A 230,686-nucleotide genomic window follows, 5' to 3' on the forward strand; every position below is an offset into this window, starting at 1 on the left:
CCACCATTTGCTTCAACCAACATAACCATCTCGCTTACAATATCAACAGCATCTTCTAAACTTATCGGCTCGTATTCCCCAGATAAGAACATTCGCTCAAGTTCGGTATTTTTAAAAACTATCGTTGGATGAATTCTAAAAATTTTTACACCTATATTCAATAAATTTTTAATAGTATCCAAGTCTTTCTCTTTGTTGTCTTGTGGCAAACCAACCATTAAATGGGCTATCAATAAAAATTGGTTATTGATTAACTTTACTGCATTTATAGCATCTTCTGAATTATAACCACGTTTCGAAACGTTTAGCACTTCGTCATCAAGACTTTCAATTCCTAATTCAATCACTTTCACATTCATTTGTTTCAACAGTCCAATAATCTCATCGTTTACACAATCCGGCCTTGTAGAAATTCTTTTTGGTATGTCAGGCTTTATAGAAAGAAGTTTTATGATCGTTTCTTTTGGTAATCCGGTAAAAGTCCCACCGTAGAAAGCTATCTCATCAATTGTTTCATCTATGTTTATATTCTCAACAAATTTCAAATTTGGAGTTTTTTCACCAGTCATAATATACTGATTACAGAACACACAACGTGTTCTGCAACCAGCGTTCGGTAAAAAAATGGGGTAAATTTTTATCTTATTTTTTTTCAAAAGACTCACGAAAGCATCTCCTTGACAACCTCATTAACAATTTTCCCATCTGCGGAACCTTTTAATCTTGTCATTGCTTCTTTCATTACTTTCCCAAAGTCATTTTTTGTCGCTCCAAGTTCTTGAACTATTTGTTTCACTATTTCCTGAATTTCTTCTTTCGAAAGCATCTTTGGGGCATATTCTTGAAGCACGCTTAATTCTTCTTGCTCAGCATTGGCAAGATCTTCTCTTCCAGCTTGCCTGTATGCTTCTATAGATTCTTGCCTTTTTTTGATTTCTTTAAGTATAATCTTTTGGATGTCTTCGTCTGTAGCTTCTCTCTTCTCCCCTTCAACCTCAAAGTAACCTATAGCAGTTTTTATCGATCTTAAGACTCTTAATCGAAGTTCATCTTTATTTTTCATAGCTTCTTTCATATCACTTAGAATTTTTTCTTTTAAGGACATAGTGAAACCTCCTGTCTTTGTTCTTATTTCTTAATTCTTATTTCAATCCCTCAAGAAAATTTTTCACCGCGGAAAGGTTCGATAATCTATTGTAACCACCTTCGTGTACTATTATCCCATTACCAATCTTTTCAATTAATTTAGATATTCTTAATCCTATTTCTTTATAGTCCTTATCAACAAGAGAAAAATGTCCAACAGGATCATTGATGTGCGTGTCCGTTCCTAACGAAAGTATAAAGAAGTCTGGCTTATAGTCAAGAATTTTATTATATGCCAAATCCAAAGCTTTTTTATATACTTCAAAAGTTGTTCCTCCAGGAAGTGGAATATTCAAGTTTGTACCTTCAGCATTTCCAATACCTATTTCGTTTTCATAACCGCTGTACCATGGATAAAATTGTCTCGGATCACCGTGAATTGAAACATACAAGACGTTTGGATCGTCGTAAAAAATATCTTGAGTCCCATTTCCATGATGAAAATCTAAATCTAAAATCGCGACACGCATACCTTTTTCTTCAAGATATTTTGCAGCGATAGCCACGTTATTGAAGTAACAATAACCACCACCATACTTTTTCATAGCATGATGACCTGGAGGTCTTGTAAGAGCATATACAATCACTTTATTCGATAAAGAATATTCTAATGCGCTTAAAACTGTCTCAACCGCCCCAAAAGCCGCTTTGTAGGTTTCTTTATTAATAGGTGTACCTGTGTCAAATATCTTATCAACAAAAAATACTTCTGGAATATATTCTTGGGTTACCTCTGAAGACTTTCGTTTAATATATTCAATGTAATCTTCCTCATGAGCAAGGTAAAGAACACTTTCCGAAAATCCCAACGGTTGAACTTCCGGATAATTTTTTTTCAAAAATTCATACACAAGTTTCAATCTTGAAGGCCTTTCTGGATTTCTTATAAATTTTCCGTTGTCTATCTCTTTTTTTGGTACGAAAGCATCATTCAACTGTGCACAGAAAAACATATCACTCTTCAAGTTCTTCAATCTTTTTTACCCTTCTTTCATGTCTTCCGCCTTCAAATGAAGAGTCTAAAAAGGCATCAACTGTCCACTTTGCTAGCTCTATACCCATCAAACGACCTGGCAAAACTAAAACATTCGCATCGTTGTGTTTTCGAGCATAAGTCGCCATATCTGGGAATAGACACAGAGCTGCTCTTATTCCTTTTATTTTGTTTGCAGCAATAGACATTCCAATGCCTGTACCACACATCAATATTCCAAAGTGACATTCTTTGCTTTTCACTTTTTCGGCAACTTTCTTAGCGTAATCAGGATAATCAACACTTTCTATTGAATATGTACCACAGTCTATAACTTCTATTCCTTTGTTTCTAAGGTACTCTTTAACCTTTTCTTTGAGTTCAAAAGCCGCATGGTCACTTCCTATTGCTACCTTCATCAATCAATCACCAACTTATTTTAAACTATTTACCGCTTCCATAACGGAATTATAATTTTTAATAACCTTATCAAGTGCAGTCATAGAAAGCAATTTTTTTACATTTTCATTCGCGCAAGCAAACGCAATAGCCCCACCAGAAGATAAAGCCGTTTTGTGGAGACTGACAAATGTACCAAGTCCAAAACTATCAACTGAAGGAACATTTGTTAAGTCAAAAACAATCTTTGCTTTTCCTTTCTTTATTAAATTATCAACAACCCAGTTGCGAATAGCAACAGCATTCTGCATTGAAACATCGCTATTGAGAGATACTACAACAACACCAAATTGCTCAGTAAATGCGTACATAAAACATACCTCCCATTTTTAATGTAAGAGTTTCTATTTATTTAGAAATTCAATTGCCTCTTTTTCGCTGTCAAAGATATTGAATATTCTGTCAAGCGAAGTCATTTTTAAAAGGTTTCTTATATTCGAATCAAAGTTAATTAAAACCAAAGCGCCTGCATTCATAAGTGTTTGCTTATGAATTGCAACGATTATTCCAAGACCTGTACTATCTATGTATCTGGTTTTAGAAAAGTCAAGGATAACTTTTTTATACCCTTTTTCAATAGATTCCTCGTAAACAGTTTTTTTAATCTCTTGTGAGTTCACTAAGTCAATTTCTTCAGGCATTTCAAATTTAATTATGTCGTTTTCTAATAATGATTTTTTCATAATCTGCCCTCCATAATTTTAATCTATCTAAAAATTCTTATAAGTCCTACCATTTTTCCGATGATTCTTACTTTCTTTGGCTCACATACAATAGGTTGGTATGCATCGTTTTCTGGAATCAGTTCTATATGATCATCTTTTAATACCAATCTTTTAAGTGTTATTTTATCTTCTACAACAGCTGCGACTATGGAATTATTTTCCGCACTATACTGTCTTTTTATTACCACATAATCACCATCTAAAATGTGAGCATTTATCATACTATCACCTTGTACTTTTAAAGCAAAATACTCACCATAACCTTTAAGCATAGCCAATGGCACTTCTATTTCTTCATCAATTTGTTCAAACATTTCGATAGCTTGCCCAGCTGCTATTTTCCCCTTCACGGGAACAACTATACTTTCCTTCCTATCCAAAAGTGAAATAGTCCTTGGACCTTTACCGCGTTTTATGTAACCTTTTTTTTCAAGCGCGATAAGATGTAACTGCGCACCGCGTGGTGTCATTTTAAAATGACGAGATATATCACGTATTGATGGAGCATACCCCTTCATTATCATATAGTCTTTTATAAAATCATATATGAGTTTCTGCCTTTCAGTTAATTCCCTCATACATCAAACACCATCCTAACGTATAATTTACCTTCATGGTATTTCATACTGAGATTATGATAAGTTAAAGCCTTTATGGCAAGATTTATTCTTCTTTCACAAAAATAAACACAACCTTGCTCAGTTTTGAATGGATAAAATCCACTATCAATAAGAGATATTATCTCATTCACGGTATCAAATAACCAATCTAAAAATTCGTTGTTAGTGTTTACATTAGTTACGTCTATATTATAACATTTTTTAGTAAAATTTTTCAAACATTCTATTAATAATATATTTTTATTTTCAGAATATTTTTCCGAGCTGTTTTCAAGAAGTATCTTTACAATATCACTTAAAAGCTCGTCAACATTTTCTGCCACAATTTCGTAAAATAAATCCGCCTTGTGGTCTATTTCTCTGTACAAATTATTCCTCACCACCAATTACGGCGAAATCTGCAACAATATCACCATCAGCTAAATTCATAACCTTTACTCCCTGCGCAGTTCTACTCCTGGTTGGTATATCGGATACCTTGAACTTTATACTTGCACCATCTTTTGTGAATAGCACAATTTCTTCATCGCCATTTACATAAGCTACTCCTACTATTGGACCTGTTTTTTCTATCTCACCTATGTTTTTAATTCCAAGACCGTCTCTTGATTGTTTTCTGTAATCACTAACTTCTGTAAGTTTTCCGTACCCGTTTTCTGTAATCGTTAAAATATAACCATTATCATTTTCAAGCACAGTTGATGATATAACTTCATCACCTTCACGTAATCTTATACCCCTCACACCTGCAGCATTTCTTCCCATAGTTCTGACTTCTTCTATTCCAAATCTTATACTCATACCAAGCTTCGTTGAAATAAGCACAGTGTTACTTTCGGAATTTATTCTTAAAACAGAGACAAGTTCGTCACCGTCTTTAAATGTAATTGCTCTGATACCTTTCGATGTTATGTTTTTAAAATCCTCAAGACTTGTACGTTTAACAACACCTTTTTTGGTTACAAAGAATAGTTCTCCAACGTAATCGGTTATATCGACCATAGCTAATACTCTTTCTCCATTTTCAAGTTTTATGTATTTATTTATCGGTTTACCTTTGGTTCCTCTGTTGCTTTCTTCAATATCTAGATTTTCTATCTCGTACACTTTACCAAGAGAAGTGAAAAATAGTGTCTTACTATGGAGTTTACTGTAAATTATTTGCGATATTATATCATCTTCCATTAAATTTGCTCCAATTACACCTTTCCCATTTCTCCTTTGAGTTCTGAAAGCATCTATATCCATAAGTTTTAGGAACCCTTTTTTCGTAAGTGTTATAACGATATCCTTGTTTGGTATGAGATCTTTCTTATCAAATTTTGTCGCGGTCTCTTCGAGATCTGTAATTTCAGTTTTTCTTGGGTCACCATATTTTTTCTTAATTTCTTCAAGCTCCTCAATTATTACTTCGTATACTTTATCGTCGTTCATAAGAAGTTCTTTTTCTTTCTCAAGTCTAACTAGAAGGTCTCTGTATTCTTGTTGTAAGTTTTGAGTTTCTAAGTTAGTTAATCTTCCAAGTCTCATGTCAAGAACAGCCTTTGCTTGCTCTTCGCTCATTTGTAGTATATCGACAAGTTGTGAAAGTGCTTCAGAAGAGTCTTTTGAGCTTCGAATTATACTTACAACAGTATCTATGGCTTTAGAAGCCTTTATTAATCCTTCAACTATATGCGCACGTTTAGAATCTTGTTGATATGCATATTGAGTTCGCTTCCTGACTACTTCAAATCTGTGCTTAACGTAAGCTTCTATAAGTTGTTTTAGGTTCATTAACCTTGGTTGCTTGTCGCCATCTATGACTAAGAAATTCGCATTAAATCTTGTTTGCAAGTTCGTCTTTTGGTAAAGATTATTCAGTATAACTTCTTCTTTCACATCTTCTGGAAATTCAATAACAACTCTTAAACCATCTTTGTCGCTCTCATCTCTTAAATCTTTTACGGGTATTTCTTCTTCTTGCAAGTAATCAGCGATTTGTTTTATCAGTTCCGCCTTACTAATACCGTAAGGTATTTCTGTTATAATAATGCTTTTTTTCTTCTTTTCATGTTTTATTTCTGCTTTACCTCTGATTGTGAATCCACCTTTACCGGTGATATACATTTCCCTTATTCCAGATTTTCCTATTATTATTCCACCTGTTGGAAAATCAGGACCTTTTATTATATCAATTAACTCTTCCACAGATATATCACGATTCTTTATATAAGCAATCGTGGCATCAACTACATCGTTTAAGTTATGAGTCGGTATGTTCGTGGCCATACCAACTGCAATTCCACTAGCACCATTCAAAAGAAGGTTAGGTACCTTCGCCGGTAATACGTCCGGTTCTTGCAAACTTCCATCGAAGTTATCGAGCATTTTAACTGTTTGTTTATCAATATCCTCGACCATTTCTTCGGCTATTTTGTGTAATCTTGCTTCCGTGTAACGCATAGCAGCTGGTGGGTCACGGTCAATAGAACCAAAGTTACCTTGACCTTCAACTAATGAATATCTCATCAACCATGGTTGTGCCATTCTAACTAACGCTTCATATATAGAAGAATCACCGTGAGGATGGTACTTACCCATAACCTCACCAACAATACGTGCTGTCTTTTTAAATGGTTTATTGTGGAATAAGCCTAGTTCATACATCGAATAAATAATTCTTCTTTGAACAGGTTTTAAACCATCCCTGACATCTGGAATGGCACGACCAATTATAACGCTCATGGAATAGCTTAAATATGATTTTACAAGCTCATCCTCAAGAACGCGCTCAAAGACGTTATTTTGTTCATTCGATTTTATTTCATTGTTAATTTCACTTTCAAAGTTCTTATCCACTTACGAAAACCTCCTTGTGTTAATCGAATAATTAAACAACTAAATTAAATTTCAAATATTTCATAAGTATATTATGAAATCTTTTATGAAATCTTTGCTCCAGGTTCTATTTCAGAAGACACCGTTAAAAGTGTTAACTTATCATCTTTTTTGGCAGCAAGGAGCATACCTCTTGATTCAATCCCCATCAATTTTGCTGGTTTGAGATTTGCGACAACTACTATTAACCTACCAACCAATTGTTCTGGTGTGTAGTATTTCGCAATTCCAGCGACAATTTGCCTATGTCCAAGTTCGCCAAGATCAAGTTGTAATTTTACAAGCTTTTCTGACTTTTCTACTCTCTCCGCTTCAATTACCTTAGCAACTCTTAAATCAATTTTTTTGAATGTATCAATATCTATTAATTCTTCCATAGTAACAACATTTTCTTGTTTTTCTGTAACTTTCTGGTCCATACCTTTTACCTCCTGTTTCTTATCAGTCTTCTCTTCTTCTTTTCTCTCAGATTTCTCAAATTTTTTGAATAGAGGCTCGCCATGAATTATCTTATTTCCTTTAATTATATTCCAACCAGAGAGGAATTTTTCATCAAACTTTTCATTAACTGAGAGCCTTTTATAAACTTCCAATGAAGAATCTGGCATGACTGGTGAAACAAGGGTTGCTACCTTGAAAATACTCTCAGTTACAAGACTTAGAACCGTGCCAAGTCTTTCCTTATTCCCTTCTTTTGCTAGTACCCAAGGTTTTGTTTCATCAAAGTATTTGTTAAGTTGCGAAATGAATTGCCATAATACTTCAAGTGCATCTGTTATCTTGTAAGAATCCATAAGTTCTATAAATTTATTTTTCACTAAATCATAGTCTTCTATTAATTTCTTATCTATTTCTTCAAGATTACCTACACCGGGTATAACAGAATCAAAATGTTTCTGAATCATAGCAAGTGTTCTGTGTAAAAGGTTTCCATAATCGTTAGCAAGGTCAGAATTGAGTCTTTTAATTAGGTTCTCTTCGGAAAAATCTCCATCTTTACCAAAAACTATGTCCCTTACAAGGTAATATCTGACAACATCATTTCCATATTTTCTTACGTACTCTCTTGGATCTATTGCGTTGCCAAGTGATTTACTAATTTTTTGACCGTTTACAGTTAACCATCCATGAGCAAATACTTTCTTTGGCAATGGTAAACCAACTGACATAAGCATAGCAGGCCAAATGAGGCTGTGGAATCTATTTATTTCTTTACCTATAAGGTGCACATCCGCAGGCCACCATTTGTTAAATTTATCCATGTCATTCGGATAACCAATTGCTGAAACATAATTTATCAAAGCATCAACCCAGACATAAATTACATGTTCTGGGTCATTTGGCATCGGTATACCCCACTTTAGCGTTGTTCTTGTTATTGACAAATCTTTCAATCCAGATTCGAGGATTTTAAGCATTTCATTGCGCCTGAAATCTGGCTCAACAAAATCTGGATTTTCTTGGAAATGTTTTAACAATGCGTCGTTGTACTTCGATAACCTGAAAAAATAATTTTCTTCTCTTATGAGGTTAACTTCTCTTTTACAAGAAGGACAGATGTTATGACCATGTTCATCGTGTTCAAGTTCTTCCTCGTTCCAATAAGTTTCACACGGTACACAATACCAACCTTCATATATACCTTTATAAATATCCCCGTTTTCCATCATCTTAGAAACAAAATATTGAACTGTTTTCTCATGATTTTCATCCGTTGTTCGAATGAAGTAATCATTCGTTATTCCGAGATCCTTCCACAATTCTTTAAACTTCTCTGCAAGTGTATCACATAATTCTTTTGGTTCGAGTCCTTTTTCTCTCGCAGCTTGAGCTATTTTTTGCCCATGTTCATCTGTACCCGTCAAATAAAACACTTCATAGCCCATTAATCTCTTATATCTGGCTAAAATATCTCCTATGATAGTAGTATAGGAACTACCGATATGTGGCTCAGCATTAACATAATAAATAGGAGTCGTAATATAAAATTTCTTCACTATAAACACCTCCAAATATACCTACAAGTATTTAATTAATTTATCAACTTTTTACTAAAATTATATCATAAATCTCAAAACAAAAAAGGTGGCTTCAAAAAAGCCACCTTTTTGTTTGGTTTAGTTTATTTTACTTCAAAGAATTCTCTGATTGGTGGTATTAAGTTTAGGTATTTCTTGTAATAAACAAGTTTCCAACCTGGTCTTATTAGATTGATATTCTTTATTATTGGATTTAACTCAAGTAACTCAGAATCTGTCACGGCAAGTCTTTGTAAGATTTGGTTAAATGTATCCCCAGGTTTCACTTCATACTCAAGTTTCACGTAAACAGAGTAATTCGAGTCCATTGCACCATCTATAACTCTGCCTTTTAAATTCTCAAATATAATCTGCTGAACAGGAATTTCAAAATCTTCAATTACCTCTCCTCTTAAAATTGGATTGGTACCGTATGTTCTTACAGATGGTACTGATACAATTACTTCTGAATTGTCATCTAAATCTCTGCCCAGGTATTTTATGCTTCTTATTTTATTCTCGTTCAAAACGACGCTGTAGTTTATGTTTTCAAACAAATCATAAAGCCAAGGTTTATTAGTCAAACTTTCATCAAACAAAATTCTTACACCGTTATATTTCAAAAGTTTTGCTGAAGTCAAAATGTAATTCTTTATATCTGCGCCTGTCATTTTAACTAGTTTTACAGATGTCGTTTTTCCAACAAGTGAATACAAATCTCTTCTTGTAATTTCACCTTGTGGTATACCTGGACAATTGGCATTAAATACATTCCATATTCCTAGGTTTGAATTTGTGTAATTAATTATCAACTTATTAACGAATTCTGTTACAAAATTATCATCTAACATTGCCATGTATTTGTTAAATCCAACAGAGATGTTAGATTGCGCAATTACTTCGTCTAACCACTTATTAAAATCACCTTCAAATTTTTTTACTTGATTTAAGACAATTTCAGATGGTTCCACATTTGAAAGTAAAACTCTTTCTATCTTTACGCTTTTTATCTTAAAAGATTTATCTTTTTCTACATTTAATGTAATCTTATTAACTCCCTTAGCTTCACTGCCAGTTACAGAATATATCTTGTTCGATTTTGAACCTGTATATACGAAATCCTGATTACCAAACAAGAATATGTCAACATCTTTCGAAAATTCTCTTACAAGTTCATCACCTATATTTAACTCACTTCTAATTGCTATTTGTTTTCCAGTGATTGGATCATTTGTTATACCACCACTTGTTGCAAGAATAATCAAATCTGGATTCATTTTCTTTGCTGTATTCAGCGTATTCCTAACACTTTCTATATAATCAACATACTTTTGTGAATCGTAGGGAACAACAACACCGATCATTGCAACCTTGAATCCGTTACTCATAGTTTTCACTTTGAAGCTTACAACGTTACTTGGAAATACATTAGCCAAGTTAGCAGCCAAAACACTTGTTTTCAAATTTTTAAAAACACCTATAAGCCTTTCGGGAGAATAGTTCACCTCAAATGTCCCCGGAACAAATGCATCGTAATTAAGAAGATTAAAAGCGTTTATAACAGGATTATCTTCTTGCAAACTGGAATAATCACCAAATGGTGAACCATAGAGCAAATTACCTGTATCTATTAAAATAGTGTCTGGATTTGAACTTCTTAAATTGTCAACATATGTCTTAAGAATAGCTAAACCTTTTGGCTGATACATATTGCTGAAATAATCATATGGCAAAACATTTCCATAAATGTTAGATGTGTGGAGTATAATAATTTGCGACGCTAAAACAAATGTTGAAAGAGCGAAAAGTACGAACATAAACAGTGTGATAAATTTCTTACTCATATTAATTTTCCCTCCTCTTTACTTTTTAATTCTTCATAACATTCTTTACATACAGCAATGTATTTTTCTTTACCACCAACATCAAATATCCCACCATTTGACTTTTTCTTATAAGACAAAGTCCCTTTATACTCCCCACAAACTTCGCACACGGCCCTTTTTTTAATAACTTCGTCAGCAACAGCCATAAGCATTGCAGTAGTTTCAAAAGGATCCCAAAGATAATTCATATCCAAGCCCGCACAGTAAACATCTACGCCATCTTTAGTTATTTCTTTTACTAATTTTGTAAGTGAAGAATCAAAAAAATGTACTTCATCTATAAAAATTGCATCTGGCTTTTCATTTAAAGATTTATAATATTCTTCCATCTCTTGAACATCTTTAATTGCTCGTGCCGGCATTTTAAAAAATTTATGTGTTACAACATCATCTTTACTGTACCTTGTATCAATTTGTGGTTTAAGTATAAGTATTTTTTTCCGACCAAGCTCATATATCTCAGCATAGTTAAGAAGTTCTGTAGTTTTTCCAGAATACATTGGCCCAACTATTACCGTGAGTTTTCCTATCTTATTACTCAAACCAACACCCCCCAAAATATACGAGATTTTGTTAACCAAAGGTATTGATAAATTTCAAAAATCATATTATCTTCTTAAATAGGGGACACCCCCCAATATACTCTCAATAAGGAGGTATCCCGACATGACTAATATCCAACTCAAATGCCCTCATTGTGGCTCTTCTAACTTCATCAAAAACGGTCATGATAAGTTCAAAAACCAAATCTTCTTTTGCAAAGACTGCAAGCGTTACTTTAAACTTTCTTTCACCAAAAAACACAAACTCTTCTCTTTCCCTTACCCTCGTTGTGTTCATTGTAACCATGTCATGGAAATTTACAAAATCCGCCGTTATTTCGTTCGTTTCAGATGCAGAAAGTGCAACTTCAAAACTTCTGTTCCACTTTCTCTTCCTCAGCCTGTGCCTTTCAACTTTCATCCTTTCAAATTCTTCCGTTTCCCTATCTATATCATTCTCAAAGCTTTCATCTTGTACTTCAAATACAACCTTTCTCTTCGTGCTATTAAAGCTTGCTTGAATATCAATGTCTCTCATGTCGCTATTTACAAATGGATTATCAAGTTATCTTCTGTTATTTCGCTTTTTGAGTTTGAGAATGTATTTAAAGTTCACGGTGATGAAACAGTTATTGTATTTCGAGACAAAAAGTACTATGTGTGGCTATTAGTTGAGCATGGTACGAATTTAATAGTAGCTTGGCATGTATCAAGATATCGTGATATGTCACAAGTTAAGATATTGTTAGATAAATACTTTAGTCAAAGAAAACAAAACACACAAATAGAGTTAATAACCGATGGACTAAAAGCGTACGAGATAGCAGTGAAACTAAATTTTGATAATGTTGAGCACAGAGAAGTAAGACTAGGTAAAAACAACGAATGTGAATCGAAATTTTCGTTATTTAAGATGTTTGTTAGAGCGAAAAGGAGCTTCAAGAAATTTAGCAACATACGGTACTATGTAAATGGTTTTTGTGTAGTAAGGAACCTATGCAAGTTATATGAGAACGAAAATGAGATGATTACAGCTTTAGCTTCCATCATCACTACTAGTTAACAGCATCATATACGAAATATATTAAGTTCAAATTTAATCAAAAATCTGGTATAATTATAACATAAAAGGGAGGGTATGTACAGATGAAAACGGAAAATCAGAAACTTCAAAATCTTATAGATACTCACGCACACTTGCATATGAAACACTTTGAAAAGGATAGAGATGATGTCTTTAAAAGAGTAACACAAATGAAATTCGTACTAAACGTCTCAACAAGTATTGAAGACTTGAATGACACAATTAAGATAGCAAATATTTTGCCAAACGTATTTTTAGCTCTTGGAATACATCCGCACGATTCTGGAAATGTTCCAAATGATTATATTGAAATCTTAGAAAATTTAGCACTCAAAAACAAGAAAGTTTTAGCGATAGGTGAAATTGGGTTAGATTATTTTAGAAATTTCTCACCTATAGATACTCAAAAAAGAGTCTTCGCAGAACAGTTAATGCTTGCAAATAAACTTGGTAAACCTGTAATTTTGCATATCAGAGACGCTTACGAAGATGTCTACGAAATAATAAAACTCATAGGTGCAGAAAATGGAGGAATTGTTCACGCGTTCAGCGGAGATGAGAATTGGGCTAAAAAGTTTGTAAAACTTGGTTTTAAAATAGGAATCGGTGGACCAATAACATATCCAAAGAACGATTTACTTAGAAACGTAGTCAAAATAATAGGTGTGGAAAATGTCGTTACAGAAACAGATTGTCCTTACTTACCTCCACAACAGTATCGTGGAAAGAGAAATGAACCTATTTATGTATATTACGTCTTCGAGCAGTTAAACGAAATTTTTGGTCTTGACATAGATATATATGATATAATTTGGAAAAACACAAAGGAAATACTAAAAATAAACGAAGATTTGGCTAATTCATCAGTTGGTGATAACGATGATTGAAATAATAGAAGGCATATATAAAGGTAGAAGCGAAGGTAAAATACTTGTTTCAATTAACGGAGTAGTATTCGGAATAATAACAGATGCGGAAAGTTTTTCCGAATTTAACGAAGGGGATAAAATTTTAGTTTACACAAAACTTATCGTGTCTCAAGAAGATATGACAATATACGGATTTGATTCAAAAGTAAAGAAAGAAACTTTCGAAAAATTGATAAAAGTTTCAAAACTCGGTCCAAAAACAGCAATCAAAATTCTTTCATCAACAACTGTTGATTTTTTATCAAACGCAATCGCAACTGGAGATGTCGAAAAACTTTCATCTATTCCAGGAATAGGTAGAAAAACAGCCGAAAGAATGATTACAGAACTAAAAGATGAATTCGAGGTTGTTGAAGTAAATGAAGAGATGCTTGAAGCAATAGAAGCTCTTGTATCTTTAGGTTACTCAAAAACGCAAGCAAGAAATGCTGTTTCCAAGGTTCTCAAAGAAAGTCCGAATATAAGCAACGTTTCGAAAATAATAAAAGAAGCTTTAAAGATACTTGCAAAGATTTAAATAAAAAATCAATTTCAGCTCCAACTTGTCCACAAATATGGGTTAGGAGCGGTGTTTATGGCAAGTACCATTAGTATTAACAATTCGCAAGGGCCTGTTATAGTAAATCCAACATTAGGTTACAAACTTGATCCAGGTGAACCTGGAATACCTTCAGGTGCACCTGCAAGTAAAAGCGTTCTCAGGGTACTTGGTCAAGAACTCGCCAATTATATGGATTTCAAAAAGCAAGCAATGGAAAAAGGCGGCTTTATAATAGCCGGGGGAATATTTCTCGATATGCAAAAGAGAGGTTCATTCCTCGCTGCCGTTGCAGGGAAAACAAGAGTATTAATGTACATCCCTGGTGAAAAAAATCAAGTAAACGGTAAACCTGAACAACAAAATAACCAATTTGATACAATTGATTTTGAAAGCGATTTAAAAAAGTCAAAGATAGAACAAAAAATAGATGAGTTATACAGGAAGCTCTCAACAACAAACGATCCTTTGGAAGCCGAAAAATTACAACAACAAATACTTATGCTTACAATGGCTATGAATGCCCTTATGTTTGGAATGAAAATACCTGAATTACTTGTGGGGATGTTACTCAATACAACTGTTTAAATATAAAAACAAGAACAAATAAAAACATCTTGGAGGGATAGGGTGTGAAAATTTCTGAAATTGCAAATGCATTGGGTTTAAAAACCGTTTATTTTTGCAACGATTATGAAATTGAACATGGTTACGTTGGCGATTTACTTAGCATTGTTATGAGATCCGCCCAACAAAATTCAATATGGTTAACTGTACAAAGCCATGTGAATATTATCGCTGTCGCGTCACTTACAGGTATCAAAGCCATAGTTCTCTGTGAAGATCTTGAATTTCCTGACGAAACTATTCATAAAGCAAAAGAAGAAAACATAAATTTATTTGTATCGAAGGAAAATTCATATATAACCGCAGGGAGAATATACGAACTTGGTATCAAATGGTAAATTATATAAAGCCGATTTACATATTCATTCTTGTCTTTCACCGTGCGGGGATATAAGTATGCTCCCCTCCGTAATTTGTGAGAAACAGTTGGATGTAATATCAATAACTGACCATAATTCCGCTCGAAACGTAGCGGTTTTTATTAGTTTATGTAAAGACAAAATAGTTGTTCCCGGAATAGAGATACACACAGTCGAGGATGTACACATATTAGGTTATTTTCCAGAATTAGAACATTGTTTAAAAGTTTCAAAAATTGTTGAAGAAAATCTTCCGAAATTTCCATACGACCCAGAAAAATTCGGATATCAAATAGTTATAAACGAAAACGAAGAATTTGTAAATACAATCGATGAGTACCTTGGCTTCCCTACTAATCTAACTATAGAAGACGCAATTGAAATAATACTATCCAATCACGGTTTGCCAGTTTTCGCACATGTTGATAGGAAATTTGGGGCTATTTATCAACTTGGTTTATTACCGGAAGGGACTAACGTGGTTGAGGTTAAAAAGCGTGAAACTTATGAGGAACTGAAGAAAAATGGTTATATCGCACTCACATCATCCGATGCACATTTGCCAGATGAAGTAGGCGTAAGGAAAATCTTTATGGAGGACAAACCAAAAAATTCGCAAGAAGTTATAGATATGATTTTAGAAAGGAGGTTTAAGACCATTTGGGATTGATTACGATATCTGACCACATACACGACATTGCTGAAAACTCTATAAATGCAAAAGCAAAAAATGTAAAAATAACAATAAAAGAAACAGATGACAAATTTTATTTTTCTGTAGAAGATGATGCTGGCGGGATAAGACCAGAAATACTTGAGAAAATATTTGACCCATTCGTTACAACTCGAAAAAAAGAGATAAGAAGGGTTGGGCTTGGTTTACCATTTTTGAAACAAGCAACTGAATTAACAGGCGGATATACGAAAATTAACTCAGAAATAGGCAAAGGTACAAAAGTTGAGGCACTTTTTTACAAATCAAACATAGACTGCCAACCTGTTGGAGATTTAATTGGTACTTTTTTTACATTACTTTTAAACAGTTCTGTAAATTGGGAAATAGAAAGATGTTTAAACGAAGAATGCTATGTTGTAACCAGTGAATCCATTAAAACTTATCTTGGAGAAATAGATTCTCCGCAAAAAATGATGGTTCTAAAAGAACTAATAGAAGAATTAGAAAATTCAATAAAAACATAATCATTTATATTTAGGAGGGACTAAAGATGATTAGAAAAAGCATTTTTTCAGTGATTTTACTTTTTGTTATTTCGATTCTGTCATTTTCTTTCGTACTCGTAGATGTAAAGTTTGAAGGATTGAACAACGTTACCAAACAAGACCTTGAAAGTTACTATAAAGACTATATTGGAAAAAATGTGAATGAAAATGCTATAAACGATATAATAAGCTCTATCGATGAAACGGGATATTTTGAAGAAATTCAATACAAACTAAACAACGTAGAAAATGACGAAAACAAAAAAATATTGAATATAAATGTAGTGGAATACCCACCTGTAAAAAAGGTAAATTACGATATTAAAGGTCCTGGAATAATTGACATTGAAACAATAAAAAAAGAAGTGACACTAAAGGAAGGAAAACCGCTTAGCTTTTCAAATTTCTGGGAAAGCATAAACAAAATAGCGGATTTATACTCTAGCAAAGGATATTTGGTTGCCACTCCAAGAAGCCAAAATAAAGATTTTGGCTTTGTTTACGTTAGTGGCACGATTTCAGAAGACAATGAAGTTACCTTCTCAATAAAAGAATACGTACTGTACAACATTGAATTTAACGTTGTAAGCAATGATGAAGAATTTAAAAATGCATTTAAAGATGTAGTTAAAAGTGTATCATTCAAAAAGTACGCAGATTATGAAAAGAAAAATTGGTTTGAGAGAATTTTTGATTCCGAAAAAGATTACGTACCTTCTCAGCAAGTACTTCAAACAATTTTTCAAACACTCTCCAAATACGTATATGTGAAAGTTGTAGATTTATCGGTAGAAGAATCACAATCCAAATTCCCAGCAAAAACCCTTTTAATAACAGTTACAGATAACACAATTACACAACAACCTTTAAAAATAAAAGGAATTAGAACAGTTGGTAATACACTCTTCACACAAAAAGAGTTAATAGGTGATACCACTGAAGGAACGTACACAAACTTCCAGATACTTTCAAAAGTTCAACAAGTAAAAAATACATACGATAGTAAAGGTTATTTTATTGATCTTAATTTAGGAATGGATGAAGAGGGATATCTTAACATAAAGATAACAGAAATCAAAGTTGGACAAGTAAAAATTTCAGGAAACGACGTAACAAAAAATTATGTTTTTGACGATGTCATAAGCATAAAACCTGGTAGTTTTCTAAATCGCGCAGAACTTCAAAATACCTATATCGAACTTACAAAATTAAATTTCTTCAAAAACGCTGATATAGGTATAGAACCTGTTGAAAATGATAACACTAAGGTTGATGTCGTTATAAAACTGACAGAAAAAGACAAAAAGTTTGATTTCAACGGAGGGGTTACATGGGGACCTGTGAAAGACAAACCGTGGTGGGACGGAATCGCCGCTCTACTTTCTATCTCAACAACAAATCCATTTGGATACGGTGAAAACTTCTCTGTCTCATTACAAAAAGCTCTTTCAACAACTGATCTTTCGTTAAGCGCTGGGATAAGAAAACCGTTCGAATTGCCAATTATCTTCAGCAACTCATTAACTTACAAAAATTATCCATCCAACGATGGAAATGAATCAAAATTATCTTACTCAGTAAATGTGAACACACTTAAAACTCCACTTGGACAATTTGGAATAGGAACAAGTTATAACGACGTAACAATATCAGCAACTGATACTTCTGAATCTACAAATACAAAAACATTAGCACTTTCTGGAAATTATCTGTACGAAACTCTTGATAACCTTTACGTACCTATGAAAGGTTATTCGTTCTCAATCTATGGTACAAAATATTTCCCACTATCTGAAAATGGTTCTGACGCACTTAGTTATTTATCCGAATTAACATTGCACATTCCAATTAGTTCTTCTGCTTCGTTTGCTACACGCTTAGTTGCAGGACAGGTATTCCAAATTTCTGGTGAACCTATAACTTATGAGCTTGCAGGTATTAACCAAGTAAGAGGTGTCAAATCAACGGATAAAGGTCCTGTCATTGGCTTGAACAACAATGAAATTAGATTTAAGGCTCCTGAGCAAATGTTCTATATCTCACTCTTCTACGACTTAGGATTTGTAGATAGTGAGTATAGGTTAGATAAACTTGTCAGTTCAGCTGGTATAGAATTTGGACTTACTGTACCTATGTTTGGACTTATAAGAGTAGGATGGGGAATTCCAATTCCTTCGACTAACCTGAATTTCTACTTTACATTTGGAAAGACATTCTAAAAATCAGAAAATAAAGGAGAACCCTGTTATATGGAAAAAATAAAAGAGTTTATAGAAAAATTAAACGAAATACGAGAAGAAGCAAAGCCTGCTGTTGAAGCAAGATGGGAAGAATTTGAGAATTTAAGAAAGAATGGTACGGAAGAAGATTTATTTTCAGAGTTAAGTTTTTGTATCCTCACAGCAAACTGGAGTGCACAAGGTGGTATAAAAGCTCAAAAAATAATAGGAAATGGTTTTGCTTATCTTTCAGAAGAAGAACTTTACAAAAAACTCAAAGAGGTCGGACATCGTTACCCAGAAGCAAGAGCAAAATACATAGTTTCAAACAGATGGATAATTGGCAAAATAAGAGAAATCATATCGCAAGATGACCCCAGAGAATTTTTTGTTGATAACATAAAAGGTCTTGGGTGGAAAGAAAGTTCACATTTTTTAAGAAATATCGCTTTCCCAAATTATGCCATTTTAGACAAACATGTACTAAGAATAATGAAACAATACGGGTTAATAGACGAGCTTCCAAAAGGATGGACGAAAAAAAGATATCTAGAATACGAAGAACGGCTAAAAAAAGTAGCAGAACTCTTTGGGGAACATATAGGCAAATTTGACCTGTACCTATGGTATATGATAAAAAGGAAAGTAGAGAAATAATTTGCTAACATTCTAAAATGGGAGGGGCTAAAATGAAACTTATCGAGAGCGTTCCAAATTTTAGCGAAGGTAGACGAGAAGAAATCGTCAGACAAATTATTGAGGAAGCAAATAAATATAAAAAAGTGCGCGTATTAGATTGGTCGATGGACAGAGATCATAACAGGTCAGTTGTTACATTGGTTGGGGAACCTGAAGAAATTTTAGAAGCTTTATTTGATATGACAAAAAAAGCATCAGAACTAATCGATCTAAGATACCATAAAGGTGAACATCCAAGAATGGGAGCAACAGACGTTATACCATTGGTTCCACTAGTCGGCACAAAGATGGAAGAATGTGTTGAATGGTCAAAAAAACTTGGCGAAAGAATCGGAAGAGAATTAAACATACCAGTATACCTTTACGAAAGAAGCGCAACTTCTCCTGAGAGGGAAAACTTGTCTGAAATAAGAAAAGGTGAATTTGAAGGATTTTTCGAAAAAATAAAAGACCCAAAGTGGAAACCAGATTTTGGTCCAGATAAAGTACATGAAACAGCAGGTGTCACAGCAGTTGGCGCTCGCGAATTCCTTATAGCTTTCAACGTCAATTTGGGGACAAACAACATAGAGATTGCAGACAAAATAGCAAAAGCAGTAAGGCACATTAGTGGTGGTTATCGATACGTAAAAGCAATGGGAGTAGAACTCAAAGAAAAAGGAATAGTTCAAGTATCGATGAACCTCACTAACTACAAAAAATCTCCTATATTTAGAGTATTCGAAACAATCAAAAGAGAGGCAGAAAGATACGGTGTACCAGTAGTTGGAAGCGAAATAATAGGTATGGTACCATTACAGGCAATAGTAGAAACATTCATGTGGTATCTCCAAATAGATGAATTCGGTCCAAACAGAGTAATTGAGCAAAAACTTCTTGAACAATTGACAAAAGAACAATAAGAGTTTTTATTTTATAAAAGGGAGTGCGTAAAATTAAATTAGACAATTGCACTCCCTTTTGTTTTGTGGTATAATAATTCGCAGTACGAACCAAAACGAAGGAGGTGGGCTTTATGGAATACAGAAAAGTAGGTAAATGGGGCTTAAAAATCAGCGAAGTATCGCTTGGTTCATGGCTTACATTTGGCAATCAACTCGACTTAAATTCAACAAAACAAGTTGTCCGATACGCAGTAGAAAATGGTATTAATTTTATCGATACCGCTGAAGCTTATGCAAACGGTATAGCAGAAGCAATGCTTGGCATGGTGCTTAAAGAATACAGAAGAGAAGACTTGGTAATTTCAACAAAAATCTTCTGGGGTGGAGATGGTCCAAACCAGAAAGGGCTTTCGAGAAAACACTTGCTCGAAGGTACATGGAATTCATTGAAGAGATTGCAACTTGATTATGTAGATATACTTTACTGTCACAGACCAGACCCAGAAGTCCCCATGGAAGAAGTAGTCTATACAATGGACCAAATACTAAAAAGTGGACTTGCATTTTATTGGGGAACGAGCGAATGGAGTGCGGAAGAAATTGAGCAAGCTTGCAAAGTTGCGGAAAAAATGAACGCGATGCCACCTGTAGTCGAACAACCACAGTACAATTTAATATTTAAAAAACGTGTTGAAGAAGAATACGCTCCAATATACGAAAAATATGGTATCGGAACAACAATTTGGAGTCCACTTGCTTCAGGTGTGTTAAGTGGTAAATACCTCGAAGGCATTCCAGAAGGTTCTAGGTTAGATAGATGGCCATGGTTAAGGAAAACAATGGAAGAAAGAGGTATATTCCAAGAAGAAACACTTCAAAAATTAAAAAGAATAAAAGAAATCGCGGAAGGTTTAGGCGTAACAATGGCTCAACTTTCAATTGCATGGTGCTTGAGGAATCCACACGTAAGTAGCGTTATACTCGGTGTAAGTTCATTAGACCAACTTAAAGAAAATATAAAGGCTGTTGAAGTAAAGAATTTGATAACTGATGAAATTTATTCGGAACTAAACTCATTATTTTGATATTATCTAAAAAAACAAAGAAAAACACTCCCGAGGTGGTATGTCGAAACCACTGAGGGAGTGTTTTATATAGAATAAGTTCGTTTATAGTATAATTTAATAAACTATCTAGATTAAATATCCATTTCCATACTAACTACGAGAAAACAAGTATGTAAAATTATCTTCTAGAGAATTTTTATCTGACATCTTTCGGTTTACCAAAATAAAAAGCGCAAGTGTACTAAAGATCTTGTTAAATCAGTTGTGTTGCGAGGTGATTAAATGCTTCTAGAAGACGTTCTCATCGTTGATCCAGTCGATGGTGAATACGTTGGTACTATAGAGTTTGACAAAAAAGTGGAAAAGATAGTTCGTTCAAACAAAACACATTACAACTCTATAATTATGCCCGCCTTTGTTGATCCACACATCCATGGAATAATGGGAATAGATACAATAGCATCTTCTTCGAATGATTTTCAAAAGTTTAAGGAATACGAAGCACTCGAAGGAGTTTTCTTATTTTTTCCAACGACGGTCACTTGTACTTTGGAAAAATTAAATGATATAAGTAATAATTTACCAGATGGGTTAAAGCTTCACATTGAAGGACCTTTCATCTCTGAAGAGCGTAAAGGCGCACATAACGAAAAATATATAATCAATCCACCGAAAAACATCAGTGAATTGGAAAAATACATTCCGATAGAAAAAATTGGAATAATTACAATAGCACCTGAGAAAGAAAATTTTTTGTATTTTGCTGATAGTTGCAATGAAAAGGGGATAAGGATTTCACTTGGTCATTCAAATGCCAACTTCGAGACAGCTAAAATGGCATACGAGAAAGGCTATAAAAGAATAACCCATTTTCCAAACGCACTGAGCCCAATGCATCACAGAGACTTGAATATGGTAGGTGCGGGTTTTTACTTTGATTTTATAGTTGAGATTATAGCTGATGGTATACATTCCGCTCCAGAATTCGTGGATTTAGTCTACAAAATCAAAGGTGCAGATAAAATAATCTTGGTTACAGATAGTATATCAGCCACAGGTTTAAAAGATGGAGATTATCTACTTGGTGATTTACCTGTAAAGGTTGTTGATGGTATTGCGAGATTGAGCAATGGAACGATTGCTGGAAGCACTTTAAGATTCTCACAAGCATTAAAGAATTTCCAAAAATTCACAAAATGCACATTGCAAGAACTCGCTAAAGTGACTTCTTACAATGCTTGTAAAGATTTAGGTTTGGATTGTGGCAGAATAGCTGAAGGTAAAGACGCAAAATTTGTACAATTAGACAACGAATTGAATATATTGAAAACTTGGAATTATTAGTTGCAAGCTAACGATAAAAAAGTAAAAAGGCTGATGAGAAAATTCTCATCAGCTTTTTTAATCAGTAGTTTTATCGAATTTCACAGTACAAATTCAATGGTGTAAATTTTAAAAGGTTTATAAGTCAATTCTATTTTGCCTTCTTTGAATTCAACTTCAGAAATTTTATTCTCTAAAATATCTACGAATTTCACTTCTTTAAAATTGATTCCTTCTAACTTTATCGTTGCTGTTCCACTGCTCCCAACGGTCTCTAAAATCCTTAAGTATATCTTTTCATCAACTTTTCTTAAAGACAACACACGCAATGAATCAGATGAAATATTTAAATTCCAACCTTTTGTTAATGGTTTACCGTTGAAGGCCTTTATTTTCTTATTCAATTTATCAGCTCTTGCGTAGAATTCTTTTACATCCTCAAAACCATGTAGGTATATTAAATAAATAAAACTTTGTTCTCCTTCGTCAGCAAAGAAATCAGGATATATACCTGCCTTAACTAAAGTCATTTCTATTGTTGAACCTTTCACAATATGTCCGTATTTTCCATTGTTTATAATGCATACACCATGGTCGTACTGTGAAACATCAATCCATCTGTGACCGAGCACTTCAAAACGCGCTTGTTCAAAGTTGGTATTATCATGCGTTGGTCTTTGAATGTACCCACCATCTATATCGTATTTGGCATACCTTGATAAAACATTTGTTGGGAAGAGGACTTTAAGTATACTTCTTCTGTGGTGCCAATCGATTTTGGTTTCAACCTTTAACTCATCGGATTCATTTTCAAGAATCAAGTATTGCCAAATTCTACTTCCCTCGTAATCGTAGAATATTTCCACCACTTTTCTTATCTCATTATCTTCAACAATCTTTATTTTTTCAGCTTTAAGAACAATATAATGGTTCCTCGTTCTGTAATCTATATCCCAATTTTCCCAATAGGCTGGTATATCTTTCGCTGTTACTAAGACATTCCCTTTTTCATTAAACGCCCACTTCTTTAAAACTTTATTGAATATATTTATACTTCCATCACGATAAATGTGTACAAGTAATAAACCATTCTCTATTGTATAATCATCAACGAATTTCTGAGTGTTATGGAATTCTGATTTTTCTCTTTGAACTTTAAACGACAATATTTCGAAAGGTTTTAGTTCATTTTCACTTACGCAAAGATAATTTCCACGGTACGTTTTGATTGTTTTTAAAGATTTATCGCAATCGTTTGTTTTTATAAAGTTGTTGTATTCAAATGAAATGCGTTGCTTAAAAGAAGATGGATTGAAAATAGTAATAATTTCATCATTACCGTCGAAAAATGATTTTTGAATCACATCACATTGCTCTATAACATAATTAAGCTCTTTTTCTGTATCTTCGTAAACTTCTTTAATGGAAGAACCTGGAAGTATATCATGGAATTCGTTCCTTAGTAACACCTTCCAGAGCTCGTCGATTTGCGCTTGTTTATCCCCCAAAAACAACGCGTTCAAAATTTCGGTTGTTCTTAGCTCATCTTCTGCGATTTTGTGAAGTATTTTTGTCCTACTTTGGGAAGTCAGAGTCCCTCTATGGAGTTCAAGATAAAGCTCCCCATCCCAAATTGGCAATTTAGCATTTGCCAAATCTTGCATCAAATCGCTGAAAAATCTTTCTGTGGTTGAATATTCAACTTCAGGCACTCCTGGTATCTCATTTAACGGATTATAACTTTCGCACATTTCTTCCGAAGGGCCACCGCCACCATCACCGTATCCAAAGGAAATGAAAAACTTGTCGGTAAGTTCTTTTTGCCTGAAATTAGAAAATGTATTAATCAACGATTTTGCACTAATTCTACCGTTGTAACCTTCTTCAAAATTTTTAAAGTTGTAATAAATAACCTCAGAGCCATCTATACCTCTCCACTTGCATATATCATAAGGAAAGTCATTTGCTTCATTCCAATTTAGTTTTGTGGTTACAAAATAATCTATTCCCGTTTGTTTAAGTATCTGTGGTAAAAACCAAGAAAAACCAAATACATCGGGTAACCACGCCACTTTGCTTATTTTTCCAAACTCTTTTTCAAAGAACTTCTGACCGTAATAAAACTGCCTGATTAAAGATTCCACGCCAGGTACATTACAATCAGACTCAACCCACATACCGCCAACAGGTTCCCATTGACCATTCTTTACTAAATTCCTTATCTGCTCAAAAAGTTCTGGATAGAGACTTTTTAAATCTTCGTACATTTGCGCAGAAGATTGAATATAAACAAAGTTTTTATACTTTTTTGCCAATTGAACAGCATTTGCAAATGTTCTGACTATCTTCCTTTTTGTTTCGTGAACAGGCCAAAGCCACGCATAGTCTATATGTGCATGTCCAGCTACATAAGCCTTACCAAACTTTGGAAATAAATTCCTTAGTGATTTCAGTTTTTCTCTGAAAATTTCAAAACCATTTAAAATGTTTTCTTTTACTTTTTTATCATAGACGCTTTCAAAATACGGAAATTCAGCAGGTGACCAAACTGAACTTACCTGCTCAACAATCGCTGGATCACTTTTAACAGTCTTTATATAATTTTCCGTTGCGTGCGGGATATTCAATTTGGAAAGAAATTCATCTGCTAAATTTACAAGAGCATTCGCAAGTGATTCATTATTTGTTTCTTTTATGGTATCAATGACATTTTTTACGAAAAATATAACCTTTCGAATTTCATTGTCGTAAACAACTATCCTTGAATACTTAAAAACACTTTCTTCACGTGTCCCAAAAAGCCCGCGCGCAACTGTTTGAACTTCTATCTTGTGTTCTTCACCATCGCAGAATGGTGTTATATTCAATTCTTTATGGTATGCGTTAATTTCTCCGTAGGGTTCTTCGTCAATTAAAACTAAACTCTCTCCACCAAACCATGCTTGGATATAAACATCTTCGAAATCATTTTTTCTTAAAATACTGAACTTATTTGAGAAAACCACATGATTAATCCCATTGTAATTCCAAGCGAATGGTAAATCAATATTTTTTCCCTCATAGATCCAACCACTAAAATTAAAATTTTCAATCATAGAATATGGTACTAATTCGCCTAATAATCTGTACAATCTTCGAACTTCAAAATCTTTACTTCTTTTCATGGATGCTCTCCCCCTAATTTATTGAAATTGTTGTTTTGATTATAAACTTTAAAATGTTTTAATTCCAATATTGATTATAAGATGTATTCTTTTTTATTTTTTATTTTTTTCTATTTAATGGTAATTTTCAGTCAATATCAAAATCCAATTAGTTATTCTTGGATTTTTTCATTTTGTAGGTTATAATCTATAAGTGAAGAGCTTAAAAATTTGAAAAATTTAAGGGGAGGTATGGTTTATGGTATCTTGTCCAAACGTGCAGAAAAACTTGCAAAATTGTACATGTACATATACTTCGTGCGATAAGAGAGGAAAGTGCTGTGAGTGTGTTGCTTACCATAGAAGTTTAGGTGAGATTCCAGGTTGTTTCTTTTCAAAGGAAGGAGAGCGCACGTGGGATAGGTCAATAGAAAACTTTATAAGGGATAAAACAAAGAACAGATGAAAAAATTATTTGGAGGGATAATTTTGTTGCATGAAAATATTGTAGAAAACGTTAAGAAAGTTATCAAGGGAAAAGACAAAAAAATAAAAATAGTCCTTGCTGCGATGTATGCAGGTGGTCATGTGCTTTTAGAAGATGTGCCAGGAGTTGGGAAAACTATTTTGGCACGCGCGATAGCCATATCATTGGGACTTGATTTTAAAAGAATTCAATTTACACCTGATTTGCTTCCAACTGATTTAACAGGGTTGTCCATTTACGACAGGAAAGAAGATGCATTCAAATTTAGACCTGGACCGATATTTACTGATATTCTATTGGCTGATGAAATCAACCGTGCAACTCCACGAACACAATCTGCTCTCCTTGAAGCGATGGCGGAAGGACAAGTTACAGTGGATGGTATCACTCACAAACTTTCCAGTAATTTCTTTGTTATCGCAACACAAAACCCTATTGAATATGAAGGGACATTCCCACTCCCAGAAGCACAACTTGATAGGTTTATGGCGAGAGTTTCACTTGGTTATCCAGATAAGGAAAGCGAAATGGAGATACTGACTACTCAAAAGATAAAACATCCGATAGAAGACTTGAGGCCAGTTGGAACTCCTGAAGAGTTCAGTCAAGAGAAGAAAAATGTAAGGCAAGTAAAAATAAGTGAGGATGTGAAAAGGTACATAGTAGATATCATCGAAGCAACTCGAAACCATGAATCATTAAAGTATGGAGCAAGCCCAAGAGCAAGCATTTCATTAATGCACATGAGTATGGCATGGGCTTATTTGAATCAAAGAGACTTTGTCTTACCGGATGATGTTAAGGAAATCGTACCGTATGTACTAACACATAGAATCATCCAGACAACCGAATCAAAAATCTTGAGAGAAACAAAGGAAGAAATAATAGAATCTATTCTTAAAAAAGTCCCTGTTGTTGAAAATGAGAACGCTTGATATATCTGTATTATCAATATCAGGAGATGAAAAGCATGAAAGAAAAAAGAACAAAAAGATTATTTAGTGCTTTAATTTTATTAGCAATTTTAGTTGTTTTGTTCGTATGGTTGTTTAATTATTTGAATTATAAACCAGAAGAAATTGTCAAAAATTACTTAGTTTCAAGTGAAAAAGTTAGCGTAAAAATTGAAAGAGAATTTATCGTATTTTCTCCAGTAAGTTCAACAGACAAAACGAAGATAGACATTATTTTCTATCCCGGGGGTTTTGTGTATCCAGAAGCTTATTCGCCATTATGCTATAAAATTTCTGAAAATGGCTACAGGGTATTTTTAGCCAAAATGCCATTAAACCTTGCTGTATTAAAACCAAACATCGCGGGTGAAATTGTAAAAGAATACAATTTGAAGAAAGTGGTTCTTGCTGGTCATTCATTAGGCGGTGCTATGGCCGCAAAATTCGCATACGATAATCCAGATAAAGTAACTGGATTGATTTTGCTTGGAGCCTATCCAGCAAAGCAGAATAATCTGTCCAACTCAAATATTAAAGTTTTATCATTATTTGGAGAACTCGATGGGCTTGCCACTGTTGAAAAAATTGAAAAATACAAAGAATTGCTTCCAAAAGACACAAAGTACTTTATGATTCTTGGTGGGAATCACTCAAATTTTGGATATTACGGCTTTCAAAAAAAGGATAATCCTTCGAAAATAACGAAGGAAGAACAGCAAAGTATAATTTTGGAAAAAATTTTGGAATTTTTAGATAAGCTCTAATATCTGATATCTAATTAAAAAACTGAGGCTTTAATAAAGATAAGAGCCTCAGTTTTTTAGTTTTTATAATTCATATCATTTACTTCTTTGATAGGTTATTATAGGTTATTAATGTAATATAGAATTCAAATATTCTGAAACCAATCTCATAAATTTTTCAAAATCGTCTATGTAGTATAAGTTTGTTTCTACATCTAAATCAGTGCTACCAAATCCTTTTGGTCCAGAAAATTCTTTTGAAAATTGTTTTGATATTTCTTCTTCAATTTTTTTGTTCGATGAAATCATAAAAATATATTTCACGGTTGCATGTTCTAAAAGATAATCAATATGCCAATGAAACTTCTTTTTAGATGAAAGATGCCTTTGTATCCTTTTTTCCATATTATTCATAGCTGAACCTACATAGACATACAAACCTCTTTTTAAATCCCACTTGTAAATTTTCCTATCTTCGGAAAGCTCTAAAACTAAAATGTAGCTTCCTTTCATCTTAGTCCCCCAAAATCTTTCAATTTTCAAAATTAGCTTTTTGACAAATTTTTATGAATATATTTTTCAATTCAGCTAATTCATCTAAAGAAAAAGTCTTTCTCAATGCGTATTTGAGATTAACGTACGCATTTGTTATCTTTCTTAACTCATCGCTTAGAGCCTCTGACCTTTGTAAGAGCATTTCATACAGTTCATAAGGTGTCAGATAATCGTATTCTGGATAAAAAGTCTTTCTTACGTACAAATAACTGTGTTCTACAAATTCATTATCGTTTAGTTTGAGTATCTCATCGTAAGAGTAATTCGTAGTATAAACAGTTGCTTCGCTTATTGTATTATTTTCCTCATTTTCTTGGACTTTTTCCATCATAGCTTTGAAGAATTTCTTAGTCGTATACCATATAGCGATAAACATTGAAAAACCAACTATTGAATATCCTATAATGGATAAAGTTAATATCACGTTTGGATTTTTGAATGATTCTTTAAGTCTATTCGATGCGCTTGGATTTTCCACGTTATTTCTTTCTTTAAATACTTCTTTCAGTGAATTACTTGATTCACTATTATAAGATTTTTCTTGATATTGGTTTATAGAAATGGGCAGCACATTCTTGCTCATTTCGGTAAATAGAGCGTTTAATACAGCGAAAGATAATATCAAAATAATATTTGTGATAAAAAATGCAGTCCAGATTTTTGGTCTATCTTTCTTGTCAGCTTTGAATGTAAGAAAAATTGTGTACAAAGCTAGTAAACCAGAGAATATTATCGCTAACGCTTTTGACATTTTTGAAAGTTTGTCTTGAATTGTAATATCAAAATTGCTTAGAGCTTTTTGTTGATTAACTTTATTTTCTTGAGTTCTAAGTGTTTTATTTTCTTCTATATTAGCTTGATTTTCAGTACTTATGGAAGTTTTTTGGTTGTATTCGACAGATTTACTTACTTGAAAACTTTTAGATAAATTTTCTATCTTTAATCCAAGTTGTGGAAGGGGTAATAATAGTAAAATAGCCAATAAAGTTAATAAAACAAACCTTTTTTTAGTATTTATATATTCACCAAATTTGTTTAAGTTAAATAGAACGAATGCAAAAGCCATAAACGGAGTAATCATGTTGTTGAAAATAGCAATAGTCATAAAGTAAAATGTGAGGTTTATCAACTCGTTGCTATTTCTTTTTTTCATAATGTAAATAAGAATAGATGCAAGTAATAAAACTATACCAACATTAGTAAATGTGAATGAGTAAAGTAACCCAAAACCAAGTATTATGAGAGAGATTATTTCTTCCCTTACAAGAGTAGATATGACAAAAGCACTTAATACAAAAACTAAATGCGGTGTGAATTTTAGATTTTCAACAGGTAAGACAGAGAGTAAAACTATTATGGTGTTTATTAAGTTTTTTAAAATTACGGAAATAAAGACCACTCCTTGCTTTTTGTATTTTATATTTCTTCACCATTCTTCTTGGATATTGATTAAACCTTCATTCAAACTTACATTCTCGTGCCATATCTCTACTATCACATTCTCGTCTCTCAGAACTTTCGCGTATTTATAAAGTTCTCTGATTTCTATCGGTACGTCATAATACGATTTAAATTTTTTGGTTTTCTCGTCTCGATATCCGTAAGGCATCACAAGTACTATAACTCTTCCACATCTCCCTCTAAGTTCTATTATCTTTTTTACTTCTTCCTTGGTCAAAAACATACTTATGATTATCACCGTATCAACGGGCTGAACTGTCGTTAGTAACTCAGCTACAAAATCCGTTGTGTCTTTCTCATTTTCTATTGTTCCTTCCGCATCGGAAAGATAATCGAAGTAAATTACGTAATCTTTCTCTATTATTTTTCTAAAACCTTTCTTATCGGATAAAAGCAAATTAATTTTTTCGTGTTTTGTTGAGAAGTAATGTATCAAACCTGTTGTAGCTTTTATGGCGTCCTCTTCGTATTTTTTGCGTATGTAAAGCCAAGCATTTTTCGAATATATCGCACCGGGAAGGTTTAGATCGAGTAATATGTATAAATTTGCCGTTCCTGCGTATTCGTAATCTTTAACTATAAGCTTATCGTATTTAGCGGAGTTTTTCCAATGGATTTTGTTTAAAGGTTCATTGTTGTAATCCCTTAAGTCTTTTATGTAAGACACATCTTCAGATAGTTTGTAATTACTCTTTAACACAGGTATGGCCTCAAGTATTCTTTCCAGAAAAACGTTGACTTCTTCCATACTAGGAAGCACCTTTATGTCAGAATCTATAAATTCGTTTCTAATCAATGCAAATAAATTACCAAAACCGCTTATCTTTATGGAATAAGCTCCTAATTTTTTCGTTCCCCTTGTGCCAAGTTTAGATGAGTAAATTACTTCTTCCTCTTTATTCGGAAATAGTTCTATAAATTTCGGCTCCTTGTTTATAATCAATGGTGGAGTTAAGGTAAGTTTTACATAATATGGTGATTTTATTTTGAACTTAATGTAAAACTCTTCGTTTGCAAATACTCTACCACGGGCATCTACAGATATTTCAATTTCCTCAACTACCCTTTTCTTTCTGAAGTAATCATAAAACACATAAATTACCAATGCGTCAGCTAAAATAATGTACTTGTTGAGCCAAAATATGTTCACAACGAACAATGCAAATAAAAGAAAATACAGAAACGGTGAGTATTTTGCCCAAATTTTTTTATTAACTTCAACCTGTTTAGCTGCACTATTTGCGTTCATACCTGAAAATCTCCTTTTAGATTATTTTGTATATATGGCTGTTCTTCTCAATTATATCCTTTTTGGCTAGTGAATCAACATTCCTTTTTACAATAAATATAATTTAACTTGGTGCTATAATATTTTTTTAGAAGGTGATAGTATGGAATCAACCAAAATGATAATTACTCTTTTAATCATTCTATTATCAATTCAAAGTCTAATCTTCAGCATTGATTACGTACTTTACGGGCACAAAGATACCATTTGGGAGATTGTTTCAGATGGTAAGAATATATATTCAGTTGGCGCGGATGGAATGTTGAAAGTTTGGGATGAAAAATTGCGAATTATTCAAAGTTTTTCCACCCATGATTCTTGGGCTCGGTGCGTCGCTGTTAATGATAAATACATAGCGGTTGGAGGGTATAAGCCGGACAATACGATAAAGGTATTTGATAAAATCTCTGGAAGTCTTTTATACAATCTCACAGGTCACAGTGCATCAATTTTTAGCCTAATTTTTTATAAAGATTACTTGATATCAGGTAGTTCAGATAACAGTATAATTATTTGGAAAGATTTTAAAATAATGAAAATTTTGAAAATACACGATAGTTGGGTAAGGAAAGTATCTGTAATCAACGATAAATTAATTAGTGGTGATGAGAACGGCCGATTAAATATCGTTGATTTTAAAAATTTTAAATTGCTTAAGACGTATGAACTAAAAAGTATGATAATATCTTTTATTTCATTTAATGATAATATCTTCATTGGAACGTCTAATGGAGAGCTGTACAAAGTTGAACTGAAAAATCTTAAAATAAGTTTGCTGAAAAAACTTGAGAATGATATATACGCAATTCACGTAATAGATAATAAACTATTCATTTCTCAGCTTGGTGACGTTATGGTAATTGATTTAAATACCTTAAAAGAGATTAAAAAATTCTCCGTTTCTCCTTCAGAAATAACCTCAATCACTTACCTCGATAATCTTCTTTTCTTATCCAACCGTCAAGGCGAAATTTTCGCATACACACCGGAAGGAAAGTATATTTCAAAATCCTCAAGGCACTTTTATTCCGCTATGAAATTAGCATTAGATGAAAAATATTTATACGTCGCAAGAGAGAATGGTTTATTAGAATCCTACGAGAGAAATACAAGCAAGAAGATATGGAATTATCAGTTCAGTACTCCAATAAGAAGTATTTATGTTTACAAGCAAAATATCGCAGTTACAACATCTAACGGCGAGTTAGCGCTTTTAAATAACGGGAAAATCACACAGTTAATTAAGCTAAACAACGTCGGTATCTCGATGATTCAGTATAACGATAATTTGATTATAGGCGGTTATGAAATATTGTACAGCTATTCAGCTGGTAAGTTAGATAAAATCCTTGAGTTGAAAAATAAATGGATAACCGCTCTTGATTATGATAAAACTATTTCAGACAAGTTATTTATTGGCACAAATACGGGCGAGATATTTGAATACAATCTGAAAACAAAAAAGCTTTCTGAAATATTCCAATTGCCAAGTGTTGTAGTCAAGTTGATGTATAAAAATAGTTCAATAATTGCTCTTTACCTTGATGGAACTGTTGCTGAAATAAATAAAGACAATATTAAATCTTACAAATCAAGTGTTCTCCCACTTTACGATGGCATTTTAGAAAATTCAAAACTTGTTTTAGTAGGTGAAAACCTAAAAATTGACAACAAAGAAATAAATTTTGAATCACAGATAGTTAGTATCGTTGCTAGTAAAAGTTCAATATACATTGGCTTATCAAATGGAAGAGTTATAGAAATGCAAAATTACAATCCGGTTCGCCAGTTCTCATCACAAATTGGTAAGATTTCCACGCTATTTGCAGGTGAAATAGTTATATCCGGTCACGAGGACGGTAAAATCACCATATGGGAGAAGGATAAAGACGGCAATTACGTTATCACTAAAATTTTGGATGACCATTTAGATAGTGTGAAGAAAATCGTAAAATACAAAGATAAGATATTCTCTGCCTCAAGTGATAGGACGATAAAAGTATGGGACCTAAAAAGTGGGAAATTATTAAACACATTAGCTGGTCATAAAGGCTATGTTTGGAGCTTATATATTACTGGTGATTATTTAATTAGCGGAGGGTGGGACGGAAGGGTCATAGTATGGGATATCAATAGTTACAAACCAGTGAAAATTTACGAAACAGGGTTTTCTATAACCGATATTTGGTCAAATTCTAAAGATGAAATATATGTATCTTCATTAGAAGGTTACGTTGCAAAAGTTTCCCCAAATGGTATCGTTAAGAAAAAAATATCTAAAGATACACTATGGTCTATAGATAGCTTTAGTGGTAAAATAGTAAATATCTACACAGCTGGATGGGATGGAAATGTTTATGTTTTAAATAGAGATTTAGAAGTAATTAAAACACATAAGTGTCATAATTCTACGGTATTTAAAATTATGATTTTTAGAAATAATATAGTAACGGCTGGGTCTGACAATACGATTAAAATATGGAATAATGATTTCAAACTTATTATGGAATATTCAAATTTTAGGCAATCAATTCTTTCAATAGCAATCTCAGATTTAACCGGCGAGATAATAACAACAAATGGAGAAAGAATTATCGTTGTAAAATAAAATTTCCAAAATATTTTTTATTAGGGGGTAAGGAAATCTATGGAAAAGACGATAACTACTTCGGTGATATTTAACGGTATGTTACTAAGGGTTTTAAAAGATGAAGTTGTACTCGAAAATGGCGTTGTAACAACAAGGGAATACGTTCAACATCCTGGCGCAGTAGCAGTTGTACCGGTAACTGACGATGGAAAGATAATACTAGTTGAGCAATACAGATACCCAATAAAACAGATGCTCTTAGAGATTCCCGCAGGGAAATTTGATAAGCCTGGAGAAAATCCGTTGGAATGCGCAAAGAGAGAATTGGAAGAAGAAACGGGCTACAGAGCTCAAGAATACACGTACCTCGGATATATACACACAACACCAGGCTTCTCTAATGAAGTTATTCATTTATACTTAGCAAGAAAACTTTACAAAGGCACTTTTACAATGGATCCTGATGAGGATGAAATTTTAAAGGTACACATTAAGGATTTCGATGAGACAGTACAGAAATGTATTAATGGAGAGATAACCGATGTCAAAACAATAGTAGGGATTATGAGAGCATATTTTAAATTAAGAGGTGAGAAGTAATGATAAGAGCTATCATCAACGGAGAAGAAAAAGTCTATAATTCTAATGACTTTGAAAATTTTGGCGCGTTTTTAAGTAAAATGTTGCCAAGCGGTATGGTTTTGAAGAGTTTGAAAATAAATGATAAAGATATACCAATTTCATTTGTAGAAGAGCTAAAAGGAGCTAAAATAGATGAAGACATAAAAATAGAAATGGAGTTTGTAAATACTGTGGAATTCCTCAAAGAGACTCTTAACGATGTACTTGGATACATAAACAACGTTAAAGTTTTACTCCCACAAGTTGCTAGTAGCTTAATAGTTGGAAACGAAAGTGGTTGGAAGGCAATCACAGACCTTTCCGACGGATTAGCAGCTATGGAAAATTTGAGAAATTCCACACAGCAGATAACAAAACTATCGGAAGAAGAACTTAATTTATCAAAAAATAGAGAAGAAATAGCTAATACTCTTAGAGAGCTACTAAATTCTCTGAGTAACCGGGATAACATTGAAATATCAGATATTGTTGAAAACAAGATACCAGATGTTTTAGACTATTACATAGAATACTTCTCTAAAGTTTTAGAAGCACTCAAAAAAGTAAATTGAATTGAACGTAAAAAAAGCAGTGAAAAGGAGGCAACTTCATGGATTATTTGGAACAGATGGTAATGACAGCAAGCCCTGCTAAACTTATAGAACTTTTGATTGAAAAAGCTATAAGTGTACTTGAAGAAGCAAAAGTTTTTATTGATGAAAAAGATTACGTAAAGGCTAACGAAAAAATCGTTAGAGCACAAGATATAGTTATGGAACTTAATTTGGCACTCGATTTGGAAAAAGGTGGAGATATCGCAAAAAGCCTTCGCGCTCTGTACAATTATATGTACAGAACACTCGTAGAAGCTAACATAAAAAAAGACAAAGATATGATTGATGATGTAAAAACGCTCCTCTCAGATTTACTCTCCACTTGGCGAGAGGCTATGAAACTTGCTGGAAGTACCGCAAGTCAGATAGATGTTAACAAGCCAAGAATTAATTTGAGCTTTTAAATTTCATTAGCTAATTAATTCAATCGAGGAGGTTTTTATGAAGATATCTTTTGTCATCTCAAATATCTTCTTTATAGCTTTTGTCATAGCACTTGCTATTACGATAATATTTTTTGAAATAGGATTAAGAGCTTTCAGAAAAAGCAACGAGAAAAAATCCAAGGAAAGCAATGCACTTGGTTTTAGATGGTTAATAATATCCTTAGTACTTTTAGCCATTTCGATATTGTTTTCATTTTTCAAATTCTAGGTATTTATTTATACACTCTAAATGTACAAAAACGATAAATATATGATAAAATATTCTATAGAATTTAAAAATTAAAATCCGGGGGTGATTTAATGGAACTCAAATTTCTAACATTCCATCTTGACAAAGAAATTTTTGCAATTAACATAATGAAGGTAGAAAGGGTAAAAGAGTACGAAAAAACAACAAAAATGCCAAATATAGCTGAATACGTTGAAGGAATCATAAACTTAATGGGTGAGATTGTTCCAATAATAAACCTTCGCAAAAAATTTATGCTACCGGATTTCGAAAATAAAGAAAAAACTAAGATAATAGTTGTAAAATTGGAAAATAATAAGAAAGTAGGTTTTCTTGTCGATGATGTTAGAGAAGTACTAACAGTTACAGAAGATAAAATAGATGAGCCTCCTGCGCACATCGGTGGTATGTCAAATGTAAAATTTATCTCTGGAGTTATAAAATTAGAGAACGAAATGATTTTAACTCTCGAGGTTGATAATCTACTAACAAGTGAAGAAAAACTTGCGCTCGCAAATATTTAATAAAAAATAGAGAATTATCTTGAAATAAACCAAATAATATGTTAAAATATATAAGCTTCCTTGTTTTTCAGAAGAAGCTTTTTGTTTGTGTTTAATCATCGGGTGTGTAGCTCAGTGGAAGAGCACTTCCCTCACGAGGAAGGGGTCGTAGGTTCAATTCCTACCACACCCACCAAATAAAAAAGCCCGTAATGTTTTTTAATTACGGGCTTTTTTATTTTTAAACAAACTTAAATTTTATCACTCTTTTCCTGTCCAAATATTTATGAGCTTTATAAAAGTAACTACAAAGAAGTAAATAGTTACACCAATTAGTATTGTAATAGTTTCACGGTAAGTCAAAACATATATTGGCGCTTTTATGTGACAAAACGAGTTAAAAATCGAAACAAGAGCAAAAGTTCCAAAAAATGAGAATAGTGCTTTTGTAAATGCGTTTTCAAACTCCGTTGACAACAATAGTATAGGTATGAAAATAATTTCTTTTGTTCGCGGCCTTACGATGAATATATTCTCCAGTAGAAGTCTAATATCTTCTTCAAACTTTGTTACAAAACCATAATTTCCACTTCTTAAAATCATATACGAAATACTCAGTAAGCCAATTATTGAAAAAGTTATAATGTGACTTTTTTTGAAAATATTCTCTTTACCTAACTTCGTAAAAATAATCACAGCCAATAACGATGGTAACAATACAAGTGAAATTTTTACCCCACGGTAAATTTCAAGGTCATTAAGATATTGAAATGAATACAAAGAAAAGTTAGTAAGGATTCCTAATAAAGCAAAGTTCACTATTCTAAAGAAATTATTTTTTGCCGAAAAATAACAACCAATAGTTCCAAGTATACTCACTAAACTAACGTAAAACCAATAATCCTTAAAGAAAAGAAAAGACAAAACTGCAAAAGGCATTTGAAGTGTTACGTATATTCCTAACAATATTCCAAAAATCTTATTATTCCAAGTCGTATCGTCTGGTTTAGGTATTCGCATACTCACTTGAAAGAAATTACTAAAGATTTTGTACGCTTCTACAGAAGTCTCAGAATTTGGTACAACTATAACCTCAACACTTCTTTCAACAACCGCCCTCCAAAACCTTTTGAAAAGTCTGAAAGCATCATACTTTGGTATTTCTTCGGGCTTTATATAATGAACCTTTACAATTTTCTTGTAACCTGTCTTTTTGTAAAATTCTTTGACAAAATCTGTCGTGCCGTAAAATTCCATATTCCCAACGTATTTACCGTTTACCTTCTTTAAGAAATCCTGCGGAGATTCTTTGATATCTCCCATTGGAATTATCAATTCAACATTATCTTCTATTTTTTCATTACCAGTGTAAAAAAGTACGCGGCTATCATCTTCAAAGAAAAAAGTAACAGCGGTGTTTTCTTTATCTATTGGAACTCGAAAGAATATAGAGAGTAATAAAATAACGGAAAACACTGTAATCAGTATTTCGACATATTTCTCGTTTTTTGGAAAGATGTGTATCTTCAATCTTTACCACTCTCCGCATTAAGATATTTAATAACTGTGGTAAGATCTTTGGGAAGCTGGGCCAAGATATTATAATTTCTTCCATTGAAAACAAATTTCATCTGTTTACAATGAAGAAAATGCCTTTTCAAACCAAAATTCTTTGAAAATTCTCTGTTTAATCTGAAATTTCCATAATCTTTATCGCCAACTATTGGACAATTTATTGATGAAAGGTGTTTTCTAATTTGGTGCTTCCTTCCTGTTTCTATTTCAACTTCAAGGAAACTTAACTCAACACTTATACCATTCAATTTAACTCTAAAATATTCGATTGGAATTATGTGGCTTACAGCATCTTGACCATCTATAGGCGTGTTTATTGTGACTTTCTGCACCTTACCAAAAACCAAAGCATTATATATTTTTTCAACATTTCGTGAAGAGATAATTTCACTTAGCTCTCTTGCCACACTTCTATCCTTTGCAACAATTAACACACCGGATGTCTCTTTATCTAACCTGTGTACAAGGAAAGGTTCAAAACCATTTTCTTTACCATAATGTATAAGCCCTTCAATAATGGAAGGCTTATTAACATTCTTTCCTGGATGCACTGATACCCCGGCAGGCTTATTTATAGCAATTATAAGCTCATCTTCGTAAATAATATCTAAATCCATTTTTACAGGCTTTAACTCTAAGTATTCTCGACTGTAATTATCTAAAGACTCTTCAATTAATTCTATAACATCACCAATGTTTAACTTGGTTGAAGGGTCTTTTACCTTTTTACCGTTTATTTTTACCTTACCTGTACGTAAAAACTTGTAAATTGCACTTAATGGTACATTCTTCAGCATTTTTCTTAAAAATTTATCTACTCTTGAAAAGTAATTGCTCTCATTTACAGTCCAAACTTTTACATTGGAATTATTTTGTAAATCGTTTCTATTATCCCTCTCTTTCAAGGAAAGCACCTACTTTCACTATGCATGAACTATAATATGTGTTTATCCAAAAGCTCGGAAACTATTGTCGATGGAAGACTTGAGAATTTTCTGAAATTTTGTTCATATTCAGTGTGTGCTTGTTCTTCGCTGGTGTCAACGATAACCTTTAGAGAGCAGAATTCCACCCCATTTTCTTTACATACCTTCGATATTGCGGCACTATCCATATCGACTGCTAAAGCTTTGTATTTATCATAAAGCATCTCCTTCATTTTTTTATCACTTACAATAAGATCCCCACTAACCATTGGACCAAAAGCAACGTATTTATAAACATCAGCAATTTTCTCAAGAAGTACGTTTGAAGCCTCTATTGGCATAATATTGCCACCTTGAAAATCATGCTCGTAATAGGTGGTACCACACACAATATCACCTATCTTTAAATTCGGATCTATTGCTCCAGCAGAACCACAATGTATAATATACTTAGGATTAAATTTATCTATTATCGCTTGAGTTATCATAGCGCTTTCAACTTTACCTATAAAACCATATATCGTCACAACTTCATTTCCGCCAATGATTCCTCTTGAAAAATTTCTTTTAATTAACTCACCATTTTCAAGAAGCGGGAGCAATTCTCTGAAAACACCTACTATTTCTTCCTTAAGTACACCGGTTACAACTACCATCTTATCTCCACCTCAATTTTTTAATTCCCTATTTTCCTCCACGAACACCAATGTGAAGTTCCAAATCGTCTTCTTCAAAAAGATTCACTGGAAGTCTTATAATCATCCCTTCAGTCGTTATTTTCATTCCCTCGCCAGTTATAACTGTCGGAGGTGTTATATCTATTTTGTAACCAAGTTTCTCAAGATTCATGGCAATACTTCCTGAGGTCATATTCCCAAGCTCACCTATCGCGCTAAGAGCAAGTTCATCCAATGTTCCATATTCCATTCCCATCATTTTTGAAACTATTTTAAGCGCTGTTGCTTCGCTAAAAGAGTATATAAAATTTCCTTCAATGTCTCCAGTGAAACCTATAACCGTTACTATATTGTACTTTGGCACAACATCTTTTACCGCCTGTGGTTTACCAAAATTTGTTTTTAGTTGAAGTACCATTTCATAAGTATTTTGCGCAGAAGTCAAAACAGAGTTTATAATTCTCACGTCAATCATTTTTCACAACCTCCCAAAATTTGTTAAAGTCTGTATCATAAGTAAACTGTCCCATTTTGCCCTCCGATAATTCTTTGAAAAATAACATCTTTGCTTTTTCAAAATCAACGGTTCCACCTTTTTTTAACAATCCTCTTTTTTTACCAAATTCCTCCAAGAAAGTGTAAAAATCTTTATCAATTTCTGCCACGTTTTTGTAGATGTTAAAAGCTATCTCATATATCTCATCGTTTAAGTTCTCAACAGGTATAGAACCAATAAGCAATAGTTTCGCAGCTATTTCTTTCGAATATATCTCAGAATACAAAATACCAGGCGAATCCAATACTACGATACCATCAATGCTAACCCACTGAACTCCACGGGTAATACCAGGCTGGGAACCTGTTTTTGCCCTGTGCCTTCCTATAATTTTATTTATAATCGTAGATTTTCCAACGTTAGGAACACCAACTACCGCTAAATGTGGATTTTCTTTCTTCGAAGAACTTTTTACAAGGTTTATTATGCTCTTCCCACTCGTTTCCTTACCCATGAGCAAAACTGGAAAAGACTTTGATATCTCATTTTTCCACAAAATATTGTAATTCTTATTGGCAAGGTCAGATTTATTAAGAATAATTATCTTTTCTTTATCCCTAAAAATATTCATCTCAAAACTTGTCGTCGTGACTGGTGCTCTTGCGTCTAGGACAAAAATAACCGTATCTATCTTCTTTAAATTTTCCTTTATCTGCCTTTTCGCTTTCTGAACATGTCCAGGGTACCATGCACTCACTTTATCGTTATCCATTTATTTATCACTCATCCTTTGAAAACTTTTAAACTTTTGGAACAACAAGTGTACCTACATTTTCACCTTTTATAGCTTTAAGAAGATTTCCGTTTTCAAAGAAATTCATAACAAGTATCTTCATATTATATCTCTTACATATAGAAAAAGCTTCTGTATCCATTATCTTTAGATTCTTTTCTATGGCTTCGTCGTAAGTTATAACGTTATATTTTTTTGCATCGCTGTATTTTTTAGGATCCTTATCATATATACCACAGACCTTCGTACCTTTAATCAAAAGTTCTGCTTTCATCTCAACTGCCCTTAGTGCAGCACCAGTGTCTGTTGTAAAGAAAGGATTGCTTGTACCACCCGCAAATATAACTACGTAACCTGCGTCAAAGTAAAGGTCAATATCGTCATAATTGATTAATTTAACTGAAGGTAATGTTACTATCTGCGACACAATAACAGTCCTAATGCCAGCATTCTCAAATCTATCTTTAAGATAAAGCGCGTTTATAACAGTACCGAGCATCCCTATCTGATCAGAAATAGTTGGCCTAAGACCCTCAAAATCCCTTCCCCTGAAAATATTCCCAGCGCCTATAACTATTCCAAGCTTTGTTCCATATTCGGATATACCCTTTATTTCCTTAATAAGATATTCAACATGCTCTTCGTTGAATCCTTTTTGATCCTCTCCGCTTAGAACTTCGCCACTTAATTTTAAGAGAACTCTTTTGTACATTATTACCCCTCCAAGTATAATACATTTGTGTTTTTATGAAAATGCTTAATTATTCTTTTATCACTCGTTAAAAGTATTATCTGTCTATAATTTGACTCCTCCTTAAGATATTCACAAATTCTTTTGAGTCTCTCGTCATCAAAACGAATTAACGTGTTATCTATAACAAGAGGAATGTTTCCATCATAAAATGATTTGTAGAGTGCGTTCTTAATACCAAAAATTAGAAGGTCTTTAGTGGACCCACTCAGGTATTCAGAAGGATCTTTTAAATCCCCTTCAACCAATATCTTCACAGAAAGTTCCGGGGTTACAAAGAAATTCTTAGTTTGTCCAGAAACATAATTGAAAAATTTAATAAATTCATCACTGAAATTTTTGTAATAGCTTTCAACAAATTTTGAATAACTATCTTTAAGGTGTTCAAAAAGTCTTGGGATATAACTTCCTATCAAATTTATCAGTGATAACTTAAACTCTAATTCATCTTTCTTTACTAGAAGTTCAGAGAGAAGTTCTTTGTTGACACTATTTTCTTCAATTTTTTTACAAATATCTTGATACATTTGCTCAAGTTCATTGATAATCTTAATTTGATTTTCGACAGACAACTTGCATGAATGAATTTCTCTATCCAAATCTTCATTTTCAAGACTATTCTCCAAATCTTTTAGCGTGGTAATATTATCCGAAAGTTCTGACTTAAGTTTTAGATAATTTTCAAAATCGGTACGATAATTTTCTATATCTTGTTTAGAAACACCATTTGTCTTTAGTGATTCTTCAAGATGATTATGCAACAGATTAAGTTCTTTTTGTTTAGAAACATATTCGCCACGAACCTGTGTAAGCTTCCTTTCGAGAGTTTCTTTTTCATAAATAAGTTCTTGAACTTCATTAAATGTCCTTTGTAAATTCTCGACTGCGGAAACAACCATTTGAGCGTAACCATTTACATTAAACTTGGAAAGCTCTTTTATAATCTCCTGTTCTATCTCTTTCAATTCTATAATTTTCTTTTGCTTTTCAACATTCGCTGCTTTCCATTCGAGAAATTCTGAATATTTCTTCCGCAAATCCCTAATATTCTTAACACCGTATTGACTGAGCAATTTCCAAACTTGAGGCTGCTCAGTTTGATGCATCATTAGTTCCACAAGTTTTTCCTGAAGAACCGATAGCTTTGAAATATTATTCCTAGATTTTAGTAAAAGCAAAACAGCAAAGCCCAAAAACAAAACCGATGGCAAATACATAAATAAAGCTATTTTATTAAACAATAAACCAAGCGCTAACAACACTACGCCTGCTATACCTGATAGTATAGATAAATCCTTTGAATATTTCGCGCTTCCCTCAAGTTTTTCTATTTGATTTTGAATGTCTATTTTTTCTTTCTCGATAGCATTTTTTATTTCTTGATATTTTTGTTCTTCATCTTCAGCACGTTCAATTATAGATGGATCCTGAATAAAGATATGCCAAAGAGGTTCTTCTTCTTCAGTTTGACTAATTCCCTCACCATACATCTTTGAAAGTAGAGAAAGATGTTTTAACCTCAAACTTATGCTTTCTAAATCCTTTTCAGACGTTGCTCCTAACAATTTAAGCTTTGAATTTATCTCATTGTCTTTGGTATTAATAATCTCTACAAGAGATTTTTCCTCTTCTTCCAATTTATCAATTTCTTCTTTCACATTATCTATTTTTTTAATTAATCCATAGATTTCGAACACAACATTCTGATCTATACGTTCCACCCAAGACAATTTTGAAAGTTTCGATTTTATTTCATCGATTTTCATCTGAACTTTGGTTATTTCGTTTTTCAATTCTTCTTTTTTCTTTTTTCTTAGATTTTCTAACTCAACTTGCAAGTTTTCCAGTTCGTCACGTGCTTTTTCTAAACGTTTTGAAATATCATTCTTCTTTAAATATAGTTTATTTCTAACAACTATAATTGATTTTAATTTTTCAATTTCCTCTTTTACGCCATTCAAATCAGAGGAAATTTTATTTACACACTTATCTATTTGAAATTCTTCAAGGCCTTTCATGACCCCTTTTATAATTCTTCCCATCTCGGTTTTCTCGCTCTTTTTCTTAAGAGAACTTTCGATTATACTTTTATCTATTTTCAAACTCTCAAGTTCATCGTCTTCCATAAGGAAAGCTATACTCTCCAGAAAATTTTTATCTTGCTTTTCCTCCGAACTTTCGCCAAAGATAAATGTTCCATCTGAAGTTTCCAAAAATCCACCAAATTCTTCACCGTTCCAAGGTTTATATTTAAGTGCCTCGTTGCTTGGATTAGAAAGTGTGTAAAGTATAAATCTGGCAAGCGTAGTCTTGCCACTCTCATTTGGACCAAATACTATATTCATTCCTGGCGTAAAATTAAATTGCCTATCTATTAGCTTGCCAAATCCATTTATCTTAGCTTTTTTTAGAAACATAACTCTTCACCTCTAATAAGTTTCAAAACTACGTACTTTTCAGCAATAGTATTAAGATTGCTTGTAATATTAGATTCAGCAAAGTTTCTCGGTTTTACATCAACAACATAACTAAGTGTATTTTCTCCCATATCTTCAGTTAAGAAATTTTCAATTAAGTAGAAACAATTCGTGTAGTCACACTTTAGATTACTTGCCGTCAATAGCCTATAAAGACCTATAGTTTCAGCATTATCCAATTTTTGGACTACACCATCCACCCTAATTTCTGGAACATTGTTTACAGGCGAAGAGTTGAAATCTAGGTCTATTTCCTCATAAACAACTTCAAATTCGTGAAAAAAACCTTCCAAGACCTCCTCAAGGTCTTCAATAAGTCCAAATTCACCTAATGCGTTGTAAAAAACAAACTTCGCATCGGTAAATGTTTTAGAAAGGTGTGCAAGTAAATTTACCTTACACCTAAAAATATTATCTCTAAACTTTTCAAAACCGCTGTAGTGTTCATACAAAGCCAGATTATTTACTTCTACGATCACCTAAGATTCCCCCTAATTACAAAATTTGTAAAATTTATAAAATTTCAGCGGCTATTGTTGCCAATTCAGATCTTTCGCCTTTACTTAGTATAATATGGCATGATATTTTTTGCCCACGGAATTTTGAAGCTGCATGGACAAGACCATTGCTACTTTCGTCAAGATATGGTGTATCTATCTGATATGGATCACCTGTTAAAACGACTTTTGTTCCTTCGCCAGCTCTTGTAAGTATCGTTTTTACTTCAAGAGGCGTTAGATTTTGAGCTTCGTCAATTATTATATACTGTCTCGGAATGGAACGCCCTCTTATGTAAGTCAAAGCTTCCAATTCGATTATTTCCTTCTTCATTATCTCTTTGAAACTAAGATTATTTAATCTACATAGATACTCCAAATTATCCATAATACCGCCCATCCATGGAGAAATCTTCTCTTCAAGCGCTCCGGGTAGATAACCAATATCCTTTCCACCCATTGGCACCAATGGTCTTGCTACAACGATATTATCATACACCCCTTCTTGTAATGTCTTTTGCAAAGCAGCAGCTAATGCTAAGAAAGTCTTACCGGTACCTGCTATACCTATCAGAGAAACCACCTTAATATCATCATTTAAAAGTGCATCAAGGCTGAATAGTTGTTCTTTATTCCTTGGACTAACGTTAAAAACTTTAATTTTTGGATTAACCTCAACAAAATTCTCTCCATCAAATCTATAATAACCATTCTCGCATTCAATATATTCGTTTGGAAAAATTTTACTCGTATCAACACCCTTAAGATTTTTAACGGTAATATAACCAGGCGGCAGTAAAGAAAGGTCATTTTTGTCAGTGAGATAATCTTCGGCAGGTATTCCCAAAGCAGCAGCTTTAATTCTTAAACTTATATCCTTTGAAACTATAATTGTTGGTTCCGGTCGATGACTTTTCAGATACATAGAATATGCGATTATCCAATTATCAACATATTTTTCAAAAAGGAATTTTACTTGATGCTTATCAAAGTCAGACTCGTTTAACACAGGTATCGTTAAAGTCCCACCACTCCTAAGTTTTACTCCTTGGTGTATATCGCCAGTTTTTCTTACTTCATCGAGTACACGTATCGCCAATCTAGCATTTTTACCAACTCTTCCTTGTTCTCTCTTAAGCTTATCTAATTCTTCAATCACAGGGAGCGGTATAAATATATTGTTATCTTCGAATGAATATATAGCTTCTGGATCATGTATAAGAACATTTGTATCAAGTATAAAATTTTTAACCATTTTATCAATACTCCCTTCCCATCCAACGTTTGAGGAACTCATGGATAACTTCCCAACCCAACATATCGAAAAACCTAATAAAAACATTTGCGGTTACAAAAGCGTCGTCGTAAGCTCTATGAGTAACTTTGTGTGATATTTTCATCTCTTGAGCTAGGCTCTCAAGTTTTCTTCTCCTACCGTAAACCGCCTTTGATATATCAAGAGTATCGATATAATACACATCTAATGGCAATTGCCCAACTTCCTTTGCCGCATAATCAAGAAAAGTTAAATCAAACTTAGCATTATGAAAGACCATAATAGTATCTTTAGAATATTTCCTAACAACAGAAATTATTTCATCAAGCTCTGGCGCATTTTCAATATCTGAGTTACTTATCTTGTGAACACTTTGAGCATATGCTTGGATGTTAACTTTTGGGTTAACTAAGGAAGTATAAATCCATTCTTTAACAATTTTCCCTTTATAGATTGGTATTATCGCGATTTCAATGATTCTATCGCCCATTGAAGGGTCAATACCAGTGGTCTCTATATCAACACAACAATAAACATTCTCGTCCCACATGTACGATGTTCCTTTCTTAGATATTATAACATTTTTGAATGTTATACTGAGACAAATCGCTACAATTAATATTACTATATATTACTATGTGATAAGCTCTTCGCCTCCGCCACGGGAGATAACGATTTCTCCAGCTTCTTCTAGCCTTCTTATTATATTTATTATCTTCTGCTGAGCTTCCTCGACATCTTTAACTCTCACAGGTCCCATAAATTCCATTTCGTCTTTGAGTAACTGTTGGGCACGCTTTGACATATTGTTGAGAATCTTTTGCTTTAGCTCTTCTGATGCACCTTTAAGTGCAACCGCCAAATCTTGCATGTTGACTTCTCTAAGGACAAGCTGTACAGCTCTATCATCAATTTTTAGGATATCTTCAAAGACAAACATTCTCCTTCTAATTTCTTCTGCAAGTTCCGGTGATTCATAAGTAAGGCGCTCCATAATCGTCTTTTCAGTTGAACGATCCAAACTGTTCATAATTTCAGCAGCTGTTTCAAGTCCACCAACTGCACTCATTGTCTGTGTTGCAACTCCAGCGAATTTCTTTTCAAGCAATTTTTCAACTTCTTTTACGACATCCGGAGAAGCACGTTCAAGTAGTGATATTCTCTTTATAACTTCGATTTGTAAGTTTTCAGGTAATGCTCCGAGAACTTGTGCAGCCGTTCTTGGATCAAGAAAGCTAAGCACCAACGCTATTGTCTGTGGGTGCTCAGATTGAAGGAAGTTCACTATTTGAACAACATCAGCTGTCCTCATGAATTCGAAAGGTTTTACAGCAAGGTTCGATACCAATCTTTCGATAATTTGCATAGCCTTTTCTGGTCCAAACGCTTTTATAAGCATCTCTTTTGCGTAGTCTATGCCACCTGTAATTAAAAGTTCACGTGCCTTAGTAAGATTTTGAAATTCTTCTAAGACTATTTTTCTTTCTTCGTTACTCACCTTACCAAGATTCGCTATTTCTATTGTCAATGCTTCAACTTCCGAATCTTCGAGGTTTTTAAGAACCTTTGCAGCCCTCTCAGGTCCCATAGTTACAAGCAATATCGCCGCTTTTCTTCTTCCATTAAGTGTTTTTCTTTCGGCCATAATCTCTTCCTTCCTTCAAATGCTCACTTAATCAATTTCTCTTCATTTCTCGCTTATCCATACCTTTAGCACGGTAGCAACTTCTTCTGGAGAAGCTTCGGAAACCTGTTGTAAGTATTCTTTGAGTTGCTCAAGTATAGCCTCTTCCTCTCCGCCTGGTTGTACCTCTTCTGCTTGTTCAATGGCTTCCAATGCTCGTTGTGCTTCTTCTTGTAACAATTTGTACCTTTCTTGAATCATCTTCCTTGCTTTTATTTTTCTAAATTGAATAAGACCAAGGTAAGAAGCGAAGAATATAAGTATAGAAGCAAGTAATACCAATATCAACCTTGTTCTAAGTTTTTGTATTTCAGTAGTAGTTTGCAATTCTTTATAAAACTGCTCCTGAATTTCTCTACTAAATGGCAAAAATGCAACAGCATAAGTTACGCTACCGTTTGGAGTATTAGCTGATATACTCTTTTCGATGATGGTTTTAATGTAATTTTGCACTTCATCCTTTGAGGTCCTTTCAAGAACAGTGGAAGATGAATCTATAACAACAGATACCGTTATATTTTCTATTTCTCCTTCAGTATTTTTAACAATGTTCTCAATAACTTGATTAAGTTCGTAATTAACTATCTCATGGCTTTTTTGATAGGTAGTTACTCCTGTTCCTTCAGTTGATTCGTAAGTTGTTGGTGGAATATTAGACTCTGTACCAACGGGGCCGCCAGCTCCTTGACTTGTTGTAGAATACTCAGATTCCGTTTCTTTACTCCTTACCAATCCCTCTTTTTTATTTGGAGCAGTGTATGTGGTTATCTGTTTTTCAACTTTTTCCCAATTTAATTTAACGTCTGGTATAACTTCCACTCTACCTGGCCCAAAAATATTTTCAAGTGGAACTTTTATCTTTTGCTTATAATAATTTTCAAGGTTAACTTTAAGTTCCATTTTTGTGGAGGCAAGCGCAGTTGATTGATCCAAATTCAACATAGCGGTTAGGTCTTGTCCCGTTTGATCGATAATCTTTATGTTTTCAGTCTTTATCCCTTCAACAGCTCCCTGGATCAATGAAACAATACCCTTTACTTGTTCTTTACTTAGACTTTGACCGGGATCCATAACAACCATAACCGAAGCTCTCGGCTCCGACATTTCACCACGTACATAGTAAGTATATTTCGGAAGTGTAAGTACAACCCTTGAACTTTGTACACCTTTTATCGTTGAAATAGTTCTTTCTAATTCACCTTGAAGTGCTATTTGATATCTGACCTGCTTATCAAAACTTGTTGCACCAAGTGAAGTCTGATCAAGAATTTCAAATCCTCTTGAAGAACCAGAAAGAATTCCAGTAGAAGCCAATCTCATTCTAACTTCGTAAACGTTATAACTCGATGGGATCAATATCCTGTTACCAGCTTCAACTTTGTAGGGTATTCCCAATGTTTCAAGTTGTTGTATAACACTTCCAGCATCTTGTTCAGTTCGCGTTGTCAAAAGCAAAACATACTTTGGTGCATTTACAATGGCAAGAAGAATTATAGCCAAAATCACAGATGCTATTATCATTATAATCACTAATTTTTGTCCTTTTTGCAAAGCTTTCCATTTTTCAGGAAACTTTGCAAACCAATCTACAAATTTCCTAAACCAATCCACATCAATTCACCCCAAATTGCAATAGTTTGATAAAATCAGCAAAAGGGCTCACTTAAAAATTATACCATACAAATATACAAAAATTTACACTATATTAATTTTTTGTAAGTTAACATTTTTCGAAAAAGTACTATAATTATAATACCAAAGTCCCGAGGTGATTGCAATGTGGAAAATTAGCGTTAAGGAATTAATTAATGAAAAAAGGAAAATCATAGAAGATATTTATGCAATTGATGAGATAGAATTGCATACAGGAACTTACAAGGTTGTTAATGGTGGCTTCAAAGTAAAATTAGTACTTACTTACGCCGATAATAAAATACTACTTGGTGGATACGCAAGAGGATACGTAGAACGTCCATGTGACAGGTGTTTAAAAATTTCAGAAATGTACATTGACGGAATCGTCGAAGCAGTGTATACTTTTGAGAAGAAAATTACTCACAAAACAGAAGAGCTTAAAGATTTATCGAATGAAATATTGATTACAGATGATATAATAGACCTTGAGGAAAGAATAATTGAAGGAATAGTTAGCAGTGCACCAGATGTTTTTGTATGTAGTGAAGACTGCAAAGGTTTGTGCCCATATTGTGGTGCGGACTTAAATGAAGAGCCTGACCATAAATGTGATAAAATGGAAGAGAAAATTGATCCAAGATTCGAAATATTACTTAAAATCAAGCATACACAGGAGGGATAACTATGGCAGTACCAAAGCAGAAGCGTTCAAGCAGCAGAACACACCACAAAAGAGCAAAGATTTACAAAGCATTCAGCGTTGCGGTAACCACATGTCCAAACTGTGGCGCACCAAAACAACCACATAGAGTTTGCTTAAGATGTGGCTATTACGGTAAGAAGCAGGTGTTTGAGGTAGCGAAATGATTCGCATAGCGCTGGACTTAATGGGCGGAGATAGGGCGCCGGAGGAAATAAAAGCCGGCGCTCTTATGTATTTGCAAAATGTGAAAAAAACTGGTCGAAAAGTCCAACTCGTGCTTGTTGGTTTAGCTGATACTCTAAAAGAATTTGAACATTTTAAAAGTGAAGGATTAGTAGAACTTGTTGAAGCACAAGAAGCCTTGCCAATGGATGTAAAACCAACGGATGCATTAAGAAGAAAAAATAGTTCGATGTATATAGCATCTCAGTTAGTAAAAGAAAAGAAAGCAGAAGCTATCGTCAGCGCTGGTAACACAGGTGCTTTACTATCCTGTGCAACACTCGTTGTTGGAAGATTACCAGGTGTAGATAGACCGGCTTTGGCAGTACCTGTACCGAGTTTAAATGATTTTACTATACTCATAGACGCTGGAGCAAATGCCGAAGTCAAACATGAATGGTTAATCCAATTTGCCGCAATGGGTATAGAGTACGCTAAAATACTTGGCAAGAGAAATCCAAAAGTTGGATTATTGAACGTTGGAACTGAAGAAAACAAGGGTACAGAATTAGAAAAACAAGCGTACCAATTACTAAAACAAGCTTTCAATGAAAGTTTTTATGGAAATGTCGAAGGAAACGATATAAATATTGGTACTGTTGACGTTGTTGTAACTAACGGATTTTCTGGTAACATAGCTATGAAAACAATGGAAGGAGTTGCAAAACTCATTTCACATACAATTAAGCAAGAAGCCAAAAAAAGCTTGGATGGAATTTTAGGTGCTTTGCTATTCTCAAGAACTTTAAAGAAATTAAAGAAAAAACTCGACCCAAGAACATACGGTGGTTCGTTCTTCTTAGGAGTAGATGGAATTGTTGTAAAAGCGCATGGGAATTCAGATAGAATAGCTATATACAACGCCATAGACGTAGCAGTCAGAGGTGTGGAAGGTAAACTGGTAGAACAATTAAATGAAAGATTAAAAGTGTATAATAAATAAAGCTCTTCTATGTCTTCAAAGCAATTTTTAAAGGAGTGATTTAAAATGTGTGGTATCGTTGGAATAATTGGTCATGAATTTAAAGTAAGTGATTTAATAGATGGTCTTAAAAAACTTGAGTACCGTGGATATGATTCAGCAGGAGTTGCTGTTATAGACCAAAATGGTCTTTACGTTAGCAAAAGTGTCGGTAGGATAGATAATTTGAAAAGCGTTGTTGAAACTGAGAAAGTAGTCCATGGAGGTATTGCGCACACAAGGTGGGCAACACATGGTGCACCAAGTGATAAAAACGCTCATCCTCATACCGATTGTAGTGGAAAAATCGCGGTTGTACACAACGGAATAATAGAAAATTACCAAGAATTGAAAAATGAATTAATAGAAAAGGGGCACAAATTTAAATCAGACACAGATACAGAAGTTATAAGTCACCTCATCGAAGAAAACTTTCAAGGCGATTTATACAAAGCAGTTTTGGAAGCATTGAAAAAACTAAAAGGGGCATTCGCGATTGCAGTAATACACTCGGATATTCCAAATATCATGGTAGGTGCAAGAAAAGGTAGTCCACTCGTTTTAGGTTGCAACGATGAGAGATGCATACTTGCATCAGACGTTACTCCTATAATTAAATACACTCGTGACGTTATATTCCTTGAAGATGGTGATGTTGTTTACATAGAGGGGAATAAAGCAAAGGTAACAGACTTTTCTGGAAATGTTGTCATCAGAAAACACACGCACATTTCTTGGGACGAATCAGCTGCAGAAAAAGGCGGATTTAAACACTTTATGCTCAAAGAAATACACGAAGTTCCAGAAGCTATAGAAAGCGCACTTGTCGGAAGATTTGATGAAGATTTAAAACCAAATCTTAAAGAACTTGATGAATTCAATCTAGAAAAAGTTAAAAGGATACTCCTTGTTGCATGCGGTACAAGTTATCACGCGGGTCTTGTGTTCAAATACTTTGCGGAAAAATATCTCGATGTTGATGTACTTATAGATGTTGCATCAGAGTTTAGATATAGACCTATAAGGATAGATGATAATACGTTAACAATAGCTATCTCCCAATCTGGTGAAACGGCGGATACTCTTGAGAGTGTGAGAGCAGTTAAAAAAGCAGGTGGTAAAGTTATCGCAATAACCAATGTTGTTGGTTCAACGATAACAAGAGAAAGTGACATAACATTGTTCATGAACGCAGGACCAGAGATAGGAGTTGCTGCTTCAAAAACTTACGTTAACCAACTAATAATTCTATACACACTAGGTTTGTACATGATGAAAAAAAGAGGGATCTGGTCAGAAGAACATAATATAATATCAAAACAATTGAATGAATCACCAAAAATTGTTAGAAAGATAATTAACAACGAAAAAATAAATCAACTAGCTGATTATTACAAAAACTACCATCATTTCATGTACATAGGTCGTGGAATAAATACAGCAACAGCAATGGAAGGTGCATTGAAACTAAAAGAGATAAGTTACATAAACGCAGTAGCGTACCCAGCAGGCGAATTAAAACACGGACCAATAGCATTACTTGATCCAACTTTCCCAGTCTTCGCGATTGCACCAAAAGACAGCTTGTATGAAAAAATGAGAAGCAATATCGAAGAATCGAGGGCAAGAAACGCAAGAATACTTTCAATAGCAACAGAAGGCGATGAAGAAATCAAAAAAATATCGCATGACGTGATATACATCCCAGAAGCACATGAAGATTTATATCCGTTAATAATCGCACCGGTAATCCAACTATTCGCATACTACATAGCTGACAAGCGTGGTTACGACCCGGATAAACCAAGAAACCTTGCGAAAAGCGTAACAGTTGAATAATATAAAAAAGATTGGGCAAGGTTGAATAAGGAGGTATTTCATGGCACAAAAGTTTTGTTCATTCTGTGGAAGAGCATCAGACAAAGTTGAAAAACTTATAGCAGGGCCTGGAAATGTGTATATATGTAGTGAATGTGTTGAGCTATTTCACGACATATTACAAAGTGACAAAAAAATAAAACCGATGGGTTTTGGACCAAAAGACCGAAGAGAACTGCCAACACCATCAAAGATAAAGCAAGAATTGGACAAATACGTTATAGGCCAAGAGAGAGTAAAGAAAATACTATCGGTAGCTGTGTACAACCATTACAAAAGAGTATTCTTCGGTAAGGACACCAATGACGTTGAAATCGAAAAATCAAATATAATACTCATCGGTCCTACCGGAAGCGGTAAAACGCTTATGGCAAGAATTCTGGCTAAAATCCTTGATGTTCCATTCGCGATAGCAGATGCAACACCATTAACGGAAGCTGGCTATGTCGGTGAAGATGTTGAAAACGTAGTACTTAGATTACTCGAAGTAACAAATTTCGACGTTGAAAGGGCACAGTATGGAATCATTTACATCGATGAAATAGATAAAATAGCCAGAAAATCACCAAATCCATCTATTACAAGGGATGTAAGTGGTGAAGGCGTGCAAAAAGGATTACTAAAAATCGTTGAGGGAACTATCGCAAACGTTCCACCACAAGGTGGTAGAAAACACCCATACCAAGAATTCATAAAAGTTGACACAACAAACATATTATTTATTGTTGGTGGAGCTTTTGATGGTCTTGATGAGATAATCAAAAGAAGAATTGAAGGAAGCACAATAGGATTCAACGCGCCTGTCAAAAGCAAAGAACAAATGAGATTAGGTGAAATTTTACAGCACGTTACCCCAGATGACCTTGTCCAATACGGATTGATGCCAGAATTTGTTGGAAGATTCCCGGTTATAGGCACGTTAGATGATTTGAGTGTAGATGATTTGGTAAGAATCCTAAAAGAACCAAAGAACGCCGTACTCAAACAATACAAAAAACTCTTTGAAATCGATGGAGTAACATTAGAAATTGAAGAGCAAGCACTATATGCTATCGCGAAAGAAGCTTTACGCAGAGGAACGGGAGCAAGGGCGCTCAAGAGTGTGTTCGAAGAAGTAATGATAGACATTATGTTCGATATACCAGATTTAAAAGCTGTTGAAAAGGTTATAATAACAGAAGAATGCGTAACGAAGAAAGAAAAGCCAAAGATTTACATGAAAGAAACAGCGTAAAAGTAAGAGGTGTCACATGATAGTTTTAGGAATAGAAACAAGCTGTGACGAAACATCGGTAGCACTCGTTGAAGATAATACCGTTATCGCTAATTTGGTTTATTCACAGATACAAATCCATAAGAAATTTGGCGGTGTTGTACCAGAAATAGCTGCGAGGGAGCATTTAAAAAGGCTCCCCATTCTTTTTTCTGAACTCATTAGTCAAACAAATATAAACATTGAGAGAATAGATGGTATAGCAGTTACAAAAGGTCCAGGATTAATAGGTGCTTTACTCGTAGGTGTTTCTTTTGCAAAAGGTCTTGCGTTGAGATATAAAAAGCCTTTAGTAGGCATTAATCATATAATCGGGCACGTTTATTCAAATTACCTTGCATATCCAGACTTAAAGCCACCGTATATTGTCCTTATGGTTTCTGGTGGCCACACACTTATATTAAAAGTTGAAGAAAATAACAACGTAACAATACTTGGGCGCAGTGTAGACGACGCAGTTGGAGAAGCATTTGATAAAATCGCGCGCTTGCTTGGTCTTGGTTATCCAGGTGGTCCGGAAATAGATAAAATTTCTAAGAACGGCAATCCTAACGCTTTCAATTTCCCAAAACCAAAGATGTACGATCCAGATTATAACTTTAGCTTTTCTGGGCTTAAAACAGCTGTGTTGTATGAAATAAAACGATTAACTAAAAGTGGCTACAGCGAGAATAACCTTCCAATACCGGATTTAGCCGCGAGTGCCCAAGAAGTTATGATAGACGTACTTCTGCATAAAGTTACAAAAGCGGCAAGAGATAATAATCTAAAAAATATTGTTTTAGCAGGAGGCGTAGCCGCTAACAGTAGACTAAGAGAGAAAATTAGAGCTTTATCTGAAGAATTCAACTTTTACATCCCACCTTTGGAATATTGTTCGGATAATGCCGCAATGATTGCACGAGCCGGATTGGAAAGAATAAAATCAGGAGAGAATGATGGATTAAATTTCGAACCTGTACCAAACTTTTTTGAAATGATGAGCACATAATCACATAATTACATGGAGGTTATTAAAAATAGTTACGAGGTGTACCCATGGGAAGTTTTACAATAGAAATCGATGCGGAAAAATTAAAAGATATATTGAAAAAAGCTGATAGAGTATGTGGTACACTTGAGCCATCAAATAGAAAATTAACGTTCTTCCCACAAGAAGGAAAATTGTACCTAATGGCCTCAGATAGTTGCTTTAGAGGTTATTTTGAACTCTCACCATATCTTTTTTCTAAACCATTCCAACCTTTCCAGATATCACTTGATGTTGTAAAACAATTCTCTTCGGAATTGTTAGGAAGAGTTAATCTACTTTTCCAAGATGGTATTGTAACCTTCAAATGCCAGAATGAGATTCTACGTTTGCGTGTCAATTATATAGAAAATATGGCTATCCAAAAAGTCCCGGAAAAAATGGTATTAGTTTCTAAGAAAAAATTTCTTAGTGATTTTGATCTAGCCTCATGTTTTATCGAAGAGGGTAGCAACGTTGATATATTCATTAGTCCAAATAACATAGAGTTAATATCACACCACTCTGGTATGTTATCGTACATAAAACTGGGAACACAAAACATTGAAGAATCGGAAGAAAAAGGAACATTTGAATTTAAGCCGGGAAGCTTTTCTACGAGTATTCCTTATGTTTCAGCAAGGCATATTATAAAAACATTTGATTTAGAGGAAATCGAAGAAATAAAGATACATTTTGATGAACTTGACCAGAAAATGTACATTTTAGGAAATGATATTTTCACCGTATGTGGTGATAAACCAACAGAAACTCCAGAAAAAATAAGAAATCTTTGCAACAGATTTCAAATGCAAGCTAAAATAAACGCAGCTCAACTTCAAAAACTATTAAGAAGGTCACTTATATCCGGTCGCTTCTCCGATACCCAACTTTACACTCGAAACGGAGAGCTTGTTGTAGTATCACAATACGGAGGAATAGCTTACAAAGGAGGAATAAATACAGAAATTAATGTGAATTTTTCTATAAAAATAAAGGCACACCTTTTAAGGAGTGCCCTAAACCGTATGGGAAGTCAAAATGTGTTAATTAGCATTGTTGAAGATTTCGTCCTCTTCTCTTCTCCATCACTCACCAGATTCCTGATTTTGAGAAATGAGAGAGTTGAGTAACTTTAGAGCTTCCGTTCTATAAGTCGTATTCTTCGCAGAATTTATACTCTCTGTGTTTTCTTTTCCTCCTAAACTCCTGTAAATCATATCAGATAAATCTTTTAAATCCGTTTTCGCTGTCTTTAATGCGTATTGTTGCAAAAGCATTTCTCTAAACCAACGCTCACCAAAACTCTCCTGTATTAATCCACTCTTAGGTACAGTATTATACATCTTTTTAAAAATCTCGTATATGTACCACGCTGCAAACTCTTCGGAAACTTTTTTGAGTTGTTTTTGATAATTTTCTGCGTCTTTAGAATTGTTTACATTATCAATATTCAACTGCTTGTTATTATTTTGAGGTAAATTCAAAGTTGTTCTAGAAAGGTTCAAAGGTTTAAGTTCCACATTATCACCCACTTTTACTCAGCAAAAATTTTATAGCCTACATAATTTTGAGCTGAGCAAAAATAACTCCAGCTTTGTACAATTCCTGTACAACCGCGATTATATCTTGTGGAGTAGCGCCTAAGGATTTGAGAGCAGTTATTAAGTTCCCAATAGTAGCCTTTTTATCTCCAATCTGTCCGTTGGAAATTGTTATAACAAAATTTCCGTACGAAAGCACAAAATCAGCTATCCCAATGTCGCCACCAAAAACTACGGTTCCTGTGCGTTCATTGATAACTACCTGAGCTACAACATCAACCGGAACCTCTATTTCTTCAAGTAGTGCGAGAAAGGAAATAACGTCATCCGAAAATACATTTGGAATATTTACTTTAACACTTGCACCATCCAACGCTTTCGCAATGTTAGTACCAAATTTCGTGTTTATAGCTAGTGCCGTTCTTGCCGCGGTTGTAAAATCTGGTTTATTTAGAAGAATAGTTACAGAATTACCGTCAACAATGCTAAATGGTATTTCCCTTTCAACAAGCGCACCTTCTGGTATATATCCAACAACGGGAAATCTTTTTTGTAGATTAACACTCCCTTTAACATCTTCCCCTCCAACGGAAACAGGACCTTGCGCTACTGCGTATACATTTCCATCTGCACCGTACAACGGTGTTTGAAGTAATATACCATTTCTAAGACTTTTTGCGTCGTTGATACTCGCAACTTCAACGTCAAGTCTCATGCCGGGCTTATAAAATGGTGGGATGTCTGCAACAACCATAACAAGGGCAGCATTTTTTGTTTTTAAATCATTTGGATTGACTGCAACGCCAAAGTTTTTAAGCATGTTAGAAAGTAAAGTTGAATTCAGCGTCCCACTATCACCTGTTCCATTCAAACCAACCACTATACCAACACCAAATAATTGGTTATCTCTCGCACCTCTGAACTTTGCAAAATCTTTAATGCGAACATTGACGGCAAATATTGAAGAGTAAATTATTAATGTGATAAATAAAAACATGCTCAATATATTCCTACGCATTTTCCTTCCTCCTGCATGTCATTGAAAATTATTTAAACAAACCAACAATTGCCGATAGTAATAAGCCAAGCCATGTACTCTGTTGTGGATCATCCTGAAAAACAACCTTACCATTTTCCCAAATTTGTGCATTTATCAAATCAGTGGAATTAACTATATTTCCTGGTTTAATAGCTTGAGGATGTACCCAACCCGTTATTATTATCTCTCTTAAATCGTTACCTACCTTTATTTGCTTTTTACCTTCGACAAACATCTTTCCAGTTGAATCGACTTGTTTAACAACAGCGGTTAATTCAACAACAGCGTTAGCTTGACTTTTGTTATCCCTCTTATCAGTTGGCGAGCTATTTGTTGGCAAATACTTACTCAAATCAAGACCTACAAGTTTCGTGCCAGTGTTTATTGCATTTATAAAAGCACCTGTAATGGAATTGACCTGTGAAGATGTAGATATACGAGGTGATTCATATACAACAATCGTAATCGCATCGCCAACCTTAGAAGCTTTGTATGTTCCCATTAAGTTTTGGAATTGAGGATTTGCGGAACTTGTATATAAAGAAGTTGAAAACGAAAAAACACTAATAAATATTGAAATGATTGTAATTGCTTTTACCAATCTAATTAACTTAAACACTTATTTCACCTCCAAAACAATTATCGTTCCATCTTCTTGAATAGTTCCTTTTATAATAACTCCATTCTCAAGATTTTTGACACTGATGACTTTTCCAACATTTCCATTCTCTAAAGCTTGAACAAGTGTTGAAACCATCACTCCACCCACGATGCTAATAGCTTTTACTACTTGACCTTTTACAATCAGTGGAACATCGCTAATATACTTTCCATCTATAATTTCGCCTTTTTGAAAAACTTTATCAGCCATCACGGGTAAATCTTCTTCGAAAACAGGCATTTTATTTAAACTATATATATTGTATTCGACGAATTCAACATCATTCAAACCTATTATCTCTTCCTTCTCTATTCTTCTCTTACTAACCGCTATTTTCCTAATCCAAATTGCCTCATATTGAAGTGAAATATATCCAGCTGCCCTTCCTGATTTTTTGAGAGTAATCCTAACAAATGGGTTAGCTCTGTTAGTTATTTGAACTGAAATTGAGTAATTATCGTGTTCAACAAGAGAACCACTTCGCCACTTTAAATTAAAACTAGTACCATTCAGGTAATATTTACTCAATTCATTAATTACGATATTTTGAATTTCACTCTCAACTAAAATTTTTTCTGATAATTCCAAAGAACTATTTGTAACTTTATCAGACACAATAACAATGGGCACGTCATCAATTACTCCATCAACGTTACCGACACGTTTTTTAATTAAATTGACTAAATAGCGCTTATTTAAAGTCAATTTTGAATTATAAGGCATGTAAGCAACTACTATTTTTTCAAGTACCTCACTTGACATATCTGTTTCTTCAACAAGTTCATTCATAGTGACTACCCCTGGAATAACAGATACTTCCGCTTTAAATGAAACGTAATAACCAAAACTTTTAGTTGTAATAAATAAAGTCAAAACAAAAAACAAAAAATATACCTTTTTTAATTTTATCCAAATCACAGTCACATCACCACTTTAAATTTCAGAATTTATTCATCTGCATTATTATATCATCTAAAAACTACGATTTCCTAAAAATTATCAAAAGAATTTCAGAAAGAAAAAAGCGGAAGGTGTACACCCTCCGCTTTTGAGTTTATTAATTTTGTTCTAAATTATCTCTTTCCTTCTGCTAAAACGTTAAGATCAAGTTTTATTCCAGGTCCCATTGTTGTTGCAACAACTGCCTTCTTTATAAAGTGCCCTTTAACACCTGCTGGTCTGAGAGAAAGTATCTGTTCATATGCTGATTTAATATTTTCCTTAAGTTTATCGGGCTCAAAAGAAGCTTTTCCTACTGGGAAGTGGAGGTTACCTGTCTTATCTGTTCTAACCTCAACCTTACCCTTCTTAAATTCGGAAACAGCTGCTGCTATATCTTCTGTAACGGTTCCAGTCTTTGGGTTTGGCATAAGTCCTCTTGGACCTAAAACCTTACCAAGCTTACCAATTACTTTCATCATATCTGGTGTTGCGATCGCAACATCGAAATCAACAAACCCTTCGTTCGCAATTTTATCTGCAAGTTCTTCTGCTCCAACGTAATCTGCGCCTGCTTGTTTTGCTTCCTCTGCCTTTTCACCTTTTGCGAAAACAAGGACTCTTACACTCTTACCAGTCCCGTGAGGAAGGGATATTGTACTTCTTATATTTTGTTCACTCTTTCTGTAATCAATATTTGTCTTGATGTGGAATTCAACTGTTTCATCAAATTTCGCTGTCGCTGTTTTCTTTAAGAGTTCAACTGCTTCATCTAAAGTGTATGCCTTTTCGCTATCAACAAGCTTTCTTATTTCGTTGTATCTTTTGGAGTGTTTAGGCATATTCTAAGCCTCCTCCCTTCCGCTTCAATCTACAACTTCCAGACCCATGCTGCGTGCGGTTCCTTCGATAATCTTCATCGCAGCTTCCAGGTCATTGGCGTTGAGATCTTGCATTTTTAGTTCGGCGATTTCTTTAATCTGTTGTCTTGTGACTTTTCCTGCAACTTTTCTCTTTGGCTCACTTGAGCCAGAGTTAATCTTTGCTGCTCTCTTGAGCAAGAAGCTTGCAGGAGGAGTTTTTGTAATAAATGTGAACGACCTATCGTCGTAAACTGTTACAATGACAGGAATAAGAAGTCCTGCTTTGTCGGCTGTAACAGCGTTGAACTTCTTACAGAATTCCATCAAATTAACTCCTCTTTGACCAAGAGCTGGTCCTACTGGAGGAGCTGGTGTTGCTTTTCCGGCTTCAAGCACAAGTCTTACCTGTGCAACAACTTTTTTAGCCATAACAACTTACCTCCTTCTGTGGTTTAAAATCTTTCGGGCTATGCCCTCCCACTTTTTGAAAAAACCTAAAAAATTATCAAAATTTACAACACATTATGTATTATATTTTTTCTACTTCGTTCAAATGCACTGTAACAGGAGTTTCTCTACCGAATATGGTAACATTTACCTTAAGTTCTTGCTTTTCTTCATCAACTTCTTTCACTATACCGCTAAATCCTTCGAATGGACCTGTGATAATCTTTACAGCGTCTCCCGGTTGAATTTCAAGCTCAACCTTCGCAACTTGAGGTTTTGCTTGAACTGTTTCTTCGAGTCCTGCCATCCTCAGTATGTAATGCACTTCCTCTGGCTTTAATGGAAGAGGTCTTCCACCTGCCGATACAAACCCCATAACAAATGGCGTACCTCTAACAAATTCCCATGTGTGATCATTCATTATCATTTCAACGAATAAATAACCCGGATATAACTTTTTCTTCTTTGTTTTTTGAATTACAATTTCCCTTCTTGTTGCGAAATCAACAACACTAACTCTTCCTGTACTCTTTGAAAATATCTTTTTACCCTCAGCCAAAATTTGTCCAGCTTTTAATTGAACACCTTTTTTTACAACAGCCGAATTATATACATCAGCAGGTATAATATAAACATCTTCATCACCAAAAGAGGTTCTGACAACAACTTTCTTTACCTTCTCATTTACAATGACTCTTCCATCCATATCACAAATAAATTCATCGCTTGCGGCAAGAAACGTTCCTTGGAAAACGTTAGAACCAACTCTTAATCCGGTAACTGGTTTAGCCGATTCTGGAATTATATATGTCCTCGAAAATTTTTTATCCATCGTTTCAACAATTATTCTTCTTGCGTTTATAACTTCAGAAATAATTCCATCACGTCTAACTTTGATAGAAGGTTCTTCAGCTAACAAATCTCCTTTTTCAACATCGGCTCCGTTGTTCACGTGAAGCTTAACCTCATGTGTAACAACGTGTCTTTCAAGTGATTTACTTGAAGTATCTATAACAGTCTCTTCTAAAACAATAACACGCGATACAAGATTACGATAACCTTGGGCCTCTATCTTTGCCTCAAGGTTCTCTTTAACTTTGTTTTCATACCCGGTAATGGTATGAATTATATACCATTCTTTTTTCATTTTTTAATCACCTCAGAATTTTTGAAGCAAGGCACCCAACGTTCCGGAGAACAACAAGTCAACAAGGAAAAGATAAACAGCTGATACAGCAAGAATAAATAAAACAACTCCTGTAGACGCCAAGAGTTCTTCTCTGTTTGGCCATGTTGTTTTCTTTGCTTCTGACTTTACTTCGGCGAAGAATTTCTTGAGTTTTTCAAGCATCTAATTCACCCCTCAGCAACAACTCTTTCATCAAATCATTTACAAAACAATAAAAAATAAAAACTGGCAGGGGCGGCAGGACTTGAACCCGCAACACCCGATTTTGGAGACCGGTGCTCTGCCAGTTGAGCTACGCCCCTGCGGGTATCGAAAAATTCAGACTCCAAAAGTTGACTAATTATCTTAAAATATTAGACCTTTGTTTCTGTGTGGAATGTATGCTTATTGCACTTTGGGCAGTACTTTTTTAATCTAAGCTTATCTTTTTTGCTTTTCTCTTTTGTTGTGTAGTAGTTTCTGTTTCCACATTCTTCACACTTGAGCCCTACTTGAACTCTCATCTTCGTTCAGCCTCCTAATTATAAAAATATTGGTGGTGAGGGAAGGATTTGAACCTTCGAAGGCATTCTGCCAGCGGATTTACAGTCCGCCCCCTTTGGCCACTCGGGCACCTCACCACGCAAACATAAAAAACTTGAGTCGGGATTTTGGAGCCAACGGAGGGACTTGAACCCTCAACCTGCTGATTACAAGTCAGCCGCTCTGCCGGTTGAGCTACGTTGGCTCGCTTTAAATCACGTTTGCGTTACTTATTATAACTGAGACCTTCAATTTTGTCAACATTTCAGTTATGTTGATTATTGTTAAATTTTTTTCACAGACCTTTTTACCCGTTCAAATGTTTTCAAATGCCGTTGAATATAATACCATAGTTTGTAGATTTTTCAAGAGTTTTTTTAAAGATTATAAATCATTCATATACAATCTCGTGGGAAAATTCTGGTACAGCTTTCTTTAGCATAGCGGAGACCCCACAGTACTTTTCTTGAGATAAATTGACAGCTTTTTCAACTTGTTCCCTTGGTGGTTCACCATTGAATTTGAATATGTACTTCAAGTGTATCTTAGTATAAACTTTTGGATGTTCCTGTGATTGTTCGTACTCAACTTCTATCCTAAAGCTTTCCATATTTTCTATAACTCTCATCTTCCTAAGCAAAGACACAACATCCATTCCTGTGCATCCCATCAGAGAATAGAGAAGCAATTCTTTTGGCCTCGGTCCGGCATCCCTTCCACCAACAGAAGGGTCAGCATCAATAATCAAATCATGCCCTGATAACGTCTTGGAATAAAAGAGCATACCTGAATAAAAATCCATTCTTGCTGTAGCCATATAAAACACCTCCACAGTTTTATCTTTTTAAACTTTCATTTTGCCAAGTATGACGAGTAATCCCATCAATATTATAAATCCTCCACCTATGAATTTCATCCACTTTTCCCAAGATGGTGTCCCAAAACCTCTTGTCAAAATTCGCGCTACCAAAGTACCTATTGTGAGAAAAGGTACAGAAATCCCAAGTGAATACACAAACAATAAAATCATACCCTTCAACAAACTTTTCTGAGCCGCAATTAGTAAAATTGACGCAAGAACAGGGCTGCTACAGGGTATCCAAACAAAGCCAATCGCAAGTCCTAATATCAAACCACCTAATAATCCAGATCCCTTGAACTTCCATATATTTAAAGATTTGCCTTTAAAAAGCTGTATCTCCAACATATAAAGTATACCAAATATTATAATCGCTATACCTATAATTTTTTCGATTATTCCACCAAATTTTACCAAAAAACTCCCAAGAAAAGAAGAAAATGCGCCAAGTAAGGTAAACATAAACGAAAAACCTACAAAAAATCCTATAAGCCTTTGAAACTTTTTGTCACCACCTAAAACGATGCCTATGAAACCAGGAATTAATGGAAGAACGCATGGACTAAAAAACGAAAGTAACCCGGAGACTATCGCAACAAATACAGAGATATCTGGAGTAGAAAGAAGATTCATTTTCGGCACCTCACTTTACAAGAAGCACCCTTATAGCTCCTAATTCAACAAGTTTCTTAGCAACGTCTTCATCTTTTGTAACGTAAACTTTGTATACGTCGATATCTTTTGGTAAATCACTAACTAATTGCGCGTTTTTATCATATTTTAAAATATATTCACTATTAGCTTTGTCAACATTTACTATCTTTGGATAACCTTTCAGATCATCAGATTTCTTTGAGTAGCTGTCGAAAGGTTCTTTGTAATTTTTTTCAACAACTCTGATAATGTATTTAAGTGCTTTTAGAAAATCTTCAGCTGGCATGTAGCCCGGGACTTGAGTTATTGATTCTTTATTCCTTATAAACACAAACGTTGGAGTACCTCTAACTCCGAAAGCAGAAAATAAATCATTGTTTGTGTAACTCTTTCCCAAAAAAGTTGTCTTATAGCTTGATGGTTCAATTTTGACAAAAACATAATTTCCCCTTAAAAATTCTTGAACCGATTTGTTTGTAATAACATCTTTGTCAAACAGCTTACAATAGTAACAACTTGGGGAAGAGAACATTATTAACAAAATTTTATCTTCAATTTGTGAAATTCTGTGCGCTATTCCCAAGTCACTATATGTGTAATCATAGCCAAATAAAGAACTAACAAATAAAAGTGATAATAATAAATAAAAAATAATTTTTCTCATAGTTTTCTCACCTTGATAACCTTGAATTTTTTCATAAATAATCTTGATAAAAACCTCAAAATTGGGCAACTGATTTTCATAATCTCACCTCTTGTAAAATTAATTAATCATCAATAAATATAGGGTAGATGGTATTTTCCCATCTACCCTATTATCTTTTGATTTTTAGCTAATTCCAAGGATTCTATCAATTTTTGCTTTGTCAAAGCCAACAATTATCTGGTTCCCAATTTCAATGACAGGGACACCCATCTGACCTGATTTTCTAACCATTTCTTCCGCGCCTTTTCGATCTTTTGATACGTCAACTTCTGTAAAAGATATGCCCAGCTGTTTAAAATATTCTTTTGCCCTTTTGCACCATGGACAAGTTGGTGTTGTGTATATCTTTATTTTATATGTTGGCATATGCGATACCTCCTTTTCATATTTCTATATTAAATAATTAGAAATTAGAAATATTTCTTTGCTGCATGTTCAACTGCGATTGCGCCATCTGCTGCTGCTGTAACAATTTGTCTGAGTCCTTTAATTCTAATATCTCCAACAGCGTAAACTCCTGGAACATTTGTTTCCATATTTTCATCTGTAATTATGTAACCGTAATCATTCATATTTACAAAGCCTTTGAATATCTCAGTTTTTGGAACTAAACCAACGTATATAAATACACCATCTGCTTTTAAAACTTTTTCTTCTTTCGTTTCATTGTTCACAATAATAACTTCTTCCACTTTATTCGTACCTCTAATTTCCTTAACAATATGATTTGTTATAACCTTTATCTTTGGATTGTTAAGAACTCTCTCCTGCAATACCTTAGCTGCCGTTAAGTATGGTAAGTTCTGAACCATTGTAATGCTATTTACTATCTTTGAAAGGAAATGAGACTCATCGCAAGCACTGTCTCCTCCACCAACGACAACAACATCTTTGTCTTTAAATAGATATCCATCACAAGCCGCGCAGTATGTAACCCCTCTGCCTCTAAACTCTGCTTCACCTGGCACTCCAAGCTTTCTTGGCTCCGTTCCTGTAGCTATAATAAGTACTCTACCTTTTACCTTATTGCCATCATCTAACTCAACAACCTTGTAATCACCATCTACGTAAACTTTTTGTGCGAACGCGTAGTGAATCTCTGCACCAAAATGTTTTGCATGGTCGGCAAACTTTTGCCCTAAAGCTTGACCTTCTATACTTATCTCACCTGGCCAATTCTCTACAACATGGGTTTGTGTAACTGCTCCACCTTCGATAGCTTTTTCAATAACGAGAGCCGTTAAGCCTGCTCTTCTTGCGTAAATTGCTGCGGTCAAACCTGCTGGTCCTGCACCAATTATAATCACATCGTAATATTCTTTAAGTTCACTTCCAGCTGAGCCAATATCAAATAAACCCATACAAATACCTCCTTTCGTTATTTTTTCTATAATTTTTGATAAAATTTCCTAAAAATTCAGGGCACATAGAGTGCCCTGAAATGTTTGGGGGATGGCTGGCCAATTAGCAACAGCTATCGGCTCATTAATTTAAATTGAGAAAATTACTAAGCCAAATTATTCAGCCAAATCAAGAACTTGTTGTAAAAATTGTGGTTCTGGATAAGCACCTATAAAGAACCTATCAGGATTTCTGTTGATAGCAATATGCGGAACTGAAGAAACTCCAAATTGTTCACTAAGGTCGAAGAATTCATTCGCTTCAACAACTTCTGCCGTTACCTTGTCACTTGCAAGGGCCATATTATGTGCTGTTAAAGCCGCTCTTGGACAATATGGACACGTTGGTGTAACGAAAACACTGATTTTAACTGGTTTATCCAAGTTCTTCAACTTTTCAATAGTTTCAGGCGAAAGTTGTGGCTTTGCGCCTTTACCGAATGTGATAATGTCTTGAATAAGGGTGCTAAATTCATGACCTGAAGGGATACCGTAAAACCTTACACCTCTATCTACTCCATCTGAAAGCGTAAGTATAAGGGCAGGTGCGTATTCAACATTGTATTCTTTACCCTTTTCGCTGTCTTTATGATATTTTTCGACAACAATCTTATCTGAAAGCTCTTTTACTTCATCAAGAAGTTGGCTTTCTAAATCACAGTATTCACAATCTTCTCCGTGGAAGAATAAAAGCTTCACTTCATTTTCTAACTCTTTTGCAAATAAATCAACCAAGTACTTCCTATCTTTTTCTGATAATAAACCCATGTAAAACACCTCCAAATTCATGTTCGTTTTTATTATACACCACTTTTCCAGAATTAGGGTTACCTTAATGTTAAAATTAGACAAAATTTGTCTATTTTTATTTTACCATTTTCTCCTATGCCTCAATACCCAAGAACCAATTTTTAACAGCTTCCGTAACCGCTTCTTTCTCAATATCGTTGCTTAACACATGACCGGAACGTTCAAACACCAAGAGTTTTCTTCTCTCTGATCGAATGTTATTATAAATAAATTCTGCAGCACTTAAGGGAACAGTATTATCGTTTCTTGCCGCAACTACCAAGGTATCAGAAATAATTTGTGTAACACTTTTTCTTGAGATTTTCATCAACTTATAAAGCTCTGCGGCTTGTTTGGGCCAGTTGTAAGACCAGTATTCTTTTCTGAGATATTCCAAATCTGGATCCTCGTACTTTTCGTTATTTTCACGTGGCATTTTTTCTTTAAACAAGGCTAGCAAAGGTGTAAGTTTTATTCGATTATCAAATACATGCGTAGCGGCAGCTAATGTGACTAATTTTTTTGGTTTTAATTGAGCTGCCATGATGAGGCTAATTACTCCTCCCATAGATAGACCACAAATATATACTTCTTTACACATCCCTTGCAAATCATAATACGCATCAAAAGCTCTTCTTAGCCAATCGTCTGCGTTTGTCTTTAAGAAATCTTCTCCACATGTCCCATGACCAGGCAGTCTTGGCACGGAAACTGTAAAACCGGCTTTATTTAACTCGTTTGCCATATAAGAAAAATCGTGTGGTGAACCTGTATAACCATGGACTAACAATACCCCTATATCCCCACCTTTCAAGAATATAGGTTCTGAAATTTTTACTGTTTTGTAATTTCCAAAGTCCAAAGTAGCCACCCCCAAAATTTAATAAAATATAATATTATTCATTTAATTATACCACTTTATTCTCTTTTTTCCATTATCTTGAAAGAATCATAGAAACCAAAAGAAAAGAAAATGATGTTAAAACTATTGATGGACCTGGTGGAATGTCAAAATAATAAGCTAAAACAAAACCTATGATAGATGTAGAAAAATTAAATATCGACGCTCTAAAAATCGCATTTTTTATGGATTTTGCGCGAAGTTTTGAGAATACTCCAGGTAAGACCAAAAAAGCCCCCATTACTATTACACCAGCTAATTTTAACGATGCAACAACAACAAGTGATATACTAAGCAAAACAACAAATTTAATAATCTTAGTATTTATTCCATAAAACTGTGCCATCGCTTCGTCACTTATCCAATAAGATATTTCGTATAATTTCGATAGTATAACAATTACGGTAATAATTCCTATAACAGAAAGAAAGTAAATATCACCTTTTGAGATGAGTAAAAGATTACCAAAAAGATAAGACATAACATCTGTAGTATATTTATTTGTTTTAGAAAAAAGTATAATACCTACAGACATAAATACTGGCAAAAGCATACCTATTATAGTACTCTCCGCCAATTGAGACGTTTGGTTAATCTGATATATCAAAAATGCAAAGAGCAACGTTGCAAACATGGCACCTACGAAGATGTTAAAATTCAAAATGAAAGCCAAAGCCACACCCGCGAAAATCGCATGCGCCAAACCATCGCCAACAAATTCCATCTTCTTGTAAACTATTATTGGTGAGACAAATCCGGTTAGTACAGATATAAGAACTGTTGATAAAAGCGAATATCTTAAAAATTCGTAAGTTAAAATATCTTTAATTAATTCCATTTTTTATACACCTCTGGTTTTATTCTTTTTTACCCTTGATGTTCATTGTGTTCATGATAGTTATAATTTTTATCATGCCCACCATGTTCTTTTTCAAAGTGATTATCAGATCTTATCCACAAGTCAAATTCGCCAAAGATTTTCTTAACTTCAGTTATATCAATTTCGGTTGTGGGACCGTGACAATGTAAAGTTTTATTCAAGCACATAACATTTGTGCACTTTTCGAATATCATACCTATATCATGGCTCACCATTAATATCGTTATATTTTGTTCGGAAATAAGTTCACTTAGTAATTCGTAAAATCGTGCCTTCCCCATCTCGTCTACACCAGACTCTGGTTCATCTAAGATAAGAATATCTGGTTTCGCAACAAGCGCTCTTGCGAGCGCAGCACGCTGGTATTCTCCGCCTGAAAGTACACCAACCAATTTCTTACCGTAACCTTTTAAACCAACTCTTTCAAGAACTTTATCAACTTCTGATTTCCAATTTTCAGATTTTCTGATTGGTACCCTAACAAAATCATAAACAGAAATTGGAAATTCCCTATTAAATGAAGCTAACTGTGGTACGTAACCTACTTTGCCATTTATAACCACGCGTCCTTTGTAGGGTATAAGACCAATTAAAGCTTTAATAAGTGTCGATTTACCAGCCCCATTTGGACCTATTATGCCTACAAAATCTCCTTTTTTAACCTTAAAAGACACATTTTTCAAAATTTCAATATCTCCAAACTTTACCTCAAGTTTCTCAACTTCGATAGAATAATTTTTCATAAATATCACCTTATTTACCGCTCTTTTTACTAATAGCTGACTGCAAGACACGATATACTTCGTTAAACAATTCACTTATTTTCTGCGCTTTTATTTTAAAACCAAGCGGATCTAAAATCATGTATTCAGTTTTCAGTTCATTCGCGACAGTTTTTATAGAAGACTCATTAAATTGAGGCCCGACAAAAATCCCAAGTAATTTTTTTGACTTAGCTTTTTTTATTATCTCTTTTATATGAGAAGTGGAAGGTTCTTTACCATGTCCTTCCTCAACCGAAAGAACTTCTATACCATATTTATTAAATAAATACATAAAAGACGGATGCTCTAGAATAACAACAGAACCTTTTTGATTAGCTAAGAGTTTATCTAAATTCTTTGAAACAATCTTTAGAGAGGTTATAACTTTTTTAGCGTTATTTTCATAGTAAATTTTGTTTTTTGAATCAAGCTTGCTTATCTCTTGAACGATTTTGGGAATAATATAGTCAATAAGAAAATCTGGAGCCAACCAAACATGTGGGTTATATCCAACTTCATGACTATTACCAATATCAGATCCATCCCCTTCCGAACCTTCTAATAATTTATCCTTAGGTATAAATTCGCCTAAATAAACAACATTTTTGTAATTCTTCAAATAAGAGTTATCAAGACATAAACCATTTGCAATTATTAAAGAAGCATTTGAAAGCACTTTTACGTCACTTATAGAAGGACTAAAAGTATGCGGGTCACTCCCTGGTTTGATAAGTAACTGAATATTCAATCTATTTCCTGCAATTTCTTTTGCTATGAGATAATATGGGTTTATGGAAGTAACAACGGTAGGGACTTTATCCAAAGCAAATATTAAACCAGCTGTTAATATAAAAAGAAGAAATAAATATTTTATATCTTTTCTCATATCTAAGACCTCCTTTTAAATTATTTTTGGCATTCTTTGCACAAGCCAGTAAAAAATACGAAGTGTTCTGAGATTTTGAATCCAAACTCTTTCTCAATATGTTCTTCGTACTCTTTCATATAGCATTCATCGAGAGGAAAGAATTTTCCACACTTTGTACATTGGAAAAAATGCTTATGTTCAGAATTTAAATAATAGTATTTAAAATCGTTTAAAACAAAGTATCTTACAACATTACTTGCGACCAAATAATCCAATGCTCTATAAACCGTTGTTAAACTTACTCCTTCCAAATTCCTTGACATCTCATAAGCCGTCATTGGCACATTTGATTTACTGAGCAATTCATATACCAATTGCCGATTCTTAGTCATTTTCAATCTTTTCACCCCCATTAAATTTACTATGTTTATGATTGCTGACACAATTATGTGTTGTTGAAAATGAAAATCATTTTCATTTTAATATACCATAATGAAATAATTAAGTCAAGAAAATCAGAAAAATTTTTTTGAACCTCTTGACACTTTTTACAGTGTATGGTATTATTCTTATCGGCACGTGTGAAAACGCGTTGTTCATAAAGGTGACCTGGTAGCTCAGCAGGTAGAGCACCTGACTTTTAATCAGGGGGTCGCGGGTTCGAATCCCGCCCGGGTCACCAGAAATAGGTGCGAGAGTGGCGGAATTGGCAGACGCGCTGGACTTAGAATCCAGTGGGACTGATAATCCCGTGAGGGTTCAAATCCCTCCTCTCGCACCAAAGGAAAGATAAAGCAACCAAACAGAGCGGGTGTAGCTCAGCGGTAGAGCACTTGCTTGCCAAGCAAGGGGTCGCGGGTTCGAAACCCGTCACCCGCTCCAAAAAAGGGAAAAACTAAACTACCAAACTTTGCATTAGCTTGCCGAGGTGGCGGAATTGGCAGACGCACATGGTTGAGGGCCATGCGGTCATTGGGACCGTGCGGGTTCAAGTCCCGCCCTCGGCACCAGCTCAAATAATAAATCAAAAAATAGCGATGGTTTTCCCATCGCTATTATTTTCTAAGGCTTGGGATAAAATTTTGGGGGCGAACGGTTTCGACGGGGGTAGGCCTTCGCAGGAAGCGAGCCGAGGTTGCCCACCGTCCTCGTAAAAAAACGGTGGGGAAAAGATAAGTGCCAACGAATACGTTCCTCTTGCTGCTTAATTAGAATTGGCAGCCGTCCACTATGAGAGTTGGCTGGTCTCTCATAGTCGGGCGTGACCCTACCAGCCAGGTGTTCAGAACGCGCCTCGGGTTCTGAAACACCTTAACCACTGAGGCTAGCCAAACTAAAGCCTGTCTGTGGGCGTTAGTTTGGCGAAATTCAAAACACAGACTGCGCTCGGAGATGCTTGCGGTGGCTTACTTTCGGACGCGGGTTCGATTCCCGCCGCCTCCACCAATATTAGTAGATACTTAATTCAAAATAAAAATTGGAAATTAATTTTTAAAATTTTTGGGGTAAGTGGGAAGTATATCTATTTTTGCGACCTATCAGTCTCCTAGATTACCAGTTGTTCAAGTAAATGTAAAAAAATAAAATTCCAGTAAAATAAAATTTTAACTGGAATTTTGATGCTAAATCTCTGGGAAATTTGCTGTTATCTTGACTACGATTACAATTACATTAATAGGAAGCCTCGCTGGGCTTTCGATTGAAGGGAACGTTCTAAACAATGTTGAGATTTATGGAAAAACTTTCTTCGACTTATTTGATTATCTGGCTCTATAATAAATATTGGGGTGGGTAAAAAGGAAAAAATATAGCACTTATTCTGAATGCCTGCTATAATAAAAACTGTTTTATGACAAAAAACACCCAAAAAGAAAGGAGGCATCCAGAATAAGTGCTCAAATCTAATTATATCACTGAACTTTTAAAATCGAAAGATATTATTCTTCACCAAATGAATGAGAATGAAAGTGAAATAGAACTTCACATAAGTCAGGTACAAAAGCCCCACAAATGTCCTAAATGTGGTAATATTACAAGTAAGGTACATGATTATCACACACAGAAGGTAAAAGATGTACCTATAATGGGCAAGAAAACATATTTGATTATAAGAAAGAGAAGATATGTCTGCAAAGCATGTGGGAAGAAGTTTTTTGAACACATAAGTTTTTTAGGCAAATCTCAAAGGATGACAAATAGACTTGCAGCATATATTATAAGTCAACTTGGAAGTTTAACAAGTATGAAAGAGATAGCAAAACACACAAATGTTTCAGTGACAACAGTTATGAGATTGTTTGATAAAGTAAATCCAGGTCAAACTGTAGATGAGTTTTCTTCTGAAGCAATATGTGTAGACGAGTTTAAAGGCAATGCAGGTGGAGCAAAATATCAATGTATATTTGTAGATCCTGTAAAAGGGCAAATAATCGAGATTTTGAAAGATAGAAAGCAAAATATTTTAATTGAGTATTTTAAGAGGCTGAAAGGTAGAGATAAAGTAAAATATTTTGGTTCTTTGTCAATAGTTGGGGCGGGTATTCGATTAGAATGTCTGTCTTTTCTAGTAACTATAAAAAATTAAACTTTGTATCAACATCATCGTCCAAAGACAAAAGTTTACCAAAATTCAATTATTTGCATTAAAACCCCCTAATCGGGGTTTTTATTTTATTTATTATTTTTACTCCCTTCTGACACTCAAAAAATTTTTCAGGAGGTATGGTGATGAACACCACTCTTAGACCCAAACCGCATAATATTGAATTCGAGATAACAACTGCCTGTAATTATGGCTGCTTTCATTGTTACTGCAATGCTGGTAAAAAATCCGTTGTTGAACTTACAACCGAAGAAATAAAGAGTGTTATAGATCAATTAATCGAGGCGGAGGCAGAGTTGCTCGATATTGTTGGTGGTGAGCCACTGTTAAGGGAAGATATCTTAGAAATACTTTCCTACGGTCGTTCCAGAGGTTTAAAAATGCTAATGAACACAAATGCTTCACTTGCAACAAAAGAATTAGTTAAAAATTTAAAGGAAGTTGTTCCCGACTTGCTTGTAGGTGTTTCCCTTGATGGCCCAACTCCAGAAGTTCATGAATTTGTGCGTGGTAAAGGTACTTTTGAAAAAACAATGAATGGCATAAATAATTTTCTCAATGCAGGATTTGACGTAACTTTGCTGTTTGTTGTTAATAGAGAAAATTACAAATACATAGATGATATGCTGATTTTGTCTGAAAAATTAGGCGCTAACCTTTACGTTGACCGATTTGTACCAGTTGGAAGAGGTAAAATATTTAAGGATAGATTACTCCCAACACGTGAAATGGTTGAATATGTTGCAGAAAAATTAAAAGCTTACAAAGGCAATGTAGAATTGTATATCGAAGAAAATATTTTAGGAGAAGAGTGTACCGCGGGCAGAACCCATGCATCGATATTAGTTGATGGTAATGTTGTTCCATGTGGACATTTTAGGTATAATCCGGAATTTTACATGGGAAATGTCAGAAATGAACGTTTCAAAGTAATTTGGGAAAAATACAATAATCAGATATTGTTACCAAATGTGTGTGCAAAATGCAGTTTAAGAAATGTATCTTGTAAATCTGGATGTCTTGCCTATGCTTATCTAAACGAAAGCAAAGTTGATGATATTCACTGTAAATTATTATAAAAAACTGAGCCGCTTCTAAAAAAGCGGCTCAGTTTTTTTATGTTTTATTATCTTATTGGCTTATCTTTTGTTGCTTCTTCCAAAGCAAGTAATCTTTCGTATCTTCTGTTAACGTATTCTTGGATTTCATCAATAACTTCTTGTGCATCAGGTCTTGAGAGAAGTGGTTTAAACCTTCCTTGTGATTTTATGTAATCTGCAACTGGCCTTGGGTTTGTAACTTTCTTTGTTACTCTATAAACGCCTCTTTCAACTTCGTAAAGTGGCCAGTAGAGTGTTTCTACTGCCAATTTACTTGTCTCTACGGCTTTATCGTCGGTAACTCTCCAAAATCTCACACAAGCTGAATGTGCTGCAATGAAAGATGGACCATCAAATTCAAGGGCTTTTTCTATCTTTTTCATGAAGTCCATTGGTTCTGATAAAGCGACCGTTGCAACGTAAACATTTTCATGAGCTGCCATTATTTCAACAATATTTTTCTTAAGCTGAGCTTTTCCAGGTAATTTCTTTCCAACTGGCGCTGTTGTTGTATCAGAACCTGGAGGTGTTGAACCTGACCTCTGGTTACCTGTATTCATGTAACCTTCGTTATCGTATACTATATAAATGAACTTGTGTCCTCTTTCGACTGCGCCAGACAATGATTGCAATCCTATATCATATGTTCCACCATCACCGGCAAATGCAAAGAACGCAAGTTTTTTATCTGCAGGTATTTCTCCTCTTTTCTTAGCTGCTCTAAATGCTGTTTCAACACCACTTATTGTTGCTGCAACATTTTCAAATGCGTTGTGAATGTATGGAATGTTCCATGCAGTGTATGGATAAATTGTTGTTGAAACTTCAAGACAACCTGTTGCAAGGCCAACCACTGGTTCGTAACCTTTTGCAATAGCTGTCATGAGTGCGAATTTTACTACGTTTGGTGCTGCACAACCCGGACACATTCTGTGACCTTGTGTTATTCCAGGGTTTTTATCGTGAAAAAGTTTAGCAAGTTCTATAGCGTTTAATGGCATCAATTACACCTCCTTATTTGTCACTCTCTAAGCCCAAGATATCTTTCTTCGTCGACAATTAAATTGCCGTTGAATGCATCTTCGAATGCCTGTCTAATGTGAGCAGGTGTTATATCCCTTCCACCAAGACCGTAGACATAGCTTCCCATTTGTGGTCTAACAGCAACTTCATAAAGTGCGGATTTTACCGTTTCATAAAGTGGAGCTTCTGCACCAAATGAAGCTGACCTGTCAAGAACTACAACAGCTTTTCTTCCATTTAATATTCTTTGATATTCCGCTTTTGGGAATGGTCTAAATACCCATGGTTTAACAAGTCCAACTTTTTTACCTTCTTTTCTTAACTCGTTAATTGTATGTTTTATTGTTCCGGCGGTTGAACCTAATGCTACCATGACATATTGAGCATCATCAACCATGTACTCATCAACCAAATCATATTTTCTTCCTGAAATCTTTGCGAATTCTTCTGCGACTTCTTTAAAAACTCTTGGGACATGTTTCATCGCTTCAATTTGACTTCTCTTGTGTTCAAAGTAATAATCGTACAAATCAAGAGCACCATATGTAACAGGTTTAGATGTATCAAGTAATGAATTCATTCTTATTGGTTTTCCAACAAATTGCTTAACAACTTCATCATCAAGTGTTTCTACTACTTCAACACCATGCGAAATAATAAATCCATCAAAGTTCACCATAACTGGGAGTCTTATATCTGGATGTTCTGCGATTCTGTAAGCCATGACTGTAAAGTCGTAAGCTTCTTGAGCATTTTCTGCCCAAAGTTGTATCCATCCACTATCTCTTTCAGCCATCGCGTCACTATGGTCACAGTGAATATTGATTGGTCCTGAGAGCGCCCTATTCGCAACTGCCATTACTATTGGAAGTCTTAAAGAAGCTGCTATGAAAACAACCTCGTGCATAAGAGCAAGACCAACGGAAGCTGTTGCCGTAAACGCCCTTGCACCAGCAGCTGCTGCGCCAACAACAGCACTCATTGCAGAGTGTTCGCTTTCAACAGGTATCATTTCAGTGTCAACAACACCATCTGCAACATATTTCGCGAAGTATTCAACAACTGGCGTTTGTGGTGTAATAGGATACGCTGCAACAACGTCTGGATTTATTTGTTTCATTGCATAGGCTATCGCCTCTGCACCTGTAATTGCTTGTTTTAAAGGCATTTTCGCACCTCCTTACTCATCCGCAAAATCTGTTTCTGGTTTCATTACTATAGCACGTTTTTCTTCAGGAGCCGGTTGTTTCGTTTTCGGGTCTATACTCTTTGGACATACATTTGCACAAAGTCCGCAACCTTTACAGTAATAGTAATTATAGCCTCTCATCTTCGGTTTTCCATCAACGATCTCAACTACGATTGCTTGATCTGGACAATACAACCAGCATTGCATACAGTGAATACAATTTTCCGCTTGGTAAATTGGTCTCATTACCCTCCATGTTCCTGTTTTGTACTGCTTAGCGTTTCCTGGTTCAACTATTAATCCACCAATTGGAAGTTCCTTCCATCCTTTGAGTTCAGGCACTGCAAGTCACCTCCTCATAACCTCTGTGAAGTGCCCTAATGTTTTTGTTAACAACCTCTTCACCAAATTTCTTTAAGAACATATCTCTAATCTTATCTTCAACGTATTTAAGTTCTATAACTCCTGTTACTCTTGCAATTGCACCAAGCATTACGGTATTTGGCGTACCTCTTCCGAGTTCTTCAAGTGCTATGTCTGTTGCCTTAACAACACAAATCTTGCCTTTGAAGCCAGATTTTTGTCTAACCCATTCGATAGATCTGACTGTGTTAACAATTAATACTGTCTCTTCGTTTGTCCCTGCAAGGATATCTGGGTTACTAAGAAGCGTGTCATCGATAACAACGACAAGATTCGGGGTTTCAACTGAGGAGTGTAATAGTATCGGCTCATCAGAAATTCTGTTGAACGCCTTCATAGGTGCACCTGTTCTCTCAGCACCATATTCTGGGAAGGCCTGTACATACTTACCCATGTCAAGGGCTGCCTCAGCAAGCATTTGAGAAGCACTCTTTGCACCCTGACCTGCACGACCATGCCATCTGATTTCAAAAATATTTGCAGGCACTGTCCTTACCTCCTTTTCGTTTTTGTCGATAGAAAAACTAATTTTCACTATTCTCAAGTTTTTCATGCTTTCCAACACAACACCCCGAGATGCGTATTTACATCTCGGGGGAGCTTCGAATAACCTTTACAGAGGGTTACATAGATAACTATACGTTATTCAATGCTATATCTTTAAGTACATTCTGTAATCAGCATCAGGGAAGATATCATCTAAGTATTCCAACCTCTGTAACTCCCCTGTATCTATATTACCACTCTTTAGCATTTCATACAAGGTTAAAAATCGTTTAATATGCGTTTTGGTTCTGTTAACTGCATATTCCACGCTTGTTCTAGTAGTCATTATAAACGCCCAGTCGCTTGATTGAGCCAAAAGAAGCTCTCTTACCATTTGATTCAATACTCTTATCTTTATTGGATCTGTTTCATTTGTGTGAAGTTTTGCCATCTCTGTCATTTTTTCTACCATTTCATGTAAATGAGGATATATCCAATCGTTTGTACCATTCAACCATACTTCATTGTAACCATTCGCACCCCAACTTGACGCTGCCGGTGTAACAATTTGAACTTTTTCAATCCAGTCAACAACATCACAAACCCTTACCGCTCTTAGTTTTTGACTCTTGGCCGCTTCTCTCATGAAATATTCGATAAAATATGGCCCTTCGAACCACCAATGTCCAAAAAGTTCCGCGTCAAATGGTGCAACAATTATTGGTTCTAATCCTTCAAAAAGGTTTAATAGATAATCGACCTGTGCTTCTTTTTTTCTAAGGAAATCTTTTGCATGTTCATAAGCAACTTTTTTTGCTTCATCGATATCATAAAAATCTTTCTTTTCAAGTGGCGTATCTTTTGAAGTAATTTTATGATACTTTATCCCAACATTCATTCTTACACCACTTGGGTCAATGTAAGGCTTTATGTACTCATACTCTCTATCAAAACCAATGTCCCTATAAAATTCACGATATCTTGAATCTCCAGGATAGCCAATCTGCGCGCTCCAAACTTGCTCTGAACTCTCCGGATCTCTTGCAAACGCAAAGACATTATTTGGTGTTACCACTGGTCTGTAAACACCGTATCTTGGCCTTTCATCAGCATACCAGAGTGCGTGTGAATCAACAAAGAAATACTCTATGCCGTACTCAGCAAGATATTTATCAAGCCCAGGAAAATAAGCACACTCTGCGAGCCAAATTCCTCTCGGTTTAACTCCTATATGCCTTTCATAAGTTTTTACGGCTTGTTCCAATTGTGCTCTTATCGCCTGAGGATACTGTTCCATAAAAGGTAAATAACCGTGAGTTGCATTACATGTGATTATATCGAGGTTTCCCTTCGAAAAATATTCTCTAAATCCGTTCAAGATATTTCTTTGGTAAACATCCCTGAAAAGAAAGAGAGTTTCTTCGAAAAAGTTAAGATAAAATTTGGCCATTTTATTTTTTGTAGGATGTTCTGCCTCTGTTCTAACAACTTCTTTCCTAGCTAATTCTATTAGCTTTTCAATATGTTTTTCATATTTATTTTGCAAATTTGGATTAGCAAACATTTCCATTAAAGGTGGTGTAATTGACATAGTCAATTTTACGGGAACTTTTTCCTTTTCAAGTTCCCTAAACATTCTGAGTAATGGTATATAAGTTTCAGTTATAGCTTCAAAAAACCAATGCTCTTCCAAGAAAAACGGATAATCTGGATGATGAACATACGGTAAATGTGCGTGAAGAACGAATGCTATCTGTCCACGTGGCATATTTACATCCCCTTCCCACTAAGGCGAATAACACTGATACTTCCGGCCCCTGATATCCGAAAAAGATGCTCCAAACCCTGAACAGAACCTGCAACTCTTTCAATAATAGGTGTCAACATACCACCTGATGGCATAACAATTCTTCTTCTCTTCCTTAAATCCATCCAACGTTCCCTCGTCGATTGACTTGGTGAATTAACAGGTATCTTACAGAGATTTGACCTAATCAACGGTTTGTAAGTACCGTTTACATCATAATAACCAATTTCACCAAGATAGTGCGCACCGGGCATTGGAACATTAAGATAGTAATTCTTTAAGTTAATCGGGTCAATTGTGACTTCAAATGTTCGATGAGCGTTTGTACCATCGAACTCGATATAAGTAACATCATAAACTCTCAGAACAACTTTAACTATTTCTCGAGATTTAAAAAATTCTTTATTTTCTTGGCTGAAATCCCAGTAGAAGTGGAGCCAATGTGGATTGACAGGCATTGCCACCAATTTATCTTTGTTGTATGTTTCAGGAATTGTTAGGTCTTCTTTGACAGGTTGGACAACAGGTTTCGAATCAGATGAAGATTTTGAAGGAGAAGTCGCACTTGAAACATTTGCTGTTTTTTCTGAAGTTGCTAATTTTGCCCTTTCAATAAATCGCTCAAGCATTTTTCTAACATCTGACTTTGTCATCTGTTTTCTGACGGTTAAACCAAGCTGTTTTGCCATAGCCTTGAGTTCTTGTATAGTTCGTTCTTGCTTTAACCATTCCTCAAGTTCTAACCAATTGGACATATAACTCACCCCCCGTCAATTGTGTTTTCTACCTTTCCTTTAATGAAATTATATACTCGGTTTTTATATTGTAAATTGTTGTAAAGGAAAGAAATAGTATCATATTTGACTATAATTTACTTTAAAAAATTATAATCACCAATAAATGTATAATTACAATTGTTACATTTGTTACATTTGGTTTTAATTAAATGCTTTGAATTTTAAAAATGTTTGATTTATTCAGATTTTTTAGGGATGCTTGAATGACAAAGGTTAGGAATCACAAAGAGGGTCCTAAAAATGAGTTGATTTGTTGAAGTGTTGGAAATGATTCGGTTGTACCTTTTTTTAAGCAAGTAATAGCACCACAAGCATTGGCAAATTTAAGTATTTTTTTGACTAGCATTCTGTTGAGTAAACCATATATAATACCAGCTGTAAATGAATCTCCGGCACCTGTTGTATCTATTGGGTTTATTTTAAACGATTCGCAAAAAATCTTTTCTTTTTTCGAATAGTAAAAACTCCCTTTACTACCAAGTTTTATGAAAAGTTTCTCTATACCTAAGGATATTAACTTGTCTGCAGCATCTTCGACATTTGTTGTGTTAGAAATTCTAAGTGCTTCCGATTCGTTCATTGAGGCGTACGAAATCCCGTTAAGCAACGAAAGATCTATGAATTCTGATAACTCTACAAATATGTTTTTGTTTGTTTTTTTCAAATTATTTAGAACCTCTGGTTCAATTCCGCTTTGAAAATAAACAATATCAGATTTCGATATTATCTCTTCATTTCTCAAAACATCATCACTGCACAGGAATTTGTTTGCTCCAAGATAATTAAACATAGTATTATTAGCTTTTTCATCTACTATGATGAATGTTATACCTGTTCTTTCAATTCTATCAGCTATAACATTTACGCCAAATTCTTTGAGTTTTTTTAAAGCAAAATCACCAAATTCATCTTCCCCTACTTTTGTTATCAACGTGGAATTTACACCCAACTTGGCTAAAGCAACAGAAACGTTGGTGGCTTTACCACCAACGTTTATATAAATTTCTTCAGAAACATGGTTTTCGTTTACTTTTATTTCTTTCACAGGATAAAATAAATCAACGTTTAGTTTTCCAATGCACGTAACTGTCATTTCAGCTTTTTAAGTTCTTCATTAGCACTTGCAACAGCTTCTTCATGTGTTTTAACCAACCATGGATGTGCAGGGCTGTTGACAACTTTCTGGAACATTTCCCTTGCTTTGTCTTTGTTTCCAGTTTTTAGGTATAAATAACCAAGTTCAAGATATATATTTGTATAATTAGGCGTTAATTTAAGCGCGTTATTTAGAAGTTCTTCGGATTTTTTATAATTGTAAAGCGGCCATGGAACATCTCTGTAACGCATACCAGAAGCTATGTAGGCAAACGTTTTATAGAGTCTACCTTCCTCATCATTTTCATCGAGTATTTTAATCGCTGTATCAATATTTTTGTCAAAATCTCCGAGCATAAACAAACTTTGCACGATTCCTTTATATTGTGCAAGTCTACCGATAGCAGCTCCGGCTATATAGTATGCTCTCCCATTCTTTTGGTCAATTTTTATTGCTGCTTCTGCGTTTGCTCTGGCTTTTTCTAATGTTTTCTCTTTTTCTTTATCAGGCACACCCCAATTACCATATTCCAAATAACAATCTGCCAGTATAGTCAAAAGTCTTGAATCTTTTGTGTATCCGTCAAAGCTTTCTATCTCTTTTATTACACGAAGAATCTTATCTTTATCATGGTCTCTACGTGCTTCATAAAATAATTTGTTCAAATCATCCGCATTCAAAGCAAATAGGTAACTAAAAATACTAACAAAGTAAACGATAGCGAGAACCGAAAATAACCTTTTCATCCCTATCTCCTCCCCGAATAGACTTTGGTATTTTTATTGTACCATAAAAATGAAAAGATATACCAAATAATATAACTATACTTATTCACAATACAATGTTAACGTAAAATTAAACATAAAATATGATTTTGTGGTATGATATACTCATCAGGTATTTTGTCTATACAGTACTTGAAATTTATTAAAGTTAAAATTAGTTGTTTGGAAGGAGCGATAAGTATGTTTGAACACGATCATGAACACCATCACCACCATCATGAACATGAGCACGAACATAACCATGACCATATTGACGCATTTACATTAGTCGATGAAGAAGGAAACGAACATCACTTTGTATTACTTGGAGAGGTTGAAAACAAAGGAAAAACTTACTGGGTTTGCGAAGAAATTTTCGTAGAAAATGAAGAAATATCTGAATTTGGCGACACATTCCTTTTCGTTAAATCAGAAGACGATGATGGTAACGTCTTGCTTGATTCTATTCAAGACGAAGAAGAATTTAACGAAGTAGTGAAAATCTGGGAAGACATGATGGGTGACGAGGATTTCTTCATAGACGTAGATGAAGAAGAAGACGAAGAAGAAGAGTAAAATACTTCTCTTGACAAATCTTGAAGCTCTTTGGTAAAATATCATTCGGTTTTCAATGATTGCTATTATAAAAGGTGCAGGCGTAGCTTCAAGCGGTGGAGCGCCTCCTTGGTAAGGAGGAGGGTGTGGGTTCGAGTCCCACCGCCTGCTCCAATATATTAAAAAGTTTTATAAAGAGGGTTTAAAACCCTCTTTTTATTTTTTATCATACAAATTATGGCAATTTTGTTGTATAATTGTAAGCTATTAAGGAATAAATTAAATTCTTCTTAGGGGGAGAAATTGTGGGAGCAGCTTTTGTATTCTTCTTACTAAGCTTTCTTTTGGGAATAGTAATGGGCAGTAATGACGCTGGTAATATACTCGGACCAACAGTAGCAAATGGTGTTTTTAAACAAAGAAAAGCGCTTATTGTGTCATCAATTTTTGTGATTGCTGGTGCTATGCTTGGTGGATTACCCGGGATGAGGGTTGCTTCAAGCCTTGTAAAAACAAGTATAGCTGAGGCAATAATAATAAATTTATCGGTAATCTCTGTAACAATATACTTTTTACTAAATAAATTGCCAATCTCTATGACCCAGGTGATAGTGGGCGCAAATGTAGGAATTGGAATTGTAACAAAAGAATTAGAGCCAAAAATTCTCTTGGGGATCGTTTTTGCTTGGTTCCTTACACCAGTAATATCTTATACAGTAAGTTTGGCTTTTTTTAAAACCTTTTCTATTATATTCAAACGCATTAAAAATCTGCAAGTTCGAAACATCTTGCTAAAGATAATGTTATGGGGATTTACTATTTATGGTTCTTACTCTTTAGGCGCCAACAATGCTGGAAAGATTACTGGAATACTTTATAACAAAGGAATAAATGTCTATTTCCTTCTATTTTTTAGTGGAATAACATTAGCCTTAGGCATTTTTCTTTTTGGAAAAAGAACTATATACACCGTAGGTAGAGAATTGATACCTCTTGATAGTTTTTCTTCAATGGTTTGTATTTTTTCTTCCTCTTTCTCAATTTGGTTCTTTTCTCAATTTGGTCTTCCAGTATCTTCAGCTCATGCCATTGTCGGAAGTATTCTTGGTTCGGGAACAGCACGTGGAACGAAAATAGTTAACAAAAATATATTCCAAAAAATAGTTTTTTCTTGGATCGAAGCGCCTATACTAAGTGGTCTTTTTTCAGCTTTACTACTTTTAATTTATAGACTTTTGTGGTAAAATACATTTGTAAATAAATAAAATACTTTGGAGGTGTTTAGTTAATGGAGCTGAAGAACTTTATAAGAGATATACCCGATTTCCCACAAAAGGGGGTTATGTTCAGAGATATAACACCACTTGTGAAAAACCCAGAAGCTTTTAAGTACGCTATTGATACTATAGCGGAAGAATTAGGAAAGTATGATTTTGATCTTATCGTATGCCCAGAAGCGCGTGGATTCATAATCGCAGCCCCACTGGCTTACAAATTAGATAAAGGACTAGTACCTGTAAGAAAGCCTGGAAAACTTCCATATAAAACAATAAGTGATGTTTATGAATTAGAATATGGTAAAGCCGAACTACATATGCACGAGGATGCAATTCAACCAAATCAAAAAGTAGTAATAATTGATGATGTGCTTGCAACAGGTGGAACGGCAATGGCACTTAAGAGATTAGTTGAAAAAGCTGGTGGAATTGTCGTCGCGTCTGCTTTTCTTATAGAATTAACTTATCTTAACCCAAGGAATATAATCAAAGACTTACCAATAATCGCACCTATTAAATACTAAAGCATGTCTTCTATCGAAATATTTAGGAGGTGTTCAAATGATAAAATTCGACTTTACATACACTCTCTCAGACAATGTAGCAAATGGTCTTACTTATGACGAAATTAATTCCTTTGAGCAACAAATTACAAATTTTTTGACGAGGTTTGATGAAAACAAACCTGGTTTTGTTAATGCTGTACTTACGAGAAAATGGGTTGATTCAGTTAACGAATTAAGTGATTTCATTTTTACTTTTGACAATATAGTTGTACTTGGTATAGGAGGTTCTGCTTTAGGAAATATAGCAATCCAAAATGCTTTAAGGCCATTCAATTGGAATTCTTTAAGTTCTGAAGAGAGAAATGGTTATTTAAGAGTATTCATAGTAGACAATGTAGATCCAGATTACTTATCATCTGTTCTGGATTGTATAAATCCAAAAACAACATTATTCAACATCATATCTAAATCCGGAACAACAGCAGAGCCAATGGCAAATTACTTAATCGTAAGAAGTATACTTGAAACTCACGGTTTAGACCCAAAGGAACACTTGATTTTTACAACTGATTCTGAAAAAGGAGTACTAAGAAGGATAGGGCGTGAAGAAGGTATAAGGATGTTAGAAATTCCACCGGATGTTGGTGGACGTTTTAGCGTCTTAACACCTGTTGGCCTTTTATCGGCAAAAGCTGCGGGTTTAGATATTGAAGAGCTCATAATAGGCGCGAGAGAGGCTTATGAAAGAACGATAAAAAGCTCATTATGGGAAAACCCCGCTGCACTTCTTGCTACAATTCATTACTTACATTACAAAAAAGGTAGAAATATCTCCGTAATGATGGCTTATTCAAATAAACTTTATTATCTTGCTGATTGGTACAGACAATTGTGGGCAGAAAGCTTGGGAAAAATGTACGACAACGAAGGAAATAGAGTTAACGTAGGTCAAACGCCTGTGAAAGCTTTAGGTGCTGTTGACCAACACTCTCAAGTTCAATTATACAACGAGGGTCCAGATGACAAGATAATAACATTCCTAAGAACGGAAAAATTTGATAGAGAGATAACCATACCAAAATTGCACGAAAATGAACCGGAACTCGCATATCTTGGTGGAAAGAAGCTTTCAACGTTGCTTAATAGTGAACAGATAGGTACGCAACTTGCACTTGCAAAGCATGGTCGTCCATCTTTGACCGTTTCTTTCCCACAAATTGATGAATATCATATCGGTCAATTCTTCATGTATTATGAACTTGCAACTGCAATAACTGGCGAATTGTTCAATATCAATCCTTACGATCAACCGGGCGTTGAACTAGGAAAGAAGATAACTTACGCGCTCATGGGGAGAGCAGGCTTTGAAGAGTTCAACTACACCCAAAACGTTCAAAAGCGAGTTGAAATAGAATGATGCAAGAATATATTGACATACTAAAAAAAATTTTTGATCCAGTTGCTATATTCCTTAAAGATGAAGAATTCATTGTAGTTGTAAAAGATGAGATAGATATAAATAAAAAAGTCAAAGAACTCTATGAAGCTTTTGATGATGAGTTGAGCATCATGTTACTCACCAGGCAAGAATACGAAAGCATGGAAAATAAAGACTTAGGAACGAAGATAATTTAACCGTATGATAATCTGTGTTACTGGGAAGATCGGTACTGGAAAGAGTACGGTATCAAGGTTTTTTGAAAACCGTGGTTTTGTCCACATCAATGTGGATAAATTAGGGCATAGAGCTTTTGAAGAAATGAAAGAAGATATTTTGAATGCATTTGGAACAACCGATAGAAAAAAAGTAGGAGAAATAGTATTTAGGGATAAAAGCAAATTATCATTGCTAGAATCTATATTACATCCAAAAATGAAAGAATTGTTAATGGAAGAAATAAAAAAATATAATGGCAGAAATATAGTAATCGAAGCGGCTATAAAAAGAAGGTTGAAGATAAACTGTTGCGATATAGTTATAACAGTTGTCTCAACACCAAATAAGATAAAAGAAAGATTACGTGAAAGATACTCAGATGACTTAATAAACGAAATTTTGAAAAATCAAGAAGACATAATAGAAGAGGGAATAATAATTGAAAATATAGGAACGATTGAAGAATTGGAAACAAAACTAAATAAAGTATGGGAAGAATATATAAAAGATAAAGTGGGAATTTAATTCCCACTTTATCTTTTTGTATCTATTGAATTAACTTTAGAAAATATTACATTCGCTAAAACACCAAATGATATAGATATAAGCATACTAAATAATCCAAAAAGCGCACTTCCCTTTGCTACAACAGTGGACAATATTTGAAATGTTTGGAAGTTTCTAAAAACAGCAAAAACAATCACTTGAAGTAGGAAAAAAGAAAAAACAGGAGATATAACTGAGATTATAAGAAAGTCTCTTAATCTAAATGAAAAGCCCAAGAGAAAAGAAAAAATGGCAAGAAGAATTTCAGGTGGAAAACCTACTGAAAAATTCTCAAAAATTCGATAAAAACTTCCATAAGATATTACAAATCCCATTAAAATTACTATAATTGCCTCTCGGATACCTCTTAATACTTTCTCTGATAACTGCTTTTTTACCATTTTCCCCTCACCTCATATTAAAAACTCATCTATAACTATTTTAACATGAATTTATGGTAAAATAGTAAAAATGAAGATTTGTTTTCAGAAAATAAGCGGAGGCGATAACATGATTTTCAATCCGAAAGACGAAATTATCCGCATAGAGAAATTTATTAAACGTACAATGGAGACTTATAATTTTAAAGGAGCTGTAATTGGTATAAGCGGTGGAGTTGATTCAGCGGTAGTTTTGGCTTTACTTACACGAACAATTGAAAAAGAAAATATACTTGCACTCATATTACCAGAAAGGGACAGTTCTAAAGAGAGTGTAAGAGACGCCAAGTTAGTTTGTAACTATTTTGGAGTAAATTACAAAATATTTCCGATAACAGGTGCCTTAAGAAAATTAGGCGCTTATTCACTTTTTCCACCAGCTTTATTCATACCTGAAAGTATAAAGATAAGTTATTCCAAAAAAAGATGGGAAAGATATCAAGACCCATATATAATGGATCTAAAAAATGAGGGTGATGAACTTTTTCTAAAAGGCTTGGCATACTATAGAATCAAACACAGAGTAAGGATGTGTAAATTATATATGGAAGCTGAGAAACGTGGTTATTGTGTAGTTGGCACAACAAATAAAACAGAATTAGCACTCGGACTTTACGTCAAATGGGGCGATGATGCGGTTGATATCGAACCAATAAAACACTTGTATAAAACGCAAGTTTTTGAACTTGCTAAACATCTTGGAGTACCAGAAAAAATAATCAACAAAAAACCAACTCCCGACCTGATACCTGGCATAAATGATGAAGATGCATTCGGAATAGAGTATTCTAAACTTGACAAAATATTGTTTAGTATAGAAAGTAACGAAGGAAAAGTTGAAGATATAGACGAAAAACTTTTATCAAAAGTAAAGGAAATTATGAGGTTCACAAAGATAAGAGAATTAAAAGGCTTAGGAATTGATGATATTTCAAATCAAAAAGATCGGTGGTGAGAGTGTGATTACAAGAAAAATATGCGAATCATTAGTAAAAATTTTCGAAGTAGATAAGAATATCCCAGAGATAAATGAAATCGCAGATGAAATCGCACAATTTGTAGGTGTAAACAAAATATCGATTGCCATATACGAAGAGAATAAATCACTTTTTAGAGTACTTTTCACAAATCTTCTTCCAGCCTATTCAAAAATCCCCTACAGTCTTGTTGACGAAAGAGATTCATTTTCTAAAACATCCATAATGGATCTCGACAACCTATACCTTTACAAATTGAAAAATACGAATTCAGGAAAAATCATTGGCCTTGTTTTAACTGATAGCATCCCATCGAAAATGCCAAATTTTAATGAACTTAGTGACTTTTTATCGTTTGTCCTAAACTTTATACCAGGATACGAGAAATCGAAAAAATATCTTGAAAAATACAGGTCACTATGGATGTTAACAAATATATTTGAAGGCAGCGAATCAGTTGATGAATTAATTGAAAGTTTTTTGAAGGTGATGACCCAAATATTAGACGCCGAAGTATCATATATAATTAATTTTCCTAAGGATAGAAACACGAACAGTAAAATAAATGTTAAAAAGTTCCAATACTCTAATGATATTATCGAAAAATTTGAATTGGATTTTTCTGATTTAGATGAGAATGTCTACAGATATTTTAAGGGTTCAGAAAAAATTATCTACAAACCTATCGGTTTGGAGCATATACTTAAAATTGACAACGTTCTCTCTGTTCTTATATTTAACTCTCAAATTGGTTTATTTATCTTTGCAAATAAGAAAGAACCAAAATCTTATGCGCTTTATAAAGCTTTTGACTCAATGGATCTTGAAATAGCTAAAGATTCTATAAACAGATTATTCCTTGCTAAAGGGAGAATAGAATTTGAAAAGAGGTTAAAAGAGGAATTAGATAAACTTCGCCAATTACAGGCAAATTATGAAACACTTATAGAAGAACAGAAAGAGCAAATAAGAAAGATGAATGCCGTTCACTATATAAGTCAGGCAATTAGAACAATGTACAGCGTAAAAAATGTATATAAGACTCTACTGCTCGGTTTAACTTCTGGCAGACTTCTTGGATATAACCGTGCTTTATTTCTGGCTTACGATGAAAAAAAAGACATACTCGTAGGAAAAATGTGGCTTGGTCCTGAAAGCGAAAGTGTAGAAGACGATTGGCGGAAGGCTAATCAACGTGCTATGAGGTATTCTGATGTAGTACAGTACCTTAGAGAAGAATCAATGCTTTTAGAATTTGATAACAAATTAACTAAAATGATAGAAGGTAAAGTTTTTCCATATAAAGCCCACCCAATCCTTGAAAAAAGCGTGTTAAGGAAGAAAATATTTGTTGCAAATGAAAAAATAATAAACACAATGGGGATGGAAGCAATAGATCTTGTAAATTTACTTGGAACAAAAGAATTTGCGGTTATACCTCTTGCTGGAAGAGAAGAAACATTTGGTGTAATAATCGTAGATAATTATCACACGAAAAAGCCCATAAAAGAAAATGATGTAGAAATATTAAAAATACTCTCTGACAGTGCAAGCTTGGCTGTAGAAACAGCTATAAACTATGAAGATCTGAGAAACAAAACTTTATCCCTTGAACGCCAAAAAAGTTTAATAGAGTACTTACGAGAATTTTCAGATTCAGTGCTTCAAAACATGTCATCTGCGATAATCGTACTAGACCGGGAAGGAAAAATAACAGAGTGGAACAAAAAAGCGGAAATTTACTTTGGAAGGCCAAAAGAACAAATGACCGGAATTGATCTAAAATTACTCGGAACAGAATTTGAAGACATCGAAGAAATGGCATTCCAAAGCATGAAAATAAAAGAAGAAATAACCCTAAGTAATTATTTAATACAAATAGGTGGTATGGAGAGATTTTACGATATAAGAATAACTCCATTTTGGGATACCGAAAAAATCATGTTAAGAGGTGTAATAATTACTCTTGATGACGTTACAGATAGAGTGAATCTCGAGAAGGAAAGGAAGAAACAAGAAAAGCTTGCCGCACTTGGTGAAATGGCAGCACGTGTTGCCCATGAACTTAGAAATCCAATCTCTGTGCTTGGTGGATTTATAAAAAGACTTGAAAAAAACATTGATAATCCAGAGTCAGGTAAGAAATATGTTAATATAATTAAAGAAGAAATATTGAGACTTGAGCAGATAGTAAATGAAATATTAGATTTTAGTCGTGAACCTAGAGCTTTGGAGTTTACAACATTCAATATAAACAAACTTATCAACGATGTATACATATTGCATGAAGACAAAATACGCGAAAAGAACATATTGTTTTCACTCGAAACTGAATCGGAAGAAATCATCGTTTACGCCGAATATTCCAGAATAAAGCAGGTAATTATTAACCTTCTTCAAAATGCAATTGAAGCTACGCCAAATAATGGTAAAATATTAGTGGAAACAAAAACAAAATTTGATAGAGTTGTTGTGTCTGTATGGAACGAGGGTACACCTATCGATAAGGATACCGCCGATAAACTTTTTACACCTTTCTTTACAACCAAGGTTCACGGAACGGGTTTAGGATTGGCAATATGCAAAAAAATAGTTGAAGATGAGCATAAAGGTAAAATTTATCATGAAGCTACAGAAGATGGTAATAGATTTACGATAGAAATCCCAAAAGAAATGCCTAAAGAAATTTCTTAAAATAATAAAGATAGGAGGAAATAAGTATGATGGAAATAATGTTAAAAGCAAAGATTCACATGGCAACGGTAACTGAAAAAGAGATAGAATACGAAGGAAGTATAGGAATAGATGAAGAATTATTAGAACTGAGTGGCATAAAAATTAACGAGATGGTTCTTATCTCAGATGTTAACAACGGTAACAGATTTATTACATATGTCATTCCAGAACCACGTGGGAGTAGAAAGATTTCTTTGAATGGTGCTGCCGCGAGACTCGTTGAAAAAGGTGATAAAATAATAATTATGGCATTTGGATTGTATTCCAAAGATGAGTACAAAAGCCCCAAAATTTTGATTATGAATTCCGATAACACGGTTAAAGAAATAAGATAAACAAATAAATTAAATCCAATAATCTGAAAAGAAATTTGAGGGATATTCTTTCAAGGGGGATAAAAATGGACATAAATATTACCGTTTCCTCTGATAAAATGGAAGCTTATCTTACTGTTAATAGTGTTTTCCCAGACGAAACAATAACATTGGAATCACTAATCGAAGAAATACGAAATGCAAAAATTGTCCACGGCATCGATTATGATGCATTAAGGTCTTTTTGCCAAAACCCTACTATTGGTGTACAACTGTTATTTGCACACGGGGATAAACCAAAAGATGGTGAAGATGGTAGAGTTGTCTTTGAATTTAAAGAAACGAGCTCAGCTCAAACAATTTTGTCTGGAAATAAAGTTGATTTTAGAGAATTTCCTGTTCAAAAAAGAATAATTGTAAAAAAAGGACAAAAAATAGCATCAATTTTCCCACCTACGGAAGGAATCCCAGGAAGGAATGTATATGGCGAACCTGTTCCAGCAAAGAAAGGAAATGAAGCGAAGATTGTACTTGGAAAGAACGTTTCATTAAGTGAAGATGGTAGGCATATCATCTCAACAACAGACGGAATATTAAAAGTTGACCCAGAAAAAAACATAATAGAAGTTAGTGAATATTTAGAAATTGAAGGTGATGTTGATTATAGTACAGGAAACATAGATTTCCCTGGATCTGTATTTGTTAAAGGAGATGTTAAACCAGGATTCGTGATAAGGGCAAAGGGTGATATAGAAATTAACGGTGTTGTTGAGGCATCAAGTATAATATCATTAGAAGGTAACGTTAAAATCAGTGGGGCAAAAGGTAAAGATAAAGGTTTGATAAAAGCAAAAAAAGATGTCTATTTAAAATATGCGGAGTCAACAACTATCGAATGTGAAAACTTATTTTTTGAGCACGAATTATTAAACTGTACTGTCAGGGTCACTAACTCAATTATAGGAAAAGGTAGAAATTCATCAATAATCGGTGGTGAATACATCGCATCAAACCTTATAGAAGCAGACGAGATAGGTTCTGATATAGGCGTAAAAACTTATTTAGAAGTTGGTGTTAATCCATATGTTAGAGAAGAAATAAAGTTGTTAAAAGCTCAAATTGAAATAGACAAAAGCAGCATCCAAAAATTGTTGAATACATTAAAACAATATAAAGAACTTAAAGATAAAAAAGTGCAAATTCCACCCGAAAGAGAAAAACAATTTTCAAAAGCCGCAAAAACACTCATCAACTTAAGAGAGCAACTTGAAAAAAATATAGTGAAACTTCACGAATTGGAAGACACAATTTCAAAAATCACTTTCGACTCAAAGATAATTGCTAGGAAATTATTGCATGCTGGTGTAGAGGTATTAATACATAATGCAAGGTTTTATCCAACAGTTGATTTACCAAAAGCTGTCCTTAAATTTGAAAATGGTCAAATTGTAGCTGGTGGGTATAGTGAAAAATGATTTCAAAAGAATCGGAGGTATTATTAGATGAGCAAAATAAAGATTTTACCCGAATTTCGAGCTATGGTTTGGGGAAACCAAGAACTAAATAGTATTTTCAATATAAATTCAAAAGAACCAATTGGGGAAATATGGCTACTATCCGGTCATCATTTGTACGAGAATAAGCTTGACACAGGTGAGACGGTAAATGAATTTGGAAAAAAGATTTACAATGGAAAATACAAAAGATTTCCAATACTTATAAAACTTGTTTCAACAAGTAAATGGTTAAGCGTTCAAGTTCATCCAGATGACGAATTTGCTCAAAAAATAGAAAATGAACCATGGGGCAAGAGTGAAGCTTGGTACTTTCTTACCGATGGAGAATTCGCAATATGTGAAAATGTAGACGCATTAGAAAAATTAGCTAAGAAAAATGAACTTGAGAAATTACCTGAAATACTTAAATTTGTAAAAGTTAAGCAAGGTACCTTTGTAAATATACCAGCAGGTACCGTTCACGCACTTGGGCCGAATAGCACAGTAATAGAAGTTCAGCAAAGTTCGGACTTAACGTACAGAATTTACGATTGGGGAAGACCAAGAGAAACTCACCTTGAAAAAGCTTTGAAAGTTTCAAAAAATATAAAAGTTGATGATATCGTTTTTGAAAATGTCACAAATCTTTCTTCAAAATACTTCACTATGGAAATTTTCGAAACAAAAGAATCGTTCGTTAATAGCTCTTCAAGTCTTTCTTTACCTATCATTAAAATACCAACAAAAATAGATAAAAATTTCTGTGCGTCTATTTCATATGAAAAAGAATTTGAGCAGGGGCAAATATACGTCTACAATTTTTTATAAAACAAAAAGCAGGCTTAAAAGCCTGCTTTTTTGTTAATTTAACTTTTATTCTTCTTTTAGTTTTTTAGATAGTAAATCAACGATATTTCTCACTGTAAGAATCTTTTCAACCTCTTCATCTTCAATCTTAACTCCAAACTCGTCTTCAAAAACCATCACAAGATCGAAAGCATCAAGTGAATCAGCGCCAAGATCCTCAATAAGATGACTATCTTCATCAATGTCTTCAATAGGTACGTTCAGTTTTTCTGAAATAATTTCCGCAACTTTTTTAAAGAGTTCTTCTCTATCCACAACTGTCAACCTCCTTACAGTTAAATCTTATTAAGTTCAAAACAATAATGCTGATAATAAGATTAAAATTAAAATTACTTACTTTGAATTATTCTAAACACCTTTAACCGATTTGTCAATATATAAAATATCACTTATTATAATTTATTTTAATCTCTTTAACAAGACTATCAATAAAATCAAAAGCTTTCTCCCAAAAATCACTCCTTGATATATCTATTCCCACCTTTGATAACAACTCATTTGGTGAAAGACTTCCTCCACTTTCGAGCAAGCTAAGATATTTTTTCGTAAATGACTTTCCTTCTTCCAAGTATTTCTGGTACAACGCAATAACTAAACAATGAGCAAAGTTATAAGAATAAACATAAAACGGCGTCTCAAAGAAGTGTGAAATCATTGCCCATTCATTTTTGTACCACTGCGGTATTTCAACAACCTCTCCGAAAGTTTTTCTCAACTCTTCGTAATATATATCGTTCAGCTCTTCCCAATCTGCGTATCCTGAGTTGCTTATCAAATCATGAGAGCGAATTTCAAAATTTGTAAAGAAATTTTGCCTAAACGTAGTAGCAAACGTATCTTCTATTTTTGACGAAATAAGAGCCAACCTTTCTTCTTTATCTAATTTTCCTTTTAAATAATCAAACACTAAAAATTCGCCAAAAACAGATGCTAATTCTGCTAAAGTAAGCGGCGTATCGTAGTTAAAATATGTTTGTTTCTTTGATAACGTACCATGTAAACCATGTCCCAATTCGTGTGCAAGTGTCATTATATCATACATATCACCGTTAAAATTCGTCAATACGTATGCTGGTAACTTCGTTGTAGAGTATATACAATAAGCTCCTCCAATTTTCCCTTCTCTTGGGTATAAATCTATCCTGGAATTTTCAAAAAATGATTTTACAATATCACCTGCTTTATTGCTAAACGAATAATACGCATCAAGTATAATTTCCTTTGCTTCGTCAAATGAAAATTTCCTTGCTTTTGTTGTTATTGGAGCGTATATATCAGCAAGTGTTAGTTTCTCGTTCATAACTTCGGATTTCCATTTGTAATATTCTCTAAGTATATTAACATTTTCATTTGTTGTTTCAATTAAAGAATCAACAACATCGTCACTTACTTCATTCTCAAAATTTCTCATCGAAATTGGTCGAGCAAATTTTCTTATCTTGCTCTCTAAATCGTAATCTTTAACCACGAGATTATATACTTCCGTTATAACCAATGAATCCTCTTGAAACCTTTTTAAGAATGTCTTCATCGCTTTTTTTCTCAAATCACTATTTGTTGAACGTCTCAAAGCCTTTACTTCTTCCGGTGTAAGAACCTTTATTTCACCATCTATTTCTATTTTAAACTTGTAAGAACTTTCTAATTTATTGTGTATCTTCGATATCGCTTCCCTTCTTGAAATAGATGTAAGAGCTAGCACTTGCTCAGCTTCTTTTGAAAGTAAGTGTTTTTTCCTCTTTTCAATAACCTCTATAAAATGTGTATAATTGGGCGCTATCTTTTTCAATTCTTGAATATCTTTTTTGCTCAATTTTGAAAGACGCACTTCGAGTTTCGCAAAATATTCACCAACGTTAGATTCCAAGCTTTGAATGGTACCAAGTAATTTTTGACTCTCTTTTTCCTTAGTGTTTACAGAATACCGCATCCATGCGTATTGAATTGATTTTGAGAAATTATCAGTGGAATCTTCTATTTCTTTAATTAATTTAATTATTTTATTTAACTCTTTCTCCTTTTCAAGTTCATCAACAAGTGAGCCTATGAGTTTAGAGTATCTCTTAGCGTTTTCTATAGCTTCTTCGTCTGATTGGAATACAGTTTTAAAATCCCACTGCAAGTCGACCCCTCCCGGCCAAAGAAATATAGTTTTATTCTTCCTCTTCACCTATCCTAAGCATTGCCAAAAATGCTTCTTGTGGTATTGTGACGTTTCCAATCTCTCTCAACTTCTTCTTACCTTCCTTTTGTTTTTCGAGTAATTTCATCTTTCTTGTAACGTCTCCTCCATAACACTTGGCAAGGACATCTTTTCTAAGTGCTTTTACAGTTGATCTTGCTATAAACCTTCCACCAGCTTTAGCCTGAATTGGAATTTCAAATTGATGCTGTGGAATAAGTTCGGCAAGTTTATCGACAAGTTTCCTTGCAATTGTGTAAGCTTTATCCCTATGCGCGACAAAAGAAAGAGCGTCAACAGGTTCTTTGTTTACGTATATCGTTATTTTCACCAAATCACTCTTTCTGTATTCAAGAAATTCATAATCCATCGACGCATAACCACGACTTACAGCTTTCATCCTGTCGAAGAAATCAAATATTATCTCTGCCAATGGTACTTCGAAATGCATCACAACACGTTCATGCCCAGCATTCTCAGTTGAAACTAACGTACCACGTTTTTCATTCTGAACAAGGTTCATGAGTTTACCTATGTAATCCGGTGGCGTAATGATTGAAAGCTTGACGTAAGGTTCGTATATTTCTAAAACCTCACCTTCTTCTGGAAATTTTGCTGGGTCGTTAATCATCAATTCTTTATAATCATGAGTAATAACTTTGTACTCAACGTTTGGAGCCGTCAATATTACCGCAATATCAAATTCTCTCTCTAACCTTTCTCTCACAACATCCATGTGCAAAAGTCCAAGAAAGCCACATCTAAAACCAAAGCCAAGTGCTGGCGAGTGATCAGGCTTATAAACGAGAGCTGCGTCGTTAAGTTTGTACTTATCAAGAGCCTTTCGCAATTCTTCATAATATTCCGGTAATCCAGGATACATACCCGCAAAGACCATAGGTTTGACCTCTTTGTATCCAGGTAACGGTTCAGGTGACGGATTTTCTGGTTTTGTAATTGTATCACCAATTTTTGCCTTCGAAACATCTTTCAATCCAGCGATAATATAACCAATATCACCCGCTTTTAAACTTTCAACAGGCGTCATATCGGGCGTAAACGTACCAACTTCATCAATTTCGTACACTTCATTACTTGACATCATCATTATTTTTTCGCCAGGTTTAATCTCACCATCAAATACTCGAACGTAAGTGACAACTCCTCTATACTTGTCGTACTTTGCATCGAAAATCAAAGCCCTCAAATATCCATCTTCTTTTGTGGCAGGAGCTGGTACAAGCTTTATCACCGCTTCTATAAGTTCTTTAACACCTATTCCTTCTTTTGCACTAATTTTGTAAATATCTTCGCCTGGAATTCCAATTAAATCTTCAATTTCGGCAATTGTTTCTTCTATATTAGCAGTTGGGACATCGATCTTATTTATCGCAGGAACAATCTCAAGGTTGTGCTCTAATGCCTTGTAAGTATTCGCAACTGTCTGAGCTTGTACACCTTGAGTAGCGTCAACTAGTAATATCGCTCCTTCAACAGCCGCCATACTTCTGTCAACTTCGTAAGAAAAATCAACGTGACCTGGTGTATCAACTATGTTTATCTCATACTCATTACCATCTTCTGCTTTGTAATACACTCTAAGCGGGTGTGACTTAATAGTTATGCCTCTCTCACGTTCGATATCCATACTATCAAGATACTGCTCTCTCATCTTCCTTTTTTCAATAGCATTTGTCATCTCTAAAATTCTATCTGTGAGTGTTGTCTTACCATGATCTATATGCGCAATGATACAGATATTTCTAACATTTTCTATTTTCTTCATCGATTCCTTTCCCTCCATAATTTCTTAGATTACTTACACGTTTCAATTTTTATTTCTAACCTCGACAATTGTAAATGGTATAGATATTCCATACTCATCAAAATACTTCTTTATCCTTAAGGCAACGGCATTTAATGAGTCTATAAATGTTTCACGTTCTGCCCAAAATTTTACCGTATAAGTAACTCCGCTCGCATTGAACGATTTGAAAACAACCATATTCGTTACACTTTCGTCTTTTATAACAAGAGGTTCATCTTCCAAAACTTTCTTTAAAACGCTCTCCACAAGCTTCATATCTGTTGAGTAATCCACTGTAACATCAATCTCATTTCTTCTGTATTTTCCGGGCCAGAACTTCGTAACGGTTCCAGACCAGACCTTTCTGTTAGGTATAAGTACAAGTTTACCATCAAATGTAACCAAATGAGTATGGTTCATCTTTATGATATCCACAGTACCACTTTGCCCATCTATATCCACAACCTCTCCTTCAAACACTTTACGAGTAACAAGAACAAGTATCCCAGAAAGAAAGTTAGTTAAAGGCTCCTGAAATGCGAGTCCAAGAACAACACCAGATATTCCCAAACCTGTAAGATATGGCGTAAGATTAACATCCCATATCGAAAGTACACCAGCTACAGCAAATCCGTAAACTAAAAATGCTATTAAAAGCGATAAAGTCTTTGGAGCCTTAATTTCTCTCCCGAAAGTTGACATGAATCTATCAATGGATTTCATTATTACTTTGTGAATTACGTAGGCAATTACTAATGCTAAAGCTGAGAAAAAAACTTTAGTTAAGATAACTATTGTCATAGTATTATCACCTCTATTTATGCAATTTTCAATACATAATCTTAACAGCGTCTCTTACTTCTTCCATTGTTTGCTTTGCTATCTCTCTTGCTTTTTCGTTACCGTTTTCGATTATTTCTTGAACTTGGCCTTCTGTAATTGAATTGTACCTTTCCCAAATAGGACTTAATTTCTCAGTCATATGTTTCAACAACAACTTCTTACAATCAACACACCCGATTTTTGCTTGGGTACAACCTTCAAAAACCCATTGTTTTTCTTCTTCATTATCCGCTGTTCCAAACGCCTTGTGGTAATCCCAAACAGGACAATTTTCTGGATTACCCGGGTCTGTCCTTCTTTTCCTCGCAGGGTCAGTAACCATTGGAAGTACCATCTTAGAAAGTTCATTTTCAGTAGTTATCAAAGGTATTGTATTTCCATAGCTTTTACTCATCTTTCTTCCATCGGTTCCAAGCAATTTTGGGACTTTCGAAAGAAGCTCTTTTGGCTCAGGGAAAATCTCCTTTTTGAATATGTAATTAAATCTTCTTGCAATTTCTCTCGTCAACTCAATATGATAGACTTGGTCTTCACCAACTGGTACACCATCTGCTTTATAAATAAGAATATCGGCGGCTTGAAGTACAGGATACATTAAAAATCCAGCATTTGAAAGATCTTTATTTGCTAACTGTTGTTTCATTTCTTTATAAGTTGGAACCCTTTCAAGCCATGAAAGAGGCGTCACCATAGAAAAAATAAGCATTAATTCTGCGTGTTCTTTAACAGCGGATTGGACAAATAACGTTGATTTATCTAGTCCAACCGCTATTAATGTCCTTGCTAAATCTTTTGTGTAGTGTTTTAATTCTGAAGTATCTTCGTAATGAGTTGTAAGGGCATGCCAATCAGCTATAAAATAAAATGTATCATGACCTTCATTTTGCAATTTAATCCAATTTTCAAATACACCAACATAATGCCCAACATGGACTTTACCAGTTGGCCTTATACCACTAAGTATTCGCAAAACAATCAACCTCCTTGAACTGTGTATCTAAAACTTACCTAAAAGCTAAAAAACTCAGATACTAAAAGAGTGGAGTAAATCCCTGTTTATTCCAGTACGCATTTTTCACATCGTTGTAAAGTTCAAAGAGCATATTCTTGTGTCCCAATTCCCATTTTGCAAGAGTATTTAAAATCCTCTTCATATCGCTATCCTCAACTTTTTCAGCAGTGGTTCTGTAAAAATTTTCAAAATCTTCTTCGATAAGATAAGCCATTCTAAGTATACTCATATCATTTGCAATATCATCAAGCGTCCCTACTGAAAGCTCTTCTTTTTCTCTTTCCTCGAAAAAGTCACTTCTTGTAAGCACAGAATCAACATCTATTTCTATATCACTTTGTACCTTTTCCATAAGACTTTTTATAAATTCTACATGCTCTTCTTCCATCTTCCATAAACTTTCAAGCGTATCCCTTACTTCTTTACTTTTAGCACGTGTAGCTTTCTCTTTGTAAAATTCTCTACCTTCTATTTCTCTCGCCAATGCAAATCTTAAAATCCCTAAAATCTTCTCCATTGCGCTCCCCCCTTTGTAAAGAGTGATTGCGATTTCTTACATTCCAAGTATATCATAAACTCTATCCAAATATTCTCTTATTTCTAACTCTGAAAAACTTCTCGCGAAGCGTTTAATTTCATTTCCTTCGCTATCTATAATTAAAATCGTTGGAACTGTAAATACCATATTCTGACCCGCCACTTCTGGCTTTTGAACAACATCAACGACTTCAAGTTCAAGTTCGTAATCTTTTGAAATTCTCTGAATCTTTGGTAAAAAAGCGGTACACACACCACATTTATCGTTTTTGAAATACATAATCTTTAGCATAACATCGTACTCCTTTCTATTAATTATTATTTTTTTCAAAGAATCCATTTTCATACATATAATCGAATATTTTTCTCGCCATCGGCGCAGCTGTCTCTCCGCCGCTTTTTCCGTGTTCGATAAGTACTAAAACTGTATACATCGGTTCTTCACTCGGCGCAAATCCGATGAACCACGCATGCGGATCACCATCACCAACTTGAGCTGTACCAGTTTTTCCAGCAACGCTTATTGGAAATCCCTTAAATGATTTTGATGCAGTACCAGCATTAGCAGCGCTTCCTTGAACGCTTGTAACCTCTTCAAGCCCATTTATAATTAAATTCCAATCACTATCAGAAATATTAAGTTTTACTTTTTCTTCTACTATCTCCTCATTTATAACAAGTTTTGGCTTTATTATTACTCCTTTATTAGCGATAGCATTGTACAAATTAATCATTTGAAGAGGCGTGACTGTTAGAAATCCCTGTCCAATTCCGTAAAGTATCGTGTCACCAGGATACCATTTTTCTTTGAAGGTTTCATACTTCCACTCTGGCGTCGGCAAAGTACCTGAAACTTCTCCGGGCAAATTAATCTTCGTTTTTTCACCCAATTTGAAAGCTTTGGCAACTTCAACTATTTTATCAACACCAACATCTAACGCTGCGTTGTAGAAATAAACATTACAAGAAACTCTAATTGCCTTTTTCAAATCAACGATACCATGCCCGGAGGTTAACCAGTCTTTATACTTACCTGTTACATTCCCTTTTGAATCTATATAATAGAAAACTCCATTGCATGATACAGTATTTGGTTGACCATACAATAATTGCGCAAGCGCAGTTATTACTTTAAAAGTCGAACCGGGTGGATAAACATTGGAAATAGCTCTATTAAGTAGCGGTTTTAGCGGGTCATTTATTAGCTTTTCCCAAGTTAATACATCAAGCTCATTCATATCATTCTCCGGAGATGGATAAGATACCATCGCTACAATTTCACCAGTTTTTGGTTTTGAAACTATAACAACTGATGGTGTTTCAGATTGTTTTAACATCTCATAGATAAATTTTTGAAGACCAAAGTTTATTGATGTTTGAAGATCCAAGCCATTGTCTGCCGCATTTTCTAATATCCCTTGCTGATAACCACCACCTGGAGTTCTGATAGTATACGAAACACCAAACTTCCCTTTTAGCACATCATTATAAGCATATTCTATGCCTGATGTACCATCACCATCGATATTAACACTCCCAATTAAGTGATAAAGAAAGCCGTAAGAATGCCTCTTTTCAATAGTTTTAACTGTGTATCCAATACTTTTGAGGAGAAACGCTTGTTCCCAGTCTAATTCTGTGACTCCAGTATTTTTTAAAGTTGCAATTTGTTCAATAGATAGATACTTTTTCAATATTTTTTCATCATCTTGGGTATATTTAGCCAAATTTAGAACTGGTTTCCACTCACTCCAAGCAAGCTTAACACCATCGGAAGAGTAAATAGTACCTCTCAAACCTCTATTGTAACCACCTTTACCAAGAATCTCCGATAAAAAACTTTTATATTTGTACTGTTCTATTACTTGCACTTTTACAAGACCATAAAAGACATAAAAAAACATTGCCAAAAAAAGCATAAATGGTATGTATTTTCTCGCAAACTTATCTGCCATTTAATCACCACTCATGTTTAAAATGCCCAAAGTATAATAAACTATAATTTACTTGAATCTTCAATTTTTTCAATATGCTTTTTCACAATACTTTCTATTGCAATTTCTTCACTTAAATTACTATTATCAAGCTTTAAGCAGAACAATTCTTCAAGTATATTATTCAAAATCGGTCCAGCCTTCAATTGATACCTTTCCATCAAATACTTACCAGTTACCTTCTCAATTCTTGTGTTAAGAACAGTATCTATGTAACTGAGCAAATAATTTTGTTCATCTTCATCAAGATAAGCGGAGATATGTGAATAAATATAAGGATTTGACTTTCCACAAACCTTATAAATATCGGAAAAAGGATAACGATTTTCGATAAGCGATTTAACAGGGATAATTATATTTTCAGTGAATTTTAAAGTTTCTATAAATTTCTTAGGATAACCGTATTTTGCCCTCATCTCTTCAAGGGTAGATTTATCGTAATACTCAAGGAAAATTGTAGATACAGCGTAGAAATCATTAAAGTTTTCAAATCTTTCCTTCAAGTATGGAATAAATTTAAACAACCTTACAAATTTTTCTTCCATAGTTGCAGTGTAATAAGTCTTTGGAAATATATGCTTTATCATGTCAAGCTCTGCCATTCTTTTAATTGCTTTAATTGGATTTTTTTCTTCCAATATCTTTTCTATTTCCTGCCTAATCCTGGAGCCTGAAACCCTTTCTAAATATCTTTCGGAGAGATTTTTTTTCAACAAATCAAGCGTATAGTTTTCCATCTTGAACCCGTACCTCTGCTCAAATCTCACAGCTCTAATCATCCTTGTCGGATCTTCAACAAAGCTCAAATTGTGGAGTACTCTAATTACACCTTCCTCAAGATCTTTTTGACAATTGAAAAAATCATACAACGTTCCAAAATCTTGTGGATTTAACTTTATCGCCATAGCATTAATAGTGAAATCCCTTCTATACAAATCCTTCTTTATTGTACTTATATCCACTTGTGGCAATTCTCCAGGACTTTCGTAATATTCAGTCCTAGCTGTCGCTACATCGATTTTAAATCCATCTTTGAATATAACATTAGCGGTAAAAAATTTCTCATATGGTACAACAATGGCATTAAGTTGTTGAGCCATATACTTAGCGAATTCTATACCATTCCCCTCAACAACGATATCAATATCGTAATTTTCAATATTCAAAATCAAATCTCTAACAAATCCTCCAACAACATATACAGGAGAATTCATTTCGTTACCGAAAAAGCCAATTAATCTGAGAAGATTTACAATTCTTCTTGATAGTCTTTCGTTTATTAAATGAGATATATTATTGAACGTAGTTTTAATTTCCTCTCTTTTTTCTAAATAAGACTTTTTTGGGCTACTTTCAGCCCTAATAATATCAGACCTAGTAACTATTCCAACTAAAATATTATTTTCATCTAAAATTGGAATTCGGCCAATATCATTCTCAATCATTAACTTTCGAAGGACACTTACAGGTGTATCTAACTTCGCAGTTATCAACTTAGAGCTCATTATAGACTTGATAGGTCTCTTGCCAAGTCCATGATTGAGTGCCTTATCAACAGTTTTTTTAGTCACAATCCCCACCAATTTATTTCCTTCAACAACAGGCATACCGCTGTGCCCTGTTATTTCCATTATTTTATTAACTTCCTCTATACTTTCGGTTGCGAGAGCCGTTCTAACCGGTGAGGACATAATATCTTTCGCCTTAAGTCCAGTATTTATGTAATTTGGCAAAACCTGAAGTATTTTATGCTCAACTTCCTCCACAGAGGCTATATTCACTTTAGCCGATGCCGCTTGCTTGTGTCCTCCGCCGCCAAACACACTCATTAATCCAGCAAGGTCAATATCTGGTGATTTGGTTCTAGCTGTAATAAAAACTTTCTTAGCCATCCTAACGATAACTATAAGCGTATCAACATTTTGAGCATACCAAAATTTCGCAACTATGGCCGCAAGCCCACCAATAAATTTTTCAGTTTCCGCTGTAGCTATCGTAATTTGATAATTATTTACATTATAAGTCTTAACATTCTGTAATAGATTATTTAAAACAATCTTTTGATCTATCGTGAGGTCAAATTTTATGTATTCCGAAACAGTATTCAAAGAAAGACCATTTTGAAACAGATAAATCACAGCCTCTAAATCTTCAAGTGTTGTACTCGAAAACAAAAGACTTCCGGTATCTTCGTAAATACCTATACCAAGTAAAGAAGCTTCCTCATTTGAAAGCTTAATCCCTTTTTCTTTTAGCATATTAGCAACAATAGTAGTCGCTGCGCCAGTTTGCTTAATAATTTTATTTAAATTCTTATTTTCTATATTCAACTCACGGATATCTGGATGGTGATCTATTACTGTAATTTTTGTATCAGAAGACAACTTACTCTTTATTTCCTCGCCTATTCTTTCTATATCCGGCGTATCAACAATAATTAATTCTTCGATATCGCCATTGAAACCCTTGAGTTCATTTTCGTATATAAAAGGGAAAAAATCGCCATAAAATCTTAAAAATTCGCTAAGATTTTGAAATGGGTTACCAGATATAACAATTTGAAAATCTGGATAAATCTTTTTAAGCCCTACGCAACTAGCAAAACCATCAAAATCAGGATTAGAATGAGTTGTAATAACTTTTAATCTATTCAATCTATCACTTCCCGTTTTTTTAGCTTATTAATTGTTCCTGTGACTATTTCCAAATCCCTTTTGTCAACTTTAGCTATTCCATAGAATATCTCAAAATACCTTTGGAATATACCTGATGAGCGTCTTTCAACAACGGGTTTCCAAGAACCGCAGTTCATATAAAATTTAATATCATCTTTAACTTTCAGAACTTCAAAATTAGGTCGATGGCTGTGACCAGTTATTATACCATCTATATTTCCAATTAACTTTAAGTTTGATTTATCATCAACGTATCCATCCATATTATTTATCAAAAAAGATGGATCTTTGAAAATTCTCACCGCAGCTTTTTTTAAATAATCCGTCTTTTTAAGCTTTCTAAAATTCATTACCATCCTAACAATCAATTCGCCTAATTTAATTCCACCAACTTTATTTAAAAAAACTATTGAAAGCTTACTCATAAATGGATAATTTTTCTTCATCCAAGTTTTTGCTTCATCTTGTCTCATCATTTCTATAAAATTATCTATCCACATTTTCAAAAGGTCAACGCTATTCTCATATACCTCAGTTATTTTCTCAAGCCAGAGAAACACATCTAATGTAGGCCTAACATTATCGTAATCACGTATTACTTCATCCGGTAAATGCTTTCTCAATTCATTATCGAAGTTACTCATCATGTACCTTGCTATAAAATCACCCAGTGGTGGGATAATTTCACCGTTGACTTCCTTAAATTTATTAACAGAATCAAATTGATTCCCATGGATAGCCAATATATTTGTTTCCTCATCGTAGAAATATGGAACTATGTTTAGGTTACTTATTCTTTCTTTTAAAGCTTGTTGAAGCCTTTGATTTTTTAATATATAGTAATCATGATTACCAACGACATACCATATATTTCCTTTGAAATTTTGTAATGCTTTAAAAATTTTGGGATGCCTTCTTTCTATATCCTCAATCACATTTTCGTCAATTTTATCCATAATTTCCCAAAAACCAATGAGCCCAAGACTTTGAACAGCGCTTGATTCAAGAATTTCGAATCCATCACCAACAATAACAATTTCGGGGTTCTCCAGATTATTCCAATCTAAAAGCATACTTTCGAACAAATCATCTTGTTCGAAATCATCTTTGCTATTTCCATCACCGATATGAAGGTCACTGATAAATATAAGATTTCTCATAAAGAACCCCTCTATTCAAAATAATTATTCAATTTTAAGCAAAAAATTAAAATTCAAAAATCCTCTCAGGATGTACATAAAATATTTTCGTACCTGGTATATTTATCTTTTTTATAGCCTTCTCAAGTCCTCTAACGTATCGTGATGAAATATGGTACAAAACTAAATTCTTTACATTTGAATCTTTTACAAGTTCAACTATATCGTCCAAAGACGCATGATTATTAAATTTTCTGTCCTCTCTATTTAAAAAAGTACATTCATGAAAAAGTATCTCCGTATCCATTATATCTTCTTTTTTCAACAAAACAGTATCACCAGAAATTGTAAGCACCTTTTTCTCATAAGCTTCCGTTATCTCTTCACTTCCAAGTTTTTTAGCAAGATTTGAAATCTCCTCTTTCGGCAAATCCCTGTATTCTTCTTTCAATCTCCTACGTACGTCTATTACGTGATAACCAAAAGCTACTTCACTATATGTATGGTTAACTTGAAATGGCTGAACGTATCTAATGAAAGAACCTGATTTTCTTAAAAATACATTTTCACCTTTTTTTACAGGCACAAAAATAAGCTCAAATCTTAGATCGTTATTTGCTCTCTTCAAAAATTCCGCGTAAAATTCTATTCCCTTATTACCTTCAGGATAATAAACTGTGAGAGGCTTCTCTCTATCTCCCATAGCGTTATTTCTGGTATTTATTATCGACCAAAGTCCCGCTATATGGTCAACATGCCCATGAGTAAGAAAAATATGCCTAACAGCATAAATTTTATTACTAAGCATAGTAGCAACACCTTCACCAGCGTCGAACAAAATCCTCTCCGGTGAATAATAAATCCATGTTGAGTACAGTGCTTTACTAAACGCTATAAAATTCAAAAAAAACGCACCTCCAAAAATATTCTAATATTCTATTGGATATTCTCCTATTTAAATTAATTTATTCCTCGCGTAATACCTCAACCTTTATCTTTCCACTAACTCCTCCTGGTAATTTAACGGTTACATCATACGTTCCAAGGGCTTTTATTGGATTATCTAACACTATCCATTTTTTGTCAAATTCCTTAGATAATGTTTTTGAAATTACATCTGATATATTGGCACTTGTAAGTGAACCGAAGAGTTTCCCACCATCACCAGCTTTTGCTTTTATCTTAAAAACATGTTTGTGTAGTTCAGAAAGCAAATTTTCACTTTCTCTTTTCAACGCCTCAAGCCTTTTCTTTTCTTCTTCTTTCTCTTTTTCAAGTTGCTTAAGAACCTCTGGCGTTGCCTCTCTTGCAAGACCTCTTGGAATTAAAAAATTCCTTGCGTATCCATCAGACGCGTTAATTACTTCACCTTTCTTTCCAAGTTTCGGAACATCTTGAATAAGTACTACCTTCATTTACAATTCCTCCCTTTCATATTTCAGTTAAATTCAAACATTAATTGCCTATAACTACCAAATACCTATCTTTACCGGCTAAATCCTTCAGTATTTCTCCACCTGTAAGTTTTCTCAACGCCTCTCCTTGATCTTCTCCTATCTCCATTACAACTATTTTACCTTGAATATTGTAACGTTCAAAGAACTTTTTGTAAAAATCAAGACCATCTTTTCCCGCGAATAACGCATCAGGTGGCTCATATTGAACTTCTATAGGCAAAACAGCATCCGCTCTCACATAAGGCGGATTTGAAACAATCAATTCAAATTCATCGAACTTCTCAATAAACGGCTCGGCGTATTCGCCAAGTTTCAACTCACAACTAACATCGTACATTTGAGAATTTTTTCTTGTAACTTCAATTGCCTTTGGATTAATATCTGTTCCGTAACACTCCACGCCTGTTTCCAAAGCAAGGGTAATTAATATCACCCCACTTCCAACTCCTATTTCCAATACTTTCTTTATACCATTTTTTCTAATCAAATCAATAGCTATTTCAACAAGCCCTTCCGTTTCCCAACGAGGTATAAGGACCCCTTCTTCTATGTAAAACTTCCTCCCGAAAAATTCAACTTCACCTAATATGTATTGGAGTGGGTAACCTGTCAGACGTTTCTCCAAAAGCTCTATTGCCTGTTCAGGGCATTCCAACTCATCATGTGAAATGACAAATTCTTTTGACCTTTCAAGCACCTTACTAATCAAAATCAGAGCTTCCCTCTCGGGAAGCCCTTTCTCTTTGTAAAGCTTCAAAACTTCAGAGATTTTCATCTGCTTAATTCTGCTTATATCCCGAGTTGTTTTCTTACAACTGGGTCTATCCTATCTGGTGTCCATGGTGGGTCAAATGTGAGTTCAATCTCGACATTACCGACACCTTCTATAGACCTTATTTTCATCTCAGCATCGCCCATAATCCCACCTGCTAATGGGCACATGGGTGTTGTCATCGTCATTAAAACTTTAACATTATTTTGCTCATCGACCTGTATATCATAAACTAAGCCAAGTGTAACAACATCGAGACCTATTTCCCAATCAATTACTTCTTTCAATTTATTCAAAACGGCTGTACGAAGCTCTTCTCTTCCCACATTAATCCTCTCCTTTCGATAATTCCTCTATCTTACCAGCTATATCGTAAGCGGCATTTGAAATATACTCTTCATTAGGCCCTTGCACGAAAACTCTAACAAGAGGTTCTGTACCGGATGGTCTTACGACGATATCAACATCTTCTCTCTTATATTTCTCTATCAACTTCTTCACTTCTTCATGCTCGACAACCAATTTGTTTTTCGTCTTAACATTTATCATTATCTGCGGATAATCTGGTATCTCATCTGCAAGTTCAGAAAGTTTTTTACCAGATTTTATCATAACACTGATAGTTTCAAGAGCTGTTATAATACCATCACCGGTTGTAGATTTATCTAAAAAGATTACATGACCACTTCTCTCTCCACCGACACTTGCGTTAAGTTCAAGCATTTTCTCAAGGACATACCTATCTCCAACTTTCACTCTAACAAGTTTTATGCCATTGTTTTTAAGAAAAACCTCCAATCCTATATTGGAAAGCACTGTACCAACAGCAACATCGTTTTTCAATCGACCTTCCAATTTCATGTGTTTCGCGCACAAACCAATTATCTTGTCACCGTGTACCTCTTGTTTTTTCTCATCTAAAAGAATACACCTATCGGCATCACCATCGTGAAGTATCGCAAGATTGTGATTCGTCATTTTTTCAAGAGCTTTCTTAGGGTTTGTTGAGCCACAATCTACATTTATATTGTAACCATCAGGGGTATTATATATCACATCAACTTTTGCTCCTAATTCCCTTAATATATATGGTGTTGTCTCGTATGCTGCACCATTTCCTGCATCTACAAGAATTTTTAAACCAGTTAAATCCAAACCTTCAAATTGCTGAACAATGTAATTTGTATATTCCTCAAACGCAAGCTTATAGTCCACCACACAGCCAATCTCATTGTAAGGGGAATAATGAATTTCATTCATACGCTTTTCGAGAGTTTCTTCAACTTCATCTGGAAGCTTGAAACCACGTGATAATACTTTTAAACCGTTGAACTCAGGAGGATTGTGAGAGGCTGAAATCATGACACCTATAGCATCCTCCAATTTTGTTATAACCGCAAGCGCGGGGGTCGGTAAAACTCCACATCTATAAACAGTTGCACCCGCGGATGTCGCTCCTGCAACTAAAGCGGCTTCAAGCATATCGCCACTTGCCCGTGTGTCCTTTGCAATGAATATCCTCTTATCAACATATTTTGCTAAAGCATTCCCGAGCTTGAAGGCTATCTCTGGTGTTAATTCTTCATTTACAACACCTCTGATTCCATCTGTTCCAAAAAGGCGCATGGAAATTCCTCCCTGTTTAAATTATTTATCTCGTCTCCATATTATCTTCTCTATATTATCTACTACCAGTTTCACGTGGGACAAGTGATTTAATCCATTCTACAAAAGCTGGATAATTCCTCGTTTGTATATACACCCTACCAGGTCCTGTAAAGGTACACACAAGCCCTTCTCCACCGAAAATAGTCGACTTTAATCCACCAAACGTACGAACACTGTAATTCACACTGCCATCAAAAGCGACAACATGACCTGTATCTATTGTCATCTGTTCCCCTGGCTGAAGCTCAATAAGCTTTATACCTCCGAAAGATGATATAGCCACATCACCGTAACCTTGAAGCTTTAGCAAGAAAATACCTTCACCAGAAAAGAAAGATTTAAAACCACCAAATGACACATCAATGTCTACCGAAGTATCACTCGCGAGAAAAGAAGTTGATTGAACAAATAAAGTTTGATTTAATGGCACAACATCTATATCACCAGGTAACTCAGGCGCAACTCCAACTTCACCATTACCGTGAGAAACATAAGTATTCATAAAGAAACTCTCGCCACCTAAAATAGCACGTTTCAAAGCTTTCCAAACGCCACCTGTTGAAGTTTGAACTTCCACAGGACCTTTCATATAAACCATAGCTCCCGGTTCCACTTTCGCACTTTCCCCAGGACCTATAAAAATTTTCAAAAGAGCATAACTTCCCCTGAATTCAATATCATATTTCATATTCTTCGTCCTCCATCTTGAATATGTAAACACCATCTTCGTTATCAACTTCTTTGAGCCTTAATTTTACTATTTCCTTCTCTTTGGAGCTTGGTATATTTTTACCAACGTAATCAGGTCTAATTGGAAACTCTCTATGTCCTCTGTCAATTAAGACTGCAAGTTGTATGCTCTTTGGTCTACCACGTGAGATAATCGCGTCCATAGCAGCCCTAACTGTTCTTCCAGTGAAGAGCACATCATCAACAAGAATAACTTTCTTATCGTTAATCGGAAAATTAATATCGCTCTTGTCATCTTCTTTTGACGTTCTTTTTTCATCATCTCTGAATGGCGAAACATCCAGAGCGCCAACAGGCACATCAACACCTTCGATAATTGATATATTCTTACCTATCCTCTTTGCGAGAAATGCTCCTCGTGTTATTATTCCAATAAGGACAATATCTTTGGCACCCTTATTCTTTTCTAAAATCTCATGGGCTATCCTCATCAACGACCTTCTTATATCATCTTCATTCAAAATCTTTATAGCTTTATTAATAGCGCTCATCTTACAACCCCACTCCAAATAAAATTTTTAGATTGTATAGATCTTTTAAATAGTTATCATTAACATCCGGTTCAGAGAGTAAGTAAGAACCTGAAATTCCTAACCTGAAATTTGAAAAACCAAATTCAACCGCTCCGCTAAAAATATTGAAAAACTGGTTGTCTGAAAAACGGAAAACGGGCAAATATGTCAAAGACAACTTATTAATAAATTGCCATTTTGGAAAATTAACATTAAAACCCAACTGCACTTTATTATCTCCAACATTATTCAAACCAGCGGAAATATTCCAACCATTTTCAGTAAAAAACGTCACTCCACCAAATGCCACAGGTAAATAAATTGTCTGAGTCGCATCCATATTTATAAGCGTAACATCAAAAACTCCAAAGTCTATGACTAAGTTCTTATCGACAATTATCTTTCCGCCAATGTCCACCTTCAAATAAAATTTATCTATAGGTAAAACATTAGCTTTTATATTTAAACCATAAAATCCTGTTAAATTTGAAAGTTTGTAATTAACAACCCCATAAGAAAATTGAGAATCAGTCGTGTAACCAAGTTCACCACATAAATTTGTTACCCTTTGTTGCCAAGCAACTCTGACAAAAGATGAGCCAGACTCAGAAATATAGTTTTCAAGAAAAACAAAATTGCTACTTACAAAAAGATTAGCAGGACTTTCAAAAACTGCGAATGTAAAAGCAAAAAATTCCACAACTAACAAAAGCAAAACACTAATCGTTAGCAGTCTTTTCATAAGCTTTTTTTATCCCCTTTCGGAATTCTTCAAAAGTACCATTTTCCAAACTCTCGCGCATCTTCTCGCCAAATTCCATCATGAAATGGATATCATGAATTGTCAACAATATCTGCCCCAACACTTCTTGTCTATCAAACAAATGCCTTATATACCCTTTGGAAAAGTTCCTACAGGTATAGCAAGTACAATTTTCATCGATAGGTGTCTTATCGTACTTATACCTTGCCGACCTTATGTTAAATTTACCATTCCATGTAACGGCAAGCCCGTGCCTTGCCACTCTTGTTGGGAAAACACTATCGAACATATCCACACCATTGGCAACTAAATCGACCAACAAATCTGGAGAACCGCCACCCATAAAATAGCGTGGTTTATCTTGCGGCATTTTAGGACCTATGAATTCAACCATCTTAATTGTTACCTCGCGTGGTTCACCAACACTCAACCCACCGATCGCAAAACCGTCGAAATCAAACTGGGTAATCTCATGGAGGCTCAATTCTCTCAAATCTTCATACGTTGCACCTTGAATTATACCAAACGTTGCCTGATTGGATATTCTTCTCAAATGTTCAAGACTTCTTTTTGCCCACTTTGTGGTTAACTTAACCGCTCTCTTAGCTTCATCATATCCATCTTTAGGGTCTGCGCAATAATCGAACGCCATAACGATATCTGAACCAAGAGTAGCTTGTATTTCCATGGAAAGCTCCGGGGTAATATAATGCTTCGAACCATCTATAGGTGACATTATCCATACGCCATCATCTGTTATTTTCTGGCCTTTCTTTAAGCTGAAAACTTGAAAACCACCACTATCGGTTAGTATTGGTTTATTCCAACGCATAAAATTATGAAGCCCACCGAACTCTCTGATAACATCAAGTCCGGGTTTTAAGTACAAATGAAACGCATTTGAAAGAATTATCTGAACATTGTTCTCTTCAAGTATATGCGGTGTAACAAGCTTCACATTAGCATTTGTTCCAACAGGCATAAAAGTAGGTGTTTCAACAACACCATGTGGTAAGTGAATCCTACCTCGTCTGGCATGTCCTTGTGTGTTGATTATCTCAAATCTTAGTGAACCCATTTTCCTTTACTAACTCCTGTATTCTATCATAATAAACCTTTGCTTCATGCATTACTTCGTACATTTCGTCAAGAATTTTATTTTTATAGTTTTCATCTGTAATTGACTTCAAATTAATCATGACATTGTACTCACCAATTTTACAAGCTGCTCTCGCAAGCTCTGCGGCGCTGAAAGCGTCTGATACCGCGTTCTTATTTCCCCACTTCGCCACAATCTCACTGTACTTCAAAATATCTCTTGCGCACTCAATAAGCTCAAAAGGAGTTTCGATGGCTTTCTTTAAAGCCTCTTGAATCTTTTCTTCACGGTTTGGTTCTTCCTTTGGAAGCTTATAAGCTGCCATAACTGCATCAAAAGCCTTAACATCTTCTTCGGCAAGCTTCAAAGACTTTTCAACAACCAATTCCATATTTTCCAACACTTCCTGCATTAAACCCTCAAATTCCTCATACTTTTTCTTTCCAAATGTTAAATTCGCAACCATAGAATTTAACGAACCGGCAAGCGCAGCTGCAACAGCGCCAACAGCCCCACCACCAGGAACGGGCGTCTTCTCTTTAACTTTATTACACAATTCCTCAACAGTAATTTTCCTAACCTCCACTAATACCCCTCCTTCTTTTTTTATGATTTTGTTAACCAAAGGTATTGATAAATTTCAAAAACCATATTATCTTCTTAAAGAGGGGACACCCCCCAATATACTCTCAATAAGGAGGTATCCCGACATGACTAATATCCAACTCAAATGCCCTCATTGCGGCTCTTCTAACTTCATCAAAAATGGTCATGATAAGTTCAAAAACCAAATCTTCTTTTGCAAAGACTGCAAGCGTTACTTTAAACTTTCTTTCACCAAAAAACACAAACTTTTCTCTTTCCCTTACCCTCGTTGTGTTCATTGTAACCATGTCATGGAAATTTACAAAATCCGCCGTTATTTCGTTCGTTTCAGATGCAGAAAGTGCAACTTCAAAACTTCTGTTCCACTTTCTCTTCCTCAGCCTGTGCCTTTCAACTTTCATCCTTTCAAATTCTTCCGTTTCCCTATCTATATCATTCTCAAAGCTTTCATATTGTACTTCAAATACAACCTTTCTCTTCGTGCTATTAAAGCTTGCTTGAATATCAATGTCTCTCATGTCGCTATTTACAAATGGATTATCAAGTTATCTTCTGTTATTTCGCTTTTTGAGTTTGAGAATGTATTTAAAGTTCATGGTGATGAAACAGTTATTGTATTTCGAGACAAAAAGTACTATGTGTGGCTATTAGTTGAGCATGGTACGAATTTAATAGTAGCTTGGCATGTATCAAGATATCGTGATATGTCACAAGTTAAGATATTGTTAGATAAATACTTTAGTCAAAGAAAACAAAACACACAAATAGAGTTAATAACCGATGGACTAAAAGCGTACGAGATAGCAGTAAAACTAAATTTTGATAATGTTGAGCACAGAGAAGTAAGACTAGGTAAAAACAACGAATGTGAATCGAAATTTTCGTTATTTAAGATGTTTGTTAGAGCGAAAAGGAGCTTCAAGAAATTTAGCAACATACGGTACTATGTAAATGGTTTTTGTGTAGTAAGGAACCTATGCAAGTTATATGAGAACGAAAATGAGATGATTACAGCTTTAGCTTCCATCATCACTACTAGTTAACAGCATCTTTTTTATTCTTAATTTTTCCCACGTTGAGTTAAAAATCTAATTTTAAGCAAATCCAAAGAGGAAGACAAAAAACTTCTATTTAATTATACCACACTCGAACGGATTATACCACATGTACTTTTATCCTAGATTTTTCCTTGACAAACGTATATAATTTTTTGTAAAATGTTAAGATAGAATATCAAAAAACCCGCAAACATAAAAATTTCTATTGGAGGTGAAATTAATGAGTATTAAAATGGTGAATTACATTTTATTACCTGTGTTAGTTGCTTTGGGAATTATTTTAACTGTTTTCTTAGGATACCATTTAACTATCGATATTAGCCACCTTTGAATGAATAAGATTGAAGAAACATTTGTAAAAAATTTGGACAACAAATTTGAAGATATTCATAAAAACCTTCAACTTGCATCCGATTATATTCTATCCAAACAACAGATATTAGAAGCATTTGCTAACAAGGATAGAGATACGCTAATACAATACGTGATGCCAATTTACGAGAATTTATCAAAAAACTACAGAGTCAACCAAATACATTTTCATACTCCTGATTTGAAATCGTTTCTCAGAACTAATGATTTAAATAAATACGGAGATAGTTTAGACTTTAGAAATGACATAAAATATGCTCATACAATACGTGATGCCAATCCATGAGAATTTATCAAAAAACTATGAAACCAACCTAATACACTTCCATACTCCTGATTTGAAATCGTTCCTCAGAACTAATGATTTAAATAAATACGGAGATAGTTTAGACTATAGAAATGACATAAAAGTTGTGCTCCAGAAAAAAGAACCCATATTTGTATCATCTCCAGGCAAAAGTGGTGTTGGCTTTAGATACGTAAGACCTGTATACTATAACAACGAATTTGTGGGTACAATGGAAGTTGGATTTTTATTAAGTAAAGAAACGCTTAAGCAAATGGGAGAAGCTATTGTCTATCAATTCTTAGATGAATATGGTAAACCTGCAGAAATAATTACAAAACCTGACGAAGTTGAAGATTTTCTGCAAAAGTACAACATTGAAAACCTAAAAGCTGGAAAAGAATCTTCTTTTAGGGATGATAAATACTTTTACATAAATTATCCATTAAAAAATGTCGACGGTCAAACATTTGCAACCATTCTTCAAAGAATAGACGCAAGAAATATTTTTAGTATGCAGAAGAAAGGTATAACTTCACAGATTATAGTAGGTTTACTCGTAGCTTTAATAACAATAGCTGTTGTTATATTCTTCTCCTCACTCACGGTGAAAAAGATCTCAACTCTTGTGATAGAAATAGAAAAATTACAAAAAGAAAGGAACTTAGCAAAAGGAATCTCATTCAAATCAGGTAAAGATGAAATATCAAGCGTTTTTCAAAAATTATCTGAGTTGCTCGCTAATTTAAGAAATATAATAAAAGAATTTGTCCTCTCATCAAAAGATTCTAACATTAGATTAGGTACACTTATCTCAAAAATCGATGATTCTTACTTCTCGCTTAAAGCGTTCAAGGAAAGCTTTGAATATGGAGTTCAAATGGCACAAACAGTATCTTCTTCAGTAGAGGAAACAACAGCAACAATAGAAGAAATATCTGCCACCACATCAAACATATCAAAAGCTGCTCAAAGCGTTGCCACAGCAGTTGAAAAAATAACTAATGATGTTCAGCTAAGCAACGATTCGATTGTTCAAATGAAAGGTTCTGTTGATGAAACAATTCAAGGTTCTCAAGAAATAGTTGGGTTCGCAAATCAATTGAAAGAAAAATCCGAAAGGATAGGAGATATATTAAAGACTATAACGGATATAGCAGAGCAAACGAATTTATTAGCGTTGAACGCGGCAATAGAAGCGGCGCGCGCTGGAGAAGCTGGAAGGGGATTCGCGGTTGTCGCGGATGAAATTAGAAAACTGGCTGAAAGCACAAGGATATCGGCTACAGAGATAGGTAAAATTCTAACAGAACTAAGAGACGGAGTTGGTGGAATAAGCGAAAGACTTGAAAGTTTTGATGAAAAGATTAGGAATATAGAATACGCAACTAAGTTGGTGAGTCAGAAACTTGAAGATATACAATCTGAAGTAACAACGCTAGAAAAAGAAGCATCAAACCTCGCGGCTGTAACGGAGGAACAAAGCGCATCTATAGAAGAAATATCCGCAGCAATGGCAACATTGTCAAAAACAGCAACCGACATGAGTGAACAGATGGAAATGAACAAAGAAGGGGCAGAAGAAATGGAAAATAGCTTTAAACTTATGAAACAATCCTCTTTTGAAGTATCTGAGTCATTTAAGAAAATCGCATCAATTATATCAAGTGAAATAACCATTTTCAGCGAAAGCGAATTAAAAGACTTAATTAATAGTGCGATAGAAGCCCATGAAAAATGGGTGAAAGATGTGGAAAGTGCTATAAACAGAATGGATGAAAAATTGAATGTCGTATTAGATGGCTCATTCTGCAAGTTTGGATCTATTTATCATTTCATTAGGCCACCAGAAAAAGTAGCGGACAAATGGAGAGAAATAGATGCACCACACATGAAAATCCATGCGCTCGGAAAAGAAATAGACGAGGCTTTAAGGAAAAAAGATTACGAAAAGGCAAAGCGTTTATTCAAAGAAGTTGAGAATACAAGAGACGAAGTAATCCGACTTACGAAGGAAATAGCCAATAACCTAAGTTAATAAATCAAAAACCTCTCCTCACAAATTTGTGAGGAGAGGTTTTTTATAAGGCATCAGCATTTATCAAAAATTCCCAGATAATTAAAATTTCTCTTGAAAAATACAAAATAAATGATAAAATGGTGTATGGTGCCGTACTAAGCGGGGGGTTGGTGGTCCCCTGTAACCCGAAACCCACCTTAGCGGGGCTGAATTCCCCGTCTGAGGCTACCTGGGTTCGGAAACGGCGTACCTGATGGCGTTGAAGGTTGGGTCCTACGCAACAACTACCTGCGAACCGGGTCAGGTCCGGAAGGAAGCAGCCCTAAGTAGGCAAGTGTGTGCCGTAGGGGTGCCCGGCCGGAGCCACAACGGGTACGTACGACCGGGTTCAGGCGTGTCGAAGCGGGGTGTACGGCACCATTTTTTATTGTATGAATTTTATAGACCAAAATAAAAAAGCTCAAGAGGGGCTGTAAGCCGGATTCTGTCTTGAGCAAGCATCTGTCTAAGCGGTCTACCCGGGGGATTTAGAGTGGGGCCGCCCAACCCCCTGTTTGACCTTGCTCCGGATGTGGGTTGCCAAGCCAGTGCATTACTGCACTGCTGGTGAGCTCTTACCTCACCTTTCCACCCTTGCCTTACTCGGAATAACCTTTCAGGCGGTTTCCGTTTCTATGGCCCTATCCGTGGCTCACGCCACCTAGCCGTTAGCTAGCATCCTGCCCACGGAGTCCGGACTTTCCTCAGGACAGCCTTGTGCGGCTGCCTGCGCTTGCTCGCCCCTCTTGAGCTTTTAAAATTTTTAAAGCAATGATTTGCGTAGATTATTCTACTACACTTTCAAAATATTTCAATTTCTGATTGTTGCTCTTATGCAAAATTTATGATAAAATACATTTAGTTCGTAGTACGAATTTTTCACATTAAAATTCTCAGAGAAAAAGCAAAAGGTAGGGAGAAAATGTGGCGAAAGTAAACGTGCTTAATGAAAGAATAGAATATTCGTTATTTCACTTAGCATGGCCTCTCATAGTTTCAAACGCGCTTCAAACAATTTACAATATCGTTGATTCTTATTTTCTAGGTAAGCTTGGGCCTGTACAATTCTCAGCTTCCACAATTACTTGGCCCGTTATATTCACATTTATCTCACTTGCCATGGGTTTTTCAAACGCTGGGATAGCTATTGTCTCACAAAGTTACGGAAAAATGGATATACAAAAGGTTAAAAAATCAATGGGGCAGTTATACCTTGTTACGATATCCGTTGGTTTGCTGGCTACCGTACTAGGAATCGCTTTTGCAAAACCTATATTGAACTCTATCGCGGGTTCTGAAAGTAGAGATGTTGTCCCGTATGCTTTAAAATACTACATAGTAGATATGTTAGGTCTTCCACTTGTATTTATAATCAACAGCACAACTTCCGCAATACGCGCCGTCGGTGATTCTCAATTTGGCATGAGAATAACCCTTTACATGAATCTTGTAAATATGTTTTTCGATCCACTATTGATATTCGGTATTGGACCATTTCCTAAGCTTGGTGTTGCTGGTGCGGCTTGGGCTACTAATATTGGTCGGTTTATAGCAGCTGGAATTTCTTTATACCATGTTGCTTCTAAACAAGCTCATGTGAAAATATCGAAAAGCGATTTTAAACCAGATTGGAAGATTATAGGCTTGATTTTTAAGCTTGGACTTCCAAGCGCGCTTGGAATGTCAATAACATCGGCTGGTTTCGCTGTTATTATGAAATATGTGGCTATGTTTGGTCCCGCCGTAATAAGTGCTTACGGGATAGGTAATAGGGTTACCAATTTGGTTTCTATGATATCTTTCGGGCTTGCCGGCGCTGTTTCCACAATGGTTGGACAGTTTATCGGTGCAAAGAGATATAAAGATGCTGAATATACAGTTTTAAAAGCGTTTTACTGGAATATAACCATTATCGGCGTGTTATCTTTATTGACATTTATATATGGTAAGCAAGTGACTCAATTCTTTATAAACGATCCAAAAGTTATACAAATGGGAGAAATCTATTTCAAATACATATCTTTCTCAATGCCCATCTTTACGGCTTATATGATTTATAACAACGCGCTGATTGGAGCTGGGAAGACGATACTAACCATGGTTGGCGATATACTCCGTTTATGGGGAATTAGAATCCCTATCATCGCAACATTATCTCTCACCTTTGGTTTTAAAGGTATCTTCGTTGGAATGATAATAAGTAACCTAATTGTTTTTGTTATAACTTATCTTTTCTTTAGGCTTTCCAATTGGAAAAAAAGCGTGGTATAATCTTCTGTGTGAAAATAAAAATTCTACACCTAGATTTATTGATTTGGAGGTATTTTATGCGCATTTTGTTTATGGGCACTCCTGAATTTGCCGCGAGTTATTTAGATTTTCTTATTCAAAAAAAATTTAACGTCGTTGCTGTTATTTCACAAAAAGACAAGCCACGAGGCAGGGGGCAGAAATTATTGCCTACCCCGGTTAAAGAGGTGGCTCAAAAGTACGGTATTCCCGTTTTCCAACCTTCAAAACTAAATGAAGAAGGGTTAGAAATTATTGAGAACTACAGACCAGATATTGGTATAGTCGTCGCCTATGGTAGATTGTTAAGAAAACCATTTTTAGATGCTATTCCACTTTACAATGTTCACACATCGCTCTTACCGAAATACAGGGGCCCTGCCCCGATGCAGAGAGCTATCGAAAATGGCGAAAGAGTTACAGGCGTTACTATATTCAAAATAAGCGAAGGTATGGACGAGGGCGATATTGCTTTGCAAAGAGCTTTTGAATTAGAAGAATGTGAACCATTTGGAAGTGTTTACGAAAAGTTTATAAAATATGGCACAGAACTTCTTCAAGAATTTCTAAGAAATTATCCAGTCACATTAACCCCGCAAGACCACTCAAAAGCGACATACGCGCCTAAAATAGAGAAAAAAGATTTATACGTTGATTTCTCAAAACCAGCGGTGGAGGTAAGAAATAAGATTAGAGCTTACGATCCAACTCCTGGCGTGCGAACGTTTTTAAATGATATAGAAGTTAAATTGTATGGTGCATGCGAAATAGAAAGCAATTCCCAAGAGAATATTGAACCAGGTACTGTTGTAAGGATTGAAAAGCAATCTGGTGATGGTGTTATAAAGACTATCGATGGTCTCTTACATATAAAATACATCCAATTTCCGGGGAAAAATAAAATAACATTCCTTTCGGCAAAAAACGGTGGGCTCATAAAGGAAGGAATGGTATTTAGAAATTTAGATTAAAAAAACAAAAAATCCCCGCGATGCGCGGGGATAATGTTTTTTATTTACCTTCCTATCAGGGGGATGGGGAGGGGGAGAAATTACTTTTTCGTATTATTTAACCTAAAGTAATCGATATTCTCATCGTGCTCAATTTTTTTGTATCTATGCATTGCCGTTTCATACATTCTGTTTATTATAGCTTTTAAGTCACTTTCTTTACCAATCTCGTTAACTAGGTTTTCAAGTTCACCCATAAATTCGTATTTAAATTCTTTTTCGTCGAACCTTATATTTTCCATCAAAGATAATGGCAAACTCGGTTCAATTTTTTTAAGAAGTTTTATTATGAATTCTACAAAAACATTCTTCACATCACTTTTTCTCTTTGCTTCCGCTAATTTCTCTCTGTATTCAGTTTCCAACTCGTGTTCATACTTAACATAACTGACCATCTTTTCTGTACCTTCCATATAATCCCCCCTTGAAATTTATGTGGAAGCAACCAAAAACATATTCATCCTTATAGCATAAATTTAGACTAAGTTAATATGGAAATCGTTCGATTAATTTTTAATTGTCCCTCTTGCCCGTTTTTCCTATTATGTACGCATACCAAGCAGCACCGATAAAAATTAGAATAATACTAACAACCTGAGCTGCTCGAAAGTGACCTGCCATAAGGCTGTCAAGCCTTAGTGATTCGATCCAAAAGCGACCTAATGAATAAAGTATAAGGTACAAAGCTGTTGTTTCACCATATTCACGTTTTCTTTTTTCAACAAAAAAGTACAGAAAAACAAATATAGTTATATCCCACAAACTTTCGTATAAAAAGGTTGGATGGAAAAATCTATCAATATCAAAACCTGGCATTCTTCTTTCAGGTGGAACATACATTTTCCAAGGTAGTGTGGTGGGTCTTCCATAGGCTTCGTAATTGAAGAAATTTCCCCATCTACCGATGGCTTGAGCCAAAGGAAGCACAGAAGTAAACAAATCGGTTGCGTGGACAAATTTAAAATAACCTTTTATTTTTGAGTATATAAATATCATCAGCAGAGCTCCAAATATACCACCATGGATAGCTAATCCACCGTGCCATATCTTATATATCTCCGAAGGATATTTCGAGTAGTAATTCCAATTAAAAATAACATAGTAAATCCTTGCCCCCAATATTCCGGCAACAATTCCCCAGAATAATCCCTCATCAAGATCTTCTGGTTTAATAGGATACATGCTTAATCTTCTTCTCGCAAGTACGTAAGCGACTAATATACCACTTGCAATACAAATACTGTACCACCTCAATTGAAATTTGCCAATTTGGAAAATGTAATCCCTAACAATAAGCCGTCCAGAAAAAACTTCCCTTAAGAAGAAAAACAATCCAATTCCAACGGCTAAAATAATCACGACTGATAATATAATTCTTTTACTTTTGCTCAACTTTGGCTCCTCCTTTTTCTTAAATCTTTTTCCCATAGTTGTTGATAAATATAACTTACATTAGCTAATTTCTCCTTTATTGAATCATCGAACGGTATATATCTCCAAAATATCTCACGAACAGGTTTTTCAAGCTTTTGAATACCGGCAACTTCTTTAGTAACCCATAGTAAATAATCTTTTACGAAATATTCCGCCGGGTTTCCTTTATACTTGTTGTTTTCAAGATACCTGTAATACTCTCCAGTTAAACCTTCCTCCATCCACCTGCCGAAAGAAAGCTCTTTTTCCAACTTCCATCTATATTCACCAAAAGCTTGGTAAAATGGTTCAGTGCCTTTGCGTGAGAAAAGTGGTACAACAATTCTACCACGACCGTAAATATTCAATCCTTCAATAGGTTCCCAACAGAAGCCCATTTCGCCGTAACCCGGGACCAAAATTATATAAGGTGGCATAAATACTTCTGTACCACGTATATTTCTGGTAAGTGAAGTTTTATCGATAAGCTTAAAATTTTCAATTAATTCGTTGACAAAAGATTTCGTGAAGACTTGGTTTATTTCTTTAAAGTAATTCGATATCAATGCAGGATATTGAATACCAAATTTTCCAATAGCTTTTTTCACCATCTGCCTTACAACTAAGTGTTCTGTCAATTTCTTTTCACTACTTGACTTTAAAGGCAAATTTCTTTGTTTTTCATGCATCGAATCTAAAACTTCCTTTAAGTTCTTTATATCACTATCCATCTTCTTCAATTTTCCAATAGCTTTTATAACCTCATCAAATATTACGTAAACGCCTTTTGAATATGGTCCCTTCCCCTGTATTCCTTTCACAAGGTCTTTAAGTTTTTCTTCCTCTATACTTCTTTCAAACAACCTTCGTTCGTACTCCTTCTCAAACATTGTAGGATCAATTTGTCTTTCTTGCATACTATCTTGAATGACATCTTCGAAAGTTGATGGAGGAACTTTGCTTTTCTTAATAGCAATAATCCATTCATCAGCATAAAAAACTGTATCACTCTGCACAAGCTTTACAATTTCTTTTATTCTATCCCAATCTTTTGCTAAGTAACGCGGATCAACAATGCCAGCCCTAATGAATAATCTTTGCTCCATAGGACTGTTTTCTTCAAGTAATTCCGCAATATTTAAATACACATCCCAAAATATTTCAGTGAAAGAATCTTTGTACTCGTTGAAATTCTCTTCTTGAAGTTTTTTCCTCTTCAAAAACTCTTCTTTTAACCCATCATCAATTCCTGATAAAAGCTTATCAAGATATTCCATCTCAGCCTCTCCAAACAAGCTTGAGTTTATCACCTAAGAATTCCACAGAGTAAACATTTCTAAAACCTTTTCTCAACGCTTTCTCGCACATTTTATCAACATTTTTAAAAGAAGCGACAATTAAAGCGTCCGCTTGTATATTTGTCTCTAAGCTTAAAACAGGTACTCCTTCTATCTTTGTCCCAACTTTGTTTCTGTCATCATCTAAAAACGCTATAACATTGAATTTTTCTTTGTTAGCTATTAATCTAAATAATATCTTACCAACAACGCCGGCGCCGTAAATACAGATGTCTTTTTTTCCAACAAGCTTTAAAAACACATCCTGAAATTTAACTTCGATGCTTTTATACAATTCTGAAATTTCAGACAAATACGCTAATCTTAAATAATTAAGTTTTATTAATCCTTTATTTGTAAGTTTATACTTCCCTTCGACTTTTTCCACAAGCTCATCTGAAAGAAAGGATTTAAGGTATTTATTAACCAACGAAGGTACAATACCTGCCTTCAAAGATATTTCGGAATGAGACGTAATTCCTTCGGAAAGAGCTTGTAAAATCATCATTTGTTTGTATAAGGGAGAATATTCAAAAAAATCAAATTTTTCCATCCAAATCCTCCTCATAATCTCACAATTTTATATCTCTAAACATTTGACCGAATTTTTCTACCTCAGATTTTATTTGACTAATTGCTTCTTCAAGTTGTTCAACACCTGCATACAACTGTTCCACAGCTTCATGAGTATTTCGAGAAATTCGAGAGAGTTTGTCTGTATTCTGTGTCGACGCAAATACAACTTGGCTTATTAGATTCAATGATTCTCTGACATTGTTTAATTCTTTGGATATTTTTTCAGTAATCAAGACAGTCGAAGTAACTACTTTATCAACGTCTTTAAGTGAATTTTTTGACTCCTTGGCAAGAGAACGAGTTGAATTAGAAAGTTCCATTATCATTTCCGCTATTCGAGAAAGTCCGTCACGGTCTATTGTTTCTTTACTCGTCTCAATCGATGCGTTTATAGCTAATACAGTTATATTATCTGATATTTCAGTTATTTTTTCAACAAACCCGCCAACAGATTCTATCATATTCGTTAATTCCGTAACAGCATTCGTTATTTCTTCTATTGTTTTCGTAAAGTCTTTTATTCTATCTAATGTCGTTTCCACTTCCGCTCGGCTTTCTTCAAAATAAGCTGCAAATTCTTCAACTGATTTATCAAGCTCCATAGAGGCTTCTTCGGTATTTTGTGCCATAGATTTTATCTCAGCGGTTGAAGTAGATGTTGATATGATATTGTCTGAAATCTTCTCCAACAATTCATTTGTCGCATAATATTGTTTCTTCGTAGGAGCAATAAGAATACCTCCAAAAATATAACCAATAATTATGGAAATTATAACCATTACTGGAATTAGAAACTTAAATATGTTAGATTGCAATCTTTTCAAATCTTTGAAAAGCTCATCTTCCCTTGCTGCATGAGCAAAGTACTTTTCACCATCGTAAGAAAAAGCAACGTATCTTTTTACTCCTTGGTATAAATAAGAATATACTCCCGATTTTTCTTGTTTCATATATTCCAATAACCCTGGAACTTGGGTTTTTACGTCAATTCCTATTTTTGTCGGATCTGTATGGTAAAGCGTTATACCTTCAGTTGAAAGAACATAGTAATATCCAAATTCTGGTTTGAAATTAAGTAAAAAATCGTATTGTTTTATTTCGGAAAACACTTTTGTCTCATTTAAAAAATTCTTAAGTGTAATATTTTCGATAATTTTTGAAACTTGAGAAATCAATATCGAAAAGAAAACCAAAGTCGTTGCAAAAATTAATAACGCAATTATTAAAGCATACTTAGTTCTAAGTTTCATCCTTAATTTCATATTTATCCACCCCCAATTAAGATTTTATGTTAATTTTTCAATTAGCTCTCCAATCGTTTCACCGTGCCACTCGACAACTTTACAATCAAAATCAATTTTAATATTTTCACTTTGTGCAATTTTTTGTACATTTTTTTTGCACTCTTCAATCTCTAATTTAGCTCGTTCTATATCTTCGCCAATAAATATACAAACGAACTCATTAGCAGAAAACCTTGCAGAAAACTCCTGAAATTTCTCAAGAAAAACGTTTCCAATCTTTTTCAATAAATTATTTGTCGCATCTTCACCATGTTTAGTACTTATCTCTCTAAGATTTTTGATTGTTAATTTTCCAAGTGATGCTGGCAAGTTATTCCTTTGAACAAAATCCAAAGCGTTCAATAATCTCGTTCTAAAATATGTTTTATTGTATAACCCGGTGACTTCATCTATCTCTTTTCCTGATGAAAGATTGTTGTAATCGTTAATTAAACCTATTAAAGCACCAATTGGTTCGTTAACAATCGAAAGCACATGTTGAACAACTTCATGTGAAGAAGGCTCTTCCACAACTAAAAACCCTACAGGTTCACCCTTTTGGTAGATAATCTCTATTACAAAATTATCTTTTATTTTTCTATTTCCATCAAAATATGCTTTTACACTGGAATAATATCTTATGCCCGTAAAATTTTCTATAAACGAATGTAATTCTTCTGGCGAGGCTAAATTCTCACCAAACCCATAGAGCCTCATTTCAGACAATGAACAAATGCTCATATACATCGCTTTAAAGTTCAGTACTTCACTAAAAAGTTCAAAAAGCTTATTTACAACAAGCCTTTCATCGTAAATAAATTCGGAATAGCTCATTATTTCTCTCACCAGAGTCGATTCTTTTAAGCTCTCTTCAATTATATCCACAAGTTCTCCATATGGTTCTATATGGATTTTGTAAATTTCCCTTGACCATTCCATAGCGAACGGTTTATTGACAAATTCAAGTACTTCTTTCTCTAATTCATCTTGAGGAAGTGTTTTCTTTAAAAAATAATTCACACCACTTTTTTTAGCCCAAAATTTATTGACTGTTTCATCAGCACCTGTAAGCATGATTATTCCAACATTTTTCGAAAAACTAAAACTCCTAATGAAGCGTGTGAAATGTATACCATTAAGCTTTGGCATTACGTAATCAACAATAACAACATCTGGGAGGAAAGTAAAAAACTTGTTTATACCATCCAAACCATCTTTGGCGGTTTCAACATTGTAACCCTTAATTTCCAAAAGATTCTGCAAAAAATTTCTCCAAACTGTCGAATCATCAATCGCGAGCACTTTTTTCACATTTATCACCCCGCTTAAATTATTTATAATCAATAATCTTGCAAAGCTTGTCTGTTAATTCTTATTATTATATCTTTTATTCTACTCTGTTCCGCTTGTTCATACCTCATTTCTAATTCTTTCGCGATGTTGTTTGGCAGATAAGGAAACCTTGGACTTTTCTCAATAACAAATTTAACTCCCTTATTTCTGAGTATTTTGGCATAGTCTTTTCCATCGTCGCCAAGTCCGCCGAGTACTATAATAGTTGTTTTATCGTCTGCGTATTTGACAAGCGATTCAAATAACTTTGATATCGAAGGATGTACCTTATATTCACTCTCAACAGAATTCAAAGTATTTTCCGAAATGAAAATTATATCTTTACCGCCTTTTGGTAAGTATATTTCATTTTTTATAGGAGTTGGTTGATCAACGATTTTTACTATATGTCCTGTCTCAATTTCGATGTGATTTGCAAACGTTTCCATAGCACTACTTGTAAAATGGATACATATAATTACTGGAATATTAAGCTTTTCGTTTATTTTCAAAAGGTTTACTGCAACATTAGGGCTTCCCGCGGAACCAACAATTATAACTTTGTAATTAGCTTTATTAATCATATCTTTTGAACTTTCCATTTTTTCACATCCATATACATAAAATTATCCTACCAATTTTTCGATTAATCTCAGCAATCTCTCTGGTGATTCTTCTTTTGATAAATAAGCATCCGCACCAACTTCGAGTCCTTTTGCTAATTGTTCTTTAGAAAGTGTGCTAAACAATATCACCGGTAAGTCTTTTTTTATTTGTTTTATTCTCCTTGTGGTTTCAAAACCATCTATATCTGGCATTTCCACATCGCAAACAACAACATCGCAATTTGAACTCTCAACATAACTTATCGCTTCTGAACCATTTTTGGCTTCTATTACCTCGTAACCAAAAGCTTCCAAGAACTTAGATACAACACTTCTTGTAACGACAGAATCGTCAACGAGTAAAACATTGATTTTCTTTGTTTTTTTAACTTCTCCTTCTCTAAATGAATCTATATCGATTATAGGTAATGGATAAACATAAACATTTTTGACAAAACCCTTTACAGATGGATAGCTTTCACTACTTACTTGCCCATCGAAAATGCCAACTATATTATCTACGAAAATAGCTCTATAATTTCGGGTTATTATTCCAAATCTTGGATTCGAGGATTTGTACACTACATCGCATACCTTATCTTTGTATTTAACTTTACCATCAATTGCTTTTAACTTCGTAACTATCTCAAGCACGTCTTGTGTACTTATACAAAATTGTTGCCCATCAGCTTCAAGAACGAGTACTTTAATAAGGAATGATTTCACTGGAAAGTGGATTATAAACCGTGTTCCTATTCCCGGTGTAGTAACAAACTCCACATCACCACCACGTGCCATAGCAAAATTCTTGACAGCGTCAAGTCCAACACCTCTACCAGCTGTACCATCAGCTTCTTCTTTTGTTGAAAATCCGGGCACAAATATAACATCCTCTGGTCTTAAGTGTCCAAGGTTTCTCTCCATGGCTTTCTTTCTTACTTTTTCAAAGTCTATCCCTTGACCATCGTCTTCTACCTCTAAATAGAGTTCATTATTCAGCACATAACTTCTAATAGTTATTACGCCTATTTCGTCTTTTCCAATTTTTTTCCTTTCATCAGGCGATTCTATACCATGAGATATCGAATTTCTAACTAAGTGAACAAGTATATCAATTAAAGCTTTCGAATCTTTCTTCTCAACCATTTCATCACCAATCTCAAGGTTTAATCTTACTTTCTTTTTTGCATTCGTTGCCTCCTGAACGATTAATGTATCGAAGTTCGAAAGAATATTTCGAAGCTTAGTATAGTATAATTCTTGGATAGTGGAAGTTAATTTGGACTTCGCCAAACGAATAATCCTAAGTGCACTATTTATATCTCCACGCATTAAGCTATTTTCCGTTGTTAGAGCCATCGATAAAAATTCTTGGATATATTCGACAGATAAAGCTCCCTGCTCTTTAGAAAATATAGTTGTTTCAGCCTCTTTCTTTCCTTCTAACCTATCGATTAAATCCTGGACTTCTGATTCTGAAAGGTCGCCATCACGCTCCAAAAGAGGTGGTATTATCGATAATAGCCTTGACAAAAATTCATCTGATAATTCACCTTGTCCAGCCAAATAACTTTTGAAGTAATCTTCGATTTTATGAAATAAATTTTTGTAACCAACAAGTCCAACAAGACTTGCTGACCCTTTGATAGTGTGAAATAATCTGTATATATCATTTATCAACGCTCCATCTCTCGATTCAAGGAAGGATTTTATGTCATTTATTGATTCATTTCCCTTCTCACGAAGTTCCTCAAAAAACATTTCTAAGAAGTCCATAAAATCAGCTCCTTTGGTAATTTTAAATTATTCGATAATCTCATATGTTCCCTCGTCTGTCTCAAGCATTTTCTTACCTGATTCGTGATAAAGTTCGTTTCCAGAAACGAGCGTTATCTTTCCGGTTCTATAAGCAATATTATCGAGAACCACAATAAATTTTCCCTCATCAATATTTTTGACTGGTATTATTTTCTTATAATCTATAAAACCATCATAGCCGTGGAATTTGTAAGGAGTGACTAAATCGAAAGATACAATAGTTTTCACATTACTTTTTCTCACCGCATACTTTCCACCGATAACTACGAAATCCGCTTTTTGAGAATCAATCTTAGTCTTTTTTTCTTCTTTTTCCTCTGACGAAATCACTCTTGCTTCAATAGGTAACTCCACGTTATGAATATTGTATACGTAATAAAACTCTCTGTCTTTTTGCACAACACCTATGTATTCAGATATCGATTCAAATTTAGACCCCTTTTGTATCGGTAAGTTAGGTGATATAGGAATGATTTCTCCTTCTATTTCCTCAATCACTCTTGTAACTCCAAAAGCATACTTTTGGAGAATAATAAAGTACTTTAAAACAGGAGAAGACAACTTTGAATGAGTAACGATGGGGTACAGGAAATTACCATGTTCCGCAAAACCAAAAATAATATCCTTTTCAGGGCCCGAAATAAATTTTTCACTTATACCACTGACAAGAGATTTTTCTATCGCTATCTTTATGGAACCTTTATCATACTCAATTTCACATGCGTAGAACTTTGCCATTATCACCACGCTCCATTTTAAAACATCTTAAATTATTCAAATTATTTTTTTCGTCCTAGCCTTTCCAAAAGATGTTTCAACTGCCAAACTTCTTCATCGTAGTGATTTAAAAACATCGCTTTTTTAATTGAATCAAAAGCTTTCTCAAACATTGAAAGCTCATACTCAATAAGTGATTTGTATTTCCAAACAAGATGTTCTGTTGGATATTTTTTAGCAAGTGATTCGATTTTCTTATAGGATTCATCATAGAGCTTGTTTTCAATCATATGTTCGATTAATCTTAATTCCTCTTCAAAATTTTGTGACTTAACAATATTTGTAATTTTTTCTGAAATTTTTGGAATCTTTTGTGGTTCGCTTGAAATTATTTTAGAACTATTTTTATCAACATCTTTGAGAATCTTCTCTGGTTTTTTGATGCTTTCTGGAGGCAAATTTCCTTTCTTTTCTTTTGTTTTCACATGTTTGATTTTTCTCAGAATCGCGCTAGTGTCGTCAAAAACTTGCTCAAAGTAATTGTAAATTTCAGGAAAGTATTCGCCGCTACCTATTACCGAATACCCATCATCGTTAAGAAGATTCAATATTATATTTAAAACTTTTTCCACATTATCAAGATATATGAAAACCCTTCTGATAAAAATTATATCAAATTTCATGTTCATTAATGCAGAACAGTTTCCTATATTGCAAACTTTAAATGAAGTATTTTCTTTGTATTCATCCTTTATGCAATATTTATCTTCATATTTAACAAAGTACTTTTCAATTTCGTGTTCTGAAAGAAACCTTATACTCCAAAATCTGTAACAACCATTGATAGCTTCTTCTATCCTTTGATGATTTACATCGATACCTAATATGTTATACTCAACACTCATTTCTTTGGCGATTATCGATGTAGAATAAACCTCCTCACCTTTAGAGCAGCCAATTGAAAGAATATTCCATTTTGGTTTTGACTTCAGAATACTTTTAAGCTTTTCAAATGTTTTCTTATCTCTGAAAAAATACGATTCTCCTATCGTCAGATTCTCAATAACAAGTAATTCAAAATGCTCTTCAGGAATCTCATCGATAGGAATAATCGAAATTCTTTCAATAAATCTATTCAATCTTTCTTCTTCAACTTTCATACGGTGTTTTTTTAACACCTCAACTGTGCGGGATTTGATTTTAGAAACTGTGTCCAAATATTACACCCCCGAAGATGAAAAATATCATGTTAAAATAAAATTAATCCCACATTTACACTTTTATTATAACACACTTTGTGTTATACTAAGTAAATGAATTTTGATTAAAAATAGAAATTAATAGGGGAGGAAAATTATGCTTAATATTCGCAACACTAACAAAAGTATAAAAGTCGGGGTTATAGGATATTCCGGTTCGATTAACGAAAGCCCAGTAAAGGAATTGGAAAATATTTGTGTCAAACTTGGTGAAGAACTTGGAAAAAGATATGTTGTATTCACAGGTGGAAGAGACGGTGTTATGGAACTTGTTTGTAAAGGTGTAGCGAATGTTAATGGTTTTTCTGTAGGAGTATTACCTTGGGAAGGTTCAGACTCGAATGAGTACAATTCGTTAGTTATATCCACTGGTCTTGATTTCCAAATGCGTTCTTTTATACTCGTGAAAAGTGTAGATGTTGTAGTGTCCATAGGTGGTGAAATTGGTACCGCCGTTGAGATTTTAGCCACTTATGCCAATAAAAAACCCGTTATATTACTCAGGGGAACAGGTGGCTGGACAGATAGAATATCGAAAGTGCTTATAGACGATAAATATCTCGATAACAGAAAAATGGCGCCGGTATACCAAGCTTGGAGTGTGGAAGAGGTATTGGATATAATAGAAAAAATACAAAAGTAAATAGATGTTATCTGTGGGGGTGTAGTATGCTTAAATACGCGCCTGTAGTTATTGTTACGCTATTCTGGGGGATGTCTTTTGTCGCAACTAAGTTTGTAGTAAGCGTTTTTCCACCATTCCCAGCCGCACTTTACAGGTTCATAATAGCGCTTCTGGTATTGTTTCCATTTACTAAAAATAAAAAAATAAAGGATATAAATGCTTTCTGGGCGGGCTTTTGGGGAATAACTATGTATTTTGTTTTTGAGAATACCGCCCTTGTTTACACTAACCCAACAAATGCTGCTGTAATTGTATCAAGTGCACCTATTTTATACGTGCTGTTCACACACTTGGTACATAAGACTAAGACAAATATTTACCACTACATAGGCTCTATTATTGCATTTTCAGGTGTTACCTTAGTTATCCTGAACGGAAGGCTTTTAAAACTCAATCTACTAGGTGATATACTTGCATTTGGATCGGCTTTTTCATGGGTAGCTTACACTCACTATGTTATGAAAATGGAAAATCACGATGGTATCGACCAGATATTTTCTATAACATTTTGGGGTGTCGTTACACTAATTCCGTTTTCGCTTTTTCAAGATATGACACCAATAATTGAAACAAAAAGTTTAATCGGCCTTATTTATCTTGGAGTCATATGCTCTGCTGTTGGATATTTCCTTTGGAACAAATCAATAGTGTTAATTGGTGATAGAAGAACAACAAACGCAATATATTTCATTCCCGTTGTGACTATTATATCAGAGAACATACTCATAAAACCAAATTTGAGTTTGTATAATATAATTGGTGTAATAATGCTAATAATTGGATTATATATTTTCGAAAGGGGAGAGTAGTATGGCAAAAAACGATTTAGGAATTGACCTTGGTACAGCGAATTTCATAGTTTATCAATTAGGAAAGGGTATAGTATTAAATGAACCCTCAGTTGTCGCAATCGAAAAGAAAACAAACAAAATTTTAGCAATCGGTTCTGAGGCAAAAGAGATGCTTGGCAAAACACCTGAAGATAAGATATTGGCAGTGAAGCCCATGCGTGATGGGGTGATAGCTGACTATACAATCATCTCAAATGTACTGAAATATTTTATAAAAAAGCTCAACAAGAGTATGTTTTTCAAATGCAACATGGTTATAGGTATTCCAACAAAAACAACAAGTGTTGAGCAAAGAGCGGTCTACGATGCCGCTTTGAAAGCAGGCGCAAAGAGGGTACACATCGTTTTAGAACCAACAGTAGCAGCAATTGGAACAGGCTTAGATGTCATGAAGCCTATGGGAAACATGGTTATAGATATCGGCGGTGGAACAACAGATATCGCAGTTATAAGTCTTGGTGGTATCGTTGTTGGTGATTCGATAAAATTGGCTGGTAATGCCTTGGATGAAACAATAGTAAAAGGAACAAGAAGAACCTTTGGATTGATAATCGGTGAATCAACTGCAGAGGAGATAAAAATCAAAATAGGAAAAGTTCACCCAGATGTAGAAGATTTAGAATTGGAGATTAAAGGTAGAGACGCGGTAACAGGATTACCAAGAACAGAGATAATAAATTCGACCGACGTTTACAAAATGATTAAATCTGTTATCGAAAATATAATCTCAAGAATCAAACTTGTTCTTGAAAAAACTCCGCCAGAACTCTCAGCAGATATAGTCAAACATGGAATAGTCCTTACGGGTGGTGGCGCATTGCTTAGAGGTATAGACAAAGCCATAGAAGAAGAAATAGGAGTACCTTGCAAAATAGCAGATGAACCTCTACTGTGCGTAGCAAAAGGAACAGGAATACTACTTGAAAATGAAGAGTTATTGAAACATGTAGCAGTGACATATGAAAAATAAATATAATCTCATAGGAGCGTGAGTAAATTGTACAGAGGGGTATACACGGCAGCGATGGGAATGTTAGTAGATATTACAAAAATCGATACATTATCAAATAACCTTGCAAACGTTGAGACAAACGGCTATAAAGCCGATACCCCTACTTTTAAAGCTTATTTTAATAAAGAAATAGATAGAATAAAACCAGAACCAGAAAACAGAAGAGTAGAGGTAAAAAAGATAGGCAATCTCGAACAGGCTGTTATTTTAGATGAGGTTAGAACGAACTTCTCTCAAGGTATTCTTGAACAGACAAATGTACCTTCACATATCGCAATTAATGGTGATGGCTTCTTCGCAGTAAGAAAAGCAAATGAAATTTTCTACACAAGAAATGGTGAATTTATTAGAGATAGCAATGGTAGATTAGTTAACACACAAGGTAATTATTTACTCAATCAAAATGGTCAAGAAATAGTCGTTCCGGAAACCTTTTCAATAGATGAAGCTGGAAATATATTAGATGGAAACGGGAATGTAATTGATAGAATAGCTGTTTACGCTCTTAGTAATCCTAGAAAGATAGGCGATACTTTATTTGCCGGTCAGCCACAGAACTTACCTGAAGACAGTTTTAGGATTTTACCCGGCTATATAGAAAAATCTAATGTGAACGTAGTAAGAGAAATGGTAAAGATGATAGAAGCCCATAGGCATTACGAAGCAACATCCAAAGCTATAGTTGTCCACGATGAACTTCTCAACAAAGTAATCAACAATGTTGGAGCATTAAGATAGGAGGGAGTTAAATGATTAACAGCCTTTACACAGCAGCAACGGGTATGTGGACACAACAATTTAAAATGGATACTGTATCAAACAACATAGCAAACGTTGACACAGCCGGGTATAAAAAAATTAAAGCAGAATTTCAAGATTTGATTTATAGCTATTCAAAGAATGCTGGCGCAGCGACAGCTCAAAATTCAACAACTCCAACAGGCATATACGTTGGTCATGGTGTCAAGCTTGCCGCAACGACTAAAATATTCACACAAGGAAACCTTGAAAATACAGGTAACGCACTTGACTTAGCGATAACAGGCGATGGATTTTTCCAGATACAACTTCAAGATGGTAGAATTGCCTATACAAGAGATGGACAGTTCAAATTGGACAGTCAAGGAAGGGTAGTTACCGCAAATGGTTTACTTCTTTCGCCGGCAATCGTCGTTCCACAAAACGCGGTTTCGCTAACAGTTTCGCCAGATGGTATAGTCTCTGTTGAGCTTGCCGATGGCACAATTCAACAGCTCGGTACAATAACACTTGTAAGATTTGTTAACCCAGCAGGATTGAAATCCATAGGCGATAACTTGTATTTGCAAACGAACGCAAGCGGCGAGCCAATTGAAGGTGTTGGCGGTCAGGACGGCTTTGGTACGATAATGCAAGGTTACGTAGAAAAATCAAACGTTGATGTTGTCAAAGAAATGGTTGATATGATTACAGCAATGAGAGCTTATGAATTTAATTCAAGATCGATAATCACGGCAGACCAAATGCTTCAAACAGCAAGTAACCTGAGGAGATAATAGATTAATCTAAAAAAGCATTAAGAACAAAAAATCCCCGGGGAATCATACACCTGGGGATTTATTTATTTTTCTCAAGAGTATGGTATAATAAACGATAGTTTAGAATTACAAATAATTTGGAGGTGAAATTTTGAGCGAAAACAGCGAAAATTTCGAAAACAGAGAGCGTGAAGAATTGATAGAACGCATAATAAACGAAAAAGGTCCTGACGCTTTTGACGATATGCTAAAACTTCTCGATGACGAAGATGAAAATGTTAAAGAAATAGCAACTGAAGTATTGTACAGACTTGGTGATAGCGTAAGACCAAAAATAGAAGAATACGTAAAAAAAGAAGTCTTACGTGGCGAAAAAAATAATATGAAACTACTTTATCTTATCGATTTACTTGGCGATATGGGCGCGAAAAATTCTGTAAAAGACATACTAAAGGCTCTTGAATTGTACGACTTTGAGGAGGCTCAGATTGTAATATACGAAGCATTGGCAAAACTTGGCGCAGGTGAACAATTTTATCCTTTATTAAGATACATGCTCCTTGAAGGTGAAGAAAGGTTTACTTTAGGTCCTCAAGTTGCAATTGCTATGTCCTATCTTGATATACCAGAGATTATACATGACTTAGTACAAGCAATAGATAGTTCAGACTTTTCAGGAGAGGACCTTGAAACCATCAAGCAAGCTCTGAGCAACGTAATTAACACAAGACCATCGTACAAAGAAATACTTATAACTTTAGTAGGTGAAGAAAATTTCGAAAAATATGTACTATAAAAAATATGTACTATAGATAAAAAATTATAATTGAAAAGGGGTGTGAGTGGCTTGATTTGGGTAGCAGCTATCGTAGGTTATTTCATTGGTTCTATCCCATTTAGCTACATAATTCCACGTTTGCGTGGTATAGATATAACAAAAGTTGGTAGTGGGAACGTAGGTGGAACAAACGTTTTAAGAAATCTTGGCACGGGTTACGGCGCACTTGCGATGTTTCTTGATATAATGAAAGCAGTTGTAGCTGTTCTTATCTTCAAAAATCAAGGTGAAAACGCAATGGTCATGGCTGGCGCTATGTCCGTTTTCGGCCATTGCTACTCCCCGTTTGTAAAATTCAAAGGTGGAAAAGGAGTGGCTACAACTCTTGGCTCATTCTTTGCCATCTTCCCTCAAGCTGGAATGTTCGCTTTGGGCATATGGATTGCTATTGTGGCTTTAACACAATATGTGTCATTAGCTTCGATAATAGGTCTATTGGCAGGTACTATCTTCACACTCGTATTTGGCAAAAACTACTGGATTATCTTCCTTGCACTTACGCTATTTTCTGTATATAGGCATAAAGAAAACATTAAACGCCTATTAGAAGGTAACGAAAGAAAGACAAATGTTGTTGATTATTTCTTAGGTTGGATGGATAGGAAAGATAAAAATAGCGCAAAATAATTAAAAAGAGAGGCAGATATGAAGTACGCAACTTTCAAAAGTTCTATGAAAGCTAAATCAAATTTGGTTATATTATTCTTTGCTTTATTTTACTTAATCTTGCTACCAACCAAATCACTTGCGGTTATAGATGAAGAAACCGCAAGAAATTATTTTTCACAGTCGCTAATTCAAATGTATCAAGGTAATTTCCAGAAAGCATATGAGCTTTCTAAACAAGCTCTCTCTGGAAGGGTATATGTCAATGAGATAGCAAATTTCTGGTTTTTGAGAGGCAGGCTTGCAATTGCAAATGGACTTATAGACAAAGCAATAGAAGAATTTGGTACTTTTACACAACTTGTAAAAAATGATGATATAGATAACATATTAGAAAAGGTAAGGTACTTTAGAAACATTAATTTATCGCCTTCAAAGAACTTTGAACTTAAATATATCGGTAATGCGAGTGGAATAATAAAAGGCATCGAATATTTTCAAACACCTGTTAGTGTTGCTGTCTATGGAGATTCTTATTGCGTACTCGATAGTAAAAACAGAAGAATAGTATATTTCAAAAATAATCGAATGACAAACATAAAAAAAGTTTCGCACGATATCAAGCAAATAATATTCGATCGCAATGGCTTACTTTACTTGGTTAGCGAAAACGCGATTTATAACGATTCAGAATACGAATTATTGAAAGGCTTACGTTCACCGATAGTCGCCGGATTTGACAGGAACGGTAATATGTATATAGTTGACTTTGACAGAATAGTTTTGTTTAATGTTTATTCCAACAATATCACTGAACATAAGCTCCAAAAAGTAACTCCTGCATTAGATGCTGAAATAACAATAGACAAACTTTACATATTGAACGGATTAACTCAGGAAATAGATATATACGACCTGAAAAACTTTTCAAAAATTCAGTCGATAAAATTATCAGAGAAGATTTGGAATTTTGAGGTAACACCTTACGGTGACATAATATACCCAAGTAAAGATGGTTTAACAGCTAACGACAAAAAATTCGATATAAAAGGAATAGACCTCATTGAATATAGCTATCCAAATCTTTTTGTTATGAAATGGAAAAATAAGCAAATCGAACATTATGTTTTAAAAGATGATAAGCCGCTATTTGTAACTATCGAAAAGTTAGAGTTTGACGATAATTTTGTTTATGCATACATCAGTGTCGAAGATCTATTCGGTGACGAAATACACTATATTCAACATTCCTTAAGCATCTTTGAGCATGATATATACGCTCCAAGTGACGTATACAGTAGCCAAATTAATCCAAAGTACATAACTCTAAAAGAATGTAAAGGAGAACTGATAATTTATAGATTACAATCTTTAAGAGTCTTAGGTAACTGTCCAATACTCAACAAATTTACAGGTGCGCCAACATATCAAAAAGCAATTGAAAATTCAAAAAAACTTATTTGGATTGCGCAATGGAAATATATCAGACCAATTCCGCCAGGATTAATAAAAGTATCAGCCCGTGTAACTTTCAAGAATAATGTTTACTATGATACCACGTTTTACACAAGTACACTTATAAAATCAGAAGAACTCAGAAAAAAATAGGAGGAAAAGCAAATTTGACAAAAGAAGAGATATACAAGCAGTTAGAGGAAGCTGTTAAATTAACAGAATCTGGTAAAAATAAAGAAGCTATGGAAATATACGAAAAACTTCTGGAATATGAAATTCCAGAAGTGTATAATAATATTGGAAATTTGTACAGAAGAGAAGGATTGTTAGGAAAAGCCATTGAAATGTACAAAAAAGCGATTCAAATATCTCCAGATTTTGCTTTAGCTTATTTTAATCTTGGATGTGCTCTTATGGAACTTGACAAATACAACGAAGCGGTTATGTTTTTTGAAAAATCAGAAAGGCTTGGCATGAAAAGTTTTGACCTCGATGTTCAACTTACTCTCTCATATATCGCATCAGGAAATTTATCAAAAGCAAAAGAAAAAATGAAAGATGAAAGAGTTCGAAACGAAGTTTCGAAATACATTGATGGGGGAATAAAAATATGATAAATTTCGCTTCTTTGGATCTGAGTTATATAAAAGATTTAATATCTTACGTGATAACCAATTGGTATGTTATCTTGCCCGTTGCAGTTTTTTTCTACCTCTTACCAAATATAGTAGAGCCGTTAACAATATTTGGATTGGGCTTTTTACTGGGAGCTGTTTATGTACAACCGTTAGTTTTTAATTTTGTAGGGAAGTTTTACCCAGAGATTGTAACGCTTTTTAACCAAAATAGTACGATAATTATAATTATTTTTGCCATATTATTTGGCATCATTTTATATGGTCTTTACAAATCCCTAATCTTCATCGGAAGTATGGCATTAGCATTTGTGGGAGTTCTTTTTATTTTCAACACATTTGCTGGTCCTGAATTTGGGTGGTATATTAGAATTGCCGTAGGATTAATAATTGGCATAATTGCAGGCAGTTTTTCGGTCAAAAACAGCGCAAAATTTGTTGGTTTTGTGGCAGTTGCTGTTTCTTCCTTTGTGATTTCTGTTGTTTCACTCGCATTTATAAAAAGCTATCTGTTTAAATTTAACGATTTTATTTTTCTTTGGGCAATTCTTATCTTATCACTCATAATTTTCTTCCTGCGAATAAATTTATTGTGGAGGAAGGATAAATGAAAAAAATCCTAAATTTCTTAAGAACGCTTTGGCTTTTAATAGGTGGTTTTCTTTACATATTTGTTTATGGTATTATCGTTTTATTAATTGGCTTTTTGCTTGGGAAAGAGGAAGGGAGAAAATTTGTCTTAAAACAAATAGAGATATTCGGTCGAGCTGCTTTCAAATTGCTTGGTGTAAGAGTATTTTCTTGCGGAAAAAAGCCAGATATAAATAGAAATTACCTAGTGGTTTGCAACCATCAAAGCATACTTGATATACCACTTGTAATAGGTTACGTCGGTCCTACACCATTTATCGCAAAAAAAGAACTTGGAAAATTTCCAATGATAAATGTATTTTTGAAATACCTCGGTAGCGAGCTTATAGACAGAGGAAACATAAGGCAAACAGCGTTGACTATAAGAGAAGTCATGAAAAAACTAAATGAAGGTTATCACTTTGTAATCTTCCCAGAGGGTACTAGATCTCCCGATGGAGAAGTACACGAATTCAAACCGCGTAGTCTTGAAATAGCCATGAAAGCTAAAGTCCCAATCTTACCAGTATCAATATGGGGAAACCATTTGGTTATACCTAAGCATAAATTAATCGTAAATTACAACAAAACAGGCATACTTATACATGACCTCGTCTATCCTGAGAACTTTCAATCTGAGGAAGAATTAAGAAAGTACGTTGAGAATACCATAAAAGATGGTGTAGAAAAACTGAAAGAGGTGATAAAAAATGAAAAAAGCGACTGTTAAGGCCCTTGTACTTGACAAAGTGTCAAATACTCCTGTCGTTTTACTGGGGATAGAAAACACAAAAAAGATTCTTCCGATTTGGATTGGCGCTTGCGAAGCGAGTACCATGGCAATCGCTATAGAAAAAGTACCTTTCGACAGACCCCTTACACACGATTTAATGTTAAACATAATAAATGAAGTTAGTTTGAAGATAGAAAGATTTGTAATTCACTCCATAAAAGACAACATCTTTTACGCGAAAATAGTCTTAAGGGATTTAACACTTTCAGAACAAGACATATCAGAGGGTGTTAATCCATTTATAGAAATAGACGCAAGACCATCTGATTGCATAATCCTTTCGCTGAAAACAGGTGCTCCACTTTACGTTACGAACGATATTATCGCAAGCGAGGCAATAGACCTTGGTTATCTTGACCAATCTGATGAAGAATTCAAAAAATTTGTTGAGAATTTAGATATAAACGAATTCAGAAAATTGTTAGACGACGACGTAAGTGGGCACGGAGAATAAAAAACATAAAAGGGGGTAACTATGCCAAAATTTTTTGACAATATAAAAAATACCTTTAGTAAGATTTTAAAGAAAAAAATCCCCCAAAAAGAAGGCAGTGAGTCTTCTAAATCCTCCAATGGAACTAATAATTCATTAAATCAAGAGAAATCAAAAAGTACAAAGCCGAAATTCGAAGTTCGGCAGATATTTTCCGCAATTAAAAACTTTCCAAAGTATCTATGGGCACATAAAATACTTTTATTTTTAACATTGGCGGGTATTACACTATTATCTGTAGCCATCATCTTATTATCAAAGTCATCAAATAAGGAAACTATCGTTTCGGAAGGAACTCAAACAGTAGAAAATTTTGTTATTTCTATTCCGAGTGGAGCTTTCACATATGAAAAATCATTTAGGATTAAGATACCACCTCAACAGAATCTTCAATCTCTTTTGAATACTGGAAATTTCGTCAGTCCAATTTATGAAATAATTCCCAGCGATGGAAAATACGATATGGCAACACTGCCAATAACTCTTAGATACTATTTTCCATCATCACTTATTGGAAGTAACGACGCAAATTCACTATCCTTCGCTGCGATAACCACCGATGGAAAAGCATACAATATAATTCCAGGGAGTTCAATAGGTAAAGATGAAAAAGGGTACTATGTCGAATCTAATTTATTTGTAATTCCACGTTGGATTGGCGTCGTCTCTACGCCTGGCCAAACTCTCAAAACAGGTATTTTAGAAATTTACAAAACAATTTCGGCCGAACCAACGCTTCTTATAGTTCCAGGAAGCGACCCCGGTTTTTCCGGATATTTCGAATCAACAAAAGTATCAGGTATTTCTCTGTGGCAAAGTGTTTTCAAAAACAGGTCCATATTAATTTACAAATACCCATTGAACGAAGTTAGATCGTACAACTACACAACACTATTTAATTCTTTTAAAAACGCTAACCCGCTGCCAAGCGCGATTATATTCGAAGCGGAAAGATTAGCAGAACAACTAAAAAAGTATTCTAATATCCAATTTGATATACTTGCTCACGAAATCGGTGGGTTAATTGTTTACTACTGCCTCTCAAAGCACCCAGAAATAAAAAATGTACGCAAGGTTGCTTACATTTCAACGCCATTTTATGGAACAAACATAGCAGACCCAAGGCTAGCTGTTTCTATATACCCAGCGAAACCATCCGCGGCTGAGACGCTTTACAACATCCCACAATCAATTATCGCTTCTATGCAAAGTTATTTAAAATCTTACATAGAAGGTGTCAATATTTATTATTCTGATTTAATACCAAATTCCGAGTTTTTAAAATCAATGAGATATTTACCATACAGAACAGATATAGAAACAACCGCGTACATGGGAAACACTCCACCAATGTCCATCGATGTAACTTCGAGCCTTTTAGAAAGACTTTATCCCGAGTTAGTATTGAACCTCGGTGATGGTGTTGTCTCAAAAAATTCCGCAAGAATGCCTTACATGACATTGAAAATATTTAATGGTAGTTGGAATAATTTCTATGTAAGTGATGAATTCATACAAGAATTGAAACAATTTTTTGAATATAAGTTACCAGAACTACCATCTTACAAAGACGATACATTCTCAGAAAAAGTGACGAGCGATAAAGAGAAAGTCTTTGAGAGATTCCTCTCAGCTGAGCAAGTTCAACAATTCCAAATTGATGAGTGGAAAATTACCGATAATCCTTACATAAAATTCATCCAAACACTCCCATTTACAGGCAATCAAATAGCAGTTTACGGTGGTATTATATACACAGCCGATGAGAAAGGATTATACGTCTCTGGAACGAAAGTATGGGACGAGAGCATTTTAAACTTGAAAGAAACAATCGATGGTATAAGCTATACGACTCAAACGAAAATCTTCTACAGAAAACTCGCGGATGCGATTAGTTACAATTCGACATCAGCGGATGATTCTTTAGCAACAAAGGACTTCGCGATATTCGCAAAGCCAAGGCCAAACGAAAGAGTTGATTTTGTTGACGAAACGGGTAATTTGATAATAACCTTACGCGGTGTGTACGGTAAAGTCATATATGACGGTAATGAAATCATACTCATGACCAACCGAGAAATATACAGATACTTTTATGGAATAAAATACACAGCTCCCATTGGGCTTTACAAAAGCTATGACTTGACGTATGCCATAGTCGTTGACGACTACATTATAGCAACCACACGTGCATATGGCTTGCTTGTATTCAACAGAGCTGGAAATTACGCTTACACTGGCGAAGGATGGATTGGGAATCTTAAGCTTTACAAATCCGGGAAATATATTGTCGCTGTTGGAGACAACTTTATTACACTCATCGACTTTGAAGCCAAAAAAATCGATAGGTTCGTTGAAAACGTTCCAGGAGTCGTATACGATGCAAGCGTGTGGGAAGATAAATTGTATATTATGACAAGCGAAGGAGTATTGTTATACAAGATTGGATGATAATTAGATAGTCCAATACAAATCTAAAAGACGAACAGGGAGGTTTAAAAATGCTACATCTATTCCTAGCACATTTTGTCGCAGACCACGGTTTCACCGACAACACAAAGATAAGGACCTACAAAGGTTACAAACTCATTGAACACATCATCTGGTCGTTATTTGCATTACTCGCATTCACATTTGACACTCTGTTGAAATCTACTCGAGGAATCATAGTACTTTCCATTATGGCTATTATTCATGTCTCAGGAGATATTTTAAGAACAAAAATAAAAAATGTAAATTACATACACATGCTGGAATTATCTGAACTTGTAATTGCACTGATTCTAAATTATCTTGTTGCAGATTTATTTGTTTATTCATACATATCAAAAGAATTCGCTATATACCTTCTTGGAATGGCAGTAGTAACGATGGCAGTAACCTACTTTTTCAGAAACTTCTATCCAAATGACCTACAATACAATGACTTAGACGGTATATCCGAACGTTTGGCATTCTTCGTATTCTTCTTGGCAAATAATTATCTTTTTGCATTTCTCTCTTTAGCGCTCGGATTCCTATACAGACTTTGGAAGGTAAAAAAATTTTCCCACACTTGGTGGCTCAGCCCATTATTTGGAATAGCAATAACAATTATATGGAAAATATGGATTTATCAATAAACTATTTGAATTATTAATGGAGGTGTCTTAGGGTGAGAATTTCATTAGAATGGTTGAATGAATATATCGATGTTTCACGCGAAGAAGTACTTGAGAAACTACCAAAACTTGGATTCGATATAGATGATAATGGACCAGTATTTCCGATAAACGGTCCAATTGTTATTGGAAAAATCGAAAAAGTTGAAAAGCACCCAAACGCTGAAAAACTTGTCATTTGTACAGTTAATATAGGCAGTGAGCATAGAACAATCTTAACAGCTGACGTATCCGTACAAACTGGGAAATACGTTTACGTGGCGCTCGAAGGCGCGAAACTTGCAAATGGTGTTGAAATACAAAAAAGGGAAATGCGTGGAATATTTTCTGAAGGAATGCTCTGTTCGTTAGAAGAGCTTGGGCTTGAAGAAAAAAGCGAACACGTATACACAACAGACGAAGAATTACCACTCGGCGAAGACGTTATCCGACTACTTGGATTATCAGATTGGTACATCGAAATGGAAATTACACCAAATAGACCTGACTGCCTTTCCTATTTCGGTGTAACAAGAGAATTATCGGCAGGGCTTAAGAGAACACCACGATTTCCAATTCCAAGCGTAAAAGCTGCAGGTAATAGCAAAGTCGATATAGAAATAAAAACTGACGGATGCTGGCGATACACCGCAAGGGTAATAAACAACGTTAAAGTAAAGCCAAGCCCCATGTGGCTACAAAAAAGACTAATCGCTTCAGGATTAAGACCAATTAACAACATCGTTGATATAACAAATTACGTGATGCTCGAAACAGGACACCCCGTACACGCATTTGACCTATCAAAATTAGCGGGGAGAATAGTAGTAAAAGACGCCAACCCAGGGGAAAAAATGCTTCTATTAGATGGTAAAACATACGAATTCTCCGGCGGCGAAGTACTCATAACCGATGGTGAAAAATTACTCGCGCTTGGTGGAATAATGGGTGGAGAAGAATCTGGTATATCCGAAACAACCACAGATGTCCTCCTTGAAGTCGCAATGTTCGACCCGGTACGCATCAGAAGAACTTCGAGAAAACTAAGCGTCTCTTCTGACTCTTCCTACAGATTTGAAAGAGGCGTAGACTTCGACGATGCACTTTACGTAATAGAAAGACTCTCAGAATTAATCCAAAAGCTCGCGGACGGCGAACCATCAGCGGAAATCGTTGACGTGTGGAAAAAGAAACTCCAACAAAAAGTCATCTTCGTTCCAAAACACTTCCCAAAAAAAGTAATTGGAATAGAAGTTAAACACATCGGAGAATACATCGAACCGCTCGGATTTGAAGTGGAAGAAACAAAAGATGGATACCAGGTTTACGTACCATCATTCAGATACTTTGACGTATCCATCCCAGAAGACATAATGGAAGAAGTTGGGAGAATACACGGATACGACAACATACACGCTGAACCACCAAGGATGCTTGCTATCGAAAAAGGCAGAAGCCAAATCCAAAAACTCAGATACGAACTAAAACAACTTCTAACAAGCTTTGGTTTCAACGAAGCTAACACACTTTCATTCACATCAAGCAAACTCATAGAAAAATTTGAAATCAACGGAAAAGGCCTTCCCGTAAGCAATCCAATAATATCCGACTTTGACACAATGAGACCGAGTATCCTCTACGGTTTACTCGAATCGCTTTCATACAACTACAAAAGACAGATAAAGGACATTAGATTATTCGAAATAGGTAAAATATTCAACCTAAAAAATGGAAAACCATTCGAAGAAGAAGCGCTTGCTTTCGTAGCCACTGGCAGGGAATCTGTAAATGATTACACCGACAAAAGAAATGTATCTTTCTATACATTTAAAGGTGTTATCGATGAAATCTTATTAAGATTTGGCATTAAAGCACAATTTGAAAAATACTCAAAGAAAGGCTTTATACCGACAAGATGCGCATTGATAAAAACTCATGGAAAAGATATAGGATTCATAGGTATGCTTGAGCCAGAAATCGCTGACAAACTTTACGATGTAAAAGATGAGATATACGTTGCGGAGATATACCTTGAAAAAATATACGAATCGGCAAAAACTCAAAAAACATACAAAGCCATACCACAATTCCCGTATATAAGAAGAGATGTTTCGTACCTAATACCGATTGGACAGGAAATCGCTGGAATTCTTGAAATATACAAATCAAACCCGCTTGTTGAAGAAGTTGGTATCGACGATATTTACAGACAAGTTGGTGAAGGGTATTACAGCGTAACCATATATGCAAAATTCAGACATCCAGAGCGCACGCTCAGTGACGAAGAAGTGGATATAGCAATCGAAGATATTAAAAAACAAATCAAAGAAAAATTCGAAGTAAACCCAAGATTTTAATATATTCAATACAATAAAAAACCAAGGTGGGGTGGCTTAATATGAACAAATTCGAAGAAGGGCGAAAACTTTTAAAATCAAATTGGGGAGAATTGGAGAAATTCACAAGTGACCAGAAAAAAGGTATACCAATGCCACCTTTTGAGAAACCTGTTGAAGAAGGTTGCATTCTAATCGACCTTCCAACAGTCAAACACCTTGGAACGAAAACAGTCTCTGAAGCGATAGAAAATAGAATGAGCCATAGAAAATACACAAACGAACCTTTGACAATCGAAGAATTGGCTTATCTACTTTGGACAACGCAAGGGATAAGGAATATAACACCAAAAGCAGCTTTTAGAACAGTACCTTCTGCAGGGTGTAGACATCCATTTGAAACGTACATATATGCTATAAACGTACAAGGACTTGAAGAAGCAATTTACAGATACTTACCCATTGAACACAAACTTGTGCTCCACAAAAAAGAACCGCACCTTAGAGAAAGAATAATCAGAGCCACGCTTGACCAAACATTCGTTGGAACAGCAAGCGCGGTATTCATATGGACAGCCATACCATACAGAACAGAATGGCGTTACGGTCCAGCCTCACACAAAGCAATTTTACTTGACGCTGGTCACGTATGCCAAAACCTTTACAGCTTTTAGCATACCTATTAGGGATTGAAACATTGCTCATCAGTCAAATTGTTATCTATGATATAATTAACCAACTGCTGGGCCGTGTTCATTCTCATCTGTGGCGTGACCGACTTAATCTTATTTTGGTTATAGCTCAGCAGGTCTTCTACAGACAAAGATGGATTATTAAACATCCTCAATTGTTTTAATAATAAATTCGCATATTTCTTACCTATTATGCCTTTCAAGATTTCAAAACCATATTTATCCATGATTCGCTCATCAATACATTGGAACAATTTAGCCGCTCTCATATGGGCTCTCGGAGTTGGCACTATCTCTGGAAGGTTAAAATCTGAAGGCATTTGAAAGACTGAAGAGTCAAGTTTGTAAACACTCTCAAGCGCTCTAATATACATCTCACCCTTGCCGCTTACATTATTAAGCGCGTACATCTCCCAATCATCAAACTTGTTAACTACTTTAAACCAAACAAACCTGTCGATATACGCTTGGTCAATAGTCACATTCACTTCGTATTTGTCTGTTTCCGGATTCATCGCTGCGGCAAGCCATGTGCCTTCTGGTAAAACATGAGTATTCAATCTTCTATCTAATAAAAGTTGCATAATAGCCGCTCTGACAGTCTCATGCGACCTATTAATCTCATCCAAGAACAAAATGGTATTTCCGTCTTTCGGCCACCATTCTGGCCTTAACCAGATCGTTTTATCACCATCTCTTGTCGGCATACCAATTAAATCACCAGGTTCCATTTGAGATAAAGATAAGACTATTACTTCCCTATTGTACTTTCTCCCAATCGACCTTATTACCTCCGTCTTACCCACTCCAGCATGACCTACAAGCATTGGAACTTCACCAGCAGACATTATTGCTGGTAGTATTTCAAATAATTCGCTTGTTGTTGCCATAAGCAACATACCTCCCCATATTATTTAATATTGTTTAATTTACCTAAAAATATGGGCAAAGTACTTTAAAAGTCCTGTTGAAAGGCGCAGGCAATATTCAGAGGGCAAATTGTTTATTGAAAATGGTGGAAATGAAGAGAATAAAGTACTTTACTTGGGATTGAATACAACAATAGGCTTATGTGTTAAATTCAACTCAGTTCCTAAATCTCTTACAAAATCGTGGTCTATTAGATACGCATGAGAAATAGCGGACAACAATCCTGTAGGCAATTTATCATCAGTTACCCTATCGAGGATATCAAGTTTGCTTTTTTTGTAAGTTCTTTTCGCAAATTCAACAATTGCGTACTTTTTGTCAAGTGATGTAAATAACTGAATCATGTCCATTTCTTTCAATCTCTTAAGAAATACATACTGATCTTCTATATCAGTCTGGTTATATGGCTTAACCAACTCAAGCAATTCTCTGTTTTTCTTTCCCATCTTCCTAATAAACTTATTAAAATGATGTGGCGTTCTTATGTAATAAAAATCAATCCCGCGATTGACGGCATACAACCTTAAAGTCGCGAATTGAGGCTCGTAGATTAGAAGTTTCTTCGAAATGAGGTTTGTGAGAATTCTATCTGCGTACTCATCCCATTCTGAAGTCACATTTAAAATTCTTGTGTACAAATCGTTGGGAACAGTATCTTTCACTTTATCGTAATGCTTTTCATTAGAAACAAGATATATGTATTTATACTTACCAGAAGCAATTAAATAAAACACATTATTAATCAAAAACGTATACGGACCAGTGACACAATAAATCTCGTAATCAAAAGTGTCCGATGATACTTTATCAATACTTTCCGTGGTAGCCAAAACGTAAAAGTATCTGCTCCTTACCTCAAATGAATTCATATCACTTGCCAAACCACTCATTATAACCACATCTGTCAGAAGGTCAAAAGCGGGGGTAAAATACTTCTCATTGCTCACGCTAGGTTTGATACTAACGACATCTTTAATAATCTCAAATGGCAGATAAGATTTGTTGTTTTCAATACCTAAAATACGTGTCCTTATTTCTTCAATCAAACTTCCATATTTCTTTACTATTAGCTCCATCGGTTTTCCGCTCATAGCGAATTCTGGCATATCATATTTCTCATAACGAATTACCCCATCAAAAGCTAATGAACTTAAAGCTCCATGAACTATACTAAGCAATAAGTCTAAAACCGATTGCAAGAAATTTACAAATTCAAGCAACGAAAAAACAATACTTAAGCCTTTTATTATACTTTAACGTGCGTAAGTTATACAAAAAATAATGAAAAATTAACATTATATTTACAACAACATGGTATAATAAAAATGAATTTTGAACCGGGGTGATATCTTGAGGGGGATTCTAACATTAAAACTTGATAAACCACTTACCCTTCCCATCCATTACAACCACATACTCCAAGCCGCAATTCTAAACCTTCTCAGTGATGAGAACTACTCTAAATTTATCCACGATACTGGTTTTCAATTTGGTAAAAGGCGATTTAAAATGTTTACCTTCTCGAGGCTCGAGGGAAAATTTTCAATTGATATAGAAAGAAAAACGATAACATACTTTGAAAGAGCGTATTTACACATTTCAACAATAGAAGATAAATTCATAGAATACGTCGTAAACAATCTACTTCTCGAAGGTTTGGATATCAAAGGTGAAAGAATTCACGTAGACAAAATAGAGTTAAAGTCAAATACGACTAACTTTGGAAAAATCATAACAAAATCACCGATAGTTGCTTATAGCACATTTGAATTAAATGGTCGCAAAAAGACATATTATTACAATCCAAAAGAAAAAGAGTTCCAAGAAATTTTGGCAAACAATTTAATAAAGAAATATATAGCTTATTTTGAAAAAGAACCTAAAAATAGATATTTTGAAATAACACCTGTCTCAAATCTCAAGGAAAGTATAGTTATATATAAAGGCACGGTTATAAGAGGTTGGAATGGTATCTTTCAAATTAATGGTTCTGATGAATTAATAAATATTGCATATTACACGGGATTAGGTGCGAAAAACTCGCAAGGTTTTGGTTGCTTTGAATTCATATAATTATCATTGGAGGTGAAAAATTTGCTAGAAGGTATAGTTCAAATTGGCAGGGCTTTATTGGAAAATAAAAGTCTTATCGATAGTCTTATAAAAGAACTACCAGCCAAAGATAAAAAAGGAAATCTCTATCATGTTTTGAAACTAAAATTCAGTAAGGAAAATTTGGAGTTGGATGTTTCAGAGGAAATAGATAGTGATACCGCAAGAAAATACCTGTACATCGGAACAGCAGATGGCCCTAATGCCCCACAATGGTACGCAGCTAATAATAAAATAACATATTTTCTATCAGAGACACTTTTTAACTTAACAAATATTGATTTTGGGGAACCATTAAATCAAAAATTAAAGCACATTTTTGAAAAGTTCTATGTTGACTTAGGGCCAGGCATTAAAAGTAAGTATAGATATGCTCTAAATTTGTATTACCTAGATCCAAATGTAGATGTTAGAAAATTATACGAAGAATACTCAAAGCAAAACCAAGGAAACGATAAGGGATTTCTAAAAGTTCTTGAAAAACAATTTGAAAAAATACTGTTTGAAAATTATGAGGCTAAGCTAAATGAATTCGGTCTATTCGTAATATATATTGATGGTGAACCTTTAAGCAAATATGAAGAATATAGGAGAAAAGTTTTAGAATATAAAAGTTCAGGCGAAAAGAGTGAAACGAGTTCTAAAAAAGAGAAGAGTAAAGATTTACGATGTAATATATGTGGTTCTACTGAAAATTTAACAGATGACCTGAAGAAAATGAAGATAAAATACTATACGAACGATAAAATAACATTTGCAAGTGAACTCGATCCAAATAAGTTCTACAAAAATATGGTTATCTGTCAAAATTGTTTGAATGCTATCCTTGCAGCAGAAACATATCTTGATAACAAGTTAAAAACTAAGTTAGGAGATCTAAGCTTGTATATTTTTCCACATTTTATATACGGTGAACCTCTAAATGAAAGTGAGCTTGATTTAGTTGTTGATAAAATCATAAATTCGTATAATATAGTAAAAAATTTAAAAGGTGTTCAAGAATTCGAAGAAAAAATTTTGGGAATAACTGATGAAAACAGATATTTTTTAGTTAATTTCCTGTTTTTCAAAAAATCACAGCAAGCTACAAAAATACGAAGATTTATAAAAGATGTGCCTCCATCCATCTTTGATAGAATCGCAGAAGCCTCAAAATGTGCCCGTGAAATTGTAAAAAAAGCTATTCAAATGAATTATGAAACATACATAGATCTCCAGAAAATATACTACCTAATTCCCGTTAAAGTAAGCGCAGGAGAAGTGACAGAGTACAAGTATATACTAGATTTTTATGAAAGCCTATTAACTTTTAAACCTATAGAAAAAGAAACATTGATAGGTAAATTTATAGAAGCCACTAAGGTAATCTACTTACAAAAAAATGGTTATAACATAAATAAGGACAGCTTAGAATTCTACATTCTCAACGCTAACATGCTTGTAAAATTTTTAGAAAAAATGGGAAATTTAAAGGAGGGGAATACATTGGATACGAGCAAATTAAACGTTAGGGAAGATATAAAAAATTATATTTCCACAATGGGTTATGATGAGCAACAATCTGCAATGTTTCTTCTTGGCATTTTGATTGGTGAGATTGGAAACAGTCAGTACAAAAAATACAACAGTGACAAAAAACCAATTCTTAATAAGTTGAATTTCAATGGAATTGATAAATCAAAAATAATTAAAATAGCAAATGAAGTGTATGCTAAATTGGAGCAAGAAAAGATAAGAAAATACCATGAAACAACTTACGCTGAGATGAAAAGACTTTTGGACGAAAACCTTAAAAATTGGAAATTAAATAAAAATGAAAATTTATTTTATATTCTCTCAGGATATTCTTATGCAACACTAAAAACTATTATGAAGGGGGAGACTGAAAATGGATGAAAAAGAAAAAAGTAAGGTTAATAACAGTGAGATTTTATTCATTTACGATGCTCAACTTTGCAACCCTAACGGTGATCCAGACGAAGAGAACAGACCAAGGATGGACAATGAAAGAGAAATAAACTTGGTTTCGGATTTAAGGTTAAAAAGATATATAAGAGATTATTTATACGAAAAAGGCTACGATATATTCGTAAGAAAAATTGATGACAAGCCAGTGACTGCGGAGAAAAGGATGGAAGATTTTAAAAATTCAAAAGAAGATGAAATCCTAAGTAAACTTATAGATGTTAGATTGTTTGGTGCAACAATGCCAGTAAAAGGAAATAACAGAGCTTATATAGGGCCCGTACAGTTTAATTGGGGATATTCACTCAACAAAGTCGAACTTCTTGAAGCAAGTATAACTTCACAATTTGCAACAAGCGAAAACGCGCAGCAAGGAACTATAGGAAAAGATTTCAGAGTAAAGTATTCACTAATAGCATTTTTTGGAGTTGTAAGTGGCAGAAGAGCTGAAAAAACAAAACTAACCAACGAAGACTTAAAATTACTGGATGAAGCAATGGTAAAAGCAATCCCACTTCAAGCTACGCGAAGCAAAATAGGTCAATATCCGAGATTGTATATGAGAGTTGAGTACACAGATTCTGAAACAGTACTTGGTGATTTCAGAGATTTAATAAAACTTGAAGAAAAAGTTGAAAGTATTAGAGATATCAAAGAATGCGCTTTGGATATCTCTGAGCTTGTGGAAACTTTAAAAAACAACAAAGAAAAAATAAACAAAATATACTACTTCGCAGATAAAAATCTAGAACTTAAAGTAAATGGTGAAGTTAAAAAACTAAAAGATGCTTTGGCAGGTCTGGGAGATGGAAAACTTGAAGAAATAAGGTGAAAATATGGAATTCTTAGTATTTGATATAAAGGGAAAATTTGCACACTTTAGGAAATTTTACACAAATTCTTCTTCGCTCTCTTATTCAATTCCACCGAGAACAACGTTGGAGGGAATTATTGCAGCAATTTTAGGTTTTGAAAGGGATAGTTACTATGAAATATTAAATGCACAAAAGTTAAATATAGGACTTAAAAAAGCAACTCCAACAAGAAAAATTATTCAAACATTGAACTATATAAAAGCTAAAACTCCAAGTAATGTGTATGACCCAGACGAACATACACAAATTCCATTTGAAATTATTACTTCGAATGATAAAGTAATATATAGGGTTTATGTTAACCATGTTGATCAAACAATAATGGAAGATTTAGAATACAGATTGAAAAATAACAAATTTTGCTATATCCCTTATTTTGGTGTCGCTCCCTTTAATATCTCAATAGATCTCAAAGGAAAATTTCAAGCAGAACCAAAATTTAGCGAAGATTTTGTGAAAGTATCATCTGTAATTAGAAGAAACTTGATATCTTCTTTAAAAGTGGAAGAAGAAGTAATTTTACTAAAGGAAAAAATGCCAAGAGATTTTTCTAGAGAAAGGACAGTCATAGAAATGGAAGACTACATTTTTGAAGAAAGTGGAAAAGCAATAGAAGTTAAGCTTAACTCACATTATTACGTTATAAATGAGGAAAATATTGTTTTAATGTAATGGTGCCGAATGGCACCTTTCTTTTATTTTCTAACTTCAAAGCTAATTGGAGGGTTAAGAGTGTTTTATTCACACCCGGATAAAAGATTAATCGAACATTTAAAAGAAGTTTACGAAATATCTCAAGAAAAAATAAATGACGGTGATTTAAAAAAGTGCTTTAAGATAATAGCATACACTCATGATTTTGGAAAATTTACCACATATTTTCAAAAATATTTAGAAACAAAGAAAGAAGGAAAATATGCAAAACACGGTTTCATTTCGGCTCTATTTGCGGCTTTTTGTAGTCTAAAAGAATTTGGTACGGAAAGTTTTCTTCCATTGATTTCTTATAGCGTAGTACTGCATCATCATGGTGACTTGGAAAACGTAGATAATCACTTACCTATAAGCACAAGAGGTATAATGAACTCTGACTATAAATTAGCTGATAAGATAGAAATATTTGAAGTCCAAAGGAATGACATAATAAAGAATAAAGATTCAATTATAGAAGAGTACAAAACCATAGACGAACAAGAAGAATATAAAATTAATTTTGTAGAATACATTCAGAAATTCTTAGAATGTGATATTGTAGAAGTTCTAAAAATGCTAAAACAAATAAAGATAAAATTAGAGAAAGAAAAAAGTGATGATGTGTTTTTCATTCATCAATTGCTTTATTCTGCTTTAATATCCGCAGACAAACTCAGCGCATCTGGAACAATAATTCCGAATGAAGCTTTTGCCAGTTTTGCGGAACTAAACAGAGGAAGAGAAGTAATGATAAAAACTGCTATTAACAATTTAGGAATAAATGAAATAAGGAATGAAATATTTGAAAGAATTCAAAAAAATTTAGAAAAGTACTATAATAAATCGAGAATATTTACAATAACTGCGCCTACTGGGACGGGAAAAACTTTCGCTGGTTTCTTCGCGGCAGTAAAATTAAGAGAGCTTTTAGGTGGCAATCGAAGAATTGTTTACTCACTCCCATTTACCTCAATAATAGACCAAAATTACGAAACAATTTATCAGATACATAAAGTTTTGAAAAACTTCGAAAGGGAAAGTAGCAAGTACATAATAAAGCACCATAGTTTAGTGAAACCTGAATACATAGAAAACGAATATAAGTATGATTTATTAGAATCTGAACTACTAATTGAAAATTGGTCAAGTGGAATAATTGTAACAACTTTTGTTCAACTCTTTGAAACATTAATAAGTACGAGAAATAGAATGCTGAAAAAACTAATCAACATAAAAGGCTCTATAATTATCTTAGACGAAATACAAGCCATAGACATTTCTCTGTTACCTCTTATTGAATATGTTTTAGAAAAAGCGACAGAACTATATGATTTAAGAATAATACTTATGACAGCAACAAAACCGTACATATTTAAAGATTCTTTAGAACTCTTGGATAACAATGAAAAATACTTTTCAATTTTTAATCGAACAACTCTTTTACCAAATTTATCTAGCAGAAAATTAGAGGATTTTATAAAAGAACTCAAAGAAAATTTGCAAGATAAGTCATATTTAATAGTCTGCAATACAATAAATTCCTCGTTAGAAGTGTACGAAAATTTAAAAGGAATAAACAGACCCGTTTTTTACTTATCAACAAATTTACTCCCAATTCATAGATTAGAAAAAATAAAAAAAATAAAAGAACTCTTAAGTAAAGGCGAAAAGATAATACTTGTTTCTACTCAAGTTGTGGAGGCAGGAGTAGATATTGATTTTGATGTGGTAATAAGAGATATAGGACCTTTGGATTCTATTATCCAATGCGCCGGAAGATGTAATAGAAATAATTTAAAAGAAAACGGGACAGTATATGTTTACTCTCTTATTCCAAATGAGAGCAATAATGATTTAACTTACGGATATGGAAGATACATCTATGGTTTGACAACTCTCCAAGAGACGAAAAAGATATTGCAAAAATCAGAAAAATACAGTGAAAAAGATTATTTCTGCTTAATTTCAGAGTATTTTAAATCTATTCAGGAAAATTTATCTAAGAAAAGGTCAGAAAACTTGATTAAATCAATAAAAACTTTAAATTTCTCTGAAGATAAAAGTGAAAATATAACACCAATATCAGATTTTTCGATTATAGAAAACAAGCCAAATTTTGTGGATGTTTTTGTAATGTGCGATGATATTTCAGAAGAAGGTTTTAAAAGATTTTGTGACATAATAAAATTAAAAGATTATTATGAAAAACGAGAAAAGTACTTAGAAATAAAGCCAATAATAAGCAATTACACAATTTCAGTACCGATAGAATACCATTCATCTTTTGTTGAACAATTTGGACTTTATGTTATTCCACGTGAAATAGTAAATGATTACTACAATTATGAAACTGGGTTTAAAAGGCACAAGAAATCTTATGATATAATATGAATAATATGATATAATATAAACACAAGCATAAAATTCGTCGACCATCAATCATGCAAAAATAACTGGAGATCGACGAAAAAGAGAAGTAAGAAAATTAAAAGGTTTTGGAAGTTGATTAACAAAATAGTAAAAAACAATAAAAATCCAAAACCTTTTAAAAATCAATACCAAGCGGGCTTTTAGCATACCTATTAGGGATTGAAACGAAGAACAACTTAAGCAGTTTTTCACCAGATAGCAGGGCTTTTAGCATACCTATTAGGGATTGAAACAATTGAAATCCAGACGGATAACCCTTAGATTTGACCCAGCTTTTAGCATACCTATTAGGGATTGAAACCGTGCATATGGTGTTGATTCGAGAAAGATTTTTGCGCTTTTAGCATACCTATTAGGGATTGAAACGTGGATGTGGCTTATCTTCGTCAAATGGATGTTTTTCGCTTTTAGCATACCTATTAGGGATTGAAACTTGACAAACACAAGCTTGAGGCACCATACTATTTAGCTTTTAGCATACCTATTAGGGATTGAAACGAAGTTGCTCAAGTTCACCCTGATAATTTTTGAATAGCTTTTAGCATACCTATTAGGGATTGAAACGCAAAATGCACTGTTTTTTACACACGCGCTTCGACGCTTTTAGCATACCTATTAGGGATTGAAACGAAGCAATACTGATTTTTCAATTACTGGCTCTTTAGCCGGCTTTTAGCATACCTATTAGGGATTGAAACATGGCAATAGGTAATCAGCTCTACAACTGGAACCTCGGCTTTTAGCATACCTATTAGGGATTGAAACAAGTATGAAGACGAAGACGCTGGTTAATGGTGTTGGCTTTTAGCATACCTATTAGGGATTGAAACTTATACCCGCCGTTGTAGTTCTTTTGGTATCCTTGGCTTTTAGCATACCTATTAGGGATTGAAACCCAATCATCGGACACGCAGATGGAATAGTCTTCGTAGGCTTTTAGCATACCTATTAGGGATTGAAACTGAGCTTGCAAGACTCACAGCCCAAGCAAACAATACACGCTTTTAGCATACCTATTAGGGATTGAAACTACCACCAAACGCGGTATACGTCTTGGTCTAAAAATTTGCTTTTAGCATACCTATTAGGGATTGAAACGGTGCTATCTTTTTAAATCCATACAGCAATTTTGCGCTTTTAGCATACCTATTAGGGATTGAAACATTTTTACCTCCTTCAGAACCTCTGTTTCTGATTCTGGCTTTTAGCATACCTATTAGGGATTGAAACTATTTTTCTAAAAACTGCAACAAAGCACCAACTTCGCTTTTAGCATACCTATTAGGGATTGAAACCCAGCTCATATTCTTGTTCTTCATCGGCTCTCTGAGCTTTTAGCATACCTATTAGGGATTGAAACGCTGGTTCGTGAAGTTTGCCATTAACAATGGTTCTTTGCTTTTAGCATACCTATTAGGGATTGAAACGTGCTCACCATGGTAATTCTCCTCGGGGTGACACCGCTTTTAGCATACCTATTAGGGATTGAAACTAATAAAATTCTAAGCCAAAATCTGTGTTGTTGTGCTTTTAGCATACCTATTAGGGATTGAAACAGAGGCTTGACGAACTTCTTACTTCTGATACTAAACAGCTTTTAGCATACCTATTAGGGATTGAAACCAAAAAAAGCTAATTGACAAAAACAGAAGTTGTGGCTTTTAGCATACCTATTAGGGATTGAAACGAAGCATCGTCTATGAGCTTGAAACACTTTCGTTGGCTTTTAGCATACCTATTAGGGATTGAAACAATCTATAGCAAACCACATAGAATCGCAGCCGTAATGCTTTTAGCATACCTATTAGGGATTGAAACCGCAGCTTCTCTTCTCTTGTCTTGAGTGCCTGTGTGCTTTTAGCATACCTATTAGGGATTGAAACCAGGTGTGTCTTAACTCAAACTCTTCGTCGTTTGAGCTTTTAGCATACCTATTAGGGATTGAAACTTCGAAACACTTTTGGTGCTACTTGCTCTGTTGGACAACGCTTTTAGCATACCTATTAGGGATTGAAACTTCTGCAAGTAAAAGTTTAGAAGTTGCTCAAGTTCGCTTTTAGCATACCTATTAGGGATTGAAACTCGATAGCGTAGGCTTGGCTGCAGGTGGTGGGATTGAGCTTTTAGCATACCTATTAGGGATTGAAACATTTTAGTATTGAACTCATGAGGTTAGAAGGTGAGGCTTTTAGCATACCTATTAGGGATTGAAACCCAACGCTAACGCGAGTTGCCCCTCCCCGCGTTTGAATGCTTTTAGCATACCTATTAGGGATTGAAACGGATTGCTGACGTGCTCACAAAAGGTGCTTTTTCTGGCTTTTAGCATACCTATTAGGGATTGAAACAAAGCTCTAACAGAACTCTATAAAGCAGCTACAAGCTTTTAGCATACCTATTAGGGATTGAAACCATGCAGAAAGGAGAGTGAGGGGAATGAGATTGCCAGAGCTTTTAGCATACCTATTAGGGATTGAAACAAAAAAATTTACATCAGCGTAATCAAATTTTGTGAGCTTTTAGCATACCTATTAGGGATTGAAACCAACTGTAGCTGGTGGTCTAAAGGTTTGGCGTTCATTGGCTTTTAGCATACCTATTAGGGATTGAAACTTCTGCTTATGGTGCAGAGTATTTTGATGGGGTATCGCTTTTAGCATACCTATTAGGGATTGAAACAGAAAAGAAAATTCGTTAAGCCAGCCAGGAGGCTGGGAGCTTTTAGCATACCTATTAGGGATTGAAACCAGAGAGAAAAGTATTTCAAAGGAGGTGTTTGTATGCTTTTAGCATACCTATTAGGGATTGAAACACGACGTCAACACCAGAGAATGAAAGAAGAATCATTGCTTTTAGCATACCTATTAGGGATTGAAACTATGAAGCTGGTGAAAATTCATTGTTAACTTTACGGCTTTTAGCATACCTATTAGGGATTGAAACTACGGTTCTCTCGTGATATCCAAGACGATAAAAACTGGCTTTTAGCATACCTATTAGGGATTGAAACAGTTGTGTTGCTTCAAAATCTCAACTAGTCTGTCTTCAGCTTTTAGCATACCTATTAGGGATTGAAACATTGTTTCGCTGGGGGAGGGGTCCCAGCACACGCTGGCTTTTAGCATACCTATTAGGGATTGAAACCGCACAAGTTCAGTACTTCATCTCGCGTCATGTATTCGCTTTTAGCATACCTATTAGGGATTGAAACTGGATATTTTTGTGTCTGGCTTGGCTGCACTCTTTGGCTTTTAGCATACCTATTAGGGATTGAAACTTCTCCCATCGTATGTTTTCAGAGAGAGGATATGCTTAGCTTTTAGCATACCTATTAGGGATTGAAACTTAAATTGGAAGACAAGCAAAACATCCTTTTTAAAGCTTTTAGCATACCTATTAGGGATTGAAACAAAAGACAAATAAAGCCAAGCGTCGAGCCATACTTTCTGGCTTTTAGCATACCTATTAGGGATTGAAACGATGTTCGCTGGGGGAGGGGTCCCAGCGTATGCTGGCTTTTAGCATACCTATTAGGGATTGAAACTTGTCAATATATATAAGTGCATCAAACCCACGAAGGCTTTTAGCATACCTATTAGGGATTGAAACACTTTCGGGGTATATATCCCAGTATGCACCTACACTGCTTTTAGCATACCTATTAGGGATTGAAACATTGTTTTGGGATTTTCAAGTGTGTTTTTTGCTGTGGCTTTTAGCATACCTATTAGGGATTGAAACGAACAAAACCAATGTCAACGAATCTCGCAATTTTCAGCTTTTAGCATACCTATTAGGGATTGAAACTTTAATCAAACCCACGATCAAACCCACGCAGTATCTGGCTTTTAGCATACCTATTAGGGATTGAAACGTGGATGCGTACAACGTTTTGATTGCGAATGGCTGCTTTTAGCATACCTATTAGGGATTGAAACGAAATAATATCGACTGAAACGCCATGCATTGTAGGCTTTTAGCATACCTATTAGGGATTGAAACCAACGATTGTTACGCCTATGATGATTGCTGCGACGGCTTTTAGCATACCTATTAGGGATTGAAACTTAAGCCGGCCAGGAGGCTTGGAGACAGAGTCTCCGGGCTTTTAGCATACCTATTAGGGATTGAAACTGGTAATAAAATGTTTTGTTAATGTCGGACGTCTTAGCTTTTAGCATACCTATTAGGGATTGAAACCCCATGCTAGCGAATTTGAGCCGTATATGGTTGAAGCTTTTAGCATACCTATTAGGGATTGAAACGTATCAGACGAAACAGATAACCAGCAAGCAGTACTTGGCTTTTAGCATACCTATTAGGGATTGAAACGACAGCAGTATTTCTAACAACTTGAAGCGATATACGCTTTTAGCATACCTATTAGGGATTGAAACTGGATGAGTACTGGAAATTCCAGTGCGATATGCCAGAAGGCTTTTAGCATACCTATTAGGGATTGAAACAGAATGTTCACATCGTCTTGCTCTTTCTGGAAAAGCTTTTAGCATACCTATTAGGGATTGAAACCTCTTTCTGGAAAAATTCTTTATACAGCCAATGTCTGCTTTTAGCATACCTATTAGGGATTGAAACTCCAGAAAGTCTAACACTTTCGAAATTTCATTTTCGCTTTTAGCATACCTATTAGGGATTGAAACGTCTTTGGGACCGGGGGTATTCTTTGTATTCGAAATAGCTTTTAGCATACCTATTAGGGATTGAAACTCGATAGCGTAGGCTTGGCTGCAGGTGGTGGGATTGAGCTTTTAGCATACCTATTAGGGATTGAAACGGGAACCACTCCGCAAGAAATTCAGCAGTTCCCCAACGCTTTTAGCATACCTATTAGGGATTGAAACGCGTTTTGCAAGGTGCGATTGGTACTGTACTTTCTGTGCTTTTAGCATACCTATTAGGGATTGAAACAAAGATATACATTTTTTTTGTGACTTGTGGGACGAGCTTTTAGCATACCTATTAGGGATTGAAACTTCGACGAGGTGCGAAGAGAAATCGAGCTCCGGAAGCTTTTAGCATACCTATTAGGGATTGAAACATGGAACGAATAATGGAATATAAGGGTCACGTATATTTGCTTTTAGCATACCTATTAGGGATTGAAACTTATGTGTGTCACATTTGGCTAGGTATATCAAACATAGCTTTTAGCATACCTATTAGGGATTGAAACTTGACTTTGTTACAACTACTGGTATTTTCGAAAAGCTTTTAGCATACCTATTAGGGATTGAAACCCATCTTCACCTAGTTTAACAATCTCAACAGACATCTGCTTTTAGCATACCTATTAGGGATTGAAACACTACTTCTGTTCTGCCAAAGTATTGCGGATAGCGCCTTTCCAAGCTTTTAGCATACCTATTAGGGATTGAAACCAAAAAAGGGTAGAATTCACTATCACGTGATTCTGGCTTTTAGCATACCTATTAGGGATTGAAACCTTGATAATTCCTTTATCCCGGGCAGTTCATGATAACCGCTTTTAGCATACCTATTAGGGATTGAAACGTTGTTTTCGCTGGGGGAGGGGTCCCGCTGGGAGGGCTTTTAGCATACCTATTAGGGATTGAAACTAAAGTGGTTCAAAACAATGTCTATGAACTAATTCATGGCTTTTAGCATACCTATTAGGGATTGAAACCGTATTCTGGAGCTAGCTATCAGGGAAGTACAAACAGCTTTTAGCATACCTATTAGGGATTGAAACTAGGGTTGAATAATTGAATAATTGAGTAATTGCCCAGCTTTTAGCATACCTATTAGGGATTGAAACTTTTTTTGCCACTGGTAAAGGCTTTTCAACTAGCTGCTTTTAGCATACCTATTAGGGATTGAAACCCCTCTTTTCTATTTCTTCATTCGCTCCCAACTTTACGCTTTTAGCATACCTATTAGGGATTGAAACGATTTGTGATGTTTATTGTTAATTCCATACTTGCAATGCTTTTAGCATACCTATTAGGGATTGAAACGGCGATCGAGTTCCTCCGACGACAAGTCGGAAAGTAGCTTTTAGCATACCTATTAGGGATTGAAACAAGTGAAGATGAAAAAGTAAATATTTTTTGCTCTGCCGCTTTTAGCATACCTATTAGGGATTGAAACGCGAAAGATTCTACTATCACGGTGACTTTTACGCGTGCTTTTAGCATACCTATTAGGGATTGAAACGTGGGACGACTGATAACTTGAATAGTCGTGCCATAGCTTTTAGCATACCTATTAGGGATTGAAACATAATCCAATTAACAATAAATGCGGACCAGAACGCTGGCTTTTAGCATACCTATTAGGGATTGAAACGTGAATACTGCAGTTGATTTGTCAGCGCTCTTTTCCCGCTTTTAGCATACCTATTAGGGATTGAAACCTTTGCGAAAATGTTACAAAAATTGAGTTTCAATCCCGCTTTTAGCATACCTATTAGGGATTGAAACCATATGCGATTCTTAGATTTGTGATGTTTATTGTGCTTTTAGCATACCTATTAGGGATTGAAACTTTTGCTTTTGTTAAAAAAAAGAAAAGAAAAGAAAAGCTTTTAGCATACCTATTAGGGATTGAAACGAGATAAGTATTGTTGGGGTGTGCTTCGTTGGTCGTGCTTTTAGCATACCTATTAGGGATTGAAACGCTTGATTCAAACCATTAGAAATAGTATTAGAAATATGCTTTTAGCATACCTATTAGGGATTGAAACTATTGAATGGTTGTGACTACCAAGGCACGACCAACGGCTTTTAGCATACCTATTAGGGATTGAAACTATTGTGTCATTTGACGAATGGAAGTGATATTTTGGCTTTTAGCATACCTATTAGGGATTGAAACAGAAAATGAAGTTCGTAAAGCCAGCCAGGAGGCTTGGAGAGCTTTTAGCATACCTATTAGGGATTGAAACAAAGAAAAAATATAAGAAAAATGGAGGTGTGAATATAGCTTTTAGCATACCTATTAGGGATTGAAACCTTCTATATCGTCGAAGGTAAAAACTCTGTGTACAGAGCTTTTAGCATACCTATTAGGGATTGAAACATTCCATACTTGCAATTGTCTGGAGAATGGGGGAAGCTTTTAGCATACCTATTAGGGATTGAAACTAACCGAATCCCCCTTTGGTTGTGGGACAAAGGATATCCTGCTTTTAGCATACCTATTAGGGATTGAAACTCATATTTTTTGATAAATTCAACCAAACTAGAAACCGCTTTTAGCATACCTATTAGGGATTGAAACTTCAAGTAATCGTCGTCCCACAAGTCAAAAAAAACTAGCTTTTAGCATACCTATTAGGGATTGAAACAGTATTGTTCCACGCTATCACGAGATTCCCCATATTAGCTTTTAGCATACCTATTAGGGATTGAAACTAGCGAACAACCCGAATGTTTTACAACGTATTTCAGCTTTTAGCATACCTATTAGGGATTGAAACGAAATATCACACTCAAAAATGTCAATACTTGTACCGGCTTTTAGCATACCTATTAGGGATTGAAACATTGGGTGGTGGTTTGAATGATTACATACGCTATTCTGCTTTTAGCATACCTATTAGGGATTGAAACCTTTGCGCAAATGTTACAAAAATTGAGTTTTAATCCCGCTTTTAGCATACCTATTAGGGATTGAAACTTGGAGTAAAAGGTCACCAAAAATTGAAGTTACAGCTTTTAGCATACCTATTAGGGATTGAAACTCTACAATTTTCTCAATATTCCAACTATCAACAACATGCTTTTAGCATACCTATTAGGGATTGAAACCTTCATCGATGAATACAATACCGTCACGCAATTTCTTGCTTTTAGCATACCTATTAGGGATTGAAACATTCAATCAACTTAACCATACATATATCAACCTCACATGCTTTTAGCATACCTATTAGGGATTGAAACGTATACCATATATTTTCACTTTTTGCATTGCGTTTGCTTTTAGCATACCTATTAGGGATTGAAACATCTTTTCGGCTCTACTGTCGATCTTTCGGGGTATAGCTTTTAGCATACCTATTAGGGATTGAAACTATGTGGAATAAAAGAACGCCGGCAATTGAAGTTTGCTTTTAGCATACCTATTAGGGATTGAAACCGTATGACTCAAATACTGGTTCATGGAATACTGGCAGCTTTTAGCATACCTATTAGGGATTGAAACCAACGTATTTCGTAGCTCACGAGTTCTCTCAAAATCAGCTTTTAGCATACCTATTAGGGATTGAAACCTTTTTCGATGAACTCTCTGTACTCTAAGACTTTCTCAGCTTTTAGCATACCTATTAGGGATTGAAACTCCTTTGTCAATATCCAATATAATGCCATACATACTAGCTTTTAGCATACCTATTAGGGATTGAAACTTCGGTTAGGTGTACATAACATAATTAGGCAATCCTAGCTTTTAGCATACCTATTAGGGATTGAAACCAGGTTGTAACAAAAGCGTTTCACAAACGAAATGAAAGCTTTTAGCATACCTATTAGGGATTGAAACCTGGTGCAGCTGCACTTTCTACTTGGGCAAAGTTCGGCTTTTAGCATACCTATTAGGGATTGAAACTTTACATTATAGAAAGGGGGTGAATGTGAATGAATGCTTTTAGCATACCTATTAGGGATTGAAACTTTTGAACGTTTTTAAATGCGCGATACGTCTGTTTTGCTTTTAGCATACCTATTAGGGATTGAAACCTTTGCGAAAATGTTACGAAAAAAGGCTTCAATCCCGCTTTTAGCATACCTATTAGGGATTGAAACTTGAAGGGGTTAATTCTGCGTGGAGGATTTATACGCTTTTAGCATACCTATTAGGGATTGAAACTTTGATTTACCAAACCTCTATTTCTCATATTTCTTTGCTTTTAGCATACCTATTAGGGATTGAAACATAGCAAGCTTTCTTCTTTGCAGAATGATATTGCAGGCTTTTAGCATACCTATTAGGGATTGAAACTTAAGAAATACCGACGCTTGTATTTCGACCACAAAAGAGCTTTTAGCATACCTATTAGGGATTGAAACTAAAGCCAGCCAGGAGGCTCGGAGACAGAGTCTCCGGGCTTTTAGCATACCTATTAGGGATTGAAACTCAAAAGCAAGGAAAGAGAAATTCAAGTGCAGGAAAGCTTTTAGCATACCTATTAGGGATTGAAACAAAAGGAGGAAAAAAACATGAGGTATATTGCAAATGCTTTTAGCATACCTATTAGGGATTGAAACCAATAAAGTCAACAAGGAAACCAAGAAGGAAATCAGCTTTTAGCATACCTATTAGGGATTGAAACTAATGTTCCTTTTTTTAAAGATGAAGAGGGTAAACTAAGCTTTTAGCATACCTATTAGGGATTGAAACATTCATAAGTGAGCAATTCAAATGTAACAAAATGTAAGCTTTTAGCATACCTATTAGGGATTGAAACATGGACAAAAACAAAGGTTGTGTTATACTTGTAGTAGGCTTTTAGCATACCTATTAGGGATTGAAACTGGTATTGGCTTTTACTGGTAAGCCTGGAGCAGGCAGCTTTTAGCATACCTATTAGGGATTGAAACATTCGATACTTGCGGTCGTTTGGAAGATGGGGGAAGGCTTTTAGCATACCTATTAGGGATTGAAACTGGATGTTTTTGTTTCGGGGCTTGCTGCTCTCTTTGCTTTTAGCATACCTATTAGGGATTGAAACTGTTTGTTTTGAACTCAATACTTGCAATTGTATGGGCTTTTAGCATACCTATTAGGGATTGAAACCAGATATGGTGAACATGGGCTACAATCTCGATTATAGCTTTTAGCATACCTATTAGGGATTGAAACGACGCTAACTCTTTTATTCCAGGGACCTCGTGGTACCGCTTTTAGCATACCTATTAGGGATTGAAACGTATTAAGAAGAGAAAATTTATTACCCCTCTAATTGGCTTTTAGCATACCTATTAGGGATTGAAACACAGCTATTAGGGAACCACTCCGCTACGAACTCAGGCTTTTAGCATACCTATTAGGGATTGAAACGAGACATCGTACGATTTTTTAGGAAGAATTTTCGGCTTTTAGCATACCTATTAGGGATTGAAACTCAGCACTTTTTAACCAGGTACAAAGTGCTATCAGCTTTTAGCATACCTATTAGGGATTGAAACACAAACAAGACAAAGGAAGTGGTGAAAGCAAATCAGCTTTTAGCATACCTATTAGGGATTGAAACGGCTGTCTTGACCGCTGGGGACCCCCTCCCAGCATACGCGCTTTTAGCATACCTATTAGGGATTGAAACGGTGTGCCAAATTCGGTTAGGTGTACATAACATAATAGCTTTTAGCATACCTATTAGGGATTGAAACATACTAAACATAACCTGTTTTAACTTACGAATATGCTTTTAGCATACCTATTAGGGATTGAAACAATTCTATTTCCGGATCTCCTTTACTCCACCTCAAAAGCTTTTAGCATACCTATTAGGGATTGAAACTACCACCACCAGCGGTATACGTCGCTACTTAAAAGCTTTTAGCATACCTATTAGGGATTGAAACCCAACTTGCGACATCATTTGTATGCCAAGAGTATCGGCTTTTAGCATACCTATTAGGGATTGAAACGACAAAGAAAAGGCGTTGAACGTGGCTTTGAACAAACGCTTTTAGCATACCTATTAGGGGTTGAAACTTCCATCTATAATAGCTAAATCTAATATATACACCGCTTTTAGCATACCTATTAGGGATTGAAACGGTGTGCCAAATTTGCTTAGGTGCGACTAGGCAAATGTGCTTTTAGCATACCTATTAGGGATTGAAACTTAATTTGTCTAATTCCTCGGGTGTTATCCCAAGGAGGCTTTTAGCATACCTATTAGGGATTGAAACTGATGAAGAGGTGGCTAAAGAACTGTTGAATTTTTTGGCTTTTAGCATACCTATTAGGGATTGAAACGTTGCTTTCGCTGGGGGAGGGGTCCCAGCGTATGCGCTTTTAGCATACCTATTAGGGATTGAAACGACCAAGACGTATACCACACATGGTGGCCTAACGTCAGCTTTTAGCATACCTATTAGGGATTGAAACGGTGTGCCAAATTCACTTATGCGCGACTAGGCAAATGGCTTTTAGCATACCTATTAGGGATTGAAACGGGAATATTTTTGGTTTACGAGTCGTTGGTACTTTTGGCTTTTAGCATACCTATTAGGGATTGAAACTTGGAATATCTCTTGGTACTTTGAGCTCTCCGATAACGGCTTTTAGCATACCTATTAGGGATTGAAACTTCATAAACGTAAATGCTCCACTATCTATTAGAAAGAGCTTTTAGCATACCTATTAGGGATTGAAACCAGCAAGTTCATTGACAAATTCAAAAACTGTAGTATACGCTTTTAGCATACCTATTAGGGATTGAAACTTTCTTCACTTCGAGTACTTCTCCAGAAATTCACGCTTTTAGCATACCTATTAGGGATTGAAACTGGATATGTTGCTCGAAAAACTTTCTATGATCACAGCTTTTAGCATACCTATTAGGGATTGAAACGAAATTTCACTACATCAATTTCTTCTTCGTAGGCCAAGCTTTTAGCATACCTATTAGGGATTGAAACTTGGGTGTTCTACAATCGCTATGGAATGGCAATTGGCTTTTAGCATACCTATTAGGGATTGAAACGAGCAATCAGACGCGGTGACGGTGAGCTCTCGCTAGGCTTTTAGCATACCTATTAGGGATTGAAACCAAACAAAGAGAAGTAACAGATGAATTACTTCAAAAGCTTTTAGCATACCTATTAGGGATTGAAACATGGTTTATGAAGAAATTGATACAGAGGAATTTCTCGCTTTTAGCATACCTATTAGGGATTGAAACGCAAGTTTTTTAAAAAGTCTTACAACGGTAGTGACGTTTTTATTCTCCCCATAACGGATTAAAACAAGATATAGATTACTTCTCCTGCATCATTTGGAAGTTTTTATTTTATCTTAAAAATTGAATTTTCTTAATTGAAAAAAAGAAATCTGTTTTATCTATGAAGAATTGAAACAATGGTTTTATCCAAGATGTTTGGAATTATGCTATAGTTATTCATAATTGTTTTTAGAGGTGGTTGAAAAATTGGATGTAGGCGGAACACTAATTTGGTATTACATGATTTGTAAAAGAGAGGTTTGGTTAATGACACATGAAATAGTACCAGACCAACATAATGAGAACATAGAGCTCGGACGATTTATTCACGAGTTTTATTATAGACGGGATAAAAAAGAGATTAGATTTGGTAATGTTGTTTTTGATGTGCTCTATGAGAAAGGTAATCGACTCATAATAGGAGAAACGAAGAAATCTTCTAAGTTTTCTGAAGCATCTAAATGGCAGTTGATTTATTATCTAAAAGTTTTAAAAGATGCAGGTATAAGTGCTGAAGGTGTATTGAGTTTTCCGGAAGAGAGGAAAAAAATAGAAGTAAAACTATCCGATGAAGCTGAATTAGAGCTTGGAAAAATTTTGAAGGATATAGAAGATATTGTTAATCAGCCTAATCCACCAAAAGTGGTGAAGAATAATTTTTGTAAGAATTGTGGTTACAAAGAGTATTGTTTTTCCTAAATGAGGTGATTCTATGAAAAAAGATATTTATATTTTTAATAGCGGAGAATTAAAAAGGAAAGATAATACAATCTGTTTCGAAAGTAGTGAGGGGAGAAAATATTTTCCAATAGAAAATATAAACAATATATTTATATTTGGTGAGGTCGAATTAAATAAAAGATTTTTAGATTTTGCCTCAGAAAATGAGATATTAATTCATTTTTTCAATTTTTATGGATACTATACTGGCACATTTTACCCCCGCGAACATTTAAATTCTGGATTTGTTATTTTGAAACAGGCAGAACATTACTTGGATAATGAAAAGAGAATGAAATTAGCTCGTAAATTTGTTGAAGGAGCTATAGAGAATATATTAGTTGTTCTTAAGTATTACAAGAATAGAGGTTGCGAACTTGAAGATGAAATAGATGATATTAAATGTAAGAAAGAAGGTATATATTCATCTCAAGATATTGAAACATTGATGTCTTTTGAAGGAAATATAAGGGATGTATATTATAAATGTTTTGACAAGATAACGAAAAAAGATGAATTTGCTTTCGAAAAAAGAAGCAGAAGGCCTCCTTTAAATAAAATGAATTCATTAATCAGTTTTGGTAATTCTTTGCTTTACACAACCGTTTTAGGTGAAATTTATCAAACGCAACTTGATCCACGCATAGGCTATCTCCATTCTACGAATAGTAGGAAATTTACTCTAAATCTTGATGTAGCTGAAATTTTTAAGCCATCTATAGTTGACAGAGTGATTTTCTCACTTGTGAATAAAAATGTTTTATCATATAAAGACTTCGATGAGCAATTAAATGGGATAGTTTTAAATAATTCAGGTAAAAAGAAATTTATAGAAGAATATAATGAAAAGCTTGAAACTGTCTTTAAATATACAAAGTTAAATGCTTTTGTTAGTTATAAAAGGTTAATTAGACTTGAAATATATAAGGTTCAAAAACATATCACTGAAGATGAAGAATATCAACCTTTCGTTGCGAGGTGGTAATTCTTGTTCGTAATCTTGGTATATGACATTGGTGAAAAAAGAGTCAATAAAGTGCTTAAAAAATGTAGGCAGTATTTAACGTGGGTTCAAAATTCGGTATTCGAAGGAGAAATTACCGAAGGAAGTTTGAAAAAACTGAAAATGGAATTAGGTAGAATTATCGAAAAGCAAGAAGATTCTATTATAATTTACGCTTTCGAGAATACGAGATATTCAAACAGAGAAATCATTGGGTTGGAAAAGAATTCCTTAGGAATAATATTTTAAGCCTTTCAATATCAATTTAAAAGCATTCCCAAACACCCTTGCGCACATAATTGTGCAAGGGTATTTTTTATTCAAGAAAAGTGAATTTTAGTATATAATTGTTTGAGAAAGTGAAAAAGAAAAGGGGGAGTTGTTTTTGAATAAGAAGTTCGTTGCTGTTTTTTGGCTTCTTGTGCTTACGTTTCTGTGGGGGTTGACTTTTCCTATTCAGAAGTTGGTTCTTGTAGAAGAAGTTTCGCCGTTTTTGTACAATGCCGTTCGGTTTTGGATAGCGACTATTTTGTCTGCTTTTATGTTTCGAAAGTCTGATTGGAAACGTGGAGTCATTCTTGGTGTTGTTATGGGGATTGCGTACGCAACGCAAACGTGGGGATTGACTATCACGACCTCAACAAAAAGTGGGTTTATAACTTCTCTTTATATAGTTATTGTGCCGTTTTTCTCTTTTTTGATTGAAAAGGAGAAGATTAAGCCATTACAAGTTGTTGGGTTTGCTGGTGCGATAGTTGGTATGTATTTGCTTAGCAGCGGTGGGTTGACTGGTTTCAATTTTGGGGACTTTCTAACCACTATTTGTGGTGTTATGTACGCATTGCATGTTGTTTTAATCACGCATTTTTCAAAGGAAACAAGTGAGTATAGTTTGCTTACTCCGCAATTTCTTACAGTTGCCCTTTTAAATACTTTTCTTAATTTTTTCTATACAAAGCCAAATTGGAGTTTTAATTTACCCGCGCTTGGTGTTGCCGCATTTACCGCAGTAACAGCCACGATTGTTGCGATAATAATTCAGGCAAAATACCAAAGGGTTGTAGGGAGTAACATTTCAGCACTTATATTCGTCGGTGAACCCGTTTTTGCAATGGTTCTTTCCATGATTATTTTGCATGAGAGAATAACTCTCCTGCAGGGAGTTGGTATAATATTGATGATGGTGTCGATTATTATGGGAGTTGTTGAAACAAAAGAAAAATGAATTAAGGGTGATAGCGTGTGAGAGGAGAGAGTAAAAGTGATAAGCATAAATAAGCTTTCAATCGCATTCCCACAGAAGAATTTGTTTTCAAATTTCAACGCCACAGTTTTTCCGAGAGATAGGATAGGTTTGATGGGGAAAAACGGTTGCGGGAAGAGTACTTTGCTAAAAGCGATAGCTGGTATATTCAAAGATTACAGTGGAGAGATTAATGTTTCAGGTAAAGTACTGTATATGGACCAGTACAGGACATTTGATGCGTCGACGCCTTTTGAGTATTATTCACAAGTGGCGGATACTCCGGAAAAGCAAAGGCAAGTTAGGAGTATATTGAAGGGTTTGGGGTTCAATGAGGATGATTGGAATAGAAATATTTCAACTTTTAGCGGTGGAGAGAAGACAAGATTGCAATTGGGGAGACTTTTTATAGAAGAGCCTGATTTTCTTTTACTCGATGAGCCAACTAATTTTCTCGATATTGAGAGTATAGAGTTCCTTAAGAGTTTGCTCAAATCGTACAAAGGTGGGTATATAATTATATCCCACGATAGGGATTTTTTAAGGAGTGTGTGTGATAAGTTTTGGGAGATAAATAATGAGCGCGTTTGGATTTTCGATATGGATTTTGATAGATACCACCTTGAAAGGCAAAGGATAATGGAAACACAACGTCGTCAAGTTGCAAATATCCAGAAGGAAATTGAAAGGCTTAGAACGATTATCGATAGGTACAAAAAGTGGGGAAGAGAGAAATTTACTAAGCAGGCGAAGAGTAAAGAGAAGATGCTCGAAAAGATGTTAGAGGAACTTGAAAATATGCCAAATCTTTATTTGGAGGAAGAGGAAAAGAAGATAGGCATACCTGAACCTGAAAATACAGGGTATATGGTATTGGAAGTTAAGGATGTAAGCTGGAATAATTTATTGAAAAATGTCTCTTTTACAGTGTACCAGAAAGATAAGATAGCGATTGTCGGTCCGAATGGTTCTGGTAAAACAACTTTGCTAAAGATAATCACAAATCAAATACCGTACTCTGGAAGTGTAAATTACGGTTACAAGGTGAATGTGGCTTATGTAGACCAATTTGTTGACCAGTTAGATTTGGAAAATACCGTTTTTGATGAGATATTCGATGAGATGCCAGATAAGCCTGATTACGTTATACGCGCATATGCTGGTAGATTTGGCTTCAAAGGTGAGGATGTATTTAAAACGATAGATTCATTAAGCGGTGGAGAAAGGCAAATTCTTGCGCTTGCAAAGATACTTCTTCGAAAGCCTAATCTGCTTATTTTGGACGAGCCTACAAACCATATGGACCTTGAAACTGTCGAGGCACTTGAAGATGCTTTGAAAGAATACAAAGGTGGTATTATTATCGTATCACACGATTTGGAACTGATTAGGAATGTGTGTAATAGGTTTTTGAGTATAAAGGATGGTAAAATTATAGAAGTTGATGAGCCTGTGTTTTTCGCAAAGCAGGTGAAAAAAGAGGAGAAAGTTAAGAATATTGATTTTGAAGAGAAAAAGAAATTGAAAAATCAATTAAAAAGCTCTAAGAAGAAGTTAGAAGAGCTTGAGCAGAGAGAGAAAGAGATAAGCTCAAGGATAGATGAAATAGATTCTCAGATGTCTTATTTAAATGATTACGTTAAGTTAATGAATTTAACAAAAGAAAAGCAAGAACTTGAGGAAGAGCAATTAAATATTTTGGAGGAGATGGAAAATTTGAAAGTTAAAATTTCAGAATTAGAAAAGACTGTTGGAGAATGAAAATGGTGATTTCGAGGTGTTTGTATGGATGATTTGAGGTTTATAATCTCAGATCGTTTTCAATTCGAATTATCACAAGATGATTTACCATTTTTTTCAGAGCGCAGGATGATAAAGGCTAATCCTGTTTTGCTTGTATTCAAAATCAACGATAGAAACGAGGAAATTGGTTTTGTTGAATTTGATGTGCGCGTGGTAAATAAAAACGCTTACATGACTTATTTTTTGAAAAAACAGTATCGTGGCAAAGGTTTGGGTAGAGAGATGGTGAAAAAGGCTATTGATTTTGCGTTTAATGAATTGAATTTAAACAGGATAACCGCCGAAGTGTACGAGTACAATACGGCTTCGATTAAAATTTTGGAAAGTCTTGGATTTATCCAAGAAGGCAGGCTTAGGAAAGCAAAATTTCATAATTCGAGATTTTGGGATATAATTGTGTATGGGTTGTTGAGAGAGGACATATAATTGGGGGTGTAATTGTGAGTAAAAAAGATAAAGAACTTATAATCGGTGCTCATATGCCTATAGGTGGTGGATTTGCTCGAGTTCCAAGAGAAACAATAGAAATCGGTGGTAATGCATTCCAGATATTCCCACACAATCCACGGCAGTGGAATGCCAAGTTACCAAATGAGGATGATGTAGTACACTTTCTCAGGGACGTAAAAAAGTACAATTTAAATCCAGAATACTTTCTGTGCCATTCGGGATATCTTGTTAACGTAGCAAGCCCAAGAGATGATGTCTGGGAAAAATCGGTTGAGTTACTCGCAATAGAGATGAAGATTTGCGCAAAACTTGGGATAAAATATTTGAACATTCACCCTGGAAGTCACCTTGGTGAAGGTGAAGAAGTCGGAATTGAGAGGATTGTTAAGGCACTGAATTTGGTTATGGAAAAGGAAAAGAGTGTACATATAATGCTTGAGAATGTGGTAATGAAGGGTGGGAATATAGGTTACAATTTTTCTCAGATGAGGAGGATTATAGAGCAGTGTAAGTATCCTGAAAGGATAGGTCTAACTTTCGATACATGCCACGGGTACGACGCGGGGTACGATGTAACTAAACCGGAAGGTATTAAAAAGTTGTTGGAAGAGATAGATAGAGAAGTGGGAATTGGTAGGATTAAATTTGTCCACCTTAACGATACGAAAAATACTTTAGGTTCAAATAAAGATAGGCACGAAAATATTGGAAATGGTAATTTGGGTGTTGAAGGGTTGAAGGTATTTCTGAGTAATCCAGTATTTTCATCTTTGCCATTGCTTCTTGAGACCCCTGGAGATAACCCGGAACATGCCGAAGATATTGCGAAGATTAAAGAAATATATGATTCGATAGAAGCGCCAAATTAAAAGGAGTTGAGTATTTTGAGTTTGAACACTCAAGAGATGGAATTTAGTGAGAGGTTCAATGCACCAGTTAGTGAAGTGTGGAAAGTTTTCTATAATCCAAACGGTTGGGACCCATGGTTCACAGATGGTATGAAGATTTCTGAAGACGGTGAGATTTATTTTAGGTGGTTCAGGCTAACCGATGGACAAGTTGTAACGGACAATGGAAAAATAGTTAGTGTTATTAAAGAACGGTTGTTTTCCTTCTGGTGGTACGAATACGAAGATGGTTACCGTTCGTTTGTTGAGATGCACTTCCAACCAACCGGAGATAACGAAACGATAGTGACTGTCAAGGATAGAACGTTGGTAAAAGATGAGGAAGAGCTCCATGTAAGGTATGGTTGTGCTTACGGTTGGGGGCAGATGATGTTGCTCGCGAAGATTTACATAGAGAAAGGATTAATTGTTATATAAAGGGGGGAATTTGCTTGAAAGCAACGATTGTTTTGAACGGCGTATCAAACGGTACGATGTTTATCACAGGTGAAATGCTAATCGCCGCGGATGGTGGAGCGGAAGAATTGAGAAGAAGAAATTTACTTCCTGATGTTATTATCGGTGATTTAGATTCTATATCAGACGAGTCTATTGAATATTTCCAGTCAAAAGGTGTCAAGATACAAGTATACCCTCACGAAAAGGATGAAACAGATTTGGAACTCGCAATAAATTACGCGTTGAAATACGGGGCAACGGAGATTGAGATTTTAAATTGGCAAGGCGAGAGAATTGATATGATTATTGCTATGATAGGTTTGATGAGTAAATATGAAAATATAACCGCGGTAGCTGATAATTGTGAAATTGGTTTGCTTAGCACGGGAGAACACTCTTTAAAAGCTATTAGAGATGAAATTTGGTCTTTTATCCCCTTGTGCGAAGCGGATTTTTCAATTTCAGGTTTTAAATACAGTTTTGATGGTAAGATGAGTATAACATCTCCAATAGGTGTAAGTAATGAAGCTTTGGAAAATAACGTTAAAGTCAATGTTAGAAGTGGTAAGGTGGTGTACATACGTTGGAAGAAAAAACCGTTGTAATATTGGGTGCAACAGGTTCAATTGGAACTCAAAGTGTTGATGTCATATCAAAATTGAAAAATTACAAATTGGTTGGGATATCTTTTGGAAAGAATAGAAATTTAGCTGAAGAGATTGTTCAAAGGTTTGATGTCAAGGTTTATCATGGCGGCGTTGAGTTATCGGTTGGAAGAAGGGTTGATAGTATAGGTGCGTTATTGGAATTGACTAAACCTGATATAACTATTTGTGCGATTCCGGGCTTTGAAGGAGTTAAAGCCACAATAGAAGCTTTAAAATACACAAGAAGAATAGCTCTTGCCACGAAAGAGTCGATGGTGTGCGCTGGAAAGTTTGTAAAAGAATTAGCTAAAAAGAATAACGTTGAGATTGTTCCAGTAGATAGTGAACATTCGGCTATATTTCAAATATACGAACCGCATATAGACCATATAGTTATAACCGCATCGGGTGGTGCTGTAAGAGATTTACCACTAGATAAAATAGCGGGCCTCACACCTGAAGAAGTCTTAAAACATCCAACGTGGAATATGGGTGGAAGAATAACCGTTGATTCCGCAACGATGGTGAATAAATTTTTTGAAGTGGTTGAAGCGCATGAGTTATTCGATTTACCATACGAAAAGATAGAAGTTTACATTAATCCATCAAGCTTTATCCACGGAATGGTATTTTTGAAGGATGGAACGATAAAAATTCACGCGGGTAAACCAGATATGCGTGTTCCTATCGCTTATTCTTTGACTTACCCTTCAAGAGAATATACTTCATATGTAGCTCAAGTTGATGAATTTGATATGAGGTTATTACCTGTCGAGAAGGCGCGTTATCCTCTCTTCTTCTTCGGACTTGAAATTGCAAAATCAGGGGGACTCGCGGAACGTATAGCTTTCAACAGCGCAGATGAGATAGCTGTGCAATATTTCCTTGAAAAAAAGATTTTATTTGGTAAAATTGAAAAAATAGTAACTAAAACCGTAGAAGAGGTGCAAAAAAGGGCCATAACAGTTAATTCACTCGAAGATGTTTACAAAGTTGACGAACTATCAAGAAAAATAACAGAGGAGGTTTTATATGACTGTATTAATTAACATAATTTCTTTCTTAGCAGTATTCATGTTCATTGTTGTTGTACATGAGTTTGGGCATTTTCTCTTTGCCCGTCTGTTCGGTGTAAAGGTTCACGAATTTGCGATTGGATTTGGACCAGAGATTTTTAGAAAGAAAGGTAAAAAAACAGACTTCAGGATTAACATATTCCCACTTGGTGGGTATGTTCGCTTGAAAGGTGAAGACCCATCTGAAGAGGAAGACCCAGATTCTTTGTATGGAATATCCGCATGGAAGAGATTTCTTGTTGTATTTGCTGGACCTTTATTTTCCATATTAGCGGGATATTTGCTTTTTGTAATCATCATTTCCGCATGGGGATATACACCTATAATCATCGATAAAGTAATCCCTAACTCGGCAGCTGAAGAGGCAGGTTTGAAAGATGGAGATATCGTTTTAAAGTTAAATGGTAAGTACATATTTGATACGGTCGATATGACCGATTCAATAAGAAAGGGAAGAGCTATAGAACTTGAGATTCTTAGAGATGGGCAGAGAATGAATTTAGTGGTCACACCAAAACTTTCTAACGCCCAGTATTATCTTTACCTAAAAGATGTGCGTGGTGATATAGGCGGAAAAATAGAAACGGTAAATAATTTAGAGTTTGAAACGTATGTTAAAAATTACAAGAAAGAGCTAGTTACGATAAAATCTGAAGCAGGAGAGCTTAATTGTGTTATAGATAGTCTAAATTCTTTGCCTGAAAGATACACGATAGGTATTTATTACGGCCAATTTTCAAATGTTTTCGCTAAAGATGTTGAACCATTCAAAGTCGGAGATAATCTACTGCAAGTTGAAGATATGAAAATCCAAAGTGGCACAGATTTACTCGACCTTGTAACAGCTCTTAATCTGAAACCCGATGAGTTATACGTGGTAGCGAATGGTAACGTAGTTGAAAGCGTTGTAAAACCTCTTCCAGAAAGGGTAAAAGTTGTGTACTCAACTTCCAATGGTGAAATTAAGGAAATCGTCTTGGATAAATCAAAATTACTTGAAGCACTTTCAACGCCAGGTGCTTTAAAAGAAAGAAGTACAAGGTTAAAACCAAGGGGTATCGAAGGGATAAAATTAGCAATCGCAAGAAGTAATAGATTAGCGTTGTACATTTGGAAAACATTACCCGGTATATTCGTTGGGAAGAACATTCAAGATGTCACAGGACCTGTTGGAATGGTACAGATAATAGGACAAGCTGCGCAAATTGGTCTTGAAACAATTCTCACCATCGTCGCTGTGATAACAATTAACCTTGGTATATTCAATTTGTTCCCACTGCCAGCACTCGATGGTGGAAGGATAGTATTCGCGTTAATCGAGATGATTACTAGGAAGAAGATAAATAGGAATGTTGAGAATATAATCCATACGATAGGTTTCTTTATACTATTGGGGCTTGTGATATTCATAACGTTTATCGATATTGGAAGATTTTTTAGATAATTCAAATAAATTTTTAAAATAGGGATGATAAAGTATGGATACGGTTATTAAAAGACGTGAAACAAGGGTAGTTAAAGTAGGTAACGCGTTCATCGGTGGTGGTCATCCGATTTCTATTCAATCAATGACTAACACTAATACAGAGAACGTAGAATCGACTATTAATCAAATAAATGAGCTTGAAAAAGCGGGTTGTGAGATTGTAAGGATTTCACTTCCAACTTTGGAAAGCGCAAGGAAAGTTAAAGAAATAAAACAGAGAGTAAGTATTCCAGTGGTTGGTGATATTCATTTCGATTACAAAATCGCTATTGAAGCTATTAAGAATGGGATTGATAAGATAAGGATTAATCCGGGAAATATAGGTGATGAGTCAAAAGTTGAAGAGATTGTCAGAGCTGCAAAGGAATACAAAGTCCCGATAAGAGTAGGGGCAAATAGTGGCTCGTTGCCAAAAGATTTAGAAAATCTTCCAAAGGCTCAAGCGTTAGGTGAGGCGGCATTAAGAGAAGTTAAGATTTTAGAGAAATACGGTTTTGAAGATATAGTGATATCCGTAAAAAGCTCCGATGTATTGGAAACGATTGAGGCGAATAGATACATCGCAAAACTTGTTGATTATCCGCTCCACGTTGGCGTTACGGAAGCGGGAACATTGTACAATTCGCTGATAAAATCTTCAATAGCTTTGGGTGTATTGATTTTAGAAGGGCTTGTTGATACTGTTAGAATATCTATAGCTGGAGCGCCTGTAAACGAGGTTATAGCGGCTAAAAAGTTGTTAACGTTCCTGCATTTACGGAAAGGACCAAATATCGTAGCTTGTCCAACATGCTCGAGAACTGTATTTGACGTTGAAAATGTCGCTTTGGAAGTTGAAAAAATGCTTTCGGATATTGATGAAGAGATAACTGTATCTGTGCTTGGCTGTGTTGTTAATGGAATAGGTGAGGGTAAAGAGGCAGATGTAGGTATAGCTGGTACAAAATCAGGAGTAGTGGTCTTCCACAAAGGTGAGATTGTTGGAACTTTTACGTATGAAATGGGAATGGAGAAATTGAAAGAGTACGTAGAAAAAGTTATAGAAGAGAAAGCGAGTAATAGAAATTTTAGAAATTGGTGATTTCAAGAGGTGGTTGGATGAACATCCTGCTTGTAAACGATGATGGCGTGACAGCACCAGGTATATTATGCGCCGCCAGATATTTGAGTAAAGAGCATTACGTTGTTGTTTCCGCTCCCGAATCAGAGCAAAGCGCTGTGGGGCATGGTATAACGTTGAGATTTCCACTGTGGGCAAGGAAGTTGGATATAAACGAGCCATTCGAGATGTACGCAGTCTCAGGTACACCCGCAGATTGTGTTAAGATAGGACTTGACGTTATATACAAAGACAAGGGTATCATGCCAGATGTTGTGATAAGTGGTATAAATCGTGGTGAAAATTTGGGAACGGATGTTGTTTACTCTGGAACAGTCAGTGGTGCACTGGAGGGAGCGATAGCCGGAGTACCATCGATAGCTATTTCCGTGGCTGATTTCAAAGACCCAATATACGAAACAGGCGCGAGATTCTTATTGAATTTTTTGAAAGAATTCGATGTAAAAAGAATACCAAGATTTACAGCTTTGAATATAAACGTACCTTCGGTGCCATATGAACAAATCAAAGGTTGGAAGCTGACAAGACAAAGCAAGAGAAGATACGAAGATTACTTTGAAAAAAGGATAGACCCTTATGGAAAAGATTACTATTGGATGTTGGGAGATATAATCGAGGATGATCCCGACCCAAAAGCCGATTACAAAGCGCTTAAGGAAGGGTATATCTCCGTAACTCCCATAACGATATTTATGACAAACGAAGAGTTACTTAAAGAATTGGAGGGAATATACGGTGACGGTAAGAATTTTAGGTGATCCTGTATTAAGAAAAAAAGCTCAACCAGTAACAGATTTTGCTCAAGTAAGAGCGATAATTGAGGAATTCAAATTGACGATGTACGAACAAGATGGCGTCGGGCTCGCTGCACCACAAGTTGGTATATCTCTAAGATTCTTTGGAATGGACGATGGAAGCGGTTTTAAGATGATAGTCAATCCTGAAATCATAGAAAAGTCAGAGGAAAAAGAATTAGGAGAAGAAGGGTGTTTAAGCGTTCCTGGTGTTTTTGCTGATGTGTTGAGACACAAGTGGATTAGAGTCCGATACCAAGATGAACACGGAACCTACCATGAAGAGCTTTTGGAAGGTTATCCAGCGAGAATTTTTCAACATGAGTATGACCATCTCGATGGAGTACTTTTCATAGACCATCTAGATTCAAAAACAAGAACAGCTTTGGCACAACAATTGAAAAAAATAATGGAGGAAAGCAGGAAAAATAAAGAAAGTAAAGGAAAAAAGTGAACAAAATAATTGGAGGTGGGTTAAATGACGGAAAAAGTTAAGAAGACGTTCACCATAGATTATGAACTCGATATTCTTAACAAAAAAATCAGCGTAAATGGGTTACCGGAAAAAGACCTTAAAGATTTTCTTGATGAGCTAAAGAGGTCAAACGATTTCTTAGCTAAAATGCTCTATAACAACATTATCGAAACCGCGATTACAGAGATGCGTGTCATGGCATGGACTGGGATGGATATAAAAGAATGGCTTAAATCAGTTGGGCATGAAGAGTAACTTTTAGAAAATCTGAAAGCTAGAAATAACTGTAAGCTTTTAAACGTCGGGAAGAAATCCCGACGTTTTTTTATTTTCAACGCAAATATAATACTCCCATTAAACAAAAACACATTTTTTACGAAACAAGTTACATTGATATAATCATTCTAAAGTTGAAAACCTGAACTTGTTTAAAGGAGGCTTAACTTATGAAAAATTACTATTTCGATGAAAAACAAAGATTCGTTATTGAAAATTACAATTCATCTAAACCATTCGCAAGTTTCCTACCGGGAATAGCCGGTAAAAAAGGCATTCCGCTGTGGGTCTTTTACGTCAACAGAGGTCAGGGGATTGCTTCTTTTGGTATTGCCCACAAAGACAACCCAATAATGGAATTTCACCCTGCTTTTAGAAGCTATCAAACTGTATTTACGCATGGTTTTAGAACGTTTATAAAAGAAAAAGGCATGATATACGAACCATTCCAATATCCAAAAAATAAGGCTGTTTCCCAAAAGATGCACATCGGTATAAACGAGCTTGAATTGGTTGAAACAAACCAAGAAAAAGGTATAGAGACTTCCGTACTTTACTTTACACTTTCACAAGAGAAAATCGCCGCTTTGGTAAGGATAGTTACACTTAAAAATATCTCAGATAGTGATAAACAACTCGAGGTCTTAGACGGCTTACCAACGGTTATACCTTACGGGATTAACGATTATGGACTTAAGCACGTTGGTAACACATTAAAAGCGTGGATGGAAGTTTACAACCTCGAGAGTGGGATTCCCATTTTCAAAATGCGTTCTTCTACGGAAGATACAGTTGAAGTAAAAGAATTCTCTGAAGGGAATTTTTACACATCGGTTATTCAGAATAACAATGAAACAACACATGCGAAGATGATAATAGATACAGACCTTGTATTTGGTTACAACACGTCTTTTGATTATCCAAGTGTGTTCGCTGATGTTTCATTGAGTGAATTAATAAATAGAAAGCAAATAAAAACAAATAAAGTACCGTGCGCATTCGCGCCTGTTTCTGTAACACTAAAACCTGGTGAGAGTATAAAGATTTATTCCGTAACAGGTCATGCACCAGATACTTCAGTACTTGATGAGTATAAATCTAAATTTACCAATCCAAAGTATTTTGAAGAAAAATACATCGAAGGAAATGAGATAATCAAAGAAATTACGCGCGATATCGATACAGAGACGTCTTCAAAACTTTTCAATGAATATTCCAAGCAGAGTTACCTTGATAACCTTCTTAGAGGTGGTTACCCTATAGTTTTCAAAAATGGTGAAAAACCACGAGTTTATCATATATACTCAAGGAAACACGGGGATTTAGAAAGAGACTATAACTATTTTGTGCTTCTTCCTGAATATTATTCAAGCGGAAATGGAAACTACAGAGATGTCAATCAAAACAGAAGAAACGACGTTTATTTCAATCCTTTCATTGAAAGGTACAATGTAAAATTCTTCATGAACCTTATACAAACCGATGGATACAATCCACTTGTAATCAACGGAGTCAGGTACAAAATATCACCTGAAAATCTTGGAATAATCGATGAACTTGTCGAAGAAAATTACACCAGCAGAGTTAAAGAATTCCTATCGAAAAACACGTTCACACCTGGAAAGGTTTCTATGTTCTTAGAAAGAGAGAATATATCACTCAAAGTTGACGAGGAGGAATTCCTAAGACGTATTATCGAGATATCAGATGAAGAAACAGACGCTGTACATGGTGAAGGTTTCTGGACAGACCATTGGACGTACAACCTTGCCCTTATAGAAAGCTATTTAGAGATTTATCCCGATAGGGAGGAAAATCTTCTTTTCGATGATAAAGATTACACGTATTACGATAATTACATGGTAGTCTTACCACGAGAAAGAAGGTACGTTTACGTCGATGGAAAGGTAAGACAGTACAATTCTCTTGTCGAAGATAAAGAAAAAAGAAAGCTAATCGAGTCAAGAAACGAATACAAGAACGTTATGAGAATATCTAAAGGCACAGGTGAAATTTATCGAACAACGTTGATTTCCAAACTTATCAATCTTGCAGCTATAAAGTTTTCAACCACAGACCCGTGCGGTGTTGGAATTGAAATGGAGGCTGGAAAACCTGGTTGGTATGATGCGCTCAACGGCTTACCGGGACTATTTGGCTCTTCTGTCAACGAAACTTTCGAACTCGTTAGACTTTTGAATTTCGTTATAGAAAAACTTAACAATTACAAAGGAAAGGCTGTGCTATTGCCAATTGAGGTAAGTAAATTGATTGATGAAGAAGTAAAATTAGTGGAAGAATTTGAAAAATCAAACGAGGACCTAGAAATTAAAAATTACAAGTACTGGAACGATATATCTGATTTAAGGGAAAAATACCGTGAAGAAACAAAATATGGATTTACTGGTGAAGAAGTCGAATGCAAGAGCGAAGAACTCGCTCAAAGACTTGAGAAGCTGAGAAATAAATTATTAAAAGCTTTGGACAAAGCGATAGAAGAAAATAACGGTATTATGCCCGCTTACTATTACTATGAGGCTGAAAAATACGAAATAATTTGCGAAGAAAATGGGCAAAAGTACGTTAAAGTACTCAAATTCAAGCAAAAGAAAATGCCTCTATTTTTGGAAGGTATCGTTAGGGGATTCAAAGTTTACAAGATATACAAAGGTAAAGAATTTCTTAGAAATGTCTATCATAAAGTCAAAGAAAGCCCGTTATTTGATGAAAAGCTTAAGATGTACAAAGTTAACGCGTCGCTTAGCGATCAGCCAATTGAAATAGGTAGGGCGAAAGCGTTTACACCAGGTTGGCTTGAAAACGAATCCATATGGTTACATATGGAGTACAAATACATGCTAGAAGTGATAAAAGCCGGCTTATACGATGAATTTTACAGTGACTTCAAGAATGTTTTCATACCATTCTTAGACCCAGCTGTGTATGGTAGAAGCACGCTCGAAAATTCTTCATTTATAGCGAGTAGCGCAAATCCAGACGAATCCGTGCATGGTAACGGTTTCGTCGCAAGGTTATCCGGAGCAACCGCAGAATTTTTAAGCATTTGGAAGCTTATGTTCATCGGTGAAAAGCCATTTAGATATGAAAATGGAAAATTGATACTTACCTTCAACCCAGCGTTACCTTCTTGGCTCTTTGATGAAAACGGCACGGTATCATTCAACTTCCTTGGCAAATGCAAAGTGATTTACCATAACTATTCAAAACAAGACACTTACAAACTCAATCCAGAAAAACAAAAGATAGTACTACATACAAAAGATGGAGAAAAAATAACTTTAAACAACAATAAAATCGAAAACCCATATGCAGAAATGGTAAGAAATTTGAAAATAGAAAAGATAGAAGTTTACTTGGATTAAAAACCATTTCAAAAATCAAGGATTAAAGCTACCAGATAATTTCTGGTAGCTTTTTTGTTTTAATCATCAAAGCGAATGTTGTGCTATAATATCTATGATTCTAAATTGTTTTCAACTTTAGGGGGGCGATTGGCATGGTGGAAAAAAACGCAAAGGACATGAATAACGTAGGAATATTTAAACGTCCGTTGTTTTTCGCAAGTATCATATTAGGCTTGGCGTTCATAATTGGAATGTCAATTTTCGGTTATCTTTTCTATCTATCGAGAATTCCTCAAAAAACATTAACTGTAACAGGTTCTGCAAGGGAACGCGTAATATCGGATTTGGCGAAATGGTCTTCGAATTATTCTGTAAAGGTCACAGAATCAAAACTTGAAGAAGGATTCAAATTGATAAAATCTTTTGAAAAAAATGTGCTCGAGATTTTTAAAGAAAATGGTATATCGGAAGATGAGATAACAATTTCCGCAATTAGTGTAAACGAGCTTTACGTTGACCCAGAACGTCAAACTGAACGGTTCTACATACTCACTCAACAAATATACGTGGAAACAAAGGATGTAGAACATATAGCTCAAAAATCGAAGAGTATAATCCAAAAGATTTTGGATACAGGAATCGCTTTCCAATCTTTCCCTGTTGAGTATTATTACTCAAAACTTCCAGAAAAAAGAGTTCAACTCTTATCGGAAGCCGTCAAGGACGCACGGAGAAGAGCGGAAGAAATTGCGAAAAGCGGTGGGTTAAAAGTTGGAAAAGTCCTTAGCGCGAGAAGTGGTGTTGTACAAGTTCTTGCCCCGAATAGTGTTGAAATAAGTGATTATGGCTCATACGACACATCAACTTTGGAAAAAGAAATAATGGTAACTGTGAATGTTGTGTTTGAAGCTAAATAGTAAAATTTTGAAAAGTACATCTAAAGGGAGGTAGAACTGATGAGAGATTACATGGCTGAATACAGAAAGTGGCTTGAAAGCCCTCATGTTGATGAGGAAACAAAAAATGAATTAAGGTCTATTGCTAACAACGATGAAGAGATAAAGGAAAGATTTCTTTTTGAACTTGAATTTGGTACAGCTGGTCTGAGAGGTAAGATAGGCGCAGGAACGAACAGGATGAATATATACACGGTTGGAAAAGCTACGCAAGGCCTTGCTGAGTATATCTTAAGCAGAGGAGAAGAATACGCAAAACGCGGTGTTGTTATAGCTTACGATGTAAGACGAATGTCAAGAGAATTCGCAAGGACTACAGCTCAAATACTAGCGGCAAATGGTGTCCAAGTTTATCTATTCGACGATATCAGACCAACTCCTATACTTTCTTACGCCGTTAGGCATTTAAAAACCGCTTCTGGAATAGTTATAACGGCAAGTCATAACCCACCAGAATACAACGGTTACAAAGTTTACTGGGAACAAGGTTCCCAGATAATGGATGATATAGCGGAACCTATTGAAGAAAACATAAGGAAGATAGATGATTTTGGAAAAATTAAAAAGATGGATTTCGACGAAGCGATTAGTAAGGGGTTAATCAAGATAGTTGGGAAAGAGATAGACGAAGCATACTTTGAGAAAGTACTTGGCTTATCACTTAACGATGAGAATATAGATAAAAACATATCGATTATATACACACCTCTCCACGGGACTGGCGGAAGGTTTGTAAGGTATATTCTCACAAAAAGAGGTTTCACTAATTTCACGATAATCCCAGAACAGGAAGAACCAAATGGCGAATTTCCAACTGTTGAATATCCAAATCCAGAAGATCTAAAGGCATTTGACCTAGCATTGAAATACGCGAAAGAAAAAGACGCAGATTTAATACTCGCAACAGACCCAGACGCAGATAGAAACGCGGTTATGGTAAAACACAATGGAGATTACGTACCACTCAACGGTAACCAAACAGGAGCGTTGCTCATTGAGTACCTGCTTTCACAAAGGAAAGAAAAAGGCTTATTGCCAAAAAATGGAATTATAATAAAATCCATTGTTACTGGGGACCTTGGAAAATTGATAGCTAAGCAATATGGTGTAGAGACTTTTGAAACACTTACAGGTTTCAAGAATATCTGCGGACTTGAGAACATGCTCGAAGACAAGTACTCATTCCAATTTGGGTACGAAGAAAGTATAGGGTATGTCACAGGTAATTTTGTACGTGATAAAGACGGTGTAATGATGTCCATGTTAATCTCCGAAATGGCAGCTTACTACAAAAAACAAGGAAAAACATTGGTAGATGTCCTTGAATCACTCTACAAAAAGTTCGGATACTATTTTGAGGGCAACTTCTCAATGATATATGAAGGATTAAAAGGTATGGAAAAGATAAGAAGAATCATGGAAGTTTTCAGAAAGAAATTCCCAAAAGAAATAGGTCCTCTTGAATTAGTAGAATACATAGATTACAAAGAAAGAAAGGTTTACGACAGAAACGGCAATGTCATTGGTGAAGTAGAAAAACATATCCCAGAGTCCAACGTATTAAGGTTCTTCCTAAGTGATGGCTCTTGGTATGCTATAAGACCATCTGGAACAGAGCCAAAGCTTAAAGTTTACATTTACACAGTCGATAAAATAGAGACAGAATCAAAGAAAAAATTATCATTGATAAAAGACACTCTATTAAAAATAATAAACGAAGCTTGACAAAACAAATTTATAGAGATATAATATCCATCGGAGCCGGGGTGGCGGAATTGGCAGACGCAGCGGACTTAAAATCCGCTGGGGAGCGAATCCCCGTGTCGGTTCGACTCCGATCCCCGGCACCAGATGGATGCAATTTGGAATCTTATTGAGATACATTATACGTCGCGGGGTAGAGCAGTCTGGCAGCTCGTTGGGCTCATAACCCAAAGGTCGTGGGTTCAAATCCCACCCCCGCTACCAGAACTAAGAAGGCACTGGTTTAACCAGTGCCTTCTTTTTTCTATTCTATTTTCTCTATCTCCGAAAGTAAGTTTTTAAGCACTTGAAGATCGGAAATAATGTCGTCTATAGAAGCAAAAATGTAAAGTAACTTTGAAAATGATTTTCTATCTATACTTTGGAATAGCTTTTCAAGTGCTTTTATTTTATCTTTTGCATATTCATAGATGGCATCTACTTTATTTGTGAGTATTTTATTCAATTTTTGAATTTCGTCAATAAGTATGTGAGCTTTTTCAAGACTGACTTTGGAAAGGTCGAAAATAAATATAAATGGCTGTGGCATTGAAAAATCTACATTTGTCCTTTCGGCAAACTTTTTAAGTTCTAAAAAGATAACCATTTCAAGGAGTATTTCAAATTCTTTATTCTGAAAGTATTCTTTTTTGTCTAATACATACTGCGGACAGAGCGATACCAAAAATTCAAGGTTGTTTGGCGTGTTTTCAAGTTTTAATACGTATTGACCGGGAAAGGCCATTTGGTACATTTGCTGAAGTGAAATCAAATTTGAAATTTTGAATTTTTCGAAATTTTCTTCATTTAGTTCTATTAAATTATCTGTAGGAATATCAATATTAGTGTTATCGAATTCAAAAACAGAAAATATCATTCCAAACATTTCCTCAGTGGTATTGAAACTGTAACTTATACCAAGTAAGTTAATTATGCTCATTGAGTGCAAATCAATGAATTTCTTCCCGTTTATATCTATTATTATAGGCGCATAGTAATCGATCAATTCATTAAATGAAATATTTGGGTCAAAGTATACTTTCACGTGATTCTTCCCTCTCTTAATGTATAAACGTATGCTAATACCTCAGCAACCGCTTTGTAAAGTTTCTCTGGTATTATATCACCTAATTCTGTGCTGTAGTATATCTCACGGGCAAGTCTTGGGTTTCTAACTATTGGTACGTCGTTCTTCCTTGCTATGTCTATTATCCTCAACGCAACTTTATCTACTCCCTTAGCTACAAGCTTTGGAGCGAAATCTTCTTCTGGGTCGTATTTTAGAGCGCAGGCAAAGTGTGTCGGGTTCGTTATAACAACACTAGCTTTTGGAACTTCCTGCATCATTCTGTGCATTGCAAACTGCATCATTATTTGTCTTTGTCTACGTTTTATTTCGGGATTACCTTCTATTTCTTTAAACTCTTCCTTTATTTCTTGCTTAGTCATCTTGATGTTTTGTTCGTATTCGTACCTTGAGTAGTAATAATCCGCTATGGAAACTACTATAAGTGCTATGCCACATTTTATTATTAATTCTGAAAGCACACCCCACATAATTAAGGTTCCATCAATTAAACTGCTATCCACAGTTAATAAAACTTTATCAAAATTACCCTTTATCACACTGTACCCAACGAAACCAATTATCGCGAGTTTCAAAATAGCTTTCAAAAGCTCAAATAAAGACCTTAAAGAAAACATTCTCTTTAATCCAGTGATGGGGTTAAGTCTATTTAAATCCATTTTCAATGGTTTGAAAGTAAACAAAAATCTTGTCTGTAAAAGTCCTATAATAAGTGAAAAAAGCGCGGTTCCTAAAACAAGAATGGCAACAACTAAGAATGCTGGTCTAAATGTCTGAGATGCGTATATGATAAAGTCTTCAAGAGTTCTTATATCATTATCACTTATTTCAAAAACACTCTGTGTACTTGTGATAAGTGCGTCGATTAATCTTTTCCCAAGTAAAATAAAAACCATGGAAGCAAATAGAAATCCAAGACCAGATACCAATTCCCTCGAAATTGGGACCTGACCTTCTTCACGTGCCTTCTGACGCTTTCTTGGTGTCGCTTTCTCTGTTTTGTCAGGGTCTGCGAAGAGTTGTATATCTATTCTATCTATTCTATCTATTCTATCTATTCTATTTACGCTTAATTTAACCGGTTCAAATTTTTCAATTTTTGATATCAAAAAACTTATACCTCCTAATTTTTAAACTATTTCAATAATCTACTAATATACGGCTCAAGTTTGTAAATCATTCTAGTAATCATCTCAATCCACACAGGTATCATGGTAACTAACAGTAAAAACATTATCATGGTACTCGCTGGCATTGCAACCATAAAGACGTTCATCTGAGGAACAAGGCGTGATAGTATTCCAAAGAGCACGTTGATTAAAAACATTAAGCCGATGAGTGGAAGTGCAATTTGGAGCGAAAAAATAAACGCATCCATAAATAATTCAAAGTACTGGCTGTTTATTTCTTTAAATGGTATGTCCGTTATGACAAGCGGGAATTTCTCTATCGATTTTACCACACTTGAGTAGATAATTAGATGTCCTTTTAAGGAAACAAATACGTAAACGGATATAAGGTAGACAAACTCACTTGTAATGGGGGATTCTTCCATCGTTGGATCGAGTGAGCCACTTACGTTAAAACCAGATTGTATACCGAAAATTTCACTACCAATATAGACCGCACCTACGATTGTGTAAGCCATTAAACCTATGACAAAGCCTATAAAGAAATTAAAAAGCAGGGATATGACTAATGTGGATATCGGTAAAGTTATCGGAACCATTATATTTACCATAGGTAATGTTACGTAACTGAGAGCCAAAAGCAAAACTACCATTATTTCTAATGGTAGTGAAAATCCAGCAAACATAAGTGCTATAACCATCATTCCTGTGAGCCTTGTTAAAATAAGCCCCCAGCTAAGCGCGTATCTTTGAAGCAGTGCGTAAATGTCCATGCTTCACCCCAATTAATTCTCGGAGGCGTATGTTTTATCCCTTATGATAATTATACAACACTTTGTTGGTAGGTTTGTCGTTGTAATATGGTCTTGTGCAGTGAGTACAACCTGAGGTTAAAAATGCGTTTTGGATGTCTGGAATTTGTTCGTATTTTATATCAGATATGTACCCGTTTTCGTCAAATTTAATTTCTGGCTCTTGATTTTTATCAAACATTATGTATCTGAGAATCTGGATTTTCCTATATCTTTCAAGTGTTGGTTGGGACGACTTTTCTAATTTCGTGCCTTTAACAGGTGTAAATGCAAATAACGCTATCTGGACGTTTAAACTTTTCATCTTTTTGAAGATTTCGTACAATTCCATATCGTTTTCGCCAAGTCCAACTATGATGTGCGTTGTTATTCTTCCTTCGTATTTCAAAGCTCCATAACTAATTAATTCTAATGTGTAATCAATGGGCCAACCTCTGTAAAGCCTATGCAAGTTTGCATTTACAATATCTATCGCTATCCCAACTTGGTCAATTCCAGAATTCATAAATGTATCTAATTCTTGTTTATTCGCGACACGCGTTGAAACGGATATAAGTACTTCTTTGTCTATTTCCCTTATTTTTTGAACTAAACTGAGTATGTCTTTTGCATATGCTTTGTAATTTACCGTTTGGACGCATATTCTTTTGAACAGTTTTGTATTAGCCAATAAATTCTCGATATTAATTTCTTTCCATGTAACCCTCGAAAGGTAAGAAGGGTCTGTCTTCGAGCTTTTTGCATGTGTGCAATAAGCGCAATCGTATAAGCAATCACCGTCTAACATGAGATAGGCGGTTGGCATTTCGTCTGGAATTTTTTCGCCGTTCAGAAGTTTCCAAGTCCAAAATGAAGCTCTTAGAACCATTACGCTATACCTTCCTTTGCAAATTGTATCTCGTACAGTCTATAATACGCTCCACGTTTTCTGAGAAGTTCAAGGTGTTTACCCTCCTCAGCTATTTGACCATCAGCAACGACTATTATTCTGTCAGCTTCGACAACTGTTGACAATCTGTGAGCAATCATTATTACCGTGTTTTCTTTTGATAGTTCTCTGACTGCTTTTTGGATTCTGTGCTCTGTTTCAACATCGATGTTACTCGTCGCTTCGTCTAATATGAATATCTTTGCACCGAAAAGTACAGACCTTGCAAGGGCAATCAGTTGTCGTTCACCGGCAGATATACCTTTTCCACGCTCAACAATTTCCGTGTAAACACCCTTCGGAAGTCTCTCAATGATATCCAACGCCTGAACCTTCTCAAGTGCTTTATAAACATCACTTTCCGAGTATTCTTCGTGGAATAGTCTTATATTATCAAGCAATGTTCCACTGAATAAAACAACATCTTGAGGGACCGCGGAAACTTGTTTTCTAAGCATTTGTAAATCGTACATTTCAAGTGGGACATCATCTATCAAGATGCTTCCTTGCTGTGCTCTGTACATACCGTTTATAAGGTTCATTATAGTAGTCTTACCTGCGCCAGTTTCACCAACGATAGCGACTAATTCTCCGGGATGGAATTTTAAGTTAACGTCTTTCAATATCCATCTTTCATTGTCATACGTGAACCAAACGTTTTTGAATTCTATCTTGCCTTCCTTTATTTCTGATACATTCCCTTGCGTATGAATTTCTTCCGTTGGCTCATCAAGTAGTGCAAATATCTTCTCCGCACTTGCCGTTGTGTTTTGTATGATATCGTACTTTTCTGACAAATCTTCTATTGGCCTCATGAAAGTGTCGATGTACGAAACAAAAGCAAATAAATCACCGAAATTCAAAACTTTGTTTAGTATGTACTTTGAGCCGAACCATATTATCAAAGACATGGTGAGGTAATAAAGAAAGTTTATCAGTGGCCTGAATATACCAAATACATACAACTGGTTCATACGTGATTTGTACAATTCTCTATTAACTTTATCAAATTCTTTTCTTTTAAACTCTTCAGCATTAAAAAGTTTTGTTACAGGCATTCCAGCAAGATTTTCAGCAATGTACGCGTTTATCTTCGCAATACCAGCCCTAACGGCTCTGTACGCTTTTATATCAAAATATCTAAACACTACCATAGCGATTATTATAAGTGGAAATACGTAAATGATATCCAAAAATAGCCTGGAGCTTATACTCCACATCATTATAATAACACCAGTCAATAGAAAAACATCGTTAATAATACTTGTGATAACTGAGGTGAAAAACTCCTGGACATTCTGCGTATCGCTCGTTATTCTCGTTGTTATCTGCCCACTGGGATGTCTGTCGAAAAACGACATTGGAAGTCTAAGTATATGGTCATAAAGCTGTCTTCGAATATCGTAAACGATTTTTCCGCCTATGTAAGTCGTAACAAAGATAGACAAATATTCAAAGAGAAATATACCACCAGAAACAATTAAAAATAACAAAGCCTGTCTTGAGATACCTGCAAGCTTATCCGCTGCGGACAGTTCCTGGGAAAGTATATAAGTATTAATTGCCTTTCGAACGATTTGTGGAGGCATGAGTGTAAGATAAGTCAAAGTAATGACTATCAGTATAGCGACAATCATTAAATGGAAATAAGGGAACGAATACTTCAATAATCTAAAAAAGACAGTTTTTTTAACTTTGCTTTCTCTATCTTCCGCTTCTTTTTGCTGTTTAATCTCCAAAATAGCTCACCCCTTAGGAATTTAGTTCACTATCTTCGAATTCTATCTTTCCAGTTATTTTGGATTTATAACATCTTTCATCTGCAAGTTTCAATACCTTGTTGATATCCCCTTCCGCAGGATAGATTGCAACACCTGTTGAAAATGTCATACCCGCTGAAGAACTAAAGCAATCTAATATCCTTCCAATTACCTTTTCGACGATAGTTTCTTCAGTTGTATTGAGTATAATTATGACTTCATCACCACCATAACGGAACGCGATATCTGTTTTTCGTATGTTCATATTTATACACTTACCAAATTTCTTCAAAATTTCATCGCCTTTCTCATGTCCATACATATCGTTAATCATCTTAAATTTGTTCAAGTCTAAAAACGCTAGTGAAAAACTGTTAAGTGGAATGTTCTGAATAAATTCCTCGAATGTTCTTCGTGTCTTCAACCCAGTCAATACATCAATCTCCGCTTTTTCTTTCACTGTCTCAAAAAACCTTCTGTTTTCAAGTATAAAAGCCATCTGGTCAGCAAGGTCTTTTAGAACGGTGAGTTGATAGTCACTGATAGGTTTTAAATCGAAATTGTTATCAGCTATAATCAATCCAAGTATATTTTCACCGCTTTTGACAGTGACAAGCGCGAACTCTTTTAATATATCAAATGTTTCAGCAAGTTCTGGAATCTCTTCCTTGGAAATTACGTGAGCCTCTCCATCGGTGTATTTTTTAACAACATCAAGTTCTATAGTTTTTCCCTCGTAAAGTAATTCAAGAGCCGATCTGAAATCTTTAGACACAGTATCTAAAAAGTCTTTCATATTAAGTTCGATATCTTCTATCGCTTCCCATATCCTATTAGCCTCTTCCTGTGTTCTTGGACCAATGGCTTTTTGGAAAACAAACTTCTCATCGGTATAATAAAAGAACATTGCTCTATTGAAAGAACCTGCGTAACCGGCAGTTATACCTGTGAGAAATGCGTAAAGTATAGTGTTTATATTTGAATCTTTATTAAGAGTATACTTAATAATTAATTTGGAGTTTATAAAGCTTTGCGCAAGTCTTGTTGCTTGGTAATGAATATAGAACAATTTTTTGGCCATTTCTTCCCTTAGATTTTTTATCATGTAAAACACAACATCTTGAGGTGGTAGGTTAAGTATATTGTAATCAAGAGATATACTATCAATTTCTGAATACAAAACCGCTCTTTGTTCTTCTACTTTGTCAACAACATAGATGTTTTTAATTTCAGAACATGAAAGTTTTTCAGAAATTCTCCAAAGTTTAAATAGATTTTCTGGAACTTTATTTGGGTCGTTGAAAACGTACAAGTCAACAAAGTAAGTCACATTGTACTTTATTATTTCACTTAACAGATATGATAAATAACTGTCTATGTAAGCAATCTTTATACGCCTTTTAAATTCATCCCAATGTACAGTCCTAACCATCAATTGCTTTGCGATCCATTCAAGAAATTCTTTATCTCTATTATCGAATGGAGCAATGTAATGACTATCTATGTCTATTTCACCAAATACGCTTCCATCATTTCTAAATATAGGTACAACAATTTCACTCTTCACATGAGGGCTGCAAGAAAGATAATTTGTCTCTTGCGAAACATCTTGCACAATGAAGGTAAGTTTTGTATCTGCCGCCTGACCACATATACCCTTTCCAACAGGAATTCTAACGTGTTCTGTAGGTTCACCCACGTATGGACCAAGGACTAGCATTCCTTCATCGTCCATAAGGTAAAAACCTGTCCAGTTGTAGTATGGGACATGTTCATCAAGCAATTTACAAATCATCTCAAGTAAATTTTCGTTTTTGGCAGATACTATTTGTTTTTTCAAATATTCGAAAATCTCTGATTTATCGTAATAATTTCCTTCAAGTTCTCCATGCCTAAAGTGGACAACCGATTGATATATGGCATCTGCAAGCTTGTCTATTTTACCTTTCTTCCATATGGAGTACACATCAAAAACGATAACTTTTTCACTCTTCCCGTCAACAACAATCCAATCCTTCTCACCAATACCAACGATAAGGTAAATCACAAAATCTTCCTTAGAAAGCTGAAAATCGCGCGCGCTCTTTCTGATGCGAACTGTGAGCTCATCTCTTATATTTTCTTTATTTTCGTCATACCAATGCGAAAGCTCGGTAAGTTCATTTCTGCTTATAGATAAAAGTTTCTCATAGAAACCGTCGAATTTGTTAGCATAGTTGTCGGTAATTGGCTTATAAGGAAGCTTTTTCCAAAATTCGATCCATTCTTTTTTTTGATATGTTAAAATATCAAGAAAATCACCTATGTGGTTTTCAACCAAGCTACGCATTTAATAACCTCCTCACTTTTCATTTTTTATTTTTTTACTTAATATTACCACTCTTCAATTTTTATTGTTTTTTCCTCCAATACCTCATATTTCATATCATCCGTGACTTTAACAATTATTATCTTTGTGCCATAAGAAATTTCGAGAATATCACCGGGTTTAACTTCGTAACTTGGTTTCAACGGTCTACCATCTTTTTTTACAAGTCCAGCTTTAGAGACTTCCTGCGCCACAGTTCTTCTTTTTATTATTCTGTTTTGCTTTAAAAACTTATCCAAGCGCATAAACTCACCCCTTAAAATTATACCACACTTTTTTTATTCGTTATACGAACAATTTATGAATTTTACCAAGCTTTTTGAAATAGCATTAAGTGACAAGGTGAATTAACAAAAATCTCGGTCACGTTGGACCGAGATTGCTGAAAATGATTTTTCGCGGAATTTTTGAAAATATATCATATATTAGACATCTAAATCGACTAAGCTAAGTTGTCTTGCGTGTCTCATTATGTATTCTCTTCGTTCTTCAGGATCTTTACCCATAAGTATTTCGAAAAGGCTGTCTGCTTCTTCCGCGTCTTCTATCTTTACTTTTATTATCTTTCTTGTTTTCGGATTCATCGTGGTTTCCCAAAGTTGTTCAGGGTTCATTTCACCAAGACCTTTGTACCTCTGGACTTCATATCTTTTGTTATTTTGCTTAGCTATGTTTATCATTTCGTTCAATTCTTCATCGGAATATAGATACATCGGTTTTTCTCCGCTTATAGACAGTTTGTACAAAGGTGGCATTGCTATGTATATTCTCTCTTCTTCTATTAGTTGTCTCATGTACCTGTAGAATAAGGCTAAGAGGAGCGTTCGTATGTGCGCGCCATCAACGTCAGCATCGGTCATTATAACAATTTTTCCGTATCTAAGTTTGCTTGTGTCAAAATTCTCGCCAATCCCTCCACCAATAGCCATTATTATATCTTTTACCTGTTCATTTTTGAGAAGTTTTAATTCACTGCTCTTTTCAACGTTTAGTATTTTTCCCCTGAGTGGTAAAATGGCTTGGAAGTTTCTATCTCTAGCTTGTTTTGCACTACCACCTGCGGAATCTCCCTCAACAATAAATAGTTCTGCCTCCTCGAAATTTTTGGTTATACAGTCAGCAAGTTTACCCGGCAATGTTGACGCGCCAAGCGCGCTCTTCCTTTTTACGGCTTCCCTTGCTCTTTTTGCAGCTTCTCTTGCTTCTCTTGCTTGTTGGGCTTTTTGAATGATTATCTTTAAAACTGTTTCGTTAACTTCGAAATAATCGGTTAGTTTATCCCTTACAACTTTTGCAACGGCATCTTGGATTTCTTCATTTCCAAGTTTTGATTTTGTTTGTCCTTCAAATTGAGGTGTTCCCATCATAAGTACGTTAACAACAGCGGTCATACCTTCACGTAAATCTTCACCTTTGAACGGTTCACCTTTAATTAAATTTTTCTTTTTCCCAAGTTCATTAACAACTCTTGTGAAAGCCGTTTTAAAACCAGTAACGTGCGTTCCACCATCGATTGTTTTTATATTATTGACAAATGAAACTATTGTTTCACCATCTTCATCCGTGTATTGGAATGCTATATGCACTTCGCAATCTTGTTGAGAACCATCGATAACAACCACTTCATGTAATGTTTTTGAACCTTTATTCAAATGAGCTATAAATTCCTTCAAACCGCCAGCGTAATGGAGTGTCCTTTTAATATCGTTTCTTTCATCAACAAATTCGATTGTTATGCTTGGATTGAGAAAAGCCAAGTCTCTTAAGCGTGTTAATATGGTATCCGAATCAAATTCGGTAGTTGTAAATATGAGTTTATCTGGTTTGAACCTTACGATTGTTCCTCTCTTGTTTGTTTCTCCAATAACCTCAACTTCTGTTGTTTTTACACCTCTGGCGTACCTTTGTCTATAAATTTTCCCATCCCTGTGGACTTCAACTTCCATCCACTCAGAAAGCGCATTAACAACGGAAGCACCAACACCATGTAAACCACCACTAACTTTGTAACTGCTTTTTGAGAATTTTCCACCAGCGTGAAGCGTAGTCATGACTACTTCTAGAGCGCTTGTGCCTGTTTCGGGATGGATATCGACAGGGATACCTCTACCGTTGTCCTCCACTTCAACTGAACCATCGGACTTTATTGTAACTTTTATAGTATCACAAAATCCTTGAAGGGCTTCGTCGATACTATTATCAACAATTTCATATACAAGGTGGTGTAAGCCATTCTTTCCTGTTGAACCAATATACATACCCGGTCTTTGCCTGACAGGCTCAAGACCTTTTAAAACTTGTATATTTTGAGCATTGTAATCACTTGCTTCATTGATATTATTAACATTTGTTGTGGGATTGTCTACTCTATCTATCATCAAAACACCTCCATACCGGGATTTTTAATATTTTGCTTATTTAATGCTCAGCAACTAACGATAATTTTATCAACTTTAATTTGCACGATGTTGTATATTCTTTTTTTTATTTGTCTCGACATTTTTCTTATTTCGCTAGCCCAAATACAATCATCACACTCAATAGAAAGAGTGCCTTCTTTATATTCAATGAATTTAATGTGTTTTGCTATAATCTGGCCAAATATCTCTTGAGATTTTTCACTGAGAATGGAAAGAAAGTAAACTTTTTGAAAGAATGAATTTGTTCTTGACAGTTCCTTTATGGCGTTTTTTAAAGTAAGCATTTAATGTATCCCTCAAATTCTTCTGATAACTTTTTACTTAATTCATAGGATCTGGTTTGGATATCTCCAATTTGATTGACAGGTACTATTCCTCTACTTGTATGAGTTAAGAACACTTCATCACATTCAAATAGTTCGTAAGGTTCAACGAATCGTTCTTCGATTGTGTATCCTTTTTCTTTCAAAAAATTCATTACATACATTCTCGTTATTCCATCTAGTATTCCAGATTCGAGAGATGGGGTGATAATCTTTCTTTGCTTGATTATAAACACGTTGCTAAAAGTCCCCTCGCACACTTGTCCCTTATTTCCTAACATTATAACATCATAATTGTCCCCTTTTGTCAATCGCGCAAGGTATATGTCCGGTCTTCCAAGAGATTTTAAATCTGGTGGAATGCTCCATGGATCCGCCCTTCGAACGTTTGTAAAATCTATCTTAATGTATCCGGCGTTCATATCTTCTGCCGTCTCTCTGAATACATAACTGACCAATTTGTTTGAATAAGCATAAACAATCCTTATTCTTTCAGAAAGATTCTCATATACGAGATTTTCAAATTCTTTAAACGACGGTGGATCGATTTTCAAATAAGATAATGATTTGCATAATCTATTGTAATGTTCCTTTACCGCAAAGGGTTTATCGTTGTATGTTCTTAATGTTTCATAAACACCTATCCCTTTGGTTAAAACTTCTATGAGTTCAGTCGTTTGAAACTTGCTTTTTAGCAACTTTCGACACCACACCTTCTGCTGTTACTGACAGTATAACGGTTTTGACAAAATCGCCAATTATTCCACCATTTGTTTCGTGTGGTATGTAATATTCATCGTAACCAATGTATATTCCATTCATAACTCCCTCAACAAGAACTGTTGTTGTCTTTCCTACCAGCTTTCTCTTATAAGCGTTTGCGACATTTTGAGAATGTGATATGAGCATTTCAACTCTATCTTTCTTGACATTACCAGGTACCTTTCTGTCCATTTGAGCCGCTCTCGTGCCAGGTCTTTCCGAGAACCTAAATGCGTGAACTTTGCTGAATTCTAATTTTGATACCAAATCAATTGTTTCTTGAAATTCCTGCTCGCTTTCTCCTGGGAAACCAACCATTATGTCCGTTGTTATTGAAAATAGCGGGTCAGCTGCCCTTAATTTTTCAACTAAACCCAATAAATAATCAGCCGTATAGTTTCTTCCCATTCTTTTAAGAACGCTGGTGCTACCACTTTGGATAGGAATATGTAAATGATTGCATATCTTATCGTTTTCAAGGATTATATTTATAAGTTCATCATCTAAATCTTCAGGGTTTATTGAACTTAATCTTATCCTGAAGTCGCCATTTATTTTCGAGACCTCGTTAAGTAGTTTAGCTAAATTCGTACCGATATCCTTACCGTACTTACCAAGGTTAAGACCTGTTATAACTAATTCTTTATGTTTTTTAGTAATGAGTTGCTCTGCTTCTTTGATTACAACTTCTATAGGTTTGCTTCTAATTCTTGTACCCCTCAGACTTCTTATAACGCAATATGTACAACCATTATTACATCCATCTTCAACTTTTATGAAAGCTCTTGACCTTTCAGCAATAGAATCTTTTACCATTTCGTAAGAGATATCATCTTCACGCCAATAATCTATTTTTGAATATATACCATTTTCGTTCAAAAATTTCACAATGCTTTTCTTTTCAGAATTGCCAAGAACTAAGTCTACTCCAAGTGTTTCATATTCTGAGCTCTCTCTTGGAATCTGAGTATAACAACCAGTAAGGATTATCTTTGAATCTGGGTTTTCTTTTCGTATATGCCTAATGGTCTGCCTTACTTTTCTTTCTGCTTCACCTGTTACCGCGCAACTATTGATTATGTAAATATCAGCGTTAATATCTGTCTCAGGAATGACAATATAATCTGCATTTTCCAACATCTCTATCATTAATTCGCTTTCATACTGATTCATCTTGCAACCTTGTGTTATGACAGATATCCTCGTTTTATTCATAATTTTTAACCACTCACCACCGTTTCTTTCTTTATAGCGCTCTTCAATACCGAAATTCTCGTTACTACGCCAATCAAAGTATTATTATCATCGACAACAGGAATCATCTTGAAATTCTTTCTCATGAATGCATCTGCTACATAAAGAATTGTATCATTGGGTTTTACAGTAAAAACCGGCTTTGAAATGTATTTTCCAATAGGGTCACGGGATATTTTCTTAAGATTACTTAAAACAAGGTTGGTATCTGGCAAAAACGCAGCAGTTTGAAGCAAGTTGAAATAACTTGGTAAACAAGCCCTGATTATGTCTTCTTCACTAATAAAACCAACGACTTTTAAATCATTATCAACAACCGGAACTCCAGACATACTTGATTTTTCAAGTAAATCTATAACTTGCTCAACAGTTTCATTTTCGAAGACAAATGTTAAATCGTAAGTCATCACATCCTTAACTTTTAAAGTTTCCATATTATTCCACCCTCTCACTGTTTATTAAACTTAAAAACCTCTCTATTTCGTTCCTTGAAGGTGGTTCTTTACCCATGTACGTAGTTTTAGCGACTGCTGCAGCGTAACCATATCTTGCCATGTCAATGCAACATTTATCCTCGAGATGAGCCATTACCATACTTGCGACAAAGATATCTCCAGAACCCAATAAGTACGAATGGTCAATATTTACCTTTGGTGAGAATTTCCAAACTCCATCAGCTGTTCCAACAAAATCGAATATTGTTTTGTAAGATAGTATGACAAGTTTTGCACCACGTTTTATAAATTCTTTTGTCATTTCAATATATTCTTTTTCTGTATTCAGTATATTTTCTAGTATCTTTTCACTTCTTCTCATATCGTATTTTAGTACGTCTGGAAAGGATATCTTTATTGACTCATTTATTATTTCATCACGTGCTTCCCAAAAAACTGTTTTTTTGTATTTTTTAGCTATTTTTGTCAATTCACCATAGATACTATTTGGCACACCGCGTGGTACACTTCCGGAAATAACAACTGCGCTTACTTGTTGTACGAGAACTTCGTAACGTCTTATAAAAGATTCTATTGAAGAAGAATCGACAATTGGTCCTTCAGAATTTATCTCTGTGAGAGTGTGATTAATTGTGTCTGCAATTGCTATATTCTCACGTGTTTCATCGTTTATATGCACAAAGCTTGTCGTTATCATTTTACCAGCCTTTTTAAGCTCAGAAAGTAAAACATTACCAACGTATCCTCCAACGAAACCGGTAACTATTGAAGGAATAGCATACTTTGAAAGTATTACCGCAACATTTACACCTTTTCCACCGGGTGTCATTTTATTTTTTTCGTTTGGTACGATGTTTAACTTATCTAACGTGAAGTTGTCTATCACAAATTCTCTATCCAAAGCAGGATTTAAGCAAACTGCAAGTACTTTTTTCATGATTTTACCCCCAATATGTAATCTTCCGGTTTACCGTTATAAGTCATTCTACCATTTTTCATAATAACTAAGATATCCCCCAACCCTATAAATCTCTTCAATGTACGCGTCGCTAATATTATTATCCTCTCTTCTGAAAGGTTTTTGAGCAACTTAGTTACAAACTCGACGTGTTCATCATCAAGATGGTCAAGGATGCAATCGAAAACAAGTATAGAAGCCTTTCTAAGCGAGGATATAAACAACAACAGGCCTATTTTTTCAAGCACATACAAATCAGAAAGAGGTGTTTTTTCAAATTTATAAAGAGCTTTTAATACTCCAAATTCGTCTAACTGAGTAGCGTATTTTTCAACACTGAATTCAAAATCACGACCAAAAACGATATGTATCAACTCTTTCAAATTAATATAATCTAAAGATTCCAAAAAATTTGTATCAAGATACCCTACAATACTCCTAATTGTTTTTTCATCAATACTTTGAATGTCTTTATCGTCAAAGTACATCTTTCCAGAATACTTTATATCTGGGTATATCTCTTTATTTAAGCACGCAAAACTTCTCAGGAAAGCGGATTTTCCTGAGCCTCTTGGTCCATAAAGAACTGCTATATTGCCAACATTGAGAGTTAAGTTTATGTTTTCAAAAAGTACACTTTCACCAACACTTGCTGAAAAATTCTCACATTTTATTTTCGATATTTTGCTCTCGTTGTTTTTTCTTTTCATCTTTTTTCACCGTATCTTTCAATCTTTCCTCAAGCATTTCCTGGGCCTTTTCGTTACCAAGATTTGCTAATTTTATAAGTTCATACTGAGATAATATCTTTTCCTGAGTTTTCTTTTTTAACTTCTGCATCATTTCATCCCCTTTTTGATTTCTATTTTTCTTTTTTCGATAATATTATACCATTTTTCAGTTAAAAGGTCTTGTATGCTTTTTTAATTTTCTGCTTCTTAAGTTAAGTTTTATTAATAAAAAACTAAGGTGAGACACCCTTTAAAGAGTGCCTCACCTTAGTTTTATGTTTTTTAATTTTTAACCTGCCAAAGTCAAAAAGTTTAAAGCATTAGAAATTTTTATCCCATTCTTCCATAAATTCCTTTATTCTTTTTAAGCCTTTATCGAGAGTTTCAATATTTGTTGCAAAACTCATTCTTACAAAGCCTGGCATATCAAAAGCGCTTCCAGGAACTGTCGCTACTAACTTTTCTGAAAGCAATCGTTTGCAAAATTCCTCATCGCTACCTTTGACTTTGAAGAACAAGTAAAATGCACCTTTTGGTTCTACAAAAGAAAGGCCATATTCTTCCGCTTTTTCAACAACAAATTTTCTTCTTTTTTTAAATTCTTCAATCATGTAAGAATTGTCAGTTTCACACGCTTTGATAGCTGCATATTGAGCGGTTGTGTTTATGTTAGAACTTAAGTGACTTTGTATTTTAGAAATTCTCTTTTTGATATCTTTATTCTTTGTCGCGACGTATCCAACCCGCCAACCAGTCATCGCGTGCGATTTGCTGAATGCGTTCACGTATATCAATAAATCGTCATCTACAAGACCATACATTGAAACATGATTACCTTCGTAAACTAAATCATCATAAACTTCGTCACTTATTACGTATATTCTCTTTTCGTTGGCTATGTCTGCAATTGCTTTCATTGTTTCATAATCGTAAATTCCACCCGATGGGTTGTTTGGTGAATTTACAACTATCAATTTTGTTTTAAGAGTTATCGCTGAAAGTAATTCGTCCACGGTTGGGACAAATTGCCTTTCAAAACTTGTTCTAACTACAACTGGTTTCGCTCTGACCATTGTTATTTGAGCAGGGTAACTAACCCAGTACGGCGCAAAGAGTATAGCTTCATCACCTTCATCAAGAATTGAGGCAAAAGCATTGAAAAGCGCCTGTTTTCCCCCGTTACTCACAACAATTTCATCAGGAGTAAATTGAACTTTTTTCTTTTCTTTTAAGTATTTTGAGATTGCTTCCCTTAAAGGTAATATTCCATTACTGTCTGTGTACTTTGTAAGTCCTTTATTAAGCGCATTAATTGCTTCTTCAATAATAGGTCTTGGCGTTTGAAAATCAGGTTCTCCAGCCGTTAAGTTGACAACATCTTTACCTTCAGATATGAGTTTTTTTGCAAGAGAATCTACCTCTAATGTTTTTGAAGGAGCTATTAAATCAACAGGATGCATATTTATCTCTCCTAATCATTTTTTATATCTGAAAACAGGGTATTTTGTCGCATTTACATCATCAAGACGTCTGATCGGTGTTTTGTACGGAGCTTTTTTAACAAGTTCTGGATTTTCAATAGCTTCGTTGTATATCTTTTCCATAGCATCTATAAATTCGTCAAGTGTACGTTTGCTCTCAGTTTCTGTTGGCTCTATCATCATCGCTTCGTGAACTATCAACGGGAAGTACACTGTCGGTGCATGGAGACCATAGTCAAGTAATCTCTTCGCTATATCAAGTGTTTTTACACCAGTTTTCTTAACAAATTCTTCGTTGTCGATAACAAACTCGTGCATACAAATCCTATCGTACGCAACTTTATAAATTTTCGATAACTTTGCCCTTAAGTAGTTCGCATTCAGAACAGCCATATCACTTACATGTTTCAAACCTTTGTTACCCATTGTAAGTATGTAAGTGTAAGCTTTAACCATAACCGTGAAGTTACCGTAAAAGCTTCTTACCATTCCTATGCTCTTTGGTAAATTGTAATCTAAATCATACTTTTCGCCAGCTTTTCTAATTACTGGAACTGGTAAGTATGGTGCAAGGTGTTTTTTAACACCGATAGGTCCGCTACCGGGACCACCCATTCCGTGTGGCGTGCTAAAGGTTTTGTGTAAATTCAAATGGACAATATCAAAGCCCATATCACCAGGTCTTGTTCTGCCCATTATTGCGTTTAAATTCGCTCCATCGTAATAAAGTAGCGCACCAACTTCGTGTGCCATTTTTGCTATTGTAAGTATATCTTTCTCAAATAAACCTAATGTGTTAGGATTTGTAAGCATTATAACCGCAACATTTTCATCGAGGTGTGCTTTTAGCTCTTCCAAATTGACACAACCATCTTTTCCTGATTTCAATTCCACGACTTCAAATCCTGCCATGGCAGCCGATGCTGGATTTGTACCATGTGCGCTGTCTGGTACAAGCACTTTTCTTCTCTTATCAAGCTCTCCTTTGTCTTCAAAATAAGCCCTTGCAACAAGCAATCCTGTCAGTTCTCCGTGCGCTCCAGCGGCTGGTTGTAAGGTCATGTCGTCCGTACCAGTTATCTCGCAAAGCATTTCTTTTAAATGCCCCATGAGGTCTATTGCGCCTTGAATTGTTTCTCTTGGTTGCATTGGATGAAGTTGCGTAAACAACATTGCCATATCCTCGTTTATCTTAGGATTGTATTTCATTGTGCATGAGCCAAGTGGATAAAAGCCTTTGTCGACGGAGTAATTCTTAGATGCAAGTTCCGTGTAATGTCTTACGACATCGACTTCGGAAACTTCTGGAAGTAGTGGTTTTTCTTTTCTTACAAGATGTTCTGGTATACCACAATCAACACTTGGCAATTCATATTCGGGTAATTCATATCCTTTTCTTCCGGATGTGGATTTTTCAAATATGGTCATTTTGACATCACCTCGACTAATCTTTCAATGGAAGCCTTGGTGTTAACTTCTGTGGAACAGACCAAAGCGCTTGGACCAAGTTCTTTGTAGACTCTATCTATTGGGATAGGACCTAATATACCATCTTTCACCATTTCATGCCATTTCTGTCTGTATGTCTCTGGTACCTTTACAACGAATTCATTGAAGAATTCACCATTGAATATTCTTGAAAAGCCTCTTTCTTCAAGCTTCTTTGCTAAATAATGTGCGTTGTTGTAAGAGCGCCACGCAACTTCTTTTAGTCCCTCTGGTCCCATCGTTGAAATATATATCGCGTTGATTAAAGCGATATACGCTTGGTTAGAACATATGTTTGATGTTGCCTTTTCTCTTCTGATGTGTTGCTCCCTCGTTTGAAGTATCATCACGTATCCTTTGTTTCCTTCCAAGTCTTTTGTTTCACCTATTATTCTTCCGGGCATCTTTCTAACATGCTTTTCAAGTGTTGTGAAAAATCCTATTCCAGGTCCACCAAAGTTTGGTGTTACACCAAGTGATTGTCCTTCTCCAACCACGATATCTGCGCCAAACTTTCCAGGTGCTTCAAGGAGCGCAAGAGATACCGGTTCAGCTACAACTATAAACATTACATTCTGTGGAATAACTTCTCTTATCGCTTTTAAGTCTTCGATTACACCAAAGAAATTAGGATAAGCTATTGCAACAGCTGCGGTTTTATCATCAACACTCGATTTTAATTTTTCGATATCAACTTTTCCACTTTGGTCATAATCAAGCTCGTGAATCTCAATTCCTTGTGGTTTTGTATAAGTTTTTGCAACAGTTCTATATTCTGGATTTATTGTCTTTGCAACAACCATTTTTGTCTTGCCTGTAACCCTAACGGCCATTAATAAGCTTTCAGCAAATGCGCTTGCACCATCATACATCGATGAATTTGCAACTTCCATGCCCGTTAGTTCACACATCATTGTCTGATATTCAAATAACATTTGAAGAGTACCTTGGGAAACTTCAGCTTGATAAGGTGTGTAGGCGGTTACAAAATTAGGATTGGAAGCCATGTGTTTTACAACTGTTGGGATGTAATGATAGTATATACCTGCACCAAGGAAGATATTTTCAGGGTCAAAGTTGATATTTTTCTTAGAAATACCCTCAACAAATTTTCTAACAGTGAACTCATCTTTTCCTTCTGGTATATTGTAACCATCTATCGTTTTTGGGACGTCTACAAACAAATCATCTATACTTTTAACACCTATTTCTTCAAGCATTTGTCGGATTTCTTCTTCGGTATGTGGAATATATCTATGCACATTGTTCACTCCCTTCTGTATTCAAAAAATATATTATTTTCTTGACCTTACGCTTCCTTTGTAGAATGGTGTCTTGACAACTAAAGCATCGACCATCTTATCCCTGATTGCTATCTGTACTTTTTCATTGAGTTTTACATTCGCATCGATCATAACAAAAGCTATTGGTTTTTCAAGCGTAGGAGAGAATGTACCGCTTGTTACATAACCTATTTTTTGACCATCTTTGTAAACTTCCATATTGTGTCTTGGCACGAGCTTTCCTTCGATAACTAAGCCTCTTAATCTTCTCTTCAAACCTTCTTCCTTTTGTTTAAGCAAGACTTCTTTACCAAAGAAATCACCTTTTTCGAATTTTACTGCCCAAGGTATAGATGCTTCAAGAGGTGTAATTGTGTCATCCATATCGTTACCATAAAGAAGTAATCCTGCTTCAAGTCTTAAAACATCTCTTGCACCTAAACCTGCGGGTTTTACACCTATTTCTAATAATTTTCGCCAAACGAATGAGGTTTGATTTGCGGGAATGTAAAGTTCAAAGCCATCTTCTCCGGTGTAACCTGTTCTTGAAATAATACCTCTCACACCGAATATTTCTCCTTTTTTAAATGAATAATATCCAATTTCTTCAAGGTCAAAGTTAACATGAGGTTGTATTTTTTCCTGAGCTTTTGGACCTTGTACAGCAATTAATCCTGTTTCATCGGAAATGTTTGTCAATTTAACATTAAACTTTTCAGAGAGTTTTAAAAGATGATTAAAATCTTTATCTATATTTGCAGCGTTTACAACGAACATGACTTCTTCTGGAGCAATTTTGTAGACAAGTAAGTCATCTACGAACCCACCATTTTCATTGCACATGGCTGTGTAAATTATGTCACCGTAGTTGATTGAACCGAAATCGTTTGTTACCACATAATTTGCAAATTTCACAGCGTCTGGTCCTTCACATATGAATTCTCCCATGTGAGATACATCAAACATTCCAACTTCTTTTCTTACCAAATGCACTTCTGGAATGATACCTTCATATTGGAGTGGCATATAGTACCCAGCAAATTCAACTATTTTAGCACCAAGCTTCACATGGTCTTCGTATAATGGAGTATACTTCACTGTTTTTCCCTCCCATTGGATAAGTTCTATTGCCTCGCTGTATTTATCTTCGGGCACAAGTATTTCACATTGAACACTGCTACCAAATATAGGGTGAATAAAAACGTCCGTTTTTTGAACTAAAACGGGTATATCATGAGAATTTAATAATTTTTCAATTATTCTTGCTTCTATTTCACCAACGGTTGTTGCAACAATTTTCCACATAAACAGTTCTCCTATGAGTATTTTTTTTGATTTTCTTCAGTTCTAATTAAATTCTATCACTCTTCAAAAATGCATCAAGAATTATTTAAGAATGATTTAGGAAAGTTAATGGTAAATTATTCTTCCCAATAACGTTTACTAACAATTTTCAAATGTGAAGCATCTTTTTTATATCTTCCTACCTTTGCACATGGTTTTCCATTCACTTCAACTATATCCGCTGTTATGTCGATTTTCTTCTTCAATAGTTTCGATCCAACACCGTAAACATCAGCTGGTACACCTAACGATTCGAATAATTTGATTTTCTCTTCGTCAAAACCACCTGAAACAACTATTTTCAAATCTTTCAGACCCACTTTATCAAATTCTTGTCTTGCTTTCCATACAAGTTCTGGACATACACCAAACGATTGCGGACCTATGGGTGTTACTGATTTGTCCCTTAAACTTCCAGATGTATCAAATCTGACACCCCAAATTTTATTCTTACCCGGTCCTATAATCGGTGAAGGATCTGTTTCACCAAGTATGAATTCTTTACCCATAACGTATTCATATTGTTTCTTAACAACCCTAAACGTTGTACCAATGACATCGTTATCCCAATCAACTAAAACTATCCTATTAACGGTTTCCGGCATATGCATATCAAACGCAATTGCCGCGTCCTCTGTCTTACCATCGTATGCGGCAATTAGCGCGTGCGGAATTGTGCCCATCGATTCTACGCCCCAATAATCTGCATTCGCATCTGTTGAGACACCAAATGCCCCAGCTTTGAGCGCTGCATAGCCATCAGTTGCTTGGACCCAGTAATGGTCAAATCTTGCACTGAAGAATAATATAGGCTTACCATTTGCTGCCTCAACGACTTTCTTAACTGCCGTTGCTGTGCTTGTAGCCCGTGCGATAACGCCCAGTAAAACTGTCTCAAGATAACCAAAGTATATTGGATCACCTTCTATCGTCATTAAAGGTTCTCCATCCGGAACGTATTCACCATCGTAAACCGCTTTGACTTCTATTTCATCCCATTTGTCTACCCAAAGCTCGTTGAGTTTTAATCTCAAATCCCACTTTTTTCTCGTCAGTTCAACTATTTCTTCGACGTTACCTTCCACAGATAAGCTCTGCATCATTTTATCCAGGTTTAAAATCTCATTGTAAAGGTATCTTGCTTTTTCTTCATCTTTGTAATAACCTGTGCAGTATCTCAAGACAGCAAGAGCTTCGTCCACACCACAGACAATTGCGTTATCCCTTGGGAAGAATTGGTAATAAACTCTTGGGTGCCTGTTGTCTTTTTTTAGCACCTCAACATATCTTGTAAAGTATTTATCAGAATAGTATCCCATCCTAATCCTATCAATTGGTACTTTAAAAACCTTCGGATGAAGTCTCTTGCTCATATTTCATTCCCTCCCATAATCACATTACGCACTGGATAATTAAGACAAACTCCACAAAGTGTACAACCCTTTCGGCAATCTTTCGTGGTTGCCTGAACGAAATAATTCTGATATTCATTCCACAAAAACTCTTTACTCACACCACTATCAATATGGTCCCATGGGAAATCTTCTATACCGTAAGGACCTATGTACTGTGAAATGTCTAACTCGTTAAATAAATTCATCCATTTTTCAAATGAGAAAAATTCTCCCCATTCATCATAATAACTTACTTTGTATGCCTTTTCAATGACTGAAAATAGCCTTCTATCACCACGCGAAAGAATTCCTTCGACGAAACTCTTTTTTCCATCATTGATATCAATCTTTCCATACTTTCGATATGGTCCCAAGATTTTTCTTACCATACTCATGTATTCCGGCTCTTGCAATTTTGCGAATTGGAATGCGGTATGTGGTTTTGGGATTAATAAATTAACAGAGGCCGTTATATCGGAAAAGCCAAGTTTTTTAATATCTTTAATTAACTCACCTATTTCCTTTATATCTTCCTCTGTTTCTTCTGGAAATCCAACCATAAAGTAGAGTTTTATCCTTCTCCAACCTGCACGCTTTGCTTCACTCGCTGTGTTTATTATATCGTCGTATGAGATTTGCTTGTTTATGGCATCCCTCATCTTTTGACTCCCAGCTTCGGGAGCGAATGTTAAGCCTGTCTTTCTAACCTCGGCAATTTTCTCACCAATTTTTATATTAAATGCATCAACACGTGTCGAAGGAATAGAAATTGAGACTTTCTTGTCCTTTAATTCTTCAACTAACTTTTCCGCTATCTCACTTATTTGAGAATGGTCAAGCGATGAGAGCGAAAGAAGAGATACTTCATCGTAACCTGTATTCTCTATGAGTTTCTTAACAGATTTGACGATCTCATCCGCACTACGCTCCCTGACAGGACGATAAACGTATCCTGCATGGCAAAATCTACATCCACGTGTACAACCCCGACTGATTTCAATTACAGCGCGGTCATGCACGCTTTCAACGTGTGGTAATATCTTCTTTTCTGGAGGGGTAACCGAATTCAAGTCTTTTAGTATGTTTCTTGAAATTCTTTCAGGGACAAAATCGTACTTTGGAACGATTTTCCGACCTTTTTGTTCGTAGAATATTGGAATATAAACACCTTCTATCTTCGCTAACTCTCTGAGTCTATCGTATCTCTTCATTTCCCTCGTTTCGTATATCACCCGGAGCATTTTGTGTAGATTTACTTCCCCATCACCTATGTATATCGCATCAAACGCCTCAGCTATAGGTTCACAGTTATACGCAACAGGTCCTCCAGCAACAACTATCGGGTCATCGTCTCTTCGTTCCTCTGCCCTAATTGGAATTCTTGAGAGCTCAAGCATCTTTAGAACGTTTGTGTACGATAGTTCGTATTCAAGTGAAATTCCAAGCATGTCAAGTTCGTAAACTGGTGTTCGTGTTTCAAGTGTGAAAAGTGGAATATCATTCTTTTCCATCAATTCAATCATATCAACCCAAGGTAAGAAAACACGCTCAGCGTACACATAGTCAAGCTTGTTAGCAAGCCAGTACAGTATCTCAAGACCGTAATGCGACATACCGACTTCATAAACATCCGGGAAACCGAAAGCCACTCTTAAGTAATCCTTGCTTGAAGTATCTTTGATAACGCTATTGTACTCAGCGCCTATGTATCTTGCCGGTTTTGAAACTGTTATCAAGTTTTCAGATAAGAATCGAAGAATTCTTTCAGAATTATGCAAGAAAATATCACTCCTTTTAGTGTTTTACTGTTCACTGTAACTGAATGAAATAGATATCTTGGCTGTTCCTGAGACAGGAATTTCAATTTCATAGTAATCTGCCGATGATTTTAGTATCTTGTAAGTATTCTGTGGAGTTATTGAAAGGTCTTTTATGCTTTTCCCATTCAGTATAACCTTTGCGCTACCGTAACCTTTTAAATTCAAATCTCCAACGATGTAAACTCTCCCTCCAAGTTTTGTAAGTTTATTAAGTGTCCAAGAGTGGTACAACTGCCAGCTCTTTGAAACGTATATCTCACCCTGTTTATTTACGTCAGGCATTGTGCCCAAACCTATCGGCATAACTCTTCCAGATACATTTGAGTATATATAAACTTGACCTGCTGGAAGTTCTTCGCCTGTATTTATTTCAATAACGTAATCAGCAGGCTGCCAGTTATACGTGTATGTATATTGGAGATTTATCTTTTGCCAATCTTTTCGCGTGATATTTAATACCTTGTTTCGTATATTCACACCGTTTTTCAAACCCTCTTGGTATCCAAGTATAAATATCTTCCTGCCTTCGGCTGTTACTTCTTCAGCCATTGCGGATTCTGCCGCAACTGCCTTTGAATACATAAGCCTTACGTTATTCTCCTCTGGAGCTGTGGAGAGCACAACGTAAGCTTTGTCAATCGGAGAGCGAATTTCAAAGAATTGCTCCAATGTGTTTTCTTTCAACACATAATAAATTCTAAATCCACCGGGTACTGCAAACAAAGCCTCTGCTTTATCAGAAGATTTGAGAACATTCTTCGCTTGCGATTCTTTGACAATCCTACCAATCCCAAACGGTGTTTGAATATACTTTTCACCATTTTCAAAAATCGCTACATTGTCATTCAACTCGTAAATTCCACGTGGAAGTTCGACTGGAATTTCATATTTTTGATTTTCAGTATAGCTTTCAATATACCATCTGCTGGAAGAAACCTGCAAAACTCTCCAACCTTCTGGGACTTCGTATTCTTTATCAACTGTTGTGTAAAACAATCCGTTGGAACTAAAGAGAACCAAAATATCTTGCGACTGATTTTGAGCTAATAACATTGAGCTGAGCACAATTATTGAGAAAAATAAGTAAAACTTAAATATTGGTAACTTTCCCATAAAATAACACCTCTTTTCTTTTTTTAATTACGCCAAAGCATCCTTTATGAGCCAAACGTAAGAAATAACCGTTAAACCTATTAACACATACGCCAATAATTTCCAAATCTTTTGCGAACGATAATTATCGTAAACTGGTAATGTGTAACCAAGTAAGATACCTGTTAGTAATCCACCTATGTGGGCAGCGTTGTTTATACCTGAGCCTGGAATAAAGCCAAGAACAACATTTATCACTATCATTGGAAGTAAAGCGCTCCCCGTTATAGGTTTTAAAAAGAATGGTGTATCTTTTCTAAATCCAGCACCAAAAAGCACGCCAACAAGACCAAAAATAGCTCCACTTGCACCAACGGATAGAGAGCCATAATAGAAAATATGGGTTGCTACATTTCCCACAATTCCAGTAATAAAATAATAAGTAATAAATCGGTAAGTTCCGTATATACCTTCAGCATAGTTACCAATGATGTACAAAGCATACATATTAAAGGCAAGGTGTAAAAAACCACCATGCATAAACATAGCGGTAATTATCCTGTACCACTGACCAGATTTGATAAGTGGACCGTATTGCGCACCAAAAAGTAAGTATGCTAAGTCACTTTTTATAAAAAATGTTTTGAATACATAAAAAATAAGAAGAATAAGAGAATTCACTAATATCAAATACAAATACGCTGGGTTTTTCCTTTCGTACACTAATCTCACTCCCGAAAATTTTTATTTTTGTATAAACTTATTTACTTAGTACAATTATATCACCGCTTGATAAACTAATCAAAAGTTATAAATGTAATAAACACAAAAAAGGCTGGTTAGTGTTCCAGCCTTTTTGTTTAAGTTAATTATTTACTAAAATTCGAATTTGTTAAGCTAATGGATTGTATTTGGCAATTATCTCGTTTGTTCTTTCTTCTCTTATCTGGTCAACTTTTTGCCATATCTCACTTATAGCTGTTTTAAGCATATCTTTGAACATTTCTTGGTCTTCAAGTATATCAGATTCGTAAATTATGTCTTTCACTTGTCTATCACACGTTGCAACAATTTTTAAAGCTCCACCGATTTCTACGGTAACTTCCTCATTCGCAAGTGTATTTTCTAACTCTTTGAGTTCCTGTTCCATTTTTTCTTGCAATCTTTGTAATTCTGCAAAGTTCTTTGGTAATCCAGGTGCTCCACTACTTCCTCCTAAATTCTTACCACCAAAACTCTTAAGCTTTTTCATACTAATAACCTCCCCATTCTTAAGTCTCAAATTTATAATTAATTACTTATCAGGATTCTCCCATATTACAAAGTTATCTGTTTGGAGTGTTTTTGTTTTAAGTCCTTCTGGTGTTTTTTCCTGATAAACAAGAAACACCTCAGCACCATACTTTGGGAAGAGTGTTCTTGTAAGCAACCAATTTTCCCTCCCAAGAACAAAAGCGGCTGTTGAAAACGCGTCTGCGATAACAGGATCCTCACTTATCACCGTTGCGCTTATAGCTCCTCGCGCAGGATATCCGGTTTTCGGGTCTATTATGTGGTGATATCTAACACCGTCTACAATAAAAAATCTCTCATAATCACCGCTCGTTGCGATAGAACCCGATTTCATATACACAAGCTTTATGTTTTCGCCAGGTTGCCCTCTAGGGTCTCTGACACCTATAATCCAATTCGCCTTATTATACTTCGGACCAAGTATCATTATTTGACCACCAGCTTCGATAAATCCGTGACAGTTCTTATCATATTCTTTAGCTATTTGGTAAGCTCTTTTAAGAGCATAACCTTTCAGCATTCCACCGAAATCTAACCATGCACCATTTGTTTTTACCATCTTTTTTATGTAGTCTATCGCTATATTTTTGTGTCCAGATAGTGAAGCAGCTTCTGCTATTTTTTCCGATGTTGGTACGCTGAATTGCTCAGTAGCACTTCTTTCAGTAAATTTACTAAATCCCCACAAATCTACTAACCTTCCGATAGCTGGGTCAAAAGCACCTTCTGTTTGATTGGCGATCTTTAACGCTAAGTCTACCAAAGCTAACGTTTCATCATCAACCTCTATCCAATCTTGTGAATGGTTAATTTTGTATAGCACACTATTTGATGAGTACGCATCGTACTTACTCTCAATTCTCTTCATTTCACTGAAAATAGCTTTGGATATAGTTGAAGGATTTACCTTCGAAGCGATTTTAATTCTTACATAAGTGCCAAAGATATAATCTTCATAGTCATTGTATTGACCAGTCTTACCAGAGATGAAGAAAAGATAAATAGCAGTTAGAACTATGAAGATAATAATTGTCGAAAAGACAACAATCTTATTGAGAATCATAAATTCCTTAGGATCTGGTTGCTGCACACTTTACACCGCCCTTCCTCATCAAGATTAACAATTTCTATATTATAGCCTTTTCTAATTATAACAACATTACCACATTTTGGACAGTATGTACTTTCATATTTTTCGTCCCAAACGTTCCCAAGATAAACATAATTTAGGTATTTTTTCGCACTGTTGTATATATCGATTAACTTTCCTACGCTTGTCGCCGGCTTTGTGTATTTATAAGCCGGATGATATCTAGATAAATGGAGTGGTATGTCCTTTGAAATATTCACTAGTGCTTTAAATTCTTCCTCAAGTTCTTGAATATCGTCATTTTCCCCAGGTATCACAAGTGTTGTAACTTCAACGTGGATATTGTTATAAACGCAGTATTTTATCGTGTTCAAAACGTGTTCAAAATCTCCTCCACAAACTTTACGGTAAAATTCGTTGTTAAATGCTTTCAAATCTATATTCATAGCATCTATGAATTTTCCAAGTTCAGCAAGCGGCTCATGGTTTATGTATCCGTTGGTCACTAATACGTTCTTAAGGCCTGCCTCGCGAGCAAGTTTTGCTGTTTCAAGCACAAACTCATACCACACTATAGGCTCACTGTAAGTGTAAGCAATTCCTATATTTCCTTCATGTTTATATTCCAGAGCAATTTCTACAAGCTCGTATGGTTCAATTCTTTTAACATAATACGGTCTTTGTTGAGAAATCTCCCAATTTTGACAAAAAGCGCATCTAAAGTTACAGCCCCAAGTTCCGACCGATATTATCGAACTGCCAGGATAAAAGTGAAAGAGAGGCTTCTTCTCTATAGGGTCAAGCGCCATAGATGTTACTTCACCATAATTTAAAGAATACAATTTACCTTCTATGTTCTTTCTTACCTTACAAATCCCAGTCCTACCATCTGAGATTACGCATTCATGGGGGCATAAAACACATTGTAGCTTATTTTCATCACTTTCGGATCTTCCAAACGTTTCCAAACGTTTCCAATACTTCGCCTCGTGGTAATTGAACATATCAGAGGCGCCTCCTTATTTCAAAAAATGCAAAATTAACTAATGCTGAAAACTCACTTATCTCTGAGTACAGTCCTAATACCATTCATAATTGGTCTTGAGTTTTGCAAAACTTTACCACTTGGAAGTATTATCTGCTCAAATCCTTGCGTTGACAATTTTGAAATCTCTGCTCTCGTAGGTATGGTTTTCACTTCATATGAAACTTTCATATGCCCTGGCTCAAATCTATTTGGGTATACCAGCGTGTAATTCCCATCTGGTAAATTAACCTTGAAAACGCTTTTTCCGTCTGTACCGTAACCCGCTTTTACTGAAACGTGCACAGCGTAAGGCAAATCAAGAGAATAGGCTATGCAATACGGTGCAAGGTTATTGGTAACTTTAGTAGGTAAAGACACAGCAATTCCTAATATATCATATTCCATGTTAGTGCGTTCCCAATCTTCCTCTACTTTTGTTTCGTCGACTTTAACAATTTTTCCAAAGAGCTTGTTACCTATTTTTACAGCTTCTTGGTTGAATTTGTTTCTAAGATTTCTAAGTTTTTGAATTGCCTTTCGTCTGCTCTCAAAAATATCGTCAAAAGCACCAACTTTTATAAGAGCTTCGATAACGGAAAGTGGTAAATCCGCTTTTTCGACAAAATCTTCGAAGCTTTTGAATTCCATTGTCTGTAGCTGTTTTGACTTTTCCACAGATATACCAGGTAATATGTGTAACGGTAAGTGATATATTTTCTCGTCTTTATTCATAGTTTTTAAGTTTGAGAAAAGCTTAGGTGGAAGCACTTTGTAATTTAAAGTTTGAAGATTGTACAACGCATCTTGCAATATCGACGTGTCATATTTTAGGTAAGTATCGTAAAAAATATCTGGAAAATTCACTTTAAAATACGCCATATAGTACGTCAAGTGAGAATAAGCAATAGCATGAGATTTGTTAAACGCATATTCGCCAAACGCCAAGATATTCTTTGCGAGTTCTAAGCCTTCTTTCCCAAGTTTACCGAAAAGGGCGTTTTTCAATCTTTCATAAAGTTGTCTTATGCTATCGATATCTTTCTTCGCTATCGCTTTTCTCAAGATATCCGCTTGTGTACTACTAAAACCTGCTAATTCCATAGCAATTTTCATTATCTGTTCTTGATAAATCGGCAGGCCATAAGTCTCGTCTAAAATTTCAAGGTTGTATTTTTTCAATTTCTTGATTTTCAAATTTCTTATTTCACCTGTAATTCCAGACCTCAAAGGCCCAGGTCTGTTTAGTGATATTGTGATTGCTAATTCGGAGATATTAGATGGTTTGACATCTCTGACAACAGATTTTCCTATGCTACTTTCAAGTTGAAAAACATTGTCTGTAAAACCAACTGAAATATATCTATATGTATTTTTCTTGAATTCTTCTTTTTCTTCTTTGAAAGATTGGCTTATAGTATCTCTTAATTCTTTGTATATACTTAAAGTTTTTAGGCCGAGCAAGTCGAACTTTATATATCCAAGATACTGTAAATCGTCCATATCCCATTCAATTGTGTCAATGCCACTTTCACTATGAATCATAGGCACGTTTAAAGGTGTGGTTGAAATTATAACACCTGCGGCATGGGTGGAACGTTGAATAGGAATGTTTGACAACTCGTTCGCATATTCTTCTGGTATGCTATCCAAAAATTTCTTTGGGATTCCAACGAAAGTGGATATGTTGTAAACGTAACCAAATTCACTTTTCAACAATTTTATAAGCTCTTGTCTTCTTACATCTTCTATATCTAAGTCTATATCTGGATAGTCAGTTCTTCCTTCATTTAAAAATCGTTCAAACAAAAGATTGTACTTAACTGGGTCTATCTTCGTTATGCCCAGTCTGTAAGCAAGTAAACTACCAACAGCGCTCCCTCTACCGTATCCGACCTCAATGTTATGAGCTTTAGCAATCTCAACTATCCTCTTTACAGTATAAAAATAGTCTTCGAACTTGAAAGATTTAACAAGTCTTATTTCTCTTTCCAACCTTTCTTTGTATTCTTTTTCTTGGTTTAATAATTCTTCTAAAAAGTCATCACTCGAAATCGGCAACTTTTGAGAAGATTTGAAAGAATATTCTTGTATGTTAAATTGACTCTCATCAATTTCAAATATGTGTTTGTTAATATCGAAATTTTCAATATCATCGATTTCAATCTTTTTTCCCATGTAATCACAGAGTATTTTGTAAATTTCTTCTTGACCGGGAAGGAAGTAAATAGGTTTTGACTTGATATACGTAAATCTCTGTTCTAAAATCTTCGAATTATGTTCATTTAAATCTCTTGAATTATATATTTTCAGAAATTCAATAAATTCTGATGTGTTTCTGAAAACATACGTTTTATCATGTTTTCTATAGCCTATAACCGGTATTATGTCTTTATATTTTTTACTTACACGAATGAATTTTACAACACCGTGGAGTGTTGTATCTGATAAGACAAGGACAGCAATTTTATTTTCAATAGCCCATTGGAAAATTTTATCGAAATCCAGTACCGAACCTTCAAAAGAGTATGGTGAAACAAAACAAAGGCCACGTTTCTTAAGTGAGTTGATATAGCCTATATAAAGCACCTCCACAAACTTACATTCTGAACTTATTTAATTCATGTAATTTATCGTTTCTGAAAACACCGTACCCCATTACAAGTATATTAACTCCGATGTTGATTAAGTCTTGAGCGTTTGAGTTACCAACACCACCATCTACAGCTATCTTGAAAGATAAATTTCTTTCTTTTCTTATTTCATTCAAGCGCTTGATTTTCTCCATCATCGTTGGTATGAATTTCTGACCTGAAAATCCCGGGTTAACCGTCATTACTAAAATTCCATCCGCGTAAGATAAAATTTCTTCAAGGGTATAGATAGAAGTTGCAGGGTTTATAGCAACAAATGCCTCTGCGCCAAGTGATTTTATTAATTCAACACTTCTATGTAAATGATAACAAGTTTCTTGATGAATTGTAACACGCGTCGCACCTTTTTCTATGAATAATTTGATATGGTCATCTGGATTTGTTACCATAAGATGAGCATCTATGGGAAGGTCTGTAAATGTTCTCAATGTTTCTATCATGGGATAACCAAACGTCAAATTTGGAACGAAATGCCCATCCATAACATCAAGGTGTATCTCATCGATAAATGGTTTTACTCTTTCGAGTTCTTCCTTTAGTCTTGAAAGGTCAGCTGCTAAAATAGACGCAGATATAATTGCCAATTTAATCAACTCCTTTCTCTAATTTCTTTACTATTTAGCTATTCTCTGGTATAATTATACTTGTATAAAAAGTAAAAAGCAACAATTATTCAAAACGTAAAAAATTTTATTGTAGAGGTGGTCAAGTGAATTTACGTAGAATTTCTATTCCTTCAGACGTAGCAGTTGTCGAAATCCTTGGACAATACGATAACAAAGCAAGATATTTAAGAAGAAGATTTAACGTAGAAATTAACGTGATTGACGATGAAATAAGGATTAAGGGCGAAGATGAAAAATCTGTCAACACCGTAGAAAAGATTTTAAGGGAAGTTATAAATATCACAAGAGAAGGGCATTTATTAGATTGGACAGAATTTGAATACATCGTGGAGGAAAATGAAAAGATAGAAAAACCAGAAGAAGTTTATAAGAAATCCGTTGGAAAAGTAAAGGCAAAGACCGAAGGACAAAGGAAATATCTTGAAGCAATAGAGAAAAATGATATAGTCTTCGCTATAGGTCCCGCAGGTACTGGAAAAACTTACCTCGCTTCGGCTGTTGCAGTCGATTACCTCAAATCAGGAAGGGTACAAAGAATTGTATTGACACGCCCAGCTGTAGAAGCGGGTGAAAAGCTTGGTTTTTTACCAGGTGATTTAACTGAAAAAGTCGATCCTTACTTAAGGCCTCTTTACGATGCGCTCATAGATATGGTCGGAATAGAGAAATTTATTTCACTTCGCGAAAAAAATGTTATAGAAATAGCTCCTCTGGCATATATGCGAGGAAGAACGCTTAATAACGCATTTATAATATTAGATGAAGCGCAAAACACAACTTACGAACAGATGAAGATGTTCTTAACACGTATGGGGTTTGGATCAAAAGTTATAGTTAATGGTGATATTACGCAAATAGATATAGAAGAGCAATCTGGACTTGTCATAGCTCAAGAAATTCTCAAAGATATAGATGGTATAGCATTTGTCTATTTAACTGATGCTGATGTAGTAAGACATCCATTGGTAAAAAAGATAATACGTGCTTACGATAGTTTTGAGAAAAACAAAAAAGAGGAAAAACTTCAAAAGAGGAGATAAAAATGAACCGAAAAATTCCTGAAGGGAATATGCTTAAAGATGAAGCATTTATCTATGATGGTATAATACTTGCTCTTATCATAAGCGTTGCCAACAACATATATGACCTTAGCTTGCTTGATCTTGCAAACGAATTTATACTTATACTTGTCATTTGGTATGGTATTATAGAACATTTCATTAGGAATTCCAATATAATTAACATCGACCTTAGGTATAGACTGCTTTTTTATAGTATTTTCCTCTTTGGCGGAATAACAAATACATTAATATATAAATCATACGGTATTACTTTCATCCCGATAACAGCAGTCCCAATGCTTATAACCCTCTTGATTGACTACGAATTTGGCGCAAGTGCTGGCTTGATTTTATCACTTTCAACCGCATTCCATCACAAAGATTTCTTTATGTTCCTTCACTTTTTCCCTCAGGTATTCATAGTTACCTATACGCTAAGAAACGTTAAAAATAGGATACAAGTTACCAAAGCGGGGCTATTTTCAGGAATAGCTAGTCTATTAATGATTTTTCTCCAAGAACCTGTTAGACATTTCTACTTTTCCTTAAAAGATTATGTGATTGTATTTATTAATCCTTTTGTATCATCGATAATTGTCCTCGGAATACTCCCATATATAGAGGTATCATCAAGGATATATTCAAATATAGGTCTTTCAGAAATTTCAACTATAAACCATCCGTTGTTGAAGTTGCTTTCAGTTCATGCGCCTGGGACTTATTATCACAGCATGAGGGTGGCAGAACTTGCGGAACGCGCTGCAGAAAGTATAAATGTAAATGCCATACTTACAAGAGCCTGTGCGTACTATCACGATATAGGGAAAGTTAGAAATCCTGAGTTCTTCATAGAAAATTTAAAGAGCATTGATGATAATCCCCATAATTCACTTCAACCGGAAGTAAGCGCAAAAATCATAATGAAACATGTGACCGATGGAATAGAAATCGCCAAAAAATATAGATTGCCCATACAAATAGAAATGGCAATTCCTCAGCACCATGGCACAAGGTTACAAAAATACTTCTACCTCAAAGATGTTCAGGAGAACGGAAAAAGCGACATTGAGAAATATCAATACCCTGGCCCAAAACCAAAGACAAAGGAACTAGGAATAATAATGCTCGCGGATGTTGTGGAAGCAAAATTGAAAAGTATCAAAGATAAAAATATAAATGACGTAAGTAAAATAATAGAGGAAACGGTTATTGAGCTTTTTGAAGAGGGTCAATTAGATGACACAGGTCTAACTATTAGCGAGCTTAGAACGATAATAGAGAGTTTTACTATCGTCTTCGAAAGTTTGTCTAAGCAAAGAATAGAGTACCCTACATTAAACCAAGAAATGGAAACTTCTGGATAGCCAAAAAACGAGGTGATAAAATGATAATTTTCAATGAGCTACCTTCTGGATTAGAAGATTTTATCCAAAAAGTGAAAAATGAATTAGAAGCTATTGTGAAAAAAGAAATTGGAAACGTTGATGTATCGTTTATATTTATAACACCGGAAACAATGGCTGAAATGAATAAACAATATAGGGGAAAAGATGGGGCAACAGACGTATTAACTTTTGTTTATGGCAACAACGCGGAAGGAGAAGAAGAACCTTACTCCGAAGGTTATCTGTGTTTAGAAAAAATCTTAGAAAACAGCAAAGAATTTGGGAATTCTCTCGAAAAAGAATTATTAACTGTTCTCGTCCATTCAATACTACACATGGCTGGCTACGACCATGAGTACTCTTCGGAAAACTCAGAAGAGATGTTTAAAAAGCAAGAGGAATACGTTGATAAAATTTGGCAAGGATTCAACAAAGAGCTTTAAATTCTAAAAATTAGTTTTTGATAAAAGATTTTTCAAACTCCACTCTAACATTTCGGGATGGAGTCTCTTAGAGAAATTTTCATCAGCTTCAAAATCTGCTGGTCTCAATTCACCAATTATTATCTTTTTGATTTTTTCAATATAATCAATCATATCTGTAACTAATTTATAATCACCATATTCTCCATGGCCTGGTATTACATGTTTGGCTTTAGGAAGTTTTTCAAGTGTCTTAATCCATACGTTTAAATTACTATCTTCAACAATTTCAGGATGTATAGTATTTATAACAGTGTCACCTGTTATCAGAATATTTTCTTCAGGGATATAAACATAAGAAGAATCTGGAGTATGACCTGGTGCATGGACAAATTTGATTTTTAATCCATCTTCGTACTCAAATATATCATCAAAAATAACGTCTGGAAGTTTTGGTTTAAAATAATCAATTCCAATTTCCACAAAGTAATTTTGGTCAAATTGCTCCATTTTCTCTCGTGTTAGCGAGTGAGCAACAATTGGACAATCAAAAATAACATTACCGAAAGTATGGTCTGGATGGTAATGTGTGTTTAAAACCAAGGAAATCGGTTTCATAGTAAATTCTTTGACAAATTTGCTAATACTCTTTGCCTTCTCGGGAAATAAGGAAGTGTCTACAAGTATTACACCCTTTTTCCCAATAATAATAACATTATTCGCTGCCTCTTCGTGTTCTATTACATATACGTTTTCTGTTACTTTACGAACCATGGGTTACACCTCTTAAATTAAAATTTTTATCTTCTTTTCACTTAAAATAGTTCTCTAAAGGAGTGGTATTTTCCTTGAAAGTTTTGTTACTAGGTTATTATGGCTACGGTAATTACGGTGATGAGCTCATGCGACTCGGTATTACAGATTTTCTAAAAAAATTCAATATACAATATGTCACTGCCCTTCCAAAAAGAATTAGCAAAGACACAATTTCTCGGTTTAATATTTTTGAAATATTGGAATACATTTACGACAGTGATGCTGTTATATACGGTGGAGGCGGTTTACTCCAAGATATTACAAGTACAAGGAGTTTCTTGTATTATGCTTCTGTGATAAATCTGAGCTTAATCATGAGAACACCTGTTATACTCTTCGGAAATAGTATTGGTCCTGTTAAGAAAAAAGGTAATAGAATTTTACTAAGAAACATATTAAAAAACAAAAATACATTTTTATTTGCAAGAGATGTAGTTTCATACAAATACGGGCTTTGCTTAAACAAGGAGACCGAGCTTTCATGTGACCCATCCATAAGATATCTTCGAAAATTTTTAAGTGTGGAGGAGTTCAAAAGTAAAAATTTTGACAAAACTTATGATTTACTTTTAGTACCAAAGAATAATAAGAAAGATATTGAAGAATATAGTGTTTTAAATAATTACTTTAAAAATATAATAATAGCACCTGCGCAAAGAACTGATATGGAAATATCAAAAAAGCTTGCTAAAAAACTTGAATGTGAGCTATTCGAAGATATAGAAGATGTTGACAAATTTACTTCACTTATATTATCGTCAAAATTCGTCATCTCTGAAAGGTTTCATCCAGTTGTTGTCGCGTCGTACTACGGTATTCCATTTATCTCACTTGAAAATTCAAAATCACAGAGATTTTTCAGAAAATACACAAGTCGAAGAGAATTTTTCGCAAGAAATTTGATTGATATAGAAAAAAGATTAGTCCCTATTTTAAATGAGCCTTTGAAGCTTAAAGAAATAATGGATAAAGAATGCGATGAAAGTTATAAAAAATTATATAAAACATTGCTAAGAGCAACATCAAACATAATTTATAAATAGTATAAATTAACAAAAAAGCGTGCTTCCAAAATTAGATTTTGGAAGCACGCTTTTTATTTCAATTATAATTCTTATATAATTTACTTAGCTACAGCCTTTTTCTTTTCCTTCTTTTCTTCTTTACACAGACCAACTTTACAATATTTATCTTTTATGTGTTGGATAAATTCTTCTTTGAAATTATTTATAAGCGATAGCAGAGGTACATTTATACTTTGACCAAGTCCACAGAACGAAGCATCGGCACTTAAAATAGCTATCTGCTCTAAATATTTCAAATCATCCATAGTTGCTTCGAATTTTGTCATTTTCTCGAGAATTTCACACGCAAGTCTTGTACCTTCTCTACATGGTGTACATTTACCACAAGACTCGTGTCTGAAAAATTCCATAGTGTTTAATGCAATATCTACAACACAGTGTGAATCGTCAATTGCAAGTATAACACCAGATCCAAGACTTACACCATAATTTTTCATTGAATCGTAATCAAGTGGTACATCTAATTTATCTGGTCCAATAAATGTACCAGCAAGCCCTCCTGTTTGAACCATTTTAAGTTCGCGACCACCTTTTACTCCTCCACCGAATCCGTAAAGTACCTCTCTTACTGTGACTCCCATTGGTAATTCAACCATACCTCGTCTATTAACATCGCCAACAAGACAGAACACTTTTGTACCAGGTGAATTTGGCGTTCCGATGCTCCTAAACCATTGCGCACCATTAAGTATTATCTGAGGAACATTCGCAAGAGTTTCAACATTGTTTATAACTGTTGGTTTCCCAAAAAGACCAGACTGTGGTGGATAAGGTGGTTTAAGTCTTGGCCTACCTGACTTGCCTTCAATAGATTCGAGTAACGCTGTTTCTTCTCCACAAACGTAAGCTCCTGCCCCGAGCCTTACAGTAAGGTCGAAATTGAAGCCGCTACCAAGTATATCTTCACCCAAGAAGCCGTATTCATATGCGTCTTTTATGGCTTTTTTCAAGTTTTCTACAGAGTTATAATATTCTCCTCTTATGTAAATATAACCTTTCGTTGCACCAACTGCGTATCCTGCTATTATCATTGCCTCTATAACACTGTGAGGATCTCCTTCCATTATAAGCCTATCTTTAAATGTACCTGGTTCACCCTCATCTGCATTACATACTATGTACTTTTGATCAGCTTTTGTTTTAGCTGTAAATTCCCATTTCAAACCCGTTGGGAAGCCTGCTCCTCCGCGCCCTCTTAAACCACTGTCTTTTATCTCTTTTATAACTTCCTCAGGGGTCATTTTTAACGCTTTTGAAAGCGCAAAATATCCATCCCTTGCGATGTATTCGTCTATATTCCTTGGGTCGATAACTCCTATATTTCGCGTAACAATTCTTGTCTCTTTAAGTGCGAATTTTTCCGGAGCCTTTATATCAGATTTTTGTATTGTAAGGTCCCAAACAATTCTTCCTTTGAGCAAATGTTCCTCAACTATCTTTAATACTTCTTCTTTACTTTTGACAGAATAATAGACATCATCTGGAAGAACATGCATTACTACTCCGTTATAAGAACCGAGAGAGACAGTTTCTAAAACTGTTACGAGTGATGAGAGATTATAGTTATTTACAAGTTCTTTTAAATAATTTGCGTATTCTCTTGCACCAAGTAATATACTGTTGCTGTCCACAGATATAAGGACGGTGATTGGTGTCATTTCCCCTCACCACCTTTTAAGTTTTCAATAATTTCATTTACTTTTTCCACTGTAAGATCTCCGTAGTATTGGTCATTAACCATAATAACTGGCGAAACACCGCAAAGGCCAAGGCAACCTGTCTCTTCCAATGTAAATAATCCGTCTTTTGTTGTTTCTCCAAAGTCTACTCCTAATTTTTGCTTTAAAAATTGTACAATTTCCCTACCGCCTGGCACATGGCAAGGAAGACTTGTACAAACTCTGATTATGTACTTTCCACGAGGTTTAGTGGAGAACATAGTATAGAATGTAAGGACCTCATAAACTTTTGAAGATGGTATATTTAACTCTTCTGCTATCATTTCACCAACTTCTGGTGGAATATAATGACTTTGATAATGGTCCTGGACACGGTGGAGTAAATATACAAGCATATCTCTTTCTTCAAGACTTTCTTCTTTAATCTCGTTAATAATGTTTCTTAAAGTCACGCGATCCACACACCTTCCCTCCCCGAAAACAAAAATTTTGAAAAAATTTTGAAAAAGCCCACAATAGAGAATTAAAAAATGATTAAACCTAAAAAATAATAAAAGCAGGTGAGCTTCACTGCGGAAGATACTCACCTGCTCCTATTTTTACTTTGAAATCGTTGATTCTACTGCTGGTGTTACTTTGCTTATCGCTCCGAATCTACAGACTTCTATACAACTACCACATCTTACACATGCTTCTTGATCTATTTCGTGTACTTTCCTTACCTCTCCGTGTATTGCATTTGTTGGACACACTCTTGCACATGCCGTACAACCAACACATTTTTCTGGAGAGATTACGTAACTTATAAACGCTTTACACTTTTTCGCTGGACATATGTTGTCTTTTACGTGTGCTTCGTATTCGTGCCTATAATATCTAAGCGTTGATAAGACTGGATTTGGAGCTGTTTGACCAAGACCGCAGAGTGAAGAATCTTTAATTACTTGCGCGAGTCTTTCGAGCTTTTCAATATCTTCCATCGTACCTTCGCCTTTTGTTATCTTATCAAGTAAATCGTACATCACTTTCGTACCTTCGCGGCAAGGCGTACACTTTCCACAAGATTCATCAACTGTAAATTCAAGGAAGAATTTCGCAACGTCGACCATACAGTCGTCTTCATCAAGAACAATCATACCACCCGAACCCATAATCGCGCCGAGCTTTCCAAGTGATTCGTAATCCACCGGCGTATCGAAGAATTCAGAAGGAATAACTCCACCACTTGGTCCACCCGTTTGAACAGCCTTTATCTGTTTACCCTGTGGATGTCCACCACCAATTTCGTACAACAACTCCCTAAGTGTTATACCCATTGGGACTTCAACAAGACCAGTGTTTTTAATTTTACCAGCAAGAGCGAAAACTTTTGTACCTGGTGATTTTTCTGTTCCATATTGCCTGAACCATGAAGCACCTTTTAATATTATCGGTGGAACAAGAGATAATGTTTCAACGTTATTTATAACTGATGGTTTACCCCAAAGTCCTTTCTGGACAGGGAATGGTGGTTTGACCCTTGGTTGTCCTCTCTTACCCTCTATTGAGTGCATTAATGCAGTCTCTTCACCACAGACAAACGCACCTGCACCTATTCTTATTTCAATATCAAATGAGAAGTTTGTTCCGAGTATGTTTTCACCAAGGAAACCGTACTCATGAGCTGTTTCGATAGCCCTTCCAAGCCTTTCTATAGCGAGTGGGTATTCGGCTCTCACGTAGACAAAACCTTTTTGAGCACCAATTGCATAGCCAGCAATTGTCATAGCTTCAACTATCGAGTGTGGATCACCTTCAAGAACTGACCTATCCATGAAAGCTCCTGGGTCTCCTTCGTCTGCGTTACAAATCATGTACTTAATATCAGATTTCTGCTGACGTGCGAGCTCCCATTTCAAACCTGTTGGGAATCCAGCGCCACCACGTCCCCTTAAACCGCTATCTTTTATTTCTTTTATAACATCTTCAGGTGTCATTGTCGTAAGAGCTTTGTGCAAAGCAAAGTATCCATCTCTTGCGATGTATTCCTCAATGCTCATTGGATCAACAACACCGACATTCCTAAGCGCGATTTTCACTTGCCTCGCAAAGAATGGAATCTCTTCTTGGACAGGTTTGGCCTTTACAGTTAATTTCTCCTTTGCTCCCTCAAATAAGAATTCGGGGACTATACGACCCTTAAGTATATGTTCTTCAACGATTTTTTCCGCGGCTTTCGGTGTAAGTTTTTGGTAGTATACTCCGTCTGGATAAACAATCGCCAACGGGCCAAGGCTACATGCACCCATACAACCAGTTTCAACTACGGAAACAACGGTGTCCAGACCGTATTCTTTCAACTTTCTTTCAAAAGCTTGTTTAACACTTTCTTCACCAGCGGATATACAGCCACCACCAGCGCAGATAAGGATTGTATTAGTAGTTAAAGCCACGCTATTCGCCTCCCTGAAAATAATCGGATAATCAAAAATACTTGTCTAAAGTGTTATGCAATTATCCAACCTCGCCTCTTTTGACAACAAGGTCGGAAACAACTTTCCCTTCTAGTATATGTGACTGAACGATTCGCTTTGCATTTTCAGGAGTAACGTGTCCGTATATTACAGGCTCTTGCCCTTCAAGAGAAACTTCTATCGTCGGTTCAACTTCACAAAGTCCCATACAACCAGATTGAACAACTGCGATATCATCAATTTTCATTTCGTTCATGTATTCAACTATGGCTTTTAGCGTATCTTTCGCACCTGCGGCTATTCCACATGTACCCATTGCAACAATAATTTTTCCTCTTTTTCCACTTTCTCTCATCTTTATATTTTGAAGTGCCTCTTCTTTAATCTTCATTAATTCTTCTAAACTCTTTACTTTACTCATTGCGACCCACCCCTCCTGTAAGCAGCTATAATTTTACTTACCATATCAGGCGTTACTTTACCATAGAAATCTTTCTCACCAACAAGCACAACTGGTGCCATACTACAAGCACCAAGACATCTCACCGGATGAACTGAGAAAAGACCATCTTCTGTTACTTCTTCCGCTTTAACTCCCAGCTCTTCCAAAAATCTTTCCATAACTCTGTCCGCACCTTTAACGTAACACGCTGTACCAAGGCAAACTTTAATTTGATTTTTGCCTTTTGGCTTTGTAGCAAAGAAATTGTAGAATGTTACAACTCCATACACTTCTGATATTGGTACTCCTAACCTTTCAGCAACGTGTTCTTGTACTTCTTGCGGTAACCAGCCAAAGAGCTCTTGTGCTTTATGGAGCACACCAATAAGTATTCCAGGTTTATCCTTTACCTGGTCAATGTAAGCATCCAACTCCTCGTAAAGTTCTTTGTGTTTTTCACATACGGCCACACACATCCCTCCTTCACACTTCGTGATTATTATAACATACAAAAAGAAAATTTCACATATCAGAAAAAGCTTAATTTTGGAGATTTAATTAGAAAATTTTGATTATCCAACCATTTATATATTAATTTGATACATATTCATTTTTTCACAAAGTCAGGGAAAATAAAACAATAATCATACCTATAATTTTTAATAAACTCAATTTTTCACCTAAAAATACTATCGCTAAAAGTGTGGCAACTATAGGTTTCAAAAAGAATATTCTACTCGATTGCGTTGCGCCAATTTTTTCCATGGCTTTAAAAAAAGTTAGATAAGCAACACCTGTAACTATTAAGCCAAGATAAATCAAGATAAACCATTGGTTTATACTCAAAATGGGAATTTCAAACTTTCTGAATATTGTTAAAAGTAAAATATAAATCAAGCCAGAAGAGAGAGAAGAGTACGCGGTAACAACTAAAGAATTGTACTTTTTTGTATATTTTCTCATGAGCACAGTGTAAAGACCGAATGTTGAAGCGGCAACTACACCAAAGAAAATTCCCAACCAAGAATCTCCACTTATTTTTCCAAAACTAAAAATAACTAATCCAAGAAATCCTAATCCAATACCTACGTATTTTCTTAATTTGTACCTTTCATTGAGTATTATCCAAGCAAATAATGACACAAATATAGGGTTACTCGCAACCAATGTTGCAGCAGTAGAGGCATTTGAATATTTGACAGCCAACTGCAAAGATGTCATCGAAATTACGCTGTTCAAAATACCAACAAGTGTAATTGGCAGAAAATCTTTTATCTCAATATCATCTTTCACAAATATCATTAAAACTAATCCACCTAACAAAAACCGAAAAGCCGTCATGAAAAACGGGTCGACAATCCCCATCAACGGTTTTGAAACAACCTCTATACTTGAAAAAGCAAAAAGCGTAAATGCCAAATATAAATATGAACTAAGCATAAAAACAACCCCTTGTATAATATTTTAACCAATACTGTAGTGTTTAAAAATTTTCTTTTTAACATTCCAAGTGCATTTTACACTCGCATTAAACCAAACCATATTACCTGCCCCAAAGCTCACCTTCGTACCATCGTCAAGTGTAACTTCTACTTCTCCTTCTACAACATAGAATTGTTCTGGCTCATCATAATACCAATCAAAAACACTTTCTTCTTTACTCCAAGTAGGCCACATCTTGGCTTTCTTTATTTCTTCTTCCGTTGGCTTCCAAACCTTAACTTTTTCCATAGTATTTCCCTCCCCACAATCAAAGATTTAAAAACTTCTATTACAATTTTACTATCCAAACTCTGATTTGTTAATCAAAAAATTGTTAATCTTTGCGAAAATATTCACACAAAGATTAACATTCGAGTTATTATTTAGATAAAGACCTTTAAGAATAACCGTTGACCCTAAATTTAATAGATGCTATAATGAGCTAAAACAAATAAAAGTAAATTGTGCTAACCTAAGGGGGCATACAAATGAAGGATAAATTATTCGTATTAATAACAGGATTTGAGAAATTTGGAGGAGAGAAAATAAATCCAAGTGAAAATATTATCAAAAAAATTCGAAAGAAAAAATTCGACAACGTTCTGATTGATACTATAGTCTTGCCGGTTAGCTATGAGAAAAGTATTAAAATTCTTGAGGAGTACTATTCTAAAAACCAAGTTGATGTAGCAATTCATTTAGGGCAAGCTGGGGGAAGAGCAACTATTAATCTTGAAAGGGTTGCTATCAATCTTATGGATTCTATCCACCCGGATAATGATAATGTAACGTTAAGCGATAAAAAGATTATCGAAGATGGAAACGACGCATACATGACAAAAATAAAAATAAAAGAACTTGCGGAATTTTTAAATAAGAAGAACATCCCAACAAGCATATCATATACGGCAGGACAGTATATATGTAATGAAGTTTATTATTTTTCACTTTACAATTCCGAGAAAAGTAGTAATCCAAAGTTTTCTCTATTCATACACGTGCCATTTTTGCCTCAGCAAGTAAGTGAAAAGTACCCCAAGAATGATAAATTGCCGTCAATGCCTATTCAGTTACAATTTAAAGCTGTTATGGAGGTAATAAAAAATATACACAAATTCATATGAAATTTATTGATAAAATACTTTTATCATTGCTACATCTCCAAAAGATAGTGAGATACTCATCGGTAAATTTCTCAAAATGTGTCCTATTTCTATACCTTTGGTCATGAATACACTATACGCCCTGTACTCATTACATAAAATTGCGTAATCATCTGAGAAAGAATTCAACTCAAGTTCTTTTACTATATCTTCTATAATTCTATTGCTCGTATTTATAATTTTTTGTTCGTTATCCACAAAACAAAAGTGCTCGTTTTTACCAATGGATATTACTGAGTAATCATCTGGTATCTCTGCGTACAATTTCTTTATAATGTTTTCTATATAAAATGGCAGAATTTCGCTTGGAACACCGGCAACTTCTCTTTTTAGAAACTCAAATAAAAGTTTGTGTGAACTTTCATTAGGGTACTTTTTCTCAAAGATTGAATACAGGCCATCGGAATAAAGAAGATAAGCGTTACCTTCTTCCATATAGAATTTTCCAACATCTTCTATTGAATAAATATGGTCAATCAAGCCTATCGGGAAAGTATTTTTCATATCCAGCGGGTAAAAATCTTTTCCGTCATATACGATAATACCCGGATGGCCACAGTTAATATATTCGACGCTACCACCAGGATGTATCTTGAAAAATATTCCCGTCAAATAGTTATTTGCCAATATACTTTTTGTTCCTTCGTGAAGTTCGTTAACAATATCAACAAGTGACGTATTTCTGCTTGTGGAAGAACGTATAGCGGATTTTACCGCAGAACATAAAAGAGCAGATTGGATTCCGTGTCCGGATATGTCAGCTACATATCCAAAAACCTTTCCATCAATTTCAAAGTAATCGTAAATGTCTCCACCTACAATCTGTGCAGGTAAGTACCTTGAAGTGAACCATACACCATTCTTAAAAGATATTTCTGGTGGTAGCATAAGCTTTTGTAAATTAGTCGCCAGGCTTAAACTATCTTTCAATTCAGTGTAAAGGTTCTCTATTCTCTCTCTATTTTTCTTAAGTTCTATATGGAGCGCAACCTTTGAAATAAGCTCAATATCCATAACGGGAAGTTCTATAAAGTCCGAAATCCCAATTTGATATGCATCAAAAAGTATGGTGTATTCCTTCTTTTCGACTATAAGAATTATGGGAATATCTTTAAGTTTACTGTCTGTTTTTATCTTTTTTATCCAAGTAAAGCTTTCGTGTGTATTGGATGAATAAATTAAAATAATTTGGAAATTATTTTCCATATTTAAGTCTTCTACACTATTGATTAAAAAAACTTCATATCCAACAAAATTTAGCAATTCCTGGACTTCGCTAACAATTTCTTCTTTGTTAGATAAGACACATATTTTGTCAACCAATATATCCTCACCCTATCCAAAATAACTAATTTTATTTAATTTTTTCTACGATTTCTTCCCCACCGAACATCCTCTTTATCTCTTCATTTCTTTCATTATCGTTAAGTTCTTTTATTATTACACTATCACCGTTTCTTACAATAGAAAAATGTTTTTCAGCCCTCAAAGCTATCTGTGGCAAATGCGTTACGATGATAATTTGATGTTCTTTTGCCAATCTTTCAAGTTTTTCGGAAAGTTTGACCGCTGTTTTTCCACCAACTCCAGAATCTATTTCGTCATAAATCAAAACAGGTGTACTTACAGTAGATAGTTCAAGTGCAAGCATCAATCTTGAGAGTTCACCACCAGAAACTATTTTTCTTAGCGGGTAAAGTGGGCCTGCACTTAAAGTACTACCAACCAACTCTACTTCATCTATACCATTTGAAGAAAGTTCTGTTTTTGAAAATGAGAAATCTATCCTCGCATTCATATTCAAATCTTTAAGATGCTCCTGAATTTCACTTATAATCTTCTCAGATGATTTTTTACGATTAAGACTTATTTCTTCAGCAATTTTGTACAATTTATCTTCAAGAGTAGATTTTTCGTAATCGGCATTTTCAATCAGCGACAAGGTCTTTTCTTTCTCTTCCAAAGTTTTTTTCCATATGCTAAGATTTTCAAGTACGTCTTCGGTTGTTGGACCGTATTTTCTTCTAATCTTTTTGTAAACCCATAACCTGTTCTCTATATCCTCTATATTAACCTCATCAAGTTTTATCAATTCTTTTGACAAACTGTTCTCAAGTTCTGCTACTGATTCAATTATCTTATCCAATTCATTGTGGAATTTTTCCTCTAGGAAAGAGTAAAGTTTCCGTAATACACTTTCCGTTTCCTCAAGTTGCTGAGATGCTAAGTTATAATTTTGTAAAAGCGTCTGTATGTTTGAAGCTTTTTTGTAAGCATTCTCAAGTTCTTCCTCTTCTTCGACACTTAAATTTGCTGAATCTACCTCACTAATTTTTTGCCTTAGTTCCTCAATTTCTTGAATTAACTTGTCCTTATCAACAACAGAAAGCATCTTTATTATATTATTATAACGTTGGTAA

The 230,686-nt window shown here is 35.0% G+C and carries 216 protein-coding genes, 11 tRNA genes, 3 other RNA genes, 1 pseudogene and 1 CRISPR repeat array (2 of these 232 only partly in view); of the genes and pseudogenes, 100 read left to right on the top strand and 131 right to left on the bottom strand.

The annotated features are described in order from the left end of the window. From FNOD_RS04080 to FNOD_RS04135, 12 genes are all read right to left on the bottom strand, one after another. Positions 1–665: the 5' portion of a radical SAM protein gene (locus FNOD_RS04080; protein WP_011993957.1), read on the bottom strand. The gene continues 289 nt to the left of window position 1, outside the view; only the first 665 of its 954 coding nucleotides appear in the window; the start codon lies at positions 663–665; its stop codon lies off the left edge, out of view. Next, on the bottom strand, positions 662–1,105 hold the full coding sequence (locus FNOD_RS04085; protein WP_011993958.1) for a GatB/YqeY domain-containing protein: 444 nt from the start codon (positions 1,103–1,105) through the stop codon (positions 662–664). Before FNOD_RS04085 ends, FNOD_RS04080 begins: the two co-directional genes overlap by 4 nt. Before the next feature lie 37 nt (positions 1,106–1,142). After that, positions 1,143–2,120, bottom strand: a complete 978-nt coding sequence (locus FNOD_RS04090; protein WP_011993959.1) for a histone deacetylase family protein — start codon at positions 2,118–2,120, stop codon at positions 1,143–1,145. Further along, positions 2,101–2,538 carry a ribose 5-phosphate isomerase B gene (rpiB, locus tag FNOD_RS04095; RefSeq protein WP_011993960.1) on the bottom strand — a complete coding sequence of 146 codons (438 nt, stop codon included), beginning with the start codon at positions 2,536–2,538 and terminating at the stop codon, positions 2,101–2,103. Before rpiB ends, FNOD_RS04090 begins: the two co-directional genes overlap by 20 nt. A 15-nt stretch (positions 2,539–2,553) precedes the next feature. Further along, positions 2,554–2,889 carry an STAS domain-containing protein gene (locus FNOD_RS04100; RefSeq protein WP_011993961.1) on the bottom strand — a complete coding sequence of 112 codons (336 nt, stop codon included), beginning with the start codon at positions 2,887–2,889 and terminating at the stop codon, positions 2,554–2,556. A 33-nt stretch (positions 2,890–2,922) separates the two neighbouring features. Continuing rightward, positions 2,923–3,261: an STAS domain-containing protein gene (locus FNOD_RS04105; protein WP_011993962.1), complete on the bottom strand. Its 339-nt coding sequence runs from the start codon at positions 3,259–3,261 to the stop codon at positions 2,923–2,925. Positions 3,262–3,284: 23 nt separating this feature from the next. Then, positions 3,285–3,881, bottom strand: a complete 597-nt coding sequence (gene lexA / locus FNOD_RS04110) for a transcriptional repressor LexA (RefSeq protein ID WP_011993963.1) — start codon at positions 3,879–3,881, stop codon at positions 3,285–3,287. After that, a complete protein-coding gene (locus FNOD_RS04115) occupies positions 3,878–4,291 on the bottom strand; it encodes an archease (RefSeq protein ID WP_011993964.1) in 414 nt (137 codons plus the stop codon). The genes lexA and FNOD_RS04115 overlap by 4 nt, the downstream gene beginning before the upstream one ends. Before the next feature lies 1 nt (position 4,292). Beyond that, positions 4,293–6,764, bottom strand: a complete 2,472-nt coding sequence (gene gyrA, locus FNOD_RS04120; protein WP_011993965.1) for a DNA gyrase subunit A — start codon at positions 6,762–6,764, stop codon at positions 4,293–4,295. Between the two features lie 83 nt (positions 6,765–6,847). Continuing rightward, entirely contained in the window at positions 6,848–8,800 is a 1,953-nt protein-coding gene (gene metG / locus FNOD_RS04125; RefSeq protein WP_011993966.1) for a methionine--tRNA ligase, read from the bottom strand. Between the two features lie 125 nt (positions 8,801–8,925). Next, on the bottom strand, positions 8,926–10,665 hold the full coding sequence (locus FNOD_RS04130; protein WP_011993967.1) for a 5'-nucleotidase C-terminal domain-containing protein: 1,740 nt from the start codon (positions 10,663–10,665) through the stop codon (positions 8,926–8,928). Continuing rightward, entirely contained in the window at positions 10,662–11,249 is a 588-nt protein-coding gene (locus tag FNOD_RS04135; RefSeq protein WP_011993968.1) for a thymidine kinase, read from the bottom strand. The genes FNOD_RS04130 and FNOD_RS04135 overlap by 4 nt, the downstream gene beginning before the upstream one ends. A 124-nt stretch (positions 11,250–11,373) precedes the next feature. Here FNOD_RS04135 and FNOD_RS09685 point away from each other — a divergent pair, with 124 nt between their 5' ends. From FNOD_RS09685 to nagA, 12 genes are all read left to right on the top strand, one after another. Continuing rightward, on the top strand, positions 11,374–12,312 hold the full coding sequence (locus tag FNOD_RS09685) for a DDE-type integrase/transposase/recombinase (protein ID WP_011993737.1): 939 nt from the start codon (positions 11,374–11,376) through the stop codon (positions 12,310–12,312). Between the two features lie 83 nt (positions 12,313–12,395). Then, positions 12,396–13,220: a TatD family hydrolase gene (locus tag FNOD_RS04145; RefSeq protein ID WP_011993969.1), complete on the top strand. Its 825-nt coding sequence runs from the start codon at positions 12,396–12,398 to the stop codon at positions 13,218–13,220. After that, positions 13,213–13,779 (top strand): Holliday junction branch migration protein RuvA, encoded by a 567-nt coding sequence (ruvA, locus tag FNOD_RS04150; RefSeq protein WP_011993970.1) that lies wholly within the window; start codon positions 13,213–13,215, stop codon positions 13,777–13,779. Before FNOD_RS04145 ends, ruvA begins: the two co-directional genes overlap by 8 nt. A gap of 57 nt (positions 13,780–13,836) precedes the next feature. Beyond that, positions 13,837–14,388, top strand: a complete 552-nt coding sequence (locus FNOD_RS04155) for a hypothetical protein (protein ID WP_011993971.1) — start codon at positions 13,837–13,839, stop codon at positions 14,386–14,388. Between the two features lie 44 nt (positions 14,389–14,432). Next, positions 14,433–14,765: a hypothetical protein gene (locus tag FNOD_RS04160; protein WP_011993972.1), complete on the top strand. Its 333-nt coding sequence runs from the start codon at positions 14,433–14,435 to the stop codon at positions 14,763–14,765. 58 nt (positions 14,766–14,823) lie between these two features. Next, entirely contained in the window at positions 14,824–15,456 is a 633-nt protein-coding gene (locus tag FNOD_RS04165; RefSeq protein WP_011993973.1) for a PHP-associated domain-containing protein, read from the top strand. Then, positions 15,447–15,986, top strand: coding sequence for an ATP-binding protein (locus tag FNOD_RS04170; RefSeq protein WP_011993974.1), 540 nt, complete (start codon positions 15,447–15,449; stop codon positions 15,984–15,986). Before FNOD_RS04165 ends, FNOD_RS04170 begins: the two co-directional genes overlap by 10 nt. 26 nt (positions 15,987–16,012) lie before the next feature. Next, positions 16,013–18,226 carry a BamA/OMP85 family outer membrane protein gene (locus FNOD_RS04175; RefSeq protein ID WP_011993975.1) on the top strand — a complete coding sequence of 738 codons (2,214 nt, stop codon included), beginning with the start codon at positions 16,013–16,015 and terminating at the stop codon, positions 18,224–18,226. Between the two features lie 30 nt (positions 18,227–18,256). Further along, positions 18,257–18,883: an N-glycosylase/DNA lyase gene (locus FNOD_RS04180; RefSeq protein WP_011993976.1), complete on the top strand. Its 627-nt coding sequence runs from the start codon at positions 18,257–18,259 to the stop codon at positions 18,881–18,883. A gap of 32 nt (positions 18,884–18,915) precedes the next feature. Then, entirely contained in the window at positions 18,916–19,827 is a 912-nt protein-coding gene (gene ftcD, locus FNOD_RS04185; protein WP_011993977.1) for a glutamate formimidoyltransferase, read from the top strand. A 113-nt stretch (positions 19,828–19,940) separates the two neighbouring features. After that, on the top strand, positions 19,941–20,894 hold the full coding sequence (locus FNOD_RS04190) for an aldo/keto reductase (RefSeq protein WP_011993978.1): 954 nt from the start codon (positions 19,941–19,943) through the stop codon (positions 20,892–20,894). Positions 20,895–21,158: 264 nt separating this feature from the next. Then, positions 21,159–22,220: an N-acetylglucosamine-6-phosphate deacetylase gene (gene nagA / locus FNOD_RS04195; protein ID WP_011993979.1), complete on the top strand. Its 1,062-nt coding sequence runs from the start codon at positions 21,159–21,161 to the stop codon at positions 22,218–22,220. An 80-nt stretch (positions 22,221–22,300) separates the two neighbouring features. On the opposite strand, the gene FNOD_RS04200 is transcribed toward nagA, so the two are convergent. Then, the gene (locus tag FNOD_RS04200; protein WP_011993980.1) at positions 22,301–25,363 is read right to left on the bottom strand and encodes an alpha-mannosidase; all 3,063 of its coding nucleotides are present in this window, start codon (positions 25,361–25,363) and stop codon (positions 22,301–22,303) included. A gap of 238 nt (positions 25,364–25,601) precedes the next feature. Here FNOD_RS04200 and FNOD_RS04205 point away from each other — a divergent pair, with 238 nt between their 5' ends. From FNOD_RS04205 to FNOD_RS04215, 3 genes are read left to right on the top strand one after another with little or no spacing between them, the layout of a single operon-like run. Then, on the top strand, positions 25,602–25,808 hold the full coding sequence (locus FNOD_RS04205) for a DUF6485 family protein (protein ID WP_011993981.1): 207 nt from the start codon (positions 25,602–25,604) through the stop codon (positions 25,806–25,808). Positions 25,809–25,834: 26 nt separating this feature from the next. Beyond that, positions 25,835–26,764, top strand: coding sequence for an AAA family ATPase (locus FNOD_RS04210; RefSeq protein ID WP_041257127.1), 930 nt, complete (start codon positions 25,835–25,837; stop codon positions 26,762–26,764). A 35-nt stretch (positions 26,765–26,799) separates the two neighbouring features. After that, the gene (locus FNOD_RS04215) at positions 26,800–27,546 is read left to right on the top strand and encodes an alpha/beta fold hydrolase (protein ID WP_011993983.1); all 747 of its coding nucleotides are present in this window, start codon (positions 26,800–26,802) and stop codon (positions 27,544–27,546) included. Positions 27,547–27,654: 108 nt separating this feature from the next. Here FNOD_RS04215 and FNOD_RS04220 read toward each other — a convergent pair whose 3' ends face one another. The 3 genes from FNOD_RS04220 to FNOD_RS04230 are packed head-to-tail and all read right to left on the bottom strand — an operon-like array spanning position 27,655 to position 30,790. Beyond that, positions 27,655–28,038, bottom strand: a complete 384-nt coding sequence (locus FNOD_RS04220; RefSeq protein WP_011993984.1) for a GIY-YIG nuclease family protein — start codon at positions 28,036–28,038, stop codon at positions 27,655–27,657. A 19-nt stretch (positions 28,039–28,057) separates the two neighbouring features. Further along, on the bottom strand, positions 28,058–29,479 hold the full coding sequence (locus FNOD_RS04225) for a hypothetical protein (protein WP_011993985.1): 1,422 nt from the start codon (positions 29,477–29,479) through the stop codon (positions 28,058–28,060). Between the two features lie 27 nt (positions 29,480–29,506). After that, positions 29,507–30,790 (bottom strand): DUF58 domain-containing protein, encoded by a 1,284-nt coding sequence (locus FNOD_RS04230; protein WP_011993986.1) that lies wholly within the window; start codon positions 30,788–30,790, stop codon positions 29,507–29,509. Positions 30,791–30,932: 142 nt separating this feature from the next. Here FNOD_RS04230 and FNOD_RS04235 point away from each other — a divergent pair, with 142 nt between their 5' ends. The 7 genes from FNOD_RS04235 to FNOD_RS04265 all read left to right on the top strand — a co-directional run bounded on the left by FNOD_RS04235 (position 30,933) and on the right by FNOD_RS04265 (position 36,028). Next, positions 30,933–33,437 (top strand): WD40 repeat domain-containing protein, encoded by a 2,505-nt coding sequence (locus FNOD_RS04235; protein ID WP_011993987.1) that lies wholly within the window; start codon positions 30,933–30,935, stop codon positions 33,435–33,437. A 39-nt stretch (positions 33,438–33,476) separates the two neighbouring features. After that, the gene (locus tag FNOD_RS04240) at positions 33,477–34,019 is read left to right on the top strand and encodes an NUDIX domain-containing protein (protein WP_011993988.1); all 543 of its coding nucleotides are present in this window, start codon (positions 33,477–33,479) and stop codon (positions 34,017–34,019) included. Next, positions 34,019–34,612, top strand: a complete 594-nt coding sequence (locus FNOD_RS04245) for a hypothetical protein (protein ID WP_011993989.1) — start codon at positions 34,019–34,021, stop codon at positions 34,610–34,612. The genes FNOD_RS04240 and FNOD_RS04245 overlap by 1 nt, the downstream gene beginning before the upstream one ends. A gap of 38 nt (positions 34,613–34,650) precedes the next feature. Further along, positions 34,651–35,058 carry a flagellar export chaperone FliS gene (fliS, locus tag FNOD_RS04250; protein WP_011993990.1) on the top strand — a complete coding sequence of 136 codons (408 nt, stop codon included), beginning with the start codon at positions 34,651–34,653 and terminating at the stop codon, positions 35,056–35,058. A 37-nt stretch (positions 35,059–35,095) separates the two neighbouring features. Further along, on the top strand, positions 35,096–35,308 hold the full coding sequence (locus FNOD_RS04255; protein ID WP_041256881.1) for a hypothetical protein: 213 nt from the start codon (positions 35,096–35,098) through the stop codon (positions 35,306–35,308). Between the two features lie 92 nt (positions 35,309–35,400). Next, positions 35,401–35,853, top strand: a complete 453-nt coding sequence (locus FNOD_RS04260) for a chemotaxis protein CheW (protein WP_011993991.1) — start codon at positions 35,401–35,403, stop codon at positions 35,851–35,853. Between the two features lie 100 nt (positions 35,854–35,953). Next, a tRNA-Val gene (locus FNOD_RS04265) sits at positions 35,954–36,028 on the top strand. A 65-nt stretch (positions 36,029–36,093) separates the two neighbouring features. Here FNOD_RS04265 and FNOD_RS04270 read toward each other — a convergent pair. The 12 genes from FNOD_RS04270 to fliF form a co-directional block, all read right to left on the bottom strand. Then, positions 36,094–37,362 (bottom strand): DUF5693 family protein, encoded by a 1,269-nt coding sequence (locus FNOD_RS04270; protein WP_011993992.1) that lies wholly within the window; start codon positions 37,360–37,362, stop codon positions 36,094–36,096. After that, positions 37,359–38,312 (bottom strand): RluA family pseudouridine synthase, encoded by a 954-nt coding sequence (locus FNOD_RS04275; RefSeq protein WP_011993993.1) that lies wholly within the window; start codon positions 38,310–38,312, stop codon positions 37,359–37,361. Before FNOD_RS04275 ends, FNOD_RS04270 begins: the two co-directional genes overlap by 4 nt. A gap of 29 nt (positions 38,313–38,341) precedes the next feature. Beyond that, positions 38,342–38,989, bottom strand: a complete 648-nt coding sequence (locus tag FNOD_RS04280; protein WP_011993994.1) for a 5'-methylthioadenosine/S-adenosylhomocysteine nucleosidase — start codon at positions 38,987–38,989, stop codon at positions 38,342–38,344. 28 nt (positions 38,990–39,017) lie between these two features. Further along, positions 39,018–39,482, bottom strand: coding sequence for a chemotaxis protein CheX (locus FNOD_RS04285; RefSeq protein WP_041257130.1), 465 nt, complete (start codon positions 39,480–39,482; stop codon positions 39,018–39,020). Further along, the gene (locus FNOD_RS04290) at positions 39,478–40,278 is read right to left on the bottom strand and encodes a YlqF/YawG family GTPase (protein WP_011993996.1); all 801 of its coding nucleotides are present in this window, start codon (positions 40,276–40,278) and stop codon (positions 39,478–39,480) included. Before FNOD_RS04290 ends, FNOD_RS04285 begins: the two co-directional genes overlap by 5 nt. A gap of 28 nt (positions 40,279–40,306) precedes the next feature. Beyond that, a complete protein-coding gene (gene pyrH / locus FNOD_RS04295) occupies positions 40,307–41,011 on the bottom strand; it encodes a UMP kinase (protein ID WP_011993997.1) in 705 nt (234 codons plus the stop codon). 2 nt (positions 41,012–41,013) lie between these two features. Then, positions 41,014–43,467 carry an ATP-binding protein gene (locus FNOD_RS04300; RefSeq protein WP_011993998.1) on the bottom strand — a complete coding sequence of 818 codons (2,454 nt, stop codon included), beginning with the start codon at positions 43,465–43,467 and terminating at the stop codon, positions 41,014–41,016. Further along, positions 43,458–44,006, bottom strand: a complete 549-nt coding sequence (locus tag FNOD_RS04305; RefSeq protein WP_011993999.1) for a hypothetical protein — start codon at positions 44,004–44,006, stop codon at positions 43,458–43,460. The genes FNOD_RS04300 and FNOD_RS04305 overlap by 10 nt, the downstream gene beginning before the upstream one ends. Positions 44,007–44,040: 34 nt before the next feature. Next, complete coding sequence (locus FNOD_RS04310; protein WP_011994000.1) at positions 44,041–45,279, bottom strand: PhoH family protein; 1,239 nt, start codon at positions 45,277–45,279, stop codon at positions 44,041–44,043. A 4-nt stretch (positions 45,280–45,283) separates the two neighbouring features. Then, positions 45,284–45,850 carry a 3'-5' exonuclease gene (locus FNOD_RS04315; protein ID WP_011994001.1) on the bottom strand — a complete coding sequence of 189 codons (567 nt, stop codon included), beginning with the start codon at positions 45,848–45,850 and terminating at the stop codon, positions 45,284–45,286. Between the two features lie 84 nt (positions 45,851–45,934). Continuing rightward, a complete protein-coding gene (fliG, locus tag FNOD_RS04320) occupies positions 45,935–46,945 on the bottom strand; it encodes a flagellar motor switch protein FliG (protein WP_011994002.1) in 1,011 nt (336 codons plus the stop codon). Positions 46,946–46,987: 42 nt separating this feature from the next. Continuing rightward, positions 46,988–48,595, bottom strand: a complete 1,608-nt coding sequence (fliF, locus tag FNOD_RS04325; RefSeq protein WP_011994003.1) for a flagellar basal-body MS-ring/collar protein FliF — start codon at positions 48,593–48,595, stop codon at positions 46,988–46,990. 166 nt (positions 48,596–48,761) lie between these two features. On the opposite strand from fliF, the gene FNOD_RS04330 reads away from it, so the two are divergent. The 7 genes from FNOD_RS04330 to FNOD_RS04360 are packed head-to-tail and all read left to right on the top strand — an operon-like array spanning position 48,762 to position 55,798. After that, on the top strand, positions 48,762–49,301 hold the full coding sequence (locus FNOD_RS04330) for a DUF177 domain-containing protein (RefSeq protein ID WP_011994004.1): 540 nt from the start codon (positions 48,762–48,764) through the stop codon (positions 49,299–49,301). Between the two features lie 2 nt (positions 49,302–49,303). Further along, complete coding sequence (gene rpmF / locus FNOD_RS04335) at positions 49,304–49,486, top strand: 50S ribosomal protein L32 (protein WP_011994005.1); 183 nt, start codon at positions 49,304–49,306, stop codon at positions 49,484–49,486. Then, entirely contained in the window at positions 49,483–50,487 is a 1,005-nt protein-coding gene (gene plsX, locus FNOD_RS04340; protein WP_011994006.1) for a phosphate acyltransferase PlsX, read from the top strand. The genes rpmF and plsX overlap by 4 nt, the downstream gene beginning before the upstream one ends. A 45-nt stretch (positions 50,488–50,532) precedes the next feature. Next, positions 50,533–52,344, top strand: a complete 1,812-nt coding sequence (glmS, locus tag FNOD_RS04345) for a glutamine--fructose-6-phosphate transaminase (isomerizing) (protein WP_011994007.1) — start codon at positions 50,533–50,535, stop codon at positions 52,342–52,344. Between the two features lie 40 nt (positions 52,345–52,384). Then, the gene (clpX, locus tag FNOD_RS04350; protein ID WP_011994008.1) at positions 52,385–53,617 is read left to right on the top strand and encodes an ATP-dependent Clp protease ATP-binding subunit ClpX; all 1,233 of its coding nucleotides are present in this window, start codon (positions 52,385–52,387) and stop codon (positions 53,615–53,617) included. Between the two features lie 16 nt (positions 53,618–53,633). Then, positions 53,634–54,647: a tRNA (adenosine(37)-N6)-threonylcarbamoyltransferase complex transferase subunit TsaD gene (tsaD, locus tag FNOD_RS04355; protein WP_011994009.1), complete on the top strand. Its 1,014-nt coding sequence runs from the start codon at positions 53,634–53,636 to the stop codon at positions 54,645–54,647. A 47-nt stretch (positions 54,648–54,694) separates the two neighbouring features. After that, a complete protein-coding gene (locus FNOD_RS04360) occupies positions 54,695–55,798 on the top strand; it encodes a hypothetical protein (protein WP_011994010.1) in 1,104 nt (367 codons plus the stop codon). Here the strand turns inward: FNOD_RS04360 and FNOD_RS09835 are convergent. The 23 genes from FNOD_RS09835 to FNOD_RS04475 form a co-directional block, all read right to left on the bottom strand. Then, complete coding sequence (locus FNOD_RS09835) at positions 55,754–56,188, bottom strand: rod-binding protein (protein ID WP_011994011.1); 435 nt, start codon at positions 56,186–56,188, stop codon at positions 55,754–55,756. The two genes, FNOD_RS04360 and FNOD_RS09835, sit on opposite strands and share 45 nt — an antisense overlap. Positions 56,189–56,225: 37 nt before the next feature. Beyond that, positions 56,226–57,227, bottom strand: a complete 1,002-nt coding sequence (locus tag FNOD_RS04370; RefSeq protein WP_011994012.1) for a flagellar basal body P-ring protein FlgI — start codon at positions 57,225–57,227, stop codon at positions 56,226–56,228. A 28-nt stretch (positions 57,228–57,255) separates the two neighbouring features. Next, positions 57,256–57,867 carry a flagellar basal body L-ring protein FlgH gene (locus tag FNOD_RS04375; RefSeq protein ID WP_011994013.1) on the bottom strand — a complete coding sequence of 204 codons (612 nt, stop codon included), beginning with the start codon at positions 57,865–57,867 and terminating at the stop codon, positions 57,256–57,258. After that, the gene (gene flgA / locus FNOD_RS04380; protein ID WP_238374617.1) at positions 57,868–58,698 is read right to left on the bottom strand and encodes a flagellar basal body P-ring formation chaperone FlgA; all 831 of its coding nucleotides are present in this window, start codon (positions 58,696–58,698) and stop codon (positions 57,868–57,870) included. A 284-nt stretch (positions 58,699–58,982) separates the two neighbouring features. After that, positions 58,983–59,690 carry a 50S ribosomal protein L1 gene (gene rplA, locus FNOD_RS04385; protein ID WP_011994015.1) on the bottom strand — a complete coding sequence of 236 codons (708 nt, stop codon included), beginning with the start codon at positions 59,688–59,690 and terminating at the stop codon, positions 58,983–58,985. A gap of 24 nt (positions 59,691–59,714) precedes the next feature. Further along, entirely contained in the window at positions 59,715–60,140 is a 426-nt protein-coding gene (gene rplK, locus FNOD_RS04390) for a 50S ribosomal protein L11 (protein WP_011994016.1), read from the bottom strand. Positions 60,141–60,240: 100 nt separating this feature from the next. Next, positions 60,241–61,305, bottom strand: coding sequence for a transcription termination/antitermination protein NusG (gene nusG / locus FNOD_RS04395; protein ID WP_011994017.1), 1,065 nt, complete (start codon positions 61,303–61,305; stop codon positions 60,241–60,243). A gap of 12 nt (positions 61,306–61,317) precedes the next feature. Next, the gene (gene secE, locus FNOD_RS04400) at positions 61,318–61,509 is read right to left on the bottom strand and encodes a preprotein translocase subunit SecE (protein WP_011994018.1); all 192 of its coding nucleotides are present in this window, start codon (positions 61,507–61,509) and stop codon (positions 61,318–61,320) included. A 64-nt stretch (positions 61,510–61,573) separates the two neighbouring features. Continuing rightward, a tRNA-Trp gene (locus FNOD_RS04405) sits at positions 61,574–61,649 on the bottom strand. Positions 61,650–61,700: 51 nt separating this feature from the next. Further along, complete coding sequence (gene rpmG, locus FNOD_RS04410) at positions 61,701–61,850, bottom strand: 50S ribosomal protein L33 (RefSeq protein ID WP_011994019.1); 150 nt, start codon at positions 61,848–61,850, stop codon at positions 61,701–61,703. 30 nt (positions 61,851–61,880) lie between these two features. Further along, positions 61,881–61,967: transfer RNA gene (locus FNOD_RS04415), tRNA-Tyr, on the bottom strand. Between the two features lie 31 nt (positions 61,968–61,998). Next, positions 61,999–62,074, bottom strand: a tRNA-Thr gene (locus tag FNOD_RS04420). A gap of 186 nt (positions 62,075–62,260) precedes the next feature. Beyond that, positions 62,261–62,686, bottom strand: coding sequence for an OsmC family protein (locus FNOD_RS04425; RefSeq protein WP_011994020.1), 426 nt, complete (start codon positions 62,684–62,686; stop codon positions 62,261–62,263). A gap of 27 nt (positions 62,687–62,713) precedes the next feature. Then, positions 62,714–63,361 carry a cytochrome c biogenesis CcdA family protein gene (locus FNOD_RS04430; RefSeq protein ID WP_011994021.1) on the bottom strand — a complete coding sequence of 216 codons (648 nt, stop codon included), beginning with the start codon at positions 63,359–63,361 and terminating at the stop codon, positions 62,714–62,716. Positions 63,362–63,371: 10 nt separating this feature from the next. Continuing rightward, a complete protein-coding gene (locus FNOD_RS04435; RefSeq protein ID WP_011994022.1) occupies positions 63,372–64,046 on the bottom strand; it encodes a thioredoxin family protein in 675 nt (224 codons plus the stop codon). Between the two features lie 165 nt (positions 64,047–64,211). Beyond that, the gene (locus tag FNOD_RS04440; RefSeq protein WP_011994023.1) at positions 64,212–64,454 is read right to left on the bottom strand and encodes a glutaredoxin family protein; all 243 of its coding nucleotides are present in this window, start codon (positions 64,452–64,454) and stop codon (positions 64,212–64,214) included. 44 nt (positions 64,455–64,498) lie between these two features. After that, positions 64,499–65,449 carry a thioredoxin-disulfide reductase gene (trxB, locus tag FNOD_RS04445; protein WP_011994024.1) on the bottom strand — a complete coding sequence of 317 codons (951 nt, stop codon included), beginning with the start codon at positions 65,447–65,449 and terminating at the stop codon, positions 64,499–64,501. Positions 65,450–65,605: 156 nt separating this feature from the next. Beyond that, entirely contained in the window at positions 65,606–66,256 is a 651-nt protein-coding gene (pdo, locus tag FNOD_RS04450; RefSeq protein WP_011994025.1) for a protein disulfide oxidoreductase, read from the bottom strand. Positions 66,257–66,371: 115 nt separating this feature from the next. Continuing rightward, positions 66,372–67,139 (bottom strand): alpha/beta hydrolase, encoded by a 768-nt coding sequence (locus FNOD_RS04455; RefSeq protein WP_011994026.1) that lies wholly within the window; start codon positions 67,137–67,139, stop codon positions 66,372–66,374. A gap of 73 nt (positions 67,140–67,212) precedes the next feature. Continuing rightward, positions 67,213–68,016 carry a metal ABC transporter permease gene (locus FNOD_RS04460; RefSeq protein ID WP_011994027.1) on the bottom strand — a complete coding sequence of 268 codons (804 nt, stop codon included), beginning with the start codon at positions 68,014–68,016 and terminating at the stop codon, positions 67,213–67,215. Between the two features lie 29 nt (positions 68,017–68,045). Beyond that, the gene (locus FNOD_RS04465; protein ID WP_011994028.1) at positions 68,046–68,801 is read right to left on the bottom strand and encodes a metal ABC transporter ATP-binding protein; all 756 of its coding nucleotides are present in this window, start codon (positions 68,799–68,801) and stop codon (positions 68,046–68,048) included. A 10-nt stretch (positions 68,802–68,811) separates the two neighbouring features. Further along, positions 68,812–69,708: a metal ABC transporter substrate-binding protein gene (locus FNOD_RS04470; protein WP_011994029.1), complete on the bottom strand. Its 897-nt coding sequence runs from the start codon at positions 69,706–69,708 to the stop codon at positions 68,812–68,814. Positions 69,709–69,728: 20 nt separating this feature from the next. Further along, positions 69,729–70,082, bottom strand: a complete 354-nt coding sequence (locus tag FNOD_RS04475) for a Fur family transcriptional regulator (protein ID WP_238374625.1) — start codon at positions 70,080–70,082, stop codon at positions 69,729–69,731. A gap of 214 nt (positions 70,083–70,296) precedes the next feature. Here FNOD_RS04475 and FNOD_RS04480 point away from each other — a divergent pair. The 7 genes and pseudogenes from FNOD_RS04480 (at position 70,297) to FNOD_RS04505 (ending at position 73,371) form a co-directional block, all read left to right on the top strand. Continuing rightward, a tRNA-Lys gene (locus FNOD_RS04480) sits at positions 70,297–70,372 on the top strand. A 9-nt stretch (positions 70,373–70,381) separates the two neighbouring features. Then, positions 70,382–70,471: transfer RNA gene (locus FNOD_RS04485), tRNA-Leu, on the top strand. A 26-nt stretch (positions 70,472–70,497) separates the two neighbouring features. Continuing rightward, positions 70,498–70,572: transfer RNA gene (locus FNOD_RS04490), tRNA-Gly, on the top strand. Between the two features lie 40 nt (positions 70,573–70,612). Continuing rightward, a tRNA-Leu gene (locus FNOD_RS04495) sits at positions 70,613–70,700 on the top strand. A 74-nt stretch (positions 70,701–70,774) separates the two neighbouring features. Continuing rightward, positions 70,775–71,136: a transfer-messenger RNA gene (gene ssrA, locus FNOD_RS09435) on the top strand. 445 nt (positions 71,137–71,581) lie between these two features. Then, positions 71,582–72,202, top strand: a pseudogene (locus tag FNOD_RS04500) (transposase family protein); the annotation flags it as partial. 215 nt (positions 72,203–72,417) lie between these two features. After that, complete coding sequence (locus tag FNOD_RS04505) at positions 72,418–73,371, top strand: radical SAM/SPASM domain-containing protein (protein WP_011994030.1); 954 nt, start codon at positions 72,418–72,420, stop codon at positions 73,369–73,371. A gap of 47 nt (positions 73,372–73,418) precedes the next feature. On the opposite strand, the gene FNOD_RS04510 is transcribed toward FNOD_RS04505, so the two are convergent. From FNOD_RS04510 to FNOD_RS04545, 8 genes are all read right to left on the bottom strand, one after another. Further along, on the bottom strand, positions 73,419–74,393 hold the full coding sequence (locus FNOD_RS04510; protein ID WP_011994031.1) for a thiamine pyrophosphate-dependent enzyme: 975 nt from the start codon (positions 74,391–74,393) through the stop codon (positions 73,419–73,421). 20 nt (positions 74,394–74,413) lie between these two features. Next, the gene (gene porA / locus FNOD_RS04515) at positions 74,414–75,583 is read right to left on the bottom strand and encodes a pyruvate synthase subunit PorA (RefSeq protein ID WP_011994032.1); all 1,170 of its coding nucleotides are present in this window, start codon (positions 75,581–75,583) and stop codon (positions 74,414–74,416) included. A gap of 12 nt (positions 75,584–75,595) precedes the next feature. Next, a complete protein-coding gene (locus tag FNOD_RS04520; protein WP_011994033.1) occupies positions 75,596–75,946 on the bottom strand; it encodes a 4Fe-4S binding protein in 351 nt (116 codons plus the stop codon). Then, a complete protein-coding gene (locus FNOD_RS04525) occupies positions 75,939–76,514 on the bottom strand; it encodes a 2-oxoacid:acceptor oxidoreductase family protein (protein ID WP_041257133.1) in 576 nt (191 codons plus the stop codon). The genes FNOD_RS04520 and FNOD_RS04525 overlap by 8 nt, the downstream gene beginning before the upstream one ends. 165 nt (positions 76,515–76,679) lie before the next feature. Further along, complete coding sequence (locus FNOD_RS04530; RefSeq protein ID WP_011994035.1) at positions 76,680–78,281, bottom strand: glycoside hydrolase family 57 protein; 1,602 nt, start codon at positions 78,279–78,281, stop codon at positions 76,680–76,682. Positions 78,282–78,283: 2 nt separating this feature from the next. After that, positions 78,284–79,075: a DUF4912 domain-containing protein gene (locus tag FNOD_RS04535; RefSeq protein WP_011994036.1), complete on the bottom strand. Its 792-nt coding sequence runs from the start codon at positions 79,073–79,075 to the stop codon at positions 78,284–78,286. Between the two features lie 262 nt (positions 79,076–79,337). Beyond that, complete coding sequence (locus tag FNOD_RS04540) at positions 79,338–80,210, bottom strand: carbohydrate kinase family protein (RefSeq protein WP_011994037.1); 873 nt, start codon at positions 80,208–80,210, stop codon at positions 79,338–79,340. Next, positions 80,207–80,959 (bottom strand): tetratricopeptide repeat protein, encoded by a 753-nt coding sequence (locus tag FNOD_RS04545; protein ID WP_011994038.1) that lies wholly within the window; start codon positions 80,957–80,959, stop codon positions 80,207–80,209. Before FNOD_RS04545 ends, FNOD_RS04540 begins: the two co-directional genes overlap by 4 nt. A 219-nt stretch (positions 80,960–81,178) precedes the next feature. On the opposite strand from FNOD_RS04545, the gene FNOD_RS04550 reads away from it, so the two are divergent. From FNOD_RS04550 to coaE, 7 genes are all read left to right on the top strand, one after another. Beyond that, a complete protein-coding gene (locus tag FNOD_RS04550) occupies positions 81,179–81,553 on the top strand; it encodes a DUF1292 domain-containing protein (protein ID WP_011994039.1) in 375 nt (124 codons plus the stop codon). Between the two features lie 76 nt (positions 81,554–81,629). Further along, positions 81,630–81,706: transfer RNA gene (locus FNOD_RS04555), tRNA-Thr, on the top strand. A 131-nt stretch (positions 81,707–81,837) separates the two neighbouring features. Next, positions 81,838–82,776, top strand: a complete 939-nt coding sequence (locus FNOD_RS04560; RefSeq protein ID WP_011994040.1) for an inorganic phosphate transporter — start codon at positions 81,838–81,840, stop codon at positions 82,774–82,776. 44 nt (positions 82,777–82,820) lie between these two features. Beyond that, a complete protein-coding gene (locus FNOD_RS04565; RefSeq protein ID WP_011994041.1) occupies positions 82,821–83,333 on the top strand; it encodes an adenine phosphoribosyltransferase in 513 nt (170 codons plus the stop codon). A 37-nt stretch (positions 83,334–83,370) separates the two neighbouring features. Further along, positions 83,371–84,732, top strand: coding sequence for a glucose-6-phosphate isomerase (locus FNOD_RS04570; RefSeq protein ID WP_011994042.1), 1,362 nt, complete (start codon positions 83,371–83,373; stop codon positions 84,730–84,732). Beyond that, the gene (locus FNOD_RS04575; RefSeq protein ID WP_011994043.1) at positions 84,729–84,950 is read left to right on the top strand and encodes a hypothetical protein; all 222 of its coding nucleotides are present in this window, start codon (positions 84,729–84,731) and stop codon (positions 84,948–84,950) included. The genes FNOD_RS04570 and FNOD_RS04575 overlap by 4 nt, the downstream gene beginning before the upstream one ends. Before the next feature lie 4 nt (positions 84,951–84,954). Further along, positions 84,955–85,497 carry a dephospho-CoA kinase gene (gene coaE / locus FNOD_RS04580; RefSeq protein WP_011994044.1) on the top strand — a complete coding sequence of 181 codons (543 nt, stop codon included), beginning with the start codon at positions 84,955–84,957 and terminating at the stop codon, positions 85,495–85,497. Between the two features lie 8 nt (positions 85,498–85,505). Here the strand turns inward: coaE and FNOD_RS04585 are convergent, their stop codons facing one another. After that, positions 85,506–85,919, bottom strand: a complete 414-nt coding sequence (locus FNOD_RS04585) for a hypothetical protein (protein ID WP_011994045.1) — start codon at positions 85,917–85,919, stop codon at positions 85,506–85,508. 109 nt (positions 85,920–86,028) lie between these two features. Between FNOD_RS04585 and nadE the strand changes: the two genes are divergently transcribed. From nadE to FNOD_RS04610, 5 genes are all read left to right on the top strand, one after another. Continuing rightward, on the top strand, positions 86,029–86,913 hold the full coding sequence (gene nadE / locus FNOD_RS04590; RefSeq protein ID WP_011994046.1) for an NAD(+) synthase: 885 nt from the start codon (positions 86,029–86,031) through the stop codon (positions 86,911–86,913). A 4-nt stretch (positions 86,914–86,917) separates the two neighbouring features. Further along, the gene (locus FNOD_RS04595) at positions 86,918–89,629 is read left to right on the top strand and encodes a sensor histidine kinase (protein ID WP_011994047.1); all 2,712 of its coding nucleotides are present in this window, start codon (positions 86,918–86,920) and stop codon (positions 89,627–89,629) included. A gap of 26 nt (positions 89,630–89,655) precedes the next feature. Next, the gene (gene panD, locus FNOD_RS04600; RefSeq protein ID WP_011994048.1) at positions 89,656–90,006 is read left to right on the top strand and encodes an aspartate 1-decarboxylase; all 351 of its coding nucleotides are present in this window, start codon (positions 89,656–89,658) and stop codon (positions 90,004–90,006) included. Positions 90,007–90,071: 65 nt separating this feature from the next. Then, positions 90,072–91,460, top strand: coding sequence for a DUF342 domain-containing protein (locus tag FNOD_RS04605; protein WP_011994049.1), 1,389 nt, complete (start codon positions 90,072–90,074; stop codon positions 91,458–91,460). A gap of 27 nt (positions 91,461–91,487) precedes the next feature. Continuing rightward, a complete protein-coding gene (locus FNOD_RS04610; protein WP_011994050.1) occupies positions 91,488–92,309 on the top strand; it encodes a type I phosphomannose isomerase catalytic subunit in 822 nt (273 codons plus the stop codon). 45 nt (positions 92,310–92,354) lie between these two features. On the opposite strand, the gene acpP is transcribed toward FNOD_RS04610, so the two are convergent. The 20 genes from acpP to FNOD_RS04710 all read right to left on the bottom strand — a co-directional run bounded on the left by acpP (position 92,355) and on the right by FNOD_RS04710 (position 112,144). Next, a complete protein-coding gene (gene acpP / locus FNOD_RS04615) occupies positions 92,355–92,612 on the bottom strand; it encodes an acyl carrier protein (protein WP_202965507.1) in 258 nt (85 codons plus the stop codon). Positions 92,613–92,733: 121 nt separating this feature from the next. Further along, positions 92,734–94,470, bottom strand: a complete 1,737-nt coding sequence (locus FNOD_RS04620; protein WP_011994052.1) for a M3 family oligoendopeptidase — start codon at positions 94,468–94,470, stop codon at positions 92,734–92,736. A 31-nt stretch (positions 94,471–94,501) separates the two neighbouring features. Continuing rightward, a complete protein-coding gene (gene lepA, locus FNOD_RS04625) occupies positions 94,502–96,316 on the bottom strand; it encodes a translation elongation factor 4 (protein ID WP_011994053.1) in 1,815 nt (604 codons plus the stop codon). A gap of 42 nt (positions 96,317–96,358) precedes the next feature. Then, positions 96,359–97,138 carry a mechanosensitive ion channel family protein gene (locus tag FNOD_RS04630; protein ID WP_011994054.1) on the bottom strand — a complete coding sequence of 260 codons (780 nt, stop codon included), beginning with the start codon at positions 97,136–97,138 and terminating at the stop codon, positions 96,359–96,361. Positions 97,139–97,166: 28 nt separating this feature from the next. Then, complete coding sequence (trpS, locus tag FNOD_RS04635; protein ID WP_011994055.1) at positions 97,167–98,150, bottom strand: tryptophan--tRNA ligase; 984 nt, start codon at positions 98,148–98,150, stop codon at positions 97,167–97,169. Between the two features lie 61 nt (positions 98,151–98,211). Continuing rightward, a complete protein-coding gene (locus tag FNOD_RS04640) occupies positions 98,212–98,709 on the bottom strand; it encodes a ferritin-like domain-containing protein (RefSeq protein ID WP_011994056.1) in 498 nt (165 codons plus the stop codon). A 36-nt stretch (positions 98,710–98,745) separates the two neighbouring features. Continuing rightward, positions 98,746–99,111, bottom strand: coding sequence for a thioredoxin family protein (locus tag FNOD_RS04645; RefSeq protein WP_337998411.1), 366 nt, complete (start codon positions 99,109–99,111; stop codon positions 98,746–98,748). Then, positions 99,041–100,684 (bottom strand): penicillin-binding transpeptidase domain-containing protein, encoded by a 1,644-nt coding sequence (locus FNOD_RS04650; protein WP_011994058.1) that lies wholly within the window; start codon positions 100,682–100,684, stop codon positions 99,041–99,043. Before FNOD_RS04650 ends, FNOD_RS04645 begins: the two co-directional genes overlap by 71 nt. A 41-nt stretch (positions 100,685–100,725) precedes the next feature. Then, the gene (locus FNOD_RS04655; protein WP_011994059.1) at positions 100,726–103,377 is read right to left on the bottom strand and encodes a CBS domain-containing protein; all 2,652 of its coding nucleotides are present in this window, start codon (positions 103,375–103,377) and stop codon (positions 100,726–100,728) included. Further along, positions 103,374–104,558: a metallophosphoesterase gene (locus tag FNOD_RS04660; protein ID WP_011994060.1), complete on the bottom strand. Its 1,185-nt coding sequence runs from the start codon at positions 104,556–104,558 to the stop codon at positions 103,374–103,376. Before FNOD_RS04660 ends, FNOD_RS04655 begins: the two co-directional genes overlap by 4 nt. Before the next feature lie 46 nt (positions 104,559–104,604). Beyond that, entirely contained in the window at positions 104,605–105,441 is an 837-nt protein-coding gene (locus tag FNOD_RS04665) for an MBL fold metallo-hydrolase (protein WP_011994061.1), read from the bottom strand. 61 nt (positions 105,442–105,502) lie between these two features. Continuing rightward, positions 105,503–105,952 (bottom strand): 50S ribosomal protein L9, encoded by a 450-nt coding sequence (gene rplI / locus FNOD_RS04670; protein WP_011994062.1) that lies wholly within the window; start codon positions 105,950–105,952, stop codon positions 105,503–105,505. Between the two features lie 40 nt (positions 105,953–105,992). After that, positions 105,993–106,769 carry a peptide chain release factor N(5)-glutamine methyltransferase gene (gene prmC / locus FNOD_RS04675; protein WP_011994063.1) on the bottom strand — a complete coding sequence of 259 codons (777 nt, stop codon included), beginning with the start codon at positions 106,767–106,769 and terminating at the stop codon, positions 105,993–105,995. 14 nt (positions 106,770–106,783) lie between these two features. Then, the gene (locus FNOD_RS04680) at positions 106,784–107,092 is read right to left on the bottom strand and encodes a metal-sulfur cluster assembly factor (protein ID WP_011994064.1); all 309 of its coding nucleotides are present in this window, start codon (positions 107,090–107,092) and stop codon (positions 106,784–106,786) included. Position 107,093: 1 nt separating this feature from the next. Further along, positions 107,094–108,392 (bottom strand): phosphoglucosamine mutase, encoded by a 1,299-nt coding sequence (gene glmM, locus FNOD_RS04685; protein WP_011994065.1) that lies wholly within the window; start codon positions 108,390–108,392, stop codon positions 107,094–107,096. Positions 108,393–108,447: 55 nt separating this feature from the next. Beyond that, on the bottom strand, positions 108,448–109,122 hold the full coding sequence (locus FNOD_RS04690; protein ID WP_011994066.1) for a TIGR00266 family protein: 675 nt from the start codon (positions 109,120–109,122) through the stop codon (positions 108,448–108,450). Continuing rightward, a complete protein-coding gene (pyrR, locus tag FNOD_RS04695; RefSeq protein ID WP_011994067.1) occupies positions 109,112–109,675 on the bottom strand; it encodes a bifunctional pyr operon transcriptional regulator/uracil phosphoribosyltransferase PyrR in 564 nt (187 codons plus the stop codon). The genes FNOD_RS04690 and pyrR overlap by 11 nt, the downstream gene beginning before the upstream one ends. Before the next feature lies 1 nt (position 109,676). Continuing rightward, on the bottom strand, positions 109,677–110,438 hold the full coding sequence (locus FNOD_RS04700) for a hypothetical protein (RefSeq protein WP_011994068.1): 762 nt from the start codon (positions 110,436–110,438) through the stop codon (positions 109,677–109,679). Further along, positions 110,416–111,537, bottom strand: coding sequence for a tRNA guanosine(34) transglycosylase Tgt (tgt, locus tag FNOD_RS04705; RefSeq protein ID WP_011994069.1), 1,122 nt, complete (start codon positions 111,535–111,537; stop codon positions 110,416–110,418). The genes FNOD_RS04700 and tgt overlap by 23 nt, the downstream gene beginning before the upstream one ends. Beyond that, complete coding sequence (locus tag FNOD_RS04710) at positions 111,518–112,144, bottom strand: cyclodeaminase/cyclohydrolase family protein (RefSeq protein ID WP_011994070.1); 627 nt, start codon at positions 112,142–112,144, stop codon at positions 111,518–111,520. Before FNOD_RS04710 ends, tgt begins: the two co-directional genes overlap by 20 nt. 124 nt (positions 112,145–112,268) lie before the next feature. Here FNOD_RS04710 and FNOD_RS09690 point away from each other — a divergent pair, with 124 nt between their 5' ends. From FNOD_RS09690 to ffs, 4 genes are all read left to right on the top strand, one after another. Beyond that, positions 112,269–113,207: a DDE-type integrase/transposase/recombinase gene (locus tag FNOD_RS09690; protein WP_011993737.1), complete on the top strand. Its 939-nt coding sequence runs from the start codon at positions 112,269–112,271 to the stop codon at positions 113,205–113,207. Positions 113,208–113,553: 346 nt separating this feature from the next. After that, entirely contained in the window at positions 113,554–113,880 is a 327-nt protein-coding gene (locus FNOD_RS04720) for a cache domain-containing protein (protein ID WP_041256892.1), read from the top strand. Continuing rightward, a complete protein-coding gene (locus FNOD_RS04725) occupies positions 113,849–115,918 on the top strand; it encodes a methyl-accepting chemotaxis protein (protein WP_041256894.1) in 2,070 nt (689 codons plus the stop codon). Before FNOD_RS04720 ends, FNOD_RS04725 begins: the two co-directional genes overlap by 32 nt. A 132-nt stretch (positions 115,919–116,050) precedes the next feature. After that, an RNA gene (ffs, locus tag FNOD_RS09440) (signal recognition particle sRNA large type) lies at positions 116,051–116,315 on the top strand. A gap of 42 nt (positions 116,316–116,357) precedes the next feature. Here the strand turns inward: ffs and rnpB are convergent. Beyond that, positions 116,358–116,688: RNase P RNA component class A (gene rnpB, locus FNOD_RS09390), an RNA gene on the bottom strand. 175 nt (positions 116,689–116,863) lie between these two features. On the opposite strand from rnpB, the gene FNOD_RS04730 reads away from it, so the two are divergent. Together FNOD_RS04730 and fmt are read left to right on the top strand one after the other, a co-directional pair. Further along, on the top strand, positions 116,864–118,210 hold the full coding sequence (locus FNOD_RS04730) for an MATE family efflux transporter (RefSeq protein ID WP_011994071.1): 1,347 nt from the start codon (positions 116,864–116,866) through the stop codon (positions 118,208–118,210). Positions 118,211–118,266: 56 nt separating this feature from the next. Further along, positions 118,267–119,199: a methionyl-tRNA formyltransferase gene (gene fmt / locus FNOD_RS04735; RefSeq protein WP_011994072.1), complete on the top strand. Its 933-nt coding sequence runs from the start codon at positions 118,267–118,269 to the stop codon at positions 119,197–119,199. A gap of 80 nt (positions 119,200–119,279) precedes the next feature. Here the strand turns inward: fmt and FNOD_RS04740 are convergent, their stop codons facing one another. The 10 genes from FNOD_RS04740 to FNOD_RS04785 all read right to left on the bottom strand — a co-directional run bounded on the left by FNOD_RS04740 (position 119,280) and on the right by FNOD_RS04785 (position 129,536). Continuing rightward, positions 119,280–119,651, bottom strand: a complete 372-nt coding sequence (locus FNOD_RS04740; RefSeq protein ID WP_011994073.1) for a hypothetical protein — start codon at positions 119,649–119,651, stop codon at positions 119,280–119,282. A 100-nt stretch (positions 119,652–119,751) separates the two neighbouring features. Next, positions 119,752–120,630, bottom strand: coding sequence for a prolipoprotein diacylglyceryl transferase (gene lgt / locus FNOD_RS04745; protein WP_011994074.1), 879 nt, complete (start codon positions 120,628–120,630; stop codon positions 119,752–119,754). Next, positions 120,627–121,928 (bottom strand): hypothetical protein, encoded by a 1,302-nt coding sequence (locus FNOD_RS04750; protein WP_011994075.1) that lies wholly within the window; start codon positions 121,926–121,928, stop codon positions 120,627–120,629. The genes lgt and FNOD_RS04750 overlap by 4 nt, the downstream gene beginning before the upstream one ends. Position 121,929: 1 nt before the next feature. Further along, positions 121,930–122,541, bottom strand: a complete 612-nt coding sequence (locus FNOD_RS04755; protein ID WP_011994076.1) for a winged helix-turn-helix domain-containing protein — start codon at positions 122,539–122,541, stop codon at positions 121,930–121,932. 19 nt (positions 122,542–122,560) lie between these two features. After that, a complete protein-coding gene (locus tag FNOD_RS04760) occupies positions 122,561–123,826 on the bottom strand; it encodes a methyl-accepting chemotaxis protein (RefSeq protein ID WP_011994077.1) in 1,266 nt (421 codons plus the stop codon). 24 nt (positions 123,827–123,850) lie between these two features. Then, complete coding sequence (locus tag FNOD_RS04765) at positions 123,851–125,158, bottom strand: response regulator (protein WP_011994078.1); 1,308 nt, start codon at positions 125,156–125,158, stop codon at positions 123,851–123,853. Between the two features lie 29 nt (positions 125,159–125,187). Further along, entirely contained in the window at positions 125,188–125,781 is a 594-nt protein-coding gene (locus tag FNOD_RS04770; RefSeq protein ID WP_011994079.1) for a chemotaxis protein CheB, read from the bottom strand. A 24-nt stretch (positions 125,782–125,805) separates the two neighbouring features. Then, the gene (locus FNOD_RS04775; protein ID WP_011994080.1) at positions 125,806–127,560 is read right to left on the bottom strand and encodes an ATP-binding response regulator; all 1,755 of its coding nucleotides are present in this window, start codon (positions 127,558–127,560) and stop codon (positions 125,806–125,808) included. Between the two features lie 27 nt (positions 127,561–127,587). Next, positions 127,588–128,340: a hypothetical protein gene (locus FNOD_RS04780; protein WP_011994081.1), complete on the bottom strand. Its 753-nt coding sequence runs from the start codon at positions 128,338–128,340 to the stop codon at positions 127,588–127,590. 41 nt (positions 128,341–128,381) lie between these two features. Beyond that, the gene (locus FNOD_RS04785; protein ID WP_011994082.1) at positions 128,382–129,536 is read right to left on the bottom strand and encodes a CheR family methyltransferase; all 1,155 of its coding nucleotides are present in this window, start codon (positions 129,534–129,536) and stop codon (positions 128,382–128,384) included. 139 nt (positions 129,537–129,675) lie between these two features. Here FNOD_RS04785 and FNOD_RS04790 point away from each other — a divergent pair, with 139 nt between their 5' ends. The 16 genes from FNOD_RS04790 (at position 129,676) to FNOD_RS04865 (ending at position 145,243) form a co-directional block, all read left to right on the top strand. After that, positions 129,676–130,221 (top strand): TIGR00725 family protein, encoded by a 546-nt coding sequence (locus FNOD_RS04790; protein WP_011994083.1) that lies wholly within the window; start codon positions 129,676–129,678, stop codon positions 130,219–130,221. Positions 130,222–130,247: 26 nt separating this feature from the next. Further along, positions 130,248–131,072: a DMT family transporter gene (locus FNOD_RS04795; protein WP_011994084.1), complete on the top strand. Its 825-nt coding sequence runs from the start codon at positions 130,248–130,250 to the stop codon at positions 131,070–131,072. Between the two features lies 1 nt (position 131,073). Beyond that, a complete protein-coding gene (gene mreB, locus FNOD_RS04800; protein WP_011994085.1) occupies positions 131,074–132,084 on the top strand; it encodes a rod shape-determining protein in 1,011 nt (336 codons plus the stop codon). An 18-nt stretch (positions 132,085–132,102) separates the two neighbouring features. After that, the gene (gene flgF / locus FNOD_RS04805; protein ID WP_238374565.1) at positions 132,103–132,864 is read left to right on the top strand and encodes a flagellar basal-body rod protein FlgF; all 762 of its coding nucleotides are present in this window, start codon (positions 132,103–132,105) and stop codon (positions 132,862–132,864) included. A gap of 11 nt (positions 132,865–132,875) precedes the next feature. Then, positions 132,876–133,661, top strand: a complete 786-nt coding sequence (gene flgG, locus FNOD_RS04810) for a flagellar basal-body rod protein FlgG (RefSeq protein WP_011994087.1) — start codon at positions 132,876–132,878, stop codon at positions 133,659–133,661. A 133-nt stretch (positions 133,662–133,794) separates the two neighbouring features. Next, positions 133,795–134,439: a HEAT repeat domain-containing protein gene (locus FNOD_RS04815; protein ID WP_011994088.1), complete on the top strand. Its 645-nt coding sequence runs from the start codon at positions 133,795–133,797 to the stop codon at positions 134,437–134,439. Positions 134,440–134,481: 42 nt separating this feature from the next. After that, positions 134,482–135,108, top strand: coding sequence for a glycerol-3-phosphate 1-O-acyltransferase PlsY (gene plsY, locus FNOD_RS04820; protein ID WP_148202045.1), 627 nt, complete (start codon positions 134,482–134,484; stop codon positions 135,106–135,108). Positions 135,109–135,126: 18 nt separating this feature from the next. Beyond that, positions 135,127–136,695 (top strand): NHL repeat-containing protein, encoded by a 1,569-nt coding sequence (locus FNOD_RS04825; protein ID WP_011994090.1) that lies wholly within the window; start codon positions 135,127–135,129, stop codon positions 136,693–136,695. Between the two features lie 14 nt (positions 136,696–136,709). Further along, entirely contained in the window at positions 136,710–137,156 is a 447-nt protein-coding gene (locus FNOD_RS04830) for a tetratricopeptide repeat protein (protein WP_011994091.1), read from the top strand. Further along, positions 137,153–137,788, top strand: a complete 636-nt coding sequence (locus FNOD_RS04835; RefSeq protein ID WP_011994092.1) for a hypothetical protein — start codon at positions 137,153–137,155, stop codon at positions 137,786–137,788. Before FNOD_RS04830 ends, FNOD_RS04835 begins: the two co-directional genes overlap by 4 nt. Continuing rightward, positions 137,785–138,537: a lysophospholipid acyltransferase family protein gene (locus tag FNOD_RS04840; RefSeq protein ID WP_011994093.1), complete on the top strand. Its 753-nt coding sequence runs from the start codon at positions 137,785–137,787 to the stop codon at positions 138,535–138,537. The genes FNOD_RS04835 and FNOD_RS04840 overlap by 4 nt, the downstream gene beginning before the upstream one ends. Further along, positions 138,518–139,054, top strand: a complete 537-nt coding sequence (locus FNOD_RS04845; RefSeq protein WP_011994094.1) for a bifunctional nuclease family protein — start codon at positions 138,518–138,520, stop codon at positions 139,052–139,054. The genes FNOD_RS04840 and FNOD_RS04845 overlap by 20 nt, the downstream gene beginning before the upstream one ends. A 21-nt stretch (positions 139,055–139,075) precedes the next feature. Continuing rightward, a complete protein-coding gene (locus FNOD_RS04850; protein ID WP_011994095.1) occupies positions 139,076–141,544 on the top strand; it encodes a lipase family protein in 2,469 nt (822 codons plus the stop codon). 50 nt (positions 141,545–141,594) lie between these two features. Next, complete coding sequence (locus FNOD_RS04855) at positions 141,595–142,215, top strand: hypothetical protein (protein ID WP_011994096.1); 621 nt, start codon at positions 141,595–141,597, stop codon at positions 142,213–142,215. Between the two features lie 32 nt (positions 142,216–142,247). Next, complete coding sequence (pheT, locus tag FNOD_RS04860; RefSeq protein ID WP_011994097.1) at positions 142,248–144,590, top strand: phenylalanine--tRNA ligase subunit beta; 2,343 nt, start codon at positions 142,248–142,250, stop codon at positions 144,588–144,590. A gap of 41 nt (positions 144,591–144,631) precedes the next feature. Next, complete coding sequence (locus tag FNOD_RS04865) at positions 144,632–145,243, top strand: SagB/ThcOx family dehydrogenase (RefSeq protein WP_011994098.1); 612 nt, start codon at positions 144,632–144,634, stop codon at positions 145,241–145,243. Between the two features lie 8 nt (positions 145,244–145,251). On the opposite strand, the gene FNOD_RS04870 is transcribed toward FNOD_RS04865, so the two are convergent. Then, positions 145,252–146,151, bottom strand: a complete 900-nt coding sequence (locus FNOD_RS04870) for an AAA family ATPase (protein ID WP_049751011.1) — start codon at positions 146,149–146,151, stop codon at positions 145,252–145,254. Between the two features lie 150 nt (positions 146,152–146,301). Then, positions 146,302–147,297, bottom strand: coding sequence for a hypothetical protein (locus FNOD_RS04875; protein ID WP_041256899.1), 996 nt, complete (start codon positions 147,295–147,297; stop codon positions 146,302–146,304). Between the two features lie 244 nt (positions 147,298–147,541). Between FNOD_RS04875 and cas6 the strand changes: the two genes are divergently transcribed. The 25 genes from cas6 (at position 147,542) to FNOD_RS05000 (ending at position 184,926) form a co-directional block, all read left to right on the top strand. Continuing rightward, a complete protein-coding gene (gene cas6, locus FNOD_RS04880) occupies positions 147,542–148,264 on the top strand; it encodes a CRISPR-associated endoribonuclease Cas6 (protein WP_011994101.1) in 723 nt (240 codons plus the stop codon). 12 nt (positions 148,265–148,276) lie between these two features. Further along, positions 148,277–150,199, top strand: a complete 1,923-nt coding sequence (locus FNOD_RS04885; protein WP_420794714.1) for a TIGR02556 family CRISPR-associated protein — start codon at positions 148,277–148,279, stop codon at positions 150,197–150,199. After that, a complete protein-coding gene (gene cas7b, locus FNOD_RS04890; protein WP_011994103.1) occupies positions 150,192–151,100 on the top strand; it encodes a type I-B CRISPR-associated protein Cas7/Csh2 in 909 nt (302 codons plus the stop codon). The genes FNOD_RS04885 and cas7b overlap by 8 nt, the downstream gene beginning before the upstream one ends. A 4-nt stretch (positions 151,101–151,104) precedes the next feature. Then, on the top strand, positions 151,105–151,815 hold the full coding sequence (gene cas5b, locus FNOD_RS04895) for a type I-B CRISPR-associated protein Cas5b (RefSeq protein WP_011994104.1): 711 nt from the start codon (positions 151,105–151,107) through the stop codon (positions 151,813–151,815). A 60-nt stretch (positions 151,816–151,875) separates the two neighbouring features. Next, positions 151,876–154,227, top strand: coding sequence for a CRISPR-associated helicase/endonuclease Cas3 (locus FNOD_RS04900; RefSeq protein WP_041256902.1), 2,352 nt, complete (start codon positions 151,876–151,878; stop codon positions 154,225–154,227). 175 nt (positions 154,228–154,402) lie between these two features. After that, a CRISPR array of direct repeats spans positions 154,403–166,159; the repeat unit is 30 nt; unit sequence GCTTTTAGCATACCTATTAGGGATTGAAAC. Positions 166,160–166,393: 234 nt separating this feature from the next. Further along, the gene (gene cas4, locus FNOD_RS04905; protein ID WP_274376827.1) at positions 166,394–166,897 is read left to right on the top strand and encodes a CRISPR-associated protein Cas4; all 504 of its coding nucleotides are present in this window, start codon (positions 166,394–166,396) and stop codon (positions 166,895–166,897) included. A gap of 13 nt (positions 166,898–166,910) precedes the next feature. Next, complete coding sequence (cas1b, locus tag FNOD_RS04910; RefSeq protein ID WP_011994107.1) at positions 166,911–167,903, top strand: type I-B CRISPR-associated endonuclease Cas1b; 993 nt, start codon at positions 166,911–166,913, stop codon at positions 167,901–167,903. Positions 167,904–167,906: 3 nt separating this feature from the next. Next, positions 167,907–168,170, top strand: a complete 264-nt coding sequence (gene cas2, locus FNOD_RS04915) for a CRISPR-associated endonuclease Cas2 (protein WP_011994108.1) — start codon at positions 167,907–167,909, stop codon at positions 168,168–168,170. A gap of 136 nt (positions 168,171–168,306) precedes the next feature. Next, entirely contained in the window at positions 168,307–169,146 is an 840-nt protein-coding gene (locus tag FNOD_RS04920; protein WP_011994109.1) for a DMT family transporter, read from the top strand. Positions 169,147–169,182: 36 nt separating this feature from the next. Further along, positions 169,183–170,925: a ribosomal protection-like ABC-F family protein gene (gene abc-f / locus FNOD_RS04925; RefSeq protein ID WP_011994110.1), complete on the top strand. Its 1,743-nt coding sequence runs from the start codon at positions 169,183–169,185 to the stop codon at positions 170,923–170,925. A 24-nt stretch (positions 170,926–170,949) separates the two neighbouring features. Then, entirely contained in the window at positions 170,950–171,393 is a 444-nt protein-coding gene (locus tag FNOD_RS04930) for a GNAT family N-acetyltransferase (RefSeq protein ID WP_011994111.1), read from the top strand. Positions 171,394–171,407: 14 nt separating this feature from the next. Further along, positions 171,408–172,286 carry a deoxyribonuclease IV gene (locus FNOD_RS04935; protein ID WP_011994112.1) on the top strand — a complete coding sequence of 293 codons (879 nt, stop codon included), beginning with the start codon at positions 171,408–171,410 and terminating at the stop codon, positions 172,284–172,286. Positions 172,287–172,322: 36 nt separating this feature from the next. After that, positions 172,323–172,742, top strand: a complete 420-nt coding sequence (locus FNOD_RS04940; RefSeq protein ID WP_041257144.1) for an SRPBCC family protein — start codon at positions 172,323–172,325, stop codon at positions 172,740–172,742. 14 nt (positions 172,743–172,756) lie between these two features. Further along, positions 172,757–173,368: a thiamine diphosphokinase gene (locus FNOD_RS04945; RefSeq protein ID WP_011994114.1), complete on the top strand. Its 612-nt coding sequence runs from the start codon at positions 172,757–172,759 to the stop codon at positions 173,366–173,368. Then, positions 173,347–174,459: a 1-deoxy-D-xylulose-5-phosphate reductoisomerase gene (locus tag FNOD_RS04950; RefSeq protein ID WP_011994115.1), complete on the top strand. Its 1,113-nt coding sequence runs from the start codon at positions 173,347–173,349 to the stop codon at positions 174,457–174,459. Before FNOD_RS04945 ends, FNOD_RS04950 begins: the two co-directional genes overlap by 22 nt. After that, complete coding sequence (locus FNOD_RS04955) at positions 174,443–175,930, top strand: M50 family metallopeptidase (protein WP_011994116.1); 1,488 nt, start codon at positions 174,443–174,445, stop codon at positions 175,928–175,930. The genes FNOD_RS04950 and FNOD_RS04955 overlap by 17 nt, the downstream gene beginning before the upstream one ends. A gap of 34 nt (positions 175,931–175,964) precedes the next feature. Further along, positions 175,965–177,053 carry a flavodoxin-dependent (E)-4-hydroxy-3-methylbut-2-enyl-diphosphate synthase gene (gene ispG, locus FNOD_RS04960; protein ID WP_011994117.1) on the top strand — a complete coding sequence of 363 codons (1,089 nt, stop codon included), beginning with the start codon at positions 175,965–175,967 and terminating at the stop codon, positions 177,051–177,053. 17 nt (positions 177,054–177,070) lie between these two features. After that, entirely contained in the window at positions 177,071–177,850 is a 780-nt protein-coding gene (gene surE / locus FNOD_RS04965; RefSeq protein WP_011994118.1) for a 5'/3'-nucleotidase SurE, read from the top strand. Next, positions 177,828–178,340, top strand: coding sequence for a peptide deformylase (gene def, locus FNOD_RS04970; protein WP_011994119.1), 513 nt, complete (start codon positions 177,828–177,830; stop codon positions 178,338–178,340). Before surE ends, def begins: the two co-directional genes overlap by 23 nt. A 24-nt stretch (positions 178,341–178,364) precedes the next feature. Further along, positions 178,365–178,616 (top strand): hypothetical protein, encoded by a 252-nt coding sequence (locus FNOD_RS04975; protein ID WP_011994120.1) that lies wholly within the window; start codon positions 178,365–178,367, stop codon positions 178,614–178,616. A 191-nt stretch (positions 178,617–178,807) separates the two neighbouring features. Next, the gene (locus FNOD_RS04980) at positions 178,808–182,020 is read left to right on the top strand and encodes a DUF3201 domain-containing protein (protein WP_011994121.1); all 3,213 of its coding nucleotides are present in this window, start codon (positions 178,808–178,810) and stop codon (positions 182,018–182,020) included. 134 nt (positions 182,021–182,154) lie between these two features. Further along, entirely contained in the window at positions 182,155–182,919 is a 765-nt protein-coding gene (locus FNOD_RS04985; protein ID WP_011994122.1) for an SIMPL domain-containing protein, read from the top strand. Between the two features lie 39 nt (positions 182,920–182,958). Continuing rightward, complete coding sequence (locus tag FNOD_RS04990) at positions 182,959–184,683, top strand: phospho-sugar mutase (RefSeq protein ID WP_011994123.1); 1,725 nt, start codon at positions 182,959–182,961, stop codon at positions 184,681–184,683. A gap of 35 nt (positions 184,684–184,718) precedes the next feature. Next, positions 184,719–184,808 (top strand) — tRNA-Leu (locus FNOD_RS04995). Positions 184,809–184,849: 41 nt separating this feature from the next. Beyond that, positions 184,850–184,926: transfer RNA gene (locus FNOD_RS05000), tRNA-Met, on the top strand. Positions 184,927–184,966: 40 nt separating this feature from the next. Here FNOD_RS05000 and FNOD_RS05005 read toward each other — a convergent pair. From FNOD_RS05005 to rpe, 28 genes are all read right to left on the bottom strand, one after another. Beyond that, on the bottom strand, positions 184,967–185,746 hold the full coding sequence (locus tag FNOD_RS05005) for a hypothetical protein (protein ID WP_011994124.1): 780 nt from the start codon (positions 185,744–185,746) through the stop codon (positions 184,967–184,969). Then, positions 185,743–186,897 carry a flagellar biosynthesis protein FlhB gene (flhB, locus tag FNOD_RS05010; RefSeq protein WP_011994125.1) on the bottom strand — a complete coding sequence of 385 codons (1,155 nt, stop codon included), beginning with the start codon at positions 186,895–186,897 and terminating at the stop codon, positions 185,743–185,745. Before flhB ends, FNOD_RS05005 begins: the two co-directional genes overlap by 4 nt. Positions 186,898–186,923: 26 nt before the next feature. Continuing rightward, complete coding sequence (locus FNOD_RS05015) at positions 186,924–187,691, bottom strand: flagellar biosynthetic protein FliR (RefSeq protein ID WP_011994126.1); 768 nt, start codon at positions 187,689–187,691, stop codon at positions 186,924–186,926. A gap of 34 nt (positions 187,692–187,725) precedes the next feature. Then, the gene (locus FNOD_RS05020; RefSeq protein ID WP_011994127.1) at positions 187,726–188,598 is read right to left on the bottom strand and encodes a LipS2 family lipoyl synthase; all 873 of its coding nucleotides are present in this window, start codon (positions 188,596–188,598) and stop codon (positions 187,726–187,728) included. Continuing rightward, a complete protein-coding gene (locus FNOD_RS05025; protein WP_049751095.1) occupies positions 188,598–190,295 on the bottom strand; it encodes an ABC transporter ATP-binding protein in 1,698 nt (565 codons plus the stop codon). The genes FNOD_RS05020 and FNOD_RS05025 overlap by 1 nt, the downstream gene beginning before the upstream one ends. Positions 190,296–190,410: 115 nt before the next feature. Then, entirely contained in the window at positions 190,411–192,747 is a 2,337-nt protein-coding gene (locus FNOD_RS05030) for a diguanylate cyclase domain-containing protein (protein ID WP_011994129.1), read from the bottom strand. 44 nt (positions 192,748–192,791) lie between these two features. After that, positions 192,792–193,031, bottom strand: a complete 240-nt coding sequence (locus tag FNOD_RS05035) for a S4 domain-containing protein (RefSeq protein WP_011994130.1) — start codon at positions 193,029–193,031, stop codon at positions 192,792–192,794. 180 nt (positions 193,032–193,211) lie between these two features. Next, complete coding sequence (gyrB, locus tag FNOD_RS05040) at positions 193,212–195,164, bottom strand: DNA topoisomerase (ATP-hydrolyzing) subunit B (protein ID WP_011994131.1); 1,953 nt, start codon at positions 195,162–195,164, stop codon at positions 193,212–193,214. Between the two features lie 47 nt (positions 195,165–195,211). After that, positions 195,212–195,490, bottom strand: a complete 279-nt coding sequence (locus tag FNOD_RS05045; RefSeq protein WP_011994132.1) for a DciA family protein — start codon at positions 195,488–195,490, stop codon at positions 195,212–195,214. Continuing rightward, a complete protein-coding gene (locus tag FNOD_RS05050) occupies positions 195,478–196,227 on the bottom strand; it encodes an aminotransferase class IV (RefSeq protein ID WP_011994133.1) in 750 nt (249 codons plus the stop codon). The genes FNOD_RS05045 and FNOD_RS05050 overlap by 13 nt, the downstream gene beginning before the upstream one ends. Next, positions 196,199–197,506, bottom strand: a complete 1,308-nt coding sequence (gene mtaB, locus FNOD_RS05055) for a tRNA (N(6)-L-threonylcarbamoyladenosine(37)-C(2))-methylthiotransferase MtaB (protein ID WP_041256905.1) — start codon at positions 197,504–197,506, stop codon at positions 196,199–196,201. Before mtaB ends, FNOD_RS05050 begins: the two co-directional genes overlap by 29 nt. 5 nt (positions 197,507–197,511) lie before the next feature. Continuing rightward, a complete protein-coding gene (locus FNOD_RS05060; RefSeq protein ID WP_011994135.1) occupies positions 197,512–197,979 on the bottom strand; it encodes a CBS domain-containing protein in 468 nt (155 codons plus the stop codon). Position 197,980: 1 nt separating this feature from the next. Then, complete coding sequence (locus FNOD_RS05065) at positions 197,981–198,937, bottom strand: 1-phosphofructokinase family hexose kinase (protein ID WP_011994136.1); 957 nt, start codon at positions 198,935–198,937, stop codon at positions 197,981–197,983. After that, positions 198,934–199,668 carry an ATP-binding cassette domain-containing protein gene (locus tag FNOD_RS05070; protein ID WP_011994137.1) on the bottom strand — a complete coding sequence of 245 codons (735 nt, stop codon included), beginning with the start codon at positions 199,666–199,668 and terminating at the stop codon, positions 198,934–198,936. Before FNOD_RS05070 ends, FNOD_RS05065 begins: the two co-directional genes overlap by 4 nt. Further along, the gene (locus tag FNOD_RS09590; protein WP_164541715.1) at positions 199,622–199,798 is read right to left on the bottom strand and encodes a hypothetical protein; all 177 of its coding nucleotides are present in this window, start codon (positions 199,796–199,798) and stop codon (positions 199,622–199,624) included. Before FNOD_RS09590 ends, FNOD_RS05070 begins: the two co-directional genes overlap by 47 nt. Positions 199,799–200,009: 211 nt before the next feature. Beyond that, positions 200,010–201,149 (bottom strand): aspartate aminotransferase, encoded by a 1,140-nt coding sequence (gene aspC / locus FNOD_RS05075; RefSeq protein WP_011994138.1) that lies wholly within the window; start codon positions 201,147–201,149, stop codon positions 200,010–200,012. A 15-nt stretch (positions 201,150–201,164) separates the two neighbouring features. Then, positions 201,165–202,598, bottom strand: a complete 1,434-nt coding sequence (gcvPB, locus tag FNOD_RS05080) for an aminomethyl-transferring glycine dehydrogenase subunit GcvPB (RefSeq protein ID WP_011994139.1) — start codon at positions 202,596–202,598, stop codon at positions 201,165–201,167. Further along, the gene (gcvPA, locus tag FNOD_RS05085) at positions 202,595–203,920 is read right to left on the bottom strand and encodes an aminomethyl-transferring glycine dehydrogenase subunit GcvPA (protein ID WP_011994140.1); all 1,326 of its coding nucleotides are present in this window, start codon (positions 203,918–203,920) and stop codon (positions 202,595–202,597) included. Before gcvPA ends, gcvPB begins: the two co-directional genes overlap by 4 nt. Before the next feature lie 33 nt (positions 203,921–203,953). Further along, positions 203,954–205,246, bottom strand: coding sequence for a glycine cleavage system aminomethyltransferase GcvT (gene gcvT / locus FNOD_RS05090; protein WP_011994141.1), 1,293 nt, complete (start codon positions 205,244–205,246; stop codon positions 203,954–203,956). 116 nt (positions 205,247–205,362) lie between these two features. Beyond that, the gene (locus FNOD_RS05095) at positions 205,363–206,658 is read right to left on the bottom strand and encodes a nicotinate phosphoribosyltransferase (protein ID WP_011994142.1); all 1,296 of its coding nucleotides are present in this window, start codon (positions 206,656–206,658) and stop codon (positions 205,363–205,365) included. After that, complete coding sequence (locus tag FNOD_RS05100) at positions 206,655–208,457, bottom strand: TIGR03960 family B12-binding radical SAM protein (protein WP_011994143.1); 1,803 nt, start codon at positions 208,455–208,457, stop codon at positions 206,655–206,657. The genes FNOD_RS05095 and FNOD_RS05100 overlap by 4 nt, the downstream gene beginning before the upstream one ends. A gap of 24 nt (positions 208,458–208,481) precedes the next feature. Further along, positions 208,482–209,612 (bottom strand): hypothetical protein, encoded by a 1,131-nt coding sequence (locus FNOD_RS05105; protein ID WP_011994144.1) that lies wholly within the window; start codon positions 209,610–209,612, stop codon positions 208,482–208,484. 27 nt (positions 209,613–209,639) lie between these two features. Then, entirely contained in the window at positions 209,640–210,314 is a 675-nt protein-coding gene (locus FNOD_RS05110; protein ID WP_011994145.1) for a rhomboid family intramembrane serine protease, read from the bottom strand. 169 nt (positions 210,315–210,483) lie between these two features. Further along, on the bottom strand, positions 210,484–210,843 hold the full coding sequence (locus FNOD_RS05115) for a YbaB/EbfC family nucleoid-associated protein (protein ID WP_011994146.1): 360 nt from the start codon (positions 210,841–210,843) through the stop codon (positions 210,484–210,486). 42 nt (positions 210,844–210,885) lie between these two features. Beyond that, positions 210,886–211,974 (bottom strand): FAD:protein FMN transferase, encoded by a 1,089-nt coding sequence (locus tag FNOD_RS05120; RefSeq protein WP_238374567.1) that lies wholly within the window; start codon positions 211,972–211,974, stop codon positions 210,886–210,888. Then, on the bottom strand, positions 211,944–212,978 hold the full coding sequence (gene amrS / locus FNOD_RS05125) for an AmmeMemoRadiSam system radical SAM enzyme (protein ID WP_011994148.1): 1,035 nt from the start codon (positions 212,976–212,978) through the stop codon (positions 211,944–211,946). Before amrS ends, FNOD_RS05120 begins: the two co-directional genes overlap by 31 nt. A 53-nt stretch (positions 212,979–213,031) precedes the next feature. Further along, positions 213,032–215,593 carry a helix-hairpin-helix domain-containing protein gene (locus tag FNOD_RS05130; RefSeq protein ID WP_011994149.1) on the bottom strand — a complete coding sequence of 854 codons (2,562 nt, stop codon included), beginning with the start codon at positions 215,591–215,593 and terminating at the stop codon, positions 213,032–213,034. 4 nt (positions 215,594–215,597) lie between these two features. Further along, positions 215,598–216,236 (bottom strand): ribulose-phosphate 3-epimerase, encoded by a 639-nt coding sequence (gene rpe / locus FNOD_RS05135; RefSeq protein WP_011994150.1) that lies wholly within the window; start codon positions 216,234–216,236, stop codon positions 215,598–215,600. A 125-nt stretch (positions 216,237–216,361) separates the two neighbouring features. Here rpe and FNOD_RS05140 point away from each other — a divergent pair, with 125 nt between their 5' ends. Genes FNOD_RS05140 through ybeY form a run of 3 tightly spaced genes read left to right on the top strand, consistent with a single transcriptional unit; the run spans position 216,362 to position 219,167 of the window. Next, a complete protein-coding gene (locus tag FNOD_RS05140; protein ID WP_011994151.1) occupies positions 216,362–217,318 on the top strand; it encodes a PhoH family protein in 957 nt (318 codons plus the stop codon). Between the two features lie 2 nt (positions 217,319–217,320). Continuing rightward, the gene (locus FNOD_RS05145) at positions 217,321–218,703 is read left to right on the top strand and encodes an HDIG domain-containing metalloprotein (protein WP_011994152.1); all 1,383 of its coding nucleotides are present in this window, start codon (positions 217,321–217,323) and stop codon (positions 218,701–218,703) included. Positions 218,704–218,723: 20 nt separating this feature from the next. After that, complete coding sequence (gene ybeY / locus FNOD_RS05150; protein WP_011994153.1) at positions 218,724–219,167, top strand: rRNA maturation RNase YbeY; 444 nt, start codon at positions 218,724–218,726, stop codon at positions 219,165–219,167. 3 nt (positions 219,168–219,170) lie between these two features. Here ybeY and FNOD_RS05155 read toward each other — a convergent pair whose 3' ends face one another. After that, positions 219,171–219,920, bottom strand: a complete 750-nt coding sequence (locus FNOD_RS05155; RefSeq protein ID WP_011994154.1) for an MBL fold metallo-hydrolase — start codon at positions 219,918–219,920, stop codon at positions 219,171–219,173. Positions 219,921–219,994: 74 nt separating this feature from the next. On the opposite strand from FNOD_RS05155, the gene FNOD_RS05160 reads away from it, so the two are divergent. Beyond that, positions 219,995–221,005 (top strand): polysaccharide pyruvyl transferase family protein, encoded by a 1,011-nt coding sequence (locus FNOD_RS05160; protein ID WP_011994155.1) that lies wholly within the window; start codon positions 219,995–219,997, stop codon positions 221,003–221,005. A gap of 80 nt (positions 221,006–221,085) precedes the next feature. Here FNOD_RS05160 and nuoF (FNOD_RS05165) read toward each other — a convergent pair whose 3' ends face one another. From nuoF (FNOD_RS05165) to FNOD_RS05195, 7 genes are all read right to left on the bottom strand, one after another. Continuing rightward, positions 221,086–222,705, bottom strand: a complete 1,620-nt coding sequence (gene nuoF / locus FNOD_RS05165) for an NADH-quinone oxidoreductase subunit NuoF (RefSeq protein ID WP_011994156.1) — start codon at positions 222,703–222,705, stop codon at positions 221,086–221,088. Then, positions 222,702–223,187 (bottom strand): NADH-quinone oxidoreductase subunit NuoE, encoded by a 486-nt coding sequence (gene nuoE / locus FNOD_RS05170; RefSeq protein ID WP_011994157.1) that lies wholly within the window; start codon positions 223,185–223,187, stop codon positions 222,702–222,704. The genes nuoF (FNOD_RS05165) and nuoE overlap by 4 nt, the downstream gene beginning before the upstream one ends. A gap of 138 nt (positions 223,188–223,325) precedes the next feature. Beyond that, on the bottom strand, positions 223,326–225,158 hold the full coding sequence (gene nuoF, locus FNOD_RS05175; RefSeq protein WP_011994158.1) for an NADH-quinone oxidoreductase subunit NuoF: 1,833 nt from the start codon (positions 225,156–225,158) through the stop codon (positions 223,326–223,328). A 61-nt stretch (positions 225,159–225,219) separates the two neighbouring features. Next, positions 225,220–225,600: a (2Fe-2S) ferredoxin domain-containing protein gene (locus FNOD_RS05180; protein WP_011994159.1), complete on the bottom strand. Its 381-nt coding sequence runs from the start codon at positions 225,598–225,600 to the stop codon at positions 225,220–225,222. Then, entirely contained in the window at positions 225,597–226,091 is a 495-nt protein-coding gene (locus tag FNOD_RS05185) for an NADH-quinone oxidoreductase subunit NuoE family protein (RefSeq protein ID WP_011994160.1), read from the bottom strand. Before FNOD_RS05185 ends, FNOD_RS05180 begins: the two co-directional genes overlap by 4 nt. Positions 226,092–226,236: 145 nt before the next feature. Then, positions 226,237–227,061: a DMT family transporter gene (locus tag FNOD_RS05190; RefSeq protein WP_011994161.1), complete on the bottom strand. Its 825-nt coding sequence runs from the start codon at positions 227,059–227,061 to the stop codon at positions 226,237–226,239. Between the two features lie 24 nt (positions 227,062–227,085). Next, positions 227,086–227,352 (bottom strand): cupin domain-containing protein, encoded by a 267-nt coding sequence (locus FNOD_RS05195; RefSeq protein ID WP_011994162.1) that lies wholly within the window; start codon positions 227,350–227,352, stop codon positions 227,086–227,088. Between the two features lie 239 nt (positions 227,353–227,591). On the opposite strand from FNOD_RS05195, the gene FNOD_RS05200 reads away from it, so the two are divergent. Then, positions 227,592–228,227 (top strand): pyroglutamyl-peptidase I, encoded by a 636-nt coding sequence (locus FNOD_RS05200; protein WP_011994163.1) that lies wholly within the window; start codon positions 227,592–227,594, stop codon positions 228,225–228,227. Positions 228,228–228,230: 3 nt separating this feature from the next. Here FNOD_RS05200 and FNOD_RS05205 read toward each other — a convergent pair whose 3' ends face one another. Continuing rightward, entirely contained in the window at positions 228,231–229,589 is a 1,359-nt protein-coding gene (locus FNOD_RS05205; protein WP_011994164.1) for a PP2C family protein-serine/threonine phosphatase, read from the bottom strand. A gap of 31 nt (positions 229,590–229,620) precedes the next feature. Then, positions 229,621–230,686 carry the 3' portion of an AAA family ATPase gene (locus FNOD_RS05210; protein WP_011994165.1) on the bottom strand. The gene runs 443 nt beyond the window's last position, so only the last 1,066 of its 1,509 coding nucleotides appear in the window; its start codon lies beyond the right edge, outside the window — the gene reads right to left on this strand; the stop codon is at positions 229,621–229,623.

Source organism: Fervidobacterium nodosum Rt17-B1, assembly GCF_000017545.1.
Classification (GTDB): Bacteria; Thermotogota; Thermotogae; order Thermotogales; family Fervidobacteriaceae; genus Fervidobacterium; species Fervidobacterium nodosum.

Excerpts from the sequence above, each read along its gene's own strand:
- FNOD_RS04085 (WP_011993958.1), bottom strand. The coding sequence starts at position 1,105 with ATGTCCTTAAAAGAAAAAATTCTAAGTGATATGAAAGAAGCTATGAAA.
- rpiB (WP_011993960.1), bottom strand. The coding sequence starts at position 2,538 with ATGAAGGTAGCAATAGGAAGTGACCATGCGGCTTTTGAACTCAAAGAA.
- FNOD_RS04100 (WP_011993961.1), bottom strand. The coding sequence starts at position 2,889 with ATGTACGCATTTACTGAGCAATTTGGTGTTGTTGTAGTATCTCTCAAT.
- FNOD_RS04105 (WP_011993962.1), bottom strand. The coding sequence starts at position 3,261 with ATGAAAAAATCATTATTAGAAAACGACATAATTAAATTTGAAATGCCT.
- lexA (WP_011993963.1), bottom strand. The coding sequence starts at position 3,881 with ATGAGGGAATTAACTGAAAGGCAGAAACTCATATATGATTTTATAAAA.
- FNOD_RS04130 (WP_011993967.1), bottom strand. The coding sequence starts at position 10,665 with ATGAGTAAGAAATTTATCACACTGTTTATGTTCGTACTTTTCGCTCTT.
- FNOD_RS09685 (WP_011993737.1), top strand. The coding sequence starts at position 11,374 with ATGACTAATATCCAACTCAAATGCCCTCATTGTGGCTCTTCTAACTTC.
- FNOD_RS04145 (WP_011993969.1), top strand. The coding sequence starts at position 12,396 with ATGAAAACGGAAAATCAGAAACTTCAAAATCTTATAGATACTCACGCA.
- ruvA (WP_011993970.1), top strand. The coding sequence starts at position 13,213 with ATGATTGAAATAATAGAAGGCATATATAAAGGTAGAAGCGAAGGTAAA.
- FNOD_RS04155 (WP_011993971.1), top strand. The coding sequence starts at position 13,837 with ATGGCAAGTACCATTAGTATTAACAATTCGCAAGGGCCTGTTATAGTA.
- FNOD_RS04165 (WP_011993973.1), top strand. The coding sequence starts at position 14,824 with ATGCTCCCCTCCGTAATTTGTGAGAAACAGTTGGATGTAATATCAATA.
- FNOD_RS04175 (WP_011993975.1), top strand. The coding sequence starts at position 16,013 with ATGATTAGAAAAAGCATTTTTTCAGTGATTTTACTTTTTGTTATTTCG.
- FNOD_RS04180 (WP_011993976.1), top strand. The coding sequence starts at position 18,257 with ATGGAAAAAATAAAAGAGTTTATAGAAAAATTAAACGAAATACGAGAA.
- ftcD (WP_011993977.1), top strand. The coding sequence starts at position 18,916 with ATGAAACTTATCGAGAGCGTTCCAAATTTTAGCGAAGGTAGACGAGAA.
- FNOD_RS04190 (WP_011993978.1), top strand. The coding sequence starts at position 19,941 with ATGGAATACAGAAAAGTAGGTAAATGGGGCTTAAAAATCAGCGAAGTA.
- nagA (WP_011993979.1), top strand. The coding sequence starts at position 21,159 with ATGCTTCTAGAAGACGTTCTCATCGTTGATCCAGTCGATGGTGAATAC.
- FNOD_RS04200 (WP_011993980.1), bottom strand. The coding sequence starts at position 25,363 with ATGAAAAGAAGTAAAGATTTTGAAGTTCGAAGATTGTACAGATTATTA.
- FNOD_RS04205 (WP_011993981.1), top strand. The coding sequence starts at position 25,602 with ATGGTATCTTGTCCAAACGTGCAGAAAAACTTGCAAAATTGTACATGT.
- FNOD_RS04215 (WP_011993983.1), top strand. The coding sequence starts at position 26,800 with ATGAAAGAAAAAAGAACAAAAAGATTATTTAGTGCTTTAATTTTATTA.
- FNOD_RS04220 (WP_011993984.1), bottom strand. The coding sequence starts at position 28,038 with ATGAAAGGAAGCTACATTTTAGTTTTAGAGCTTTCCGAAGATAGGAAA.
- FNOD_RS04230 (WP_011993986.1), bottom strand. The coding sequence starts at position 30,790 with ATGAACGCAAATAGTGCAGCTAAACAGGTTGAAGTTAATAAAAAAATT.
- FNOD_RS04235 (WP_011993987.1), top strand. The coding sequence starts at position 30,933 with ATGGAATCAACCAAAATGATAATTACTCTTTTAATCATTCTATTATCA.
- FNOD_RS04240 (WP_011993988.1), top strand. The coding sequence starts at position 33,477 with ATGGAAAAGACGATAACTACTTCGGTGATATTTAACGGTATGTTACTA.
- FNOD_RS04245 (WP_011993989.1), top strand. The coding sequence starts at position 34,019 with ATGATAAGAGCTATCATCAACGGAGAAGAAAAAGTCTATAATTCTAAT.
- fliS (WP_011993990.1), top strand. The coding sequence starts at position 34,651 with ATGGATTATTTGGAACAGATGGTAATGACAGCAAGCCCTGCTAAACTT.
- FNOD_RS04255 (WP_041256881.1), top strand. The coding sequence starts at position 35,096 with ATGAAGATATCTTTTGTCATCTCAAATATCTTCTTTATAGCTTTTGTC.
- FNOD_RS04260 (WP_011993991.1), top strand. The coding sequence starts at position 35,401 with ATGGAACTCAAATTTCTAACATTCCATCTTGACAAAGAAATTTTTGCA.
- FNOD_RS04280 (WP_011993994.1), bottom strand. The coding sequence starts at position 38,989 with ATGGTAGTTGTAACCGGTGTACTTAAGGAAGAAATAGTAGGTGTTTTC.
- FNOD_RS04290 (WP_011993996.1), bottom strand. The coding sequence starts at position 40,278 with ATGGATAACGATAAAGTGAGTGCATGGTACCCTGGACATGTTCAGAAA.
- pyrH (WP_011993997.1), bottom strand. The coding sequence starts at position 41,011 with ATGTACAAAAGAGTTCTCTTAAAATTAAGTGGCGAAGTTCTAAGCGGA.
- FNOD_RS04300 (WP_011993998.1), bottom strand. The coding sequence starts at position 43,467 with ATGTTTCTAAAAAAAGCTAAGATAAATGGATTTGGCAAGCTAATAGAT.
- FNOD_RS04310 (WP_011994000.1), bottom strand. The coding sequence starts at position 45,279 with ATGGTTAAAAATTTTATACTTGATACAAATGTTCTTATACATGATCCA.
- FNOD_RS04315 (WP_011994001.1), bottom strand. The coding sequence starts at position 45,850 with ATGTGGGACGAGAATGTTTATTGTTGTGTTGATATAGAGACCACTGGT.
- fliG (WP_011994002.1), bottom strand. The coding sequence starts at position 46,945 with ATGGCCGAAAGAAAAACACTTAATGGAAGAAGAAAAGCGGCGATATTG.
- FNOD_RS04330 (WP_011994004.1), top strand. The coding sequence starts at position 48,762 with ATGTGGAAAATTAGCGTTAAGGAATTAATTAATGAAAAAAGGAAAATC.
- rpmF (WP_011994005.1), top strand. The coding sequence starts at position 49,304 with ATGGCAGTACCAAAGCAGAAGCGTTCAAGCAGCAGAACACACCACAAA.
- plsX (WP_011994006.1), top strand. The coding sequence starts at position 49,483 with ATGATTCGCATAGCGCTGGACTTAATGGGCGGAGATAGGGCGCCGGAG.
- glmS (WP_011994007.1), top strand. The coding sequence starts at position 50,533 with ATGTGTGGTATCGTTGGAATAATTGGTCATGAATTTAAAGTAAGTGAT.
- clpX (WP_011994008.1), top strand. The coding sequence starts at position 52,385 with ATGGCACAAAAGTTTTGTTCATTCTGTGGAAGAGCATCAGACAAAGTT.
- tsaD (WP_011994009.1), top strand. The coding sequence starts at position 53,634 with ATGATAGTTTTAGGAATAGAAACAAGCTGTGACGAAACATCGGTAGCA.
- FNOD_RS04360 (WP_011994010.1), top strand. The coding sequence starts at position 54,695 with ATGGGAAGTTTTACAATAGAAATCGATGCGGAAAAATTAAAAGATATA.
- FNOD_RS04370 (WP_011994012.1), bottom strand. The coding sequence starts at position 57,227 with ATGCGTAGGAATATATTGAGCATGTTTTTATTTATCACATTAATAATT.
- flgA (WP_238374617.1), bottom strand. The coding sequence starts at position 58,698 with ATGAATGAACTTGTTGAAGAAACAGATATGTCAAGTGAGGTACTTGAA.
- rplA (WP_011994015.1), bottom strand. The coding sequence starts at position 59,690 with ATGCCTAAACACTCCAAAAGATACAACGAAATAAGAAAGCTTGTTGAT.
- rplK (WP_011994016.1), bottom strand. The coding sequence starts at position 60,140 with ATGGCTAAAAAAGTTGTTGCACAGGTAAGACTTGTGCTTGAAGCCGGA.
- nusG (WP_011994017.1), bottom strand. The coding sequence starts at position 61,305 with ATGAAAAAAGAATGGTATATAATTCATACCATTACCGGGTATGAAAAC.
- secE (WP_011994018.1), bottom strand. The coding sequence starts at position 61,509 with ATGCTTGAAAAACTCAAGAAATTCTTCGCCGAAGTAAAGTCAGAAGCA.
- rpmG (WP_011994019.1), bottom strand. The coding sequence starts at position 61,850 with ATGAGAGTTCAAGTAGGGCTCAAGTGTGAAGAATGTGGAAACAGAAAC.
- FNOD_RS04425 (WP_011994020.1), bottom strand. The coding sequence starts at position 62,686 with ATGGCTACAGCAAGAATGGATTTTTATTCAGGTATGCTCTTTTATTCC.
- FNOD_RS04430 (WP_011994021.1), bottom strand. The coding sequence starts at position 63,361 with ATGAATCTTCTTTCTACTCCAGATATCTCTGTATTTGTTGCGATAGTC.
- FNOD_RS04435 (WP_011994022.1), bottom strand. The coding sequence starts at position 64,046 with ATGAGAAAAATTATTTTTTATTTATTATTATCACTTTTATTTGTTAGT.
- FNOD_RS04440 (WP_011994023.1), bottom strand. The coding sequence starts at position 64,454 with ATGCCAACATATAAAATAAAGATATACACAACACCAACTTGTCCATGG.
- trxB (WP_011994024.1), bottom strand. The coding sequence starts at position 65,449 with ATGGGTTTATTTGATATTGGCTCAGCTGGAAGTGAACTTAAAGAATAT.
- pdo (WP_011994025.1), bottom strand. The coding sequence starts at position 66,256 with ATGGGTTTATTATCAGAAAAAGATAGGAAGTACTTGGTTGATTTATTT.
- FNOD_RS04460 (WP_011994027.1), bottom strand. The coding sequence starts at position 68,016 with ATGGAATTAATTAAAGATATTTTAACTTACGAATTTTTAAGATATTCG.
- FNOD_RS04465 (WP_011994028.1), bottom strand. The coding sequence starts at position 68,801 with ATGAAAAATTATTCTATCGAAGTTGAGAAACTTGAGGTAAAGTTTGGA.
- FNOD_RS04470 (WP_011994029.1), bottom strand. The coding sequence starts at position 69,708 with ATGAGAAAAGATATAAAATATTTATTTCTTCTTTTTATATTAACAGCT.
- FNOD_RS04475 (WP_238374625.1), bottom strand. The coding sequence starts at position 70,082 with ATGACTAAGAATCGGCAATTGGTATATGAATTGCTCAGTAAATCAAAT.
- FNOD_RS04505 (WP_011994030.1), top strand. The coding sequence starts at position 72,418 with ATGAACACCACTCTTAGACCCAAACCGCATAATATTGAATTCGAGATA.
- FNOD_RS04510 (WP_011994031.1), bottom strand. The coding sequence starts at position 74,393 with ATGCCATTAAACGCTATAGAACTTGCTAAACTTTTTCACGATAAAAAC.
- porA (WP_011994032.1), bottom strand. The coding sequence starts at position 75,583 with ATGCCTTTAAAACAAGCAATTACAGGTGCAGAGGCGATAGCCTATGCA.
- FNOD_RS04530 (WP_011994035.1), bottom strand. The coding sequence starts at position 78,281 with ATGCCACGTGGACAGATAGCATTCGTTCTTCACGCACATTTACCGTAT.
- FNOD_RS04535 (WP_011994036.1), bottom strand. The coding sequence starts at position 79,075 with ATGTCCAATTGGTTAGAACTTGAGGAATGGTTAAAGCAAGAACGAACT.
- FNOD_RS04540 (WP_011994037.1), bottom strand. The coding sequence starts at position 80,210 with ATGACAGTTACGTGCATTGGAAAACTAAACGTTGATTTATTTTATCCT.
- FNOD_RS04545 (WP_011994038.1), bottom strand. The coding sequence starts at position 80,959 with ATGAAAAGGTTATTTTCGGTTCTCGCTATCGTTTACTTTGTTAGTATT.
- FNOD_RS04550 (WP_011994039.1), top strand. The coding sequence starts at position 81,179 with ATGTTTGAACACGATCATGAACACCATCACCACCATCATGAACATGAG.
- FNOD_RS04565 (WP_011994041.1), top strand. The coding sequence starts at position 82,821 with ATGGAGCTGAAGAACTTTATAAGAGATATACCCGATTTCCCACAAAAG.
- FNOD_RS04570 (WP_011994042.1), top strand. The coding sequence starts at position 83,371 with ATGATAAAATTCGACTTTACATACACTCTCTCAGACAATGTAGCAAAT.
- FNOD_RS04575 (WP_011994043.1), top strand. The coding sequence starts at position 84,729 with ATGATGCAAGAATATATTGACATACTAAAAAAAATTTTTGATCCAGTT.
- coaE (WP_011994044.1), top strand. The coding sequence starts at position 84,955 with ATGATAATCTGTGTTACTGGGAAGATCGGTACTGGAAAGAGTACGGTA.
- FNOD_RS04585 (WP_011994045.1), bottom strand. The coding sequence starts at position 85,919 with ATGGTAAAAAAGCAGTTATCAGAGAAAGTATTAAGAGGTATCCGAGAG.
- nadE (WP_011994046.1), top strand. The coding sequence starts at position 86,029 with ATGATTTTCAATCCGAAAGACGAAATTATCCGCATAGAGAAATTTATT.
- panD (WP_011994048.1), top strand. The coding sequence starts at position 89,656 with ATGATGGAAATAATGTTAAAAGCAAAGATTCACATGGCAACGGTAACT.
- FNOD_RS04605 (WP_011994049.1), top strand. The coding sequence starts at position 90,072 with ATGGACATAAATATTACCGTTTCCTCTGATAAAATGGAAGCTTATCTT.
- FNOD_RS04610 (WP_011994050.1), top strand. The coding sequence starts at position 91,488 with ATGAGCAAAATAAAGATTTTACCCGAATTTCGAGCTATGGTTTGGGGA.
- lepA (WP_011994053.1), bottom strand. The coding sequence starts at position 96,316 with ATGAAGAAAATAGAAAATGTTAGAAATATCTGTATCATTGCGCATATA.
- FNOD_RS04630 (WP_011994054.1), bottom strand. The coding sequence starts at position 97,138 with ATGACAATAGTTATCTTAACTAAAGTTTTTTTCTCAGCTTTAGCATTA.
- FNOD_RS04640 (WP_011994056.1), bottom strand. The coding sequence starts at position 98,709 with ATGGAGAAGATTTTAGGGATTTTAAGATTTGCATTGGCGAGAGAAATA.
- FNOD_RS04650 (WP_011994058.1), bottom strand. The coding sequence starts at position 100,684 with ATGGCAGATAAGTTTGCGAGAAAATACATACCATTTATGCTTTTTTTG.
- FNOD_RS04660 (WP_011994060.1), bottom strand. The coding sequence starts at position 104,558 with ATGAGAAATCTTATATTTATCAGTGACCTTCATATCGGTGATGGAAAT.
- rplI (WP_011994062.1), bottom strand. The coding sequence starts at position 105,952 with ATGAAGGTAGTACTTATTCAAGATGTTCCGAAACTTGGAAAGAAAGGT.
- prmC (WP_011994063.1), bottom strand. The coding sequence starts at position 106,769 with ATGAAAATCTCTGAAGTTTTGAAGCTTTACAAAGAGAAAGGGCTTCCC.
- glmM (WP_011994065.1), bottom strand. The coding sequence starts at position 108,392 with ATGCGCCTTTTTGGAACAGATGGAATCAGAGGTGTTGTAAATGAAGAA.
- FNOD_RS04690 (WP_011994066.1), bottom strand. The coding sequence starts at position 109,122 with ATGAAATATGATATTGAATTCAGGGGAAGTTATGCTCTTTTGAAAATT.
- pyrR (WP_011994067.1), bottom strand. The coding sequence starts at position 109,675 with ATGAGCGCTATTAATAAAGCTATAAAGATTTTGAATGAAGATGATATA.
- FNOD_RS04700 (WP_011994068.1), bottom strand. The coding sequence starts at position 110,438 with ATGAAAAGACTGCTAACGATTAGTGTTTTGCTTTTGTTAGTTGTGGAA.
- tgt (WP_011994069.1), bottom strand. The coding sequence starts at position 111,537 with ATGGGTTCACTAAGATTTGAGATAATCAACACACAAGGACATGCCAGA.
- FNOD_RS09690 (WP_011993737.1), top strand. The coding sequence starts at position 112,269 with ATGACTAATATCCAACTCAAATGCCCTCATTGCGGCTCTTCTAACTTC.
- FNOD_RS04720 (WP_041256892.1), top strand. The coding sequence starts at position 113,554 with ATGAATAAGATTGAAGAAACATTTGTAAAAAATTTGGACAACAAATTT.
- FNOD_RS04725 (WP_041256894.1), top strand. The coding sequence starts at position 113,849 with ATGCTCATACAATACGTGATGCCAATCCATGAGAATTTATCAAAAAAC.
- fmt (WP_011994072.1), top strand. The coding sequence starts at position 118,267 with ATGCGCATTTTGTTTATGGGCACTCCTGAATTTGCCGCGAGTTATTTA.
- FNOD_RS04740 (WP_011994073.1), bottom strand. The coding sequence starts at position 119,651 with ATGGAAGGTACAGAAAAGATGGTCAGTTATGTTAAGTATGAACACGAG.
- FNOD_RS04750 (WP_011994075.1), bottom strand. The coding sequence starts at position 121,928 with ATGGAATATCTTGATAAGCTTTTATCAGGAATTGATGATGGGTTAAAA.
- FNOD_RS04755 (WP_011994076.1), bottom strand. The coding sequence starts at position 122,541 with ATGGAAAAATTTGATTTTTTTGAATATTCTCCCTTATACAAACAAATG.
- FNOD_RS04760 (WP_011994077.1), bottom strand. The coding sequence starts at position 123,826 with ATGAAATTAAGGATGAAACTTAGAACTAAGTATGCTTTAATAATTGCG.
- FNOD_RS04770 (WP_011994079.1), bottom strand. The coding sequence starts at position 125,781 with ATGGAAAGTTCAAAAGATATGATTAATAAAGCTAATTACAAAGTTATA.
- FNOD_RS04775 (WP_011994080.1), bottom strand. The coding sequence starts at position 127,560 with ATGGACTTCTTAGAAATGTTTTTTGAGGAACTTCGTGAGAAGGGAAAT.
- FNOD_RS04780 (WP_011994081.1), bottom strand. The coding sequence starts at position 128,340 with ATGGCAAAGTTCTACGCATGTGAAATTGAGTATGATAAAGGTTCCATA.
- FNOD_RS04790 (WP_011994083.1), top strand. The coding sequence starts at position 129,676 with ATGCTTAATATTCGCAACACTAACAAAAGTATAAAAGTCGGGGTTATA.
- FNOD_RS04795 (WP_011994084.1), top strand. The coding sequence starts at position 130,248 with ATGCTTAAATACGCGCCTGTAGTTATTGTTACGCTATTCTGGGGGATG.
- mreB (WP_011994085.1), top strand. The coding sequence starts at position 131,074 with ATGGCAAAAAACGATTTAGGAATTGACCTTGGTACAGCGAATTTCATA.
- flgG (WP_011994087.1), top strand. The coding sequence starts at position 132,876 with ATGATTAACAGCCTTTACACAGCAGCAACGGGTATGTGGACACAACAA.
- FNOD_RS04825 (WP_011994090.1), top strand. The coding sequence starts at position 135,127 with ATGAAGTACGCAACTTTCAAAAGTTCTATGAAAGCTAAATCAAATTTG.
- FNOD_RS04835 (WP_011994092.1), top strand. The coding sequence starts at position 137,153 with ATGATAAATTTCGCTTCTTTGGATCTGAGTTATATAAAAGATTTAATA.
- FNOD_RS04840 (WP_011994093.1), top strand. The coding sequence starts at position 137,785 with ATGAAAAAAATCCTAAATTTCTTAAGAACGCTTTGGCTTTTAATAGGT.
- FNOD_RS04845 (WP_011994094.1), top strand. The coding sequence starts at position 138,518 with ATGAAAAAAGCGACTGTTAAGGCCCTTGTACTTGACAAAGTGTCAAAT.
- FNOD_RS04850 (WP_011994095.1), top strand. The coding sequence starts at position 139,076 with ATGCCAAAATTTTTTGACAATATAAAAAATACCTTTAGTAAGATTTTA.
- FNOD_RS04855 (WP_011994096.1), top strand. The coding sequence starts at position 141,595 with ATGCTACATCTATTCCTAGCACATTTTGTCGCAGACCACGGTTTCACC.
- FNOD_RS04865 (WP_011994098.1), top strand. The coding sequence starts at position 144,632 with ATGAACAAATTCGAAGAAGGGCGAAAACTTTTAAAATCAAATTGGGGA.
- FNOD_RS04870 (WP_049751011.1), bottom strand. The coding sequence starts at position 146,151 with ATGGCAACAACAAGCGAATTATTTGAAATACTACCAGCAATAATGTCT.
- FNOD_RS04875 (WP_041256899.1), bottom strand. The coding sequence starts at position 147,297 with ATGCCAGAATTCGCTATGAGCGGAAAACCGATGGAGCTAATAGTAAAG.
- cas7b (WP_011994103.1), top strand. The coding sequence starts at position 150,192 with ATGGATGAAAAAGAAAAAAGTAAGGTTAATAACAGTGAGATTTTATTC.
- cas5b (WP_011994104.1), top strand. The coding sequence starts at position 151,105 with ATGGAATTCTTAGTATTTGATATAAAGGGAAAATTTGCACACTTTAGG.
- cas1b (WP_011994107.1), top strand. The coding sequence starts at position 166,911 with ATGAAAAAAGATATTTATATTTTTAATAGCGGAGAATTAAAAAGGAAA.
- FNOD_RS04930 (WP_011994111.1), top strand. The coding sequence starts at position 170,950 with ATGGATGATTTGAGGTTTATAATCTCAGATCGTTTTCAATTCGAATTA.
- FNOD_RS04940 (WP_041257144.1), top strand. The coding sequence starts at position 172,323 with ATGGAATTTAGTGAGAGGTTCAATGCACCAGTTAGTGAAGTGTGGAAA.
- FNOD_RS04955 (WP_011994116.1), top strand. The coding sequence starts at position 174,443 with ATGACTGTATTAATTAACATAATTTCTTTCTTAGCAGTATTCATGTTC.
- ispG (WP_011994117.1), top strand. The coding sequence starts at position 175,965 with ATGGATACGGTTATTAAAAGACGTGAAACAAGGGTAGTTAAAGTAGGT.
- surE (WP_011994118.1), top strand. The coding sequence starts at position 177,071 with ATGAACATCCTGCTTGTAAACGATGATGGCGTGACAGCACCAGGTATA.
- FNOD_RS04975 (WP_011994120.1), top strand. The coding sequence starts at position 178,365 with ATGACGGAAAAAGTTAAGAAGACGTTCACCATAGATTATGAACTCGAT.
- FNOD_RS04980 (WP_011994121.1), top strand. The coding sequence starts at position 178,808 with ATGAAAAATTACTATTTCGATGAAAAACAAAGATTCGTTATTGAAAAT.
- FNOD_RS04985 (WP_011994122.1), top strand. The coding sequence starts at position 182,155 with ATGGTGGAAAAAAACGCAAAGGACATGAATAACGTAGGAATATTTAAA.
- FNOD_RS04990 (WP_011994123.1), top strand. The coding sequence starts at position 182,959 with ATGAGAGATTACATGGCTGAATACAGAAAGTGGCTTGAAAGCCCTCAT.
- FNOD_RS05015 (WP_011994126.1), bottom strand. The coding sequence starts at position 187,691 with ATGGACATTTACGCACTGCTTCAAAGATACGCGCTTAGCTGGGGGCTT.
- FNOD_RS05020 (WP_011994127.1), bottom strand. The coding sequence starts at position 188,598 with ATGGTTCTAAGAGCTTCATTTTGGACTTGGAAACTTCTGAACGGCGAA.
- FNOD_RS05025 (WP_049751095.1), bottom strand. The coding sequence starts at position 190,295 with ATGATTGTCGCTATACTGATAGTCATTACTTTGACTTATCTTACACTC.
- FNOD_RS05030 (WP_011994129.1), bottom strand. The coding sequence starts at position 192,747 with ATGCGTAGCTTGGTTGAAAACCACATAGGTGATTTTCTTGATATTTTA.
- FNOD_RS05035 (WP_011994130.1), bottom strand. The coding sequence starts at position 193,031 with ATGCGCTTGGATAAGTTTTTAAAGCAAAACAGAATAATAAAAAGAAGA.
- gyrB (WP_011994131.1), bottom strand. The coding sequence starts at position 195,164 with ATGATAGATAGAGTAGACAATCCCACAACAAATGTTAATAATATCAAT.
- FNOD_RS05045 (WP_011994132.1), bottom strand. The coding sequence starts at position 195,490 with ATGCTTACTTTAAAAAACGCCATAAAGGAACTGTCAAGAACAAATTCA.
- mtaB (WP_041256905.1), bottom strand. The coding sequence starts at position 197,506 with ATGAATAAAACGAGGATATCTGTCATAACACAAGGTTGCAAGATGAAT.
- FNOD_RS05060 (WP_011994135.1), bottom strand. The coding sequence starts at position 197,979 with ATGGAAACTTTAAAAGTTAAGGATGTGATGACTTACGATTTAACATTT.
- FNOD_RS05065 (WP_011994136.1), bottom strand. The coding sequence starts at position 198,937 with ATGAAAAAAGTACTTGCAGTTTGCTTAAATCCTGCTTTGGATAGAGAA.
- FNOD_RS05070 (WP_011994137.1), bottom strand. The coding sequence starts at position 199,668 with ATGAAAAGAAAAAACAACGAGAGCAAAATATCGAAAATAAAATGTGAG.
- FNOD_RS09590 (WP_164541715.1), bottom strand. The coding sequence starts at position 199,798 with ATGCAGAAGTTAAAAAAGAAAACTCAGGAAAAGATATTATCTCAGTAT.
- aspC (WP_011994138.1), bottom strand. The coding sequence starts at position 201,149 with ATGCATCCTGTTGATTTAATAGCTCCTTCAAAAACATTAGAGGTAGAT.
- gcvPB (WP_011994139.1), bottom strand. The coding sequence starts at position 202,598 with ATGACCATATTTGAAAAATCCACATCCGGAAGAAAAGGATATGAATTA.
- gcvT (WP_011994141.1), bottom strand. The coding sequence starts at position 205,246 with ATGTGGAAAATTGTTGCAACAACCGTTGGTGAAATAGAAGCAAGAATA.
- FNOD_RS05095 (WP_011994142.1), bottom strand. The coding sequence starts at position 206,658 with ATGAGCAAGAGACTTCATCCGAAGGTTTTTAAAGTACCAATTGATAGG.
- FNOD_RS05105 (WP_011994144.1), bottom strand. The coding sequence starts at position 209,612 with ATGGGAAAGTTACCAATATTTAAGTTTTACTTATTTTTCTCAATAATT.
- FNOD_RS05115 (WP_011994146.1), bottom strand. The coding sequence starts at position 210,843 with ATGAAAAAGCTTAAGAGTTTTGGTGGTAAGAATTTAGGAGGAAGTAGT.
- amrS (WP_011994148.1), bottom strand. The coding sequence starts at position 212,978 with ATGTTCAATTACCACGAGGCGAAGTATTGGAAACGTTTGGAAACGTTT.
- FNOD_RS05145 (WP_011994152.1), top strand. The coding sequence starts at position 217,321 with ATGAACCGAAAAATTCCTGAAGGGAATATGCTTAAAGATGAAGCATTT.
- ybeY (WP_011994153.1), top strand. The coding sequence starts at position 218,724 with ATGATAATTTTCAATGAGCTACCTTCTGGATTAGAAGATTTTATCCAA.
- FNOD_RS05155 (WP_011994154.1), bottom strand. The coding sequence starts at position 219,920 with ATGGTTCGTAAAGTAACAGAAAACGTATATGTAATAGAACACGAAGAG.
- nuoF (WP_011994156.1), bottom strand. The coding sequence starts at position 222,705 with ATGACACCAATCACCGTCCTTATATCTGTGGACAGCAACAGTATATTA.
- FNOD_RS05180 (WP_011994159.1), bottom strand. The coding sequence starts at position 225,600 with ATGAGTAAAGTAAAGAGTTTAGAAGAATTAATGAAGATTAAAGAAGAG.
- FNOD_RS05190 (WP_011994161.1), bottom strand. The coding sequence starts at position 227,061 with ATGCTTAGTTCATATTTATATTTGGCATTTACGCTTTTTGCTTTTTCA.
- FNOD_RS05195 (WP_011994162.1), bottom strand. The coding sequence starts at position 227,352 with ATGGAAAAAGTTAAGGTTTGGAAGCCAACGGAAGAAGAAATAAAGAAA.
- FNOD_RS05200 (WP_011994163.1), top strand. The coding sequence starts at position 227,592 with ATGAAGGATAAATTATTCGTATTAATAACAGGATTTGAGAAATTTGGA.